139 protein-coding genes and 3 pseudogenes (2 of these 142 only partly in view) are annotated in these 230686 nt (G+C 41.2%); 65 read left to right on the top strand and 77 right to left on the bottom strand.

Features of this window, described 5'->3' with window-relative positions:
• Positions 1–642, bottom strand: the 5' portion of a protein-coding gene (locus K429_RS0110830; RefSeq protein ID WP_026366934.1) for a kelch repeat-containing protein. The gene continues 414 nt to the left of window position 1, outside the view; the window shows 642 of its 1056 coding nt (coding positions 1–642); the start codon lies at positions 640–642; the stop codon falls past the left edge of the window.
• Positions 643–923: 281 nt separating this feature from the next.
• Between K429_RS0110830 and K429_RS0110825 the strand changes: the two genes are divergently transcribed.
• Both K429_RS0110825 and K429_RS0110820 read left to right on the top strand, forming a co-directional pair.
• Positions 924–2240, top strand: a complete 1317-nt coding sequence (locus K429_RS0110825; RefSeq protein ID WP_026366933.1) for a DUF4270 family protein — start codon at positions 924–926, stop codon at positions 2238–2240.
• On the top strand, positions 2237–3448 hold the full coding sequence (locus K429_RS0110820; RefSeq protein WP_026366932.1) for a hypothetical protein: 1212 nt from the start codon (positions 2237–2239) through the stop codon (positions 3446–3448). The genes K429_RS0110825 and K429_RS0110820 overlap by 4 nt, the downstream gene beginning before the upstream one ends.
• A gap of 217 nt (positions 3449–3665) precedes the next feature.
• Here the strand turns inward: K429_RS0110820 and K429_RS0110815 are convergent, their stop codons facing one another.
• The 3 genes from K429_RS0110815 to K429_RS0110805 all read right to left on the bottom strand — a co-directional run bounded on the left by K429_RS0110815 (position 3666) and on the right by K429_RS0110805 (position 5308).
• Positions 3666–4439 carry a LytTR family DNA-binding domain-containing protein gene (locus tag K429_RS0110815; protein WP_052340649.1) on the bottom strand — a complete coding sequence of 258 codons (774 nt, stop codon included), beginning with the start codon at positions 4437–4439 and terminating at the stop codon, positions 3666–3668.
• A gap of 63 nt (positions 4440–4502) precedes the next feature.
• Positions 4503–4913 carry a PH domain-containing protein gene (locus K429_RS0110810; protein ID WP_007211455.1) on the bottom strand — a complete coding sequence of 137 codons (411 nt, stop codon included), beginning with the start codon at positions 4911–4913 and terminating at the stop codon, positions 4503–4505.
• Between the two features lie 50 nt (positions 4914–4963).
• Entirely contained in the window at positions 4964–5308 is a 345-nt protein-coding gene (locus K429_RS0110805) for a hypothetical protein (protein ID WP_007211454.1), read from the bottom strand.
• A gap of 236 nt (positions 5309–5544) precedes the next feature.
• On the opposite strand from K429_RS0110805, the gene K429_RS0110800 reads away from it, so the two are divergent.
• On the top strand, positions 5545–7464 hold the full coding sequence (locus K429_RS0110800; protein WP_022208914.1) for a hypothetical protein: 1920 nt from the start codon (positions 5545–5547) through the stop codon (positions 7462–7464).
• Between the two features lie 77 nt (positions 7465–7541).
• The gene (nadB, locus tag K429_RS0110795) at positions 7542–9113 is read left to right on the top strand and encodes an L-aspartate oxidase (protein ID WP_007211451.1); all 1572 of its coding nucleotides are present in this window, start codon (positions 7542–7544) and stop codon (positions 9111–9113) included.
• 282 nt (positions 9114–9395) lie between these two features.
• Here nadB and rbr read toward each other — a convergent pair whose 3' ends face one another.
• The 15 genes and pseudogenes from rbr to K429_RS0110720 all read right to left on the bottom strand — a co-directional run bounded on the left by rbr (position 9396) and on the right by K429_RS0110720 (position 38898).
• On the bottom strand, positions 9396–9974 hold the full coding sequence (gene rbr / locus K429_RS0110790) for a rubrerythrin (protein WP_007216470.1): 579 nt from the start codon (positions 9972–9974) through the stop codon (positions 9396–9398).
• A gap of 194 nt (positions 9975–10168) precedes the next feature.
• On the bottom strand, positions 10169–11788 hold the full coding sequence (locus K429_RS30890; RefSeq protein ID WP_369796088.1) for a family 43 glycosylhydrolase: 1620 nt from the start codon (positions 11786–11788) through the stop codon (positions 10169–10171).
• Positions 11789–12736: pseudogene (locus tag K429_RS30885) on the bottom strand (glycoside hydrolase family 27 protein); the annotation flags it as partial.
• A 147-nt stretch (positions 12737–12883) separates the two neighbouring features.
• Entirely contained in the window at positions 12884–13954 is a 1071-nt protein-coding gene (locus K429_RS0110780) for a glycoside hydrolase family 43 protein (RefSeq protein ID WP_026366928.1), read from the bottom strand.
• Positions 13955–13994: 40 nt separating this feature from the next.
• Complete coding sequence (locus tag K429_RS0110775; RefSeq protein ID WP_026366927.1) at positions 13995–16028, bottom strand: NPCBM/NEW2 domain-containing protein; 2034 nt, start codon at positions 16026–16028, stop codon at positions 13995–13997.
• Positions 16029–16065: 37 nt separating this feature from the next.
• A complete protein-coding gene (locus K429_RS0110770; protein ID WP_026366926.1) occupies positions 16066–18687 on the bottom strand; it encodes a TIM-barrel domain-containing protein in 2622 nt (873 codons plus the stop codon).
• A gap of 15 nt (positions 18688–18702) precedes the next feature.
• A complete protein-coding gene (locus K429_RS0110765; protein WP_007216475.1) occupies positions 18703–20064 on the bottom strand; it encodes a glycoside hydrolase family 43 protein in 1362 nt (453 codons plus the stop codon).
• A 17-nt stretch (positions 20065–20081) separates the two neighbouring features.
• Entirely contained in the window at positions 20082–22022 is a 1941-nt protein-coding gene (locus tag K429_RS0110760) for a glycoside hydrolase family 97 protein (protein WP_026366925.1), read from the bottom strand.
• Positions 22023–22035: 13 nt separating this feature from the next.
• Complete coding sequence (locus K429_RS0110755) at positions 22036–23661, bottom strand: glycoside hydrolase 43 family protein (RefSeq protein ID WP_026366924.1); 1626 nt, start codon at positions 23659–23661, stop codon at positions 22036–22038.
• A 39-nt stretch (positions 23662–23700) separates the two neighbouring features.
• Positions 23701–26145: a TIM-barrel domain-containing protein gene (locus tag K429_RS0110750; protein WP_026366923.1), complete on the bottom strand. Its 2445-nt coding sequence runs from the start codon at positions 26143–26145 to the stop codon at positions 23701–23703.
• 130 nt (positions 26146–26275) lie between these two features.
• Positions 26276–29371, bottom strand: coding sequence for a glycoside hydrolase family 2 TIM barrel-domain containing protein (locus K429_RS0110745; RefSeq protein ID WP_026366922.1), 3096 nt, complete (start codon positions 29369–29371; stop codon positions 26276–26278).
• Between the two features lie 5 nt (positions 29372–29376).
• The gene (locus K429_RS0110740) at positions 29377–31275 is read right to left on the bottom strand and encodes a glycoside hydrolase family 97 protein (protein WP_026366921.1); all 1899 of its coding nucleotides are present in this window, start codon (positions 31273–31275) and stop codon (positions 29377–29379) included.
• 339 nt (positions 31276–31614) lie between these two features.
• Positions 31615–34032 (bottom strand): beta-L-arabinofuranosidase domain-containing protein, encoded by a 2418-nt coding sequence (locus K429_RS0110730; protein ID WP_026366920.1) that lies wholly within the window; start codon positions 34030–34032, stop codon positions 31615–31617.
• Positions 34033–34472: 440 nt separating this feature from the next.
• A complete protein-coding gene (locus K429_RS0110725; RefSeq protein WP_026366919.1) occupies positions 34473–36314 on the bottom strand; it encodes a glycoside hydrolase 43 family protein in 1842 nt (613 codons plus the stop codon).
• A gap of 64 nt (positions 36315–36378) precedes the next feature.
• Positions 36379–38898: an alpha-L-arabinofuranosidase C-terminal domain-containing protein gene (locus K429_RS0110720; protein WP_026366918.1), complete on the bottom strand. Its 2520-nt coding sequence runs from the start codon at positions 38896–38898 to the stop codon at positions 36379–36381.
• Between the two features lie 471 nt (positions 38899–39369).
• Here K429_RS0110720 and K429_RS0110715 point away from each other — a divergent pair, with 471 nt between their 5' ends.
• Entirely contained in the window at positions 39370–41454 is a 2085-nt protein-coding gene (locus K429_RS0110715) for a hypothetical protein (protein WP_026366917.1), read from the top strand.
• Positions 41455–42325: 871 nt separating this feature from the next.
• Here K429_RS0110715 and K429_RS0110710 read toward each other — a convergent pair.
• The 3 genes from K429_RS0110710 to K429_RS0110700 form a co-directional block, all read right to left on the bottom strand.
• Positions 42326–42913: a hypothetical protein gene (locus tag K429_RS0110710; protein ID WP_026366916.1), complete on the bottom strand. Its 588-nt coding sequence runs from the start codon at positions 42911–42913 to the stop codon at positions 42326–42328.
• 171 nt (positions 42914–43084) lie between these two features.
• The gene (locus tag K429_RS0110705) at positions 43085–44848 is read right to left on the bottom strand and encodes a lipopolysaccharide assembly protein LapB (protein WP_026366915.1); all 1764 of its coding nucleotides are present in this window, start codon (positions 44846–44848) and stop codon (positions 43085–43087) included.
• Positions 44845–45126, bottom strand: a complete 282-nt coding sequence (locus K429_RS0110700) for a hypothetical protein (RefSeq protein WP_026366914.1) — start codon at positions 45124–45126, stop codon at positions 44845–44847. The genes K429_RS0110705 and K429_RS0110700 overlap by 4 nt, the downstream gene beginning before the upstream one ends.
• 374 nt (positions 45127–45500) lie before the next feature.
• Between K429_RS0110700 and K429_RS0110695 the strand changes: the two genes are divergently transcribed.
• Complete coding sequence (locus tag K429_RS0110695) at positions 45501–45881, top strand: MmcQ/YjbR family DNA-binding protein (RefSeq protein ID WP_026366913.1); 381 nt, start codon at positions 45501–45503, stop codon at positions 45879–45881.
• 40 nt (positions 45882–45921) lie between these two features.
• On the opposite strand, the gene K429_RS0110690 is transcribed toward K429_RS0110695, so the two are convergent.
• The 11 genes from K429_RS0110690 to K429_RS0110640 all read right to left on the bottom strand — a co-directional run bounded on the left by K429_RS0110690 (position 45922) and on the right by K429_RS0110640 (position 68761).
• Positions 45922–47004 (bottom strand): hypothetical protein, encoded by a 1083-nt coding sequence (locus tag K429_RS0110690; protein WP_026366912.1) that lies wholly within the window; start codon positions 47002–47004, stop codon positions 45922–45924.
• Positions 47005–47015: 11 nt separating this feature from the next.
• Positions 47016–47423, bottom strand: a complete 408-nt coding sequence (locus tag K429_RS0110685) for a hypothetical protein (RefSeq protein ID WP_026366911.1) — start codon at positions 47421–47423, stop codon at positions 47016–47018.
• On the bottom strand, positions 47420–47983 hold the full coding sequence (locus K429_RS0110680; protein WP_026366910.1) for an RNA polymerase sigma factor: 564 nt from the start codon (positions 47981–47983) through the stop codon (positions 47420–47422). The genes K429_RS0110685 and K429_RS0110680 overlap by 4 nt, the downstream gene beginning before the upstream one ends.
• Before the next feature lie 88 nt (positions 47984–48071).
• On the bottom strand, positions 48072–50534 hold the full coding sequence (locus K429_RS0110675) for a thioredoxin family protein (RefSeq protein ID WP_026366909.1): 2463 nt from the start codon (positions 50532–50534) through the stop codon (positions 48072–48074).
• 333 nt (positions 50535–50867) lie between these two features.
• The gene (locus tag K429_RS0110670; RefSeq protein ID WP_026366908.1) at positions 50868–54485 is read right to left on the bottom strand and encodes a family 43 glycosylhydrolase; all 3618 of its coding nucleotides are present in this window, start codon (positions 54483–54485) and stop codon (positions 50868–50870) included.
• Between the two features lie 23 nt (positions 54486–54508).
• Positions 54509–57091 carry an MG2 domain-containing protein gene (locus tag K429_RS0110665; protein WP_369796087.1) on the bottom strand — a complete coding sequence of 861 codons (2583 nt, stop codon included), beginning with the start codon at positions 57089–57091 and terminating at the stop codon, positions 54509–54511.
• Between the two features lie 167 nt (positions 57092–57258).
• Positions 57259–58191: a BT_3044 domain-containing protein gene (locus K429_RS0110660; protein WP_044096790.1), complete on the bottom strand. Its 933-nt coding sequence runs from the start codon at positions 58189–58191 to the stop codon at positions 57259–57261.
• A gap of 28 nt (positions 58192–58219) precedes the next feature.
• A complete protein-coding gene (locus tag K429_RS0110655; RefSeq protein ID WP_026366905.1) occupies positions 58220–60205 on the bottom strand; it encodes a RagB/SusD family nutrient uptake outer membrane protein in 1986 nt (661 codons plus the stop codon).
• Positions 60206–60220: 15 nt separating this feature from the next.
• Positions 60221–63292: a TonB-dependent receptor gene (locus K429_RS0110650; protein ID WP_026366904.1), complete on the bottom strand. Its 3072-nt coding sequence runs from the start codon at positions 63290–63292 to the stop codon at positions 60221–60223.
• A 32-nt stretch (positions 63293–63324) separates the two neighbouring features.
• Positions 63325–64638 carry an IPT/TIG domain-containing protein gene (locus K429_RS29445; protein ID WP_155923401.1) on the bottom strand — a complete coding sequence of 438 codons (1314 nt, stop codon included), beginning with the start codon at positions 64636–64638 and terminating at the stop codon, positions 63325–63327.
• A gap of 256 nt (positions 64639–64894) precedes the next feature.
• Positions 64895–68761 carry a response regulator gene (locus K429_RS0110640; protein WP_026366902.1) on the bottom strand — a complete coding sequence of 1289 codons (3867 nt, stop codon included), beginning with the start codon at positions 68759–68761 and terminating at the stop codon, positions 64895–64897.
• Between the two features lie 109 nt (positions 68762–68870).
• Between K429_RS0110640 and K429_RS0110635 the strand changes: the two genes are divergently transcribed.
• The 10 genes from K429_RS0110635 to K429_RS0110590 all read left to right on the top strand — a co-directional run bounded on the left by K429_RS0110635 (position 68871) and on the right by K429_RS0110590 (position 84943).
• Entirely contained in the window at positions 68871–70553 is a 1683-nt protein-coding gene (locus tag K429_RS0110635) for a SulP family inorganic anion transporter (RefSeq protein ID WP_026366901.1), read from the top strand.
• Between the two features lie 602 nt (positions 70554–71155).
• Positions 71156–73096 (top strand): tetratricopeptide repeat protein, encoded by a 1941-nt coding sequence (locus K429_RS0110630; RefSeq protein WP_026366900.1) that lies wholly within the window; start codon positions 71156–71158, stop codon positions 73094–73096.
• Between the two features lie 4 nt (positions 73097–73100).
• Positions 73101–73862: a LytTR family DNA-binding domain-containing protein gene (locus K429_RS0110625; RefSeq protein WP_026366899.1), complete on the top strand. Its 762-nt coding sequence runs from the start codon at positions 73101–73103 to the stop codon at positions 73860–73862.
• A 263-nt stretch (positions 73863–74125) separates the two neighbouring features.
• A complete protein-coding gene (locus tag K429_RS0110620; RefSeq protein WP_026366898.1) occupies positions 74126–76189 on the top strand; it encodes a WD40 repeat domain-containing protein in 2064 nt (687 codons plus the stop codon).
• 20 nt (positions 76190–76209) lie between these two features.
• Positions 76210–78768, top strand: a complete 2559-nt coding sequence (locus K429_RS29440; protein ID WP_052340648.1) for a caspase family protein — start codon at positions 76210–76212, stop codon at positions 78766–78768.
• Between the two features lie 79 nt (positions 78769–78847).
• Positions 78848–79627, top strand: a complete 780-nt coding sequence (locus tag K429_RS29435; protein ID WP_026366896.1) for a carboxypeptidase-like regulatory domain-containing protein — start codon at positions 78848–78850, stop codon at positions 79625–79627.
• Between the two features lie 17 nt (positions 79628–79644).
• On the top strand, positions 79645–80802 hold the full coding sequence (locus tag K429_RS0110605) for a fimbrillin family protein (protein ID WP_081750866.1): 1158 nt from the start codon (positions 79645–79647) through the stop codon (positions 80800–80802).
• Positions 80803–80815: 13 nt separating this feature from the next.
• Positions 80816–82270 (top strand): fimbrillin family protein, encoded by a 1455-nt coding sequence (locus K429_RS29430; protein ID WP_081679772.1) that lies wholly within the window; start codon positions 80816–80818, stop codon positions 82268–82270.
• Positions 82271–82289: 19 nt separating this feature from the next.
• Positions 82290–83873, top strand: coding sequence for a fimbrillin family protein (locus tag K429_RS0110595; protein WP_081750865.1), 1584 nt, complete (start codon positions 82290–82292; stop codon positions 83871–83873).
• Between the two features lie 197 nt (positions 83874–84070).
• Positions 84071–84943: a DUF4384 domain-containing protein gene (locus K429_RS0110590; RefSeq protein WP_026366892.1), complete on the top strand. Its 873-nt coding sequence runs from the start codon at positions 84071–84073 to the stop codon at positions 84941–84943.
• Positions 84944–84984: 41 nt separating this feature from the next.
• Here K429_RS0110590 and K429_RS0110585 read toward each other — a convergent pair whose 3' ends face one another.
• The 4 genes from K429_RS0110585 to K429_RS0110570 all read right to left on the bottom strand — a co-directional run bounded on the left by K429_RS0110585 (position 84985) and on the right by K429_RS0110570 (position 89915).
• Positions 84985–85494 (bottom strand): flavin reductase family protein, encoded by a 510-nt coding sequence (locus K429_RS0110585; RefSeq protein ID WP_022393189.1) that lies wholly within the window; start codon positions 85492–85494, stop codon positions 84985–84987.
• A 22-nt stretch (positions 85495–85516) separates the two neighbouring features.
• Positions 85517–86791 carry an ATP-binding protein gene (locus K429_RS0110580; protein WP_026366891.1) on the bottom strand — a complete coding sequence of 425 codons (1275 nt, stop codon included), beginning with the start codon at positions 86789–86791 and terminating at the stop codon, positions 85517–85519.
• A gap of 251 nt (positions 86792–87042) precedes the next feature.
• Entirely contained in the window at positions 87043–87816 is a 774-nt protein-coding gene (locus K429_RS0110575; protein WP_026366890.1) for a radical SAM protein, read from the bottom strand.
• Positions 87817–87908: 92 nt separating this feature from the next.
• Positions 87909–89915: a helix-hairpin-helix domain-containing protein gene (locus tag K429_RS0110570; RefSeq protein WP_026366889.1), complete on the bottom strand. Its 2007-nt coding sequence runs from the start codon at positions 89913–89915 to the stop codon at positions 87909–87911.
• A 108-nt stretch (positions 89916–90023) separates the two neighbouring features.
• Between K429_RS0110570 and K429_RS0110565 the strand changes: the two genes are divergently transcribed.
• Positions 90024–90623, top strand: a complete 600-nt coding sequence (locus tag K429_RS0110565; RefSeq protein WP_026366888.1) for a DUF4294 domain-containing protein — start codon at positions 90024–90026, stop codon at positions 90621–90623.
• Positions 90624–90635: 12 nt separating this feature from the next.
• Here K429_RS0110565 and K429_RS0110560 read toward each other — a convergent pair whose 3' ends face one another.
• On the bottom strand, positions 90636–91463 hold the full coding sequence (locus K429_RS0110560; RefSeq protein ID WP_026366887.1) for an alpha/beta hydrolase: 828 nt from the start codon (positions 91461–91463) through the stop codon (positions 90636–90638).
• A gap of 189 nt (positions 91464–91652) precedes the next feature.
• Positions 91653–92180 carry an RNA methyltransferase gene (locus K429_RS0110555; protein ID WP_007211408.1) on the bottom strand — a complete coding sequence of 176 codons (528 nt, stop codon included), beginning with the start codon at positions 92178–92180 and terminating at the stop codon, positions 91653–91655.
• Positions 92181–92696: 516 nt separating this feature from the next.
• On the opposite strand from K429_RS0110555, the gene nadA reads away from it, so the two are divergent.
• Entirely contained in the window at positions 92697–93734 is a 1038-nt protein-coding gene (gene nadA / locus K429_RS0110550; protein WP_255347647.1) for a quinolinate synthase NadA, read from the top strand.
• Between the two features lie 32 nt (positions 93735–93766).
• Here the strand turns inward: nadA and K429_RS0110545 are convergent, their stop codons facing one another.
• The 6 genes from K429_RS0110545 to K429_RS0110515 form a co-directional block, all read right to left on the bottom strand.
• Positions 93767–95800 (bottom strand): two-component regulator propeller domain-containing protein, encoded by a 2034-nt coding sequence (locus K429_RS0110545; RefSeq protein WP_026366886.1) that lies wholly within the window; start codon positions 95798–95800, stop codon positions 93767–93769.
• Positions 95801–95865: 65 nt separating this feature from the next.
• Complete coding sequence (locus K429_RS0110540) at positions 95866–96450, bottom strand: non-canonical purine NTP diphosphatase (RefSeq protein WP_007661159.1); 585 nt, start codon at positions 96448–96450, stop codon at positions 95866–95868.
• A 14-nt stretch (positions 96451–96464) separates the two neighbouring features.
• On the bottom strand, positions 96465–97367 hold the full coding sequence (locus tag K429_RS0110535; RefSeq protein WP_044096613.1) for a YitT family protein: 903 nt from the start codon (positions 97365–97367) through the stop codon (positions 96465–96467).
• Between the two features lie 115 nt (positions 97368–97482).
• Positions 97483–100320, bottom strand: coding sequence for a leucine--tRNA ligase (gene leuS, locus K429_RS0110530; RefSeq protein ID WP_026366884.1), 2838 nt, complete (start codon positions 100318–100320; stop codon positions 97483–97485).
• Positions 100321–100742: 422 nt separating this feature from the next.
• Positions 100743–103073 carry a glycoside hydrolase N-terminal domain-containing protein gene (locus tag K429_RS0110520; RefSeq protein ID WP_026366882.1) on the bottom strand — a complete coding sequence of 777 codons (2331 nt, stop codon included), beginning with the start codon at positions 103071–103073 and terminating at the stop codon, positions 100743–100745.
• 381 nt (positions 103074–103454) lie between these two features.
• On the bottom strand, positions 103455–104837 hold the full coding sequence (locus K429_RS0110515) for a glycoside hydrolase family 105 protein (protein ID WP_007211397.1): 1383 nt from the start codon (positions 104835–104837) through the stop codon (positions 103455–103457).
• Between the two features lie 251 nt (positions 104838–105088).
• Between K429_RS0110515 and K429_RS0110510 the strand changes: the two genes are divergently transcribed.
• The 12 genes from K429_RS0110510 (at position 105089) to K429_RS0110455 (ending at position 116412) form a co-directional block, all read left to right on the top strand.
• Positions 105089–106108 carry a LacI family DNA-binding transcriptional regulator gene (locus tag K429_RS0110510; protein ID WP_026366881.1) on the top strand — a complete coding sequence of 340 codons (1020 nt, stop codon included), beginning with the start codon at positions 105089–105091 and terminating at the stop codon, positions 106106–106108.
• A gap of 318 nt (positions 106109–106426) precedes the next feature.
• A complete protein-coding gene (locus tag K429_RS0110505) occupies positions 106427–107284 on the top strand; it encodes a hypothetical protein (RefSeq protein ID WP_155923400.1) in 858 nt (285 codons plus the stop codon).
• A 108-nt stretch (positions 107285–107392) separates the two neighbouring features.
• On the top strand, positions 107393–107593 hold the full coding sequence (locus K429_RS0110500) for a hypothetical protein (RefSeq protein WP_026366879.1): 201 nt from the start codon (positions 107393–107395) through the stop codon (positions 107591–107593).
• On the top strand, positions 107577–109592 hold the full coding sequence (locus K429_RS0110495) for a hypothetical protein (protein WP_026366878.1): 2016 nt from the start codon (positions 107577–107579) through the stop codon (positions 109590–109592). The genes K429_RS0110500 and K429_RS0110495 overlap by 17 nt, the downstream gene beginning before the upstream one ends.
• Positions 109593–109639: 47 nt before the next feature.
• Positions 109640–110467, top strand: coding sequence for an ATP-binding protein (locus K429_RS0110490; protein WP_026366877.1), 828 nt, complete (start codon positions 109640–109642; stop codon positions 110465–110467).
• An 89-nt stretch (positions 110468–110556) separates the two neighbouring features.
• Positions 110557–110793: a hypothetical protein gene (locus tag K429_RS0110485; protein WP_026366876.1), complete on the top strand. Its 237-nt coding sequence runs from the start codon at positions 110557–110559 to the stop codon at positions 110791–110793.
• Positions 110790–111284: a hypothetical protein gene (locus K429_RS29425; protein ID WP_026366875.1), complete on the top strand. Its 495-nt coding sequence runs from the start codon at positions 110790–110792 to the stop codon at positions 111282–111284. Before K429_RS0110485 ends, K429_RS29425 begins: the two co-directional genes overlap by 4 nt.
• Complete coding sequence (locus tag K429_RS29420; protein WP_026366874.1) at positions 111281–112465, top strand: head maturation protease, ClpP-related; 1185 nt, start codon at positions 111281–111283, stop codon at positions 112463–112465. The genes K429_RS29425 and K429_RS29420 overlap by 4 nt, the downstream gene beginning before the upstream one ends.
• Before the next feature lie 27 nt (positions 112466–112492).
• The gene (locus tag K429_RS0110470; protein ID WP_026366873.1) at positions 112493–113473 is read left to right on the top strand and encodes a hypothetical protein; all 981 of its coding nucleotides are present in this window, start codon (positions 112493–112495) and stop codon (positions 113471–113473) included.
• A gap of 205 nt (positions 113474–113678) precedes the next feature.
• Positions 113679–113921, top strand: a complete 243-nt coding sequence (locus K429_RS0110465; RefSeq protein ID WP_026366872.1) for a hypothetical protein — start codon at positions 113679–113681, stop codon at positions 113919–113921.
• Between the two features lie 83 nt (positions 113922–114004).
• A complete protein-coding gene (locus K429_RS0110460; protein WP_231501841.1) occupies positions 114005–115063 on the top strand; it encodes an alpha/beta hydrolase in 1059 nt (352 codons plus the stop codon).
• A 470-nt stretch (positions 115064–115533) separates the two neighbouring features.
• Entirely contained in the window at positions 115534–116412 is an 879-nt protein-coding gene (locus K429_RS0110455; protein ID WP_026366870.1) for a DMT family transporter, read from the top strand.
• A gap of 28 nt (positions 116413–116440) precedes the next feature.
• Here K429_RS0110455 and K429_RS28620 read toward each other — a convergent pair.
• A pseudogene (locus K429_RS28620) lies at positions 116441–117501 on the bottom strand (YhcG family protein).
• A 90-nt stretch (positions 117502–117591) separates the two neighbouring features.
• A complete protein-coding gene (locus tag K429_RS0110445; protein ID WP_026366869.1) occupies positions 117592–118077 on the bottom strand; it encodes a DUF3836 domain-containing protein in 486 nt (161 codons plus the stop codon).
• Positions 118078–118282: 205 nt separating this feature from the next.
• Between K429_RS0110445 and K429_RS0110440 the strand changes: the two genes are divergently transcribed.
• Positions 118283–119605 carry an ATP-binding protein gene (locus tag K429_RS0110440; RefSeq protein WP_007211389.1) on the top strand — a complete coding sequence of 441 codons (1323 nt, stop codon included), beginning with the start codon at positions 118283–118285 and terminating at the stop codon, positions 119603–119605.
• 4 nt (positions 119606–119609) lie between these two features.
• A complete protein-coding gene (locus K429_RS0110435) occupies positions 119610–121832 on the top strand; it encodes a HAMP domain-containing sensor histidine kinase (RefSeq protein ID WP_026366868.1) in 2223 nt (740 codons plus the stop codon).
• A gap of 2 nt (positions 121833–121834) precedes the next feature.
• Here K429_RS0110435 and K429_RS0110430 read toward each other — a convergent pair whose 3' ends face one another.
• Entirely contained in the window at positions 121835–122380 is a 546-nt protein-coding gene (locus K429_RS0110430; RefSeq protein WP_007211387.1) for a metalloprotease family protein, read from the bottom strand.
• A gap of 12 nt (positions 122381–122392) precedes the next feature.
• Positions 122393–122530 (bottom strand): hypothetical protein, encoded by a 138-nt coding sequence (locus K429_RS30670; protein ID WP_007216533.1) that lies wholly within the window; start codon positions 122528–122530, stop codon positions 122393–122395.
• Between the two features lie 594 nt (positions 122531–123124).
• On the opposite strand from K429_RS30670, the gene K429_RS0110420 reads away from it, so the two are divergent.
• From K429_RS0110420 to K429_RS0110405, 4 genes are read left to right on the top strand one after another with little or no spacing between them, the layout of a single operon-like run.
• Entirely contained in the window at positions 123125–123697 is a 573-nt protein-coding gene (locus K429_RS0110420) for a LemA family protein (RefSeq protein ID WP_007211385.1), read from the top strand.
• A gap of 7 nt (positions 123698–123704) precedes the next feature.
• Entirely contained in the window at positions 123705–124727 is a 1023-nt protein-coding gene (locus tag K429_RS0110415) for a DUF3137 domain-containing protein (protein WP_022209822.1), read from the top strand.
• Positions 124728–124741: 14 nt separating this feature from the next.
• Positions 124742–126055 (top strand): hypothetical protein, encoded by a 1314-nt coding sequence (locus K429_RS0110410; protein WP_026366867.1) that lies wholly within the window; start codon positions 124742–124744, stop codon positions 126053–126055.
• A 21-nt stretch (positions 126056–126076) separates the two neighbouring features.
• A complete protein-coding gene (locus K429_RS0110405; protein ID WP_026366866.1) occupies positions 126077–127159 on the top strand; it encodes a trypsin-like peptidase domain-containing protein in 1083 nt (360 codons plus the stop codon).
• 98 nt (positions 127160–127257) lie between these two features.
• Here K429_RS0110405 and K429_RS0110400 read toward each other — a convergent pair whose 3' ends face one another.
• On the bottom strand, positions 127258–127809 hold the full coding sequence (locus K429_RS0110400) for a DUF3836 domain-containing protein (protein WP_007211381.1): 552 nt from the start codon (positions 127807–127809) through the stop codon (positions 127258–127260).
• A gap of 1087 nt (positions 127810–128896) precedes the next feature.
• On the opposite strand from K429_RS0110400, the gene K429_RS0110390 reads away from it, so the two are divergent.
• Entirely contained in the window at positions 128897–129607 is a 711-nt protein-coding gene (locus K429_RS0110390) for a hypothetical protein (RefSeq protein WP_026366865.1), read from the top strand.
• 89 nt (positions 129608–129696) lie between these two features.
• Here the strand turns inward: K429_RS0110390 and K429_RS0110385 are convergent, their stop codons facing one another.
• Complete coding sequence (locus tag K429_RS0110385; RefSeq protein WP_081750862.1) at positions 129697–130248, bottom strand: DUF3836 domain-containing protein; 552 nt, start codon at positions 130246–130248, stop codon at positions 129697–129699.
• Between the two features lie 261 nt (positions 130249–130509).
• On the opposite strand from K429_RS0110385, the gene K429_RS0110380 reads away from it, so the two are divergent.
• Positions 130510–132768, top strand: coding sequence for a sensor histidine kinase KdpD (locus tag K429_RS0110380; protein ID WP_026366863.1), 2259 nt, complete (start codon positions 130510–130512; stop codon positions 132766–132768).
• Between the two features lie 103 nt (positions 132769–132871).
• On the top strand, positions 132872–133732 hold the full coding sequence (locus K429_RS0110375; protein ID WP_026366862.1) for a hypothetical protein: 861 nt from the start codon (positions 132872–132874) through the stop codon (positions 133730–133732).
• Positions 133733–133745: 13 nt separating this feature from the next.
• Here the strand turns inward: K429_RS0110375 and K429_RS0110370 are convergent, their stop codons facing one another.
• Positions 133746–134528 (bottom strand): DUF5694 domain-containing protein, encoded by a 783-nt coding sequence (locus K429_RS0110370; protein WP_026366861.1) that lies wholly within the window; start codon positions 134526–134528, stop codon positions 133746–133748.
• Between the two features lie 99 nt (positions 134529–134627).
• Between K429_RS0110370 and K429_RS0110365 the strand changes: the two genes are divergently transcribed.
• From K429_RS0110365 to K429_RS0110335, 7 genes are all read left to right on the top strand, one after another.
• Positions 134628–135650, top strand: a complete 1023-nt coding sequence (locus K429_RS0110365) for a YhcG family protein (protein ID WP_007211373.1) — start codon at positions 134628–134630, stop codon at positions 135648–135650.
• Positions 135651–135682: 32 nt separating this feature from the next.
• A complete protein-coding gene (locus tag K429_RS0110360; RefSeq protein ID WP_022209984.1) occupies positions 135683–136390 on the top strand; it encodes a response regulator transcription factor in 708 nt (235 codons plus the stop codon).
• A 244-nt stretch (positions 136391–136634) separates the two neighbouring features.
• Complete coding sequence (locus tag K429_RS0110355) at positions 136635–137060, top strand: DUF3836 domain-containing protein (protein WP_026366859.1); 426 nt, start codon at positions 136635–136637, stop codon at positions 137058–137060.
• A gap of 476 nt (positions 137061–137536) precedes the next feature.
• Positions 137537–138103, top strand: a complete 567-nt coding sequence (locus K429_RS0110350) for a hypothetical protein (protein WP_026366858.1) — start codon at positions 137537–137539, stop codon at positions 138101–138103.
• Positions 138104–138124: 21 nt separating this feature from the next.
• Positions 138125–139222 carry a toxin-antitoxin system YwqK family antitoxin gene (locus K429_RS0110345; protein ID WP_026366857.1) on the top strand — a complete coding sequence of 366 codons (1098 nt, stop codon included), beginning with the start codon at positions 138125–138127 and terminating at the stop codon, positions 139220–139222.
• A 21-nt stretch (positions 139223–139243) separates the two neighbouring features.
• Positions 139244–140218: a hypothetical protein gene (locus tag K429_RS0110340; RefSeq protein ID WP_026366856.1), complete on the top strand. Its 975-nt coding sequence runs from the start codon at positions 139244–139246 to the stop codon at positions 140216–140218.
• A 13-nt stretch (positions 140219–140231) separates the two neighbouring features.
• Complete coding sequence (locus tag K429_RS0110335) at positions 140232–141872, top strand: tetratricopeptide repeat protein (RefSeq protein WP_022209979.1); 1641 nt, start codon at positions 140232–140234, stop codon at positions 141870–141872.
• A gap of 18 nt (positions 141873–141890) precedes the next feature.
• Here K429_RS0110335 and K429_RS30880 read toward each other — a convergent pair.
• A pseudogene (locus K429_RS30880) lies at positions 141891–142058 on the bottom strand (DinB family protein); the annotation flags it as partial.
• 666 nt (positions 142059–142724) lie between these two features.
• Here K429_RS30880 and K429_RS0110325 point away from each other — a divergent pair.
• Together K429_RS0110325 and K429_RS0110320 are read left to right on the top strand one after the other, a co-directional pair.
• Positions 142725–148352, top strand: coding sequence for an alpha-2-macroglobulin family protein (locus tag K429_RS0110325; RefSeq protein ID WP_026366854.1), 5628 nt, complete (start codon positions 142725–142727; stop codon positions 148350–148352).
• Between the two features lie 33 nt (positions 148353–148385).
• Positions 148386–149831 carry a TlpA disulfide reductase family protein gene (locus K429_RS0110320; RefSeq protein ID WP_026366853.1) on the top strand — a complete coding sequence of 482 codons (1446 nt, stop codon included), beginning with the start codon at positions 148386–148388 and terminating at the stop codon, positions 149829–149831.
• A 572-nt stretch (positions 149832–150403) separates the two neighbouring features.
• Here the strand turns inward: K429_RS0110320 and K429_RS0110315 are convergent.
• The 7 genes from K429_RS0110315 to K429_RS0110285 form a co-directional block, all read right to left on the bottom strand.
• Positions 150404–151198, bottom strand: a complete 795-nt coding sequence (locus tag K429_RS0110315) for a dienelactone hydrolase family protein (protein ID WP_026366852.1) — start codon at positions 151196–151198, stop codon at positions 150404–150406.
• Positions 151191–153518, bottom strand: coding sequence for a DUF5703 domain-containing protein (locus K429_RS0110310; RefSeq protein WP_155923399.1), 2328 nt, complete (start codon positions 153516–153518; stop codon positions 151191–151193). Before K429_RS0110310 ends, K429_RS0110315 begins: the two co-directional genes overlap by 8 nt.
• A 105-nt stretch (positions 153519–153623) precedes the next feature.
• Positions 153624–155336 (bottom strand): RagB/SusD family nutrient uptake outer membrane protein, encoded by a 1713-nt coding sequence (locus K429_RS0110305; protein ID WP_026366850.1) that lies wholly within the window; start codon positions 155334–155336, stop codon positions 153624–153626.
• Between the two features lie 12 nt (positions 155337–155348).
• The gene (locus K429_RS0110300) at positions 155349–158537 is read right to left on the bottom strand and encodes a TonB-dependent receptor (protein ID WP_026366849.1); all 3189 of its coding nucleotides are present in this window, start codon (positions 158535–158537) and stop codon (positions 155349–155351) included.
• A gap of 143 nt (positions 158538–158680) precedes the next feature.
• Positions 158681–160990 (bottom strand): glycoside hydrolase family 3 N-terminal domain-containing protein, encoded by a 2310-nt coding sequence (locus K429_RS0110295; protein ID WP_026366848.1) that lies wholly within the window; start codon positions 160988–160990, stop codon positions 158681–158683.
• Positions 160991–161002: 12 nt separating this feature from the next.
• The gene (locus K429_RS0110290; RefSeq protein ID WP_026366847.1) at positions 161003–162004 is read right to left on the bottom strand and encodes a family 43 glycosylhydrolase; all 1002 of its coding nucleotides are present in this window, start codon (positions 162002–162004) and stop codon (positions 161003–161005) included.
• A gap of 304 nt (positions 162005–162308) precedes the next feature.
• Positions 162309–166244 (bottom strand): two-component regulator propeller domain-containing protein, encoded by a 3936-nt coding sequence (locus K429_RS0110285; RefSeq protein WP_026366846.1) that lies wholly within the window; start codon positions 166242–166244, stop codon positions 162309–162311.
• A gap of 351 nt (positions 166245–166595) precedes the next feature.
• On the opposite strand from K429_RS0110285, the gene K429_RS0110280 reads away from it, so the two are divergent.
• Positions 166596–167021, top strand: coding sequence for a DUF3836 domain-containing protein (locus tag K429_RS0110280; protein ID WP_022209725.1), 426 nt, complete (start codon positions 166596–166598; stop codon positions 167019–167021).
• Between the two features lie 46 nt (positions 167022–167067).
• Here the strand turns inward: K429_RS0110280 and K429_RS0110275 are convergent, their stop codons facing one another.
• From K429_RS0110275 to K429_RS0110265, 3 genes are read right to left on the bottom strand one after another with little or no spacing between them, the layout of a single operon-like run.
• Positions 167068–168009: a HipA domain-containing protein gene (locus K429_RS0110275; RefSeq protein ID WP_022209726.1), complete on the bottom strand. Its 942-nt coding sequence runs from the start codon at positions 168007–168009 to the stop codon at positions 167068–167070.
• A gap of 1 nt (position 168010) precedes the next feature.
• A complete protein-coding gene (locus tag K429_RS0110270) occupies positions 168011–168337 on the bottom strand; it encodes a HipA N-terminal domain-containing protein (RefSeq protein WP_007216566.1) in 327 nt (108 codons plus the stop codon).
• The gene (locus tag K429_RS0110265; protein WP_007216567.1) at positions 168334–168543 is read right to left on the bottom strand and encodes a helix-turn-helix transcriptional regulator; all 210 of its coding nucleotides are present in this window, start codon (positions 168541–168543) and stop codon (positions 168334–168336) included. Before K429_RS0110265 ends, K429_RS0110270 begins: the two co-directional genes overlap by 4 nt.
• Before the next feature lie 340 nt (positions 168544–168883).
• Between K429_RS0110265 and K429_RS0110260 the strand changes: the two genes are divergently transcribed.
• A complete protein-coding gene (locus tag K429_RS0110260) occupies positions 168884–169309 on the top strand; it encodes a DUF3836 domain-containing protein (RefSeq protein WP_026366844.1) in 426 nt (141 codons plus the stop codon).
• Between the two features lie 87 nt (positions 169310–169396).
• On the opposite strand, the gene K429_RS0110255 is transcribed toward K429_RS0110260, so the two are convergent.
• On the bottom strand, positions 169397–170188 hold the full coding sequence (locus tag K429_RS0110255) for a DUF6266 family protein (RefSeq protein ID WP_026366843.1): 792 nt from the start codon (positions 170186–170188) through the stop codon (positions 169397–169399).
• A 544-nt stretch (positions 170189–170732) separates the two neighbouring features.
• Between K429_RS0110255 and K429_RS0110245 the strand changes: the two genes are divergently transcribed.
• From K429_RS0110245 to K429_RS0110215, 7 genes are all read left to right on the top strand, one after another.
• Positions 170733–171158, top strand: a complete 426-nt coding sequence (locus K429_RS0110245; RefSeq protein ID WP_026366841.1) for a DUF3836 domain-containing protein — start codon at positions 170733–170735, stop codon at positions 171156–171158.
• 191 nt (positions 171159–171349) lie between these two features.
• Positions 171350–175669, top strand: coding sequence for a hybrid sensor histidine kinase/response regulator transcription factor (locus K429_RS0110240; RefSeq protein WP_026366840.1), 4320 nt, complete (start codon positions 171350–171352; stop codon positions 175667–175669).
• Positions 175670–175796: 127 nt separating this feature from the next.
• The gene (locus K429_RS0110235; RefSeq protein ID WP_026366839.1) at positions 175797–178187 is read left to right on the top strand and encodes a glycoside hydrolase N-terminal domain-containing protein; all 2391 of its coding nucleotides are present in this window, start codon (positions 175797–175799) and stop codon (positions 178185–178187) included.
• A 42-nt stretch (positions 178188–178229) separates the two neighbouring features.
• A complete protein-coding gene (locus K429_RS0110230) occupies positions 178230–181193 on the top strand; it encodes a TonB-dependent receptor (RefSeq protein WP_007216588.1) in 2964 nt (987 codons plus the stop codon).
• A 31-nt stretch (positions 181194–181224) separates the two neighbouring features.
• Positions 181225–182925 carry a RagB/SusD family nutrient uptake outer membrane protein gene (locus K429_RS0110225; protein WP_026366838.1) on the top strand — a complete coding sequence of 567 codons (1701 nt, stop codon included), beginning with the start codon at positions 181225–181227 and terminating at the stop codon, positions 182923–182925.
• 331 nt (positions 182926–183256) lie between these two features.
• Positions 183257–184693, top strand: coding sequence for a tetratricopeptide repeat protein (locus K429_RS0110220; RefSeq protein ID WP_026366837.1), 1437 nt, complete (start codon positions 183257–183259; stop codon positions 184691–184693).
• A gap of 32 nt (positions 184694–184725) precedes the next feature.
• Complete coding sequence (locus K429_RS0110215) at positions 184726–186945, top strand: suppressor of fused domain protein (RefSeq protein WP_026366836.1); 2220 nt, start codon at positions 184726–184728, stop codon at positions 186943–186945.
• 103 nt (positions 186946–187048) lie between these two features.
• On the opposite strand, the gene K429_RS0110210 is transcribed toward K429_RS0110215, so the two are convergent.
• The 6 genes from K429_RS0110210 to K429_RS0110185 form a co-directional block, all read right to left on the bottom strand.
• Positions 187049–188617: a glycoside hydrolase gene (locus K429_RS0110210; protein WP_026366835.1), complete on the bottom strand. Its 1569-nt coding sequence runs from the start codon at positions 188615–188617 to the stop codon at positions 187049–187051.
• 22 nt (positions 188618–188639) lie between these two features.
• Positions 188640–191075 carry a sugar-binding domain-containing protein gene (locus K429_RS0110205; protein ID WP_026366834.1) on the bottom strand — a complete coding sequence of 812 codons (2436 nt, stop codon included), beginning with the start codon at positions 191073–191075 and terminating at the stop codon, positions 188640–188642.
• 9 nt (positions 191076–191084) lie between these two features.
• The gene (locus tag K429_RS0110200) at positions 191085–192692 is read right to left on the bottom strand and encodes a glycoside hydrolase (RefSeq protein ID WP_026366833.1); all 1608 of its coding nucleotides are present in this window, start codon (positions 192690–192692) and stop codon (positions 191085–191087) included.
• Positions 192693–192799: 107 nt separating this feature from the next.
• Positions 192800–194458: a RagB/SusD family nutrient uptake outer membrane protein gene (locus K429_RS0110195; protein ID WP_007211282.1), complete on the bottom strand. Its 1659-nt coding sequence runs from the start codon at positions 194456–194458 to the stop codon at positions 192800–192802.
• 12 nt (positions 194459–194470) lie between these two features.
• Positions 194471–197509, bottom strand: a complete 3039-nt coding sequence (locus K429_RS0110190) for a TonB-dependent receptor (RefSeq protein WP_026366832.1) — start codon at positions 197507–197509, stop codon at positions 194471–194473.
• A gap of 19 nt (positions 197510–197528) precedes the next feature.
• Positions 197529–199043 carry a hypothetical protein gene (locus K429_RS0110185; protein ID WP_026366831.1) on the bottom strand — a complete coding sequence of 505 codons (1515 nt, stop codon included), beginning with the start codon at positions 199041–199043 and terminating at the stop codon, positions 197529–197531.
• A 201-nt stretch (positions 199044–199244) separates the two neighbouring features.
• On the opposite strand from K429_RS0110185, the gene K429_RS0110180 reads away from it, so the two are divergent.
• Positions 199245–203282, top strand: a complete 4038-nt coding sequence (locus K429_RS0110180) for a hybrid sensor histidine kinase/response regulator transcription factor (protein ID WP_026366830.1) — start codon at positions 199245–199247, stop codon at positions 203280–203282.
• Positions 203283–203462: 180 nt separating this feature from the next.
• Here K429_RS0110180 and K429_RS0110175 read toward each other — a convergent pair whose 3' ends face one another.
• Positions 203463–203897 (bottom strand): DUF6078 family protein, encoded by a 435-nt coding sequence (locus K429_RS0110175; protein ID WP_026366829.1) that lies wholly within the window; start codon positions 203895–203897, stop codon positions 203463–203465.
• A gap of 141 nt (positions 203898–204038) precedes the next feature.
• Between K429_RS0110175 and K429_RS0110170 the strand changes: the two genes are divergently transcribed.
• From K429_RS0110170 to K429_RS0110145, 6 genes are all read left to right on the top strand, one after another.
• Positions 204039–204629 carry an RNA polymerase sigma-70 factor gene (locus K429_RS0110170; RefSeq protein ID WP_026366828.1) on the top strand — a complete coding sequence of 197 codons (591 nt, stop codon included), beginning with the start codon at positions 204039–204041 and terminating at the stop codon, positions 204627–204629.
• Positions 204630–204700: 71 nt separating this feature from the next.
• Positions 204701–205711, top strand: a complete 1011-nt coding sequence (locus K429_RS0110165; RefSeq protein WP_026366827.1) for a FecR family protein — start codon at positions 204701–204703, stop codon at positions 205709–205711.
• A gap of 246 nt (positions 205712–205957) precedes the next feature.
• Positions 205958–209422, top strand: coding sequence for a TonB-dependent receptor (locus K429_RS0110160; protein WP_026366826.1), 3465 nt, complete (start codon positions 205958–205960; stop codon positions 209420–209422).
• Between the two features lie 12 nt (positions 209423–209434).
• Complete coding sequence (locus tag K429_RS0110155; protein ID WP_026366825.1) at positions 209435–211462, top strand: RagB/SusD family nutrient uptake outer membrane protein; 2028 nt, start codon at positions 209435–209437, stop codon at positions 211460–211462.
• Between the two features lie 90 nt (positions 211463–211552).
• On the top strand, positions 211553–213610 hold the full coding sequence (locus tag K429_RS0110150; RefSeq protein ID WP_044096778.1) for a beta-galactosidase: 2058 nt from the start codon (positions 211553–211555) through the stop codon (positions 213608–213610).
• A 22-nt stretch (positions 213611–213632) separates the two neighbouring features.
• The gene (locus tag K429_RS0110145; protein ID WP_026366823.1) at positions 213633–216491 is read left to right on the top strand and encodes a sugar-binding domain-containing protein; all 2859 of its coding nucleotides are present in this window, start codon (positions 213633–213635) and stop codon (positions 216489–216491) included.
• Positions 216492–216643: 152 nt separating this feature from the next.
• On the opposite strand, the gene K429_RS0110140 is transcribed toward K429_RS0110145, so the two are convergent.
• From K429_RS0110140 to K429_RS0110115, 6 genes are all read right to left on the bottom strand, one after another.
• Positions 216644–218122: a beta-glycosidase gene (locus K429_RS0110140; protein WP_026366822.1), complete on the bottom strand. Its 1479-nt coding sequence runs from the start codon at positions 218120–218122 to the stop codon at positions 216644–216646.
• Positions 218123–218260: 138 nt separating this feature from the next.
• Complete coding sequence (locus K429_RS0110135) at positions 218261–219097, bottom strand: BT_3987 domain-containing protein (RefSeq protein WP_026366821.1); 837 nt, start codon at positions 219095–219097, stop codon at positions 218261–218263.
• 23 nt (positions 219098–219120) lie between these two features.
• Positions 219121–221127, bottom strand: a complete 2007-nt coding sequence (locus tag K429_RS0110130) for a RagB/SusD family nutrient uptake outer membrane protein (RefSeq protein WP_231501839.1) — start codon at positions 221125–221127, stop codon at positions 219121–219123.
• Positions 221128–221147: 20 nt separating this feature from the next.
• Positions 221148–224225 (bottom strand): TonB-dependent receptor, encoded by a 3078-nt coding sequence (locus K429_RS0110125; RefSeq protein WP_022209621.1) that lies wholly within the window; start codon positions 224223–224225, stop codon positions 221148–221150.
• A gap of 34 nt (positions 224226–224259) precedes the next feature.
• A complete protein-coding gene (locus K429_RS0110120) occupies positions 224260–225603 on the bottom strand; it encodes an IPT/TIG domain-containing protein (protein ID WP_007216600.1) in 1344 nt (447 codons plus the stop codon).
• A 314-nt stretch (positions 225604–225917) separates the two neighbouring features.
• Complete coding sequence (locus tag K429_RS0110115) at positions 225918–229916, bottom strand: hybrid sensor histidine kinase/response regulator transcription factor (RefSeq protein WP_026366819.1); 3999 nt, start codon at positions 229914–229916, stop codon at positions 225918–225920.
• Between the two features lie 413 nt (positions 229917–230329).
• Between K429_RS0110115 and mutS the strand changes: the two genes are divergently transcribed.
• A protein-coding gene (gene mutS / locus K429_RS0110110) for a DNA mismatch repair protein MutS (protein WP_033160351.1) crosses the window boundary here: on the top strand, positions 230330–230686 show its 5' end (the start). It continues 2232 nt past the right edge of the window; the window shows 357 of its 2589 coding nt (coding positions 1–357); the start codon lies at positions 230330–230332; the stop codon falls past the right edge of the window.

Genomic DNA, 230686 nt, shown 5'->3' with positions numbered 1-230686 from the left:
ATTGTTATCCCCACAACAAATGTAAGCCACATCATCTATAACGAAAGCTGTACCGTACTGACGTTTATATCCACCAAATCCACTCACGATTGTCCATTGCTGTCCGGTAGCGGCATTAGGGTCGAAACGATAGAAGTCCTTCAAGTAGTTGTCATTATACCCCGTACCCACATAGCCATATCCACCGATGGAAAAAGCCAGCGCACCATAGCGCGCACCTCCGCCAAAGTCATCTTTCCGTGTCCAGCTGTCTGTATTGGGATCATACTCCCAAGTATCCGCCAGGTTCGTAGACTCATTTTTCTGGACACCGGTGGTAATGTAGCCTTTTCCATTTAGAGCAAACGCAGTTGCACTGTGGCGACCTTGCGCCTCATCGGGCATATCAGCGCATTGTGTCCAATAATCATTGTTGATGTCGTACACCCAAAGGTCCTTCAGGTATGTCTTGTTTGTCCCACGGAAACCGCAGCACAGATAGCCTTTATTATCGATGGTGAAACTACTGGCTTGTCCCCGTGCAACCCCGTCCAGGTCCGACCTTCTCATCCATACACCCTGGGTGTATTCATCGTCGTCCGTACAACTGCCGGCCAGGCATCCAACCGCCAGCAGCATCATTCCAAATAATAGTCGATTCATTTTTTCTTCAGAACTTGTTTTAATTACTATATTTTTGGTAGCAAAAGTAGGCGGCAAGTACTTCATCAGCAAATATAACCGACAAACAGCACTAATTTTTCGGTAAATAGCTTTACCGATAAAACCCGCCCGATAGCCGATTTTAATAGGAAGATATGGAAGATTTCATTTTCCTTTGCGAAAGAATTTAAGAGTTACAAGCTACGAGTGCCTTTCGGTATGATAGCGCAGCCACTTGTAGCTCGTAGCCTATAACTTGTAGCTCAAAAACACTATGAACAATGAAAAAGTTATTGTATAGCCTGATTATAATAATCGCCGCCATCTGTGCCTGCCAGGACGAAAACTCAGAACTGGGCAAAAGCCTGGTCGACAGTTCTTTTTACAATATATATGTAGATACTTGCACCGTGGATATCAGCACCATTCTTATGGACTCCATAGAAACCAGGGGAGACAGCATCTGCCAGCTGGGACATTACAAGGATCCGTCATGGGGCGAAGCCTCTGCCACCTACTATGCCGAATACTCCGCAAACAGTTTCACTCCCAACGAGAACTACAGTTACAGCTTCGACTCACTCGTACTGCGGATGACACCCTCCGGCCACTTCTGGGGCGATACGCTGACACAGCAACGCATCTCAGTATACCGGCTGAAACAGCCTATTTATCTGGATGATGACGAAGATTTATACACCACCACCGCGTTGCCCACCGAGAGTACTCCCCTGCTCAGCTTTACCTTCACTCCACGCCCCGGACAAAAAAGAGAATTGGAGATACGTCTGCCCGACGAACTGGGTAAAGAACTGCTGACAGACCTCATAGCCGAAGAAGACTACTTCGACAGCCAGGATAAGTTCAAGGAAAAATTTCCCGGACTGGCCCTCGTGGCCGAAAGCAACGGAGGATGTATCATAGGATTCCTGGTGAATGAATCATCCATGGCCATCACCCTGCATTATAAAGAGATAACCAGCCAGCGCACGGAAAAAGAACTGGTATTCAGCGTAAATACAGATTATGCCTACACGGGTATTTGTCACGACCGAACAGGGACTTCCCTTGCCACTCTGGAAAGCGGAATAGAAAACCTTATCCACTCCTACGATCTGGACAAGCATGCGTATATGCAGGGATTAACCGGGCTCTACAACCAGATAGAGTTCCCCTATCTGAACAATTTACAGGATGCGGGAGAAATCGTCTCCATAGAAAGCGCCACCCTCTACCTTTATCCGCAGGCCGGAAGCTATAACAAGCTGAACCAGCTACCGGAAGATATCCGCCTCTACATCACGGACGAAAACAATGTGTTGGAAGACTATGTATATGGCAGCGACGGCGTAACGGTACAGACTGGCAATCTGAGTGTAGACGAGATGTTCGGGCGGGATACCTACTACTCTTTTAACGTGACCGAATTCATCCGCAACAACTTCGGCACATGGGGCATCAAACGACAGAAACTACTGCTGAGTCTGCCGGACAATGAAATGATAACGACCTTCAATCAGATAATCTTTGCCAACGACCCCGACCAGGAGAGACAATGCAAATTAGATATCAGATTTAAAATATACAACGAAAAATGAAACATCACCACCGAATTCCCCTTATGCTGTGCAGTTTATGTGCAACAAGCCTTTCTATCGTAGCCCAAAACACCACAAACCTGCCCACTTCCATGTATGGAATAGGTGAATTAAGTACCAGCGACGGCGGACGCTATGCCGGAATGGGCAATATCGGCATAGCCCTGAACAAGCCCGGCTTCCAGAACACTCTGAACCCGGCAGCCATCACCCGAATGGACAGCACCTGCTTTATATTTGATGTCGGTGCATCGGCTTCGTATGCCCGCTATTCCTTCCAGAACGATCACAGTTCCAGCTTTATGGGCAATCCCAACCGCTTCAGCATAGGCTTCCGTGTGTTGCCGCGCTGGTATGCCATGGTGGGTGCATCGCCTTACAGCAGTGTAGGATACGTCATCCAGACCGAAGAAGAGGTGGAAGGAATGCCCGGAAGCTATACTTATTCGTTATTTGAAGGATCGGGAGGCTTATACCGCTGTTATCTTACCAATGCCTTTGCACTGACCAAAAATCTGTCGGTAGGTGTGAATCTGGGCATCATACTGGGAACAGTTACTCAAAGTGAAACACAGGAGAGTGCCATTGTGGAATATGAATCTTCCAAACGTGCCTTTTACGCCGACTTCGGAGTACATTATGAATTCAATACTACCGGAAGGCAGAAGTGGGCGGCCGGGTTAGTATTTGCTCCCTCCCTTCAAATCAGCCACGACAATAATCTGACTTATAGTAATTCCTCTACCAGCGACAACCTTGACAAGAGTTACCATAGCCGGACGCAATACCTGCCCATGCACATCGGTAGCGGAGTGTCCATGACTACCGAACGTTGGGTGGTTACCGCCGACTACAATTATCTGGACTGGAGCCGTAACACTTCCTCCTACACTTCCATGAAATATGAGAATCAGCACAAGATGAATATCGGGGGAATTTATACCACAAACCCACGCTATCCCCGGTCCACTGAACTAATGGGAGGGGTAGGTTTCAGCAATTCTTATATAAATCTGAGAGGTGGAAAAATGAAGTATCTGGAGATCAGTGCCGGGGCGAGTTTTCCCATTCGTTATTCTTATCTTTCATTGGGCGCCACCTGGCGGAAACAAATAAATTCACGTAGTAGCCTAATGCAGGAAAGTCGTTTTAGCGTAAATCTGAATCTTACGTTCGGAGAAAGAATATCACGGGCAAAGCTGAAATAAGGGTAATGCAAGAAGCATAACTTCCTGTGTGATAAAACACTTGGTGTTCCACTGAGTTCAGTCGTAGTGAAACACCTGTTCAGTCGTAGTGGGAAGTACCTTCAGTCGTAGTGGGAAGTACCTTCAGTCGTAATGGGAAGTACCCTCAGTCGTAGTGAGAAGATACCCCACCTCTGTACCGATGTGAGCTAATTCCGGAAACAAGCATCGCAACAGGTTAAAGAACAGAATAATCAGCAATATAATTCTTCAGCTTCTTCCGGTAAACCTCTCCGATAGGAATACTTCTCTTGTCCAAAGCAATCTTGCTGCTTTCTATGATGCGTATGCAGTCTTTGCGTATAATAAACGAACGGTGGACGCGTATGAACTCATCGGAAGGCAGTTTCTCTTCCATATACTTCATCGTGCACAAGCTCAGCACAGGCTTTGGCTCGTCCTTGCTATAAATCTTCACATAATCACCCAATCCTTCGATATAGGATATCCGGGATATATCCAAGCGGAAAATCCGATTGTCGGACTTCACATAAATCACCTTGAGCGTTTCCGGTTGGCAAGTTTCCGTCTGAGACTTTTCGGGAAGAACGGTAAGCGGCATTCCCGTTTCACCTTTCAGGCTGAACCAACGCGAAGCCTTATTCACCGCTTCGAAAAAAACCGGAAAACTGACTTCGGATATCAGATAGTCCAATGCGTCCAGCCGAAAGCACTCGGCGGCATACCGGGGAGTATCCGCAATAAATATGACACGGGTGGACGGAGAGAGTAGTTTACTGAATTCCATCCCGTTGATGCCCTCCGTTTCTTCCTGCCCGATTCCTACAAAGTAAAGGTGTACCTTATTATCATAATAACCCCTCAAAGCCTCAATAGGATTACTGTACTTTCCACACAAAGCAAGAAAGGGTGTCTTGGCTATGAACGCTTCTAGTTGTTCACTCACCTGTCTGTCGGCATGCAAAATAGCACAAGTCAAATTCATCATCATTTCTCTTATTTTTAGAAATTAGACGGACGACTCTCGGGAAGGCTGCAACAGGGGAATAGAGAATTAGTATTTCTTCACTTCATTTAAACGATTCGTAAGGGTTTTTATGAACATATCTTCCTTCACCGGAAGCAGCACGGCACATTTCCCCCTCGTTCCATACTTCACCAGCACATAGCGCATCACGGCGAAACGTCCTATTTTCATGGACGAGGCCCGCTCCACAGAGATAATGTCTTTCAGGGATATTTCCTCCGAACGGGAAAAGCGTCCGTAAAAAAGGAGGAGCCTGTCGTCTGTGGTCAGCGTATACGTAGTATGAATGAGTCGCTCGATGGCGATGACGAGCAGGAGCATGAAAAGGACGGCCATGACAGCATGCTGCATCCACATGGCATAAATAACGATAATCGTTGTCAGCACTAAAAACAAATATTGCCCTATAGCAATGCGGGCATGGAAGATACGATTCATTTTGTTCTGTTTTTGCCGCTAAGATAGGTATTTTTGCGGAACAGCAGGAGTTATCCTTCCAATATCTCCCGCAATTTATCACCCAACAGCTTTTCTTCCTCCAATCTCATCTTCCAGCATACCGACTTACGGAACATATACACCTGCTCTGCCGGCAAACAAAACAGTTGCTCAATCTCATCTACCGACTGCCCAACGGCAATCAGCATACAGAGCAATTCCTCATCTTTCGTAGCACCGGGAACCAACTTCTGCACCTTCTCTATAAAGTCTGGATAATGAAAAATAAATATCTCGCGGAAAACGGCTCCACGCGCTCCGCAAAGCATATCCTTCGAAGCATAGGGCGATTCATCGGAAATCATCTCTATCAAAGCCCTACTGATTTCTTTCATACACAATCGTGACATCTTTTCCACCTTAATTTATTATTTGGTTAGTCTTCTATAGATTGCAAATTTGCAGAAACTATAAGATTAAACCATAAATAACCAATGTACAATCCAATATACAAAAATGTATCTCTCTCATTATCAAGCTCAATAAAACATAAAAAAATAGAGGTAGCACTTATTTCTTTTTTAAAATGGAATTGTATCTTTGTCCGGCAAACCAAATAAACCTCCAACTTATGAAGATAAAAACATTTATGTTACTCCTCATGCTGTCAGCCGGAGCCTGTACCGTCCCCCCACATTCTTCAGGCAATCAGGACACACAGCAATGGCAGCAGACTATCCAACAGCTGAACACATTACTGAAAGAGAGAAAGCATCAGGCAGCCATTGACGAAGGCAAACAAAAGATATCCGAATTGCTGGCCGTAGCAGATCATACCGAGCCTAAAGATACAATGGTCAAATATGCCCGGCAGATGGTCAACTTCTTCTATTTCAGTTATCTGGGCAGCAAGCAATTTCGTCCCGGTATAGAATATCTGGATAGCCTCAACAATGCTCCCTTTCTGCAACAACATTGCAAACACGAACTGTTATCCGCGCGGGCAGGCTTGCACCAGATGTGCGGAGACAACGAGGCAGCCATCCGGCTGGCAGACGAATACTTGCAATTACCCGAATACGATGATGCCGACCGTTACATTCCGCAAGCCGAAATTGTCAGCGGAGTTTATATCTATTCTGGTAACGATATTCCCCAAGCTATCCGACTCCTGGAGAAAGCGATGGAATGTTACCATCAGGGAGGGAAATTCCACAATATGCTCCGCATCATATCCCGACTGGGCATCTATTACCGCCTGATCGGTGAATACGAAAAAGCGGTAGCCACTAATCAGGAAGCTATCAACAGCTATAATGATAGCATAGCCCCTCCTAATATAGTGATAGCCTATGGCGAACAGGCCAACCTCTATGCCGAACTGGGCATGTACGACCGTGCCTTAGAGCTGAATTCCAAAGCCCAATACTATTCACTCTTGAAGGACAGCTTCGGACTGGGCGATCTCTATCGCTATCGTGCAGAAATATTCCGCAGAATCCAGGATAAAGATTCCGTATTCTACTATCTGGACCGGGCCGGGAAAACTTCAGCCGAACAGGAAAGCTTTAAAGGTGTGTTTGTCAACAAAGTCCTCACAGTAGATAGCTATCTGGACTATCCGGACTCTGTACAAAAGGCATTACAGCTTGCAGTAAGCATTTGTCCGGACAGTACCCGCATGCCTCAATGGGCCAGGTATGACCTGAACCTTCATTTAGGACGTGCTCTGCTGGAGACAGGTAAGGCCTCACAAGGAATACCTCTTATAGAAAAGGCAGCCCGTGGATTTGCCCAGATGGACATGATCGGAAAAGAGAAGAATGCCAACCGGATACTGATGGACTACTACCGGAGGATGAGAATGGACGATGCCTTCTTCCGTTGCTACGACCGAGACCAGCTCTTCGCTGACTCCCTGAATCTGGATGAAAAGATACGTGCCGTTGCCGCCGCCAATATCCGGTTTGATGCCGAGCGTAAAGAGAAGGAGAACAAGTTGCTTTCCGCACAAGTAGAGCTGCAACAACATCAGTTGTTCTTCAATATATACATCTCCATTGCACTGTTGTTGTTACTTATCATTTCCATTGCCTATTTTATCACTAAGAGGAAGGCGAATCGCCTGTTATTGGAAAAGCGTAAACAGGAAATACAAAAGTTAATGGCCCGTCAGCAAGAACTGAATCGGCACAACGAACTATTGACCGGACAGATAGAGCAGGCAATGGCCGCCAACAACCTGAACACCGTCAGCCAACTGACCGGACAAAGTCTGCTCAGTAAAGAAGACGAAAACACCTTCAGAAAATCATTTGCCGCCATATATCCGCTTTACTTGCCTAAGTTGCGGGAGAAATATCCGCAACTCACCCGCAACGAGGAACTACTGGCCATGCTCATCTGCATGAATCAAAGTACGGACGAAATAGCCTTGATAATGGGCATCAACCGGAGTAGCGTCAACATGATCCGTTCGCGTATGCGTAAGAAAATAAAGCTTACAAAAGAGGAGTCGCTGGATGAGGTTATAAAGCAGTACTTATCATAAAATCGTGAATTAATATACAGGAAAAGTACAAGCAACCCAGTTATTTTGTAGCTTTGCAGTACTTAAACATACGAAATATGATTAAAGAGTTCGACTTTTTAGTAATTGGTTCCGGTATAGCCGGCATGAGTTTCGCTCTGAAAGTGGCTCATAAAGGTAAGGTAGCACTCATCTGCAAAACGGAACTGGAAGAAGCCAATACCTTCTTCGCCCAAGGGGGAATTGCCTCAGTAACCAATACACTGGTAGATAACTTCGACAAGCACATTGAAGACACCATGATTGCAGGCGACTGGATCAGTGACCGCGCCGCCGTGGAGAAAGTGGTGCGCGAGGCCCCCGGACAAATCAAAGAACTGATAGACTGGGGAGTGGACTTCGACAAGAACGATAAGGGAGACTTCGACCTCCATAAAGAAGGCGGTCACTCCGAATTCCGCATTCTGCACCACAAAGACAATACAGGTGCCGAAATACAGGAAAGCCTTATCAGAGCCGTAAAGACGCACCCCAATATCGAAATATTCAACCGCCATTTTGCCGTAGAAATCATCACGCAGCATCATATGGGTATCATCGTAACCCGCCATACCCCGGGCATCAAGTGCTACGGAGCGTATGTGCTGAATGAAGACACGGGCGAAGTGGATACTTTCCTTTCCAAAGTGACGCTGATGGCTACGGGAGGTGTAGGTGCTGTTTACCGCAACACCACCAATCCGCTGGTTGCTACCGGAGACGGTATTGCCATGGTCTACCGTGCCAAAGGTTTCGTACAGGATATGGAGTTCATCCAGTTCCACCCCACAGCGCTTTATCATCCGGGCGACCGTCCCTGTTTCCTTATTACGGAAGCGATGCGCGGATATGGTGCCGTATTACGCAATATGGGTGGTGAAGAGTTTATGCAGAAATATGATCCGCGTCTTTCTCTTGCTCCGCGTGATATCGTGGCACGTGCCATCGACAGCGAAATGAAGCAACGCGGTGACGACCATGTATATCTGGACGTCACGCACAAAGATCCGGAAGAAACCAAGAAGCATTTCCCGAATATCTACGAAAAGTGCCTCAGCTTAGGTATCGATATCACCAAAGACTATATCCCGGTAGCTCCTGCCGCACACTACCTCTGTGGTGGCATCAAGGTAAACCTAAACGGAGAATCTTCCATCAATCGCCTGTATGCTGTAGGAGAATGTTCTTGCACAGGTCTTCACGGAGGCAACCGTCTAGCTTCCAACTCTTTGATTGAAGCGGTTGTCTATGCCGATGCTGCCGCCAAACATGCGCTAAGCGTACTCGACCGCTATGAGTTCAACCACGAAATACCGGAATGGAATGCCGAAGGAACTGTGACCAACGAAGAGATGGTGCTTATTACTCAGAGCATGAAAGAAGTGAACCAAATTATGGGAGCCTATGTAGGTATCGTACGAAGCGACTTGCGTCTGAAACGTGCCTGGGTACGTTTGGATATGATATATGAGGAAACGGAAGACCTCTTTAAACGTAGCAAGGCATCCAGGGCAATTTGCGAACTGCGCAACATGGTCAATGTCGGATATCTGATTACCCGCCAGGCTATAGAACGCAAGGAAAGCCGGGGATTACACTATACGATTGATTATCCGCACGCAAAAAAATAGGATAAGGACACCCCCGTTGGCGGAATTAATTCATCCCGGCATAGTAATGAGTTTTCACCACAGAGTAACACAGAGTTTCACGGAGTTATATTCTTTTGATTTCAAATTGATTAAACTCTGTGAAACTCTGTGTTACTCTGTGGTGAATTAATTCATAACCCGCCAGAAAGAAAGTAATTCCGCCAACGGGTTAAGGAGTTATCTCCTTTATTAATGCCGAACGCCCGGATGTTTCTTCAAGCGAAACACCCGGGCGTTCTTTATCATAGAAATAAGAATTTCTTAATAGTTTTCTTTTTTCACTTCGAAATAAGCCTGCGGATGCAAACATGCCGGGCAAACTTCAGGAGCTTCTTTACCTGTGAAGATGAAACCGCAATTACGGCATTGCCATACTACTTCACCTTCTTTAGCGAATACTGTAGCATTCTCGATATTGTTTACGAAAGCCAGGTATCTTTCTTCATGACCCTTCTCGGCAATTGAAATGTTGCGGTACATAGCAGCGATTTCATAGAAACCTTCTTTTTCCGCTACGTCAGCAAAGTGGGGATAGTCCAAAGACCATTCTTCGTGCTCACCGGCAGCAGCTTCTTTCAGGTTATCCAGTGTAGTGCTGATAACACCGGCAGGATAGCTTGCTGTAATTTCTACCATACCACCTTCCAGATACTTGAACATACGTTTAGCGTGTTCTTTTTCCTGATCAGCCGTTTCAGTAAAGATAGCAGCAATTTGTTCGTAACCTTCCTTCTTAGCTACACTTGCAAAATAAGTGTAACGCATTCTTGCTTGTGATTCTCCTGCAAATGAGGTCAACAGATTCTTTTCTGTTTGAGTTCCCTTAACACTTTTAGCCATAGTTCTTTTTCTTATTTAGTTAGTAAATTACGTATCAATTGTCGTTAGTCATTCTTATTAACAACACAAAAGTAAGGATTTTGTTTGATATTTACACACTTTTTATTCATCGGATTTATCTATACAGACATAGATAACATCTATTTCCGATACAATCTATTCAAGCAATAATGAACTAAAGCCTTAACTGTCCGCTATCTGATAAACTTCCAACAGTCGAAGTTAAATAGCTCATCTTCGCCGCCTCTAAAGATGAAGTAAACATCGTGCACGCCTTTTACTTTATCAACCTGAGCCTGGAAAGTCTTCCAACTTTCCGGACCACCTGTATTGCCAATAACGCAGGTGCCGATCAGCGTACCTTCTTTGTCATCCAAACGAATTTCTATTTGCCCACCGGAAGAAGACGATGCAGCAACTGCTTCAAATGACTTCGCCCCTTTCTTGAAATCGACATTGCGCACACGAATATAATCCCCGTCGTGAATAGCCGTAACATACATACCTGCCTCGCTCTTTTCTGTCTTCAAGCCCTCACTCCAAGCTATTGTCTCGGCTTCAACGCGACGGTAAGGATCGAGCTTGCCCACCGGATCTACGCCTTTTGCCGTCCAGAACGGCAGTTGCTGAATTGTGCCATCCGGATTAAAGGTCAGTTTCTCCACACAAATAGAGCGTCGCTCATAGTGCTGGGAAATCTTGGAAAAATGGATATCATAATTGAAGCCAAAGACATACGTATTCCCTTTATAGTCAATAATACCCGGATGATTGCCATTTGATCTTCTGTCACCTTCCATAATCATACCTTTATATACCCAGGGACCAGTTGGAGAGTCACTCATCGAATATCCCATGCCTTCGGGACAGCAGGTGGACGCGAACGCCATGTAATACTTATTCTTTCTCTTGTAAGCCCACGGCCCTTCTTCATACAAAGTGGGGCGTTTCTGATTCCCCTTCCGTTCGCCAAAAGCCTCATGTGTCATCTGCTCATGCACTACTTCACCATCACAGGAAATCATATCTTCATTCAACTTCACATAATATAAATCCGGATTTCCCCAATACATATAAGCCTGCCCATCATCATCAATCAGCACCGTAGGATCTATATCAGCATAACTGTTTTTCACTAATGGCTTTCCAATGGGATCTATAAACGGCCCATAAGGACTATCGGCAACCAGCACACCGATGCCTATCCCACCGGGCATCGGACAATACATATAGAATTTCCCGTTGCGTTCAATACACTGCGGTGCCCAGGCACCATTGTCATAAGGAACCCATTTGAAGTCTTTCAGCGAGGCAACCACTCCGTGATCTGTCCAATTCACCATATCAGTCGAAGTATAAAGCAACCATTCGCGCATAACAAAGCCTTTCGCATTGTCATCGTCGTGACTTGAATAAAGGAATACAGTATCATTGTGCACCATTGGTGCCGGATCGGCTGTATATTTAGTCTGAATAATCGGATTGTTAGTCTGTACTTTCAACTTTTTCGAGATCCTGTACAACCCTGCGCCGTGATAATTGATGACAGGTGAGAACTCCGTTCCTGAGAAATTGCCAAGATCCTGATTCCTCCAGATATCACGTACTTTGGCAGCTCCGCCAAATCCTAATTCTTTCAGATCTACAGTCACTTTCCGATTGGCAGGATGTGACTCTCGGGGTTCTTTCTGATCTACATAGAACAGTGCCAGATATTTATCTCCATTTCTGGGATCATCAGCTGTCCAGGCTATAACGCCATCTTTATTATACCATTGCTTGTTGTTTACAGAGTTCCTATGTACATAGAGCACTTCTTCATTCGTTATCAGCGAATTGGTGAATTTATCATTATCAGGTAAGTGCCCACCGAACATCAGCGGCGACTTGAACATAGCAAACAACGTCATAACCATATATTGTTCATCCCGCGTAAACTTACTCATACGGGCGTTACCTCGAAGATCAATATGCCCCAACGGCAACATATCGGCATCGGGCCATGCGCCACGACCTATATAAGGCGCCCATTTGGGACATACTTCAAACTGATGGTAAAGATGCGGCCAATTGTCCCAGAAATCATCTACCGTACGCCACATATTAGCATGCCCTACAGCGTGATCCGCCTTATTCACATCGGTTTCTCCCGGTGACATGCTCAATACAATCGGCCGTCCGGTACGGTCAATCGCCTTACGTATCATCTCTATTTCCGCCTGATGATAAGGGCGGGAAAGATCATCAATCTTAACAAAATCCACTCCCCATGAAGCATACAGATCGAAGATTGAATTATAATATTCCTGCGCTCCCGGTTTGTCGGCTACAATCGTGTAGTTATCTCCCAACCAGGGGCATTTCCAGTCGGTAGAATAAATATCAGCAGCCGTTACTCCACCGGCATCTTTCACCGGCAATTTCTTCTCTACGGCAAGTGTGGGTACACCGCGCATCAGATGGATACCAAACTTCAATCCCTTACTGTGGACATAGTCAGCAAGAGGCTTAAATCCATTTCCGTTGCCAGCTGATGGAAAACGGTTCACGGCAGGCATATAGCGGCCGTATTCATCGAGCACATATTTAGGATCTTTGAAGTTATAGTAACCGGTAGTCTGGTTTTCCACAAACCAGCGGATATCCACAACAATATACTCCCAGCCGTAGTCTTTCAGGTGCTCCGCCATATAATCGGCATTGGCTTTCACTTCCGCCTCAGTAACATTAGCCCCAAAGCAATCCCAACTATTCCAACCCATAGGTGGTGTTTCTGCCCATTTATGGAAATCAGCGTTCCGATTTTGATTATTGTTCTGCGATTGTACCCCACAAACCGTTAAAAGGGTAATGAGAAATAAAGTTATTCTCTTGTTCATGATATATAATATTACTTGCTCAATTTACATTCAATCCGCTATTACTTCTTTTTCTACCACAACTTCTTTTTCGTCAGTGTATGGATTTACAATCTCAGCTACTTCGGCGGCAGTCTTCGGCTTCACAGTAATACCTTCTTTGGTCTGCTCAACATACGCCATACGTCCGTCGGGTAGATAATAAAGATAGTCAACGCACACGCTTCGGCGCCCTGTGGCACCCGATTTTCCATCTATGGTAAGTATTGCATTATGATAGAACAGATAGCTTTGTCCCTTGAATTCAATGATTCCCGGATGTATGGTAAAGCTATTTTCTGCCATTCCTGTCAAGACTCCATGATAGGTCCATGGACCTTCCATACTTGGTGCCGTGGCATAACTAATGGTTTCACGCCCCTTACCCATCGATGCATACGTCAGATAGTAAAGATTTTCACGCTTATGAATCCATGGCCCTTCCACAAATTTCGGCATTTTAAGAATCTCTATGTTTCCGTCCAGTTCTGTCATATTGGGTTTAAGTTTCACTAAGAAGCAGGTACCGTTACCCCAGCTCATCCATGGTGTGCCGTCATCATCCACAAAAACGGTCGGATCGATATCGTTCCACCATCCACGAGGACCGTTAGGAGTCATATCATCTGTAATAAGCGGTGTACCCCGAGCATCGATGAAAGGGCCTGTCGGACTATCCGACACTGCAACTCCTACCACCTTACTATTATATGGCGCACCCGCCTGTACCGTTGTATAATAATAGAATTTCCCGTCTTTCTCTACAACCTGGGAAGCCCATGCTTCGCCAACTCCCCATGAGAAATCCGTAGGCTTCAGCACACTTCCATGATCAGTCCATGTTTTCATATCTTTTGTTGAATAACACAGCCATTCGGTTATGTTAAAGTCCTGTCCTTCTTCAGCCTCATCGTGACCCACATAGAGGTAAAGCCTCCCATTATGTACCATGGGCGCCGGATCGGATGTAAACTTATCCATAACTACCGGATTACCCTCCGAAGTAAATTTCACTTCATTACTTTTCTCGCCGCAAGCGGATAAGATCAGATATAAACTAACAATAAAAAGAGTGTTTCTCATGATAAAAACAATTAAGTAAGTAATTCTATTTTTTTACATTTCATTGAACCGGTGTAAATTTATAAAGAAGTACACCATGTGCCGGAACATTGAGTGACAATGGCTTCCGTCCTGTATCCAAGGTTCTTATATCCTTTTGTCTCCAGAGATCACGCACAGTTTGTTTACCCGTAATATTCAGTTTACCAAAATCACGGAAAGAGATATCAGCCTTTTCCCGGTCGAAATTACAGAAACCAACCGCCTTACTGCCATCTTCTAGTTCTTTCACATAAATACGTAATTCCCCTATTGAATATACACATGTGGCCTGTTTACCCAAAGGATCCTGATTAACAGCTATTACCTCATTGTTAGTCAGCAGACTCAGGGTAAAATCATCCATTTTCTCCAAGTCACAACCTATCAGAAGCGGTGCAGAGAATAAACTCCAAAGACTGAAATGGAGATACTGCTCATCAGGTTTAAGCTTGGTTTGGTGAGGATTTCCCCAACCTACAATACCTAGAACCAGCATGTCCGGATCATTCCAGTTACCGGGTTTCGCCCATGCAGCTGCACGGTCCTGAGAAAGAGCGATGCCTTTTACACTTTCCCAAGTATCGGTGATATCGTTAGTCGTGCGCCAGCACTGGCCGCCAACGGCATCTCCCCATTTCCAGACATCTCCCATACCATACTGACACAGGTTATAAACAATGTCCCTGGGCTGCTGACGCAAATAATCGCCCATAATCTTAAATGGCTTTCTACCGGCAATTGAATCCCCTCCCCCTTGAAACGCCAAGGAAGACACGCTGTAAGGATCCTTATCCAAATCACGGTCAAGTACTCCCCCGTAACTGCACCAGTCATATTTCAAATAATCAAGCCCCCATTCGCCATACATATCGGCATCTTGCTTTTCATAACCATAACTGCCTACGCAACCTCCGCAAGTCCACGGACCGGGTGAAGAATAAATACCCACTTTCAGTCCAAGTGAATGTATGTAGTCCGTTAACCCTTTCATATCAGGGAATTGGGCATTAGGTATAATATTACCCTGATCGTCACGCAACCGTCCACCTCTGGTCCGGTCGTTGGGATCTCTGTGATGTTGCCATGAATCATCTATATTGATATAAGTCCAGCCATAATTCACTAAACCACTTTCAACCATAGCTCTTGCCGCTTGTTTTACTTTCTCAGCCGAGACTTCGTGTCCGAAGCAGTTCCAACTGTTCCATCCCATCGGCGGAGTAAGAGCAATTCTGTCACCACACTCAATACGAAGTTTTCTTTCTGCCGTTCCTTTCACATTTTTCGCCTGTAAAACCACTTCAAATGTACCAGCCTTGGTTAGCTTACCCGTAATCAGACCCGTTTCCGGGTGAATCTCCAATCCTGCCGGTAATCCCTCCGCTGCAAATCTCATCGGACGATCTCCTGTAGCCGCTATCTGATATTGGAATGGCGAACCGGGACGCACTCCAAACACAGAGGCCCCATTAATTCTCGGCGTCGCGGGAGCGGGTGGAGTCAGTATATAAGGTTCCGTAGCAATAAATTTAAGTGTAGGAAAACTCTTCTTTCCTTTTGATATTATCTTTGCATCCGCCCAGTCGGCATGGTCATAGTAAGGCCCGTCACCACCATCAGCAACTATCAGCTCAAGCCTTTTGACTCCATCCAATGAAACCGAACATAATTTAGGCGCATCTCCTGCCTTTACAATCCCACTGGACCAAAGCCTGGCACCATCTCCTATTACAATAAATTCGGCAGACGTTTTATGCTCGATGATCTCATCATCCAGCCCTACCTGAGCCGTAAATGATACGGCTTTGCCATCCAATTGAATTGCTATCTCACTGACTGAATGAGTACCTACTCCACGTTCAAACGTTTGTCCTCCGATTGTCAAGGTTTTACCATCAACCGATTTATTTTTCATAGCTACTCCATTACCTTGAGTCATAGCTGTCAGATCCAAATCATCAAGCCACACAGTATGGGATTGACCACATCCTGTAGTAATGGACGCTATTACAAACCCTACGAGGGCCAAAAACGACTTCATATTATTCTTCATATTTTAAGATATTTCCAAATCATTGCCTCAAGAAACACTACAGTGATATCACCATTGATTTTCCCTCATAGACAATGCTCTTATTCACTTTTGACTGATAAATTCCAGTGCCTGACTCCGGCGTTACAATTACAATATTGAAGTCCATTCTTTCCTTCATTCCTGCAAACGAACCTTTTCTGTCACTGATAGTAAGGGTCTTATCCGAATCATTCCACTTCAGATCAAACGTGCAGAACTGACCTTTCTCATAATTGTAATTGATTCCTTCGTCTTCATAAACAGAATAAGAACCATCAGCTCCCGGATAAATACGGATTTCCCACGGTTGTTCCGTCTCCTCCGATGCATATTGCTTCTGAGGTCCCAACGGCAATATAGAACCCGCTTTCACAAATAAAGGAGTCTTCATAAGATCCACATTTACATCTGTGAATATACCTCCCTTATGAGGTGTGCCATTCCAGAAATCTACCCAGCCGGCCGAACATTCCGGAAGATAAACCTTCATCCGGTTAACACCACTTTCTACCACCGGAGCCACCAGCATAGAAGGTCCGAACATGAACTGATAGTTTTGTTCCAGTGCAAAACGGTCTTCAGGGAAATCCATCACCAACGGACGCATCAAAGTAGAACCATTGAATGAAACCGCAGCATTTTGTGAATAGATATAAGGAAGAAGCCTATAACGTAAATCCAGATATCGGGCAATGATATGTTCCACCTTTTCTCCATATCGCCACGGCTCGGTATTACTCATATAACCATGCACACGCATCAGTGGGAAAAATGTTCCTGCCTGTATCCAGCGGATCAACTGTTCATGGTATCCGGTATTTGTATACTGGTCGCCCGGACGGAAGAACCCACCTGCATCATAAGTCCACCAAGGCAGCCCTGTCGCCATCTGCCCCAATCCCCCCACGATTTGCCGACGTAAGGTTTCCCAGTCATGTCCTACGTCTCCCGACCATGTGGCGGCCGCATAACGTTGCATTCCTGAAAATCCACTGCGAGTAAAAATCATAGCTCGCCTGTCAGGATCATCCTGACGTAAACCTTCATAGATTGTCTTGCTGACATACATCGGATATACATTCCGATACACCTCTCCCGGAGTTTGTTCACGATTAATGCGACGGTTCTGCAAATCATCATTCTCCGGTTCAGTAGCATCCTGCCACCAAGCATCAATACCATATTTCAATAATCCGGTACGGAAATTCTGCCAATAGAAAGCCGCCGCGTCCGGATTGAAAAAGTCAATCCAGTCACTGCCCGGTATGTAATATCCCTTTTCCTTGGCTTGTTTTCCCACTTCGGACTGAGCATCGATTTTAGACCATACAGAGATCATCAGACGCACATCCATCTCATGAAGTTCCTTCATCATACTTCCCGGATCAGGATATCTGTCTTCATCAAACTTCATGGCATTCCAGCCATATTTTCCCCAATATTGCCAGTCCTGTACAATCATATCGATAGGCAATTTCCGTTCCCTGAATTCACGAGCATTCTCCAGCAATTCTGCTTGAGTATTATAACGCTCCCGACAATGTATATATCCCAGACTCCACAAAGGCATCATGGGGGCAGGTCCGGTCAGTTCCCGATAGCTGGCGATCACTTCATCTCCGTTACCAGCGAAAACCGTATAATCTAACATTTGGGCAACCGGAGAACGGAATACAGTCTCTTCTGAAACAGGACGCCAATATAACACAGGCTTATCATTACGTTCACCTTGTACTTCTATATCGTGCTTACCGGCTGTCAGCTCCACAATGGCAGAAGTAGTGGGAGGTAACCATAAATTATTGACATCCACAATCTTTTGTCCGTCAATAACCAGATAATATTTCCGTGCCATTCGCTGTCCCACATCCAGCAACAAAGAATAACTACCGGAGCGAGGTACATCCACCGAAGCTGTAAACGAATAGGTTTGTCTGGTTTCCCTTACATTTCCACTCGTACCGGTGGTATTTACCGTAACAGCCTCTCCACTTGCATTGGCGGGAGTCAACTCCACAAATTGATCTGCCGGATTGAAATCCGTCAATCCATAGTTGTTCCACAGCAACCCATAGCCTTTACTTGAAAGAATAAAAGGAATAGAAATCTGTGTATTCACCTGCGTCAAGCGCCGTGTCAACCCCCGGATATTTAGATAACCATCCTGAAACTGCCCTGTACCATATATGTATTCATCTTTCGGAGAAACAAAACGCTGTTCCACCTGATAGGTAGGTTCATTCTGTACAGAAGAAACCTTCATAAAACGTCCGCCAACTTTCTCTTGAAGAATGATACGCTTATTCGCATCTTTAAAAGTCAAGACTTCCGTACCTTTGTCGAATTCCACTGAAATTCCATCCAGAGATAAAACCAGCGATTGCTTATCTTCTGTAACTTCATATTCAGGAGCAGGAAGTTTTTCTGTATAGATAAGCTCTTCCATAGGCGCCGAACCCGGTTGGGAAAACTGTACCCGGACAGCATTCTGATTTAATGGTATCAGCGAAAGTAATCCCTGTTTCAGTTCAAGAACGACTTTCTCTTTTTGCTTTGAAACACATGCCGTATTCAACAAAGCAACACAGAACAACAGGATGATTCCTGTTGTTCTGATATACTTCCTTTTATTCCTCATAGTATTTAGTACAAGTTATTTAGAAAACATCCAATAATCAAAATACATAAGATTGGTAGCAGGCCGCCCCTTTACTACAAAATACAAATCATGTACTCCTGTCACTTTTGTAATGTCAATAGTCCGTAAGTCCCAACGATCACTTCCTCCTGTACGCGGTACCTTCATTGTCCCTATCAGTTGCCCATCAACACCATCCAGACGGATTTCCAGATTTACGGGATCGTTATGTGTAGTTCCTATTCTGGCACTGAACTTCGTTGCACCGGTTGCCTTGAAATCTACACCGCGAACACAAGTATAACTGCCATTCTTCATTGCCGTAACAAAAACACCCACCTGATCATTTTTGAAAGACTTGAACCCTTCAGAAAAAGCAATAGTCTCCGCTTCCGTTTTTACATACGGATTCAGTGTCGTAATCCCTTTTGTAATACCCTCAGTCATCTTCAGTTGAGGAATAGATCCGTCTTTGTTGAATTTAAGCTCTTCCACACATACCGAACGGTTGAATCCACCACCTCCGGGCAACTGTCCGTTATGATAGAAAAAGTAAGTTTTACCCTTGAAATCAATAACTCCCGGGTGAATGGTAAACGCTCCGCCACCGGCAGGCATCACTACTCCACCGTATTTCCACGGACCTGTAGGAGTATCGCTGGTTGAGTATCCGATATGCTCGGGCAGCGGACCTCCCGGCCAAAATAAATAATACTTCTTATCCCGCTTATAAAGCCAGGGACCTTCTTCATACAGAGTGGCTCTTTGGGCATCGCCTTCGCGTTTACCAAACGATTCCGCCACCAAAGGTACACGTACAATATCTCCACTATAAGAAATCATATCTTCATTCAACTTCACATAATACAGGTTGGGGTTTCCCCAATACAAATAAGCCTGTCCGTCATCATCAATAAAAACAGTCGGATCAATGTCTCCCCATTCACTCTGGACCAGTGGTTTCCCAAGCGGATCATAAAAGGGCCCGTAAGGACTGTCAGCTACCGCCACACCGATTGCACCTCTGTTGTTTATATTCGAAATCATGGGTACGTACATATAAAACTTACCATCTCTCTCAATGCATTGTGGAGCCCATGCATCCCCTTTTGCCCAACTAAAATCAGTATATGATAACACAGCGCCATGATCCGTCCAGTTCACCATATCACTGGTCGTATACAAGCGCCAGTCGTTCATCGTAAACCAGGTAGAATTATCCTCATCATGGGTAGTATAAAGATATACTTTATCATTATATACCATTGGGGCCGGATCAGCCGTATAATTTGTCTGAATGATTGGATTTTGTGCTAATCCCGAAGTACTCACCACCACCAATAGCGATGAAAGGAATAAAGATTTCATTTTATCCATATTGCTTTTTAGTTTGATTATTCTACAATTAATATTCCACCATTGCAAGGAATTGCCAATTGTAACTCCTGTTTCTTATTTACCTTTATCTGTTTTACATTTCCTTGCAATTCTTCATTATCAGTAAATACCCTCACTTGATCACCAGGCATAAACATCGGTAAAGCAATCTTCAACTTTACGGTCTCTTTCTGCGCATTAACTCCTGCAACATACCATTTATCTCCATGCCTGCGTGCCATAACTACATATTTACCGGGATAGCCATCAATAAAGCGTACTTCATCCCACGTAGTGGGGACTTCTTTCATGAAGCCTATCGCCCATTCCGGAGCATCTGTCAGATTGTTCGGAGCCAAGGCAAAATGTTGTACCGGACTTTGGAACAATACTGCAGTAGCTAAAGCAAACACATCAGAAGTCATACGCCGGCTTCCGCGTGGAGCATTATCCGCATTATAATATTTATTCAGTGCACTGCCGCCAAAGTCCATGCTACCCACCGTATTACGAATAAATGGATGCAGACAGGCATTGAAAGCTTCATTGTCACAACTTCCCTGAGAGAAATGCAGGTTCTCACTGGCCAATACAGCTTCACTCGACGCAAAGTTAGGATACATACGTTCCCAACCGCGAGGCAAAGTACACCCGTGGAAAATCACCAGTAATCCATATTCATTGGCATCAGCAAGAATATCTTCATACAGCTGCATGGTGACTTGCTTATCACCACCAAAGAAGTCAACCTTTATACCGCGTATTCCAATGCTTTGCATCCATTTCATCTCCTTGCGTCGGGCTATCGCATTGTCCATGATACCACGCGGTGATTGTGGGGCATCATTCCAATATCCATTAGAATTATACCACAGATAAAGCCCCACTCCTTTTTCCGTACCATACTTAGCCAGCTTTTCAACTTTGTCATAGCCTATTTGCGTATCCCACAATGCATCTATCAATACAGACTGGTATCCCATTGCCGCAGAGAAATCAATATAACGTAATTGCTCTTCATACTTCGTACTTCCATCCATACCAATAATCCAGCTCCAGGAACCTCTGCCGTATTCATATTTTCCGGATGCTTCATACAGTGGCTTTACAACATCAAAGGAAACTGTCGTTTCAACAATCGGAGCCAAAGTTTCACCCAAAGTGATCGTTCTCCAAGGCGTTTCTCCCGGCAGGGCAAGTCCGGGTGCAGTTGTACCATTTCCATTCATTTCACCCTCCTGAGGAAAACCGATTGTATACAAGCCATTTTCATGTCCCAGTAAGCGACTTCCACAATATTTGCTATCTACACCTGTTTCCGAAATAAGTATCCATCCCTTATCACCATTACGGAACAGACAAGGGAAAGTATAACCTTCACCCCATCCATTTTTGCCCATGGTATCATCTGCTTTATACGGTGTCTCATAACTGGGAGAAGTACGGGCAAATCCTCCCATAGGTTTGCTTTGCGGACACAAAAAAGTCGTACTCCCATCAGGAAGCACAAAACTTGTCGCCTCCTCTTTTACAATGCAGGATAAAGTATTCTTTTGAGGATACATTTTATATTTGAAAGCAACATCCCGGTCGCTTACACGAAATATAACATCGTAAATCATCTTGCCTTGCTGACTAAACCGGTATATACCCTCTGTGGCTACATAGTGCACATTACTCTGCTTTATATTGGGCAATGTATAGGTCTCGTCAATTCTATTTGACTGAACATCGTGTTCCAAAGACATTTCCCGGGAAAAATCACCTATATTCGTAATAAGTCCCAAAGAAGAAGAATTGATAAAAGGAGTATCCTTATAACTGATGCGATAGGAAGGTTGTCCATTCTTATCAGAGATGGTTACTACTATTTTCCCATCCGGACTTGCTATCTGTTTTTCCTCCGCTTTTATTGTGAAGCAAATCAATAATGCCGTTATAACTAAAAAATATTTCATGAATATCAAGATATTATTTATTAATAGTCACCCTATCATTAGCCCTCTCGTAGTCAAAGTAATCAACGTCGACATAACCTCCCAACGATTTTGTTGCATAGTTAAAGATGGCAAACTTACTTCCCATAAACAGTTTTGTATAATCAAAACGCATTTTGAAATCCGTTCCAATCTTCTTCCATTCCTTATTGTCCAGGCTGTAATAGAAAGTAGCAATATCCCGCTTCGGAGTAAAATCACCTTCTATACGCAAATAAATGATATTCTGATTAAGTTCTACCTGTTCCTTTTCCTCTACATCCACACTTGCGATAGCTTTATTTGGAGTATTATCAAAGTTGACTACATTGGTAGACATTACAAGTCGTTTTGCATCTCCCTCCTTCACCACAGACAAAAGCCCGGAATGTCCATTGAATGCACTAAAACCTGCCACATCACCATCCTTCATATTCGAAATATCAAGCGAGACAGTAGCCTTACATTTCGGTCCCTCCATACGCTGCGTAATTGTATTCGGAGCAAGATACAGATTATCAACCACCCGGCTGGTTTCTAAACGTAAATATCCCGGCCGTTCTGTGAGCGACCACTTATCATCCACCGGGTTGTGATTCCATTGCCAATAGAGTGAAAGTTTCTCTCCGTTGAAATCATCACTTCCAAGTATTCCTTTGGTATTTTCAGTCGGATATATCTCTTTTTCCATCGTCAAAGGCACATGTCCATTTTCATCTCCCAGCATCGGCCATCCGTCTACCCAACGGCAGGGCATAAGAGTAGGTACACGGCCTATTCCTCCGCGGTCTTGAAAAATAACCCCATACCAGTCTCCTTCTTCCGAGTCAATAATACAACCTTGACCTACTCCTCCATAACCATCAAAATCATGCTCCAGGATAACCTTCTTCTCATAAGGCCCTGTTATCTTGTCTGCACGATAACATACTTCCCTGCGTACCCGACCGGGGATACTCCAATCCATGGAAATCATCAGCAAATAATACTTTCCGTTATGTTTCACAACCTGGCTTCCTTCCAGCAAGCCCTGTTCATCAGCATCCCGTTCAAAAATCTTCATACTGACTCCATCGGATTTCACATCCGACAAGTCACTCTTCAACTCCTTCAGCTCACCGGTTCCATAGAATACATATACTCGGCCGTCATCATCAAAAAACAAAGAGGCATCATGAAAATGCTGTGTTCTTGATAATAACTCCCACTTCCCTGCCGGATCTTCCGCCGTGAATATATACGACCGATAGGGTACATCGTTTGGCGAGAACAATACATAGAATTTCCCATTATGATAGCGTATGGAAGATGCCCATTGTCCGCGTCCATAAACAGTTCCACCAATCAAGTCATACTTTGAGTTATCAGTCAGCTTATCGAAGACATAGCTCACTGTTTCCCAATTCACCAAGTCTTTTGATCTCATAACAGGTCCACCGGGCATTAAATGCATAGTGGTACTTATCATATAATAGTACTCTCCTGCACGCGTAACAGACATATCCGGTACATCAGCATAAATTACAGGATTACGATACGTCCCCTTCACCGACGTTTCCGAACCGGAACACCCCATCAGTAATGAAGCAACAGTCAGCCATGTTAACATCATCTTTTTCATGATACTCTTAGTCTTTAAAATCTATATTTCCAAATAACACTAGAATTTCACACTAACTCTTTTCCCTTTGTAGTCAACAACTTTCCGAGTTCCGTCTTGAAGTACAATTGTGAACTTTCTATTATTTAACATTCCCTTGTATGCACCTTTTCGAGCCCCTATGATCAACTGGCGTGATGCATCATTCCATACGACAGGAATCTCTGTATATGCTCCCTGCTCATAATTATAATTATCAAATTCATCCTCATACAGAACAAAGGAACCATTGGCACCGGCATATACTCTCAATTCAAGATTATCCCACGGTTTCTCCGTTGCATACTGCACTTTAGGACCCATTGGAATAATACTACCAGCTTTGACATACAAAGGAATGACATCAATAGTCGTTTCCTTTTCTATTTCTTGTCCACCGTCATACTTCTCATTCGTCCAGAAATCATACCAGGTAGCACCCGCCGGTAAATATACCTTTGCAGACTTAGCCTGCATAAAGTCTACCGGAGCTTTATTCTCAAACTTCTGAACATTATTCTTATCCCAACCATCATTTTCTTTTAGTTTTACCAGCTTCTCCTGAGTATATTGCGCATTAACTATCGGTGCTACCAAAATGGATTTACCGAACATATACTGGTCTTTTATATCCCATACTTTCTTGTCAGCAGCAAAGTCCATCACCAACGCACGCATAAAGCTCGCCTGTCGCTCGGTCACTTCCCATGAAGTGGAATAGATGTAGGGCAACAATGCATAGCGCAGATGAATCATTTTTTCAATAGCATCATATATTGATTCGCCTTTTTTCCCGAATTGATAAATCTCCCTCGGTGTATCAGCCCCATGTGAACGCATCATCGGCGTAAACGTACCGAATTGCAGCCAACGCACATACAGTTCCTGATACATCGGATTCTTGGGGGCACTTCCGTCATTCCAACTCTTATTATAGTTTCCGGCAAAGAAGCCACCAATATCTGAATTGAAGTTAGGATTTCCGGTAAGAGTAAAATTCAAGCCTGCCGGAATCTGATTGCGCAGTGATTCCCAAGAAGAACCGATATCTCCCGACCATACATTGGCTCCGTAACGTTGCTGTCCGGCAAAAACAGAACGTGTAAGAATAAAGACGCGTTTATCTGAAGTTACAGCACGCTGATTATCATAAACGCCACCCACCGTCAACAACGGATAAGCATTACGCACCTTGCGGAACGACCCCAGATAGGTCTTCGTATCAAAATCCTCCGGCTTCCAATCGAAATGGTCAGGTTCCGTAGAATCCATCCACCAGCCGTCCATACCCAACTTGAAGATACCTTCATTCAGATATTTCCAATAGATATCACGGGCTTTCGGATTATAGGCATCGTATACGCGTACTCCGGAAGGATATTCCATATTGGGCGGCCAAGTATCGAGTCCCGACTGGGGCCATGTAGAAAAGTTAAACAGCATACCATTCTTGTCCAATTCCCTGTAAGGCTTGGTCATCGGTCCAAACGAAGACCAGATAGAAATCAACATATGCGCATTCATTCCATGCACATCATCAATCATCTTTTTAGGATCGCTGAACGAAGGGTTCTTAAAGTCCATAGCATTCCACAAATAGTTGTGTCCCCAGTATTGCCAATCCTGAATGATTCCATCAAGGGGCACACCTAATTCACGGTATTTCCGTACCACTCCCACCGTCTCTTCTTGGCTCTTATAGCGTTCCTTACTTTGGAAATAACCGTAAGTCCAGAGGGGGAACATGGGAACCTGTCCGGTCAGTGCACGCATCTGTGCAACTACGCCATCAGCATCTCCACCGTACATGAAATAATAGTCGATGCAATCTCCCACTTCAGACTGGAAAGAGGTTCCTTCCGGTTTATCGGCAAAATTGGTTGGTGAATAGTTATCCCAGAAAAGACCGTATCCTTTCACGGACTGCACAAATGGAACCACGTCTTCCACATTGCCCTGTACAAGACGTTTAGTCTGATTACGTTGCGACATCTTTCCATTCTGGAGAATGCCCAACCCATAAAGAGGCTCATCCTTATCTAAAAGAAACGTTTGCTTAACAGTGAACGTTTTTGTACCTGCATCATTAAAATCGGTAAACTCCGGCTTTCCATTTTCACTGAGCAACGGCTCTCCTTTCGCATTAAAGAAAGACACAACACCAGATTCCAAATTAAGAGCAACCCCCATTTCACTACTTTTCAGGCTTACAATATTGCCTTCCTGAGTAACGGCAGTCTTCACCTTCTGAGGAGTTTCTATTACAGAAAGACTCTCCTTTGTATACTTCCACCCATTAGGAGATTTTAGTATTCTTACAATTGACGGAGTATAGAATTGTAATTCTACATCTACAGAATTAATGGTCGCCTTAATTCCCTCAGGAATTTGCTGATAATCTTGCCCTGTAAGCGGGATACAACAACACAGCGCCATTAATATAAATACACTTTTAATTGGTTTCATGGTACTTATTACATTTAATGATTAAAACTCGCATTCCATAACTTTGCACGATACAAAAATAGCTGCATATCTTTTACACCTTTTTCAATATTAGATATTTGACTTTCAATATTAGATAAATAAATGGCTATCAATCAGAATACTCCATCAAATAACCATAATAATAAGCTTGATTGCCATCAATTGTATATTCATCCAATGTTCTTGCCCCCCAAGAATCAGCACCTCCTACGCCATGAATATTCAAATCAATATTCACATTCACATAATCGCGTACGGGTAGTTCATAAGCATGCCTGTTCTTTTCCAAATCTTCCTCACCATACGGCCACACACGAAAGCAGAGCGGTTGCAAACCTGTCACTTTTATCGTTCGGCCCTCCTTATCATTCAGTGAAAACCAACGGACATCACATCTGTTTGCATTATCCTGTGGAAAAGCATAATCCGTGACAAAACTATTGAGATCCGTTGCATAACAACCGACTAAAGCAGCCGTTTTCCTATCCGGATAGTTCTCAAATTCACCACGACCATACCATTTGACATAATCCATGGAAGAAGGTAAACGCATCCTCATTCCAAACTTAGGCATTAATGGGATCTTTTCTTTTTCCGGTTTATAGAAAGCTTCAACTTGTATCTTTCCGCTCCCATTTACAGTATAGCGCAATTGATAAGCAGCACCTACCACAGGCAACGACATACTAACCTCCACTACAGCCAGCCCATTCTTCACAGAATAATCCACACCTTCGACTACACGTTCACCAGCAGCGTTTCTCCATATTCCTAAACGGTTATTATAACCATTATTCATCTGATTACTGTTCGCCGGTTTCCAGAAATAAGGTTCCAAAGGAGCATATAGAATTTCCGTTCCATCATTTTTCCAACTTGTCAAAGCACCGGATTTCACATCTACAATGAAACAATTCAATCCAGCCATTATCTCAATAGCAACCGGTGACGCATTCACTTCAACACTTCCCCCTTCCGAAACAATAGACTCCGGTTTGGCCATATTCACCAAAAATTGCTCCTTACTAATAATAAAGCCTTTTTCAGCCCAGCATGTACTCTGTTTCAGCTTGGCAAATACATTCAGGAAAAGCTCACCCGATCCCGTGAAAGCGGGAATATCCAAATGATCTCCAACTACAAGCGGTACTTCTCCCGACTTTACAAGTTCACCATTCTGCAACCATTCATACCCATAATCGAACTCATCCAAAGCCATAAATTCATACTTATTGGTGAGACGTACCTTATTCGGCCCTTCAAGTGAAAAACCAATATTCTGATACACTTTCTGAACCTGATAATAGTGTGGGTGAGGAACACGGTCAGCCCCAATTAAACCATTAAAACAGAAATCCCCATTATTAGGAAAATCACCGAAATCTCCTCCATAAGCCCAGAATTCACCTTCCTTCAATAGCAAAGAACCTGAATTCTCCACTCCTTTCTTATATCCCGGATTTATCTTCTTTGCAATTCCCTGATCGACCCAATCCCAAATAGCCGCACCTGAAACGTGGTCATTAGCCTCAATGACATCCCAATACTCCTGCAAATTGCCTACTGAATTTCCCATGGCATGAGCATACTCACGCATAAAGATAGGTTTATCACGTTTTTCCCGGGCATATTCCTTAAACTTTCCGGGAGTATAATAAGAAGGATCATTAAAAGCCGATACAGAAAGATCGGTATCGCTAAAAATAATACGTGAAGCATCTATGGCCTGTATTGTATCTGCCATAGCCTGCATATTGCGTCCGGCACCTCCTTCATTACCCAAAGACCAAAAGACCACACAAGGGTGATTCTTATCTCGTTGTACCAATGCAAGTGCCCTGTCTACATGCGCTAACGTCCATTCCGGGTTATCACCAAGTATTTTATTACCTAAACCATAATCATGACTTTCCTGATTAGCCTCATCCATCACATAGAAACCATATCTGTCACACAATTCATAAAACAGCGGGGAATTAGGATAGTGTGCAGTACGGATCATATTAATATTGGCTTGTTTCATCAGTCTCAAATCCTTTTCCATAGTCTCCCTGTCCACAAGTCGGCCGGTGCGTGGATGATGTTCATGGCGATTCACTCCCTTCAATTTAACAGGCTGTCCATTAAACTTAAATACATTTCCATCAATCTCGCATTTCCATATTCCTATATGTGATTGAAACTCCTCAACCACCTTCTTACCATCGTAAAGCCTAATTTCAACATCATACAAGTTTGGCTTTTCCGCCGACCATAGCTTCGGATTTTCCACAACAGATGACAAAGTATAGCAGCCTGCGGATGTTGCCGGCAAATTCTTTACAGGAGTGATTAACCGTTTCACAAATCTCTCCTCATTCCGATTCTTCCCTTTTAACAGAACCTCAAGACTCAGTTTTCCCGATTTACTGTCCGACAAGTTTCTTAACCAGACTTTTGCCTTAAAACCGGCAGACGAAAAATCATCTGCCAGATCGGTAGTCAGCGAATAGTCTTTTATATGGATTTTAGGGCGTACCCATAACTCTACCGGGCGATAAATCCCACTAAAACGCCACATATCCTGATCTTCCAGATAGCTGCCATCCGACCAACGGTATACCTCTACCGCCAGACGGTTTTGCCCCTCATTTACATATCCGGTAATATCAAACTCCGCCGGAGCCATAGAATTCTGACTATATCCTACTTTTTTCCCGTTAATCCATACATACATAGCCGACTTAACTCCTTCGAAGTGCAAATACAATTGCTTATCTTTTATATCCTCCGAAACATCAAAAGTTGTCACATAAGACCCCACCGGATTGCGATTCTCATAACTAAAAAAATGCTTGGGAGGTTCTCCTGTCACTTTTGGCTGATCTTTCTTAAAAGGATATGTCCAATTGGTATAAATAGGTTTTCCATAGCCTTGTAACTGCCATGTCCCCGGTACAGAAATGTTATCCCAGCCACTCACATCAAAATTATTTTTATAAAAATCCGACGGCCGACTTTGCGGATCGGGAGACCAGTAAAACTTCCACCTCCCGTTCAAAGACACAATCTCTTCACACGAGGATTTCCCGGACGGCAACGTCAATGTACTGTGATACTCCTCTTTATTGATACCTACTACGCGAGGATTTTCCCAATCAGGCACTTGCTGTGCACGCATCTGAAAGGTAAAACAAACAGTTAACAGAAATATATAAATTCTCATACTCATTATTTTATAACAGCTACAAATCCTCCACGCGGCAAACATTTTATTTCCAAAGTCATTTCGTCTTCTGACAAAGGAAGATTTTCTTCAATAGCAAAGCTTCTGTCATCTGTACCATCCTCAAATAAAGTTATCTTCTTACCGGCAACGGAAAGGTCTTTCAGCGAAAAACAAAGGGTTCTCGGTTCATTGGTTCCATTAATCCCTGCAATATACCATACATCCCCTTTGCGCCGTGCCATAACAACCTCCATACCCGGATAGCCGGTCAAAAGCTTCGTATCATCCCAGGCTGCCGGCAAATCCGATAATAACTTCTTTACAGGTTCCGGCATATCATAGTAAACCGAAGGCCTGTCTGGCATATGCTGCAAGGCCGACTCAAAAATTACCGGTAATGCCAATTCATGACCGTAAGAGGTGATATGCGGATGCTGAGAATCAGAGAAAGTGCCCGGAGTATAATCCATTGGACCTACAACATTTCTCGTAAAGGGTAAGGTAGCATTGTGTTCCGCAGCCCGATTCGTCAAAACCGGAGTGTTATTGTACCATTCCGCCCCATATACTCCCTCCACCGACATCATGTGAGGATACGTACGTTGCCATCCGCGAGGAATAGTGGCACCATGAAAGTTAAGCATCAATTTATACTTCACGGCATCTTCAAGCAGATCTATATAATAATTCATTGTAGAAACACTATCACCCGAGAAGAAGTCAACTTTAATGCCGGCAACTCCCATATCGCTTAACCATTTATATTCCTTTTCCCTGTCTGCCTTTTTATTCAGACGAAAGAGAGGACCGGGACCTATCCAATTCGTGCTCGAATTATACCAGACCAAAGGTTTAACGCCTTGACTCAAAGCATATTTCACGGCATCTTGGATATTTCCCCCATTTCTCATTGCATCCCATTCCCAATCGATCAAATCATAAGGCCACTTCATCTTGACTGCCAGGTCAATGTATTCCTTCACGATTTGATAATCTTGAGAACCATGGTTGTATGCCCAATAAATCCATGACACCATTCCAGGTTTTATCCATTCCGTATCCTCCACCTTAGAAGGGTCAGACACATCCGTCACCAGTGTAGACTCAGTAATATCAGCTAAAGAACCAGCAATAAGCAATCGCCATGGAGATTCCCACACACCGCTAAAAGCAAGTTTTTTATCGCCCAATCGCACCTGATAATTATCGCGATTATCCCCATTATACAGAAAAGAGCCACAATGCCCCCGTCTGATATTAGCCTCCGTAATCAGCACAAACACAGAATCCCGTGGCTCTATAAGCGCCGGATATCCCCAAAGGTCAACCTCCGGGCGATTGGCAAGCTTACCATCAGTAGACAGCGGGAAAAACTTTTCATAACCCGGATCATATTGTTGTATCCATCTTTTACTCCCTTGTGGCAAGGCGTACGCCGTATATTCATTAATGATATGTTCTTCATCCGAAATAGCCTTAAGCCCATACTTAAATGCAATCCCATCGTTGTACACCCTAAACGTTACCTCCAAAGTTTGCCCTTCATCGTTTTCCAGAGAATAAACCCGTTCGGAAGCCTCATTCACACAATGGCTCCGTTTTCCCGTAATCATCCTATAATCATCAATCACGGATTTCGGTTCCGAAACTGATTTCAGTCTTAAGTTACCGGCAAACTTTTGCGCATCTGTTTCCAATCCCAGTTCGGAACGAAAAAGAATACTATCTCCCTTGTAATGCACAACGAAAGCGGCTTTTCCATAATCGCCATCCTTTGTTGTCACTACACCAACCTTTAAGGTTCCGTCAGGAGAAATAGTATCAAATGTTGCCGAGTGGCACGAACTGATTATAACAGCTATTACAATCCCCCATGTTTTTCTAAGCAAGTTCATAAACATACATATTTAGTTAGTACAACGACCCTTATTTTGTTAACCCAACAAAAGTAGGGAAATACCTCTGTACATATTTGCAATTTTAGATAATCCATTTGTGATTTTAGATAATATCGTCCTTCTATCCCACTGTAAAGCAAGAAAAGCCCGAAGCATATTTCTATCGCTTCGAGCTTTTCAATCATTTGTTATTCCTTTCCCAAAAACTATTTACCATTAAATTCCTATCAAAATAAATGCAAAATTTAACCTCTAACTTTATCTAACTTAATTTTTTCCTACCACTAATTCACTGCATTTTGAAATACAGCGATATTATATCCTCTGATGTCATGCGACCATTTATTTATCCATTACCATTGATTCGGGAACCAACAACCGTACTGCAAAAATCCCTCCTGCTGTAGTATCCGGCTTACTCTGGAACCTAACCGTAATTTTATCTTTCGATTTCAGCAAAGTGGCCGGAATATTATATTCCACATTACAGAACAAGTCTTTCTTCCATTTCCCGACAATATTTTCCGTAGCGATAGTTTGACCGTCAACCAGAATATCAAAGCTCCTGCTACCAGACTCAGCTCCCCAATAACGGACCATCAATGAGAGATTCTCATTCCCTTTCGTGGTCAGTGTATATTCGAAATATCCCCCATTACGGGCATCACGCCAAGCCTCACCGGCATGTACTCCACGATGTGAATCCTGAATTTTCATTGCATGATCCGACTCAGGCTGTTGCTCACCCGATGATACCATATCCACAGTACGCTTGTCGAGTATCATTCTCCCACGTTCTTCAGCTTCCACAGCTTGTTTATATTCCCTGAATGCGGGCTCGGACATTGATAACCAATACATCATATAGCGGCTATCATGAATTCCATAGAATGGTTCAAGTATCAAATTCTTATATTTTTCCTGAGTAAACAAACCGGGAACAGTAAAACTAAAAGATTTTCCTTCGACAGGCCTCATATTATTCAATTTATTCAGAATATCACTTCTTTCCCCTATAATATAAGGTGCGTCAAAAAGTGAAACCAGCGATCCGTGCGCAATATGCTCCCAACGCCCGTCTCCGGCAATTAATCCGGGCATATTTTCCGTTCCCGTCCTCGCACCTAACAAAATAGGGCCACGCATGATCGAGATAGCGTTAGGTACATTGGGCAGTTCTTCAATTCTCACGGTCATCGGAGTCTTTACTTCTACCACATCTCCTTTTGACCATTGGCGATCAATGGCTATATAAGAGCCTGGCTGCGCACTTTTTGCATAATCAACCCCGTTGCAGACCACCTGCATTTTTCCCTGCTCCACCCACGATGGATAACGTATCAGCAGTTTAAACTGTGTTGCTTTGGAAGGATTAACAGTCAGCGTAGTCCCCTCTTCATTCGGAAAGTCCGTTTCTTGTACAATCTTAATCTTCTTCTCTTTCCAGTTCAATTCAGAAGGTATAAAAAGATTCACATACAGAGCATTATCCGCCGTATCATGGGTATAAATAAACTGCCCGTATTTACCATGATTCTCCATACCGGTACCCACACAACACCACATTGCTTTTCCCGGTGCCGAATAAACACGATAATGCGAGGGGCAAGCAGGTGTGAAATATACATATCCCCCATGTTCAGGATGCTGGGTAGAAAGGATATGATTATACATGGCACGTTCATAAAAATCGGCATATTCCACTTTGGGATGCATGCGGAACAGACCTTCGGTAAGTTTCAGCATATTGTTAGTATTACACGACTCCGGTCCCTGACGTTCGTGCATATAATCGGAACATTTTCCTGCTTCGGGAAAATGCTCACCCCGACTGTTTCCGCCTAATGACAAAGAGCGATGAGAAACTACAGTCTCCCAGAAAAATTCAGCAGCAGTCATAAAATCATTGTAATCCGGAGCGGTTTTCGAATTAAGTTCAGCCACACGCTGATATCCCACGGCTTTAGGCACTTGCGTATTGGCATGCTTGTTATCCAGATTATCAATGCGCCTTGCCATACTGTCGAAAATCTGCTTATGTGAGAAGCGCTTCGCCGTATCGAGGTATTTGGGATTGCCGGTCATTTGCCAGGCATCCGCATATACTTCATTCATACCGCCGAATTCATTATCCAGCATACGCTCCATTTGCCGGTCGTCTAAATTAGAAATAACGTCGACGCCCCAGTCACAAAACTTCAGGAAGATCTTTTTCGCTTTTTCATTTTTACCGTAAAGCCAGGCATCCCGCAGTCCGGCATAGGTTTTATGCATATTATACCAGGCAACCCAATAGTTCCATACAATGCCTACATTCCCTTTTCTTATTTCTTCTGCAAACTTCTTACTGTTTGGAAAACCGCAAATAGAACCGTCACCATTAGCCTGCTGTACACGTGCAAATTCAGAAACCATATAATCCATGCGTTTTTTGCATTCCAAATTACCTGTAGCGGCATAATGAATGGCTAAAGCAGTCAGATAGTGCCCACCGATATGCCCGTCAAGACCGTCTTTTTCCCAGTTACCATACGTTTCCGCTTTCTTAGGTAATCCTGCTTCACGCAGGAAAGGAGCCAGCAGACGATCGGTATCATACTGAAGCAGCACCTTAACGTTCAAATCACAGGCATGCTTAAAAGGACCTGCGGTTATTCTCACATCTCCCAGAGGGAAAGTGTTGGGGTAGAGAGCGTCCTGCGCGCTGAGACTCGCAAGGCTGAAGGTGAGCAGTAAAAGTAGAATCCAGTTTTTCTTCATATTTTTATCATGATTGTTTTTTGCTTTCATTCATAATCGTCTCCGCACCTTGATTCGGTGTGCTGCAAAAATAGCCCTATTTCGTAGCAGTCGTTTTAGATTTTAGATATTTGATTTTAGATTTCAGATAAAAACAGCCCTCGGAGATTCAGCGTGACTCCGCCGTATCCGAGCCATACTTGCTCCGTACATTCTTCGGTCAGAGGTATCTCCAGACGGAGAAAGTACGGATTTGGTACGGAGCAAGTAAGGTTCAGGGATAGTCAGCAGAGGGAAGAGAGGGGTTTTCGTAACTCAACAGAAAGAAACTAACCCGTTGGCGGAATTGATGGACTATTCTATGATTTATAAAATGAAAGCTGCAAACTTCAGTATCGGGTACTAAAGTTTACAGCTTTGCAGTATCAAGCTTTTGAAACTTGTGGTTTCTCTGTTATTTCTTATTTCAATCCAGAAATTTTGTTGTCCACTCTAAAGTAATCAAAGTCGGCACATCCACCGGGTTGCCGGGTAGAGAAATAGAAAAGTCCGAAACGGTAGCCCATAAAATCGGGCCAGTCATAAACCATCTTCAGTGTATCGTCTATGCGATCCCAAGTCTTGCCATTATCGGAACTATAGTAAAAGTAGGCTTCGTCCTTTTTGTCATATCCAAAATCGCAGTCTACCTTAAGCAGGACTTTGTTTCCTTCCATAGGAACTTTCTCCATCGTTTGTCCTCCGGTATCATCCTTTTTCTGCGCACGTTGCATGATGATATACTTCTGCCCCTGCTGCATCGTTACTCCCACAAAGCCATATTGATTGGCAAAAGCAGCAATGCCAGTAACGTCACCGTCTTTTAGCTGAGAAACATCAATAAGCGTGCTGGCAGAGCTCGTCGGTCCAAAGGTGCGTTGAGTCAAAGTGTTACGGGCATCGCGAATATTATTGGCCAAAACACCCGATTTTAATCTTAGCCAGCCTTTACGGTCGGTAAGCGACCACAGATTATTGTTGGGATTGTGATTCCATTGCCATTGTAGCTTCAGATTGGAACCATTGTAGCCGTATTCATTCTCTTCGATGCTTTCAGCGTATTTCTTCCAATCTCCGTTTGCCTTTTCAAACAAATCATTAATTTGCTTCATCGAAAGTCCGGCTGTGACACCTGTTCCGAGCTCCTTGTCCGAAATGATCAGCCGCTTTGCATCATTGTTGAACTCATCAGAGGTAACGATATTCGTCTTCTGCTTCTGAGGATTTCCCGGCATGGGGAGAATTTCGTCTACGGCAACGCCCTGATTTCCCAGAACCGGCCAATGATCCTCAGTCCATTGAACCGGAATCAGAACGGGAATACGCCCCACAGCACCATTATCCTGAAAAAGCAACGCATACCAATTTCCATCCGGGGTACTCACGATTCCCCCCTGCGCAATTCCACTGGAAGGCATCACGTCTTTGCCTTCTTTATCTTGAATCTGACCGTGGAAGAATACTCTGCGCGCTTCCCATGAGTCCGGGTCGTTTACATCTTTGCCGCGCCAGACAATCTGGGTGCGGCCATCGCGTAGCGCAATCATGAAGAGATAATAATAGTCGCCCACCTTAATACTTTGAGCACCTTCCACCCATACACCTGCCTTGTTTTCATGATCGCAAGTTTCTTTCCACAATCTTTCGGGCCCAAGCGTGACGTCGAATGTGTTTTTATCTACAAAAATCTCGCGGTAATGCTGGTTTTGCTGCCCGTAGAGAACCCAACGTTTATTACCCGATTCACCTTCCTCGAAAAGCAATCCCGGATCATAGCATTTTTCCGTAACATTCATGTGCCAGGCACCGTTTTCAATGTCATCGGTCGAAAAGAAGTAAGACTTGTCGGTAGTTTGGCAAGCCGTGATGACGAAAAATCGTTTCAACTCTTTGTCATAGCGGATATTGGAGGCCCAAGATCCCCATGAATAGTCGCTCTTCCCGTTCTTCAGTGCATTCTCATCCCGGTCTTCGAGGCGGGGATAGCAATAGCTGATAATTTCCCAATTGACGAGATCGTAAGATCGCATCACCGGAATTCCGGGAGTCATGTGCATGGTAGTACTTACCATGTAATAGGCATCGTCTACCCGGGTAAGGCACAAATCGGGAACATCCGCCCAGATTACAGGATTCTTAAACGTTCCGTCTCCATTGTCGGCAACGGGATAGGCAGCTTCGGTTTTCTCTCCTTGCGCGCACGAAGCAAGGAAAGGAAATGCGATGCAGCTTAAAAGTAATAAAATAAGTGTTTTTCTTTTCATGTATAATTCCTTTTTATAATGTTAGTAATACGAATCAATAGTTGATTTGCATTAGTATGTAATGTCACTTAGTCCTTATCCGTAGAATCGTATACGAGAATGGCGGGAAGTTATAGTCAAAACTCTTTCCAAAGCCATTATATTCGCTCTTTTCCGGATAGATCTTTTCAGGTTCTTCAAAAGAATTCTCATCCATGTCGCTGCCCGACGCCAGAGAGATTACTTTACCGGTGCTTTCCACCTCCATTCCTTCCAGTTTGATTCTTGTCGGGTATGATTTTCCCTCCGCATTCACTACCTTTATTATCACCTCGCGGGTTGCCTCATCATAGCCGGAAGAGATGAATTGTAACGGAGTCGATTCGGGAACATGAGACAGAATCAGTTCGTTATCCATATAGAGTTCACTCTTTCCGGGCGCCACTACCAGTCTTATATCATACCACTTATCCTTTTCAATTCGTTGATTCACAGTTTTACCCATCACTCCCGCATTTCTTCCTCCCGACACTTGCTCAACGGCAGTGCTTTGGTTGTTCCATCCACCAATATTATATACAAAACCTTTCTGCCCATCTTCCGACAGTCCCAGATAAATAAAGAACCCTTCGTTTCCACCCACTTTGCGGGCCTTACACTCCATAGTGAACTGATTGCCACTAAAATCATCCATGACATATTTTGTAGGTGCTTCCGAAGAAGTTTGATTGAGTACGCCATTTTCTATCTGCCATTTTCCTCTTTTATCCGTGCAACGGGCAAGATCCGGTTGAACCGATGTTCCGTCCTGGCGGGTGATCCGTACATCCTTGAACTCTACCTGAGTGTTCCATGAGCCAAATCCGATTCGCCCTTCATTATAGTCGACGGGAAGCGGGGCGCTCATCGTGATATTGCTTTTCACATTATAAGTCGGACGGTTTTCGGCTGCCATCTGCTGTACGTAGTAAGAACTGCGCCCCACTACCTGGTCTGTATCCAGCCAGATCAGGTTCACCGCCCATGCACGGTCGTTACGATTCTCCAAGAGCGGCGCATACGAGGCCATCTTCACCAGGTCGCCATTGCGTTCCATTCCCGAAATGAAGGCCGCTTCGGAAAGGGCGGCTCTCAGGTTTCCTCCACCCACGTTGGAGTTGCAGGCATATTCGCCTACATAAACATCATACTTTCCGCGCGGCTGGTCGTCGAAAAGCTTGGTATTCTGGAAAAAGAATTCCGGATTCACATACCAGTGCGGATCAATCATGTCCGTGCGGACACTCTTGCCAATTCCTCCCATGCCGTGATTAGAGATCAATATCAATTCGGGATATTTCTCTTTAATGGCCACATAGAAGATATCGAAACGCTTATCATACTCATCCCCCCAGTTCTCATTTCCTATTTCCACATATTTCAGCGGAAAAGGAGCCGGATGCCCATGCTCGGCACGCTTGGCACCCCATTCGGTAGAAGCGTCGCCAATAGCGTATTCTATGGCATCCATGCAATCATCCAGATAGTAGGCTATCTCGCTTTCGGACGAAGCGTCTCCCATGCGGAACTGACACCCCATACCCACGTTGCAGACAAACATTGCATCCGCATTTATGTCTTCGCAGAATTGCAGCATCTCATAATAGCCGAAGCCGTAAGAACAACGATATCCCCACGTGCTGTACTCTCCCGGACGTGAAGCGGGATCTCCCAAAGTCTTTTTCCATTCAAAACGATTCTCCAATGAAATGCCTTCCACCACACAGCCACCAGGCCAACGCACAAAAGCAGGACGCAGTCCTGCCAACGTTTCGGCTACATCTTTTCGCAAGCCGTTGGGACGATTGGCGAAGGTTTTTTCGGGGAAGAGCGATACGTAGTCCAAATAAACCGTACCTGCCCCATCAAATTCGAGAGCCAGTTTTCCTTTGTTAGACGTAGATTCGGGAGTAATTGTACGATGAATGTCATTCCAAGAATCACTTCCGGTCACCTCAATAGGGGTGGAAGCCAATACTTCGTCTTTATCCGACAGCAACAAAGCGGTAATTTTTCCTTTATAAGTCGATGAAGCGCGGATAATGGCACGCAATAAATAAGCATTTCCTTTCACCAGATTCATGCCCCAATACCCTTCGTTTACCAGCCGGACGGGCGTCTTGCCATTTTTGACAGTCACCTTCAGATTGTTCGGCGCTGTAGTGAAGTACGGGTTTTCTTTCGTCAACTTCATTTCGGCATCTGCAGCTTCGCTCACTTTCAGGCTCCAGCCCGGAACGGGTTCCGTGGTCCAGCGATAACGTTCCGGCTTCACTTCTCCCGTAATGTGGTTATGAACCTTCTTCGGATACAGGGTATTTCCTTCGGCATGATATCCTTCGGGCATTTCAAGTTCTTCAAAACTGCGGTTCTTCACCAATTCGGCATACAAGCCGCCGTCGCCTGCATGGTTGATCTCTTCAAAGAATATACCATACATGGATGGAGCCACTTCTGCACCTTTTTCCTGCAGATTAATTACAATTTCATCCTGCGGTACGAAATTAGTATCGCAAGCGCTAAAAAACAGAGCGGATGCCGCAAGGCATAATAAGGTTTGTTTCATTTAGATTATTTTATTGATTAGCATTATCAGATAGCGGCAAAGATAAGGCACTCAAGGGGGGTTAAATTTTAGATTTCAGATATTTAAGTTTAGATTTTGAATAAAACAGAATGAAGAGACGGATAAACAAAAAACGGAGAGCCGTATTTTTCACAAAGATGTAACATCATGAAAGAAACGTGTAACATCATTATTGGGCTGAGAAAACAGAATGCCGTATGTTTGCGACATAAAATTCAGAACCATGAAAAACATTGCAATCATCTTAGTATGCGCATTGGCGTATTGCTTCGGGGTAATCTATCTTCTTACTCAATACTTACAAGGATTATCACAAATATATCTGATTTTGAAATTCAAATATCTAATATCAAAAGCTACTCATTCTTCGATAGCTTACTTTTGTCGCATGGTGTCTTATTGAATAAATAATAACATAAATATTTACGTATAAAAAAGATTAGATTGGTTATGAAAAGAATTCAAGTCGTTTTATTATTGTTTGCTATTGTCCCTATGTTTGCAATAACAAAAGCAATAGCCGGTAATAATAATCAGCCCAAAACGTCCAAGTTTGTTTATCATGGAGCCGGTAATCCGTATCTACCATTATGGGAACATTTGCCGGACGGAGAACCCCGTGTCTTTGAAGATCCCGACAATCCGGGAAAATTTCGCGCTTACATCATCGGTTCGCACGATGTCCGCTTCGGCAGTTATTGCGGGCCGGACATCAGAATGTGGTCGGCACCCGTAGAAGATTTATCAAGCTGGCGTGACGAAGGAGCTATTTTTACCTATCAGGTAGAAGGACAATGGGATGTGATGTACGCTCCCGACCTTGTTGAAGTGAAAAGGAAGGACGGCACAAAAGAATATTATTTGTACCCGCATAGCCGCGGTAGAGACAGAGAAGCGATGGTTGCCAAAGGAAGCCGCCCCGACGGGCCTTTTACCCCCATCAACCTGACTGCTGATGGTACAAAAACTCTGCCCGGAAGTATTCTGGGATTCGACCCGTCGGTATATATCGAATATATTACGGATCCGAACGATCCGGATTATGAAATCGGATTCAGAGCCTATGGATACTGGGGATTCCAACGTTCATTAGCCGCTCAACTGGACCAAAACACCATGTATTCCGTACGCCCGGGAACAGAGGTTATTCCTTATTTCATGCCGGCAGGCGTTCGCAGAGGTAACAATCACGGTCCGAAGAATATTTCATATCCGCATATCTTTCCCGGAGAGGACCTCGAAGCATTCAACTTCTTTGAAGCTTCATCCATACGTAAGATCGGAAACAAATACGTGACCATCTATAGCGGACATTCAGGTCCCGACTATGGATTGGGCAGTTCCAACTCCACTTTGCGTTACGCTTATGGTGATTCTCCACTGGGTCCATGGAAAAGCGGCGGCGTTCTGGTCGATTCGCGTGCCCCGGTGTTAAATCAGGATGGTTCACACCTGCAAACAACTAATGCAGGACACAATACACACGGAAGTATAGAACTCATTAACGGACAATGGTATGTATTCTATCACCGTCCGCCACGGGGATTCGGCAACGCACGCCAGTCAATGGTAGCCCCAATCCATGTAGAATGGGATAAGAAACCGGTGTCGGAAGGCGGTAAAGTTTCCATCAGAGCCTACGATCCGTATGCAAAAAATAAAATATGGACAGCCAAAGACAGCCAAGGAAATGAATACAAAGGAGCAGAAGTAACCTCGGAAGGATTCCATATATTCGGCCTTGATCCCTATCAGTATTATTCCGCGGGATTTGCATGTTATCTCTCCGACGGACGTATCCAGCAGGATTCATGGGACATCTGGGATAATCATGCCCCCATCACAAACGTGAAAAACGGCAATATAATAGGATATAAATACTTCGGCTTCGGCGGATTGAATAAAGACAAACTGGGTTTGAAAGCTTTCGAAGGAACCAAAAAGGGAAACCAAACAGCCTTCAACCTCTTCCTTACACCCAAAACATCAAAAACGTTTAAAGTGAACGTTTGGTTAGATGGTCCGTGGGATAACGAAACCTGGAAAGGGACGAAGATAGGCGAAATTGTTGTTCCTGCCAACTCGGCGCAGAAAACGGAACAGTTTACAATTGATGTATCGAAGTTTGTTGACCACCTGGACAAGAAACATGCAATCTATCTCGTTGCTGAAAGCGAAGAAACGGGCAATCTTTTCGATTTAGCCGGCTTGGGATTCAGCTCAAACAAGAAGAAGATCACTCGCCCTATTGTCCCCAAAGTAAATATAGAGGTCAATGGAAAAGCAATCGAAGTACCGGCAACTCCTGTACGCTCTACTGAAAGTAATGGTATTACCGGCTATGACATCTATGAAGCTGTTTACAAACTTCCGGCCGGAACTACCGGAACCCCTACTGTATCGGCATCAGCGACTGATAAGAATGTGAAAGTAGAGATTATCCAGGCAACATCGGTTTCCGGAACTGCTATTGTGAAATTCGATTATAAAGGGGTAGTTAAAACATATAAGGTTGTGTTTACTCCTCTTGCATAAGAATAATAGTTCATTATATTTATTGCATAGATAGTGTTTTTATATGAGAAAAACTAATTAAAAGCGGAAATCACATACTGTCGAGTTTACATCAATCTTTCCTACATCCTACACCAACTATCATTTTCGTTTGATTATCAAACAGATAGGCGATGTAGGAAGTGGTGTAGGAAAGTGTAGAAAAGTTCCATCCTACACCCAAAAACAGATAAAAAAGATGTTTTTTAAGTTTTTAATACACTAGTTTCCAAAGTCTTAATACGTACAATACAAACTTTACCAAAATTCATACACACACCTCCTTTTTAGCCTGAATTATTCATCGAAAGAGTTAAAAGAGATCACTTCGTTAGAAATTAAAGAATTAAACTACATAATCCCATCATCATAGAAAGCTGAATTACAGAGGAGAAACTTGATATGCTACTTCCTTTTTACTATAAAGTATTAAAGATAATGTCATTATGCTATAAGCAAAATCTTGTTTTTCAGTTGTGGACTGTGTAGCCCGCAATTGCGGGATGAACAGCCCACAACTGGAAAACGTAGAGCCCGCAACTGTAGGACGAAATTTTGCTACAGGCAAAAGAACAAAAACAATAAAGCAAAGTGTAGTTTTCATACTACCTTCTAGCTATTCTGCTCATTGTTCCTAAGTATTCTGTTGCCTAATATCATGAAAAGAATCAGGAGTTGAATTTGATTTATAAAATACAGAAAGGAAGGAAACGAGCTAACGAGTGCATGATTCGGAGCATTCCCCACCCAGTATTTCCTGTTCAATTAGCCGCTTTTGAATTGTAACTTATAACATTCAAAACTGAAGGAATCTGTATCGTTATACTTGAATATATTTATTATCCGGCTATTTCTAGAAGATAAATCCGATTTTTACATTACACGTACTTCTGTATGCGGCACCTATTATCCACCAACCAGTATAATCCAAACCTACAATATAGGATTTTCCTATTCTATAGTTATATCCTAATGAGGCGGATAAGGCATATTTCAAAAAATGAATATTCTCATTACACATTTGCACAGATGGTCTGTAATTTTCTATTTGGGGTACTGATTGTTTTGTCTTTGATAATCCAAATGTACTTTGTACATATATCTTGTGGGCTTTTTTACAGTATAAATCATTCCCTATACCAATTCCTCCTTTGTACTCATAAGTCTTCCATCGCATAGAAAAATCAACTTCCCCAACTTCTGCAATAGCTGTTCTAGGCAAAAACTCGCTGTTAATACCTGTATGGAAATTACCAACCGCATAGAGAGTTTTTAATAAATAGTACTTAAACTCACAGCCAATACCATATCCTGTAGTCTTATTTTGAGCTTCATTTTTGAAATGCTCATATCCTCCCAAAATAGAAAATTGCATTTTTTCTTGTCCATGGACAACTGTTAATCCAATCATAAAAAGAAATGTTAGCAAAAACGTCTTCATAACTAGTCTAATTTAGTGCGCAATATTTGTAAAAATACAAATGAAAAGGAAAAAAGCTATATTAGTCCTATATGTAGTGAGCAAAATAGTGTGCATTTACTTTTCGCTCGGGGTACTAATGGTGTCTTCCAGAATTTTCCTTCTTCTTATATTAAGAGCAGTTGTCTTAATTTAAAGAGAATAGATAAAATCATCCCAATCTTTAGGGGCACCTTTTATGTGAAATACCTTTTCATATAGTCTTCTACGAGTAGAGGAAATGCTTTCTTTACTATGTTCTGTCAATTTGCCTATATCAATGGGTTGTATGTTGATTTTAATCAAAAGGCAAACGCGATATTCGAATAGACTCAAATTGTAAATGTCGTAAAGATTCTCTTTAAATCCATTGTATGTACTGTTCACCAACTTTTCTAACTCTTTCCAATCTTCATCTGAGAGCATTCTTTTACTGCGATCGTTAATCTTTAGTTGCCTTTGTATGTGGAGATAAATTTCTGATTTAAAAAGAACTGCCTTTGATTGTTCTCTCCTGTTTAAATCTAATTTAATCTGTTTATTAGTATAAATAATAAGTTCTTTCTGTGCGTTCAGTTGCTCTTTTAGAGTTGTATTTATTTGATCTACTTCTAGAAATTTCCGCTCCATTATTTCTAATTCTTCAATTTTTCTCTTGTTCTCTTCTATGAATTGGACACTTCTACTGTATAGTTTATCTTTTAGCCTTTTTATTTTTTTTAGTCGGATCGTGAGCTGTAATTGTTTTAGTTTAAAGTATTGAATGTAGGCGAATGTGATAGAAGCTAATATGGCGCAGAGAGACAAAAGGGATATTATAATTAACTTGGTCTGCTCATTCTTCGATTTGAGATGTGCTATTTCTTTCTCACGTAATTTATAGTTATATACTGAGCGCATTTGCCGAATAGCTTCCCTATCCGTAATTTTGCGTATAGAGTCAACACATTGCATATATGCCCTGAGATGGGGAATGGCATCCTGTTCGTGGTTGTTGTCAATAGCTAACTCTGCTAAACCCCAATGTGCAGCTTGTTTGGCATAAATAGTTCCAAAATCTAATAATTGAGTATAATAATAAGCTGCAGAATCTTTTGTTCCTAACTGGTGATAATACTTTGCAGCTACTGAAAATATGCCACTCTTGTCTGCTTTATGTTGATAGCTCAAAGATGATTGAAGAAATTGTTTTGCTAAATCATATTTTTTTAATTGAATATAAAGACCTGCCATTTGACTCTGTATCATAGATACAAATCTTTGTTGGTGTAAAGCAAGAGCTAAATCATTAGCTTTACCATAATAATAAATCGCACTGTCTATCTGATTCAAACACCGGTAGGAAGTGGCCATGTCACGTAGGTCATATGACATTCCAACACTATCCTCTAAAAGTAAATCATAATGAAAAGCTTCCTTGAACATCTTTAATGCTTCGTCATATATATCTTGATATAAAAATAATGTACCAATCTGACTGTATACCTTAGATTTTAGAGAATAACTATCTGATGACGATGGTAAAGCATCGAGAGTATTATTGAAATAATCTAAAGCTTGAGGTGCATCTCCTAGGTCGCGATATATCCTGCCGGCATAATAGTACGTTTCAGGCAAGTGTAAATCATCTGTTTGCTTGTAATAATTTAAAATGGGTAGTATTATACTATCTGATGAATGAGGAATATAGGCCCGATCATTTGCTTTAATGCATAATAATTGATAGTACATTTGAACTGATCTAGGAGCAGTTTCGATATGATCTTTCAATTTATTCAAATAAATGACTGCACTGTCAGGATTTGTATTTGTAAGGCTGTCTGCCATACTCATCAAATGTGAGTATGGTTTGTTGTCGCAAGCCCAAAAGCATAATTGAATAATAAATAATAGTATAAGGCGCTCTGTCAGTTTCATACTTTATCATGTGGTGTGCGTCTTAATCCAAACATATCCCCCCAATAATACTCATCTTCGTACAAGTAAATTTCTACTTCATTATTTATCGGATCATACGGGGCAAGATAGGGCTTATTATCATCAGGAAACCATCCTTCACGAGGCAATACAAATGATATCTTTTCTTCCTTGCAATGTTCGGTATATAGTCTTTCTTTATTATTGCTAAAATCCTCTTCATTGTCAAAGTACTCAATATTTCCATTGGCGTGATAGAATGTCATTAAAGTTTTCATAAGTCGTTATTTTTAATAATTTTGTAAAGGAGTAAAAATATCGATGATTTTACTCAATAATGAGTGTGCAAAATTGTGTGCATTTCGTTTCTTATCACTCCTATTTAAGCTTATTGACTTTAATGATGTATGTTTTACCATGAATAGAAACCCTCTTTTGTAATTTCATTGACTGATAAAACTCATCTGAGAGACCTCTTTGATAAAACTAAATTTCAAAATAACAAAGAACGATTATAAGCAAATGGACCAAGTTTATTTAATTTTTGATTTGCCCCAATTTTAATGGGACACTAGTGATATTAGGTATTTAATCAGAATTTACCCTAAAAGTGCTATATTTGCCTTCGCATACTGTTTAAAAATCTATCAAAATGAATATTGAAGAATTTAGAGAATATTGCCTGTCATTAAAAGGTGTTCGTGAGAAAATGCCGTTTCTGAATGTTCCTGATAAATACAGTCGTGATGTTCTATGTTTTTATGTAGCGGATAAATGGTTCTGCTTTGTAAATATCGAAGTCTTTGACTTTTGCTGCATCAAATGCAATCCGGAAGAATCAGGAGAATTACAAACCACGTATATAGGAATAAAGCCCGGATGGCACATGAATAAAAAATACTGGATCAGTGTTTACTTTAATCAGGATGTACCTGACGAGAAAATTAAAGAACTCGTAAGCAAGTCTTATGACATTGTTGTCAAAAGCCTGACAAAGAAAGAACGGGAAATGCTACTATCAAATGGTGAGTAGCACTCCCGGCATTAATATGATTTATATGAATTCTACAGAGTTATGAAAGCTTTCTATATAGTCTCCAACAGTATCCACCAATAAGCAATATCAGTAATAATGTAATGCCAAAAGCCCAATAATTAACTACACGGGATTCGGCAACAAGCATATAATCACTGTCCAAAAGACGAAAAGCATCTACTTTCCAAATGAGTGACTCATCTTTTTGCATGGCTGCATTGGTAGAAACCACTCTGCCCGGCATGGATAACTCAAACTGCACAGCATAACCAAACAATTCTGCAATCCGCCCTTTTTCCTCAAACAGATCATCCATTGGCTTTTTATTGTCCGCATATAAACTTGAGAAATATTTCGTTTGACTCAATTCATCCAGATAATTGCATACCTCTTCGGGCGATCCGTCATCACCGGTATCTTTTCCGGAAAAGTACTTCCCATAAACCGGTTCCTTCAGATCTGCCAACTGATGTACAAAGGCCGTATCTCCTTTTATTGTAATGAAATGAAGAATTACTTCACAACTCAGTTCATACTGACTACGGTTATACCATTTCCAGAATTTGGCTTCAATATCATCCAACCTATTATTCTGTTCAATACCATTTAATCCGATCAAAGCCTCTTGATCTCCCCGAAACCATATCCGCTGCTCTTCTTTATTCATATAATTTTCGAGAGGTACCGGACCTTTATCGGGTAATTCACCGTAGGTAGCCGTATACTGATAATATGTATAGAACCAGCGGAAGCTTTTCCGGAGTTTTTCAACCGGAACTACCAGAGGAAGACTGTATTCCTTTCCATCCAAAGTACTGAAGCTATCGGAACCTACCGTTGGATAAGTCCGGCAAACTTTCACATTCAGTTTGTCTTCATCTCCCCAGCAGTTGAATTTAACAACAGAGTCCAGATTGCTCACTTCCCATCCCGAATCTATTCGGAATAAAAACGGATTATGATTCCTGTCTCCTGCAAGGAAAGCAGAGTCGCCATAAGCATATACCTCTCTGTGCATGCTACCATCACTATTTACCAGAGAAACCATTCGGTAATAGGTACCGCAAGAAGTCATACCGAGCAGCAAAACAATGGCTGCCATCCATTTATACGTTCTCATAATGATATAATTTAATAAGTTTTCTTTGTAAGTTCCATTACTCTCTTTTGCCTGAGTTTCTTATACTGCACGTACTGTCCGGACAGGTAATCGCTCTTTTCAGAAAGCCTCATCCTCTCCCAGCCTTCCGGTAGGGAATAAGCACTGTTTTCCTGGAAACGATATTCCTCTTCTACTCTGACACCATCGGGAACCGGACAAAGAAGAGTCTCACTCACCAACAAGCACAACAAAAGTCCTGCGGCTATCCCGGATACCCAACTGCCAATCAGCAGGCTTTTCCTTTTCTTCTTTTGGGGAACGATCCTGCTCACTTGCTGCAAAATGGCGGTAGTCAGTTCATCCGGATTGCTCAATATAGGCTGTACATTTCTCACCTCATCAAGCCATTCATTGTAAAGTTTATCATCTTGTTTCATAAGCCAGCATCTATTTGATTCATTTTGTTTCGTATATTCTTCCGGGCCAGGTAAAGGGTGGTTTTAATGATTCCGGCAGAAAGTCCGGTGATAATTTGTACCTCCGGCACATCCAGTTCCTCAATATCCCGTAATGTAAAAATCAACCTTTGCCGGGGAGACAGCTCATCGGTATATCTCAGGATTAGTTCACGCAGTTGCTTGTTCACCACTGCCAATTCTACATTATCATCTGACGAGATATTCGCGGAAACGGAATAATCTGCTTCATTATCGAGTGGTGAATGGTGCAGGGAGCGCAGACGGTCATAACAGGTATTACAAGTGATTTTATAAAGCCAGGTAGAGAAACGACACTCACCATTATATTTACCCAGCGCCAGCCACACCTTTACAAAGGTTTCCTGTACCATATCTTTAGCTTCATCCTCGTCGCACAGCAATCGGAAAGCAAGCCGGAATACAAGTGGCTGAAACGTAGAAACCAGCAGAGAGAATGCTACTGCATCCTCCTGCTGGCTCCTACCTATAAGCTCTTGTATTTTTTTCTGGTCCATCATAATAATATCTTCGTTTATTATATGATACGTAAGAAAAAACTTCCGGTCAATAAACAAGAGCTAAAATAATACTTAATAATGGAAAATATCAATCTTTATTCCCGAAACGCTTCTTCAAATATTTCTCCAGGTTATAAGTTCCCGGAGAGTTTCGCAATACAGTACCATCTTTTTCTATCCACTCATAATGAGGAATACCGTTGAAGTGGAATAATTGGCGGAGATAGTTGTAATCTGCCTGAGGAATACGATAGCAAGCCTCACCCTTCAGATTCTTTTCTACATATTCATTATAAGTCTTTTCGGGACTTTCACGATCACTGGTGATGTATATGAACTGAAAATCCGGGTGATCTTTATACTGTTGGCGCAAACCGGCAGTGTGTTCAATGCCACTACGACAGGGGCCGCAAAACGTTGCCCAGAAATCGATAAACAAAGCTTTACCTGCATGGGCTTTAATGATATTACGTAAGATTTCAGTAGCAGGCCCTTCAGGCAAAGCATACGTGCTATCATTTTGTAGCGGGAAAGCTTGGGCATACAAACGCTCCGCCTCAGCAAGCATGAACGGATGATTGATTAGCTGCTTTTCTTTATCCAACAGACTACGGGCACCTTCTCTATCCAATTGTTTTAAATCAAAAGGAAGACTTCGCAAAGCAATGATCTGCGAAACCAACGGGACATATCCGACTATGGTATCCAATCGTCCCGATTTCTCTCTTTGATTTTCAAAGAATTGATTTATTCTCATTATTTTTTCATCTTCTGCTTTCTGATTTTCATCAATAGATACAGAAACATCATTCTTTACCTCGTTTTCCTTTCGATAAGCTTCGAATAAATCCTTATATTTTTCTCTAAGTTCTTCCCATATCTTCGTCTCCGCAATGAGTTCGCTTATCTCTCTTGTCACAGTCTTACCAGCTCTGTCTTCACTATCTTTTCTCATTTTTTCCTGCTCAGGAGTCAATACTACACCATTCTTCTTCAAATAAGTAAGGACAGATTTTTCAGGATATTTATAGGCAATCTTTCCCATTTCAACAGTCGTCGTATCACCCATAGCCCTTGCAAAATTCATATATTCAAGGCGATTAATAAAACTACTAAAATTCTTATCCGCTACGATAATGCTGTCATTAAGAGGCATCTGTCGTAAGAAGTTATAATAAGCCGAATCTTCCTTAACCTTCAGCACCTCATTATCTTTATTCTCCCGCGCCAGATAACTTCTGTTCATAACAAAGTCGAACATCTTATAACCTTGAGAAATCCGTGCCGTATTTCTCACCAAACGTGCCGCTCTTCCCACATATCGATTGGCAGCAACAAGTGAATCGGCCTGCTCCGACCAACGACGAAACATGGGTTCGCAACGCTCTATAAATTGTGCAGGGGTCAGTTCTTTCTGCATTTTCGAGAAATCTTCATAACGAAATACGAATAAATCATCTACATATTTCAACGCCTTTCCTATATATGCGGTAGATCCCATGTAATGGACATTATGAAGAGGATAATAATAATCACGGGCACGACTACGTGCCATTACAGCTTCCCAGTCTACATACATTGTTACAGTTTGCCCTGGTTCTACATAAAAGGGTATCCAATCATTATTGAACACAACCGAACTTACCATAGGATAGTTGATCTCAAACTTACATTCAAACCTTCCATTAGGTTGCAGAGTTACCACCATCGGATAATCTTCTCTTGTCAAATCATTAGAAACATAAATCAGACCATTGGTAAAGCCTAATTTCTGATCATAGCCGGCAATGTATCCTTGCAGGCAAACACTATCCCGACGGAATACCGGACTCTCATTCTCTTCAACCTGCATCGCCTTCATGCTTCCCGTATCCCGCGAATAAAGCCGGGCAGGTTCTTTATCTTTCCTTATCCGGCACAAACCATTCTTTTGTGGGGTAAGTTCCAGCTCCACTTTATCGCCCCGGTCATCTTTCAAAGTCAACAGCATACTTTTACCTTTCTGACGGATTGCTTCGTACTGATAGAAACGATTGTCCATAACAGCAAGAGAATCGTATATGCCAAAAGCCCATTCATAATAGTCGTCCATTCCCATCCAGTTGCCGGAGACTTTATCGAAAAGTGAGGCTTTGGCATCTTTTTTCTCCAAAGATATATAGAATGTATGCGACTCATCACCTTCATCGTCATCAAGGAAATGAATCTCTTTTGTTGTTTCAGGAAGCGGTGGAAAAAGAAGCACAAAGTCCAAAGTTCCCGAATCCGGCGTATATACTTCTTTCTCCAGTTCAAAACCTTCGCTCCCTGTAAGATAATATTTCTTACCGGTATCCGCATCCTCCAGATAAGTACTCTTACCCAGCATCACCCACCAATGCGGACGGAAAATAACATGGATATGCAACCTCGTTGCATCCGGAGTACGTTCAATGCGGGTAATATTATAAATGCTGCCCGAACGGAATTTAAACTTAGGATTATCAATTACATTTTGTGCCTGAAGCATACAAGTGATGCAAAGCAGGAAAAGGAAAATAAGTTTTCTCATGGTATAGTTGTATATGATTAATTTCTACTAAAATTTAAAGGTTGCTCATCCTGACAAATATAAGCAATAAAAAGGAAAGACTTTTTATTTTAAATAAATATTTTTCAATAACTTATATTTAAGAGTAAAGTATCCTTTTGGAATGACTACACCCTTTATATGAAAAGGTGTAGCCATGAGAGTAAAAGGGTGTAGCCATCCGGACAAAAAGGTGTAGCCCTTTCAAAACAGGGTTATAAATACCTGTAGGCTGGATTATATCATCCTTATAAATATGTTTTCTAAAAAGTTAGTTGTTCACTTATGTAAACTAATCAGATTTTATCATCGTTATTACTTCAATATGGCAACCTTCTCTCTTCCCACAATATAAATTCCTGCAGGTAGTTCCCGGATCACCTCACTTCTGCGCACCTGAGTGCGAAGCTTGATTCCCGTAATGGTATAGACATCTACCAGAGGATCTTTATCCACGGTCACATCCTCGATACCCGTAGGATCTTCGTAATCATCGGAATTAGTCAGATAGACTTTATCGATAATAATAGGGCTGCCGCCGAACGACCAGAAACCTACACCATAAATGTGGCTCGGATCAAGTTTCACTTTAGAATTACTCTTATACATATTATTCAAATCAACAACCACTTGCTTACTGTTCTTAACTTCATACTCAGCAGCTCCCGACCAATAGCTATTCTCATCAAATAAACGAAATGAAGCACCGTTGTTTGAGTTATCATTGCCTATTTTTGCCACAACGTATTTATATTCCGACAAATCAATACCGTTATCGTACCACCAGCCACCGAAACCATACTGTCCGGTCACCAATGTATGTGTATTCTCATCAAAAGAACCGGTCTCCCAAATATTGGGATTAAACAGTTCTGCGGTTAGCGGAAAAGTAGAAGAAGTGACGTGAATCTTTAAAGACTGACGGTCACCCAACGGGCCTTTATAACTGATAATTATATCACTCTCTCCATCTTGCAAAGCCATTATACGTCCGTTAGTTACACGTATGACATCCGGATTCTGATTTTCATAATCGGCCGCCATGGTAATATCTTCCGTATGGCCATCGGCATATATTCCTTTCACTGTAATTGTAGAAGAACTTCCGGTAAGCAAAGTGAGCTCTTCTTTTCCATTGATGGTCAATTCGGTTAAGGTCAATGATTCTTCACTATACCCCTCAAAAGAGTCGTCAAAATAGAATGCTTCATCAAACTCCGGTTCGGTAGAGAACCAGTCTACATCCACATAGCCGCCTGTCTGGACAGTTGCATAATTAAAGATAGCGAACTTATTGCCCGTGAATACCGTCAGATCATACTTCATGTTCAGGTCATCCCCAAATTTCGTATAGGTCTTGTTGTCCAGGCTGTAATAAAAGCTTGCCCTACTTGTGTTGTAATTGGCAATAGCGCGCAAATAGATTACCTGTTCAGTGACCACTTCTCCTATCTGCTCCGATTTTGCAGCCGACGATACTACAGGGGCAGTGGTATAAACCAACCGCTTCTGCCCATCTATGACTTTAACGCCAATAAACGCATAAGGGTCCTGAAATACTGCCAATCCTGCCACATCGCCTTCCTGCATCTCGCCTATCTCCATCCTGACCGTTCCATAGGAATGTTCCAAGTCCTGAGGATACCCCAGAATTCTCTGAGTCAATGTGTTCTTGGCTTTATGTAGGCTGTCGGTAACATTTGCCGTATACAATCTCAAATAACCGGCATGTTCAGTCAACGACCATTTTGATCTGTCCGCATTATGATTCCATCCCCATTGCAATCCTAATTTATAGTGCCTGAAATTATCATTGGTAGGCAATGACTTTATGGGGTATTCCCTGCCAACATCGGGCTTACGATAGGTAGTGACTCCTTTTCCGTTCTCACCTATTTCAGGCCAGCCATCCACCCATTTTACGGGTTGCAGGTTAGGGAATCGTCCATAAGCACCTTTATCATAGAAAAGCATAGTCCACCACTCTCCGGTCTGCGTTTCTACCAAAGCTCCCTGATGAATGTTGTCATCGTCTATCAGCTTCTTTTCCTCATAAGGTCCATAGATATCCTTGGAGCGGAAAACAGTTTGAAAAGCAGGCCATCCTCCATACGTAGAGTAAATGTAATAATACTCACCTATCTTATACAAACGGCTCCCTTCAAGCCCTTCGCGGAAAGACCATTTAACCACATCCTTATCACTGCCGGGAATTTTATTGAAATCTTCATCCAATTCGGCTATACGAAGCTGGTTGATACCGTAAACTACGTATATTTTATCATTATCAAAAAGCAATCCGCAATCATAAAAGCCATCATTTAGCTTCTTCTTTTCCCATTCACCTTCAATGTCGGTAGTGGTCAATAGGTATCCACCTTCATCCAGTGTAGTAAACAGGAGATAGAACTTGCCGTTGTGATATTGAAGAGCTGTTGCCCACTGGCCACGGCTGTAACGGTTCTGACCATTTTCAAGATTATAACCATCGGATGCCTCTATGCGCTCCAACGGATTACAGCAATACTCCCAGTTCACCAAATCATAAGATTTCAGAATGGTGGCTCCGGGGAAAATGTACATGGTAGTGGATACCATATAATAGACATCACCCACACGAATTACATCCGGATCAGGAAAGTCACCAAATATAACAGGATTAGTGTATGTGCCATCCCCATTATCACTATGTGACTGATAAGTAAAATCAGGACGTGGATAATTTTCCTTTGCATACTCCTGATACCAATGATAGGTAGGCCACGGACAGGCTTCGGGATCGGTCAGGAAGGTGTACGCTTCTCCCTCAGCAGGTGGAGTATCCTTAAATTTTGCCAACAAATCAGCACCCGTAAAAATAAGCCAGCTTACATTACCCGAATTATCTACAATATGTTTCATATTTGCTCCAAAACCGGGACCACCGAATGTACCGGTATGAGCCTTCCCCCACGAAGCGTTATATTTTGACGGTGCCCAATCCATTTCTGTTATCATGATAGGCGCGAATGATGCTACCGGAGCTACGGAATCATCCCATCCCTTCTGGAAAGGTTCATAGCCTCCCGTACTGGAACCACCATCCCCATTTTCTCCATCACTTCCCATCCAACCCGGATAGAGATGTACCGCATAACCGATGTTATCTCCTTCGATAGGATTGACGGCAAACCCTTTATACAACCCTTGATAACCCAGACCAGGTATCCAAAGAATGTTACCGCAACCTTGTGCACGCATCGCATCTACCACCAACTGAAAATACTCTTTCAGCTTATCGAAGTGTCCCTGCGAACCGGCTCCGTAAGTACCATCGGGACCAAGTATATTAATCGGTTCGTTGGCCAGTTCAAACATAATGTTGGGATGATTCTTCAATTTCGGATGTTGGGCTACGTGTGTCCATACTTTAATGAGATACTGATTATACTCATCTCCCACAGCTATTTTTTCCGGACATACTCCGGGAGGACGCATTACTACATAAAGTCCTTTCGAGACAGCATATTCCGCCATCGGAATAAATACCCTATCAAGATAGTTTTTAAACCGATTGAAATCGAATGCTGAAATGTCATTCTCTCCTTCTACATGAATTCCCGGAGAATTTGACCAATACGGGTCCATATGTAATCGAAGAAAATTCATTTTCCAACCGGCAGCCATAATGTCGTCAATCAACCCTTGATTGTATTTCAAGCATTTCTCCACATCATAATTGTCCCACTTCTGCCCCATCTCATTGAACCACGGACTATAGGTCTGTGCAAACCCATGCAGGTTCACTTTATTCCCATGCGGGTCTACCAGATAACGGCCTTCAACATGCAGTCGAGGCATCGACATATCTTCCCATGCCCAAAGTGCGGAAGAAGACATCAAACAGCATAAAGCTATAAGAAATTCGTAAAATACGTTTGTAATGTTTTTCATAAATTTATTTGTTTAAATCACAATCAATCTTCTTTTGTCACTGGTATTAAATTACTAGCAGAGTAAATAAGATGGCCCTGATTACTGACTCCTTCAAGAATTACTCCATATTCTGTATGAGAATCCGCCGAATAGAAATCCAAAGTAGCAATTCCCGTTTCATTTACTACCACATCAGGTTTCCAGTAGATAGTAGTACGAATATCAGGAGTAGTCTTTGCCTTTTGGAGCTCTGTTTCATACTTAGGAGAATAAAACTCTACGGCCTGCTGGTATCCGATTGGCTTAATCACCTGCATATTTTTATTCAGCTTGTTTTTTTCCATAAATGCACCATGTTTGGTATTGATAATAATAGCACCATTAGCAGCACGTTGTCCAAATATTGGCATAATAACAGCAGGTGGAGATACAAAAACATCACTGATATCACTTACATCCAATATCGAGTAATCAAAATCATCTCGGGGAACATCATCCACAATAATCATAGGAGCAGATTGATGGTATAAAACAGTTTCACCAATAACACTCACTCCCGGTAAAAAGCGGAACATATCAAATATAGAGTTGTAATGACTCTTTTCAATATCTTTTGCAGTTATCACCTTAGATGTATTGACGGAATAATAAGGAGACGAAGTACCTGCTTTCTCCTTCTTTTTAGCAACACCAAATACAGATACTTCCGCCAAGTTAACTACTCGCATTCCATTTTCCAAAATGTATTTTTGATTTTCCTGAGTTACAAAATCAAACTTGACTTGCCTCATATTATTAGCAGGATACATCGTAGGAAGCTTAACTAAAGGAAACCCCGGCATAGAATCTAACTCTATAAAAGCGTTTTGCCCTCCTTTTCTGGTAGTACCCTGCAAAATATACCATGTCTTATCGGGATATTCAGCATGATGAAATACAAACTTTCCATCCGGCCCAAGCTCTGCAACTTCCGATCCTACTACTTCTCCACGAGTGGTCATAGTGACATACCCCTCCTTCAAAGCAGAAAACAGTCCCTCTACCTTTCCGGATATAGTCCGTTCCGATTCCAATGGATATTTTAAATCTTCAGTCAATCGCCCTTTCAAAATCCCAGGCACATTATATCTACGCCATCCCTGAGTCATCATTAATATATCCAAAGCTTGTGCTGCATCACGATCATCTTTCTTTAAATAACTCATGGGAGATTCAATATAACCCTCCAGCTCGGAAGTCAACAGTAAAGTAGAAAGTATGGTATTCATTGAATCTATTCCAACCGTCCTTTTATCTACTACCGATATAGAGAAATTACCGGAAAGTGGTGAATTATTCTCATCTGTAACAGAAATTCTCAATCCGATTTTTTCGCGGGGAGCATAACTATCCCTATCAGGAGCGACACCAACAGAAGCAAGAGTACTCTTTTGCGAAGAGAAAACTAAACGCTCACTCAAAATATTCCGTTCTCCATCGATCAGTAAAAAATGCACGATACCTGCAGGAAAAAAATCTTTTGTAAAAGTAAGAAATCCTCGAACGTCATCCCAAGGTTGTGAATAGATCACCGCTCCACGAATATGAGCAACCAAATAAGTCTGAGAAGGTAAGTTAAATCCTGCAGATTTAGCCAAAGTTACCCGCAGGTAGTTTCTATCCCAAATCGTTTTCAATGAAACAGCATTCTGAACAGCCTCTGGTAGATTAATCCGTTTGGATACACCTTTCTGGTTCGTACAGACAGCATAATAAGCACGTCCCGGTTGATAATACATTATAAAATGTCCCATACCCAGATGCTCACTCTTAAATGCGGCATATTCATTGCCGACGTCATCATATACAACTCCTTTAATTTCTTCAGATAACCCATTCGAATTCAAAGCTTTAAATGCAACTTGTACATTACTGGAAACAGGCGCATATCCTCCTTCGGGAAAGAAAGTAACATCAAACTGATCATCAGAAGCCGGAATACGAAAAAAACGATTGAATTTTTTACCTTGATATTCCGCTTTCAGCAGCAATACCTCAGAAGAGCCACCCTCTCTCTGATGAAATGAATAATGAGCTATTGAGTCAATATCAAAAGAAATAGATTTACCTTCTATTTCTACATCACCTTCATTTTGCAATACACTACATTCTTGCGGAAGTAGCTTCTTATGATCATTCGACCTGATAAAATGAATATCGGCATTTACTTTTTTCCCTTCAAAAGAAAAAGCTACCACGGGAGAAAGTACTTCTGATGTAGGATCTATGATATGAAGAGATTTACGAAAAAAATAGTCTTCTCCTAAGTTCTGCATAAAACGAGTATATGCTCGTAAGCTATAATCTCCTTCGGGTAAGTCCTCATCTACAGGAATATGTCCATAAAAGTAACCCAAACTATCAGGACGGATCATTACCCGTTCAATAACGTTAGCCAACGGATTTAGCAATTCCACATACACATAGCGACTAGCATTGGCTTGTTTCAAAAACAAAGCGTCAACCAAATGTATACGCATCCATAAAGTATCGCCAACAACATAAGCGGATTTATCAGTCTGTATATATATCTTTTCTTGTGGGAAGACCGATATTTGCCGTAAAAAAAGATTTCCGATACTCATAGAATCTGTTTCCGCAGTAAATGACTTTTGTGCAAATACAGTCTGAAAACACAGTAACAGCACAAATAAAGGAAATATTCGTGTTCTCATAATATTATTTTTTAATTTTTAAAAGATGGCGCTTCTCACGAAGCACCATCTTCTTAAACTAATGATAATCAAAAATGTTATAATTTCGCTTTTGCTGCTCTTTGATCCTCTATCCAATCTTTGATAATACGCTGTTCTTCTTCTGTTTTGCGTTCTTTATACAGATAACCCTCAGCTCTCCACACAACTTTATCTTGTTTGTATGTATACCAAAAATCATAGACTTTATACTCCGGATTGTAAACTCCACCACCATCGATAATTTCAAATTTATTCCAGGTAGCATAAGAGAGTGTGTTATCCGGATTCACCGTAATCTTAAATGTATGCGTAGGACGATAATCATTAGTAGCGCCCTCGGACCATTCGTTATTATAATGGAACATACGTACCGTGCGCCCATCATCCGTAGCCACCAGATTTCTTGGCATGACATACGCGAGAGAGTCATCCGGATTAGCAGTATTCTTCAACATTCCATCCATATAGTACAAACCTGAATACTCATTCACTAGATTAATACGAACTAAAGCAACCGTGTCTTCTTTGGACATTTCATAAGCTGAAGTAGAATTTAATCTGAATGCAAGCATATACAGAGAATCACAATGTAGGGTTCCCGGCTTAATATAGATAGGATATGTACTGTACGTACTTCCTGCTTTTACTGTGACTTTTTCAAGTGGAAAACTGTAAATATCTTCTGCCAAGTTCCGAAATTGTCTTGCTTCCGCTGATACTTCCCTTGAATTATATCGTTCAATGGCTTCAGGAACCTCTTCAAGAGTCACGGTGACATCCTTACTCAATGTGCGGGAACCACTTATTGCTACTGAAATAGAAATAGTGTCCTGATCAAGCCCTATATTCAAGTCTCTGTTTACAATCTTCTCATGAGCTCCGACAATATAAACCTGCTGAGGATATAAATCCTGTTCCATCGGAGACTCCTGATCACATCCTGCCAACAGCAGGGTTAGAAATAATGGAAATAATGTTATCTTTTTCATATTCATGTCATCATTTTTAGTTAAAAAATTACCAGCCAGGATTCTGTACTAAATTAGCATTTCTATCCAATGTATTCTGGTCAATGGGATAAAAATACATTTTATTAGAAAATACTCGTTTCATAGCAACTTCTGTATTCCAGACTCTGACACTATAAAATCGCTGACGTTCTGAAATTTTAGCACTTACATCCAAACCTGTTATTGGTTTATTGTAAGCACTAGGAGCGTCCTTCCATCTACGGAGGTCATAGTAACGATGATCTTCGAAAGCAAACTCCACACGCCATTCTTGTTTGATTAGTTCTTTCATTGTCTGGTAATCAGAAGCTTGTGCTTCTGTAATCCCCGGAAGACCGGCACGATAACGTACTTGATTGAAGTAGAATACCATATCGGCTACATTACGACTTACCGAAACACCAGTCTTATCATCCGTATACGAAGATTTCATCTCATTCATAGCTTCCACATATCCTAACAGTACTTCCGCATAGCGGATAACAGGATACGTTTTAGCCTTTATAGTACCTTGCCAGTTATTTACATCTTCCTGATTAATATATTTTCTACAAGTATATCCAGTTCTGTTATAATCCACTTTTATATTACCCGTAGGCTGAGAATTACCATCCTTGTAATAGTTGGCCACAAAATTCTTTATAGCTTCAGTACCGGTATATGAAGTACCCGGCCAAACACAATAGTTAAACCCGATAGAAGCATAAAAACGAGGTTCACGATTATCGTGCATATAGGCACGATCCGGACTGAGTACATAATTCTCCGAGAAAGTCTTACCGATTCCTACTGCCTGCCATGATTTTTCCGCATCAGTAGCCTCGCTATACTGACGGCCATCTGCCATACGATATTCATCTATCATGTCTTGAGTTACACTAAATCCGTTGATTCCGCCCAATAGATTGGGATAAACAGTCCAGTCATCGCTATTAGCTCTTACACAATAATAAATCAACTCTTTATTATGTACTGCTTGTATAGAACCATCGAATATAGATTTATAGCTCCTATAAGGATCAATGTCACCGGCCCCATACGGAAAAGATTCCTTGGATACGGTTTCAGGAAGATCTAAAGTACCTGCCACCCGGTCTGTAGTCTCAATTTTTTCAACAGTATTAAGTTTATACAGATTCATATCTATAATTTGTTTGTATACAGCTGCTGCTTTTCCCCAACGATTATTGTCTTCTGCCTGAGAAATGAAGGGAGTACCATCCGAACGACGCCAGTCAGCATAATAAGTATTTCCATTATACAACGGACTTGCCGAATAGAGACGCTGACGTGCAATAAGCGCCAAGGCGGCTCCTCGCGTAGGAACATATTGAAAAGATTCTTCTCGGTCTATCGGTAAATATTCTGCTGCCTTCTCAAAATTAGTACAAACATATTCAACGCAATCATCGTAGGAAGAACGTTCGTAAGAAGCATCTTTTGCCGGAGTATCTGTATCGAACGCCTGATCAGGAATAATGGGTACCGGCCCATAAAGGCGCATCAGACTGTAATAGAAATAAGCACGTAAAAAATAAGCGCGTCCCATATAATCTCTTCGTTCCAAATCAGTGAGTTCTTTACATTCAGGAATACGTGCTATCAGAAGATTCGCTTTACGAATACCTTTATAATAGTTATCCCATGGATTAAAACCTTGTGTATTTCTTGGTGTTACCTGATCTACTAGCAGATATGCCCCACGGTGGTTCCAGTCAACCCAAGGAACAAAAGCCTCATCTGCTGCTAAACCACTGGGAGAATAGGCCCCTGATGACCAAAGCCTTGATTCTTCAGGCAAAAATCCCGATGCACCATTAATATATTGAAGAACTCTTTCTTTAGAAACAAAGATAGAATCAATCGTAACCTGATCATACACATATTTGTCTATATCAAGGAAAGATTCACAAGAGGTAAAAGAAACAGCACCTGCAAGTGCTATGAAACCGCAAATAAATCCGCAAGTTTTCAGTTTAAATCTATTTTTCATAACTTTAGTCCTTTATTAAAATTTAAGGTTACATTGCAATGTAAAGACTCTTTGGATAGGATATTTCGCTCCATTATCACTGGCTTGTGTAGGATCAAAAATCTTATCCCCCTTATCCCATAAGCATAGGTTTTCACCTATCAGGCTAAGAGTTGCGCTTTGAAGTCCGACTTTACGAAGAAGCATAGCTTTGGTGGTATATGAAAGCTGTACATTCTTTAAACGTAAATAACTACCATCACGAAGCCAAAAAGTAGAATTTCTATTATTATTGGCATTATTTCCATACGTAAGTCTCGGGAATCTCGCATTTGGATTTTCTGTTGCAGGGTCACCCGAAATTTCAGCTGATGTCCAACGGTCTTTCATTACCATAGTAAGAATATTTCCTGTTTCTTTTCCTACAAAAGGCAAATATCCTGAACCACCAACAAAATATTTCATACGGGCAGTACCTTCAAAGAGTACGCTGAGATTCCAATTCTTCCAGTTAAATTCAGTAGCAAAACCATACTGTATTTGAGGTACATTACTATATTCCAAGGGAACCACATCACCATCATCAATCACACCATCACCGTTTACATCTTTATATTTGATATCACCCGGCAATACAGTACTTTCAAATGTCTGGCGAGGACTATTAGTAATATCTGCTTCATCTTTGAATAACCCCAAAGCGATCAAACCTCTATTAATCCCAGATTGATAGCCAACAGCCGACTGATAAGGATAGCGCATAATAGCTTCTTCAAATTCCAGAATCTTATTCTTAGATTGTGTAAAATTAGCACGTAGAGTTAAATAAGTATTCTCATTAAATGGTTGTGTATAAGCAATATGTCCATCAATGCCCCAGCTTTTCATCTTACCGACATTCGCCCAAGGCATTGTTACTAATCCCATTTCACCCGGTGTACTTGCTCTTTGCTGATAGATACCAGAACGAACATCACGAAAGAAATCGACAGTCATATCAAAGCGATCATGAAACAATTTCATATCAATACCAAAATTTGTTTTGGCAGCCTTCTCCCACCTGAGGTTATTAGAGCCTACCTGAGTTTCCGTAATACCAGTACCTGAATTCCACGGACCTCCACCAGTATATCCCATCAATGTCAGATAAGGAAAACGAACACTGTCATCCCAAGTCAGCTTATCGTTTCCTACCTCTCCATAAGAAGCTCTGAACTTAAGGAAAGTAAGGAACGGCAATGCATTCTTTACAAAATCATACTGAGTAGGCACCCAACCACCTGAGATAGCTGGGAAAAGACCAAATTTCTTTCCTTTTTCAAAAGCCTCAGAACCGGTATAGCCTAAGTTACCTTCAACAAAATATGTATCCTTGAACGAATAAGTGAGACGACTAGACAGACCCACATAACGTTTTGGAATAGCTGTCAGTAATGTTTTAAATTTAGAATTTACATAATCCTGCAAATAGAAATGTACAAGACCACCTACACGGTGATTTTTACTGAATATCCGATCATAGTTAGCACGTGCTTCAAAATAATACTTCCGATCCACTTCTTCCCAACCACTATAACTTTGCTCTTGCGCTTCAACTTTTCTTATCAAATTCAATGAACCATCACGTTTTCTTCCATCAGCATAATATAGTTCTGGCAGCTTTGAGCGAGAGGCCCACGATTTTCCATTAGAATTAAAATTAAACAGAACTGTAGCAGACAGACCTTTCGTAAGCACGCTTAAATCTTGTTTAAGTGTAAGAATCAGATTATTTGTATTACCAAAATAAGTACGATATCCAGTTTGATTGAGCAATACATAAGGACTTATCTGATTATTTGCCGAGCCATAAGCAGGATATTCACCGGTTGAATAAACCAAAGGGACAGTTATTGGAGTCAGGTTAGCCGAAGCCTGCCAAAGTGCATCACTATTGTCTCCATAACCCGGAGAATTCTGATTTACTATAGTCGTTTCTAATCCCAAAGTAATAACTGTACTCTTAGTCATATTCACGTCAACATTCGCACGGAAATTATACTGCTTATAGTTTACATTAGTATCGTATTTATTAACTCCTTTATCTTGTTTGAAGATAGCATCCTTATTCAAAATACCTAAACTCATATAGTAACGGGCTACCTGCCCACCACCAGATGCACTTAAGTGATATTGCTGATTCCAAGTATAATCTTTCAAAATTACATCCTGCCAATTTACATCCGGGTGAATATCTGGATCCATACCATTCTTAAATAATGCCATATCCACATCATTGAAGATAGGATTCATTCCCCTTGAAACAGCTGCTTCATTGGCCAATGTGGCATAATCATAAGATCTCACATACTCAGGCATACGGGGAGAATAAGATAAACCTACATTGCCCTTCACACTCACCACTAATTTACCAGCCACACCCTTTTTAGTAGTTACCAGAACAACACCATTCGCACCTCTGGTACCATATACAGCTGTAGCAGAAGCATCTTTCAGAATAGAAAAACTTTCAATATCTTCCGGATCCACCAGATTCAGATTACCTTCAACCCCGTCAATCAATACCAACGCACTGGAACTTGCACCAAAGGTACTGATACCACGAACCCAGAATTCAGAAAAGTCCTTTCCAGGTTCACCACTGCGAGTTACAGAAATAATACCCGGTACACGTGCTCCAAGCATATTTGAAACTGAAGTTGCCGGAACATTCAGATCTTTAACCTCTATATTCGAAATGGCACCCACCACAGACACTTTACGTTGTGTAGCATGACCTACTACTACTACCTCATCCAGATCGCTGACAACTTCTTTCAATACAATACGCATACGCTCATCACTCTTTGTCACCTTACTTACATAATTTTCGTAACCTACATACGAAATCACTAATGTCTCTCCTTTTCTTATACCCATCAATTTAAAACGTCCGTCAGTATCTGTAATAACACCCTTGCCCGGATTTTCTTTCAAAGTTACAGTAGCACCAATTATTTCTTCTCCATTTTCAGTCATTACAAGGCCGGCAGCAGTTAAATTATCCTGCGCAAACAATGAATTAACTGAGAACAGCAATATTGACAATATTGATATTATATATTTCATATTATTATATTCATTAATGTGTTTATACATAGTTATTCGATAGAAAGCTTTCTGACAACTCTGTCCCAACCACCAGCAATATAGAAATTATCTTCACTATCTACTGCAATATCCTGAGGAGAGTCAAAACGAGCATCAAGCGGCTCCGTAGCCGAATTTACCTGACCACCATTACCCGGCTTTCCTGCCACGAGTTCAACCTGATCGCCCACAATCTTATTAATGAAAGCACCTGCACGATTAAGCACATAAATTTCTCCTTCTGAAGTCACTGCAATTCCATAAGGTTCAGTGAATTGAGCATCTAAAAGTCTATGGCCGGTCGTACTTCCCGCCCCATTGAAACCTGCATATTTCACAGATTTCCAGACACCATTATCCTCATATATCTTATAGATACCGTTCATCTGATAAAATGCGGCAAAGAAACATTTGTGATATTTACTGTAAGTGATAAGAGAACGATCTCTGAAATCACTCGGTAGATCTCCCTGCAACGGAATAACCTGGTAAGAATACTCTTGCAAATCTACCCTAGCAAAATTGGCCTGACTATCCATCAGATAAAGATAACGATTGTCTTTCTCAGTAAATGCACCCGACCATATTTGTCCAGGCATATCTGCCGCACTGATTACAATATTTGTTGATTTAGGCGCATAACTTTCTTCCCGTGAATAAGAATAGATAGTGCGGTCTTCTACCCAATGAGATAGTAAATAAAACTTTTCACGTGTATTGTCTACAGCAGGAGTACCAAATGATTTGGTCTGATCCAAAGTAACTACTTTATTATCATCCAAAGAAAGTAAACTAACACGATTATTCCACCATGATTCAACAACAATAACATTATCAGATTTTTCTCCTTTCACCGTAGCGATATTAGAAGCTTCTTTAAAGCGAGCAACGTTCAAATCACCATCCACATAGCCATCATCCGGATTATATCCAAATTGTCCCGCAATAGTTATCACCGATTTAGTCTGCTGATACTTGAACTTCATATCTTCCGGCACAATACTATCATTCCCTATAACTACTGAAACCTGATTCCTACCAGGTCCCTGCTTGGGGACAAGTCCTAAAATAGTCTTACCATCTGTCGTTATCAAGATGGCTTTTTTTTCACCAAAATACACCTTCATATTAGAAAGGTCACCTTTAAAGTTTCCCTCAATAACAAAAGGAACATCGATACCACCATAAGTAGGCTTAATGCAATCTACCGAAACTGGCATACTTGGATCGTACTTATTATCCACGACGGGATGTTTCACTATTTCCTCACTGCCATTACAAGCAGCAAAGAACAAAGACAAAAAAATTAAATACTTCTTTTTCATTACTAATAGTATTAAAAATTAGGGTTAAAACAATTAATTAAAATGCTTCAAAAATAGAGTAGTTTCTTTTCCGATGTCTTTCATAAACAAATCTGATTTAATTTAACATAACAATAATTCCATCGACATACATTCCATACATCGATATGCAAAGCTACAGAAGTGTATCCAATACACTTTTAGATATTAGATATATAATTTTAGATATTAGATATTCTAACTAATAAATAATAAAAAAGAGGAAAAAAGAAGTAAATCACACCTCTGTAGGAGACTTGCCAAAGTACTTTTTAAACACCGTACTAAAGTAACTGATACTGGAATAACCACAAAGTTCGCTAACTTCCGTGATAGTGTATTTATGAGATTGGAGTAATTCTAAAGCCCGGTTTAAACGAATGGATTTAATAAACTCAATAGGTGATTGGCCTGTCAATGCTTTTATTTTTTTATATAACAGTGAACCGCTCACATGCATTTCCATAGCAAAGCTTTCCTTATCAAAATCTAGATTTTGCATATTATTATGGATCACTTCCACTGCTTTTTTCACAAAATGATCGTTAAGCTCATTGTTCAAAATAACCTGTTGCTCATCATTATCCGACTTTATCAATTTCAAAGCTTTCTCTCTGACAATCTCCCGGTTCCGCATAAGGGACTTTATTCGTTGCTCCAAAAGTGATATATCGAAAGGTTTCGTGATATAGTCCTCCGCTCCCAAACCTAAACCTTCCAACTGGTCACTTTTATCACAAAGTGAAGTTAGCAGAATCACCGGAATATGCGAAGTTTCAAAAGTAGATTTGATCAATTTACATAGCTCAAAGCCATCCATATCAGGCATCATCACATCCGAAATAATCAATTCTGGAGATTCCTTTTGAAGTAATTCCCATGCTTCATTGCCATTGCCAGCCTCTAAGATGTTATATTGATTTTCAAAAGAACACTTCAGGAAGTTCCGCAAATCTTTATTATCATCTACGATTAATATAGATTTCTTCTTTTCGGACTTATCATCTTCCTTTTTATATTCCGATTGATCAGACGGACCATCAGCAGATGTGATATTCCCCGGCTCTTCATGTTCAGCAGGTGCAACCTCAACCACTTCTTTATAAGGGATGTTTATTTTGAATAAAGAACCTTCATTCTCCTTACTTTCAAGTGAGACTTTTCCCTCATGCATCAAAACATAATTCTTCACCAACAACAGGCCTATCCCAGAACCTACCATACGTGAATTAACCTTATTATCTCCTCTATAAAACTCTTTGAACAGCTTCTTCTGAGCATTATCCGAGATACCCAATCCATAATCTCTTACCTCCAAGCTCCAATAGTACTCATTACAATTCAATGTAAGTTCCACCCTACCATCCGTATGAGAATACTTTATAGCATTAGATATCAAGTTATCAACGACTTTCTCTATTTTCAACTCATCGACAGCTGACATATAAGATTCCCTGTTAGAGACAAACTCCAATATAACATTCTTTTTTCCCGCCGTTGACTTGAACATTGTTTTCCGCCTGTACACCAATTTAACAATATCAACCATTACCAGAAACAGTTGTCCTTTCCCCATATCCACTTTCTGAAAATCCAGGAGTTGGGTTGCAACATTAGATAAACGTTCAGACTGTTCCGTAGCCAGATTCAGATAATAATGCCCTTTGTCTGATAATTCTTTCTCTTTATTCAATTCCTGAATAGGCGCGTTTATCAACGTTATCGATGTACGAAGATCATGAGCCGTATTTGTGAAAAAACGGATTTTATCTTCAGCATGACGCTGTTTCAAACGGTTTATATAGAATTTAAGCACAAAGAATGTAATGCTCATTATAATAATGAATACCACCAGACGGAACCACCACGTCTGCCAGTAAAGCGGAATAACGTGTATGTCCAATGTACGTTCATCGACTATCTGAGAAAGTGAATTATTGTACATTCTTACTTTAAGCCGGAAATTCCCATTAGGAATATTGGTATAAGTGATTATCTGCTGATTGGAAGGATGTGACCATTCTGTATCAAGCCCTTCCATTTTCCATGAAAATTTTATTTCTTTGGAAGAAACGCCAATAGGCAATACCTCAAGCGTCAGAGTATTCTGATCATATTTGAATGAAATATCTGTTTGCTTATTCACCGGAATTCCACGCAACAAATCTTGATTTTCTCTGATAGAACTGCCGGAAATAGTGATATTCTGGAAATAAATCTCCCCGTTGAGCTGGGTATGATATAATTTATCGGGGTTAAACATTACCGCCCCATTATTTGTACCCCACATCAATTCGCCATTACGTAATTTGCAGCTGGCATTCACATTGAATGAAGCACTGGAGAGAGCTAAAGTAGAATAATAAGCATGCACCGTGCTGTCGGCAGGATTATAGCGGCACAATCCATTTTCCGTTCCTAACCATAAATATCCATTATCATACATGACACTATTCACATAGTTAGATGGCAATCCGGATTCCACTGTTATTTTATGAGTTTCACGAGTCGTGTAGTTATGGTGCAGCAATCCGTCTCCGGAAGTAGCCACCCAAATATCATCTCCCATTACTAAAATATCCTGTGCAAGACATTCCGGTAAGAAAGTGATTTTCCCTGTTTCCTTGTCTAGCAAAAGCACAGAATAAGTACAGGCCAACAGCATTTTTCCCGGAGAAAACTCCATAAACGTACGCATGGGCTGTGCACCATACGTATGAAAACGCTTTTCTTTTGTTAAATAACATATTACATCTTGGATACCTCCAATCCAGATATCACCCTCACTGTCCTTATATATATTCATTATGAATTTACCGTCAGATTTCAGTTCCGATGTATTCCGCGGATAATGAACCAATTCTTTTCCGGTATTCCGATCTAAAACATAAAACCCGGATGAGAACGAACCTGCCCAGATATTTCCTTCGTCATCTTCACATAAAGCCAGAAAAACCTGTGCCTGTTCCTGTTTATTCTGATAATAAGTATCCCATTCATTAGTGGCGACTCTCCACCTGCTTATCCCATTATTTGTAGCAAACCAGATATCCCCTTTGCTATCTTCCAATATCTTGTTTACATTATCATTCCCTAAAGAATTCGGATTATTAACCTGATGGGTAATTTGATTAATTAAGGGAGATTTCCAGTCGAAGAAAGAAAGCCCACCAGTATAGGTAGTGACCCACACCCTCTGCTGACCGTCGCAAAAGATGTCATAAACCCCATCTCCACGAAGAGAGAAAGGATTATCAATATCTTCTTTCAAAATATTCAGAACCGTTTTTTTATCCTTATCCAATTCCCATACTCCCTGCCCGTCGATTCCGACTAACAATGTTGAATCCGAACTTTCCGTTATCACTGCGATAGGTTGCTTTGGGAAATTAGAAAATGGCAATAACGTTTTCTTTTTCATGTCCAGATAGAAAAGACCATCAGTGGAAGTTCCTATCCATACAACCTCTCTTTTATGATCATAAAAAAGAGTATTTATCTGAAACATATCTTCTATTCCACATATACTTTTTTGTTTCAACGTATTTGTATTTAATAATCTAATACTGTCTTGACTGGCTACAAGCAGATGTGTCTGATCATAAGACGTTATGCACTGTGTTCGAATTGGCGCCTCACCTATTTGGGTAAATATTCCATTTTTATATTTGCACAATCCCCCGGACGTAGGAATCCAGAGAGCCTGTTCATCATCAATAACAACTTTACCTACACTTAAAAAAGTATTATTGAAAGATATTCTAAGATCCAGAAATAAATCAAACCGGTCATACAGTTCATTATAATGAAAAAATTGCCCATTATTCGTATATGCTATTAAAAATGAATTATTATAGGCCAATTTGACATTTATTATATTGGCTGTTTTATAAGGAAGCTGATAAATGCGATAATCACTTTCCGTAATTCTCAATATACCCGTTTTAGAGGAAGCCCAGATAAAACCATTCCCATCTTTACAAACAGAAGCCATTTCCCGCATGGAAATTCCATACATCGCATTAATATTATAAAACTTCACATCCGAAGCATATATATTAAAAATAGAAAGAAAAAGAAAGAATATAAGCAGTCGTGATTTCATAATATTACAGTTAGCTGCTGCAAATATAATATATTTGAAAGCAATCAACCAATATATGCATTATTTTGTCTAATTTTGCACCTCGTTTCACAAAAAGTACAGATTATCTATGAAAGCGTTCGAATTCAGACCAAAGCTATTCACGGCTTTGAAGAACTACTCGAAAGAATTATTCATGGCAGACCTGATGGCCGGTATCATAGTAGGTATCGTCGCTCTCCCGCTTGCCATTGCATTCGGTATTGCATCCGGTGTATCACCCGAAAAAGGTATTATCACGGCAATCATTGCCGGATTCATTATCTCCATGTTGGGAGGTAGCAAAGTACAGATCGGTGGTCCCACGGGAGCTTTTATCGTCATTATCTATGGCATCATCCAGCAATATGGAGAAGCGGGACTGATTGTTGCCACGCTGATGGCAGGAGTCATTCTTATTCTGTTAGGGATATTCAAGCTGGGTGCTGTAATCAAGTTTATCCCCTATCCTATTATCGTGGGATTTACCAGTGGTATTGCCGTCACTATCTTCACCACGCAGATAGCCGATATCTTCGGACTTAATTTCGGTAGTGAAAAGGTTCCCGGAGATTTTGTCGGGAAATGGATGATCTATTTCCAGCATTTCGATACTATCAACTGGTGGAATACAATTGTCAGCATCGTAAGTATTGCAATTATCGCCATAACCCCGAAATTCTCAAAGAAGATACCGGGGTCGCTGATTGCCATTATTGTAGTAACGGTAGCGGTATATCTGATGAAGACTTATGCCGGAATCAACTGCATAGATACCATTGGCGACCGCTTCAGTATCAAGGCGGAACTGCCGGATGCAGTAATGCCTTCACTAAACTGGGAGGCTATTCAGGACTTATTTCCTGTAGCCATTACCATTGCGGTATTAGGAGCCATCGAATCGCTGCTTTCCGCTACGGTAGCGGATGGTGTTATCGGCGATAAGCATGATTCCAATACGGAATTGATAGCACAAGGAGCTGCCAACCTAATAACGCCCCTGTTTGGCGGTATTCCTGCCACCGGTGCCATTGCACGTACAATGGCTAATATAAACAATGGTGGTAAAACCCCTGTTGCAGGTATGGTACATGCAGTGGTACTATTACTTATTCTTCTGTTCCTGATGCCTCTGGCACAATACATTCCGATGGCTTGTCTGGCAGGTGTGCTGGTGATTGTTTCCTATAACATGAGTGGCTGGCGCACATTCAAGGCACTACTGAAGAATCCGAAATCAGACGTCACCGTATTGCTGATTACCTTCTTCCTGACAGTTATTTTCGACTTAACCATTGCTATTGAAGTGGGTCTTGTCATAGCTTGTGTACTTTTCATGCATCGTGTGATGGAAACCACTGAAATTTCTGTTATCAAAGATGAGATTAATCTGAATGAAGAATCTAACAGCAAAGAAGATGAAGAAAACCTGTCCATTCCCAAGGGCGTGGAAGTGTATGAGATAAATGGCCCTTACTTCTTCGGTATTGCTACTAAGTTCGAGGAAATCATGTCCAGACTGGGAGACCGTCCCAAAGTGCGCATTATACGTATGAGGAAAGTACCCTTCATCGATTCAACAGGTATCCACAACCTGACTAGCCTCTGCCAGATGGCGCAACGCGAAAAAACCACTATCGTACTTTCCGGCGTGAATGAAAAAGTGCACAAAGCATTGGAAAAATCCGGCTTCTACGAACTGTTGGGCGAGAAGAATATCTGCCCGAACATTAATGTAGCATTGGAAAGGGCGAAAGAATTGCTAAACCAATAAGTTTAGATACGCTATAACTGATTTCCCAAAAAGATAAATTCTACTTCACCACAGATTACACAGATGCACACAGATTAATAAATCTGCTTTTGACTTTTAATTTGTGTGCATCTGTGTAATCTGTGGTGAGATTCAAAAAGCTTTTACGCAATCTTCTTACCGACAAACAGACCAGAAACATCCCCATCGTTCCCGGTTCGTACCTTCCTTATACCCTCCTCGTACCAGCTTCGCTTTTTTCATCTCTCTATAGAAGCGAAGAAAATGCAAACTTGATACCAACCGAAAGAGGTTTAGACCAAAAACTACCTTCCATTACAGGTTACCACATAATAATCTGTTATATCCTTAAAAAAAACGAACGTAATTAAAAACCAGATAAGCTTACTTTTCCACCAGATAAGCATAGAAACCAGCAAGTGCAACTGTTTCTGATTTAAGAAAATCTCACTTAAATCCTAAAAAAGATTATATTTGTTCCCGAAAAGCTATAACACAACAACATCATGAGAATAAGCATTTACAATAAAAGAATCATATACATCTGTATATTTTTACTTGTTTTACTATCATGCACCTCACAACGTAAAGAGGTCAATAAAATGCCGAAGCCAACCGCTATCGATTTATTATTAATCAGCCGATATGACTCGATATATACTTATCCTGTCAAGATGAAAGATGAATTCAAAAAAGCACAAAAAGACTTGACCGATAGCACGGAATTTTACAAATTGGATCTGTTCGTAGGATTATGCTTTTATCTGCAAGGAAATGCTGATAGTGCCCTGTACCTTAATCAGAAAGTTCTGGACTTCTGCGACCGTTATCCCGGAACTTCCGCCCTCAAAGCCAATGCATGGAACCATCGCTCCACATTACTGCAAGGAGTGAACCAAAAAGATTCTTCCATTGCTTGCCTCCACCATGCTTACAATGCAGTATACCAGTCTGACGACCGCAGAGAATTACAAAGTATTTGCATAAATCTAGCAGACGCTTATTGCCAGACAGGTGATTTGCCACAAGCCGCCAAATATTACAGAAAGGCTCTTTGGGTAGTCGATTCGCTAGGATCAACGAATATAAAATTCAGTATATACTTAGGATTGGCACAAACCTATGCTAACCTGCACAACTTTCCACTGGCACACCATTATTTCGACCTGGCAGAACAGAATCCCGAACATCGCCTGGAGCATGAAAAATATATATTTGCCAATTCAAAAGGAAATTGCCTTTACTTCGAAGAGAAGTATGCGGAAGCCCTACCCTATTTCCAGCAAGCCTACCAAGTGGTTCAGAACTTTAGCCAGCCCTCATTGAGCGCCCTGGTAGAAGCAAACTTGGGAGAGATTTTCACATTACTCGGAAAAACAGATTCCGCACATTACTATCTGGATAAATCCTGTTCGTACTATATGAATGAACCGACTGCCAATGAGGAAGTGGTTTTCTACATAAACAGTCTTCAAGCAGCCCTGGCATTGCAAGAAGATAAACTGGCAACAGCCAACTATTATCTCTCAAAGCCCTACAATCCTCTACGTATAGGTCCGTCATACATCTACCTGCACAACAAACGTCTAATGGAATATTATGCCCGGAAGAAAGACTTTGAAAAAGCCTACCAGTATAAAATAGCCGTGGAACAATATGACGACTCTATCAGAAACGTACGGAGCATCAACAGTATCAATGAAATTGATTACCGATATAATCAGGATACCACCTTGTTAAAACGCGATATACTCATATCCAATAATCAGATTAAACTATCGCAACAGCATAATATTATAATTCTAGTCCTGGCATTACTCATCATATCGGTTCTGCTTGCCATACTGATTTTCATTCATATCCGTCGAAAGAATGAACAAAGATATAACCGCCAGATGGCATTAGCCACACAACTGCGTATGGAAAACATCAGAAACCGTATATCTCCGCACTATATGTTTAATGTATTGAATACAGTGATGCCCACATTCAAACAATACTCCGAACTGGCACATCCGTTGCAACTGCTGATACAAGTGCTGCGGGGAAACCTGCTGGCATCCGAAAAAATGGCAGTAGAGCTTCAGGAAGAAATAGAATTAGTAAAGAACTATATTGCTCTTCGTAAGGAAACTAACCCAAATACAATACACATTGAATGGGAAATTACCGAACAAGTTCCCCTACAAACCCTTATTCCGTCCATGAGTATACAAATTCCCGTGGAGAATGCACTGAAATACGCATTCGAAGACAATGATGAGCAGACAAATACACTCTCCATACATATTTCGAAAGAAGACAGAAATCTTTCCATATCTATCCGGGATAATGGTAGCGGATATGATCCGGGAAAACATTCCAATTCAAAACGGAGCACCGGAAACGGACTGAAAGTGTTATTCCGTACCATTGAACTGTTAAACAGCAAAAATACTGAGAAAATCATATTTGATATCCGGAATATAGGTATATCCGATCCGTCTCAGCATGGCACTTTAGTGACAATTACCATTCCGTTCAATTATCAATTCAATATCTAAAATAATGACAAATACGATTAAAACAATTATCGTTGATGATGAAATCAACTCTATCCACAATCTGGAAGAAGATTTGAAAGCTTATCCGGAAATAGAAATTCTGGATACGATCACCTCTTCACAAAAAGCCAAGAAAAGTATTATACAATACCAGCCTGACTTGTTATTTCTGGATGTGGAAATGCCTTATATAAATGGTATTGAACTATTGCAGGAAATACGCCCGTATGTACGTAATAACATGCGTGTCATATTTTACAGCGCCTTTGATAAATATATGCTGGATGCACTGCGTGCTTCTGCTTTCGACTATTTATTAAAACCATACCAGACAAATGAACTTAAACAAATTGTAGAAAGAATAAAGCGGGAGAAAACGAATAACCCCATCAACTTCGATCAGGCTATGCGCCAATTGTTAAGCAACGACTGCAAGTTTGCCGTACAAACCATTAGCCGGCTGTTGTTGCTACGTCGGTCAGAAATCCTGTATTTTCAATATTCGGAGGATACCCGCTGTTGGCAAATGACTTTGACCAATATGGAACAATACAGACTACGACTAAGCACTAAAGCCAAAGATATACTGAATTTTTGTCCTTCTTTCATACGGGTAAACACAGACTGTATCCTGAACATTGACTATCTCTCATCTGTAGAGAATAATACACTACGCTGCATTCTTTATGCACCATTCAGTCATCTAGAGATTTCAGCAAGCAGACGACATTATAGTAAAATAAAAGAAGCACTGAATTTTTTGTAAAAAACAGACCACATAAACATTTTTTTCAACCAGTTAAGCGTCGTTGTTTTAAATCTAAGCAGATTCTTTTACAAGCCATCTTTTCTGTTCACTTATATTAGTTTAAATTTGCTTGACAGAAAAGAAGGCGTTTTCAATTTATATCTGTTCCGGATAAGCCAGCATGAACAGTCAAGGAATAAGCAGAAATTGAAGTAGTTCCACGCCTTTCAGTAAGTACTAACATCTACTGTTGGGACTAAGTAGAGCAAAGGTTATAAAACATGAGAAACTTTATTCTATTTTTACTTTGCAGTCTATGTTTTCCACAATTATTCGCTCAAACAACGAACAACGATGAAAAACAAAAATATGTTTATCCACAGAAAGTATCTCCTGTAGGGATAGATAATTACTTGTTTTCAACGTATTACTACAATGATAAAAAGACTTATAATCTACGCAATTCCGTATTGAGCAATTCGGGTATCATATCTGTCTTGAAGATTAATCCGGCAGGATCCTCGTTTGCCATTGTACATGCCAAAGGTAAAAAGAGTAATGTAACGGTATACGATTTATGGGCAGCTAACAAAGTAACGCATGAGTTCGATGAAGACATAGCTCCCGTATCTTTGTGCTACGCTCCGGATGCTAAAAGCCTCGTCATATCCGGCAATAACAAAGAACTGTTTTTCTTCGATACCCGGCAGTACGAATTACAATACAAAATGGAAATACCTTTTGTAGCTGAAAACATAGCCATCAGCAACAATAATTTCTTCATTGCGGCATCCAATGGTACAACTCTGAATATCTGGAATCTCCAGTCCAAAGAATTACGCAAAAGCATTTCAACGGATGAGAAAATCAATTGTTTTACTTTTTCCAGTGACAACAATCTATTGGCAATACTCACAGCTGACGGTAAACTGACGACTTACGACACCCGTACATTCTTCATTCTGCAAAGCTACGATGCGATGGGAACTGCACGCTATTGCTATTTCCATCCGGAAGGCAAATATATAGCTATCGTCACCGGAGACAAACGTATTTCCATCTTGAACCTGATGGACGAAAAGGACCGCGAATACATCGACAATGCAGAAGGAGGCATCACGGATGCCCGTTTTCTGAAAAACGGTAAAGGGGAGATTTTCCTTGCGTACAACACGGTAAACTCCATCACGTACGAGCTGATGAGCAAATTGTCCCCCAATTACAGCAAACTGATGAACGACGAATTAAGTGACCGCATGAACACTTGGATGAAAATGATGCCTGGTGAAACTCTGGAAGAATATAATCTCCGTGTAAATGATGAGACACGCGCACAACAGATGCGACTGTTTGAACAGGAAATCGCTACCCGCATGGCCGACAATCTGGTAGAAAAATCAGAGGTTACATTAGGGAATTATAATCCGAATTCTAACATGCTGGCTGTAGACTTCAATACCATGCCCACCATCTACCTAAACATTCCTGCGGATGAGGTATCCGACTTTATGAATCCCGGTGATCTGGAATTCCGCAACGCTGTATACGGACTTACAAAGAATGATAAATTTGAACTTATCTATGCCGATGTGTATAACAAAGCTTCCGGCAAAACTTATAAATACGATAATCTGGATCGTGAATCATTCGATTACATGAAGTCCGACGATAACTTCATTCCCCTCAACCTGGTTCAGCAATCGAATATGGACGAAATCAAACTGCAAGAAATCAAGGAAAACATCATGAGCATGGCAAAACAGCAGAACACGATATCCGACCATACAAAGATTTCCGTCGATGCAGGCATTGTTTCCGAAATAGACGCTGACGGAAAGAAAATTATGAACTACAACATCAATTTCTCTTATGAAGTGGAACAAGGATTTTCGGCTAAAGAGGACTTCGGACCGGGAAAATACATCACTACCCAATCCGGTGCTGCGATGTCCATGCTTGCCATCATGAAAACAGCTTTCGAAAAAGACTTTGCACAATACGTACATGCGGGCAAAAAACTAAGGGTAAAAATTACCGGTATGGCAGATGCAAGTCCCATTAACGGAAAAATAACCTATGACGGATGTTACGGAGAATATACGAATGAGCCCGTATACAAAGATAATGATTTGTCCAACATCACAGTAACTAAAGAAAGCGGAGTTACCCAGAACGATCAGCTCGCTTTCCTGCGTGCAGTAGGCGTGAAAGATTATATCCTGAAAAACATTCCTGCTTTTTCTGAAATGAACTCCGATTACAACTATTACATCGAGGTAACCAAAGAGAAAGGCAGCGAGTACAGAAGAATCAGTGTAGCATTCACTTTTGTAGATGCATTTTAATCAATCTCTATTAAGATACAATGAAAAAGCAGTTATTAATAGTCGGTTTATGGGTCTGTTCCGGAATGCTTTGTCAGCCGGTACAGGCACAGTCCGTTGATAAAGCAAATGAGGAATACAAGACGTTTGTCCGACTGAATAATGAAAATGGAGACAAAGGTACTCTTTATTCAACTTTATATAGCTGTTACAAAGAGTATGTAGCCGTATTGAGTTCCTTAAAGTCTGGTAATCCGTCTTATGATCAGGCAAAGAGTGCATTGCGGGACATTTATCCGTATTTACAACAAGGAGCCATCTATAACTCACAAAAAGGTAGCCAACAAAATGCATTATTGCTGGCACAAGCCTATATTGACGTACCGTTGATGGAGGCTTTCAGAACAGAAACCTTTCCTAAAGACAACTATTACCCGACAATGGTCTACTTTGCAGCATCAGGCACCTTCAACATAAAGGACTATGAAAAAGCTATTGTTTATTTTCAGGAATACCTGAGAACAGGAGAACAGAAAAACCGGAAAGACGTGTTCACTTACATGGCAAAAGCATGTACAAATATCAAGAACTATGCATTAGCCAAAACAGTGCTCGACGAAGCAGTGAACAATTATCCTTCGGATTTCAATCTTTTATCCATGGGAATCAACTGTTGCATAGACCTCAAAGACAATGAGGGATTACAGAAGTATGTTTCCAAGGCATTGGCAATAAAGCCCGATGACACTACTCTACTCAATATTCAGGGAAAATTGTACGAAGACACGCAGGAATACCAGAAAGCGCTACAAACATACACCATCTTACGAAATGCGAACCCACGCAGCCTGGAAATCTACAAACATCTCGGATTGAATTATTATAATCTAGGTGTGCTGTTCAACAACAAAAGTGCCATGGAGAAAAATCCATCGGCAGCCAAGAAGCTAAGCAAGCAATCCGAAGAATACTTTTCCGCCGCTGTATCCATTTTCAAAGATGTTCTAAGTTCAGATCCTACTTCCTTGAAATATATGGAAGCATTGGCCACCGCTTATTATTGCTTAGGCAAAACAAGCGATCTGAACAGCTTGAACAATAAGATATCTTCTCTGGGTGGAAATGCCGTATCAGCCTCATCCATACCTTCATTAATGGCTTTCTCTGATGATAATAAATCTGTCCCGGCATCTGCAACCGCAACGAACTACAACACGCAACTTTTTGCCACTCCCTCAACAAATGCTGAGGAAATACCCGAATATCCTAAATTTGCCCAAAGCTATGTGGAAGAAAAGATAAAAGCTTGGCAGGCCAAAGATCCCTATGAAACCGTAGACGAATATAAGGCACGCGTGACAGAGGCTACGCGGGATACTAAAGTGAAAGAGTTGCTGGCAGAAGCCGAAAAGAAATATATCAGCACCTATACGCAAGGTATCCGCTTCAGCGATATGCAACTGAAACCCTATGATGCTGACAATCGGGCTTTCCTGATAGAGTCAAAATTCGGTGAACTGATTGTACCCGTTCCGCGTGAAAATAATGAAGCGCGGATTTTCGAGAGTAGTTGGAAAGGTATGCAGTTCAAGGAACCTCAGTTTTGTATCAACAACGGACAGCTGGCACTGGCAAGTCTGACTTTTGTAACACCTACCGGCAATACTTACCGATATGATAATAAAGAGGCTGTAAACTATGCGGCAACTACGGTAGATGTACGTTTTGATGCTATAGATTATGGTTCGCTGGCACAGGCAGGTACTTCGGAAACTCCTGTTTCAAGAGTACAGAAAAATGAAATCAAAGTAGGAAGTTCGGATGTGGATATCAACATACCGGAAGTACGCACCAATAATGATAAGACTTTTGCTGTAATCATTTCGAATGAAAACTACACTATGGTTTCTAAAGTACCGATGGCTTTGAACGATGGAGAAACTTTCAGCCGTTATTGCGAAAAGACATTAGGAATGCCTAAGGATAATATTCGTTTTTATCCGGATGCCTCTTACGGAACCATGCTACGTGCCATGCGCGACATCAAGGATATATCCAACGCATACTCCGGACAAATCAAGGTGATATTCTATTATGCCGGACATGGTATTCCCAACGAAGCCACCAAAGATGCGTTTCTGCTCCCCATAGATGCCGACGGTCAGCAGACTGAAGGCTGTTATTCTCTTAATAAACTTTATAGCGAATTGGGTGGATTGAATGCCAATTATGTAGTTGTATTTCTGGATGCCTGTTTTAGTGGTGCCCAGCGTGACGGAGGTATGCTTGCTTCAGCCCGTGGCGTAGCACTAAAAGCCAAACAGGAAGATCCGAAAGGTAATATGGTTATTTTCAGTGCTGCTTCCGGTGACGAGACTGCTTTCCCTTATAAAGACAAAGGACATGGACTTTTCACTTATTTCCTGCTGAAGAAATTACAGGAAAGTAAAGGAAATGCAACTTTGAAAGACTTGGGTGATTATCTGACGGAGAAAGTAAAGCAGCAGTCAGTGGTAGTAAATCGCAAGGTGCAGACTCCTACCGTGTCTCCTTCTGCAACGCTGAGCAGCAGCTGGAAAGAGTTGAAGTTGAAACCATAACAAGGATCTTTCAAAATGGCAAATCACCTGCAAAGTTTGAATAAATCAATGAACATATAAACTTTAAATAAAAAAACAAATGAAGAAATTACTATTACTGGGCTTCTTCCTCTTGCTGGGCAGCCTCTACCTGTCTGCACAGAACACGGTGAGCGGAACTGTTACAGATAAGAAAGGTAACCCTATCCCAGGAGCTAAAGTTGAAATCAAGGGAGGCACTGAATCGACTATCACAGAGCTGGATGGTACGTTTACGCTGGAAACAAAAATACCTGCACAGAAGGTGAAAGTCTATTATGTGGGTATGCAGTCGAAGGAGCAGAAGGTAAAACCGAATATGCTTATAAAAATGTCTGACAGCAACTGGTGGCGGGAAAAACCCGATAAATACCAGTGGCTGATAGGCGCGCAGACAGCCTTACCTGATTGTGAAGATATTAAACCTTCTTTTGGTTTGATGCTGGGAAGAGTGAAAAAGATTGGTTGGTATGTGAAAGGGGTATATAGTAAAGTACCTGATACGGACGGTTCAATGGAAGCGGAAGACTACTATGCTCATTGGCTGACAGGCAAAATAAAGCAAAGTTATTGGAATGCAACAGCTGGTTTTATCGCCCGTTTATGGAGTCCTGTTCATGTATATGTAGGTGCAGGCTACTCTAATCGCAAAGTCGCCTGGGAAACATTCGACGGAAGTTATGTGAAGTATGAACCAGACTGCTATTACGGAGCTGTCATTGAGTGTGGTCTTATGCTGAAAGTAAAGAAGTTCTTCATCAATGGAGGCGTAATGCTGAATAATGATTCAAACAACTTCAAAGATCGTGTAGGAAACTTTGGTATCGGTATGTACTTTTAATTTATAAACAGGAAAATATGAAAAAAATACAATCTATATTAGTAATAGCATTGGGAGTATGTGCAATGCTGACCAGTTGTCAGGAATTGGATACTCCCATCAATAATATCCCTACAATAGAAACGGGAGAGGCAACAGAGATTACAGCAACCAGCGCCCTTCTTTCATTCAAATCAGAAAATGGAAAAGCTGATTGCTCGCTCGTATATATTCTTTCTACCTCACCCGATATGAATGATGTTTGGGAGAGCGAAAGCAATTACATAAAGGACCTGATACCTAATACTACTTATTATTATATGGCTGCACTCCGTAGCACTACGGATGGTAAGAATAATGAAGTATGCGGAGAGGTGAAATCTTTCACAACACTCAGTTCTATCCGACTGATTTCCGTAACCTCCACTTCATGGGATGGTAGTCAGGAAGAATACAATCCTGATATGTTGGGGACTTATCTCTTTTATACAGCCTCTCCCTCCATTTATCAAGGACATGGAAATATGTACGTGGAGAAAAACGTTATCGACGGAAAAATAGGTTGGAAGCTTCCTCAAGAAATCTTTCCTGCAAGTAGTAACTTAAAAATGTGCGCTTACTTTCCTTATCAAAAAGGAAATTCTGAAGAATATATGATTCCTTTTGGAACCTATAAATATGATGAAGATGTATTATGGGGTACAAGCGACACATTGAACGAACAGACACCGGATGCCTCTATTCAGATGCAACATACTATGGCACGTGTAATATTTTCCATAACAGGTACAGCCAATGTACTGGAAACTACGATTATCACAGACTTTATGCTAGCCAATCGAAATGAAGCAAGCGGAATACCTACTTACGGATACCTGAACATTTATACAGGTAACTTCGAAAATTTCACTTATGAGTTACCCATAACACGTTCAACTAATTTTCATCCGACTGATGTAGCAAAAGACATTGAAGTTTTGATGTTCCCCGCCGAATTTAGCAATGAAGCTGCTTTATTGACTCTGAAGACTGAAAACGGGCATGAATTATCTGTGAATCTTCCTCAAGCCCGCTGGGAAGCAGGACACCAATATACTTATCCAATCACTTACGATGAAGCACATATTACTATCAGTGATGTAGTTGTAGAAGACTGGAATAACAATAAGGGTGGAGATATAACAATTAACGACTAAAAAATAAAAGATAATGAAAAATATTCAAGCTATATTTTACCTAGCAACAATGATAGGTGGGGTACTGTCCGTTGCGTCTTGTAATAATGAAAATGAAACTATAACTGCCAGCAAACAAGTGCCATTGGAGATACAGACAGGCAGCGTACAGACTACTCGTAGCATCATTGAAGGAAGCACGCTACCAGAAGAATGTCAATATGGTATCTTTGCCATGTATGGTAAAGAAAGAGAGGTCATTGACGGTGGAATGAATGTTTGCGTCAATTATTCCAAAGGGGTAAGTACTCTTAATAAAAGTGTGTATCTACCTACGAATGTTGACGTCCCTGTATATGCATACTATCCATATAACGCTAACTATTCAAACATTGAATATCTCTTGGAAATGCCGGTCGATGTTACTACTCAGACGGACTACCTATATGGTTATAGTGCCGACAATGATTTCAAGCTGACGTATGTCAAAGATACTCAGCCTAAGGCAACTATATACTTCAAACATGCTATGGCACGTGTGACTATGAGAATTAAAAAGGCAACGGATAATGAGAATACTTATAAATTCCCTTATATCAACCTCCTGAATGTAGATAAAAGTGCTTATTTAAATATTTTAGATGGTGGCACCATTCTTGATCCTACAGGAACCGCCAATCTTACTGCCAAACCTTCTGATTATGTACTTGAAAATTCTGACAATGAAATTGTTGCCGATTTCCTTGTTATTCCGGGAAATACAGAAGGGAAAAAAGTTCTACTGAATATGAGTGACGATATAAGCAGTTTTGAGAACGGGCTTTCCGCAGCCGTACCGGTGACGAACTGGCAGGCGGGACAGCAATATACGTATACAGTGACGATAAAGAAAGGGAACCTTGAAGTTAGTCAGGCAGAAATTACACAGTGGAAGAATAATGAACAAGGAGGACTGAATGTAGGAGATGGAAACTATGCAATAGCCGAAGCTATTGATTTAGGATTAAGCGTGAAATGGGCAAGCTGGAACATGGGTGCCTCTTCTCCTGAAGGATATGGTGATTATTACATTTGGGGAGATCCGACAGGTGAAATGACTTCCGCCAAATTTACGAATAATCCTCCTAGTAATATTTCTGGAACAAAGTACGACATAGCCAAAGCTAAATGGCAAGGACAATGGCGTCTGCCAACACGCAGTGAATTTCTGGAATTAATAAATAAATGCACATGGAGCTGGACCACTATAGGCACAATAAAAGGTTATCAAGTAACAGCAGAGAACGGTAATAGTATATTTATACCGGCAGCCAGCCAACCGTCTGTCTCTATATTTGGCGAGAGTGGTTATTATATGTCTGGTTCTTACGAACCAGGATACGGTGTAATGGAATTGTGGATAAGAGAAGACGGTCACTCGTTAGCTACGGATGGAGATGAAAATAAAGGTCTCTCTGAAGGATATACCGTCCGCCCCGTAATGGAATGATAATATTAAAAGAAATAATATGAAAAATATATGTTTATTACTATTGTGCGCAGGAGCAATGGTTATTTCATCTTGTACAGATAATGGAGAAATAGAACAAACTTCCGGGAGCAATCTTTTGCAAATATCAACGGAAATCACTACTCGTTCAGTATTAGAATCGTCGTCTTTCAGTACGGGCGATGAAATAGGAGTTTTTGTTTCAAACAGCACCGGTAAGGAATATGCAGACGGTACTTCTAATATTAAAGCTACTTTCAATAAGCAATGGCAAATGGACAAGCCTGTTAGTTTAACCGAATCGCCAGCAACCGTCTATGCCTATTATCCTTATTGCAATAATAGTATTGAAGAAAACTATCCTTATATCTCAGGAGATTTTCTCTATTTTGATTTGAGACAAAACGGAGATAAAGGGCAAATAGATTATTTATTCGGCCAAGCGGAAGGAGTAGCCGATATAAACTCTCCAAATGCCAATATCCACTTCCGACATGTTTTGTCGCGTTTAACATTTATCATTAAGCGTGCAACTTCGGATCAAGGACAAGGCCTGCTTAGTAGCGTCGCTTTACGTTCTCCATCAAATAATCTTTTTTATATGGGTTACATCTATCTGAAAGATGGAGTGGCCAAAGATTCCGGCTACAATTATCATAGAGGTGCTATCAAAATAAATACAAACCTGACTCTCAATTCCGAGACCGAACAAAAGGTAGATATGTTAGTAATACCCAGAACCTTAAGCAATGCAGGTGAACTTACATTAGAACTTACCATAGATGGAAAACCTTATATAATAAACATGCCCGCAACAACGTGGGAGGCAGGACAGCAATACACTTATCCGATTACAATCAGCAGAACCGACGCGCATATCATAGCGACACCGGCCAAAGTAGGTGATTATTATTACAGTGACGGTTCCTGGTCAACAGAATATGATGCCAATAGAACCTGTATAGGTACTGTTTTCGCTTTAAGTGAAGAAAAAGACGGTGATATCAATGTATCTTTATCAGAGTCTATGCATGGCAGAATCGCCGCTCTGCAAGATTTAACGGCAACATATCGATGGGCGGACAATACAAGTACCGATGTGGAAGGAATTCCCAATTTCTATCTTGCAGATGGAAAACAGGATGGAGGATATCTACCCATAAACGGCATAGAAGGAGAATCTGTTGCCACCCCTCAACTCCCTTATGGTGCATATATATGGCCTGTTGAAAAAAGTAATCAATATGCATTGACTGATTATGCAGGCAGAAGTCATTCTTCCTTTATAGAAAAAGAATATTATCCCGCAGGATACGCCTGTTTTAGCATTATGTCGGAAGGGCTTAATAATAATGAACAAGGATTTTGGTATTTACCTGCTATTGGAGAATTGGCAAGACTTGCTACCGCTTGTAATGCCAATCTATTAGACCCAACAGGAGATAGTCCTTTCAAAATATTAGGAGATGATTACTATTGGTCTTCTACCGAAGGAGAAAAAGCTGAAGCCTACGCTTGGTGTTACTACGGAAAATATAAAGGGATACTACAGTATCAGGTAAAAGATGCAACTTATAAAGTTCGTCCCATTGCTTCTTTCTAACATTCCCAATTTTCAGATACTCAGTCAAGCAGACTTACAATCTGCTTGTTCTTAGTATCAAACAAACTAAAAGAATCAGATACTCATGCTTAAATATCTTTAATAACGAGAAATACCAGCTGAAAATCCCGGATAAAAATTATACATCAATGTATAATAGATTCAGATAAAAATGAAAAAATAATATCTATAAGCCTATGTGCAAACTTATCCTCTCCTTCCTCATACTCATATTCTCCACTACCGCATTTGCCCAAAAAGTAAAAAACGTTTGTGGAGAATATACATTCTATGCACCCGAAAACGTATCGCTAAGCGAAGCAAAGCGCATTGCACTGGAACGTGCTAAACTGCAAGCCCTTGCCGATGAGTTTGGAACTGTGATTTCGCAAGTGAATACCAGTGTGGTTAAAGATGATAACGGAAAAGCGGACAGCCACTTCTTTTCACTTAGCGGCACGGAAGTGAAAGGAGAATGGATTGAAGATAAAGGCGAACCCAAATACACTTACGACACTGATAAGGAAAACGGAACATTAGTTGTCACCTGCTCTATTTGTGGTAAAGCCAGAGAAATTATAAGTGCACAGATTGAATTTATGGCCAAAGTATTAAGAAACGGAATTGAAGCCCAAAATGAAAGTGAAATATTTCGCAGTGGAGATGATATGTTCCTTTCATTTCAATCTCCTACAGATGGTTTTATCGCCGTATATCTGATAGACGAAACACCTACTGCTTACTGTTTGCTTCCTTATAGAAAGGATGGTGACGGACAACAACCGGTAAAGCATGGAGAAAAATACATATTCTTTTCTCCCAAATACGACGTCAATCATCCCGATATAGTAGACGAATATACTCTAACTTGCAACAAAGAAGAAGAACATAACCAAATTTATGTCATCTTCTCACCTAAACCTTTTACTAAAGCACTAGATAATCAGGTGAAAGAAACCATTCCACGCGAACTTGATTACGAAGCATTTACCAAATGGCTGGGAAATTGTAGAAAAAGAGACAAGCAAATGGGAGTTGTGATAAAGAACATTAATATAAAAGGGGAATGAAAAAGAATTCCATTCCCCTGATCCTTCTATTTAAAAGACATTTATTCTCTCATCCATGCTCCGGTAATCTCTGCCACATAAATATGATGCAAACCGCCATGAGCGCCACCATACCATTGCTTACAAACACTTGGATCGATGAAACAATCTTCTTTCATTACATCCGTATAAAGCTTGCGGCATTCCAGACTGAGACGTCCTTGTTCAAAAAGAATATTTCCTTTTTCAGTAATGACCGGTTTCAGTCCCGTCTCTTTTACCTTGTCTACTTCCCTACCCGACTTGCTTCCACATATCTTATGGATAGCTCTGTTCTCTTCTCCCAGGAAAGAGAGCGTGAAGTATTCACTCTTCTCAATAAACTCAAACGTGTAACGTTCCGGACGGATAAAGACATAGACCACCGGTTTGTTCCATAGGAAGCCTATACCGCCCCAACTGGCAGTCATCGTATTGAAATGATCTTTATTACCTGCCGTCACCAGCATCCATTCTTTACCGATAACTTCAAAGAAGTTCTCTGAAAGGTCCTTAATTGCAATAGGTTTCATTGTATACATATTATAAAATTATTCACTTTAATATTTCTGATAAATTCCATGCTTGTACATGACGTATACCTTCTCTTGAAGGAAATTGAACTTCATCCATTGAAACAACATACTTCTCATAACTATCAGCAATTGATAATAAAGAAGCATATTCACGCTCCATTGTTTCTTCCGTTTCCATCATGTAAGCAACCTGAATATAAATAATACGGTCGTCTTTCATAGCCACAAAATCGACCTCTTTATCACGAATAGTACCCACATAAACTTGAAAACCAAACCTGCGAAGCTCGATATATACCGCATTTTCCAACAAATATCCTACACCGTATGCAAAGCCCGGATATAAAAAGTTCTTAAATGCCAAATCATTCAGATAATATTTGCAATTACCCGCCAGAACTTCTTTTCCTTTAATGTTGTAACGCTCTGTTTTATAAGCCAAAAAGGCTTCTTCTATATAACTTAAGTAATTCGATAACGTATCGTATGATACTTTACGGTTCTTTGATTTAAAGAAATTGATTACATTCTGAATCGAAAATAAATTAGATACATTATTCACCAAATAAATAAAAACATCATCCAGAAGCCTGACATCACGAACAGGTTTACGTTTCACTATATCACGCAATAATACGGTATCTTTGACAGAAGCAACATATTGCTTCTGAGATTCAGTATCAGGCAAATTATATAATTCCGGTAACCCTCCACGTTGTAAATAAGATAAATAAGAGGAACGTCCTCCCACCGTATCCGCCACTTGAATATATTCCATATAATTATATGGAAAAATATGAAATTCAACGTAACGACCGGAAAGCAAAGTGGCCAGTTCACTGGAAAGCATCCTTGAGTTTGAACCGCTGATAAACAACTCACATTCTTCCACAAAATCCTGAGAATGAGAATTGACAAATAGTTCCCAACCATCTACATTTTGTATTTCATCGAAGAATAAATAAACTTTTCCTTGAGGATTAAGTTTTTCACGATAAAGTTGATATAGCTTTTCTAATTCCTGATAATTGTCTATGAAATCAAATTCCAAATATTCCTTATTGATATACAGAATATTATTAGGGTGAACACCTAAGTCAGAAATCAAACCGGAAGCTATTTGCCTCAAAATATAGCTTTTGCCGGAACGACGTTGACCTACAAGTACTTTTACCAATTTATTCCCCACAAAAGCATGAATCTTATTAATGTAAGATGTACGTAGTAACCCTAATTTATAGGAATTTCCATTCCAAAGATTATACTTTTCCAGTGCACTCCATTTATCGTCCATAGCTTAAGTTTTTCACAAAAATAAGAATAGTTTCGATTATAATCGAAAATTCATATATTTTTATTAGAAAATTCATATATAATCGAAACCACTCAGTTGCTTTACTATGCTCTTATCACTCCATTATTTCCCGTTTGTAGGATCTATATACCCAACGTATTGGATATATAGATGGGACGCGCTGGATATATAGATCGGACACATTGGATATATAGACCCAATACGTTGGATATATAGATCCTGTAAACCGATTAATAAGAGACACTTACCAATATTCCTGCTTCTTTAATTAAAGCGGCAATGCGATCCAGTTCCTCATGAGTAGCCTTACACAAATCATGGTCAGGCGTTTCACGATCAATAGTATAAATCATCACCTGACGGGGTTTTATCTCTTTCACAACCTCCAGCCACGGAAGAACGTACTTATCCGAAGTATTATCCACGTCTTTCCCCTGATAACTGCCTTTCATGAACATGGTCTGAATAATGCAGTTGCCTTGAAAAGCTTTCATATGTTCTACGATTTCGCCTACAGAATAATGCCCTGTAGGCCGATCCACAGTATGAATATAATCCTCGTCTACTGTATCGAGTTTCAATATGTTGTTATCTATCTTATTCAGCGCATCAAACACTGCAGGGCGGTGAATAAAAGTGGAATTACTCAATACACTGACTTTGGCATTCGGGAAATACTTATCACGAAGCATCAACGTATCTTCTATGATTTCAGGGAAATGCGGATGAGCTGTAGGTTCACCGTTTCCGGCAAAGGTCAATACATCCGGTTGAGGTCCATTCCGTTGCATATCCTGCAATCTGGCTTCAAGGGCATTGCGGACCTCTTCGCGGGTAGGCAATGCTTTCTTGGGACGATGGTCTGCATTGAAACCGCATTCACAATAAATGCAGTCGAATGAACACACCTTACCATCTTCCGGCAATAAGTTAATCCCTAAGGATACTCCCAAACGGCGGGAATGAACAGGACCGAAAATGGGAGATGGATAAATTACAGTCATTTTATTTACGATTTGACAATTGACGATTCAAATTACTGAATTACTGTAAAAACCGGATACAGTATTTTCAGCGTTTATAACGGCAAAGTTAACTAAATCTTTATACGAAGCTGCATTTGTAAGTCGGCTTTTTTGTTTCCTTGTATCAGGTCGTTACCCGAACCAATATTCTCACGGTCTTCGTAGATAGTCTGTCCGAATTTAACAAGGAACATAAAAACTTTGTTCACATCATACCGGGCACAGGCAGAAAAGCGAAATCCTTGTCCATAAAACGAAGGTGTATAGAAGGTATAAAGCAAACCTTTTTCGGAAGCATAAATACGGGAGTCGTAATCATCCGTATGGAAATAAGTGCCCTGCACAGATATCTTTATGGGAAAAGAAAAAGCATACGAGCAGGATTGTGTAAACTGATATCCCTGGCTTCCCTCCTGCCCCCGGGAATGAAAATGATTATAATCCACCGTTGTTCGTAACTGTAGATAATCCGGTGAATAAGTCAGTCGGTAACGAAGGCGGTGCTGGTAAGTAGGAAGGATAACTTTTCCATCCGTCCCCGCTACATCTCTCTCTTTTCGCTTATAGCGATAGTTAACATACATAGATAAGTTTCGCTTAGGAGAATAGATTGACTGAAACATGCCATCCACACCTTGCGACGGTTTACTGATGCGGTATTTCCACCAGGGAAAAGAAAATAAATCCAGCGAAGCGAAGAATTTCCAATGTGCCAAAGGCGATGCTTCGGCAGCCAGATACCAGCCATTTTCATTTTGCGGCGTACTACTTTCACCAAACGAACGTGCAAACATTGCCCAATAATCATGACTATAATATCTATGAACAATCAGCAGTTGATAACCAGTTAATATATTATATTTCAATTGGTTTAGTAGTGAATAACCTTGTTTGCCCATAGCTGCTTCACCTGTCAGAGTAAATCGATTCCAGCGATATTTATAATCTACACCCACATTATGAAAGTAATTCCCTTGCAAATTATACTTGGCATAGGTTCTTAACACCGGTTGATAACTACGGTTGAAAAAGTAGTAAATGCCTGTCATTCCTACTTTTAGATTGTTCTTTTCATAGGTAATATTTCCACCCAGCAACTGTAAAGTGAAAGCATTTACTTTATCCGCTTCCTTCTCCGTACGATGCAATCCGGTTTTATAAATAGAGGTAATTTCATTCCCTTCTATGACTCCATCCATAGAACGATGTGAATAAAAACCGGATAGTTGAAGTGCAGGGATAACCTCCACTGTTGCCGCAGCACCCCTGAAATAATTATATTCATCCGTTGAACTGTGCTTCCGGATGCCACCGCTACGGTTATCCACCGTTGAAAGAGAATAAGTTTTCCCTAAACGGAAATCAGTGCTGACTACTAAGCCTTGCCCAAAACTTAATCTGTAATTTCCCAATGCCAACGTTTTCAACTTACCCAGATTACGAAGCAGAAAGTAAATAGAATAATAATCATATCCTTTTTCATTATGCAGGGCAAAGAAAGGTTCTCCTGCATCCTTTTCGGCCGTAATTCCCATTTGAAGATAGTCTCCGTAGCGATACCCATATCTTAGAGAGTGGTACATTGCAGGCCCCAGATAATTCTTCTGATAACCTTTACGGGTATAGAAAGGTACATCCAGCCGGGTTAATACCTCCTGTTTACCATATTTCAACAGACTTTTCAACCGGGGAAAACCTATCTTTTCGGGCACAGGATGTACACAAACAAAAGGGAGAAGCAGGTCGATGGTATGCTTATCCACCTCTTCCACCAATTGCAGTTCATAAATGGTTTGCATCTGCCCGTGTATATACACATAAGCCAAGATATTTTCAATCTGAATATCCGAAAGAAAAGGAAATTGCTCTAATTCACGTTTAGTAGTAACATTGATATTAACAGGTTCCTGCAGGCGATTGGATAGCTCTTCAAGTTCATCTTCCCAGTTCTTTTCTTCTTCACCCATAGAGAGTTGCTCTATATTCTCTTCCCACAAGGACACATTTGTATTTTGAGCTTCAAGTACAGGAGTCATCAGCAGCATACTCAGAAAAACTCCCAACTTGAGTAATTTCATTCGTGTAAATAAGTTTAATTGTCGCGAAATTACCATAAATAAGTTAACACGACAAGGAAAACATCGACAATCGGACCAAATATGAAGATAAACACTTAATTTTGTGGCATGAACGCACGACTGAACATATTCATCATCGTAGTCTTCCTTCTGTTCGTAACTTCCCTATGCCAGGCACAGGAAACGAAAACCGAAGGATACCTGGTTCCTATGTGCGTTTACGAAGGAGATACTATCCCGTATATAAAGATACCCACCGTTTACATATTCAAACCTCTCAAATTCAAGAACAAGAAACAGTTGAATGAATATAACCGACTGGTATATAACGTAAAGAAGGTATTGCCTATCTCCAAAGAAATCAACCGTGCAGTTATTGAAACCTACGAATATATGATGACTTTACCCGATGAAAAGAGCCGTCAGAAACACATGAAAGCAGTAGAGAAAAGTCTGAAAGAACAATATACTCCACGCATGAAAAAGCTTTCTTTCTCTCAGGGAAAGTTATTAATCAAGTTAGTGGATCGCCAAACCAATTCCACGGGTTACGAACTGGTAAAAGCCTTCATGGGACCTTTTAAAGCAGGTTTCTATCAGACTTTCGCCGCACTGTTCGGTGCCAGTCTGAAAAAACAATATGATCCCACTGGAGATGATGCGCTTACCGAACGGGTTATTCTGTTAGTAGAAAGCGGACAGCTTTAAAATAGAAGTATCCTACTCCTTATTTATGTAATTTTTCAATCCCAACAACCCCCTGTAATAACCTTCAAAAATCGTATGACTGTGTTTTTCTATATTCAAAGAATCATAGTTCAAAACAATCTTCGGACAAGCGGATAAGATCTTTATTGCCTCCTCTGTGGCAGGCTTAAATGACTCTTCTATTTTATCCTTCTTTCCGCTTGCCAGATACATATAAAGTTGATTATCCTCTTTGTACTCTTTAGTAAATTCTGAAAGTTTATCAATCATCATCTTCTTGCTATACATATAGTTAGGAGATACAGACAGAATACATTGAAACAAACCGGGATTGCTGAGTAAAGCATACGTCACAAACGTGCCCCCTAACGAATGTCCTACCAGTATATTCCGCGAACTCGTATTATATCTGCTCTTTATAAAAGGAATAATTTCCTTTTCCAGAGATAACAATAAAGAATCCCCCTTTCCAGGATCATCATACCCCTTTACCGATTCTTCATCCGTATAAGGAGGAGTTAATTCACTCTGCCTGTTAGGATTCGAAATACCAACGATTATACAGGGAACACCCGGATACAACAATTCAAAGGTGGAACAAAACAAATTGAAAGTAGGCGGATATTGAGCGTCGAATACATAGATAGTCAACAATGAATCACTCTTCAACATAGCATCTACCCCACTCCGATATACTTGTAGTTCGCGTGGATCATCGAAATATTCAGAGTCATAAATATACCTGTCGCCCAATGGTTGCAATGAATAAAAGTCTGCTTGCGCTTTACCATTCCAGCTATGGAAAATACAGAATAAAAGAATTAATAAAACTTTTTTCATAGTTTGAACCCTCCTGTTGATATGATGTTAAGAACATTGTTAGTAATGAAAAACAGTCATTATAGAAAACCATGTATTTCAAATACTTATCTATGTTGAAAACTTCTATGAACCATTGTTCATTTCTCTATTGATAAGGACATGATAACCACTGTTTGAACAGGGTTCAAACAACTTATCAACACCTTGTTATTTCAGTTTCTTGAATAAATCCCAGATAACGATACCGGCAGTTACAGATACGTTCAATGAGTGTTTCGTACCATATTGGGGTATCTCAATACATCCGTCGGAATGGTCAATAACTTCCTGCTGAACTCCTTTCACCTCATTGCCCATAACTACTGCATACTTTTTAGTACGGTCTAAAGACAGCTCATCCAGCATGATACTGCCTTCCGCCTGCTCTACGGAATAAACAGTATATCCTTCCTTTTTAAGGTTATCAACAGCTTCAACACAGTTATCAACATACTTCCAGTCGACAGTGAATTCAGCACCTAAAGCTGTTTTATGCATCTCAGGATGGGGCGGAGTAGCTGTAATGCCACACAGGTAGATACATTCCACCCGGAAAGCATCCGAAGTACGAAATACAGAACCAATGTTATGAAGACTGCGGATATTATCCAATACCACCACCAAGGGCAGTTTCTCAGCTTCCTTAAACTCCTCTATACTAATACGATTCAGTTCTGTTATTTTCAGTTTACGCATGACAACTATACTCTTTAAATGGCTTTTATTAATAGATTGATTTACAAAGACTTGTTTAACACAAGTGTTTTATTTGTACCACACTTGTGTTTCATTTATATAACACAAGCATTACAGACAAGCCACACAAGTGTAGAACGAACAGCGTACTTATACGCTATCTTCTTATTCCTGTTGCAAAGATACTTCTTTCCGTTCACATCCCTGTTAATAACCGTTGAAAAGCTGTCAAAAGAGTAGGGAAAGAAATTCAAAAATAATTCTTGCAATATTCAAAACAACGTATATGCACCCACCAGAATGAACATTCCAAAAAAGTTAAGAGAAACTTTCCGAGGTTATATAAACACATTTTTCAGTCCTATTACACCGGTTTATAACCATAAAGTTATTAACTTTGCACTTTATCAACAAGGTGTTGAAAGAGTTTTATAGATGGCTTATTATCAAGAGATATACCTTTTATTTGCCCGTTGATAACGTACGGATAAAGTTTTATCTCATACTAATAACTTCATAGACAAGAAAAATCGTATTTACTTGTCGACACTATTAACAGCCTATCATCACTATCAAAGGATTTTTAAATTAGAAAGAGAAATAAAAAATATAATTATGAATAATCTCATAGAAGCTATCAAGCAACTTAAAAAAGAGAAGAACGCGATTATTCTGGGGCACTATTACCAGAAGGGGGAAATACAGGATATAGCCGATTACGTCGGCGATAGTCTGGCATTGGCTCAATGGGCAGCCAAAACGGAAGCGGATATCATTGTGATGTGCGGTGTTCACTTTATGGGTGAAACGGCCAAGGTGCTTTGTCCGAATAAGAAAGTGCTGGTTCCTGATATGGCAGCCGGTTGTTCGTTGGCGGACAGTTGTCCGGCGGACAAGTTCAGTCAGTTTGTCAAAGAGCATCCCGGATATACGGTGATATCTTACGTGAATACGACAGCCGCCGTGAAAGCAGTGACGGATGTTGTGGTAACTTCTACCAATGCGAAGCAGATCGTGGAAAGTTTCCCAAAAGATGAGAAAATAATCTTTGGTCCTGACAGAAACTTGGGGAATTATATTAACTCTATCACGGGGCGCAATATGTTATTATGGGACGGCGCATGCCATGTACACGAACAATTCTCGGTTGAAAAGATTGTTGAATTAAAGGCGCAGCATCCCGATGCAGTGGTCTTGGCACATCCCGAATGTAAGAGTGTAGTTTTGAAGTTGGCTGATGTGGTAGGTTCAACCGCAGCATTGCTGAAGTATGCAGTGAATCATCCCGAGAAAGAGTATATTGTTGCTACCGAATCTGGCATCCTCCATGAGATGCAGAAGAAATGTCCGCAAACGACGTTTATTCCGGCTCCTCCTAACGATAGTACCTGTGCCTGCAATGAATGTAGCTTCATGAGATTAAATACGCTGGAAAAGCTTTATAATTGCTTGAAAGACGAATCTCCGGAAATAACAGTAGATCCTGAAATTGCTGAGAAAGCAGTGAAGCCTATCAAGAGGATGCTGGAGATTTCGGCAAAACTGGGGCTTTGATAAAGTGGTAGGGTGATATCACTTTATCACCCTTATTCTCCTCTTATAAATGCAATTTTCGTAACAATCCCCTCTTTTCCTTCACTGTCTGCGGCAAGTACCATATATATTCCTGTGGCCACTCTCCTACCTTGTTTATTTCTTCCGTCCCAGGTGAATTGCCCTCCCAGGGAAGTACCTTGGTAAATAAGATGTCCGGCAGTATCCACAATCTTCACATCACTGTCGTAAACCATTCCCGTGACAGTAATCACTCCGCTGTAGTCCGGACGTACCGGATTAGGATAAGCACGTACATTACTCTCTTTAAAGCTATTTTCAGCCTCTGTAGCGTCACTTTGGTAAGAAACGAGCCCCTTGCCTGTTCCGATGAAGACTTCGCCGGTACGGGGATGTATGGCAATAGATACGATGCTATTGGAAAGCAGCGGACTGTTTTCTTCCGTAAAGTGATGAATCGTTTCCATTCCATCCGCACTTATCAGGTAAATTCCATTGGATGCTGTACCTATCCACTTTCTGTTGGCACCATCTATTGCAATGGCATTAATCGCTTCGTTCACCAGTAAGAAATCAGCCAACCCGCTGTCGTCATTGCGCGGAACTTTAATCTGTGTACAATAGAAATTATCATTGAAATAGCGGGAAGGATTATTCAGTACCAAAGGACCTCTGTTAGTACCGATCCAGATGACTCCCTCTTTATCCTCGGCAATGCAATAAACTGCCAGCTGTTCTAAAAGGGCTCCGTCCTGATTTGTGAACCGGGTAATAAACTTGTGTTGGTCGTCCGAAGTATCTGCTATAGTACCGTTATAATTCAGGCAGAACAATCCTCCCGACTCTATACGTGAAGAAGTGGCCCACAGCCAACCTTTTTTATCAAAGATAGTCCGCCCGAAATTACTTGCCTTTACTATTTCCGGATAATGAAGACTTGCCCAGTCACCATTTTTCATCAATACACTCACTGCATGTTGTGTCTCGCAACTCACCATCCAAAGGTTATTTTCTTTGTCATAAATCAGTCCGTTCACACGTACATAACTATCTGCCCAAGGTTCATTAGGTACAGCACTTTCCAACGGACTGTTATGCATACTATACCAGTTTATGAACTTCCCATCTTTAAATTCGTAAATCCCTTCTCCTGCCGATGCAGCAAAATGATGAGCAACGTCTTTAGGATCCTGCACAATACAGTTTATATCATCGTATCGATGTTTGGTTTGTTCACTGATGCCTTCTTCCTGAAAACTGTTCCAGGTATTATTTTCAAAGGTCATAATGGTTCCGGGCCTGTCAAGTCTGTTGGCTATATGTCCTCCTCCGGTAATCAGCAATCGTTCTCCGGCAAAATTCATATAATACGGATAGTTCCGTACAGGACTATTCGGAGTAATGTTTTCGGGCACTTCTCCTTTCAAAGGAATATCGTGGTATTGCGAGAGGAATTCAGAGGTATCATCCGACACTTTCTTCCAGTTCTTAATATCCAGTAGATTATCTGTCAATAACCCTGCAAACAATCCTTCGGAAGTAGCGGCATAAAGATGATTATCCGATACATTGCATGCCAGAACGTTTTTATTCAGAGGATAGTAATTGCTGATTTCCCGCTTTTTCAGATTGATACAAAGAATACCCGATGCAGTGGATAAATACGTGTATTCCTTGTAAAAACAAGCGTGGTTGACCGTCTTATCCTGCGTCATATTCTTGTTTTTATAATCGGGAAGGTTATAGATATCCTCCTCATTCACCAACAGGTCTATATTCGCATTGGAATAAATAATGACCAATGATTTATAGGCTGACTGGTAAGCAATATAAGATATTTCCGTATCGCTTAGCGGAAAGGATTTTGAATAAGTTCGTATGCTGGTATCTTCTTTATCATAAGCATATAAATCACCATTGGCAAGGATGAAGAGTTTACTTCCAATGACTTCACTGCGGGTAGGATTATGATAAGAAAGGTAAGTTTGCCACTCTCCTATCGCGTTTTGCGAATAGGCAGGCAGAAGATAGATTAAGCAGAGAAGAAATATATATTGAAATCTCATAAAATCAGAGTTATATTAGTTTGTAAGCAACACACTTACAAACTAATAACTCTATATTTACGGGTTTATTGTATGCTATTAAGGAATTTGCAAAGTTTGTTTGTAGCTATGGCACGGTGGCTGATTTTGTTTTTCAGTTCGTTGCCCATCTCTGCAAAAGTCTGCGTATATCCTTCGGGAACAAATATAGGATCATATCCGAAACCTGAGTTTCCTCTTCTGGTTTTGATGATTTCTCCTTTGATTACACCTTCGAACAAATGCTCTTTTCCGTCGATAATCAGTGCAAATGCAGTGCGGAATTGCGCTTTCCGGTTCTCTATTCCTTCCATGGCATGCAGCAGTTTTAGCATATTTGCTTCTGCATTATGTCCGTCTCCGGCATAGCGTGCCGAGTAAACTCCCGGTTCTCCATTCAAAGCTTCTACTTCCAGACCGGTATCATCGGCAAAACAATCCATCTGGTAGTTTTCATAAATGTACTGTGCTTTCAGTAAAGCGTTTCCTTCCAAAGTATCGGCAGTTTCAGGTATGTCCGTATGGCAATGAATGTCTTTCAGACTAAGAAGTTCTATTCTGTTACCTAAAATAGCGGTTACTTCTTCCAATTTGTGTGCATTGTTTGTGGCAAATACGAATTTATGTTTCATATGTTGATTGGTTCTTATTTCACTTTCAGTCGGTCAAAACCTTCTCCATAGACTCCGATAACGGAACTTTGAGAGATAAATGCGTTTGGGTCAATGTCTTTCACCAAACGGAAAATATCAATTGACTGGCGCTTATAAGCTAATACAACGAGTACTTTTACATTGTGTTTACTGTACCATCCTATACCGTCCAGAACGGTTACGCCGCGGTGTGTCTCTTTCGTTATGCGGTCGGCAATCTTTTCATAATCTTTGGAGAAGATGAAAAATTGTACGGACTGGCGGGCACTGTTGACTATATAGTCTAATACAAAACCGATAACAAACAAAGTTACAAAACCAAATATCACGCGTTTCCAGTCATGAAACACAAAGTAACAGGAACTGATTATCACAAAATCGCAAAGCATAACCATACGTCCCAGTGTGACGTCTTTATACTTATGTATGATAGCGGCGATAATATCCGTTCCTCCCGTACTTCCATTGCAATTGAATACGATTCCAAGGCCTGCACCGCACATGACGGCACCTATTATACAAGCCATGAAATCCTGTCCCGGTCCCAGTATAAGCGGTGGCGTATTGTCGGGACCATTCACAAGCATTTGGAAAAACCATAAAAAGAATGTCAGCCCGAAGATGGCGAACGTGGTTTTAATACTGAATTTAGGACCCAGTATTTTAATGGCAAATGTCATTAAGACAGCATTGATGATGAAGTATGACCATTGGATAGGAAAGTCCGTGGCGTAATAGATGATTGCACCGATACCCGTAGTTCCTCCTGTCGTTATCTGATAAGGAATCAGAAACAACGCCCATCCCAAGGCATAACTGATAAGACCGACAGTGATGAAGATATAGTCTCGCAACTCTCTCATCATTTCGGCTTTGGTTGGTTTTGTGATTTGCATATTAATCAGTTACAAGATATTAACTACGAGTTACAAGTTACGAGCTACAAGGGAGCGAGTCAAGTTACCTTTTTTCTCTCTACTTGTAGCTTATAGCCCGTAGCTCGTAACTAATTTATTTAATAACAATGTTTACGATCTTCTTCGGGACGACAATCACTTTCACTACTGATTTGCCTTCCATCCATTTAGCCGAACGTTCATCTGCCAATACGGTGCTTTGAATGGCTTCTGATGTTTCGTCAGCAGGGAATTCCATATTGAAGCGTGCCTTACCATTGAAAGATATGGTGTAGTTGATTGTATCTTCCACCAAGTATTCTTCGTTGTAAGCAGGCCACTTGGCATCGCAAACTGAGTCTGCATGGCCCAGTGTATCCCACAACTCTTCACATACGTGCGGAGCGAAAGGAGCCAATACAATAACCAGTTGATTCAATATTTCTTTTTTGCTGCATTTCAGACTGAATAACTCGTTTACGCAGATCATGAAAGCACTGACGGAAGTATTGTAAGAGAACTGTTCAATATCACCCGTTACTTTCTTAATCAGTTTATGCAAAGATTTCAGTTCTTCCTTGGTTGCAGGTTCATCCGTCACTATATAACTGCCGTTACGGTCGTAGAACAGTGACCAGAACTTCTTGATGAAGCGGTATACACCGTCGATACCGTTCGTATCCCAAGGCTTGGATTGCTCTACCGGACCGAGGAACATCTCGTACATACGCAATGTATCCGCACCGTATTTCTCAACAATCATATCGGGATTAACGACGTTGAACATGGATTTACTCATTTTCTCCACAGCCCAGCCGCAGATGTATTTACCATTTTCCAGGATAAACTCAGCGTTGGCAAATTCAGGACGCCATGCTTTGAAAGCTTCAAGATCCAGAATATCATTGGATACGATATTTACATCCACATGGAGTGGGGTAGTGTCGTACTGATCCTTCAGATTCAGAGAAACGAACCTATTGCTGTCTTTGATACGGTAAACGAAGTTACTCCGTCCCTGTATCATACCTTGATTAACCAACTTCTGGAACGGTTCTTCCACGATAGACACTCCTACATCGTGCAGGAATTTGTTCCAGAAACGTGAATAAATCAAGTGTCCCGTAGCATGTTCCGTACCACCTACATAGAGGTCGACGCTTCTCCAGTATTCATCTATTTTTTTATCAACCAATGCTTTGTTGTTATGCGGGTCCATATAGCGCAGATAGTAAGCGCTGGAACCTGCAAAGCCCGGCATGGTATTCAGTTCAAGAGGGAATACGGTGACGTTATCTATCTTTTCATTCTCTACCACACATTTGTTTACAGTGTCCCAAGCCCATTTGGTAGCGTGTCCCAACGGTGGTTCTCCGGTTTCGGTAGGAAGGAATTTGGCAACTTCCGGCAATTCAAGCGGCAAACTACTTTCGTCGATCATATAAGGCATTCCATCCTTGTAGTAAACCGGGAACGGTTCGCCCCAGTAGCGCTGGCGGGAGAAGATAGCGTCACGAAGACGATAATTCACCTTTACGCGTCCCAGATTATGTTCTTTTACGTAGTTCTTGGTCTTTTCGATAGCTTCTTTGATGGTCAGTCCGTTCAATGTAAGATCACAGTAAGGAGTTACATCAGGTCTCGGAGAGTTGCAAACGATACCTTCTTTGGCATCAAAGCTTTCTTCGCTGACATCACAACCTTCTACCAATGGACGGATCTCCAATCCGAAATGTTTGGCGAAAGCATAGTCACGGCTATCGTGTGCAGGTACAGCCATGATGGCACCTGTACCATAACCGGCAAGTACATAGTCGCTAACCCATATGGGCACTGCCTCACCTGTGAAAGGATTAATAGCATAGCTACCTAAAGGTTCACCCGTTACACTGCGATCTGTAATACGATCACGTTCAGTCCGTTTCTTAGTCCGTTCCAAATAGGCATCTACTTTGGCTTTTTGTTCGGGAGTAGTCAACTGAGCTACCAATTCGCTTTCCGGTGCCAACACCATGAAAGTAACACCGAACATCGTATCTGCACGGGTCGTGAAGATGGTAAATTCCAGATCGCTGTCTTTTACTTTGAACTGTACTTCAGCACCTTCGCTGCGACCGATCCAGTTTCTTTGAGTTTCTTTCAGAGAATCTGTCCAGTCGATGGTATCCAGTCCGTCCAACAAGCGTTGTGAATAGGCGGAAACGCGAAGACACCATTGACGCATCTTCTTCTGAACTACGGGGAAACCTCCGCGTTCGGATACACCGTCTATCACTTCATCGTTGGCCAGAACCGTACCCAATTGGGCACACCAGTTTACCATCGTTTCACCCAGATAAGCGATGCGATAGTTCATCAGGATTTCCTGTTTTTCTTTTTCGCTCTTGGCTTTCCATTCTTCGGCAGTGAAGCTGAGTTCTTCGCCACAAGCCACATTCATGCCGTTGGTACCTATTTGTTCGAAGGCCTGTATCAGTTCTTCGATAGGGCGAGCCTGTTTCTCATCATTGCAATAATAGCTGTTGAACATCTTCTGGAATGCCCATTGAGTCCAATGATAATATTCCGGTTCGCAGGTACGGATTTCGCGGCTCCAGTCAAAACAGAAACCTATCTTATCCAACTGCTCACGGTAACGGTCAATATTGTTGATCGTAGTAATTGCAGGATGTTGTCCCGTTTGTATAGCATATTGTTCAGCGGGAAGTCCGTAAGCATCATATCCCATGGGATTTAGTACATTGAAGCCCTGCAGTCGTTTGTAACGAGCATAAATGTCCGAAGCAATGTATCCCAGCGGGTGTCCTACGTGTAGGCCCGCACCGGAGGGGTAGGGGAACATGTTTAGTACATAGTACTTCTGCTTCGTCTCATCTTCCTTCACTTGGTAGGTTTTCTCTTCTACCCACCTTTTCTGCCACTTCTTTTCAATCTCCCTGAAATTGTACTCCATAATGGTTTTCTTTCGTTATTTTATGGTTGATACTTAGTTATATACTTTATTAAACGGTGCAAATTTACGGGTTTATTTTCAGATTCATAGCTTAGTACAACAAAAAAGTATTTGTCTGTACCATACCAGGGATACACTTGCTCCGTACCAAAGCCGTACTTTCTCCGTGTAGAAGTGCTTTTGACCGAAGAATGTACGGAGCAAGTACGGTTCGGATACGTTTCAGGCAGGTAGCGGAACATTTGAAAATATATATTTTTTCCTGTTTAGTGATATCTAAAGACACAAAAAAGCCAACTAATTCATTGTGAATTAGTTGGCTTTAGCCTTACTATTGAAAGAATATTCCTGCAATATTGAAAACAAACTATTTACTGATAAACACTTTTGTTAGTTTAAAACAATTTATAAATCAGTATAGATTAGAAAGTTACTTGATAACTTTTCCCTGCTTCCGTTGATAGTTCTTTTACTTTTCCTTCATACCGCAGAAGACATTTCCCTCCCTTTAAGGATTTTATATTAGTAGAGATGAGTTTTCCGGCTTTCCATTCCATATCAAAAACAAATGCACCACGTGCACACAAGCCCGTCACTTTTCCATCTTTCCAGGCAGTAGGTAATGAAGGCAACAAGTCAATATAATCTGTATGACTTTGAAGTATCAATTCAATCATTGCCAAAGGAACTCCCATCATATCGCCTACTTGTGGACGACCGTGAGCATCGACAAACATATTAGGGTATGCTTTTGTGAAATAATTGTGCTGCATCATATCTAAACTCTTATCACCCTCTTTCAAACGAGCAAGCATAGAAGTAACCCATCCTAAGCTCCAACCTTGGGCATGATAATTATGATTTAATCTGTAATCCAAAGATTTACGTACAGCATCAACAAGATGCGGAGTTTTGTCTTGAGTAATTCTGTTTCCTGGCATCATACCCCACAAGTGCGAAATATGACGATGTCCCGGTTCTGTTTCTTCTAACTCTTCCGTCCACTCCATCAAACGCCCATCGTTAGCAATAGTTGGCATACTAAGTTTTTTCATACTTGCTTCAACTTCAACTGTTTCTTCGTTGCTAATGCCTAATATTTTGCATGCTTCAAGAAAATCTCTAAATGTATTCCATATAATTTCTTGGTCGTAAGTACAGCCCATAGTTAAACTTGCAACTTTTCCATTTACTTTAAAACGATTTTCGGGAGATGCAGTAGGACCAGATACAAGTTTTCCACTTCGTGGGTCAGGGACAAGCCAATCAACGAAGAATAATGCAGTTTCTCTTAATACAGGTAAAGCTCTTGTTTTTAAAAATTCTTTGTCAAGAGTATATCTGTAATGTTCCATGTGGTGTAAGCATAGCCATGCAGCATTTGTGATAGACATACCCCAGTGTGCTTTGAGGAAAGTGGGAGGAGCATAAAACCAGGCATCAGTACGATGACCTGCAACTGAGCCTCTTTTAGTTCCAAACATAACTTGGGCTGTCTCTTTTCCATTCTTAATAAGATTCTCTGTCAATGTAAATATAGGTTCATGACATTCAGACAAATTAGCTTGTTCGGCAAACCAATAAGCTTCTTGTATATTTACGTTGATATGGAAATTAGATCTCCAAGGAGCTAACATTAATGGATTCCAAATTCCTTGAAGATTCATAGGCAAGCCACCCTTTCTTGAAGATGAGATAAACAAATATCTGCAATAATTGTAGTATTCAAACAGTAGTTCCGAATCTATCTGCCCACTTGCCGCCAACTGAATGCGCTTGTCGATAGGGTTATTATTAACAGGTGTGTTAAATGCAATATCAAATGACGAACGATTGTATAATGCTGAATATTCGTCAATGTGAGTTTGTTTAAGTTTTTTGTAACCTAACTTTTGTGCTTGCGATAATTGCTTTTCGCAAATCTTTTTACGATTATGAGTTAAAACATTCTTCGTATCGTGTATATTGTAATCTGTGCTAATAGCTATCATTATTGTTACACTATTGGCATTGTTTATTTCTATATCTGTTTCGTTAGCTTTTATTTTACCGCCTTCGTTATAATAGTTAATTATTCCTTCAAACTTCACACCTACAAACTCTCCATTTTCAGCATAGGCTTGTCCTTGTACGTATTGACTACGATTGTTTTCTGCCTTTGTAGTTGCTCCAAACGGACGTGTATATTTAGATTTAAACGAAACTTGTCCCGGTTTGTCGGCAGTGATTCTCACAACCATTACTTCATTTGGTTTACTTACAAAAGCCTCACGGGTATAGGTTACACCGTTTTGTGTGTAGCTTACATAAGTTATGGCTTTTGTGTAGTCCAACCATCGTTTGTAGTTGCTTATTACTCCTTTATCTTTAAAATCAATATTCAAGAATCCAAAAGGTTGATAACTTCTCGCATTTTCGTGTACTCCATCTGCGAACTCTTTCTCACAAACGATTACTGCTTCTTCATATTTTCCGTTGAAAATAAGATTACGCATTTTATTAATTAATTCGGGACCTTTAGGATTGTTTGGAGGAAGTGGAGGACCACACCAAATTGTATTCTCATTAATCACAATTTGTTCTGTTGAAGGATCACCAAAAATCATACCTCCAATTCTACCGTTACCTATTGGCAATGCCGATTTCCAATCAGATGCTGGTTGTGCATACCAAAAACGGCTACATTTGTCTTGTGCAAACGTTAGCTGCAAACTTGACATAAGCAAGATAATTACAAATAGTAAATTTCTCATAAATTGTTTTTATTATGTTATTCATGCGAATCAAAAGTTGAAAGATTACTACTGATTCATGGTTAAGATTTTGTAATTCAGTTAATTATATTATTTGTTTACTGTGCTTGGATATAATTTTCTGAACCATTGATTGCAACTACTTCACCAAAAAAATGGGTTTTCAAATTTGATTAAATAATTGTATTTTTATCACTGTTATTTTTTCGACTAAACTATTCAGATAAATTTCTATGTTCGGATATATTTTGTTAACTGTTATAAGATTTGCATCAGTTGGATTACTATGATTGGAATACTGAATGATTTTCCACGCATTCGGCATCCTATTATTGTCTGTATCAAGTAGCACAGATTATATAATCAATATTCATATTTTACTTATTTTGATTGGATATCCGCTCTTAACTTAACGTGAATAGTGCTATTGGGCACAGGAGATTCTATTACGAATCGAGGATTGTTTAATAAGCGAATAATTTCCGAACCAGCTCTCATTACGGTTCCGTGAAAATTGGTGGTACAGCTTTTACCTCTATTAAAATAATAAACATTATCATGAGCAAGCGTTGTACCTTCCACAATATCGCACACTTCGCCTGATTCAGTAACTTTTGTAGCAAGTGCATTCCATCCTGCAAGAGCAGCAGAGCCGTAAATATGACTGAGCCAGCCTTCATTTACCCCTTTTGCAATACTGTAAACGAAAATGGCACTGGCTGAGGTTTCCAGATATGATCGGGGTTGGTCGAGTAGATTGTGCCATAAACCGGTTCCATCCTGCAAATGTACCAATGCTTGTGCATGCCTGCGGTATAGCGCTAACACTTTATCCCGACCTTCAAAGTTTTCTGGTAACACCGACAATAGCTCAGCCATGGCCATAATACACCAGCCATTTGCCCGTCCCCAATAAAATCGTGGGTCATCTGCTGCTGAGTTCACATTCCAACCATGGTCGTACAAGCCGGTTTGCTGATCAAAGAGTCTTGCAGATAATTGTACTACTTGCCTAACAGCATCTTCGTAATATTTTTTATCGCCGGTTAAAGATCCCATTTGTGCCAGAAAAGGAATACACATATATAAATCATCTGCCCAAAGCGATTGAGGTTGCGGTCGTTGGCGGGCTATTGTCCTATCGCGCAAACGATACTGCTTGTTATAAATATAATCTGCTATGGTATCTATCCATTCCCTGAATCTAGGGTCGGGATATCTTTTCTGGATTTTTATCAACGCTGCCCCGATTGCACCACAATGGTCTAATGCTGCCATATGGATCATTTTTTTATACGGATGATGTCGTATCAGGCCGTTTTCTTCCATTGTCCGGAAATAAGGCATAGCTTTAAAAGTGAAATCAAAAAAGCGTATGGCATAATTGAAATATGTCGTATCGTTGGTAGTTTCATAAAGATCGTTGCAGGCAGAAAGTGAGACACCATTCGGATACGACCACTCTATAAAGTAAAATGCTCCTTGTGGATAAATCGCATTTTTATTAGGCTGAGAGTATGAAATCGTTTGTCCGTTAATAGAATCAACAAGATAAAAAAGCGAGTTTTTCTCTACTCTTTGTTGTATCCGGTCTACGATATTTTTTACATCTTTAACCGTAGGTATTACGTAAGGGGTACTGTAAGTCGGCAATGCCGGTTTCCTTGCTGAAATGCCTGTTCCTAATTGCGAAAAAGCTACAGTATTGCAGCCAAGAAGCAAAAAAAGAACAAGGTGTTTTTTCAATGATACTTTATTATTCATTTTGGATAAATATTATTTTGTTTACTATTCAAATAATATGTTGTAAAATTCACCAGGATAGATATTCACCTCTTTTCCCATTCCATGTTATTTCCTTTTTAGTTGTTTTTATTTCAAAACAAAAAATTCAATCGATTGCAAATATAATAGGTTTTTCAATCGATTGCAAACTTTTTCCTATATTTCTTTCAATCGATTGAAATTATTCAAAAAAAAGCTCTATTTTTGCAAGCAAATCAGAATTAACAAAGATGAATAATAAAAGAGTAACCATTTATGATCTTGCTAAAGCAATAAACCTGTCACCTTCTTATATTTCCAAGGCATTAAATAATCATCCTTCGGTGGGAGATAAGATGAAAGAGAAAGTGAGAAAGGCTGCCAAGGATTTAAATTATAAACATAACTCTTACGCTGCCAATCTCAGGATGGGAATTTCTAAAACGATAGGAGTAATTGTTCCTCATATAAATAAGAGTTTCTTCTCAGAATTGATTGCAGGCATTGAAGAAATTTGTTTTGAACATGATTATGGCTTAATTATCTGTCAATCACAAGAGTCGTATGAAAAGGAGTGTAGAGCTATTGATACGTTAATACGCCAAAATGTAGATGGTATTTTAATTTCTGTATCTGCTGAGACTAATTCTTCAGAACATCTTCAGAATATCATAAACCATGATACTATCTTGATTCAGATTGATAGATTTATTGAAAACTTTAATAGTTATAAAGTAACTAATGACAATGAAAAGCTTGCATACAATGCAACCATGCATCTGATCAATCAAGGATACCAAAATATAGTTTTTTTGGGGTGGACAGAACAGCTTACTATTGACCAGTTAAGAAAAAGAGGCTACCTGCAGGCAATGAAAACTTCAGGGCTTACCAGCCATATTTATGACAATGCTATTCAGAAAGATAAAACAAAGGAAATTATAACTCTATTGTTGTCATCCAATACTCCTCCAGATGCATTTTTGACTTTTTCTGACGAGCAAGCTCTATGTGTGTTGCAAGTAGCTAACTCTTTAGGTATTAAAGTTCCCCAAGAATTAGGAATAATAGGCTCTGGAAATGATATTCTGACGGAGATTACTACACCTACTTTGTCTGCAGTCAATCAAAAAAGCATAGAGATCGGCAGAAAAGCTGCTAATCTTTATTTTGAAATTTTAGCCGGAAAAAATGATAATCCGGTAGAAATAAAAGAAGAGATCATTCAAGCAGAAATAATCGGCAGGGAAAGTACTGCAAAAAATAGCTAACCATGAAAACATATTTAATTTTTGCAATCAGTTTATTATCAACTATGGGGGGTATTCAGGTTGATTAAATTTAGGGTTTTGAAATAATTAGATGTAATATGTTGATTTATTAGTTATTACAAAGAGTTTTAGAACCTGTTTTTACGTTGGTAGGTATGTTTAAAATATAACAGAGATCAAACATTTATATAACGCGAAACCCGTAAAAATGTAACATTAGCCCTTAAAATATAACATTTGAAAGCCATTTAGGGGGAATTTCATAGAAAAACAAGCTAAATAACCTCATGTTCATTCTATAAAGAGTAGACAAAAAGTGTGCAGAAGTTAGTGCATAGAATTTTAATAAACCTATCGCCTATTTTGGTGCATGAAATAAATATTTCTATTTTTGCCTCAAAAAGTAGAAATATGGCAAAGATTTCGGTTACTCACTATTTGAATAAACGGCTAAAACCTTCCTACGGAATAGGTAAGTATCAAAATGAATTAGCGTATCCTATTTATATCCGAATTTCGTACGGAAGAAAGAATCAAAGAATTAGAAGCCAATGGTTGCATTTCGATGCAACTGAAAGAGAATTTGCAAATGATCTAAGAATACAGGAAATCATAAAATATGAAACAGAAATTATAGAGGACGTATTAAATAATATAAATGATAATGATTTGTATTTAAATACTGGTTTGATGCTTTATTTATGTGATCTAACAAATAATTATCTTACTTGTATGTTTGGTAACTTAAAAGAGATATCCCGGTATATTGTTCAATATTTAACTGATAAAACACATTTTAGTGAGAATCTAATTATTCATAGCACAAATATAGAATACGCTATTAGTAATTATTATACTCATATAGATTGGTATGAATTATTAGATAACAATGTATTTCCTGAGAACATAAAACATTATATAATATATCTCTCTTTGCTATATGAATTTGAATCTATCTATTATTGCAAGAAAGATGATGCCTTTGATTATGAAATAGGGTCAATTCTTAATTTATATGAATGGAAAAATAAAGAAGCGAACAAGAAATTTATTGCATTTGCCAAAGCAAAAAACATTTTAGATAAAGTTGAATTAGATAGGATAACACAGGAATTTAACAATAATCTAAAAGAATATATAAAGGGAGCGGTCCGTTTTAATTTCACTTCTATGTAATAGATAATCAATCTTTTATATTTTTTATAAATAAAAATGCGGAATATTATTTGTTTATTCCGCATTTTTGTCGTTTATTTGCGGAATAAAATATAAATATTCCGCATTATGAAAAAGGATATATCACAAATTTCTAAGTTACTGCCTAAAGGTTCAGTTAATAAGATATCTCTTATAACAAACATTCCTCAGTCGACTGTTAGTAAGACATTAAGAGGAAAAAAGTTAAGAGGCTATGAAAAGGTAGAAGAACAAGCGTATATCATCCTAAAAGAAGTAAAAGAAGAACTAAATGTTATCTTTAAATAAAATAGGTAATAATCCAGATTTGTATATTCCCTATAACTTTTTAATACAAAAGGGGATAAGTCCTAACACTATAAAATGTTGGGTAAAAAGGGATATTGTTTGCATTCGTAAAGAATATGGATGTACTTCTATTCTTTACGATTCAATCCCCTTTAATACCCGCAATAAATTGCCGGGTAAAGAAGCTATCTTATCAGAAATAAAGCAAGAAAATAAAGCAAGTGCAGTTGATGCGTATTATCTTCTGTTTCAGAAAGCGAAAGAAAAAAACGCTACTTCTTTCCGGTCTATCTATTTAAATAAAGTGCCGCAGGAACAGTTAGAGGAATACCTACAGAAACATGCTGTATTAGAAGAAATTCTGAAAATATATGAAGAATGCAAACGTACGCATACACAATTCCCTTTAAAATTCATACACCCGGCTTTTAGAATGATTTTTCCTAAAAGTTATGTATATGCTGCATTTAGTACTGCAATAAGGAAAGCATATTTAGAAGGTATTGAGCGCCTTCTGATAAAAGATTACAAGCCCGCCCCGATTAAATATGATACACGATATGAAAAGATGGTGTTAGACTGTATGTCTGATCCCAGAAAATTCAATCAAAGCCAAATAGCCCGGAAAATTTGGAAAATTTGTGATGAATGCAATATGTTAAAGCCTGGTTTAAGTTGGATTAAAGAAAAGTGTAAGAAGTTTGAAACGCTTACAGGAGACAGAAACGGCAAATATTTCACTCAATATAAGAAATACCCATATTTGGGTTTAGAGAAGGCGCAAAACGCTAATACCCAATGGCAAGTAGACGGATGGGATATGCCTTTTTATTATGGCAAATATCAAAAATTAACCATTTTTAAAGTAATGGATTCTTATAGTGGAAAGATTGTTGGTTTCTATGTGGCAGAATCAGAAAATACAGAAAGTATTTTGAAGGGACTTGAATATGCAATAACAGACACAGGAGTTGTTCCATCTGAAATAGTGTCGGATAAGCATTCTTTCCACCAAACCAAAGAGGCTGAATATTTTAAAGATGAATTAGCGAAGTTAGGAACTGTTTGGACTGTAGATATCAATGCCAGAAGAAAATCACTTGCTGAACGTAATTTTGGAATAATAGGGGAAAATTATTGCAAAGATTATCCCGGTTATTTCGGTCAAGGAGTTAAAACCCGAATGAAGAATGGAAGACCTGCGCAAGAAATAATCGATGAGGCAATGAAGAAACCGTTAACCAAAGAATATATTATGTGTATAGCAAAGTCTTGTGTAGATTTATATAACAGTACACCGGGTAAAGACGGTAAATCTCCTAACGAACGCTATGAAGAGGCTGTAAATAATCCTGCATTGAGAAAATATTCTTTACCTGTTGATGAAGTAAACATTGTAAAACTGTTTGTTAGATGTTCTGAAAATAAGATAACAGGAGGATTATTGCGAATGACGCGCGAAAGAACTAATTATATATTTGAAGTTAGTGCTAAAGATTACTTGAGGCTTAATAATAAGACATTTAGAGTACGTTATGTATCTCTAAAAGATGAAGTATTTTTGTTTGATCTAAAAACAGATAAGTTTATTACTATATTAAAACGTCAAAAGATAGCGCATGCAGCAATTGCAGATCAGACAGAAGAGGACGAAAAAATATTTCTGAAACATCATGGGCGTATTCGTGGAATAGAACATGAAATTAAAAAAGAACAAGAACGAATAACAGCGGAAGCAAACAATATTGATCCAAATATTGCAGAGATGATGAATCGTGTTCTCACTCCCAAAGATGCTTTGAAAGAAATGAAGGAAAAATGTGATGGTAGATTATTTGCCGAACGTCAGGGATTTAATATAAATAATGTTATATCACCTGATAGAAAGTGTATGAAGAAAGTATTTGAACCAAAGGATAAAGAAAAGGAGAAAAAAAGAGAAAGACCCTTCCATGAAGAAAAGAAAGTTGATGCTTTTTCTTTTATCTCTGGTAACTAATTCCGGGTATTCATGTATAAATAATATTAATTTAAACAAACAAATTTATGAGAAAGTTATTTTTAAAAAATTTAATTAGTAGTTATTGTGCTGAAAATGGTATCAGTAGATCGGCATTCGGTACAATATGTGGTGTTAGTGATGCTACATTATCATTTATAGAAAATGAGAAATGGAACAAAATTTCTGACGAGATGGCGCAGAAAATCAAATCTTTTATAGATGGACGTAAAGCGGAAGATTTATACCAGAGTTATGACCTAATAGATATCTGCCGAGCTTGTTCTACAGCGCGCGAACATCATTTTATGATAGGTATATTAGCTGATACAGGGATAGGTAAAACAACTTCTCTCCGCTTTTATTCCCGGCAGAAAAATGTTTTCTATGTATCGTTTTACAAATCAATGACCGCTCCCCAATTCTTTGAAGAATTACTGCGCGAAATGGCTATTTCGTATGCAGGAAACCTTCACAACATGATAAATAGGGTTGTAGAAGAACTAAATAAAAAGGAAAATCCTCTTGTAATTATAGATGAAGCCAGTATTATCAACCGAAATATGATGCTTTACCTTCGCGAGCTTCGTGATAAGACAGTTTCCAATTGCGGTATTATTTTGGCAGGAATGCCATATTTCAAAGAGAAACTTGTTAAGTATGCAGATGGGCATAAAGAAGGCTGTGCAGAGTTTTTAAGGCGTGTAATTATGTGGCATACTTGTGAAGGGTTAAAACCTAATGAAAGACGTGAAATCTGTCAAAAATATGGAATAACTGACCCGGAAGCAATAAAAGAGATGATGGATAAAAGTAAGTTTGGAGAACTAATGAATGAAATTCATTTATATAAAAAAAACAATGGAGGGCTGTAAGTATAGACAAGTAAAAAATAAAGTGTTTCTATATGATAAAGCATGATAATCACTTTATAAACAGATAAAGAACACTTAAAATACATTTTATGAAAGGTGAAGTAACATATAATTGGCGGGAGCTACAGAATTATTTCGACTGTTTCGGTTCCCCAAAGGAAGTGATGGCGAAGCTTGATCGTGTATCGGTTGTTATGACCCAGTTCTTTACTACAACGACACAGGATATCAATTATGCTACAATGGACTTGAAAGATAGTATTGATTTCCTGTCCCAGCTACGTTTTGCAATCGGTGAAACCATCAATACATCCGATAAAGTATGAATCAGAAGCGTATCACTCCGGCACAACTGAAAAAATTGCAGACCATGTTTTCAAGGCTGGGCATGGATGCGGAAGAACGCCATGCAATAGTTGCCCGTCTGACGGATAATAGGACTTCCAGCACGAAAGAACTGAGCTTTGGTGAAGCGAAGTATATGATAGCCTATTTAAGTGGCTGTGCGAGCCTTAAAACGAGTGATTCGGCAAAATATCAGGAAGATTGTAGAAAAGTGGTAGGGCAAATCTACAACCTTTCCTTTTTCATTGGCATGTGTTACGGAGATTCACCGGAAGATATAGCAATGAATTATGCGGTTATAAACAAGTTTTGCAGGGAAAGAGGCACGGTAAAGAAGGATATAACCCTGATGAACCTGCAAGAACTCAACAGGACTAAAAGACAATTTGAAGCAATGTTGAGTAAGAACCTCGATTCGGCAGTAAAGAAGCTGGTTAACAAATCATTAAAAACAAAAAAAGTAACAAAATGAAAAAGGATTTTAAAAATGTTATAGTAGGGGAAAAGGGAGAAGTTTCCCTGCTGTTATACGGAGAGATTGGCATGGGAGTGAATGCCGAAGAGTTTGTAACCCGGTTGATAGAACTTTCCAAACAATATCCTTCCGTGACTATACATATCAATTCTTTGGGCGGTTCTGTGCTTTCCGGGATTGCAATATTTAATGCTGTCAGGGGATGCAGCAACGTTTCCCTTAATGTGGATGGCGTGGCGGCAAGCATGGCGGCTGTTATCGCATTATGCGGAAAACCGTTGTACATGTGCAAGAATACCCGGTTGATGCTTCATAGCGTTTCCGGTGGTGCGGATGGCAATATTGAGGATATGAAAAAGGCTATTGAGAGCATGCAAAGCCTTGAACAGACCTTGGCTGATATGATTGCCAACCGTTGTAAGATAACCCCGGAAGAAGTGAAAAACCGTTTCTTTGATGGTAAGGATCATTGGTTTACGGCTGATGAAGCCCTTTCTTTGGGGCTGATAGACGGCATTTGTGATCCTTGGAGTGAATTAGGGGATGCAGCTTTGGAAATACAAAATAAAAAGCCTGATGAAATTTACGCACTTTGTTGTAACCATTTCACAGATAACGGTAAAAGTACAACGGATTTTCTTGGACGGGTAAAAAAAATCCCCTTCTTTTCTTCCATGGGTGAGGATGAAATCATAAATCTGCTTTCTGTTGGGGCTGAAAGTGACCTTATAAAGAGTATTACACCAAAATACAGTTTGTCTCTGGCTTGTAATCAGGGAGTTATCACGGAAGAGGAAAAGCATGAGATTGAAATGGTTATCGGTGATGATCCGGTCAGGCTTGAACGCTATTTAGCCAACAAAAGAAAGAACTATGAGCAGCGTTTTACTGCTAAATATAACGAATTTATCGCTTTGAATGCCAACAAATTTAGTGGAATATATACAGGCGATTTCGTAAAATACAAAGAGCTTGCAAAAACTAACTGGAAGTTGTTTCAAGATTTGGTATCACATATTCCAGAAAAGCGGATGATTACGAATGAAATCAATGACAATGCACCGGACGAGCGTGAACACTGGACTTTAGACGATTACCGGAAAAAAGCCCCGAAAGCCCTGAAAGACAACCCAAAATTGTACTGGGATTTATTGGAGAAGGAAAAAAAGAACGAATAAGATTATAAACAATTAAAAATCAAGATTATGGCAAGAGACATTAACGCCACATTGGCAAAGGAAGTATGGGTGAATCAACTGATGGAAAATTTCTATCCTGACAGCTCATTTTTGAAGTATGCCCGTGATTTTACCGGGTTAGTTGAGAATAACGCTATTAACATGGCGGAGGTTGGGGCTGATCCCAAAGTGTTGATAAACAACACCACTTATCCCATAAAGGTGGTACAGCGAATTGACAACCCGCTGAGAATCGAGCTTGACACCTTTGAAACGGAAAACACATTGGTACGTCGCCCGATTGCAATTGAATACAGCTACGACCAGTTGGAATCCGTTCTAATGGGACACCGTAACACATTGCGAGCGAGAACCGCACAGAAGGCGGCACACGCTTATGCACCGAAAGAAGATACTTTATATACTCCGGTTATATCCACTACAGGCGATGCGGTAAACGGTCGTAAACGGCTTACAGTGGCTGATATTCTTGCTTTGAAGGAACGTTTTGATAATTCAGGTTTGCCACTGGAAGGACGCTTCCTTGTGCTGAATCCAAGCCATTTAACGGACCTGATTCTTTTCGATGTGAAGGCATTCAAGGACATTACCGATATAGCAAACGGAATGCCCCGGCGTTTTGCTGGCTTTAGCATTCTACAGACTACCGCCACACCGGAATATGATCTTTCCACCATGAAAAAGATACCGTTTGATAATAACGCGCTGAATGGCGATACGGATACGGAAGAAACGGAGAATGCAGATGTTACAGGCGAAGAACCAACAGAAGTACAAGCGGAAGAAACACCCGTAGAGAAGACATTCTGTTCCTTTGCTTTCCATGAAAGCGAAGTGATGAAGGCAGACGGTGAAGTATTTATGTATTCGCGCGATAACGATCCGGAGGAACGCGGTACGATTGTAGGCTTTGATAAACGTTTTATTGCTTTGCCTATCCGAAATAAGGGTGTAGGGGCAATCGTAAGCAGTAAAGCTACAGTATAAGGTTTTAGTTTTTAGGTAAAAAGGTTTTGTTTTAGTATAAATGTTGGTTGCTGTGAAGCAGTTAAGTTTTTTAAGAATTCTTTTTTCATAAATAGGAGCTTTGGGCGTTGTGAAACGGCTGAAGCTCGTTTTTTTACCATAAAAACAATATTTGCTTTTGTTGTTATGATAGAATTAACTATCTTTGTGTCAATAGGTTTTAGTTATGGGAAAAGGTAGAAATAAGAATCTGGTAGAATTAAGGGATCAGGCATTATTAAGACGTTACTACTATTGGACTGAAATTAAAAGATTACGTTTTGATGATGTTTATCAGATACTCTCTGAAAGGGAGTTTTTTATAAGTATTGACCGCATACGTGCTATTATTTGTGCCAATATTGATAAGTTGGAGGGAATGAATAAGAGTTCATTTAAGGCAGAGAAAGCTCAATTTATTAGTATATAGCAGATGACTTAAATAAAATAAGTCAATAAAAATATTTCCTTGACCGATTTGAAAATTAGTTGCTCTGAATAGTTAGTTTTTATATGGATAATTTTAGAGCAACTTTTTTATATAACAAATCTTTTTTTTATAAACCTACCGACAGGAAAAGGTGTGCCTTTTTTTATAAAGCAATCGTCTTTTTTTTGTTTTTTTGTTTTGGCTTGCACACAACATCATTCACTTTTTCGCAAACAGTAGTGATAGACGGTGTTCCGCGTGATACTTCCTTTGCGTTAAACACTACTTATCAGAAAGAATTACGTTACCGTCCCTACATTGAACCCGTAAGAGCTAGCCTACCCGATAATGTATTAGCCAATGAAGGTGTAACTTATAAAACAGTAGAAAATGCATGGGGTAAGCATGAATTAAAGATGAATATATACCGTCCTAATGACGGTAAAGAATATCCGGTTTTAATGATGATTCACGGTGGAGGATGGAACTCCGGAAATTTGGGATTACAAGTACCAATGGCACAACAAATTGCAACTAAAGGTTATGTAACTATTCCTGTGGAATACCGCTTAATTCCAGAGGCGCTTTATCCGGCAGGGGTGGAGGATTTGGAAGACGCTATTGAATGGATATACAATAATGCAGGAAGATTCGGCATTGATAAAGAAAAGATTGCCGTATCCGGTTGTTCAGCAGGTGGTCAGTTAGCGATGTTAATTGGAATGAAGAATGCTTCCGGCAAGATTAGGGCTGTCATCAATATGGATGGAATCTCTTCTTTTGTCACAGACGAATCGATAAACCGAGCCAAACAAGCACGAGATAGTAACAAGCCATTGCCTATTGATGCTATCTGGCTGGGTGGAACCTATCAAGAGCAGAAGAAAAATTGGGAAGAGGCTTCCGCTTTATACTGGATAAGTAAGAATTCGGCACCGGTTTGTTTTATTAACAGTTCCATTCCTCGTTTTCATAATGGCCGGGACGAAGCTATTGCTTTACTTAATAAATATGGAACTTACACCGAAATACATACATTTGAAGATACCCCACATCCTTATTGGTTTTTCAGACCCTGGTTCGATCCCACAATCGAATACATGACTGAATTCATGAATAAAATTCTGAAGAATAAAAGATAGGATATTCTTTCTACAATCTATTTTTTTGGTAACATAATGAACTTTTTGATAATGTCAGGTCTAAGCACAATTATTAGTACTCAGCCGAGAAAAAACGATAAACAGATAAATATTTTTGTTAATTCAGAACAATTTCTAATTTTTATTGCTTATATTTGTGAAGTGCTTATTAAAACTAATTCAAGTAATGTAATACAAAAAATGGCTAAGTTAATTCAATAGGATTTTACACAAAAGTGTTTTTAGGATATTTCAAGGGATGAAGTCTGAGAAGATTGCATCCCTTTTTGTTTATTTTTCTGCCAGATTGCTGAAAAACACTCTAATCACGTTGTTAATAAACGTGGGTAAAGTTTTTAAAAAACGTCACCCTTATTTATTAAAAACGTTTCCGGCGTCTATTAAATCCCCTGTTTTATTGTACAAAAAGTAGAAATGGTATATCTTTGCCTCCAATTTATCGGGAACGTATGAATGAGAAGAAAAATTACACCTATCATCTGATAGCTATCTTCACCGTAGGAGTGTGGGGATTAACTTTTATCTCCACCAAAGTTTTAATAGCCAATGGACTTTCTCCGAAAGAAATTTTTCTGCTTCGTTTTCTGATTGCTTATATTGGTATCTGGTTTATATCTCCACGCAAGCTGTTTGCAAATAACTGGAAAGATGAACTTTGGTTGTTGTTGGGTGGTATCACGGGCGGTTCCGTCTATTTTCTGACGGAGAATATGGCTTTAGGCATTACATTGGCTACCAATGTGGCGTTTATTGTTTGTACGGCTCCGCTGCTCACCACTATCTTTTCACTGATGATTTATAAGAAGGAAAAGGCTACCCGTACTTTGATAGGCGGTTCACTGATGGCATTGATAGGGGTGGCAATGGTAGTTTATAATGGGAGTTTTGTTTTGAAAATATCTCCGTTGGGCGATTGTCTTACTTTGGTTGCTGCTCTTTCATGGGCGTTCTATAGTCTGATAATGAAGAAGATGACGGGTAGGTATAATACTATTTTTATTACTCGCAAGATCTTTTTCTATGGCATATTGACTACGCTTCCCGTCTTTATGTTTCAACCTTGGAAGGCTGACCTTTCTTTGCTCATTCAGCCTTCCGTTCTGTTGAATTTATTGTTTCTGGGTGTAGTTGCTTCCCTGATTTGTTTTGCAGTTTGGAATGTCGTACTGAAAAATCTGGGAACGGTACGCGCTTCCAACTATATTTATCTCAATCCGCTGTTCACTTTGGTAGGATCGGCTATCCTGTTGGATGAACATCTGACAATTATTGCACTGATCGGGGCTGCTTGTATTATGGGGGGAGTATATATGGCAGGAAAGAAATAACCGGCAGATTATTCTTCAGCAAATAGTATTATTCTTCTTCGATACCTTTCTCCGAGTGTTGCTGCAGGCGGTAAAATGTTTTTTGTAGCTCAATCTCCCTGCGTAACTCTTCCTCCGTAGGCATATACAACATATATTTGGAAGCAAAAAGTTGATTATTGTCATGTAGTACTGATAGCGGGCTATATCTTTGTCTGTTTCTGAACAGAGAACGATACCGATGGTTGGGTTATCTCCTTCACCACGTATCCGTTCATCATACATCCGTACATACATATCCATTTGTCCCACGTCCTGATGTGTTATAGGATTTGTTTTCAAATCGATAAGGACGAAACATTTTAATAAATAATTATAAAAGACGAGGTCGATGAAATAGTCTTTCTTCTCGGTACGCACTAATTTTTGGCGTGTTACATACGAGAATCCTTTTCCCAGTTCAAGCAAGAAACGTTGTAAGTTGCTGATGATAGCCGATTCCAGTTTGGATTCGGTAAAGTCGGTGTTCGGGGACAATCCAATAAACTCTGCTACCGTAGGATTCTTGATGAACTCCAATTTGTCCTGCTGGTACGGAAGCGTGAGCGACTTCATTTCCGTTTCCACTTTTTCCTTGTCGTGCGAGAGTAGCAGACGTTCGTAATACTGTGAACCGATGTTGCGATTGAGTGTGCGGTAACTCCACATCTGCTCTTGTGCTTCTTTTAGATACCATGCACGGGCTTCAGGATTGGGAACTGTTAATAAGCGCTTGTAATGAGACCAACTCAATATTCTCCACGGTGTAGAGAATATTTCGGGAAAGGTTTGATAGAACAGTCGATAGTTGTAAAGACTGGGGACTGAGAACCCCTTCCCGAACTCTTGCGTAAGTTCTGTCGAGAGTTCTTTTAGCAGTTGTGTTCCGTAGTCGGCTCGTTCTTTTCCCTGCTGTTCCTCTTCCACGATACGCTTGCCCATCAGCCAATAGGCTTCTACCATTGCCGAATTAATGGCGGTGTAGGCTTTCTGTCGGGCTTCAGTTACAATTTGCTTGATTTCATGAATGAAACTTGTGCTATGTAAGGCTATATGGTTTTCTTTTTTCATTGTCAAAATGGTAAATGATTTAATGACAAAGTTAGGAAAAAAGCAGGATAAATGCACAATTAAGGTACTGTGCATTTGCGATGCCTGAATTTATTTCTCTGCAAACAGAATGATTTCTTCCGGTTGTGTGGAGTGTTCTACCATTAGATTCCAGCTACTTTCTTTTTTGTTCCATTCGTAGCTTTGGTAATTTACGCCCATTCCGTTGATTTGGTAAACGGCTTTGGTCTTTACATCAGTGTAGGCATTGTCCTTGCTGTTCCATGCTGCGTATTCCACGTTTACTTCTCCACCGTCGTATGAGAAGTTCAGGCAATACTGTTTCTCGAAGCGTTGATTGCCTTTACTCCATTTCGATACCTCTTTGCTGGATACACGTCCTTCGGCATCATACGCATAGTTATATTGCAGATGATTCTGAAGATATTTATCCTCTTTCACTTTGTATACGTTTTTGGTTTCTACACGATCTCCATCCATGCGGGTGTTGTAGGCAAAACCTTCCAGACTGTTGTTATTTACTGCGTTTACGATTGAAGTTACTGCAAATACTACTGATAATACTAAAGTTTTCATAATGGTGTTATTTTTTTAGTTATACATTTTTGTTTCTTTCGATATTGCAAAGGTAAGGCAGAGGCTCATGGAAGAATGTTATTACAATGTTATCTTTAGGTTAACAAAGAAAATCCGTTGATTTGTCTACTATTTCTTTTTCAAAAAGAAAGTTTTTTCTATTTTTGTCTTTTCAAGAAAGAAATAATTTCAATATATTATCTTTATGAAGAAGAAGGAATTACTAAAACAGTTGATTGCAGGTTTCCAGGCGGGCTTACCCGTGGAAGTATATCCCCGTGAATTGATGCTACCTGTAGATAGTAACAAAATTATTACGGTTCCGGGTGTGAGACGTTGTGGGAAATCTTCTTTATTCTTATTGGTAATCAATCAATTGATTTCGGAGAAAGGCATCCGGAAGGAACAAATACTTTTTCTGAATTTCGACGATGAGCGTTTGCAGTTTGATGCTGAAAATTTAGATGAAATATTGCAGGCTTATCGGGAACTATATCCTGATATTTCCTTGAAGGATGTATATATGTTCTTTGATGAAATACAAATGGCGGAAGATTGGCAACCATTTGTGCGTAGGGTGTATGAACAGGAGTGTAGACACATCTTTATTACAGGCAGTAATTCAAATATGCTTTCGTCGGAACTTGCCACTTCCTTGCGGGGACGTACATTGCAGTACGAAGAGTTTCCTCTTTCATTTCGGGAGTATTGTTCATTTGTAGGCGTGGATACCAATTATTATGTACCTGAATATAGGGCGCGCATTGTAAATGCATTTAAAGTGTACCTGCATCAAGGTGGTTTTCCCGAAGTCAGTCTTGCTATTCCTATGTTGAAAGACCGTATTCTGCAGGAATATTTCTTCGTAATGCTCTATAAGGATTTGGTGGAAAGATATGAAATAAAGAATCCGGAACCTGTCCGTTACTTCATTAAGAGAGTAATGAGTAATTTGACGAAACCGACCTCTATCAATCGTATTTATAATGAGTTGAAGTCACAGGGGGTTAGTATCGGAAAGAATACCCTGTATGATGTAATTGTACAAACAGAATCTATCTATTTGTTTTTTTCATTAACGAAGTATGAGCCTTCGGTCGTGAAAGAGAGTAGTGGAGATAAGAAATACTATTGTATTGACAACGGTTTACGTTCCGTGTTGCTTAATCCTCTAAGTGAAGATAATGGTAAATTACTTGAGAATGCCGTTTATCTTCATTTACGCCGGAATTTGCAAATACAGGAAGGTTTGCATTATTATAAAGGTAAGAAGGAGTGTGATTTTGTAATTACTAACCATGAAGAAGTGAATCAGTTGATTCAAGTGACTTATACTTTGCACGACGAAGATACTCGTCAACGGGAGATAGACGGTCTTTTGGAGGCTGCTCAAACTACAGGCTGCCGTGAATTATTTATTCTGACTCTTGAAGAAGAAGAAGAAATAAATGTGAGTGAATATACGATTCATGTTCTTCCTGTATGGAAATGGATGCTGAAAACATTATATTTGTCCCCCAAACAATAGCAAGATGAAGCTTCGCTCACTCTATATCCTCTCTATTATAGGATTGTTTCTCGTTGTGGTAATACAATTGGGAGGCATGATATATGCTTATGACAGCTATAAAAATGAGGCGAAGCGTACACTGAACGAATGTTTCCGGCAAGCTTTTATAGAAACGGTAGATAACCGGGTGAATAACCTGCCTTTTCCTGATTATACCGTACCATTCTATTCGTACATCCGCAGGGATGAAAAGATGCCTTACGATGAAATGGTATTTTTGGGATATCAGCAAGTAGCCTCTTTCCTGGAAGATGTTTATCATGTGGAGATACCTCTGGACGAGATGGAGAAGGTATTGGAAAAGAAGCTGAAATGGAAGAACATCGATAGGACCGTATGGATTGATTCGGTAGAAGATCACAGTAAATATTCCGCTTACAGGCGTTTCAAAACGGTTATCTCGGAGCAGGCATGGCTGAATGAAAGTAAGGGTAAAGCGATAGAAGCTACCATCATTTCTCCTTTCCTTCCACTTGTGAAGGATGTGTTTTTCTTGTTCCTTCCTACTCTGTTATTGACTGCTTTCCTTATTTACAGTTGGGCACAGCAGATGAAGTATATCATCAGCCAGCGCCGGGGGATTGAGGAACAGCGCTCTGCTTTCTATGCTCTGGCGGAGAAAATGAGATTGCCGATAGGTAAGGTGCGCAGGCAGATTCCCGAACAACAGTGGGAGGCCATAGAAACATCGAGCAGGCAGATTCTGGATATGACGGAGCAAACACTTTCCATGGCTAAAGAAGAGGAGTGGAAACGTCAGGCCCGTAAACAACATTCATTTAAGGTGTTCTTCATAGTCAGCCTGTTGGCAAGTTGTTTGTTGATGGTAGCTTGGTTTGCTTATTTGTACCGCACAGCTGCCCGTGAGACTGCTTATCAGGTGAATGATTGCTTTGAAGCGGCTTTCTATGATGAGGTGGTGGAACGTTATCCGTCGTTCCTTTCACAGACTAAAGGAGGAAAAAAGCCCGTAGAACAGAAATTGCCAGAGGAAGCTCCTTTTGCCAAGGAACAACAGAAATTTCTACAAGGAAAGGAGGCTGAGTATAGCATAAACCGTTTGTTTGTGGTACATACCTATAATACGATTGATCAGAATTATCGTCTTCGTGCAGCCTTGATTATGCAACGTGAGATCAATGAAAGTAGCATAGAAATGCCCTTGTCTTCTTTATACCTGGATTCAGCTTTTGCAGAGCGCTTAAGCCGGTTGGGCATAAAGTCACGTAGTGGTATTCGTCAGTTTCTCCGTTCTTCGGATAGTACGGTTACAGAGGTTGGATACGCTTCCAGGAAGTATGGTGATTATACTTCTCTGTTTATTCCTTTGAAAGAAGATAGTACGCTTTGTGTGCAGGGAGTTGTGAAGAACCCTTATCGTCATGTGGCGACTTCTATCTGGTATCTTTTGCTTCCCTTGTGGATTACATTCCTGGTAATGCTCGATTGTATCTTCGGCCAGGTGAAGGTGCTTCGGATGCAACATCGTCTGGAGCAGTTCCAGAAAGACTTTACTTACGCCATGATTCATGATATGAAGTCTCCGTTGAACTCCATATTGATGGCGGCACATGTGCTGGCAGGAGGGAAACTGGCGGGTAAACCTGAAAAAGAAGAGAAATATCGCCTGGTGATGACGGAAGAGAGCGAGCATCTGCTGGCTTTATCAAACAGGGTATTGATGCTTACACAATTGGATGAAGGGCATTTGGAGCTGCATAAGGAAGATGTTTCCCTGCGTCCGTTGATTGATGATCTGGTTGCGAAGATTTCTCTGAAAGCCGGTAAGAGGGTGGAATTCAATACGGTTTATCATCGCTGTGAGACGGTCTATGCGGATGCTTTCTGCCTGCGTGAAGTGCTGGGAAACTTATTGGACAATGCGATCAAGTATTCTCGTGCAGAGGTGAAAATAGACATTATCTGTGAGTCGGAAAGGGGAGTTTGCAAAATTAAGGTATGCGATAACGGATTGGGTATCTCCTTGAAAGACCAGTCGCGTATCTTCAATCGCTTTGAACGCTCTGCGGCGGCAGTACGCAGTAGTAAAGGGGGGGCCGCGGGTTTTGGCTTAGGTTTGAACTATGTGCAGCAAGTGATGCTGGCACATGAGGGCAGGGTAGAGGTGGAGAGTGAAGAAGGCCGTTTCAGTGAGTTTACTCTTTATTTTCCGGTACGATCCTGATCTTACCATATATGGAATCGCAACTCCTGTGAACAGTCGTTGATAAATGCATCTTTGCTGAATGAACGCAGTTTCCAAAGGATACAGATGTCGTCCATGCTACCGATAAGTAAGAATGTTCCGAATAATGTGAAATAATAATTCCCTGTTGCCATGCCATACAAAAGCGGAAGTATGCCTAACAACAGAATAGGTAAGAAGCAGGTTGTGCGATATTGCCACATTCTGATGGGTTCGTTGCAGTGACAGAAACGTATGCCTCCCTTATGCTTTACGAAAGAGATGGACCGGAAACCTTTGGGCGAAAAGATTCCGAAGAATAGTGCATGAAGCAATAGATTTACTCCAAAGCCTGCCAGGGCGCACGACCAGAATATCAGCAATGATACATGGGCCATATCTTCTCCATGTATCCATCGGAATAAGAGCAGTATGGGTACTGTAAAAAGGATTGCAGCCAGTATTCCATACTTATTGATCTTATTTCCCGAAACCATGATTTCGGTTCCTTTCTTGCTTTGTACAATTGAGATATCCGCTTTCATCATTCGTTCTTTCTATTAATTGAAGAATATATTTGCAATGGCGTGTTTGAGTCCTGTGTACGCAGGATTGACTGTGGCCATTAATACGTAAGCTGCCAAAACGATTGCAATACCTTTTGCTAATTCGATTCCTATTTTCTGAAATTTCTTCATGACTTGTTTATTATTTAAGTGATACATTGGGGTTATTTCGATGTTGCAAAGGTAAGGCGGCAGGGAGAGAAGGAATGTTATCGCAATGTTATCTTTAGGTTAACGATTATAAGTCGGTATGCAAGAAATAGGTATTTCTTAGTAAGGTATAAAGAACTAATAAAACTTGCTGGCTGAATAAATCCTTTCTGATGGGTTATGAATATAATTTTAGGCGCGGATTACGCGAATTACACGGATTCTCTTTCTGTAATACAGTGTAATAGCGCAGCCTTTAATCCGTGTAATTCGCGTAATCCGCGCCTAAATTATTATCAGCTTTTAGCTCATTACTTTCCCGCCATGAATTAGATCATTATCCTTAGTTTTATCTGTTATTCTATTTACTTTCCTCTTATAATTGAAAATATCCCCTTGCTTCTTCTCTGCTTAATGATAATAATTAGTTGAAAAACATAGGTTTATACTAAAAATGAGACTCTTTATTTGTCCCCCCTGTTTCTTTCCTGTTTTATGTCTATCTTCTTATTTTTGTTCCGTTCTCGTAAGTAGATACGATACAACTATTATTAATCTATATCAGAAAGTAAAATTATGGAAAACCAGGGAATACTTCTTTATATCGGAATAGCCCTTATCATCTTATTGGTACTTTGGTATATCTGGACTGCCAATAATCTGATTGCAAAGCGGAATCGGGTAAAGCAATGCCGTAGCGGCATTTGCGTGGCATTGAAGCAGCGGAACGATATGATACCGAATTTGGTAGCTGCCGTAAAGTCCTATATGGGACATGAGAATGAGACGCTAACCCGTATCGCAGAACTTCGTTCACGCACTTTTCAGCCTTCACAGGAGAGTGAACAGATAAAAACCGGTAATGAGCTTTCTTCTTTAATCTCCAAACTTCAATTATCCGTAGAAGATTACCCGGAACTGAAAGCAAGCGAACAGTTCACCCGACTGCAAAGGAGCATTGAAGATATGGAATTGCAACTGCAAGCTATACGCCGCACCTATAATGCTGCGGTCACCGACTATAATAACTCCATTGAGATGTTTCCCTCTTCCATCGTGGCCGGCCGGCAGAATCATCATCAGGAAGAACTGATTGATATTCCCGAACAGGAACAGCGGAATGTGGATGTCAGTGCACTTTTAAAGTAGATGTAATATGGAATCAATTGACTTCAAAAGCCTTTCCGAAAGGCTTCGTACCGAACTTTCCCGTGTATATTTCTGGCAGAAGATCGTTCGTATTCTGAGCATCATAGTCTATCTCTTTGTCTTTTGCTGGATGATGTTCGTCCTGTTTGGGGGCTATCTTGTTGGATACATCGGATTAGAGAACTACAGTGTGGTTACGCAATACATTTTCCCGGTTTTTATGGGATTTATTGTGCTGAACTTTGCATTCAGCCGCTCTCTTATGAAATTCCAAGGGCAGGAAAATGATATCATGCGCAGCATTATGTCTGCTATGTTTCCATCGGTTCTTTTCTCCTTCTCTTCGCAACTGGACCAGCGTATATTATCCGGTAGCAAGCTCTTTAATTCTTCTTTTTCCGATCCGGCATTGGCGGCTACCACCTATGCTTATCTGGAAGTGCCGCGAGGGGATCGTACCCTTTATATAGCCGATATAGGGGTTTCCTATGGGCTGATGAATAAGTTGGAGCTCAACTCTGTAGCGGGCTATTTCGTGATGCTTTACCGCTATGTGCTCCGTCCGCTGTTTGCTTCCAGGTATGAAAGCAGTGCGCATAACTTCCGCGGCATGTTTGGCTGGTGTCGTCTGGAACGTAGTTTTAAAGGCAGCACGATTATCCTGCCCGACCATCTGGAACAAAAGGTCGGCTATCTGGCAAAGAATATCCAGGGCTTGAAGAAACGCTATAATGCCCGTTTCGTTCATCTGGAAGACCCGGATTTCGAGAAGTATTTCGTGGTTTATGCCGATGACGAAATAACTGCCCGTATGATACTTACACCGGCAATCATGCGTCAGATTACCCGTCTGCGCGAAACATTCGGGCACGATATGATGCTCTCTTTCAGCAAAGATACTTTTTACTATGCGGGAGTGATGCCCGACGGCTTCCTCTGTCTTCGCAAACAGGCACTGGACAATGAACATCTGCTTGAAGAGATATATAATGACATAAACCTTGCCTGTCAGGTGACAGATATCCTTTAAAACCATATTATAACATGAAACAAACACTTACATTTATTCCTCCCGTAGTGGACTCCACGCAAAGTTCCATTCATACGGAGGCTTACGAAAAGAGCGTGGACTTGTATAACCAAGGCGAGTATCTGCAAGCTTTCCACAGTTTGCTGGATTACCTGAATGCGGACTTCCGGACGAAGTATGGCAATACGGATGGTACTGAATTTCATATTCCACACGGTTCTATCCTGGTGCATATCTCTGTAAAAGACGGATTTTACCGTATCAGTGCCGACTTCCTGAACTTGCCCGAGAAAGGGCGTGTAGCCATGCTTCGACAGATTGCAGACCTGAATCTGAACAAACTGCTGTTGCCTCGCTTTGTGAAGGACAACGATAAGTTGAGAATGGAGTACACGTGTTCTCTCTCGCAGAGCCATCCCCATAAGATGTACTTCGTGTTACAGAATATCTGCCACATCGGTGATAAATATGATGACGAGTTTTGTACGAAGTTCGGTGCTACTCGGTGCTATGAGCCGCAGGTCACCTCTTATCCGCAGGAAGAGATAGACCGCATTTATGAAGGTCTGCAAATCTTGGGCCGCGAAACACTGGAAGCCGTGAAAGAGTATGATGCCGACCGGAAATATGGCTACTCCTGGAATGTACTCGATACGACTTTCTATCAGATTTCCTACTTTGCCCGTCCGCAAGGCCAGCTATTGAATGATCTCGATAAAGCGGTGGATGATATGGATGCCGAATTGCCTACTGCCGAGGTGGTGGCGAAAGGTAAGGCCTTCCTTGAAAAATTGCTTGCCATGACTAAAGAGGAACTGGCGGCTGATCTTTATTTCGTAGATACATTGGTGTCTACCAAGCGACGTTCGTCTCTGAAGAATATGCAGGAGAACTTTATGAGTGTCTATAAAGAAGCTACTGAAGCCATTCAGACGGAAAACTATGAGCGGAGTGTGGTACGTCTACTCTATATCTTCTATGAGGCTTATTTTTATAATGATGTGCAGGATGACATTAACGTAATTCTTTCGCATGCGCTTAAGAAAGCAAGCGGTAAGCCGCTGGAGGATGCATCTGAAATCCTTTATAACGCAATGGATAAAATAATGGAAGGTGATCTGGAACCGGATGAGGATGACCTGGAAGGGATATCGGCAGAAGCCATCGAGCAAATACAGGGCATGGCAGCATCTCTGCAAGAGGAAATCATGAAGGCACAGGCTGATATGCAGTCTGCCATGATGAAGGGAGATATGGCCGAATATATGCGTTTGGCGCAGGAACTTCAACAGAAGATGATGCAACAAGCACTTGGCGGACAACAATAACAGATTAAAAACAATGAATCAATGGAACAGAACAATATATATCAGTTGGTTTTTAAAGTAACCCATGCAGGTGGATCAGGCAGCTGTTTCTATCTGAAAGACTATGATCTTTTTGTGACGAACTACCATGTGGTGAAAGGCTTTCATGCAGTGGCGGTACATGATAATGACCGGAATCCTTATTTGGCTAAGGTGGTATTGGTGAATCCTTCATTGGACATAGCCCTGTTGTCCGTAGACGGTGATTTCTCGGCCCTGCCTTCCCTGAATCTGGCAGGAGATAATTCCTTGTCCATCGGTGGAAAGGTTTGTGTGGCCGGTTATCCTTACGGTATGCCTTTTACGGTGACCGAAGGCTCTGTGTCTTCGCCCAAACAACTGGTGGATGGAAAGTATTATATACAGACTGATGCGGCGGTGAATCCCGGTAATTCCGGCGGTCCTATCTTCAATGAAAAGAACGAAGTGGTAGGAGTAACGGTGAGTAAGCTGAGTAATGCCGACAATATGGGTTTCGGTATCCGTGTGGAAGCATTACGGAAGCTGCTTGAATTTGTGGAGGCTGCGGACCGTACAGCTTTTCAGGTGCAGTGCGACAGTTGTGACGAACTGATATCGGAAGAGGAAGAATTCTGCCCTTCATGTGGCGAAAAGCTGCCCGAAGGTATCTTTGAAGAGCGCGAACCGTCTTCATTGAGTACTTTCTGCGAACGTGCCATCCGTGAGATGGGAGTTAATCCGATTCTTGCTCGTGACGGTTATGACTCCTGGACATTCCATAAAGGCAGTTCCGAAGTGCGTATCTTTGTTTATGAAAATACGTATCTGTTTGCTGTTTCTCCTATCAATCTGTTGCCAAAGAAAGAGGTGGAAAGGGTACTCGACTATATCCTGAGTGAAGATTTCAGTCCTTACAAACTGGGTATTGAAGGACGCCAGATTTACATAGCATATCGTGTACATCTGTCTGACATTACGGATGCATCGGAAGATGAGATCCTTACTAATCTGGTGAATCTGGCATTGAAGGCCGATGAGATGGACAATATGATGGTAGAAGAGTTTGGTTGCGAATTCTCTGAATATTCTAAACACGAAGACTGACTTTAAGTGATAATTGCAAACGCGGCTGTCTGAAAGATTATCTTTCGGCAGCCGCGTTTTTCATTGGAAACTGTAAGAGAGAATTCTTGTTAGAGTAATTATCTGTTTGCCAGCAAAGCGCTGTTCCAATTTGTTGCATTGTGTTCTGTTACCAGATTCCAGGAGTTATCTTTCTCATTCCAGTTGTAAGCCATGTAGTTCATGCCGTTCTCGTTCATCTGGTAAACGGCTTTGGCTTTCACATTTGTGTAGTCACCGGCTTTGCTGTTCCATGCTACATATTCCACGTTTACTTCGTTGTCGGTGTAGCTGAAGTTGAGGCAATACAGCTTTTCAAATCGGCTGTTGTCCTGGTTCCATTTCAGGATTTCCTTGGCGGATACACGTCCTTTTTCATCATGTGTGTAGTTGTATTGCAAGTGGCGTTCCAGGTACTTGCCTTCTTTTACTTTATAGACTGTCTGGGTTTCTACACCGTTTTCCTGTTTTTCACTGTTGTAAGCGAAGTCTTTTACGTTGTTACCACTTACTGCGTTTACTACTGATGTCAATGCGAATACTACTGATAATACTAGAGCTTTCATAATGATTTTATTTTTTAAGTTATACATTTCGTTACTTTTGATGTTGCAAAGATAGGGCAGGGGCATGAGGATGAATGTTATCGTAATGTTATCGTTAGGTTAATAAAAAGAGTTTCTTAATCCGATGGTGGAATTCTGCAAATAAGCCTGTTTTCAAGCGGGAAGTATAGTCGTAAGATTATGCCTTTCCTTGTGGTTGAGGAGGGAGACAGCGGTGCTTTGTCACGCCTCTACTTGTTCCATTTTGTTTCTTCCTCTTGGAACAAAAGTGCCTTGCCTGTGGAACAAAAATTTCTTGGTTAAGAAATAAAAGTTTCTTAGGTAAGAAACAAAGGTTTCTCAGAGAAGAAACTCTTGTTTCACAATAAGGAGACAAATGTTCCGATAAAGTGGAGCTTACGTTTCTCCATAATAGAACAATATCTGATTAATAATGTCTTATTGAAGAAGTAGGCACTGGTCTTATTTACAGCGGCTTATCACTCTTCTTATTTATAGTATTCTCATATGCAGGTTCTATCTTGATTTCACCAATGGATACTCTATAGATATAGACTATGGAGATACCTTATTTGTAACCTGTTGGTGGAATTGATTTATTTAGGTATAGAAAAGAACAAAAGTGATTAGTGTTTAGTGATAAGTGATTAGCGCCATTCGGTATATTATTTTTTAGACGCGGATGACACGGATAACGCGGATTTAAAAGGCTGCGCTATAAAAGTGGATAAAAAAAATCCGCGTTATCCGTGTCATCCGCGTCTAAAAGATTATTTATCATTTAACTCATAACCCTACAAAAAGGAACTAATTCCGCCAATGGATTACTTGTAATAATCTTAATCTTCAGACTATTGTGAAATCAGGAACTTTGAATGATTAAGGTAGGAATTCTTTGTTTTCTTCCTTTAAAACGTCTGCTGTTTCTTTGGTAAATTGAAAATGTCCCCTTTCCTTTCTACTTTTACTGGATAATAATATCTTGATAAACATACTCTTACGGGATAAAACTCTCTCTTCATTTATCCCCCCTATTTGTTTTCCCGTTCATGGGTATCTTCCTACTTTTGTTACACCTTCCTTAGAGGCTTAACTAATATGTATTATTATATTAACTATTTGACAGAATATTAACTCTTAAACTAAAATTATTATGGCATTTTTTGTGAACCCCGGCAAAGACTGGGAGAATAGCCTGACAGAAGAAGATATTGCGAAGCTGGAAGCGCAAGGGTGTGACGTGAGCGGACTGCGTAACAGACCGCCCGTGCCGGAAGATGATGACGAAGAAGAGGAGGCTTTCGATAATCCTACTCGCTTGGATAGATTGAAACCTTATCTGCAAACACCCCGGGACATGGAAACTCCCTTCTTCAGGGCAGTGGCAGGCAATGCTCCCTGGTTGTTCAAGGATCGCTGGAAGAAGAAATATACGGAGTCTCCCGTTATATATGCAGCAGTGGTGCAGGCCAACAGTGCTTTGTGGAGACCGGGAGACAACGATTACTATCCGGCAGTGTTTGTTTTTGCCCTCGACAAGAAGCACATTCACGATGTGGAATGGTTATCGCAAATGGCAGAAAAGATCAGCGAATTGTCAGATAGTCCTACTGTGCCGGATGATTGCCGTAAACTGATTAATACGTTGCGCGATAGTCAGAGTGAGTTTTGCTTCCGTATCGGCAAAAGCGTATCCGGTGATGCCGATGCCTGGTGTGCTACTTATAAATTCGATAAGCAATCGGCTCTTCCGCGCAAAGCGCTTCCTTCGGATGGTATCGTTCCTTTCTTGTTGAAAGCCAATCCGGTAGAGAACCAGTTTGTGGATTTTAAACTGATTCCCTCCGAATTGTATATTGGGTAAATCAAAAAATGCGGCTATCGGAGGATTGCTTTTCCGGTAGCCGCATTTCTTTAGGAATTTAAAAGAGGGTGTTTATTGTTAGAGGAAAGTTACTTGTTTGCCAGCAGGGCACCGCTCCAGTGGGTAGCGTTGTGTTCTGTCACCAGATTCCAGGAGTTTTCCTTTTCATTCCAGCTATAAGCCATGTAGTTCATGCCATTTTCATTCGTCTGATAAACGGCTTTAGCTTTCACATTTGTGTAATCGCCGGCTTTGCTGTTCCATGCTACATATTCCACGTTTACTTCGTTGTCGGTGTAGCTGAAGTTAAGGCAATACTGCTTTTCAAAGCGACTGTTGTCTTGGTTCCATTTCAGAATTTCCTTGGCGGATACACGTCCTTTTTCATCATGTGTGTAGTTGTATTGCAGGTGGCGTTCCAGATACTTGCCTTCTTTTACTTTATAGACTGTCTGGGTTTCTACACCGCTTTCCTGTTTCTCACTGTTGTAAGCGAAGTCTTTTACGTTGTTACCACTTACTGCGTTTACTACTGATGTCAATGCGAATACTACTGATAATACTAGAGCTTTCATAATGATTTTATTTTTTAAGTTATATATTTCGTTACTTTTGATGTTGCAAAGATAGGGCAGGGGCATGAGGATGAATGTTATCGTAATGTTATCATTAGGTTAACGATATCTTTGCAACTCTGGAAAGCTTTCCTTGTATTTTTTTAGAGTTGTATGTATTTTTATATTCCTCTTTTAATCAGTGAGATGCTGATTTTCGTTCGTTTCTTTTCATCGTACCTTGCCATTGGCTGGAAAGAATGCATTCTCATCGCATATAAAAAGTAGTACATTACTCCGTGATCCATAGTTATTTGCTATTTTTGCAGGCGAATATAAACGGATAAGATGAAATTACGTACTGTCATCTCTCTTTCACTTGTGAGTCTGATTGCTGTTGTGTTGATACAGTTGGGTGGAATGCTTTATGCTTTCCATGCACAGATGCAGGAAGCAGAGAAGTTACTAAACAAGTGTTTTTGGATGTCTTTCACGGAGACAGTGGATAATTTGGTGAACAACCTTCCTTATCCTGATAATTCAATAGCTATCATAGCGTATGCACCCAATCCTAAATACAAGCGGATTGATGGGAATGAAAGGAATAAGCGTACTTCCCAGCAGGTGGCACAGGCTTTGCAACGGGTGTATGGAATAAAAGAAATTCCGTTAGCCACCATAGATAGCGTGTTGCACAATAAGTTGCGGAAGTTAGACATGGATGGAACGCTGACCGTGGAGCGCATTAATGTAAATACAAATGAGGTGCTGGCAAGTACCAATCCTCAGGTAAGTATCCGTAACTTTGCCGCTGTTACTTCCGAAACTGCTTTTACCTTTAAATCCCGTGGGGAGGCTGTCCGTGTCATTCTTTCTTTCCCTGCCAAGGAGATGGAGAAGAGACTCCTGTTACTGTCATTCATTACATGGCTATTGCTGGGTACGGCTGTCTATGCCTTGATTGTACAAATGAAGTCGGTGTTCCGTCAACGGCATGACTTGCAGAAACAACAACAGGACTTCTATACGTTGGCCGAAGAAATGAAACATCCCGTCAGCCGGATGAAGAACTTGATAACCACAGAAAACTGGCAAGAGATAGAGGCACAAAGCAACGTACTCTTTGAGAGAACCAATGCTACTCTGGCACATGCCAAAGCAGAAATCCGGCAAGGAAGTACAGGCAGGCCTATTTCTCTTAAAGCAATTTCTATAGTCAGCCTGGCTGGAGTATTCCTGTTGCTGGCTGTCTGGTCGGGATATTTGTATTATATTACATCTCAAAAGATACGGTATCAGGCGGAGGAGCAATTGGAAGAGGCTTTCTACCGGGAGGCAGACTTACATAGGTATCCGCTTTTCACTAAGGCTAATCCTGATTTTAATTGGGATAGTTCACCGGGAGAATTTCTCCCTTATCCGAGGCGTATGATGAATGAACTTTATAAGGTATATCTGGAGAAAGGTTATCGTTACCGGGTACAGTTGAGTGTCATACGACATCTTTACAATAAGTTTGATGAAGATTTCCGCGTAAAGATGGCTTATGATATACAGGATACGATTAGTCTGCGTAGCCGTGTGCCCATTCCGTTCTCCTTGCAGTTTGCCGACAGTGTTTTCAGGAAACAGCTTTTGGAAACAGGCTTTCCGGATAGGGCGGATATCCGTTGGATCAGGTATCCGTCCCAGGAGTTGATACTTTATACTGGTAGTCCGGCTGTTGACTTCGGGGATATTACTACCCGGTTGTTTCCGTTGGATAAGGATAGTACGAGTTGCATCTTTGCTGTGGTTCGTTCACCACAACGTACTATTATGAGTACCACATGGTATATGCAGGTGCCGCTGCTTATTGCTTTCCTTTTCGTATCTCTCTGTGTTTTCTTTCAGATACGTATGTTGCGGGCACAGCGTCGGTTGGAGCAGTTTCAGAAGGACTTTACTTACTCCATGATACATGATATGAAGTCACCGCTGCAGTCTGTCATGATGGGAGCACATATCTTGGCAAGTGGTAAGTTGGCGGATAAGCCTGAGAAGCTGGCCCGTTACAGGCAAGTAATGGGAGATGAGTGCGAACATCTGCTGACACTTTCCAATCGCGTAGTAATGCTGACAGAGATAGATCGTGGAGAATTGGAACTACATAAAGAAGAAGTTGCCTTAAGACCGTTGTTACGGGATATAGCAGAAAAGTATCAGTTGAAAGCAGCGAAGACGATTCATTTCGATATAGATTGTGAAGAAGGATGTAGTGTTTATGCGGATGCTTTCTGTCTGCGTGAGATACTTTCCAACCTGGTGGACAATGCCGTCAAGTACTCTAATGAAGAGGTTCTGATCATTCTTTCAGGTAAAAAGACAGAGGATGAAACCATTGTTAGAGTGCATGATAACGGTATTGGCATTCCTTTGAGCGAACAGCATAAGATATTCAATAAGTTCGAGAGGGTTGCTTCCGGCAGTCGTAAGACGAGTGCATCAGGTTTCGGGTTAGGATTGAATTATGTGTTGCAGGTGGTGAGTGCTCACGGTGGTATGGTGAAGGTAGAAAGTATGGAAGGGAGTTACAGTGAATTTACGCTACAATTCCCCTTGCGTTAAAAAAGCCTGCTGGCAAAGATGAAATGTGCTCAACTATTTGTTATTCAGATAGGCTTTTACTATTTTTGTATACAGAGTCCGTAAAAAACAAAGGAGGTAGATTATGACACGCAGGGTTGGCATATCTTGGCTCCCAATTCGTTGGGGATTATTTTTTCTGTTCATTTCTGGTTTGCAGTTGCTTTCTGCACAGGAAGATAGTACACGCTTCACTCTTGATAGCATGTTGATAAAGCCGAAAGCTGCATTTCAGCTTCCATCCGTCAACCTGCTTCCCGAAAAGACTGTATACCCTTTGATAAATCCTATACAGTTAGGTGATTTACCTTCTTTCTCCTTAAAAGAGGAACTCCGTATACCTTATCATATAAATCCTTCTCCGCTATTCCGGGGTGATTATAGCACAGGAGGCGTATTAAGGCAATTTCCCCATGGAGCGGTATTCGGTTCCGGAAGCCAGACCAGTGTTCCGGGCATCGGGCGTTTCAATAATGCTTCGTTAGGATATCAGCATATCTTTAACGATCGGCTATCATTGCAACTTCGTGCCAATGCCATGAAGATAAATATGTCTCACATCACCGGGCAAGCTTTCAGTACTGCGGGCAGGCTGACTTATCGTGCTTCTGACCGGGTTGCCTTCAATGTCTTCGGTTCGTATGATATCGGTAATTCTTATGGGATGAGCACTAATAGTTATGGTGCTACGATGTCTCTTGATATGTCCGAACGTTTTGGTGTGGAGGTCGGTGCCCAGCGCTATTACGATGCCATGCGTGGAGGTTGGCAGACGGCTCCCGTTGTGATACCTTATTATCGCTTCGAGAAGTTTAAGCTGGGGTTGGATGTAGGCGGAATAATGTACGAGATTCTGCGCAACGTGGTGTTTGATAAACGTGGCGGTGGTGACTTTGGTGGCGGCCCTACGATTAGGCCACCAAAGTTCTCATTTCCGATAAAATAGAAGAAGCAGATATTTACTTCAGGTAATCGTTTATATTCAGTAGTTTGTATTCGGGAGAACATTCAAACAGATAGTTCAGGATGTTCATGTGCGCTGCGCCGAAAATAACCAGTATTCGTTTACCGGCGGCATCGGGAATCCGTTGGATATTCCTGAGTATCCTTAGATTCCGGTTGAACCATCTTCCGGATTCAAAATCTGTTCCGGTATAATCGCCTTTGACGGATTCATACTTGAAATGTTTGATAAGATAGTTTCCTAAATCTTTCTTGATATGTACCGGATCATTGAGATGTATCAGTTGTGCAAGTATTCCCTGCTGCTTGAAGATGGGTTCATCTTCATAGTATAAAGCAGAGTCGGGAGAGTTCGAGAAACTTTCTTCAAAAGCCAGATATTCATTACTTTCATCATCATCCAGCAGTTTCTCTATGTGGGTAGTGTGTGCTCCCCAAGCATCTGCACAGTATATCTTGGCATTGCACATTCGGGCTATTCTGAAACCTAACTGCTGAATTTCGTTTCTGTTCAACTCATGCTTGCCGGTAAGGTATGAGTTATAGAGAGAGTCTATCTCTGACTGTTTGTATAAAGGGCATTCAATGACAATGGCATCCGGCTTGAATTGTGCCAGTTTCTTGGATATTAACTCTATCTCCCTTTGATATTGAGGAGATAGTACATCTATCTGGTCTTCTTCGGATACTTGTTGCACATCCAGATTGGGAAATTCGAAGTGGAAGACTCCCAACGTAAGGACTTCTGCCTGCTGGGCATATCCTTTTGTGAAGAACATGCTTGCGATAATCAGAATAAGAATGAATGATATCGCAATGTTATCTTCGGGTTAACGAATAATTTATTACTTTTGTGGCTGATATCATAACTGATAAAGATGGAGTTAGATAAGTCATTAAAGGTAGATTTTCTTTCAGAAATCAAAGGAATCATCCAGCAGGCACGCACTAATGCTGTACGAAGTGTAGACTTCTGTCGTGTACAGATGTATTGGACACTTGGGAAGCGTATTTTTGAAGAGGAACAAGATGGAAAGGAGCGTGCCGATTATGGAGCTTACTTACTGAAAAATCTCTCTAAGGAGCTTGTCCCGGAATTTGGCAGTGGGTTTTCTTATCGTCAATTGGCTTTCTGCCGCCAATTTTATAAAACTTATCCAATTGTGAACGCACTGCGTTCACAATTCAATTGGACTCAATATAGGCTTCTTATTCAAATAGATAATCCGGATAAGCGGGAATATTACGAACTGGAAGCGATGAACAATTGTTGGACAGCGCGTGAGTTAGAACGCCAAATCAATTCAGGCCTTTATGAACGTTTGTTATTAAGTAATGATAAGGAGGCTGTTTTGGCTGTAGCACGTAGAGAGCGTATCCCAGAGACACCTTTGGAAATCATTAAAGATCCTATGGTGTTAGAGTTTCTTGGTTTGAAAAAGGAAGCGGCATATTATGAAAAAGACCTTGAACAGGCATTGATTACCCATTTGCAGGATTTCTTGTTAGAATTAGGAAATGGTTTTTCTTTTGTGGCCCGGCAAAAGCGTCTGCTACTTGAAGATGACGAATTCTTTGCAGATTTGATTTTTTATAATCGTCTGCTGCGCTGTTTTGTTGTTATAGAGCTGAAAACCCGGAAGATAACCCATGAGGATATAGGACAGTTACAGATGTATGTGAACTATTATGATCGGGAGGAAAAACTTCCGGAAGAGAATCCTACTATCGGGATATTGCTATGTGCAGATAAAAATAATATGGTAGTTCGTTATTCGCTACCAGAAAATAACACTACCATATTGTCAAGTAAATACCAGATTTATTTACCTTCGGAGGAGCAACTTGTGAAAACGCTTAAGCAAGAATTGGAAGAGCGAAGGTTAATTGATAATTTATAGTATAGAAAGTTAATACAATTCATATCAAAGACATGGATACAATAAAGTTATTGTTAGTTGAGGACGATCCCAGCCTGCGTTACATCGTTCAGAGCGGATTGGAAGATATCATAGAGGGCTATGAAGTGTTGGCAGCCGCCAATGGTGAAGAAGGATTGGCAATGTGGAGGGAACACCGTCCCGATGTCATTCTCTCGGATATAGAAATGCCCATCATGGATGGTTATGAGATGGTGAAGCGTATCCGTGAGGTGGATAAAGAGACGCCTATAATCTTTTCTTCCGGTTTGGTTTCTCCCAAAAATGTATTGAAAGGCTATGAGTTGGGAGCCAACAATTATATCAAGAAACCTTTCATTCCCGAAGAACTGGATGCCCATATTCATGCTTTGTTGAAACTCTCCAAAGGTGAAAAGAGTAAGGACGAAAGCGAATGTTACAAGATTGGAAAGGAATATGTGCTTGATGCTACGCACGCCATATTGAAGCATTCATCCGGTGAAAACAAGACATTGACCGCCCGTGAAGCCGGACTGTTGCAAATGCTTTGTGAGAACAGAGGAGATGTAGTACGCCGCGAAGCCATTCTTGATAAGTTCTGGAATACGGAAGATGATTATTTTGCTTCCCGCAGCCTGGATGTATTCGTCACGAAACTCCGTAAGTTGATAGCTGAAGATTCATCAGTCAGCATTAAAACGGTGAAAGGTGTGGGGCTGATGCTGGAAGAAAACATATAGTTCCGGCTATTTGATTACTATATTTATTCGGGGCACTAAACTGTGTCTCGAATATTTTTTTGTCCTTACTGTTCGTTTTTATGCGGACACTTGTCCGGAAATGAACATCGCTTAAAATTAAATATTCGTTGATAATCAGTGATTTACTGTTTTGGCACGCCAATTGACTATATATTGTCGAAGGCGGTTGACAAAGACTTCCTCTCAAACATCAAGAAGTAATAACAATAAAAAAATAACGATTATGAAAACGAACTTAATTTCTAAAGCAGTGGTAATGTTGGCAGTAGTAATGGCCAGTGTAATGAACTTTTCTGCAAGTGCAAGTAATCCTACTCAGTATGTGAAGAACGAAGAGATGACCGGCGAGTTGATGACCGCAAAGACTATCTTTAAGAACGAAGATGGACATCTGTATCGCCACCTCCGTTACACCTACACTTACGATACAGAAAATCGTGTGATCAGCAAGGAAGCTTCTAAATGGGACAGCTCAAAAGAAGCTTGGGTTCCTTACTTCAAGATGGATGTTTTCTATGCCAACAATGAAGTTGAACTTAGCTATGCCCGCTGGAACTCCAAGAGCAATGCTTACGACAGCAGTATTAAAAAGACTATTTATGAAATGAATGATGATAATGTTACTTTAATGTTGGCAAGTACGAAATAAAACATCAATAATTAGGAAGTAAATGCCGGGATGATGAGATTTATATCTCATCATCCCGGTTTTGTTTTGGAATACAAGTTATGAAAGTAATTGCCTTTTTTGCAGATGAACCAGAGAAAATATCTGATTCCAGAAAAAGATGTTATCCGATTCGGGAAAGTGAATCAGATAGTAGTAATTATAAAAATATGGGGACAAGCAAGAAAGTATATGTCTGGTAGCAGGTAATGTTGCTCCTTCATTGGTTCTTTATGAAAAGCTATTGATGGAATCAGTTCCTTTATGCAAATGTCCCCTTATTTGTCTATCCTTTATATAGAGTTATCATTTGAAAAACAGCTGTTTAGTTTATGGATTATCCCCTTCATTTATCCCCCACGATTGTTTCATTATTTACAGGTTACTTTTTACTTTTGTTTTCATACGATAACCAGGAAAGATGGAACTATTATTAATCATTATAAAAAGTAATATTTATGGAAAATCAAACAAAACTCTACCCAAGCTATATGGGTGAATTCTATGCAGCAAACCCGGTGAAATTTGAAAAAAGAAAGAACAATGTTAAGCCGATGCTTTATTATGGATTGGCTGTAGTCGCTGTTATTATTGTTATTTTTCCTGGTTTTATCCCTGTAGCGGGTTGGTTGGTTCGGACGGTCGGAGTAATTGCTGTATTAATATGTCTGCTTGCAGCGTATTTGAGCAATTTCGATTATTATAATAGCGAGAGTGGAGGTAAGATAAAAGAGGTGGGTTTGAAGAAGTTCAAACGCGATGAAACCGATATAAACAGAATCCTGGAAGCGTTTCTCAGAAAAGACTTTGAGTATCTGGCAGAGTTGCCCGGAGCATACAGCGCACCGGTCCAGATTCATGTGGAAGAGGATAAATTAGGGCAGGAGATGTATTGTTTACTGACTTCTTACGATTCTGACAGCAACATTATCGGTCTGACTAATGTCTTGACCTTATCGGGAAACGATTATTTCGATCATGCGGATGTAATAAGGCAGATGCTTAAAGATGCGGAAAACGATTGATTCTTAAAATTGTAGGACATAATGAAAAAGCTGATTTTATTTATTGGGCTTTTGCTTTTTGCCTTTCTGAATGTCTGTGCGCAGAAAGAGTATCAGATAGAGCAGGTGTCAGCTATAAATATGGGAGACGGCCGCATCTTGTTCCGGGACTTGAAGACTGATAAACCCTTGGATGGTGAGCACCGTATCATAGACGGTTATCATTCTGCCTATATCCTGGCTGACTTTAAAGAAGGCCTTTACAATGGTAAGTATGAAGAGCATGAATACAACAAACTGATATGTGAGGGTGCTTATAAAGAGGGACGCAAAAACGGTGTCTTCAAGATGTACTCCGATGAGGGGAGACTGAAAGAAGAGAAGTCTTATAAAGACGGGAAATTGGACGGTGCGCACAAAACTTACTATACCACCGGTAAAGTGGAACGCGAAAGGAACTACCGTATGGGAAAACAGGATGGTAAGGAATTAAGCTATGACTTTGACGGCACATTGCGCATGGATCATACATATAAAGATGGTAAGCAGGTAGGCAAGCAATTCACTTTCATGAAAGGGACCTATGAGCTTCATGAAACCGTTTATTATAATGAGAACGGGCAGAAAGACGGAGATTATTCCTCCATATTTATCTTTGGGCTTCCTCATGTGCTGGGGCATTATAAGAATGACCAGAAAGATGGGCGATGGATTACGATTGCCGAAAGTGGTGATACATTGATGATAGAAACCTATGTCAATGGCAGGGAAGAAGGCTTGCATGTTTCGTTTGATAGGAAAACCGGTACCCGTAAGCGTGAATTCTACATGAAAAATGACCGTAAAGACGGGCTCTATCGTGAGTACGATCCTGAGAATGGTGAACTTATTTATGAAGCCACCTATCAATACGGTCGTATCAATGGAAAAGAACGTCGTCTGATAGTTACAAATCGCTATGATTACTGGGAAATATCCACCTACATAAATGGCCGGCAGAGCGGTCCGTTTGAGTCGCGTTACGTGAAGAACGATCGTATACGTGAAGTGGGTGAATGTCGGAATGGGCGGCGCATCGGGCGATGGAAACTCTATGATATCGATGGTAAGCTGGAAAAAGAGTGGGAAGAAACCAAGTAATCACTTCGCTTTTCCGTATTTATGAGCAGAAAGAAATTTAGACCCAAACAGCAACCGGTTCATGGCGAAGATGCCTCCCGACAGCAGCCGAAGAAAAGAATGGCACTATGGAAAATTCTGGTGCCTGCCTTTGTCTTTCTCTTCCTGTTGCATTGCAGGATGTGGTATATAGAAGAGGAAATGCTGATACATACTGCATTTTCTTCCGGCAGCTATTTAGGATTGAACCGGAAAATCGTTATTCTCCTTATGGCAATAACGATGTGTGGCTACATGGTTTATATCTATAAGAAAAGCACTGGGCGGTGGTATCATTGGAGAAACTTCGTTTATGCCTTTATGTGTGGAGGTATTGTAGTGGGATTATGTACCAATGTGCTGGTTGTCTTTCTGTTCTGGCTGAACAGTTGCTTTACTTCCGGGGTACAGACCCGTGAGTATATAATTGTCAATATCGCTCCACACGACAGGACGCGTAAGAGTAACATTCCCCGTTCTGCTGCATGGTTGCTGAATACATTTTCTTATGGGGAGATATTTATACAAGGTGATCGTTACACTCGCATTTACTTGCCCATTGACTCTGCATACCGGCTCAGCGGTGAACGAGGCATCTATCTTAAAATAGAGTTGGAAGACGGCTGGCTAGGATGGGGAGTAATACGGAAGATCAATTCGGTGACCGCAACAAAAGTATCGGAAAAAGTAGAAGTTCGTTTCCCTGAAGATGAGCAGACACAGGCGCCTGACTCTTGCTTGCACGAAAAAAGTGAAAAAGCTTTTAAGTATACATGGAGAGATATTTATATCTTTGCCAAACTGAGGAATATTAATTTATCGGATACCACCCATGTCAGTGTAAATCAGTATATAGACGGGCAAAAAGGTATTCCGGTGTGGGAGATTGATATACGCGATTCCATTCAGCCGGATATGGCCAGAGTGATATTGATTCATGGAGAGACTGGAGAAGTGATGATGGATTCGTACGAATAACACGATATTGAAGATGAGATTGAAGAGTTTGATAGGGATAATCCTATGGGGTGGTATGTTGGTTGCTTGTGGTCCTGATAATCGCGTGGCCTTGGCGGAGAAGTTGATGGCGGAACGGGAGACGGATAGCGCCATAACCGTAATGAATGAGATTAAAGAACCGTTGCATAACTTATCGAAACGCGATTATGCACTTTATGCCTTACTGATGTCCGAGGCTGTCCACAGGAAACAACAGTTGAATGCAGCTACAGATACCCTGCTACTGCCGGCAATTAAATATTTCAGCCAATCGGGCGATTCTCTTTATGCCGAACGGGCCCTTTATTGCAAAGCACATCTGGACAGACGGCTTAACCGGATGAGCGATGCCATGCAATCTTTTCTGAAAGCTCTGCTTTTCCTGCAAAATAGTGGTAATCATGAGCAGCTCTACCGGGTGAATACCTGGTTGGGAGTTGTTTGTCTGAATCAGGAAGAATATTCCGGTAAGGTGCGTTATTCCAAAGAAGCCTTGAAGGCGGCTTTGGATTTGGGAAATATGTTTTATAAGAATATGGCCTTGTGCGATATTTCTACCGGATATTTGTTTCTGAACCAATTGGATAGCGCCCTTTACTATGCTCAGGCGGCCTATGAGGCGGCTTTAGCCGATTCTGTTCCTCGGCAACTTCCTTTCATCTATACAAATCTGGGTAGTATCTATTCTCAGCAAGGAGAGCCTGCCAAGGCACTGGATTATATAAATAAATCAATAGCTCTTCGTCCGGCTAAAGATACTGCAAGAATTCTTTCGCTCTATGGAGTAAAGTTGGAGTTGTTTGGAAAACTGGGACAATATGATTCGGCATATCACTATTTTCAGAAAGTTATCTCCAGTCCGGAGCCTTCTTCGGTGGCCGACGCCTATAATAATATGGCGAAAATATATCATAAAATGGGCCGTGCTTCAGATGCCTATCCTATGCTACAACGCTTTATTGAATTATCCGATACCATACGAAAGTATCGTCATACTGAGGAAGCCATTGCATTGCAAGAGCTTTACAAACACGAACAGCTTTCGGTAGAAAACCTGTATTGGCGTACCCGGGCTGCGGAAAGGCAGCGTAATGTGTATTGGATGACCACAATCTCTTTGCTGTTGGTTTGGGTGGCAAGTGCGGTATATTTCATCTATCGCCGTAACCGTAATCGCCTGATGGCGCAGCAACATCAGCTCGTGCAACAGGAAAAGGAACTGAAGCAACAACGTAAGGCCACTTCCGAGAGTCTTCGCCGCATGGTGGAAATGGAACAAAAAGAAGCAAGGCTGAAGGAAACCTTTTTCAGGAGATTAAGTCAGAAGGTGGTGCAAGAATTAGAGAAGGGCGGCAATGTCATCCTTTCAGATGAAGACTGGGATGACATTGTGCAGAATGCTGATATTATCTTCGACAACTTTACGAAACGTTTACAGCAGACTTATCCAAGTCTCAATAAAGACGACTTGCGTTACTGCTGCATGGTGAAAATGCAATTGTCTCAGTCGAGTATGGCACAAGTGATGCATCTGGAGCGGGATTCCGTGAAGAAACGCCTGAAACGTATCCGTATGGAAAAGATGGGAGCGGATAGTGGTGTTACGTTGGAAGAACTGCTATACAATTTTTAATTGTGCCGATGTACCCAATTACATCCACTTGGCAGGCTGCCCTAATGCCCGTTTTATCGTTTCCATTTCGGCACTGTGCCACATCTCGTGTTTGAAGCACCAGGACAGCGCTTCGTTTTTATTATTGGCAACCGGATGTTTGAAAGGAATAGGTTCTAAGTTCTCCGATAAGATACGGTCGTCCAGAGGGATAAGTTGCGGATACCTTTCAGTTCATCCATTGTGGCGACTCTCTCGTTCCGGGCATACCGCAGTATGGTGTGTTTGCATATGTTTGCGTTTTTGACACTTTGCTTTTTATGCATAGTGAGAATGCGATATTTCTGTCCCGATGCAGGGAAGAACGGAAAGAAACGAACGAAAATCAATATTTTGTTGATTGATAGTGTAATACATAAATACGTACAACTCTAATAATAGAAAAATAGATGGTCTGTGCACTGAAAACAGATGGTCTGTCTCCCATCTATAGACCGTTTGTTTCCCATCTATAGATGGTTCGCGTTACATCTATAGATCCTTCGCCTCAGATCTATAGTTCCTTCATGGAAGAAGTATAGTTCTCTTGCATAAGTATTGTATATACGGCCTGCTTTATGCAGAAAACGTGCATGTATATTCCATGGATTATGCGGCAGGATTCTGTTTGGGGTGTTTTCAGAGAGGCATCTGTTAGTAAAAAAGACATTCCGGTAACTTTTTGTTCGGAATGATGTGCTTTCCGGTAGCCGGTTTCTTGGGCTGTTGGCATTTGTTATGTTATTAAGTCTGAACAGCCATGTTACCCTAAGAATAAAAAATATATCTTTGTGAATGAACCTGTTAATTGTCGGACGTAAATCGAAAACACAAATGAGAAATATGTTTTATTGGGCTGGTATAATAAGTATTCTTATCTGCCTGCCGCTTCGGGTTTCCGCTCAGTCGTATGAACAAATGTGGAAACAGGTTGAAGTTCTGGAACAAAAGCAACTGCCTAAATCTGCAATACAAGAATTGCGAAAGATTTACGAGTATGCCAAACAGGAAAAGAATGTGTCTCAGATGATGAAAGCACATCTGACGAGAGCATCCTTATGCATTGATATTACTCCTGATAGTCTGGATAGCGAATTGTCCGCCTTGAAAGCTTGGATGGAGGAAGAAAAAGATACGGTATATCAGGCCATACTGAATAATCTGCTGGGATATTATATCCTGGATACAGGTAAAAAAGATGAGACTGCAATCGATACTGCCATCGCTTATTTCCAACGTTCGTTGCAAGATAAAGAGATACTTTTCCGGAAGTCTGCTGTGGATTACCGTCCTATGACCAACAGCAAAGAACTGAGTGAGAAATATTGTGGTGATAATATGTATCAGTTGCTTGCCCGGCAGGCCATCTCCCGGCTAAGCGGCTATTTTATTGCTAACCCTGTATCAGCCGAGAAAATACAAACCGAGATTTTATCTATTTATGACGGACTGATTGACTTCTACCGCCAACAAGGCATGACAGACGCCCGATTATTGTTGATGCTGGATAAGTTACATTATAAAGGAAATGATGTCAGTCGGAGCGGAGTGAATGAAAGGCTGAGGCTGACCGATGAGCAAGTAATAACGTTATTAAAACAATGGGCGGAAGAATTTGCTGATTCCCCGCTTTGCGGAGAAGTGTACTGCCAGTTGGCAGAACGCTATGATAGAATGCAGGATTACACCGCAAAACTAAAAGCAGCACAAACCGGACTTGCAAAATATCCCCGGTCACTTTCTGCCAATGATTTGAAAGAACAGATAGCAGAAGTATTGACTCCCAGGCTAATGGTGGAAATTCCTTTTGCCTATCCGGGAAAGGACGTTGATTTGAAAGTAAAATACCGTAATCTGGCCGGACTTACGGTAGAACTTTACCGGATGAATCTGCCTGTCACAAGTCCTGTCCTGGAGAGGGAAATAAATGCTTCCACTTTAAGTCAATATGGAAAACTGGTCAGTAGTCGCCATTATGATTTGGCAGCTACTCCGGACTACAAGGAAACAGATACTTTACTGCGTTATAAATTCCCCGTTGAGGGCATTTATGTAGTAAAGTCTATCCCTGACGGACATCGTAAATATACGGCTTATGGAAAGGCTTATGTCTCCTCCTTGCAGGCCATATCATTAGGATTACCCGATGGAAAGCAGGAAATCAATATCGTAGACCGATTGACCGGACATCCGGTAACGGGTACTGAAGTGGCCTATTACCGTGTGTCACCGGGAGAAGGTTACCGTTTGATCAAAGCATATCCTGTGAATGGCAAAGGGAGTGTTATTCTGACTCCACCTAGTGTAGGAAACTGGCTGGGAATAAATGTCCGTAAGCCGGGAGCTGATTATATGGAGATCAGTTATGCAGGCTTTTCAAATGCGGGATATCATGTGCCCGGTTCACGAAAGTGGGAAAAGCACGTTTCTCTTTTCACTGACCGTGCGTTGTATCGTCCCGGCCAGGTGGTGCATGTTTCGGGAGTAGCGTATGAGCAATCAGGTGATTCGGTCCGTGTTTTCTCCAGAGTTCATAATGACGTAGTGCTCCGTGATGCTAACCGGCAGGAAGTGGGTAAGATATCCCTTGCTACAGATGAATTTGGAGCCTTTCATGGCGATTTCGTACTCCCTGAGGTACTTCTCCCGGGAGAATTCGAAATATCGGTGCAAGATGGCGAAAGCCGCTATATCCGTGTAGACGAATACAAGCGTCCTACATTCGATGTTGTCTTCCATCCCTGTCAGGATACTTATAATATGGGTGATACACTAATGGTCAGTGGCGAAGCAAATACATTTGCGGGAGTTCCGGTGGGCTTGTGTAAACTCAGTTATAAAGTAACCCGTTCACTGAATGAGTTCTGGAAGATCTCAGACAATGAAACGGTTCTGGCTGTAGGTGAGATGCAGACCGATGCAGACGGGAAGTTCCGCTTCCCTGTCTTTCTGCGTGAACCGGATGATTTCCAACCTGATAAACCGGGGCGCTACTATACATACAAAGTGACGGCTGAAGTAATCAGCCTGACCGGAGAAATAGAGAGCGGAGCCTTGTCATTACCTGTAGGACAGCAGTCTGTTGCCTTACAGATTAAAGGTTTGCGCTCCAAAGTGGCACGTGAAAAGCGGGATACTATACAAATTCTGGCATTGAATTTAAGCCGGCAGCCTGTAACGCTTCAAGCCACTTACGTGGTGTATGCCTTGGATGAGAAAGGCAACAAAGGCAATGAGGTGTGCCGTCGTACAGTTGGGACCTATCAATCATTTATTCCCGAGGATATACTTGCTCTCACTCCGGGACGTTATAGAATGGAGGCTTCAGTCCTTGACGGGCAGGGAAGAACCTGTACGGCGGAACAGGACTTTATTCTCTTTTCATTGGCAGACGCTCATTTGCCGGCATACTCACCGGAATGGTTCTATCAGGATGGGGCAGAGCTTGATGCCCGGCATCCGGTGAACCTGTATGTAGGCAGTAGTGAGAAAGAGGTCTATCTGCTGTATGATGTATTCTGTGGCGATAAACGTATTGAATCCGAACGAATGATCCTTAATAATGAAATCCGGAAGTTTACCTATCTCTATAAGCCGGAATATGGGGATGGAATCACCGTAAACTTTGCTTTTATGCGCGAAGGTAAGCTGTATACAAAGAAAGTACAGATAGCACGTCCCCGTCCGGAAAAGAGCTTACTGCTGAAATGGGCTACTTTCCGTGACAAACTGCAACCGGGAGGAAAAGAGGAATGGAAACTTCAGATCATGCATCCGGACAAGAAAGCGGCTGATGCGCAATTACTTGCCACTCTTTATGATGCTTCACTCGATAAGTTATACATCAATGACTGGAACTTCAATCTGAGTCTCTCCCGTTTTATTCCTGATACCGGGGCGAATCTGATATCTTCCGGGCATTCCATCTGGATGTATAGTAACTTCCCCTATTCGGGTAGCACTTTGCGTGGTCTCCGTTGGTGGGATATATATAGTACTCTGAATACTCCGTTCTGGCAAGTTCCGCGTTCTGGGGGTAATTTCCGTATCAAGCAAGATAGCCGGATGATGAAATCCGGAAATACCAGCTTTACGGATGAAGTTACGCTGGATGACGGCTTTGAGGTAGGGGATGGAAACTCCGTTGTAGCAGTATTTGAGTGCTCTGCTGCTGTGGCATTGGATGATGGTTCTCCTTATGTTCCTCTTCGCGAGAATTTTGCAGAGACTGCTTTCTTTTATCCTGCCCTCCGTACGGATACGAATGGAATAGCCAGTATATCTTTTACTTTGCCCGAAAGCCTGACTGAATGGAAGTTTATGGGATTTGCCCATACCCGGAACATGGACTACGGACAGATAACGGCTAAGGCGAAAGCTGTCAAGTCGTTTATGGTGCAGCCTAATATGCCTCGTTTTATTCGTGTGAATGATAAACCTGTTATCAGTACGGGAATAATCAATCTGTCCGGAGAAAACATTCAGGGAACAGCCCGTATGGAACTGGTCGATCCGCAGACAAATCAGATAATATCAACCCGGGAACATGAATTCAGTGCGGATGCCGGAGCAACCGTTTCCGTATCATTTGATTTAGAAAGCCCGGAGGAACCTACGGTATTGATTTGCAGAATTATTGCCGAGGGTAGTAATTTCAGTGACGGCGAGCAGCGCTATCTTCCGGTTTTATCCGATAAACAATGGGTGACTGAAGCGATACCCGTTCAATTGAATGGTACGGAAAGTAAATCGATTACACTGGGGAGTCTGTTTAATGATGGAAGTAAAACTGCAACAAACAAACGGCTGACGGTGGAACTGACGGCCAATCCTGACTGGTATGCCATACAGGCTTTACCCGTCATCGGCAATCCTGTGGATGAGGATGCTTTGTCGTGGGCAAGTGCTTACTATACCAATTCATTGTCTGTGGCCATCCTCGATGCCAATCCCCGCATCCGGCAGGTATTTGAAAGCTGGAAGATACAGGGAAGGCCATTGTCGGGCAATCTTAATGATAAGGAAGAATTAAAAGAGCTGTTACTTAAAGAAACTCCCTGGCTGGCAGATGCTCTTGATGAAACAGAGCGGAAGAGAAATATAGCGCTTTTGTTTGATTTGAACATGATGAGTAACCGTAATCGTATTGCGGTATCCCGCCTGGAAGCATTGCAGCTCCCTGACGGTTCCTGGAGCTGGTATAAAGGGATGACGGGGAACCGTTACATCACTACCCGGATCGTGGAAATGCTGGCACGGCTTCGCACAATGGGTGCATCTACCCTTCCGGTGCAGGGAATGTATGAAAAGGCTGTAAGCTATCTCCATACCCAATGGCTGAATGAATACAGACAGATGAAGGAAAACGAAAAGAAAGGCAATAAGAACGGATTACCCGGTGAGCAATCCTTGCATTATCTGTACATCTGTGCTTTAGATGAGCAGGTGGCAAAGCGAACTGATAAAACCGCTTATTCGTATATGATTGATAGATTGGAGGCCGGTGCTCCGAGTGATGCGATTTACGACAGGGCACTTATCGCTACCATACTGCATAAAGCGGGTAAAAAGGTGAAGGCGGACGAATTGGCGCGATCCATTCTGGAATATTCCGTTGCTACTCCCGAGATGGGGCGCTATTTTGATACTTCGAAAGCCCGGTATTCATGGGGCAGTTACAGAATTCCGACACAAGTGGTTGCTATTGAAGCCTTATCCGGTATTCTGAAAGAACCGCTGGCAATTGCTGAAATGAAGCAATGGTTGCTTAAACAAAAACAAATGCAGGTTTGGGATAATCCGGTAGCTACTGCCGGTGCTGTGTATGCTTTCTTGAGTGGAGATGATAACCGATTGGCGGAAAACAGTACCATGAAAGCGGAAATAGTCGGGACAGCAGTAGTGACCCCTGATGATGCATTAGGGTATGTCCGTCGTTCTTTCTCCGGTAATGAGGTCGGAGCCCGGCAAATAGAAATTGTACATACAGGTGCAGGAATAGGCTGGGGAGCTGTATATGCTCAATGCCTGGAGGATATGGATAAATTGCAATCAGCAAAAGGCAACGGATTGAAAATCAATCGTACCTATTATAAAGACGGCAAGGAGGTTTCATCGAAGACGGATTTACATGTGGGAGATGAGCTTACTGTTCGGCTGACCGTGAGGGCGGATCGGGATATGGATTTCGTTCAGATAAAAGATACACGTGCTGCATGTATGGAGCCCAAGGAGGCATTGTCGGGATATCGTCATTCCGATGCTACCGGTTATTATCAGGTAATGCGTGATACCTCTGCTGAATTCTTTATTGACAAACTTAAAAAGGGTACTGTCCAAATAGAGTATAAAGTTTATATAGACCGTTCGGGGACTTACCAAACCGGTATTGCTACTGTCCAATCGGCCTATGCACCTGAGTTTGCCGGATATGGAAAGAGTCTGTCTGTAACGGTGCGCTGAATTTATTAGTCATTTATTAATTATAAAATACGTATGAAACATCTATGCTTACTGTTTGCAATTTTATCTTTCTTAGGCTGTAAGGCTCAGAAGGGTCATGAAGATTTGGCGAAAGAAGTGATAATCTCGGGCCGTGTATTGAACAGGGAAGTTTATCCGAAGGAGGTGAAACTTGAGATACCTTATCTGTCCGGTCTGGAAACAGTTTACACTTCTCCCATAGCGGATGACGGTACTTTCTGTTTCCGTTTCAGTTCTTATGCTTCAACTCGTGAGGTTGCTCTTCGCAATTATGCGGAACATTTGTATGTACACCCGGGTGATAGTCTGCATGTTGAGATTGACTTCAACGATTTGTTGCATCCCCGCATTACCGGAACTTCCGGTGCGCTGAATCAGTATATGGCTCTTTTTACCGAAGGAGGATACTATCGCAGACTTAGTTCCTATAACAGAGAAGCACCCTTTGATGAATTTGAAAAAGAATTGAAAACAGAGTATGCCAGTCTCCTGGAACGTCGTGCCGACTTCCTCAAAGAACATTCGCCGGGCGCAGAAGTTGAAGAGTATACGGCGGACTTATTGCTGATAGATTATTATACTGCACTCTTTGGTAATGCTATATCACAGGCGGCAGATGGCAAGGATGTCAGCGGATATAAAGCATTATTGCCGGAACTTGACCCTGTCTTTTCAGGGAAAACCGTTTTTTCCGGTCTGTTTTCGCTTGCCGCGAATGTATATATGTTCCTTTATTTTGAGCATACCCGAAGAGAAAAAAGTGATTTTGATTTAGCAAATGTGATTGAGGTTAGCAAAGATCGTGCTATCCTTCCCTATTTATACCTCCAACCCATAGGTACCTCTTTATGCGATAATGATACAACTTACATCGCTGATCACAGGTCTCAATTCGATTCTATAGTTCGGGCTCCCTATTTAAGGCAACCCATGCTTAAACTATATCAGGATAAAGTGAATTATCTGAAAGCCCCCCAAGCGATATCCCATTATATGCTTTATGGCGATAATGCTGATGAGGCGACTGCCAGGGAGAAAATGCCGTTCATGATCCCTGTGTACAATCTTTTGGAAAAGTATGCGGGCAAAGTGATTTATGTTGATTTCTGGGGAGTAATCTGTCCCCCTTGCCTGGCGGAAATGGAGCCTTTGAAGGAACTGAGGAAACGTTATTCGCCCGATGATGTGGTTATGGCCAGTATCTGTGGAAGTAGAGATCGGGAAGCATACCATAAGATTCTGGAACGTTTCTCTTTGAGAGGGAAGAATATTGAATGTATCTATTCGGAAGATTGGGCGACTTCTGATGATTATCATCGTATCATGGCTCATTGGAATATGCATAGTATACCGCAATTCCTGCTCATTAACCGTGATGGAATTATTGTAGATTATGGAGGCTTGTTGAGACCCAGTAATCCGCAGACAGTGGTAAAGATTGATGCTCTATTAAAATAAGAAACCGATAAAATGTACAGTTGGCTTCGGAAGATGGGGAGAATAATAGAAATGTCTAAATGATGATATAATTCCTGAATCGTATTCTTAATGGTGGAATATTCCTGTTTTCTGTAACACGCTTAATTGTGCAGATTCGCATTCCAGCATATTCTGTGAATAAGTAAGGAATAAAAATGCACTGTCCCCATGTGTTATTGCATTTTTACAAGCTATTTATACAGAGAAGGGTTACTACTTACAGGTGATAAGGTTACTACTTATGGGTGATATCATTACTACTTATAGGTAAAAGGGTTACTACTTCCGGGTAAAAGGGTTATTTGATACGTGATTTTCTCTTATAAGGATGATTTAGGAGAGATATTTCAGTCTGGAAGAAATGTAAGTATTTCGATAGTGTATTAACAATCTGATGTTTGCTTGTTTTCATTCGTGTATTTCCATTCTCGTAAGGTTCCGGTTGGAAGTAACGGATTCTCGGCTAACTAAAAATACAAAATGACAATTTGATCAGTATGGGTTTATGTGTAAAGTGGGAAGATTCAATCTCCCCACTTTATATATTCATCCTATTTGGATTGCCTGAACAACCATTCTAAAAAGTCTGGTTGATTAAATGCCGGGTCCCAACTGTTATGTCCACATCCGGGGAACTCAATGTATCTTGGTGTTTTGCCTATCTTTTTCAAGGCCCGGTATGCAGCTCTTGAATTCTCTACGAAAACTGCATCGTCTTTATCTCCATGATAAATGGTTATTGCTGTGGTTGGTGAAGCCTTTTCCAAACGTTCAGGATTAATTCCCCCGCAGATAGGAATGGCTGCTGCGAATAAATCGGGAAAGCGGCACAGTAAATCAAAAGTACCCATTCCTCCCATAGATAATCCCATCACATAGATACGGTTGACATCCACGTTGTCGTTGTTCATATACATGTCAAGTACTGCTTTTACAGCTTCCATAGGAATGGTAATCTCCGGGTTTTCGGGGAATCTTTCGCCGCCGGACTTACCCTCGCTGTTTGGTTTACTGCTATTAGACCAGGAACATTCAGAAGGGCACTGAGGATAGATTACGAAGGTCGGGTGTTGATCCCGGATTACCGGATTCAGGAACATGTTTGCTCCGTGGACCAGTTGAGCTTCATTGTCACTTCCTCTCTCACCTGCACCGTGTAAAAACAGGACCAGCGGATATTTTTTATTCTTTTCTATTCTTTCAGGTTCTAATACCCTGTATCTGAGCGTATCTCTACGGGGAGATATATATTCCTTCTTAGCATAATATTTATCAATATCCGAGGCAAAAAGGCCGGCACTCAATAAAAAGAGGAAAACTCCTGTTACTAAAATACATCTATTCATGGTAAAAAGATTTATGATTAAAATGCGAGGGAAGGCAAATAACAATATCTTTTTCCCTTGTCTTTGGCTCAACCTGCATAAATTCAATTTTATTATTTCTCAGCGTAACTTCTACGGTGGTTTGTTTGGGAGCGTGCAGTTTGAAGTGAACGTCTCTGTTTTCAGGCCATGCAGGGAATAGGAGAATAGAATCACCGTTTGTTTGAAGTAACATCTCTTGCAAGCCGATCATTCCACTTCCTCCCCAGTTATGATCGGGTGTCCAATCAAATCCGGGTCCCCAGAAAGCGGGAAAACGATGAGGCCCATCGGACAGTTTCAATAAGGTGAGCCGTTCAGCTTCTTCGGTCAGGCCGAGGCAGGCGGCAAAGATATTGTCTTGTTTCCACCCTATATGACTTCTGAATTCGATGGCTTCAGGGTCATACAGATACGTATTAATTGCAGTTTGTAACTCCGGTTGGCCTATTCCGTATATTCTCCACGGATATACGGGATAGAGTGACGGAACTTCTGAATTATTGATTCTTTCCCACATCTTTGCCGGTGAGATTGTCTTTTTACCTTGCACTTCACGATAGGAAATGGGGGGAATACGTTTTAGGAAACCCGACCAATGTTCACGTTGTGTAGCGTCAAGTTCCGGCAATTCCAGAAGCTTTTCCGTAATGACTTTCAAAGCTGCAACGGTAGAAGTGGCGTTGGTTGCCATTTTATAGGTTTCGCATGCCGAACCGGGGTACAACACCAAATGACCGTCTCCATCGAGCTTGTTCGTTCCCCGTCTTAATGCCAGATAGCTATAATGTTCGTCAAAGAAGGTAAGTAGGCTTTCAATGAATGGAAGATGCGGAACAATAGGCTCGTTATTATATAAGTGCGTATCGAACATCATGAGTGCAAATTCCAAGGCTGTGTCCCAGGTGTATTCCAACCACGGGTTACTGTCTACTCCTACCGGGAATCCCTCATGGCGTGGCTTCCAATCGTATTCGGCCAGATTAGGCAGACCGAAGTTCTCGATCTGTTCGCTAAAACAGGCTCCTTCGTGGTTCCAGTAGACTTTCGTTCGTAGTTTGGCATTGTCCAGCATACGTTCGTAAAAGTCAAACTGAGGTTTCATCATATCGAAATCACCGCTTTTCAACATGGGGAAATAGACTAACCGTTGATTTTGTGCCGTCATGGTTCCTCCACCCCACAAGCGGAAATCGGGAGTGAATACCCGGGTAGAATCTATGTGTACCGGGTCAAACGTAAACAGTCCGCCGTTGAATTTAGTCGGTTCGCTACCGTACGCATTACATCCGAGCATGTATCGGAAAAGCTGATAGTTACGGCCCACTTTCCAGTAATCACTCCCTATTTTACCGGAATCGATGAAGACATAGCTTCTTTTCCAATACGAGTTCCACCACTGCCGGGTTTTCTGCTTTGCTTTTTTATCGGTTTGAACTTTCGAGATGGTTTTATTGAGCATTGTTTCCCAGTCTGCCGGGTTTTCACATTGCAAAGTAGCAAGTGCTAACCGAATCTGATGCTCCTGTGCCGGTTTTCTGCTCTTTAGACTCCACCCTTTAAAATCTGTATCAGTGTATATTCCCGTATATGTCTTTCCGGCTACGAGATTATCGCCATATATTCTTCCACCAAAGGTGAGATGTTTCAGAGGATTCATCATCTGATCTTTCACATCATTCAGTCCTTGTCGTTCTACGGTTCTATCAAACACTGTTTCTGCTGCGTTGCGATGGCAAAATCCGATTTGGTTGTCTATGAAACCAATTGAATCCTTCGCTGTAAACAGACCTTCGGGAGGGTTGCCTTTATAAGAGTTGAAATGAGATTCATCCTTGCGAAGCAACCTGTTCTTGTATCGCCAGCTCTCATAAGAAACTTCTATATCCGTTTTACGACTACCTTTCACATCTACGTGAATGACCGGATGGAATACATCAGCCCAAATCTCGATGATGCTTTTTTCTTTGCCGGCGGTAATTTCAATGTATCCGTCTTCAAGTTTTAGCTCTTGGCGGAAGTCTCCCGATTCGAAAGGATTAGGGGTCAGGTGTATCTTTACCCGGCCTCCTTTCAGAAAGCCGTTATTGGCGTCGAATGTGCCACTACGTGAGAAATAGAAATAAAGCTCCCCGTTCTCCACCCATACGTTCATACCGATTGATCCTCCGCCACAAGGCATCGATTCGTGTGAACCTTTAGACGGGGTGTTCCAGATGGGATTATAGTCGGAAAGCGACTGCCCGTAAAGCGGCAGTACCAAGAGTAAGCAAATGATTATTATTCCTTGTTTCAGGTTCATACATCTTTTAGTTCAAAATGAGTTTTTAAAGATACGATTTTCTGACGGGTTCACCACAGAGTGACACAGAATGAAACTCTGTGCCACTCTATGGTGAATACTCGTTTAGAACATGTTATTGGAGCCTTCCCAGCCTGGGTTTTGTTCCAATACCCCGTTCGAGAGCTGAATCTGATCATTCGGAATCTGCATAAACCCACCGGTTTCTTTTACTCTTCTATCAAACTGATCAAAGTAGCCGTTACCTCTATCTTCGTTGATGGTGGTTTGCTGCAAATTATTGTAAATGATGCAGTGGTTCAGATTTTGCTTGATAATGGTGCCTGCATCTGTTCCGTACCAACGTAGCAAATCATGATATCTCAATGCTTCGAAAGCCAGTTCATATCTGCGTTCGGAACGGAGAGCTTCATCGGTATAAGCAAGAATCGGTGGAAGTTGTGCTCTGGTCCTTACCCTGTTGATGCCATCTATCGTCCGGGTCATTTCGGCATGCATCAATAATACATCGGCAAAGCGGATGAGTACCAAATCCTGTGTTGTATCTTTCATGTAGTGCGGACTTGTTCCATATAACACGCAGCTATAATTACAGATAGTAACAGAACCATCCGCATTGACTTTCTTTACATTTACCGGCAGGTACTTCTTCGGCAGATAACCGGTTTCCTGCCATGCTTCCCAAACTCCGAAGTCATAACCGGAAAGGCCTTCTTCCGTATCTCTGACATCTAAAATAGAACCTTTCTTCCGCAAATCTTCATCGGGCCATTCATTCCAGAAATTGGTACTTACCGTACAAATGCCCCATCCCATTCCGAACGGAACTTGTGTCTGCCCTCTTAAACCGATATTCAGTGCAATGGGATTGCTATAGTTATCCGACCAACTGGCAATGGAAGAGTACTTTACGGCAAAGATGGTTTCATTATTATCACCGCTTTCTCCTACCCATGACAGATTATTGTCTCTCGCGTATTTGTAATCCGCTTCGGGTATATCTATAGCGTATGGCCATTGGTTGCGGAAGTCGCTTAACAGATCATGACCACTGTTCTTGATGCAATCTTCCAGCCAGGCAATGACATTCTGCGAGGTAACAGAGCCATTATCCAGGGTTACGTTTTCCCTCCTGTTTTGTTTGTAATATCCGTCATAGAACAGGTAGGCCCGTGCCATAAGAGCTTCTGCCGCCCATTTGGTGGCATATCCGATTTTATTCTTATCAATATCCTGAAATTTTATATTGGGCAGCAATTCAATAGCCTGTTTTAAATCAGATAAAATCACCTTGAACATCTCATCGGCACTTGCTTTAGGATTATTCTGAGGAGTAGTGTCTAAAACAAGGGGCGCATTGCCAAAAGTTATAGCCATGTAGTAATAGAACATGCCTCTTAAATAATAGGTTTCACCTAAGATCTTGTTTTTCTCTACCCCGTTTTCCCATTGCACATTTTCGGCATTTTCCAATATGTTGTTACAACGATAAATGCCGGTGTATAGGGCAGACCACAAGGGACCAAAGTCGTTTTCGGACATTACTTTCAGATAACGGATAGGTTGAGATAAATCTCCCAGGCCTCCTCCGGCTAAGCAATCGTCAGATAAGATGTTTCCGGCCAGGAATGGGTGGGAAGGGTTCGTACAGATGTAGAGTGCGGAGTATGCTCCATTTAGCAATTCCCGTGCGTCCTCTTCTGTCTGGGGGTAGTTTGAAGAGTCTTTCTTTGTGAGATTCTCTGTATCCAAGAAGTCTGAACATCCAGTTATTGAAAAGGATATTGCAACGATTGCCAATAATATAATCTTTTTCATAATGCGTCTAAATTAAAATTTAATTGATGCTCCAACCATAAAGGTGCGTGGAGTAGGATAGAAACCAAAATCAACGCCGCTGATCCAGTTTTCACCGGTACTTGTACCGATTTCGGGATCCATGCCGGAATAGCCTGTAATGGTGAACAGGTTCTGGGCCGAAATATAGAATCTTACTTGTTCAAAAGGTAGTGATTTCCATAGTTTCTTGAAATCGTATCCTAAAGTTACATTGCTCATTCTTACATATGATCCGTCTTCCAGATAAAGGTCGGAGATGTAAGAACGGTTGATGTGGTTACCACTGGATATGCGGGGGATACTGTTTGATGTTCCCGGTCCGGTCCAGCGTCCCAGGATTTCACTGGTATAATTCTGGCTGGGACTATCGGGCATGCGATATGCTCTTAATATATCGTTTCCAAAGACACCACTTGCCACTAATGTCAGGTCAAATCCTTTGTAACTCATGTTGAGATTAATGCCCAGGTTGTAGTCGGGATTAGATTTGCCGATCATTGTCTTATCTTTATCGTCAATGATTCCGTCGTCATTACGGTCTACAAAGCGCACGTCACCGGGTACTGCATTCGGCATGATTACTACTCCTTCCGAGTTTTTGTAATTCTGAACATCTTCCGGGGTTTGGAATAATCCATCAGTCTGATAGCCATAGAAATAACCGATTGGGTATCCTTCTTCGGCACGGGCAAACTCCGACGCTACATTTCCCAAACGAACCCCTGAGTGAATAATCTTTTCGGTATTGGCGATACGAGTCACTTCATTCTTGTTATGGGAAAGGTTAATTAAAGCACTGTAATTGAAATCGTTGATGTTATCACGCCATCCCAGTGATAATTCAACACCCTTATTTACAACGTCACCGCCATTGATGTAGGGTGCCGCCGTACCGTAGCTGGCTAAAACGGGCGCTTGTACAAGCCAGTCTTTCGTTTTTTTGTGGTACCAATCGAAAGTAAACGATAATCGGTGGTCAAAGAACCGGGCATCCAATCCTAAGTCCAACTGTTCGGATGTTTCCCAGGTCACGTCAGGATTCGGCATGATGTCCGGATAGGAGCCGGTTTGCTTGTCACCTTTGTCTTGACCGGGGAAGTAGTCGTTATTAGACATGGCAATAGTAGACAGATATTGGAAAGGTGTTATGGATTGATTACCATTTTGTCCCCAACTGGCGCGTATTTTTAAAAAGCTGATTTTGTCGGTGATATTCTCCATGAACTTTTCATTACTCAATACCCAACCGGCTGATACGGAGGGGAAATAACCCCATCTGTTACCTTTAGCAAAGTTGGAAGAGCCATCAGCACGCATAACTACGGTTAACATATAAGTTTCTTTGTAGTCGTAATTGATACGGCCAAAGTAAGACATCAATCCGGTCTTTTCCCATGGTGCTCCACCGAGGGTGGTCTGTCCGGGGATAATTAGTTTGGCATTATCCAGATAGGCGTATTTAAAGGAGTCGAAGATTAATTTCTCGTTCGTACCGTTTATGCTTTCACCCAATCCGCCTCTTTCGGCTGACATACCGATGAGGGTATTGAAGTTATGAGTATCTTTGATTGTAAAATCATACGACAGGGTGTTTTCAAATGTCCATCCCAAACCGGTACTCATACTTTGGTATACAGAATTATTATCTCTCTTAGCTGCATCTCCCAAATGGTATTTCGGAGAAAAACTACGGTATGAAGAAGCACTGAAATTATATCCGAAATTCGTTCTGAACTTTAAATTCCTGATCGGTTGAATTACAGCGTATATATTACCATTCAGGTTGTGGTTTTTGGAAAGATTGTTTCCATTTTCATAGACCATTTTACCAATCGGATTCACTTCTACATTCAACAAGGGGATGGCTTGATGGTATTCACCTACGATATCATTTCCATTCTCATCTCTGGCCCACATGGGCAGCATGGGATTCGTTTGTAAGGCTGAAGAAATGTTGTTACCGTACATATTGCCTATGGCAAGTCCTTTTTTTTCACTGTATGAGTAAGAGAGGTTTTCACCTACTTTAATCACATCCATATCTTTAATGCGGTATAGCGTATGCTCGGAATTGATTCTGGCAGTGTATCGGTCATAGTGCGGTTCTACGGGCTTGCCGAAAATACCTTCGTGTGCAGTATAAGACAGGCCCATAGAGTATACGGATTGTTGTGTTCCGCCCGAGATATTAAGCGAATGGCTTTGGATAGGAGCATTTTTATTTTCCATTTCATTCAGCCAGTTAGTTCCGTTCCATTTGCCTTCCTGTATCCTTTTCCAGTCACCCGGTGCCAGGAGCTTATCAAAATCGAGCGGTTCCATGTTGTCATTGGACTGCCCTTCCTGTCTGATCATTGCATAATCCGTAGCGTTCAGCAGGTTGAGTTTCTTGTATACGTTTTGTACGCCATAGTATCCGTCATATTGGATGGAAGCTTTTCCTTCACGGCCTTGTTTGGTGGTTACCAGGATAACACCGTTGGCGGCGCGTGCTCCGTAGATGGCTGCCGATGCGGCATCTTTAAGTACATCCAGTGATTCGATATCAGCCGGATTCAGATAATCAATGTTCCCTCTGGCCACTCCATCTACAATATAAAGGGGATTGGAAGAACCTGTAGTACCGATACCACGAATGATTACCTTGAATCCTTCACCGGGCTGACCGGATGTTTTGGTGATATTTACCCCGGGAGTCTGGCTTTGCAATGCAGTCAGTGGGGAAACGGTATTCATACGGGCTATGTCGTCGCCCTTAACCTGTACAGTGGCACCGGTGACCAGTTTCTTCTTTTGTACGCCATATCCTACAACCACAACTTCATCAATGAGTTGTGAGTCTTCAGTCATAGCTACAGTGTATTGTGTCTTTCCCGGAGTGAGGTTCAACTCAAGGTCGTTATAGCCGATATAAGAGAATACCAGCGTAGCATTAGGGGACACTTTCAACTGGAAGTTTCCGTCTACATCTGTTATTGTTCCGCTACTGGTACCTTTCAGGAGCACATTTACACCGATTAATTCGGACTGGTCGGTTGCTGAGACGACTTTTCCCCGTATGGTTATGTCGCTCTGACCGTACATCGGAATAAGGACAAGCCCAAAGAGCAGGAACAATGAGAGCCGAAGCCATTTCATGGCAGCAACATGGCAGGAATCAATTCTAATTCTATTTTTCATAAAATAATGGATTTAAAGAAATAGGCAATGTAGAATGTCTACACTACCTAAATTAATGGTTTGTAAACTCTTGACTGTGATTTAGTGGTTTTTCTTACTTATGTTTTCATAGGCTGATAGATTTAAAATAGGACAATATGAAGTTATTTTACGCGTAATTCAATTGTATTGAGATCCTCGTCTCGGGAAGAAGATCCCACCATGATCTTGAATGTTCCTTTCTCCACTTTGAAGTTCATATCCGTATCATAAAAAGACAGCATATGGGGAGTGATATCGAATGTCACGGTCTTTTGCTCTCCTTTTTTAAGAGATATGCGTTTGAAACCTTTGAGTTCTTTGAGTGGGCGGGTGACGGAACTGAAATCATCTCCGATGTATAACTGAACTATTTCGTCACCATCCATTTGACCGGTGTTGGTGATGTCTATACTGGCTGTCAGAGTTTCATCCGTGGATATTTCGGATTTAGAGAGGCGAAGGTTAGTGTACTGATAAGTAGTGTAGCTCAAACCATAACCAAAATGAAATAACGGACCGTTTTTGCCTATGGCGTAGGGGAACCAGTTGCTTGTCAGTTTATGATTGTATACAGACTGGATTTGTCCTACGTTACGAGGTACAGTGACCGGCATTTTGGCCGAGGGGTTGACTTTTCCATAGAGGATATCAGCAATGGCTTGACCACCGAATGAACCGGGCTCCCAGGCCTCGATGAGAGCAGCAACATGATCAGCGATCCATTCCACGCCCAAAGGCCGGCCATTGACAAGTATGACGATAGTGGGCACACCTGTGTTTTGAATGGTTTCCACTAATTCTTGCTGGAGTCCGGGCAGGTTAATATCAGAACGGTCGGTATTTTCTCCACAGGTTTTTTCTGACCAGTGCTCACGCATAGAGTTTTCTCCTACGACTACGATGGCAAGATCAGCCTGGCGGGCCATGCCGGCAGCTTGTTTCACTTTAGCCGGATCCATGGTACGGATGTTCCAGCCAAAGTCAAGAAATGAGAAAGTAGTATTGGGTGCCGCATCTTTCAAGCCTTTCAGTACGGTTACTACATTTCCTTCGGGCTGTGGTACAGCCCAGTCACCCAGAATGACATGGGTATCGGCATTAGGACCTGTAACAAATATCTTTTTGTATTTGGAAGCGTCGAGTGGCAATATGCCGTCATTCTTCAATAGTACAATGGATTTATGCGCAATTTCGAGGGCTGTTTGCTGATGGGCTTTATTGAAGAGTAGGTCTTTGCTTTTGGCTTCATCGAAATAGGGATTTTCGAAAAGTCCGAGTTTAAATTTTGCAGTGAGTATCCTTCTGACAGACTGGTCGATACGTTTTTCTGTGAGTCTGCCATCTTTCACAGCTTCCAGCAAGGCTTCCATGAAGTCGGGTCCGTGCATGTGCATATCCATACCCGATTGCACGGAGAGCACAAAAGCATTGGCATAGCTTTCAGTAACACGATGGTAATCATGCAATCGTTCGATGTCCATCCAGTCGCTGACGATGTATCCGTCGAACTTCCATTCGTCACGCAGGAGATCGGTCATTAGGTATTTATTACTGTGCGAGGGTATTCCATTCACCTCGTTGTGTGCCATCATAAAAGTGTAGGCATTGGCATCAAGGCAGGCTTTGAAGGGAGGAAGAAATATTTCGCGGATGGTGCGCTCAGAAACATCGCAAGGTGCTCCGTTGATTCCGTTTATAGACTGGCTTCCACCGATGAAGTGCTTAGGACACGCAATGACGTTTTCGGGATTGGAGAAATCATTTCCCTGTAATCCCCGTACGGTTGCGGCACCCATTACCCCTACCAGATGAGGATCTTCGCCAAAGGTTTCTCCGGTGCGTCCCCAACGTGGGTCACGTGCTACTTCCACATTGGGAGTGAATGCCCAGTGTGCTCCGGTGGCACGCATCTCAAGAGCGGTTTCACGAGAGGCCTGTTCTATCAAAGCAGGTTCGAATGTGGCTGCCTGACCGATGGGAGTAGGGTAAATAGTTGTTCCGCTACATAGTCCGTTGCCATGGACGGCATCGATGCCTATGATTAGGGGGATCTTCAACCGGCTCTTTTGTGCCAGACTTTGCAGGTGGTTGGCTTCTTCAAGATCGGTGACGTGGAGGAAGGAACCTATTAAACCTTCCTCTGTCATCCGGGCTACATCTGTTGAATGGAGATTTTTATAAAAGCCTTGTGCATGGCTTTTCTCCATTTCTGTGATCAGCAGGTCGCGTTCTGCGGTCTGCATGTGTTTCAGGCCGACATACTGACACATCTGGGCCACTTTTTCTTGTAACGTCATCTGTTTCATTAGGTTATCCACCCTTGCCTCTATAGGTTGGGCAGGGTCCAGATAAAGATTATCAGGGGTATTGCACCCGGAAAGAGCCAGTGACACTACGGTTATCCTTAATCCTTTCAAAACTAAATCTTTCATACTTCTTATTTCTTAATTTTTGTATTGACTTTTGAAATAGGGGGCAGTTGCTGTAACAGCCGGAGAACTATTCTCAACGGTGGGCCAGCCATCCTCCCAGACAATTTTGCTCATCATAAGTACACGTCCTTCGGGGTTCTTTACATTGACGCCGTGATAGAATATCCAGTCATTACCGGCATCGTCTGTCACAAGTTGAGAATTGTGCCCGGGACCTACAAAATCTTTATTCTTCTCAATAACTACCTCGTGATGGTTGCTGAGCATAAGTTCGCCTTTTCTATTGACATAAGGGCCAAACAGATTCTTCGATCTGCCTACAACAGTGGTATAAGTGCTCTTCAATCCTTCGCAACAGGAACCTGTAGAGGCAAAGAGGTAATAGTAATCACCGTGTTTATGCAGTAGTCCGGCTTCGTAGCCATTTCCGGCTATAGGAATTTTGGGCGTATTGGGTTGGAGGGCAAGACCATCATCGGCCAGTTCCACTCCCCACAGTCCGTGCCAACTACCCCAGAAGAGGTATTTTCGGCCATTTTCTTCCATATAAAATGCGTCAATGGAATTCATAACCTCAATTTCATCGCTGAGAAATAACTTTCCTGCGTCGGTGAAAGGACCCTCGGGGCGTAAAGACCACGCTACGCCAATACCATTTGTGTGTTCTTCACCCCAGGAAGAGTTGGCGTAGTAGAGCACATATTTATCGCCTATTTTACGGATATCCGGTGCCCAAATCAATTGCTGGAAAGTGGGACGAGTACTGTCCGTAAAGGCTGTGCCTACAAACTCCCAGTCAACGAGGTTGGCGGAGCGGTGTATGGGCAGGTTGCGTATATCTTCAGTAGCATAAAGATAAAAGTAGCCGTCGTCAGCCTTGATGATTGTTGGATCGGGCAGACTGTAGTCAATAACCGGATTGTTATAGGTTCTTTTTTCTTTTACTTTTTTGCCTGGCTGAGCCATGCAAGGTATACATAAAAAGAGAGTAATTAGTAAGGTAACTGTTTTCATATGTTTTCTATTTATAAGATTAAAATCAGTGCGAAGGTTTTCTGCCTGCAAGATTACGCATAGTAAGCGGAAATGGCTTTTTCCAGTTATTAAAATACTTTTGTTTCCTGTTAAGGGGAGATTTTTATCAGTTATCAAAAGTATTTTATCAGTTATCAAAAAAGGAAAGGAATAGGGGTAGAACGCCTTTCCGTGTTGGATTCACACAGAAACTGAACTTCGAACCTTTCAGATAAGTCTGAAAGAGAAAGCTGAATTCTATAGAAAGCGGGAATATGTTGTAATACTTATCCGGATACGTCTTTTAACCGGGGTCTTCGGACAAGTATTTGCGCGGACTCATTCCATACTGCCTTTTGAAAGCTGTACTGAAATAACTGGAGTCGGGGAAACCGGTCATGGCAGCTACTTCCGAAATATTGTATCTCCTGCTGCGCAAAAGCTCCGCAGCTTTTTTCAGGCGGATGATACGTATGAAATCATTCGGTGCCTGATCTGTCAGAGCTTTAAGTTTATTATACAGTGAGGAACGGCTCATTCCGAGTTTAGCGCAGAGATTGTTGATAGAAAATTCGGGATCTTCCATACATTCATCAATCAATGCAAGAATTTTCTCCATAAACTCGCGGTCTAACGTATTGGTGTATGTTACATCCTGAGCAGGTGGATTGTCAGAAAGTAATGCTTCTCTTATCTTCTTCCTGTTGGCGAGTAGGTTACGTATCCGGGCCTTTAGGATGGATATGTCGAAAGGTTTGGTGATATAATCATCTGCACCACAGTCCAGTCCTTTGATAATATCTTCTTTATCTGCCAAAGCTGTGAGAAGAATGAAAGGAATATGGCTTGTTTCTACTGAAGTTTTAATGCGGCTACATACGGCATCTCCGTTGAGAACAGGCATCATGATATCACATACAATGATATCGGGGTTCAACTGTAGGGCCATATTCATAGCTTCTTCGCCATTGGAGGCTTCCACCACATGATAGTCTGTTGAAAGACTGTTTTTGAGGAACAGGCGCATATCATCATTGTCTTCGGCTACAAGAATAGTGACTTTCTGTGACTGTTTTTCTTGTTGCTCCGCTTCGCGGGGGATGACTTGGACTTTTGGATAATCGCTCCCCTGATATTCGGTTAGTTTGTTGCCGCGCATAAAATACTGGTCTCCTTTTGGAAAAGTCAGTCTAAATTCTGTTCCTATACCTTCTTTACTACTGAAGGATATTTCTCCTTTATGCAGTTTCACTAACTTTTTAGTCAGTAACAGCCCGATACCGCTACCTGTTTCTTTTGAGTTGATGGCATTTTTAGCCCGGAAAAAACTCTTGAATAGATGTTTTTGTTCGGATGCCGGAATACCAATGCCGGTGTCCGACACGATAAGAGACCAGTTTTTATCATCCTGACAGACCTTGATGTGGACTTGTCCGCCTTCTTTCGTGTATTTGATGGCATTGGAGAGGATGTTATTAACTATTTTATCCATCTTCTCGCGATCAAACCATACGCTAAGCGAGTCGAAACCGATATCGTATGTCAGATAGATTTGCTTGTGCTTAGCTTCGACATTAAAGAAAGATATTTTTTCCTGTATGTATTCCGCCAGCTCATTAGGGCTCACAATGAGTCGCAATGCCGAAAGATCTGCCTTTTCGAAATCAAGTAATTGGGAAACCATCTGAAACAGTTTTTCAGTATTCTTTACGGCAATATAAAGAGAGGTTTTGCCTTTTTCAGTTAGTGCCTCACTCTCTCCGAGGTCATTTAGAGGACCTTTGATTAGAGACACCGGAGTACGAATGTCATGGGCTACATTAACAAAGAAACGTATCTTTTCTTTTGAATACCGTTTGTCCATCTTGTTTTTGGCATACTGAATAATGAACCGCAGCAATATTGCAAACAGAAGCAGATAAACTGCCCAGGCCCAACCCGACTCCCAGTAAGGTCGGGCAACTTCAATGTCCAACTCCCTTTCGTCAATGATTTCCTTATTGTCTTTGTTTAATGCTCTGAGTCTGAATGTGTATTTTCCGGGATTGATATTGGTATAGCTGATGATATTATTTTCGGGTGCAGCATACCATTCATTATCAAAACCTTCGAGTTTATAGACATAAGAAATCAGGTGCTGATGGTGGAAATTAACGGAAGAAAAGGCAAAGGAGAAAGAGTTCTGGTCGTAGGCCAGCGAAAAGGCGGAGGTTTCGTTGATGGCCTGTTTCAGCGGTGAACCTTCACTTTTTGCCTTTACTGAGTTGTAGAATAACTTGAAATCGGTGATAATCAGCTTGGATTCCAGTTGAATATCGGTTTCTTGCTGGGCGGAGAACTCAACGGCGCCATCTGTTGTTCCAAATACCAGATTACCATTTTTACGCTTACAGGCGATGTGGTAGCTGTATTCGAGGTTGTTCAAACCGATATATTCGCCAATACTTACCACTTTTCTTGTTTTGAGATCTATATAAGATATTCCCTTGTTTGTAGTAAACCAAAGGCGGTTCCAGTCATCGAGCTTCATACTATGAATGTAGTTTGATTTGAGCCCTTCTTTTTCAGTATAAGAGGTGGAGGTTTCGGACTCAAGATTGTAGCAAATGATTCCGTTCCCTTCTGTACTCATCCAGATTTCTTTATTGGAAACAGGAGCAATATTACGGATTGCACGATTCTGTATGCGCTGACCGATATGGAGGTATTCTTTATAGTGGTGGGTGTTCTTATTAAATACTGCCAGGCTATTGGCTGTACCGCAAAGCAGAATACTGTCATTGAGAGGTTTTATATCGCCTATAGCTTCGATGCTGTGATAATTGAAAGATTTGGTGCGGAGATTATATTGGATCATACTTTTGTCGAGGCTGCCTAACCATAGGTTCTCATCATCGGCATACATGGCATAGATGTGATAGGCATCAAATATCCCGGACGCATTGGCTCCTTTTTGATGCAAGAGGGAGTGTATCTTACCACTTTGTTTATCTATGCGGAATGCGCCTACGCCGTATCCTCCCGTCCAGATATTGCCATCTTTGTCTTCACAGAAACATAGAATAACAGCTTTATTCTCCTGATTGTCGAGGAAATGTTTCCATCTTTGTTTCCGGGTGTCATAAACACTGATTCCGTTATTGGTTCCATACCACAGATCGCCGTCGGAATCTTCGAAAATAACATTCACATGATTGTTGATTAGCGAATTGGGTTCTCGGTATTCGTGACGTGTACGTATGATTTCCGGCGAAAACGGGTCAATAATGGTAATTCCGTTAGTATAGGTGGCTATCCAGAGGCAACCGGCATTATCCACGTAGATATCATAAACGGTATTTCCTCTTAGACCGTCTTTCACATCATCGTCGGCCACATAGGAACTGACCAGCTTGTGGGTTTGAGTATCCACCACATAAACACCGGATCCATCAGTACCAACCAGAATATGATGGTCTGCCAAACGTTTTATAGCCCGGATGGGGACATTGGGAATGATTGGGTTCAATGATATGCGCAGGTTGCGTTTAGAATCAAACATGAAGACACTTTTGGACTCGGTACCGATGTAGAGGTACTCTTCATGACATAGCATGGTTGTTACCGGCCCGGAAGATTCGGGCAGGGCGTTCTTTTCGATGATTGTATAATCGTCGGGCATTTTTTCCTTTATCTTATAGATACCTTCATTAGAAGCTACATAATAGGTATGGCTGTTTTGTTGGGTTACAACATATGTGTTTTTATCTTTAAAAACGCGTACGAACCGGAGTTCTTGGCGGGGGGTATAAGTGTACAATCCCATATTCGAACATATCCATAGTCGGTTAGCTTCATCGAAGAACACGGAAGAGATAATGTGACTGTCGGAATGCAGGTCTTTTCGGATGTCCAGCATACACTCAAAATCATCTATGTTTTTGTTATATCTAAAAACTTTTCCGGTATAGAGTACAATCCAAATGCCACCATCCCGGTCTTTCACCATCTTTGTGGAAGGGAAATAGATTTCTTCGATGGTGTCCTGAATACTGAGTTTGTAGTTGCGTATCTCTGATCCGTCATAACGGTTAATGCCCATGTAGGTCACAAACCACATGAATCCGGTAGTGTCTTTCTCAATCTGGAATACACGGTTGCTACTCAACCCGTTTTCTGTATTTATATAACGGTAAGAGAAGGAATAAACGTGAAGAGAAGTACAAAGTAGTATAAGTAAGAGTGTTTTTCTGTTTTTCATGTTTAGCTAATATAAGTAGAGCTGATTTGAAAACAAAGTTATAAAACATTCGGCATGAATGATTTTCTCTTATATCGAATTCCTTGAAATTAACAAGTATTATAACTGGAAAAAATGCAATAACATCCATTTACCGAAGTTTTAACTTGAAGGGAAAAGTGTACTTTATTCTTGGTTTGTCCGCTTTTATGCGGACACTTGTCCGGAAATGAACATCGCTTAAATTTGAATATTTGTTGATAATCAGTGATTTACTGTTTTGGCACGCCAATTGACTATATATAGTCGAAGGCGGTTGACAAAAACTTCCTCTCGAAAATCAAAAGTAATAACGATAAAAAAATAACGATTATGAAAACGAACTTAATTTCTAAAGCAGTTGTAATGTTAGCAGTAGTAATGGCCAGTGTAATGAATTTCTCTGCAAGTGCAAGTAATCCTACCCAGTACGTAAAGAATGAAGAGATGACCGGCGAGCTGATAACTGCTAAGACTATCTTTAAGAATGAAGACGGTCACTTGTTCCGCCACCTCCGTTATACTTACACTTATGATAACGAAAATCGTGTGACCAGTAAAGAAGCCTCCAAATGGGACAGCTCACAAGAGGCTTGGGTTCCTTATTTCAAGATGGATGTTTCTTATACCAATAGTGAAGTTGAACTTAGTTATGCCCGTTGGAACTCCAAAAGTAACGCTTACGATAGCAATATTCAAAAGAGCTTTTACGAACTGAACGATGCTGACGCAACTTTGATGCTGGCAAGCACTAAATAACTATATCAATCGCATACAGGATGAGGGAGACTTGAACGGATCTCCCTTATTTTATTATGCCTAGTTTACTATTTATGACGTTGATGTATTGTTTTTGCATCGTTTCCGGTAATAAAGATTGTCTTATAAAATCTGACCAGCTTTGTTCGGCTTTCGCGAATTTTTTAAATAGATTGTCTATGATTTTATCTTCAATTCCCGAAGCGGTAATAGCTATAATAAAATCCTTCTTTTTTATTTTACTTTTCTTTCCATTCAAGGTCAGTGCCAGTTCTTCCGTGTCTTCAGGCATAACTAATACTGTAGAAAGCATATCATAAGCCGGAGTTAAAACATAGTTTCCTTTACTCTGGCTATATAAAGAAAAGTTCTTCAGGTGCATGTCAGCATTCCCTGTAATCCATGAAAATATCACTTGTTCCCAAAAGTTGATGAGGTCTAATTTTGGGGTGGAGGAATATTTCTGTATCAGTTTTGCTATCTGTTCATAAGAACCTTTATACTTGTATTCAGTTAATCGTTCGGCTAATTGGCACATGTCTTCCATAGGGAGCTTCGTCCCGTTTTCACGTCTGTCAATGCGTCGTGTTATGTAACAAAGTTCGCCATCCTGAAACCGTATCAAAGAGTGTGGCACTACTTTGATTCTGACTATTTCAGCCAAATGCATAGTAAGATCTTCCAATTCCGGAAGGTAAGGATATAAATCAGTTTGTGGTTTCAGTATGTATCGTCCCCAGAGACCGACGATTGTAAAACGTTCCGGTTCGTTCCTTTCTCCTTTGTGAATGTCTAAAGATAACTTTGCCTGTACTCCTGTTAATGTGGTTTGGCTTCGGATCACCTGTTCCGCTAAGTCGGCTAATTGATTCCTGACGTATGGGAGGATAGGAGGTACTTTCGTACCAAATATTTTTTGAGAGCAAGCCGGATGGAAATCGCGGTCTCCTTCTCTTAATTTTTTATAGCAATACAAACATTTTCCCATATTATTCCTCGGTTTGATTAGGTATGATACTTACTGCGCCAATACAATCTCTACAACATGCAAGTAATAGAGACATTCTGTCCCGTTGATTAATTTTCCAGCTTTTTTCCGCTATATTCAGTAACCAGCCTTCGGGGATTAATCCGTCAAAAAAAGGAAATAGAACTTTATCCTGATAAGGTTTATCGGTTAGCGGCATAGTCAGACTGATTGCTTCCGCGTGAACAGATTCCAGAAAATCTTTATCATACAAAAATGTATATCCGTTTTCATCTTCTGTCAATGTTCCTGCCTTATAATCGTGCAGATAGACTGATGCTCGCTTCATAATTCTGTATTTTTAGGCATTGGAACGGCACCTACTTCCATTCCAAAAAGATTCAATACTTGATTGACTTTATCCAATCTTAAAGTCTGTTTACCTTGCTCTAATTCGCGGATAAAGCGGAGCCCTACACCGGACTTTTCTGATAAATCAACTTGTGTAAGTTCATGCTGCTTACGCATCTCTTTTACGTATTTTGCTAAAGCCATATATTTCATATTATACCCGTTTGGGTACAAATATAATAATTATCTTCTTGTTTATACCATATCGGGTATAAATAGTTTGTCTTTATATCTTGATTATACCCACTAAGGTATAGAATAAGTATTCATGATTCATTTGCATTTGCTTTTTTATTATTTCCATACCTATCGTCCGCTTTTATGCGGACACTTGTCCGGAAATGAACATCGTTTAAATTTGAATATTTGTTGATAATCAGTGATTTACTGTTTTGGCACGCCAATTGACTATATATAGTCGAAGGCGGTTGACAAAAACTTCCTCTCGAAAATCAAGAGTAATAACAATAAAAAAATAACGATTATGAAAACGAACTTAATTTCTAAAGCAGTTGTAATGTTAGCAGTAGTAATGGCCAGTGTAATGAATTTCTCTGCAAGTGCAAGTAATCCTACCCAGTACGTAAAGAACGAAGAGATGACCGGCAAGTTGATGACCGCTAAGACTATCTTTAAGAATGAAGACGGTCACTTGTTCCGCCACCTCCGTTACACTTATACTTACGATACAGAAAATCGTGTGACCAGCAAAGAAGCCGCTAAGTGGGACAGTTCAAAAGAAGCCTGGGTTCCTTATTTCAAGATGGATGTTTCTTATACCAATAGTGAAGTTGAACTTAGTTATGCCCGTTGGAACTCCAAGAGTAACGCTTACGATAGCAATATTCAAAAGAGCTTTTACGAACTGAACGATGCTGACGCAACTTTGATGCTGGCAAGCACTAAATAAAGATATAGGCACCACTGAAAGCCGGATACGGAGAATTTATTTCTCTGGCATCCGGTTTTTTCGTTATTGGATTGTGGTGATAGCGGGTTAAGTCTCGCATCTGTAAGTCCGAATTTCATTAGGTGGAGCGGATAGCGAATGTACTGTTATGCGTGATTGGTGTACTGTTCTTTTATCAGGTAATATTCTTTTGTGCGTTGTATCAATGGATTCCGTTTGTACGTCTATCTCTTCTTCCGGTATTTCTATTACTGATATTGGTAGACAGATGCTATTGGCTACACAGTTCCCGTCAGTACTGCAAAAGCTGAGATAGGCGACTAACTCATCATCCTGCCAGTCTTCCGGGAGCTGTAGTCCGGCATGACAGTCAGAGCGCAGGGCTGCTTCTGTATCATAGACAGCCGCTTCCCTGTCTTTGTTATATACCAGTACCATCGCAATATCTGTTCTCTCTGCATTCCCCATACCACTATTATCTTTCCAGTTGAAAGTCATTTGATGATTGCTGACGGTGGCTGCCCCTTCAAATACCGGCATCAGGGTTCCCATAGAAACCAATGCCCGGTCAAAGTCTATTTTGATTTCTTTTCCACTGCCAGTCACGGCTCTTTTCAGTGTGTAGGACATAGCGGAGTTGAATGCGGATTTATCCTGTGTAAATTCCTTGTAGCCAATACGTATGAAAGGTTTTATAGCTTTCAGGAAGCTGAATGCCGTGGCGAATTTACCGCGTTGTTCCTGTTGTTTCGGTGTGCGCGGATTGCTGACTTTGGCGGCCCGTGCACGTATATAGTAGTTTGATTTCCAGCGGAACCCTACTATCGGTCCCACTTTACCGGAGAAACCTCCGAGAATGCCCTGGTTGATAATTCCCATGATATCGTGTTTTTAATTACTTGTTTCTGTCACTGCGCAAATATATGGAAAATAAATCTCTTCAACCCGCTTCCTGTGATTTTTGCGTTCATTTGCGTCAATTTGCGTAGATAACTCTTTGATCTTCTTTATTGTATTATGACCTGTCTCCGTTACACCCGGAATGCACTTGCTCCGTACCAAGGCCGTACTTTCTTCGGTCAGAGGTACCTGTGAGTGGAGAAGGTACGGAGCAAGTGCATCCCGGGTATAGTCCGGATAGAGTGAGGTGTATAAAAGTGTTTTTACGTAAAGACATTTATTTGTGCCGTAAGACTTAGTAAGGATTAAAAGCATTATGTACATTACTCTATATTTCTTTATTTCTACTTTGTCCGCTTTTGTGCGGACACTTGTCCGTTAATGAACACTGGACTATTTTGTATGAACTCTGATAATCAGCTGTTTATTGTTTTGGCACGCCAATTGACTATATATAGTCGAAGGCGGTTAACAAAGACTTCCTTTCAGAACCAAGAAGTAATAACAATAAAAAATAACGATTATGAAAACGAACTTAATTTCTAAAGCAGTTGTAATGTTGGCAGTAGTAATGGCAAGTGTAATGAATTTCTCTGCAAGTGCAAGTAATCCTACTCAGTATGTGAAGAATGAAGAGATGGCCGGCGAGTTGATGACCGCTAAGACTATCTTTAAGAATGAAGACGGACATCTGTATCGCCACCTCCGTTACACCTATATTTACGATAACGAAAATCGTGTAACCAGCAAAGAAGCCTCCAAATGGGATAGTACACAAGAGGCTTGGGTTCCTTACTTCAAGATGAATGTTTCTTATGTAAACAATGAAGTTGAACTTAGCTATGCCCGCTGGAATTCCAAGAGCAATGCTTACGACAGCAATATTGAAAAGACTGTTTACGAACTGAACGATAGCAATGCGGCTTTGATGTTGGCAAGTACAAAATAAGTATATAAACACTATCGGGGGCCGGATACGGAGAATGTATTTCTCTGGTATCCGGCTCTTTTGTTGTTGGGGGATAGAAATAAGTTTGTTTCTTCAAATTGGGTAGTCGGAATGCTTTATTACAGATTTTCATCTGTAATTTCCGAAAAAGGAATAAATTTGCCCCGGATTAATCTTTCTTATCTTATGCTATGATGAATACAAAAGTAAAATTATTACTGACCATAATATGGTGTCATCTGCTTCCTGTACTGTCTGCACAAGAGATGATCAACGTACGACATTATTCAATAGAAGATGGCTTGTCACAAAATATTGTGCAGGATATGCTTCAGGATAATGATGGGTATATTTGGTTGGCTACATGGAATGGACTGGAAAAGTTTGACGGATATACTTTTAAGAATTATAAGTCGTATCCTACAGATGATACTAAACTAAAATACAATAGATTAGTAAGCATTGTCAAAGGAGTCGATGATGCTTTGTGGTGTCATACATACGATGATAAAGTTTATCTATTTGATGTGCGTCAGGAAAAATTCAATGATATTTTTGTCTATCATCCACAGATAGAGGAATGCAAGTTGGTAGAGAAAATGATTCCATTGACAAATGGGATCATATGGATAATAGCTTCTGACGGTAATTTGTGGCGTATTGATGAAGCCCTGTATAAAAAAGATAAAGGGGTTATGTTCCTTCCTTCCGGTTCTGTTCCGCAACATGGTAACCGTGTTTATTCAGTCGTACGTGATGCTCATGATAATGAATGGGTATTGACTGATAAGGGATGCTTTGTCTATGGAAAACGGGAATTATCGGACAGCCGGAATTTTAATAATGCAATATGTATCGATCATATCCTTTATATGTCTTCTCCGGATGGAGAACTGGTGACGTATACACCGGAAGAAGGAATAAAAGAGGTATCTATAAAAGAAACTGATTACGGTATCATAGACTTGTTGGAACTACCCAATGCGAAAATGGGTATTATGACTAATCGGGGTATAATCATCTACGATACTCAAAACAACCATGCAGAAAGTATTTTGGTGAATGAGAATCATCCTGATATACAACCATCTTATCATTTACTTTCAAACAATGGCATACTGTGGATGATTAACGGAAAGGAAAATGTTATCCGGTGTGATTTAAAGCAGAAAAGCATTAGCTTTATAAATTATCCTTTGAGCCAAAAGGAAAAAGCGAATATTTTTATCCATGAGGATAATTACGGACGTATATGGATATTGGCTCCAAATGGCGAATTTTCATTTTACAATCCTATAACAAATGTTTTTGAGCAAGGCTATACGTACATAAATGGAGAACATACATATTATCATGCAACCGGGAGGAAATTTCTGATAGATAATCAGCAAAATATATGGTTAAGCTGTGATTCCGGTGTTGATCAGCTGACCTTCTTAAATGAAAGTTACAGCTATTTCTCTACAGGGCACAATGATAAGATACGCGGGCTGTTTGTTGATTCCAAACAGAGAATATGGGTGGCTGATAAAAGTGAAAGAATAGAAATCTACAATGATAATCATGATTATTGCGGTAATCTTAGCCGGGACGGGCATTTGGTAAAAGACAAGCAACTTGTTTTTGGTGCGGATATCTATTGCTTTTTTGAGGATGAGCAGCACAGGATATGGATGGGGAGCAGGACAGGAGGAATCTATGTAGCAGTTCCGGAAGCGGGAAAGTTCCGGATTTATCATTTCAAGCATAATGAGAAAGATAAAAATTCATTGAGTTCTGATGCTATTTTCTCTATTTGTCAGGATACAAAAGGAAATATTTGGGTTGGAACGTATGGGGGAGGACTGAATGTAGTGGAGGGGAGCTTTCCCAATCTGAAATTTACGCATTACCAAAATGGGCTGGAACTCTATCCCAAGAACAAATATCTAAGGGTGCGAAGTCTGCTTTGTACTTCAGCAGGAATTATGCTGGCAGGAACCACTGATGGGCTGCTGACTTTTTCTACAAATGCGGATCAATGGGAAAAAATACAGTTTAATCTGAATCAATGCGAAACAAAACGTGCCAATAGTCTTAGTAATAATGATGTAGTATATGTATTTGAAAGTCGCAAAGGAGATATTTATGTGGTTACTCATAGCAGTGGACTAAATCTGGTTAGCTCTAAAGATCTTCTATGTGATCATATAGAATTTATTCATTTGAATAAATTAAACGGCTTGCCTTCCGATCTGGCTTATGCAATTTTAGAAGGAAAGGATAATGAGTTGTGGATTAATTTTGAGAATCATATCTGTAAATATAATCCGGTTGAGAATACTATAGATACTTATGATCGCTTTTATTTCCATTCTCACCTGGCCGTGTCCGAAATACCATTCATCAGGGATAAAAACAATGGTATGTATGTAGCCTTGAATAGGGAAGTTTTATACTTAAATTTGGATAAACTTAAAAAAAGCCAGTTTGCTCCACATATTGTTTTCACAGATGTGAGAACCCGAAAGAATTATAAACAGGAAAGATCTTCTCCTGTTACCAATCGGGAATTAACGCTGGAAAAGGATGAGCGTAATGTCTCAATTACTTTTGCTGCTTTGGATTTTACAGGTTCGGGGCATTTGCAATATGCTTATCGGCTGAAAAATATAGATGAAGAATGGAACTATATAGGAAATAGCCGTACGGCAAGTTTGGTGAATCTGCCGGCGGGAGACTTTATTTTAGAAGTGAAATCAACGAATGGAGATGGGCTTTGGGTGGAAAATACGGCACAGCTGGCTATTTATGTGAAACCTATCTTCTGGGAGACAGGCTGGGCATGGCTGTTATATATAGTGTTAATAGTAGTGGTAATTCTGGCTATCTCGGCTACTTTTGCTTACATATTTAATTTGAGACGGAAAGTGGACTTTGAACAGCAACTTACCAACTTGAAACTTCGTTTCTTTACTGACATATCTCATGAATTACGCACTCCTCTAACTTTAATTGCAAGCCCTATAGAAGAGATTATTAATCGGGAGGAATTAAGTGAGGAGGGACAGGAAAACATACAGCTTGCAAAGAAGAACACTGATCGTATGTTGCGTCTTATTAATCAATTGCTTGATTTCAGGAAGATACAGAACAACAAAATGAAGTTGTATATTGAGCAGGCGGACGTCGTAACACTGTCTAAAAAAATCTATGATAACTTTACGGGCTTGGCTCATCAGCGGAATATCGGTTTCCATTTTGTTTGTTCTTATGATAATTATACTCTTTACACAGATATAGATAAACTGGAAAAAATATTGTTTAATCTACTGTCAAATGCCTTTAAATATACTCCGGATGGGAAGAATATTGATTTAATTCTTGAATTTAAAGAAAAGAACCTGCTCATTAAGGTTAAAGATGAGGGAAATGGAATTGAATTGCATAAAATAGATATGTTATTTAAACGTTTCGAGACCTTGGGACAGACAGACGCTAACTTATCAAGCGGTATCGGGCTTTCTTTGGTAAAAGAATGGGTTGATATGCTGCATGGGACGATTACGGTAGATAGTAAACTGGGGTATGGAAGTACTTTCTCTATTTCCCTGCCGGGAGAACATGAGATTTTTGAGTCCGATAAAAATGTCGAGTTCATTTTAAGTGATTCCGAATCTTCAATGCCGATGGATTCCGGCATAACGCAAAATAATGAAGAAGCAGAAGGGATATCGGTTTTAGTAGTGGAAGATAATGAGGAACTGAGACATTTTATGGTGAATATACTTCGGAAAGATTATCATGTGATTGAAGCAGAAAATGGGAAAACAGGGCTGGAGAAAATCAAGTTGAAAATTCCGGATTTGGTTATCAGTGATATTATGATGCCTTGTCTGGATGGTATAGAATTACTGGAAGAAGTAAAGAAGGACTATAATGTAAGCCATATTCCTTTTGTTTTGTTATCAGCGAAAGCTACGTTGGATGACCGTATAAAGGGGCTGGAATATGGGGCGGATGATTATATAACAAAGCCATTCAGTTCTGGGTATTTACGTGCGCGCATCTCCTCATTATTAAAGCAACGCAGCATATTGCGTGAACATTTTATGAAAGAAGTATTACCTGTTGCCGGTAAAGAGCCTGTTGCTATTCAAGGTGATGCTTTGGAGAACTTATCTCCGTCGGTACCGCAAATAACTTCTTATGATGAAGAATTCATTCATAAAATCATTCAGGCTGTGGAAGAAAGGCTGCAAGATTCTGATTTCAAAATTGAAGACTTGGCTGATAGTATGAATATTGGACGTTCTGTTTTCTATAAGAAGGTAAAATCTATTTTGGGGGTATCTCCCATTGAGCTTGTAAAAGATATGAGAATAAAGAGAGCTATACAATTATTGGAAACAGGAAATTACAATATATCCCAAATAGCATACATGAGTGGTTTCTCTTCTTCTCAATATTTTAGTCGGGTATTCAAAGAGTTGAAAAATTGTACTCCGAGTGAATATAAGATAAAGAACTAAAATAAATAGTGCACAGAATCACATAAATAATGCACAGGCGTCTGTTCCACCTGCGCTACCTTTGCCCACAAAGCAATACGAGCTTAGTGGGCATTTTTTTTATAACAATATTTTAAATGAAAGTACTATGAGAATATTTTTTCTTTGCTGTGTAGCTGTTTTTTCTTTTTTAAGCTGTAAAACAGAAATCAATGATGTTGGTAATGTTCCGGAACGGGGATTTCATAGCAATCGTCCGGCTAATATTTGGGAAGAATCGTTGGTTACCGGAAACGGTGTGATGGGAGCTATGGTAATGGGAGACCCATACAGGGAATCTATTGTTCTTAACCATGCTTTGCTTTATTTGCCTATTCATTCTCCGAGAAAGCCTGTCAGCCAGGGAAAGAACCTGGAGAAGATTCAGCAAATGATGCTGGATGGTAAATATACGGAGGCTTCTAAGTTTATTGTAGACTTAGCTAATTCCGAGGGATACCAAGGTAAACACGCAACAGACCTTTTCGTTCCGGCATTTCAATTCAACATTTCAAGTGATACTTCTTCTGTAAAGAAGTATAATAGGACTGTGGATTTTACTACGGGCGAAGTAGAGGTTAAATGGGAGGATAATAATGGAATCTATTCGCGTAAACTATTTATTTCCAGAGCGGACAATGTGGTTGCCCTACGGTTATCTTCAAAAAAAGGCTCTATCCATACAACATTGAATCTTTCACAGATAATGAGGCATGATGCAGGACGTAAGAAGAAATTTACATTAAGTGAGAAGAACTGCATTGATAAAGTTGAATCCGGTGTAATGGAAAACGGACTTTATTTTAAAGCATGGTACGAAAGGCCTTGGGAATTTGAATCCAGAAAAAGCTTTAAGGGATACGAAGGGGTAGTGAAAGTCGTGAACATGGACGGTGATATAGAGATGAACTCGGATCAAATAGTCATAAATGGTGCTACGGATGTGCTGATATTAGCTCGTGTTGAACCTTCTGACAATATGGAAATATCGAAAGTACCTGATATGATGAAAGACCTCAGTTTATATCCTACTAATTATGCGGAATTACTGGATGCGCATAAGAAAATCCATAAAGAATTATTTGAGCGTGTATCGATTGATTTGGGTGCCTCTAAAGAAGACCGTATGAAATCTTCCGAAGAATTATTGGAAGCAGGTGGTTCCAGTCCGGCTTTAATAGAGAAGATTTTCGATGCTGCACGTTATAATGTTATTTGTGCCACAGGCATCAATCCTCCTAATCTTCAAGGTATCTGGGGAGCTACTATGACTCCTCCCTGGTCCGGTGACTATACGACTAATGGAAATCTGCCGGTTGTCATTTCCCATTATTTGCAGGCTAATACTCCGGAGCTGATGTTGCCACTGTTTGACAGGCTGGAAGCATATATGGAAGATTTTAAGGTGAATGCACGTGAGCTTTATAACTGCCGTGGTATTCATGTTCCGTCACGTTTTAGTTCACATGGCTTAAATAATCATTTTGATGCTACCTGGCCGATGACTTTCTGGGTGACCGGAGCGGCATGGTACTCACTCTTCTATTATGACTATTATATGTATACCCTGGACAAAGAGTTTTTGCAGAAACGGGCACTTCCATTCATGGAACAGGCCGCCTTGTTTTATGAAGACTTTCTGAAAGAAGGGGCTGATGGGAAGTATGTTTTTAATCCTTCATATTCTCCTGAAAATCATCCGGCAAATCATCCCAGCCAGGCTTGTATAAATGCCACGATGGATGTGATGGCAGCTAATGCTTTGTTGCGCTCAGTTATAGAAGCCAGTCAGGTTTTGGGTGTCAATCAGGATAAAATTCCGGTATGGGAGTCTATGCAGGCCAAAATGCCTTCTTATATGCTGAATGAGAATGGAGAAATCAGAGAATGGATGTGGAAGGACTTGCAGGACAATCATAAACATCGCCACGCTTCTCACTTATTCGGACTGTATGATTTTCATGATCCCCTTATTATGAAAGATAAGGATTTGCTAGAAGGATGTAAGCGGGCCGTTAATCGTAGGATGGAAATACGCCGGCAAGACAATGGCGGAATCATGGCGTTCGGTATGATTCAACTGGCTTTCTCTGCGTGTGCTTTAGGTGAATCCGAGACGGCTTATGATATGCTGACCTGGTTGGGAAACAGTTATTGGAATAATAATATGGTTTCAACCCACGATCCTAAAAAAACATTCAATCTGGACATCTGCGGAGGATACCCGTCTTTAGTGATGAAAATGTTGGTTTACTCGGAACCGGGTCTGATATCCCTTTTACCATGTAAGCCTCAGCAATGGCGCAGTGGGCATATAAACGGAGTAGCCTTGAGAGGTGGAATTATAGTGCAAGAGCTGTCATGGAATGAAAAGGAAGTGAAAGTCACTTTATTATCTAAAATAGATCAGAACGTAAAAATTCAATTGCGGGAAGCGGAAATGCAGGAAATAGTGTTAAAAGCAGATACTCCTGCTACCTTCAGCTTTTCATATGAATAGAAAAACAAATACCTTATTTACTAATTTTAAAAGCACTTTTTTATGAATCAGAATGTATTTATTCGAAGGGCATGTATGTCTTTGATGTTTAGCATGCTTTGCTTGTTGTCTCTGGCTCAGACACATCAAGTTTCCGGTATTGTGAAAGATGTTACCGGAGAGCCGGTGATTGGAGTCAATGTATCTGTGCAAGGAACCGGTAACGGTTCTATTACGGATTTGGATGGTAAATTTGCAATTCCGAATGTGAAGGAGAAAGATGTTTTAATTGTCTCTTACATCGGTTATCTGACTCAGTCTATACCGGTTGGAAAACAGACTTCATTTACTATTACCTTGAAAGAAGATGCACAGGCTTTGGATGAAGTTGTTGTTGTAGGCTATGGTGTACAGAAAAAGAGGGACTTGTCGGGTGCTGTGTCTTCCGTAAAGTCACGGGATATCACAGCTATACCGACAACCAATGCTTTGGAAGCTTTACAGGGAAAGGTTGCAGGATTGGACCTGACTTCTTCTTCAGGTAAGGCAGGAGCTGAGCTGAGTTTCACTATTCGTGGAGAGAGATCATTAAAAGCCAGCAATAAACCTTTGATATTGGTGGATGGAGTAGATTATGGTACGACTCTGGATATTAACCCTTCGGATATCGAATCTATTGAAGTCTTAAAAGATGCATCTTCAACCGCCATTTACGGAACACGTGGTGCAAATGGTATTATTATCGTGACTACTAAGAAAGGAAAAACAGGAAAATCAAAAGTTTCTCTGAATGCTTTTGCTTCTGTTAATATGATTTCTTCTTATCCATCTATCATGAATGGAGCTGAATATGCACAGTTAAAACGTGAAGCATACCGTGACCAGACAACTAATGAATATTTACCGGATGATCAGGTCTTTACAGTGGCGCAGGAATTGGAATATGTTAGAGAAGGAGTGTCTACTGATTATCGTGACTTAATGATGAGCAATGGTTTCAATCAGAATTATGAACTATCCATATCGGGAGGTACAGACAAGACACAACATAATATCTCCTTGGGATATAGAGGTGAGAATGGGCTTTTCAAAAATGATAATTATAAACGATTGAATGCCAGGGTAGCATTGGATCATGAATTACTGAAAACCCTGAAGATAGGTACAAGCATTACGTATACTTATAAGGATCAAAACACACGTCGTGATCCGTTGAATATGTGTAATAAGATTGTTCCATTATCAAAACCTTATGATGAAAATGGAGAAGTGGTAAGATTCCCGGCACCGGGATACAATTCTCAGACCAATCCATTGGTGGATGATGTGGAGGGGGCAATAAAGGATAACACGAAAGGCACCCGTTTCTTTGGCAGTTTGTATGCGAACTGGAATATCACAAAAGATCTTCTTTTCAGAACAACATTAGGGGTTGATGCTCAGAATTCAAGAAGAGGGTATTATTGCTCGGCAAACTCTTTGGACGGAGAAGGCAAAGACAGTAAATCATTGAAAGAACATACTATTCAATCGGGTATTACCTGGGAAAACATCCTGACCTATTCGAAGATATTGGGAGAGCATGATTTTCAGATAATGGGTGGTACCAGTACGATTTATAAGAGTAAAGAATATACATTGGCTTCAGGTAAAGGGCAGACTTATGGAGGCAATATCTATCATAATCTGGCATCAAACACCAAAGAAGTTATGATTGACAGTTATTTACAAGAAGAGAATTTGGCTTCTTTCTTCGGACGTGTAAATTATAAGTTTATGGACCGTTATATTCTTACAGCTTCTTTACGTGCAGACGGCTCTTCACTACTTGCCAGTGGACATAAGTGGGGATATTTTCCATCTGTAGCATTAGCGTGGAGAATGAATGAAGAAGCTTTTCTGAAGAACATTGATAATTTATCCAACTTGAAACTTCGTTTAAGCTGGGGAGAATCCGGTCAATCGGCCATTGATCCTTATCAAACGATAGGTCTTTTGGGCTCTTCTACTTATTCATTCAATAATGAGCTGGCCAGTGGTCTGTATCCTAAGACTATGTCGAATAAGAATCTGACGTGGGAAACAACTTCTGTATTCGATTTGGGAGTGGATTTCGGACTCTTCAATAATCGTCTGTCAGGTTCTCTGGACATCTATAAATCATATACGAGGAATGTTCTTATGAATCGCAAGATCCCATCAACTAATGGTTACTCTGATGTGATGGAAAATATTGGTAAGACGGAAAACTTTGGTATTGATATAACGCTAAACTCAGTAAATATACAAAAGAAGAATTTTACCTGGACCACAGATTTTACGCTTTCTCATAACAAAGAGAAAATAAAAGAACTGGCATCGGGAGCACTGAGAGATGAGGCTAACTCGTGGTTTGTGGGTGAAGCGTTTCAGGTGTTTTACGATTATAAGAAAATTGGTATCTGGCAATTAGATGAAGCGGAAGAAGCTGCTAAGAACGGGCAGATTCCTGGTGACATAAAGATACAGGATACGAATGATGACGGGGAAATTACTCCCGAAGACCGTGTTATTTACAGTAAACGTCCGAAAGTGACTTTTGGTATCAATAATGCTTTTACCATTCATGATTTTGAATTTTCGTTTTTCATTTACAGCCGTTTAGGTCAGTGGATCGATTATGAATTTAATAGAGGATATAAACCAGACGGATTGGAAAACAGTTCGAATGTAGACTACTGGACTCCTGAAAATCCCACAAACGATTTTCCACGTCCTAACCGTTTTTACGGATTCGGAAAAACCAGATATTCTTCAACCTTGAAATATGAAAAAGGCTCGTTTGTGAAAATCAGAGATATAACTTTAGCTTATAATCTTCCAGCAAAAGCACTGAAGAATATAGGACTGGACCGCGTACGCATTTATGCAACAGCTAAAAACTTCTTCACTTTCAGTAGTATTGAGAATTATGATCCGGAACGTGGAGGAGGTATTTCATTCCCTATGACCAAGCAACTTGTGTTTGGTGTCAATTTGGATTTTTGATAAACGATTCAGTATTTAAAGGAATAACATTATGAAAAAAAGTATATTATTAGTAGCATCGTTGATGCTGTTTCTGGGAAGTGGTTGTGATAGTTTCTTAGATGAAACCAATTATAGTGATGTAACTTCCGAAGGGGGATATTATGATACAGAAGAAGGGTTGAATGCCATCGTGAATGCATGTTATACCCCATTGCGCTTTTGGGCAGGTAAAGAAGATGCCATTGGATTGAGTGAAACTGGAACGGATATTATAGCAGCAGCTTCCGGATGTGTGGATAATAATATGGCGGCATATACGCAGTCGCTTGATGGTACCAATTCTGCATGTACCTTTTATTTTGACCGATTCTACGCAGCTATAAACTGGTGCAACACCGCAATCTATCATGCGGAAACTGTATCTAACCCATCGAAAGATGAAACATTGGCTACAACATTGAATAAGCGTGAGGCGGAAGCCAGAGTACTGCGTGCATTTTATTATTGGATATTGGCTGAAACATTTGGAGATACCTATTACATAGATGTGCCTTCAAGTAGTATCGTAATGAATCCGGTTAAAACATCGGTAAGTGATATTTATCAGCATATGTTTAGTGATCTGGACTGGGCTATTACAAGTAAATTATCTACTCAGCAGAATGACGGTGGTCGAGTTACGGTATGGACTGCCAAAGCACTTAAAGCCAGACTACTGTTAACGCGGGCTAGTGTAACGAAGGATGCAAAGATGTATGAACAGGCTTATAATTTGGCCAAGGACGTGATAGACAATGGTCCTTTTGAGTTGGCTAAAGATTTTGCTTCTATCTGGGATATGAAGAACAGTGATGGAAATTCCAATAATGAAGTAATATGGTATGTCGATTATTCAACAAATCAGCTGTATAATTCGGAATTGGATGATAAACCGGTTATCAGAAATGGAGGAAATAATGCGCATCTGCTTTTCTGCATGAAATATGATGATCAACCGGGTATGACACGTTCCATAGAGTATGGACGTCCGTTTAACCGTTACATGCCAACCCGTTATTTGATTGACTTGTTTGATGAGGAAAGAGATCAACGTTATGGTGGCAGTTTCCGCCATCTATGGATCATGAATAATGAGAAAGGAAAAGGTAAGTACACGGCAATGGCTGATACGGCTATTTATATAATTAAAGGGGAAGCAACTGCTGCGCAACGTGCCTGGGCGGAAAACCGTTACCAGCTGTTTGACAGAAATGATATTTATAATGCAGACGGTTCTACTAAAAACATGAAGCAATCTTTAGAGTTATGTAAGTTTGCAGACCCTGCACGTGCTTCTAAAGATGAAGATAGAAGTACGCGGGACGGTTTTATGATTCGTATCGCTGAAATGTATCTGATTGTAGCAGAAGCTGGGGCTCAAACGGATAAATCTGATGCTTTGGATTATATGAATAAGTTACGTATGACCCGTGCAGTTGCCGGTTATGAGGAGGATATGTGTGTCAACCTGTCGCAGATTCAAGATATTGATTTTATTTTGGATGAACGTGCGAGAGAATTGGCAGGGGAACAACTGAGGTGGTTTGATTTAAAGCGTTTTGGTAAAGAGCAGTTTGTAAAAAGAATAAAGAAATGTAATCCTAATGCGGCTAATGTTGATGAACACCATTGGGTACGTCCATTTCCGCAGACATTTTTGGATGCAATTGAAAATAAAACAGAGTTCACTCAGAATACAGGTTATAAATAATTAAGTATTGTTTTATATGTACCCGGCTATGGAAAATGCTTTTTTCCATAGCCGTTTTTTTTGAAAAACAGTCTTCAAAATATAAAGAAAAGACTTGTACTTCTTGCTCTTTCTCTTGTGAATATAATGACATTTATCCTACCTTTTGGGTATCTTCCTGAATAAATACTAAATAAAAGTTCTTTGGAAAAGCAAATTGACAGAATAGAATTTGCAATTTGTCATGGTTTCTATAAAATAGCCATTATCCAATTGTAATTTTTTATGGCAGTTTATAGAGTGGATAAACTGAGTTTTTATATCTTTGGACATCATTAAACCACAATGAACAATGGATGAAACATTAAGGAAACAAATTGATGCTTGGACAGAAACTGACGAGCATGGTAGAATTGTTGATATGTTAGGACAGATTTCGCCTGAAGAAAGAGATTCTGAAGCTACAGGTTTGCTGGCACGTGCATATAACAACCTGGGTGAATATGAAAAAGCTTTGGAGTTACTTGATTCCATCGAGGAGGAAGAAGCCGGAGATACTAATTGGAACTTTCGGAAAGGGTATGCACTTTACTTTCTCGACAGATACAAGGAAGCTTTGGCTTGCTTTAAGAAGGCGGACGAACTGACTCCGGAAGATGAAGATACGATTGAGTTCATCCGTAGTTGCAACAGTCACCTGCCTTTTCGGAAGCGGGTGAAGGACTTTTGGAAGTGGTTTACCGATAACGAGGAGGAGCTCTCCCGGATTGTTGAGAACCGCGGGCAGCTTGACGGTGGTGATGCTGTTGAGTTTGTTACCGCCGGTACGAATTTGATAGATGAGGATGTGCATTTTAATCTGGGTGGAGACTATGAATTCACATTCTCCGTAGAGGGCAATACACATTTGTTCTATCTCTATCCCTACATTGTGTCGCAAATGCCTGCACAATTCAAGGATAAATGGCACTTTTTTCCTTTCAATCAGGGGACGGATGCAAGTTTCTCTTTCGGCATGTATGGGGCGAATGTAGATATGGCTCAGGTGCAGGTATCTGCTGCTTATCAGGAAGATATCAATGCTTTCAATATCCATTTCTATGAAGAACAGTTATGCTCTCTGGAAGAAGCACAAAGCTATAATGCTTATTATATCATGATGGAGATTATGCTGGGTGAGGGACTTTCTTACCAGTATATTGCCAGTGTGGAGCGTGCAGATGCTCCATTGGAGAATATGATAAAGCTTCCTGAACTCAGAGCCTACATTACAGATACATTAAAGGCTCATGGTAAGGAGATATTGGATAATCCGCAGCAAGTCTATACCAGCTATCGTTTTGAGCCTCAGGAGAACGAGGAATTACGTTTTGACGTCATGGCAGGCAGCTCCTGCTTCCAGCCTTTGGTGGCCAATTATTATAATGGTTCCACAGAACTGTTCGACCGTTTGAATGGATTTGGTGCGCAGGCTGTATTTATCGCTTTCCCCTATGAAAATAAGGAAGAAGGTGATGGGAAGAAAGTGCTGGATTTCCGTTATGAACTGGAAGACCGCCTGGCGGCGGAATTGCTTGAACCGGAAGGTTTGGGACTTTTATTAGGGGGAGCTATCGGTACCGGTACCTGCTATATTGATCTTCTTTTGTTTGATGAGTCGGCATTTATGGAAAAGATTGTTCCATTTCTGAAAGACTATCCCCAATATCACTTCTATCTTTCCGACTTCCGTCAGGGTAGTGACTTGTGCAGACTGTATGAAACGGAGGATGACGAGTCTGAGGAATAAAATGAATCTATAATTATAAATATATCACAACCATGAGTATAGGTTTCAGATTAACAACGAAATGCAAAAGTATTTCTTCATTCCAGAAATTGTTGGATGTAGTTGCCGCCCGGCACGAGGCATCTGTCAGTCATACAGAAGATTATTCTGAATTATCAGTCTGCCGTTTAGGAAATATATTCTTCAATTATGAACAGGAAGAAGATGATATAGCTGTCATAGGTGATTGTCAGACTAACCTGTTGGGAGCAGGTTTTCATAAGGCTGCGATAGATATCGTTGACGAGTTGGTAGAACTGAGAGACTTCTCTACTGAGGTGGAGGACGATACGGAATATTATGAGCACAGGGACTTTGAGCGGATGCGTTCCGAACATTTCTATCGTTGGTTGAACGCCATTGTAGAACTCTGTCGTGAACGTATGAAGGAGAATTGCAGCATGTCTGCCATTTGTTGGGATTGCAATAAGTACATGCCCCGTGGGATAGAAGGAACGGTGGTATCTCCTTTCGGAAGAATATGTCCGGAGCACTTAGTCGAACGGATAAAAGATGAAGGTATCGAGAGGTTGGCAAGCGAATTTTTCATGTGGAATAATGAAGAGCGTGATGCATTATTCTATCGGAATACGGCTTTGAGTGCCTTGTGGGAAGATTGCTATTTTATGCCTTCCGCGCGTAGCGAAGAAGATATGGAAATCAATTCGTTTATTATAGAAAACTTGGAGAAGGCTGCCGCAATGGATACGTCTCTTGCTTTCCCGAAAGAAGACTATCTGTTGCTTTGTCGTTTGGTGGAAAAAGAGCCGGTAGATGTTTCTGCATTGCCGGATTTCATAAGTGAATTTCCGATTGGTTATCGCAAGGACAAAGTGACCTATACATTAGGAAATCTGAAGTTTGATCTTCCGGGTAATTACCTTTATTTTGAAGAGGATGATTCTCGCGGGTATTATGATGGAGAAGACGAGAATTGGCATGTAGTGCGGATGTTGGCGTATTCTATGCCCGATGACGAAGCGGACTATCTGGAAGACGATGAGAATGTGCTGATTGAAGAGAAGTTTTTTGAAAACGGTAAGTACAGGCTTTATGATCTGGGTGGAGAAGAAGACAGTGATGAATATGTGTGCCAGTGCCAGATTATCACTGAACATCAGTTCACCCTGTTTACTCTTTCGTGCGAGGGAAAGGATGAAGCAATGGGCTTTTCAGCTGACTTTATTGATCATCTGACTGCTACCAAAACGAACAAGCATGATAAGTTGCTTCAGCAAATAGAACAATGGAACGCGGACGATGAAGAACAGAAGATAATTGACGCTATTCTGAAAGTTCCTGAAGAGGAGAGAACTGCGGAATTGACGGGGCTTCTGGCGCGCTCATACAATAATCAGGGGAATTATAATGAAGCCATTGAACAGCTTCTTTCAGTAAAGGAAGAATGTAAGGAAGATGCGCTTTGGTTCTATCGACTGGGTTATGCTTATTATTATCTGAACCAACTGGATAAGGCGCAGAAAGCCTTTGAACGTTCATTGGAATTGGATCCCAGCGATGAAGATGCGAAGGAATACATTGAAAATTGTAAGAATGGTGTTTTGCCTCATAATCCTGAGATGTACGAAGAGGAGGAATTGGATGCTCTTGAAGCGCATATTGACAAGTTCTTCGGTCATTCGGATCATGTGTTCCATGAGATCGCCTCACCGGATATCCATGTGGATATCTTTATTGTCGAGCCGACGGCTGAAAGGAATTATTACACGCTGGTCACATCGGGCATGGGTGCCCATCGGATGAATGTACCTAAGGAACTGGCTGAGTATAAGCTGGAGCGTGCGGAGATAGTGGTATATTTACCTGCCGACTGGAATATTTCTGACCATGAAGAAAAGAATTACTGGCCGCTACGTTGGCTGAAGATACTTGCCCGTCTGCCATTGGAAGAGGACTCCTGGTTAGGTTGGGGACATTCTGTACCCAACGGGAAACCGTTTGCAGAGAATACTCAGCTTTCCAGTGTATTATTGATCAATCCGGAGAATGTGGAAGAAGGAGCTGCTGTTTGCCAATTGCCTAATGGGGAAGAAGTGAATTTCTATCAGATGATTCCATTGTACGAAGAAGAAGTCAATTTCAAGATTCAGAATGGTGCGGAAACATTGTTAGGGAAGATGGGAGAAATAAGTGCAGTGGTAGATATTCATCGTTTGAATGTCTGCGAGGGATTTGGGCGGCCGAAAGAATAGAGATTTCACCACAGAGTAACACAGAGGTTCACAGAGTTTTATTTTCTTGATTTAGAAATTATTGAACTCTGTGAACCTCTGTGTTACTCTGTGGTGAAATCTCTTAATCCTGAGAAACAAAAGTGATAACGGAACGTGCAGGAATTACTGCTATCTGTTCGTTTTTCAGTTTCTTAATGGGTAGAAGATCTTCACCTGCTTCATCTGAGGTGCGGTAGCCTTGCCATGACTTTACTTTGGAACCATCCACTTTGAAAGTGAAATTTTTCTCCTGATCAGCGTAGTTGACAACTACCATTACCCATTGTCCGTTTGTATTCTGATAAGCAGAACACATGAGTCCTTGGGGATCAGTATCTCCTTCCGGGATTACCTGTCCGGATTTGTTTGTTGCCTTAATAGACATGCGTACAGCTCCCGGGCGTATAAAGCGGCTGTAATTACCTAATATCCATAATAATTTGGAGTCTTCCACTTTACCGTCATGAAGATCGGGATCAGTGTATTCGCGTAGCAATCCGTCTTTGTAGTCACCTCCTATGGCACGCCACCACTGCCAGCTACGTGCTCCTGCATAAACAATGTCGTGATGAATGATACGGGCCACATAGAGGGCTGTTTTCATTGTATGATCAAATCCACTGCCTCCGCCAATTTCTTCATCGTTCCCCATAATGCAGGTTTCCGTTTGCCAGAAGTCAACTTTGTATTTGTCCAGTGTATCACGTAACTGACGACGGTAATCTCTCAGACTTTCTAAAGGTGTATTTGTCCAATAGCTGTGCCCTGCAATGAGATGGGGGACATTCGGGGTATTTCCCAGATAAGTATCTACACTGTCGGGGCAGAAGAAAGATTGTATTTCGTATCCACGTTCATGGTTTGTCATGTGTGTGGAGAACATACAACGATAGTCTGACGCTTCGCAGATGGTGATTTCCGTATCAATACCCTCTTTCACAAACTCTTTGCTGATGAGGCGTACGGCACGGGCAATTTCTTTCTTTGTTGCCGGGGTACCTTCTTGCTTGGGACCTATCCAATTCCAGTGTCCGTCCGGTTCGTTGAAAGGGGAGAGGTAATCGAACTTAATGCCGTCTTTCTTTTCAACTCCTTTGATCACATTTGCCAGAAAACGGGCGAAGTCTTCATAATGTTCCGCTTTCAGATTCAGTGTGCCGTCACGTCCGGTGTTGGTGGCAAGCCCGTTTTGAGTGAAGTAAACGGGTGGAGAGTTTAGGAAAGCAAGGAATTTATTGACTCCACGTTCCTTTGCTAATCGGAGGAAATTACGCTGTCCCTGTTGTTTGTCCCAATCATAACTTCCGTCCGGTTGCAGGAAACATTCGGTACGCATCCAAGGGGAGCCTATCTGACTGGCTTCGCCCTGTTCCGTACTTCCTGCACCTACATTGAAGCGCCACAGAGAAAGCCCGATTCCTTTGGGCTTTCCGTTAGTGTCATTGTCAGTACTGAACAACCAGTCAGCTACTTGGTCCTGTTTCTCCTGAGGCCATTTGCCTATGATGTGCATGCTCCAGGCATCCGAAGCACTGAAATGATCCATGGTTTGCTGAGGCTGTTCGGGAATAATCTGATAGTTTATATCTGCTTGTGGTGAACACGAAGTAGTTATTGCGGCGAGGGCGAGTAATAATACTTTGTATTTCATATAAATATTTGTTTTTAGAGGATTATTTAGCATTCAAGACAATCTCTGTTCCTTGTAAAAGTGGTGAAGTAAACTTTACGCGAATCTGACCTTTCTCACCCGTGGTCTGTATGTAGGTAAGTAGACGTCCGTGGAAGGCACGATGGCGATTATCGGTGTAGTCACTCATGTCGCTGTTATCGGAACCTTCGAGCCCCAGTAAATGTGCCGGACCTTCGATGGTACAAGTAATGTCATTATCGCCTAATTTCACTACGACACCCTTTTCATCTATCACTTCTACAATGAGATGTGCTGTAGCGCGGTTGCAAGATAGATTGGTACGATCGGCACTTACACGGAGAGCGTAGGGGCGACCGGAGGTTTTGATGGAATAGCTGGACAATATATTTCCGTCTTTATCGCAACCTTCGGCTTTCAATTCACCCGCCCGATAGGGAATATCCCAGTAGATGATACCTGTCTTTTCATCATAGGGTTTCATCTCACCTAGCACTTTTCCATCAAGTAACAGACGTGCTTGTGGAGCATTGGTATAGCAGACTACACGTATTTCCTGACCGGGATCATAGTTCCATATATCCCATGCATCGGGTGACAGGAAGGTACGCCGGGAGTTTTTGAAACGATCCGGTATGGGATAAGTACCCACATAAGTAACCGGTTTTTCGCACCATAAGGAAGCACGGAAGTGACCGCGGGGTTTGGGGAAACTACCAAAGTCGAGCAATCCGGTATATAGTCCGCGTGAGGGCCATGCACCCGATTCACCAAGGTAGTCGGTACCCGTCCAGATGAATTGTCCGAAGATGAATTCTTTATCCTTTACGGCATACCAGGCTTCAAGACCGGAACCGTTTTCGCTACCATAAATGACACGGTTGGGATAGGTGGCATGATCTTCATCATAGCGGTTTTCAGTATAGTTGTATCCTACTACATCGATGGCTTCGGGATATTCTGTTTGATTGGACATAACAACTCCTGCCAGTGCTCCCGTTACGGGGCGTGACGTATCGACAGCACGGACGCATGCAGCCAGTCGTTTGGCTATCTTTCCGATACGCATGGCATCAGGAGCATCCGGTTTGTAACCGCCAAACATGGGTTGATTGATGGTTGATCCGTCAAGAATAGGATGCGAGTAAGGATCATTCGGATAATCTACTTCATTACCAATACTCCACATGAAAATGGAAGGATGATTGCGGTCGCGACGTACCATATCGGTTACATCCTGTTCAATCCATTCTTCGAAGAAATCGAAAGAACCGTCATAGGCGGGTTCCCCCTTATTCCAGCCTTTCACCCATTTACGTTTCGGGAATTCCCATTCATCGGATGCTTCATCCATGATGAGAAGTCCCAGTCGGTCGCATAGATCATATACAACGGGAGCCTGTGGATTGTGGCTCATGCGGATAGCATTTACACCTATTTCTTTCAGATTGTTTAAACGGCGCTCCCATACTTCCGGAGGTACTACAGCACCGAGTACACCGGCATCATGATGCAGGCATACACCCTTGACCTTCATCCAGTTGTCATTGAGCGCAAATCCTTTATTAGGGTCAAACTTCAGTGTACGGAGTCCTACTTTAGTCTTACATCCATCGATACGCTGTCCATTGCTGAGCAATTCCGTTTTTAGTGTATAAAGGTAAGGATCGTCCAGATTCCAACGGTGAGGGTTCGTTATTTTCAGTGTGAGATTTTCTTTAGTAATACCTTCTTTACCGTCAGAAACACGGGTGCGGCGTTGCGCTACTTGTTTGCCGACAGCATCGTATAGTGTAGCCGAAAGTTCAAGTCTGTCGTTGGTTGCTATGTGTTTCTGTACTTCCATATCGACGGCTATGGTAGCCTGTCGGTTGGTCAGAGAAGTGGCATGCCAACCTGTGCCCCATTGTGCCAGGTGTATTTCAGGGGCGGCAATTAGCCATACGTCACGATATATGCCCGATCCTGTATACCAACGGGAATCAGCATAGCGGCTATGGTCCACACGTACACTTAACACGTTGTCCCCCTCTTTCAGATAAGGAGTCATGTCGTAGAGAAATGAGATATAACCGTTAGGGCGTTTGCCAAGCAGATGTCCGTTTAAATAGACTTCACTGCGATTGTATACTCCTTCGAAATAGATATAATGGCGTGGAGCGTCATCCGTGATCTTGAAATGTTTACGATACCAGCCGACTCCGCCAGGTAAATATCCGGTGCAGCTTGCTAAAGAAGGTGAAAGTTGTCCTTCAATAGACCAATCATGCGGCAATCTGAGTTTGCGCCATTCGCTGTCATTGAAGGCGGGATTTACAATGGTTGAGTCATCGGTCAGCCGGAAGAGCCAATCTTCATTGAATTTGGTGGCATTACCAAATGAAACCTGCGCCTGTGCCGGAAGGCCGGTGAGCAGGGCTGTCATGAATACAGTCAGCGTGAATATAGCGTTTTTCATTTTGGATGATTATTTTAGATTATACACTACTGTGGTTACACTTTCCGCTTCCAAAAGTACAGATTCTCCGGCAGATACGGTGGCTTCTGTCAGTTTTTTGCTATTGGTAGTGGTGTAGGTCCGGATTGACGTAGCTTCGTTGCTCCATCCTTCATGAGTTTCGCTTAGGCGGACATTCTTGCTGGACATATTGGTGAAGACGGCTACTATTTTATCTCCTTGCGGGGATAGCCATGCAGATCCAAAGAAGTTGAGCGATTCGGTCAGTTGCATGTTGATACGTTGGTATCCGGGGCGGATGAACAGACTATAATTACCCAATACCCAAAGGGTGGCAGTGGGTTGGAAGGTACCTTCTTTTTCTATGTTGTCATTGTTGTCGTTGATTCCTCCACCAGGTACGAGGGATATCAGAAGAAAACGGTTTTTATGTCCCCAACGGGCTACGTCCATGGAAGTCCAGTAGCTCCATGAAGATACTCCTGCTACGGTAAGGTCATTGTGTATCACTCTCGACATATAAAATGCGATATCCATTTCTGTAGCATTCTCATATCCTACAAATTCTGTGTTGCTGTAGTTGTCTCCCAGCATGCTCCATTCACTTTGCCATACATCTACACCATATTGCGTTGCTGCTTGTGCCACTTGCTTACGTACGCTGCGCATACCGTCCCAAGTACCATCGGTCCAATAGCTATGACCGCAGATTAGTTTCTTTACATGATTTAAGTTACCTACATAAGCTGACGAGCCGGGGGTGAAAAAGGCAGACATAACGTTACTGCGATTGGCATCGTCTTTGGTCTTATATAAGTATTCCCAGTCGCCCGATTCACCGAGTAGGATATCGGTAGACAAATTACGTTCGGTTAAGGCATCATCCAGTTCGCGGGCCAATCTGGCAACTTCGTCATTGGTCCAGCCGCTTCCTTCTTGTCCTCCATCCCAGTTGTATTGCGGTTCGTTGACCGGTGAGATGTGCGTCACAGGATAACCTTTATCTATGTAGTATTGAGCTACATCGCCCATGTAAGCGGCAAAGTCATCGTAGCAATCGTTTTTCAGGTTTGATACTCCTCCTTGGTTGGAGAAACCTTTGCCGTTCTGTGTATATTGTACGGGTGGTGTATTGCTGAAAAGGACGATACTTTCGCAACCGAACTCTTTAGCACGGTTCAGGAAATAACGTTGCCCTTCGCAACGATTCCAGTCAAGGGTCAAGTCGTTTGTCAGGTATGACTCTGCGCGACGGGATTTATCGGTAATGCCGCTTGCATCACCTTGTTCGGCAGTTCCACCGCCTAGGTTTACACGCCACATGGAGAGACCGATACCTTTGGGGCTTCCTGCCTGGATTTCGGAAGAGAAGAGTAATTCGGTGATTTTCTCACGGCTGTTGGTCCAGTATTTACCTACATAGGAAGGATTCCAGCAGTCTGATGCACCGAATCCTGTGATAGTCTGATAGGTTTTTCCGGCATTAATGGTGACTAGTTTCTCTACACTATTCGGTACATCCGGTTGATCGGGAGTATCGGGTGTAGAAGGAGAATCGTCACTGCAAGCCATAAAGGAAAGCAGGGACAGCAGAGTGAAATAATATTTTAGTTTCATAAATATTCGATGGTTTAAAAAAGACTGTCGCGGATAATCTATTATGAAACTATCCGCGACAGAGTATAAAGACCTATTGAAGAATTCTATTTAGACATTCACCGGGGTTAATTCCAACCCGGATTCTGAACGATAGAACCATTAGACATTGTGATTTCATACAAAGGAATGGGGAATACCATGTCGCGGTTTTCATCAAAGCCAGCACCTTTATTACTTGCTTCGCCCTGGTTCTCCCATTCATAGAGGTCGCGGGTAGCGGCATCTGTGTTATACTTAACGAAAGTACCATTGGTTCCCAGCAGATTGGAAATCACCTTCTTGCCATTGTCGTCGGTCCAGCGGCGGATGTCATACAAGCGATTTTGCTCCCATGCTAATTCCAGGCGACGTTCCAGACGGATATCTTTGCGGAGATCGTTGCCGCTTGATTTTACATCCTCCAGGTTTACGCGGTTACGTACTTCATTGAGGTATTTACGTGCTGTAGCGTCATCACCCAGTTCGTTGCAGGCTTCGGCATACATCAGCAATACATCGGCATAGCGCAAGATGCGGTGATCCAAAGGAATCTTGTCTGTATTGTACACTTCCGGACGCTTTTCGATAGGTACGAAATATTTGCGGACGATACGTGCCGATTTATGTTGTGCAGGGTCAATTATATAGCAATCCGGATCCCAACCATACTTCTCGATATAAGTCTTGTAATTAGCCATGTCTTTGCTATTTTCAATGAACTTATCGAAGTTATCTTCACCGGCAATCTCGGTACATCCGGTTTTGATGATAGTCCAGCGAAGGCGTTCGGTATCACCTGCGTCAATGTAAGCCTGTTCGAGGTTGGCAGTAGGCTGACCCCAAGACCATCCGTCGCCGGGACCATTACGTGCACCGGTGATTATTGTCAGTGAACCACCTAATGAATAAGTACCGTCGTACATATACTGTACTTCAAACAGACTCTCTTTACTGTTGTTGTGATCAACACTCCATACGTCACCGAAGTTATCAAGCAGTTCGTACTCTTTGCTGTCGATAACGGTTTCCAATACATCATGTGCTTCTTGCCACTTTTCTTGATAGAGGTAAACTTTACCTAGCAGGCCTAAAGCTGCACCACTGGTAGCACGCCCCATATCGGTGGCAGCATATTCACTACGTTTTGGCAACGCGTCGGCGGCAGCTTTCAGATCATCTTCGATGAACTTATATACATCTTCGGCAGAAGCGCGGGTAATGCCTTGTATCTCCTCGGGCAACAGGAAGCTTGTAACGAGAGGTACACCGCCGAAGTTTCTTACCAGTTCGAAGTAGAAATATCCACGCAGGAAGCGGGCTTCGCCTATCAGGCGGTTCTTCATGTCTTCGTCCGAGAATTCGGATTGTGAGATGCGTTCTACGGCTACGTTGCAGCGTAAGATGCCTTTATAACGGTATTGCCAGAAGTTTGAGATGGCTCCGTTGCTCTGTCCTGTACCCTGATAATGTGCTAAAGAGATATAATCACTCTGGCTTTGGGTTGTATTTCCCATCCAACCGTCATCGCTGCACATTTCGGAAAGTAACCATACCGTATTGATGTTCCACCAACCACCGAAAGTGATGGCCTGGTAGCAACCGGTGATGAATGACTCGGCTTCCTCTACACTTTGGAAATAGGTGTCGAGATTTTGTTGCCCACGCACTTCCTCGGTCAGGAAGTCCTCGCAAGAGGTGAATGTCAGCGAGGCAATCAATGTCAATATTGCTAATATCTGTTTCATTGTTATCAAGGATTAAAATTTAAAGTCAATACTAAACAAGAATGTACGTGGGTTGGGATAGGCAATGCCATCGATACCTGTTTCGATTACACTTCCATCATTACCAATCTGCGGACGTTCGGGATCCATACCTGAATAACCGGTGATAGTGAACGGATTCTGTGCTGAGAATGAAAGACGCAACTCTGTTCCGCGCAGCAGCTTCTTGGGAAGAGTATAACCTACCTGAAGCAGTTTGCATCGCATGTACGAACCGTCTTCTACAAAGAAGCTGGATACGCGTGTATAGTTCTGGTTCAGGTCGTTGTATGACAAGCGTGGAATGTCATTGCTGGTACCTTCGCCATGCCATGCTTTTTCCAGCGTGCCTGCCCATACGTTCTGCCCGCTTACCCCGGAATATAATCCTTTGGTTTTATTAAAGATATCGTTGCCGAGTGTTCCGTAGAAGTTGGCTGTGAAGTCGAAGTTCTTGTAATTGAAGCCCAGATTCAAACCTACCATAAGGTCTGGATAAGGGTTACCGATCCATGTCTTATCGTTCTCGTCCAGTACACCGTCATGATTCAAGTCCTTGAAGCGGATATCACCTGGCTGTGCTTTATCCTGTATCAGTTTTCCATGCTCGTTGGTATGAGCATATACCTCGCTCCAGTTTTGGAAGATACCATCTGCCACGTATCCGTAGAACCGTGAAATTAAACCACCGTCTTCGTTACGGATGATCTGATCACTATTGAACCCACCAGTCTGAATAGGTCCGTCTCCAGAGAATTTGATAGCTCTGTTTTTCACAGCTGAAAGGTTTACACCTACATTGTAAGAGAAATCAGATACTTTATCTTGCCAGTTCAGGCTTAATTCCCAACCGCTGGCTTTCATACTACCGATGTTCATCCATACAGTGCTGTTCCAATCGGGATAACCGATAGCGAAGATATTCTGTTTCTGATAGAGCATGTTGCTGGATTTCTTTTGGAAATATTCAAAAGTTACACCTAGGCGGGAGTTTAGGAATGACATGTCCACACCTACGTTCCAGTCTTCCACTGTTTCCCATTGCAGTTGATTGTTTCCTACGCCTGATATCATGGTACCGGGTACACGGACGGGAGTTGAACCAAATACATAGTCAGCTTGTCCCAGTAGGGTAAGAGTAGCATCGTTGTCGATGTTCTGGTTACCTACACGACCCCAACCACCACGTAGTTTCAGATTGCTGAATACCTTCTGGTCTTGCATAAAGCTTTCGCTGATGATGCGCCATGAAGCAGATACCGCGGGGAAGATAGCATATTTGTTTCCTTTGGGGAAGCGGGAAGAACCATCGGCACGGATAGATGCTGTCACATAGTAACGGTTATCATAGTTATACATGATACGTCCCAAGTATGATATCAACGTGTTGTAGGTGGTAGTACCGTCACCTTTCTGATTCTGTGTACCGGCATTTACTTCCTGCATGATGTCCATATTGTTGGGCACATCGTCGCGTGAAGCCTTGGTCTGGAACCATGCAAAACGTTCTGCTGTGAAACCACCCATTATATTGAGGTTATGCTTTGAAGCAAAAGTGTCAGAATAAGTTGCAGTATTGGTCCAGTTCCAGTCGAGCCATTCTTGCATCTCACGGGAAACATTACTCAATGTAGATTGTTCCAAAGCGTCGATATAGAATTCGGGTGTGAATCCATCCGAGCGACGGAAGTGGGCATTAGCTCCGAATTGTGTACGTAAGGTAAGCTTTTCAATCGGATTTACTTGTAAATAGGTGTTTACAATGGCACCCATTTCACGTGAATGTCCATTCTGGCGTGACAACGAACCGGCTGGGTTCCATTCCTGATTGTTGTAAGAACGCTGATAGTTGTTAAACTCATTGTCCACCCATTGATCTTGTGGTTTAAATACAGGAGTTGTCGGATCCATGGACATAGCAGCTGAGAAAAGGTTGGGAGTATCATCCCATGATTCTACGCGCGGTGCAATGTCAAAACCCATTTTTACGTATTTGTTGAAGGTATATTCCGTATTGAGACGTGCATTGATTTTATCCCAGTATCCGTAGTCGTATTGTGAATTATTACGGAAATAACCTAAGCTAAGATTATAAACCAATTTGTCATTACCACCGGAGATGTTGAGTGAGTAATTCTGTACTAAAGCAGTCTTATTGATTACCTCATCCCACCAGTCAGTACCATTCGGATTGGTAGTGGCACCGGTGTCATTCCAGATAGAGGTACCTCCATCATTTGTATAGCGGGTATTGAACACTTCTTTGTATTCGGCAGCATTGGCCATCTTGGGTTTAGCCAACGTTTGGAAACCTGCCGATGCACTGAAACTGATATTTGTTTTTCCGGCAATACCTTTCTTGGTAGTAATCAGGATCACACCGTTAGAGGCACGCGTACCGTAGATAGCAGCCGCAGAAGCATCCTTTAGAACTTCCATGGACTGGATATCATTACTGTTTAGGAAGTTGATGTTCGTACCTACCGGCATACCATCTACTACGTAGAGCGGATCGGTTCCGTTAACTGTAGTTACACCACGGATCAATACTTTAGGTTGTGTACCCGGGCCACCACCGCTGGTTACCTGTACACCGTTGATCTTACCTTGCAAGGCGTCCATAGCATTACCGGTTACAGTTTCGGTGATTTCATCGCCTTTCACTGTAGCGATGGAACTAGTCAGGTCGCTCTTTTTCACGGCACCATATCCGATAACCACCACTTCGTCCAGTAGTTCGGCAGATTCCGACAACACAACGTTGATGGTGGTCTGTCCGTTTACTTTGATTTCTTGTGTCTGGTAACCGATGGTAGAATACACAAGTATAGCGTTTGCAGGAACATTCATCAGTGTATAATCACCATCGATGCCTGTGATGGTACCTGTTCCACTGCCTTTCACTTGAATTGTAGCTCCGATTAAGGGTTCCTTATCCGTAGCTGAAGTCACTATACCTTTTACTGTTATCTGTTGTGCATAGCTGCATATTGACAGTAACAAAAGACATGCAATTAATAGTTGCTTTCTCATTTGTCAGACTATTATTAGGTTAATTTACTCGTACTAATTTCGCTCTACCCAGGTGGGAATCAAACCAGAATTGATAGGTGCCGGTTACAGTCACTTTGGGTTTAGACCATACATCTTGTGTTGTAGTGGGACCGGTGTAATTGGAATTTTTAAATGCACTTCCGGTGTAATAGCCGAATATTTCAGGCTCTTCTTCAGTATCGCTGCACCAGCGAACAAAGTTCCACCATTGGTCTGTGTGGTAGTTGTGAATAATGAAGTTCATTGACTCTCCTGCTGTCAGTGACATAGGCTCATTGTAGAACAAGTGCGGGTTAGTGGCATCTTGTTTGAAAGAGACTACTCCGGTAGGATTGTCAGATGTCAGACCGAACGTAAAGTCCATCATCTCACCGCTGTTGTTGTTCCATTTATCCATGGTAGGTAAGCCGTATTTCATGCTTGCAGGCCATGGGTCTACAGCTTCTGCAAGTGAATAAGTTTCCATTTCATACGTCTTCAGCAAGATATTGATATTGATTTTATAGTATACATTAGCTTCTGTCAGTACAATTGGTTTAGCCAGTGCCGGATCATCGGTCAGCATGGCTTCATCTGTCGGATCAATACCATAACAAACAGGAGAAAAACTTGTCTTTTGCGGTAAGAAGAAGATTTCCGTATTAGCTTTCTGGCAATAATAGAGAGCTTGATATTGGAATTCGCCCACATGATCTATGCGCATCGGTACGCCGAATACATCGCTGTTTAGTTCTGCTTCGGTAGCTACGTCTGCCAGATACATCTTTTCGAAATCCTGCACATCGGTTACAGATACGGTACATTCTATCATTGTGCTTTTTCCTGTCTTGTCGACAGCAGTAAGTGTCATCGGATAGTCCTTCTTTTCATTAGGCATTGTGATGTTGAATGAGTGCTCAAAAGCTTTTTCACCATCAGCATCTATTTTCAGGTTTTCATATCCTTCGATGCCTTCGATATTTACCAATAGATAATCCAGTCCGCGGTCGTCAGTTATCGAGATATTCATGTTGAGTGTAGGGATTTCACCTTCTCTCAGCAATACGGTGACCATACCACCCTTTTCGGGTGCAATAACGAATACTGGATCTTCAAAGTCTCCGTCCAACGTTACAAGTACATCTTGTGAAACAGTACGTCCGCCTACGTCGGTTACGGTAACTTTTACGGTGAACTGTTCACCGATTTCATCCGGTTGAATTTTGAAGTCGTAGCTCAATTCGTAAGTTTCGAGAGGTTTCTCATAAATCTCGATCAAATCGATTGTTTTGTTGAGGTTCAGGTCGGCACATTGCAGTTGAATGGTTGAAATACCATCAGCATCTTTAATCGTTCCTTCCAGTGTAAATGTGCGACCATTTGCAGTCTGAATGTGTTCAAGTGTCATTTCTATGGAAGGTGCCTGTCCGTCCACATCAGGATAGCCATCGTCGTCGCTACATCCTGTAGTCCATAAAGTCAGTGATAAGAATGCCCAGAGTAGGGCGGCATTGAATAAATGCTTCTTCTTCATACATATTACTTTTAAAGTTAAACAATTAGATACATTCTTTACTAAAATATCACTTTTAGATAATGCAAATGTAAGCTATCTTAGTTTTCTCGAACTACATAAATCTTGCAGTGAGGGGATGTAAATCTTGCAATGAACGATTTGTGTATCTGAAATAAAGAATTTATTTATACTTTTGGATTGCAATAGAAAATTGATGTCATGAAAAGCAGATTATTACTTTACTTACTGTTGTTACCTGCCCTTCTGACGGCACAACCTTATGCTGTCAGGCAATTGGGAATTGAGAAGGGATTATCCAATAACTATGTGGTTAGTATAGCCCAGGACAAAGAGGGCTTTTTATGGTTTGCGACTGAAGAGGGCTTGAATAAGTTCGATGGAACACGCTTCATTACTTACTATAAGAATGAAACAAAGAACGGCTATGGCATTACGGGGAATGAACTGAACTGCCTGCTGGATGATCCGAAGGATTCCATCTTATGGATTGGCACACAGAGGGCGGGGTTGAATGCTTATAATTATGTAAAGGACACCTTTACATTCTACCGGCATAATGAGGCTGTGCCTGAAAGTATCATTACGGATGACGTAACCAATGTTATTGCCGCTGCTGATGGAAATCTGTGGGTGACAACTTATTGGAAAGGAATTGAATATTTCGATAAAGAAACCGGTCACTTTTCTCATTATAATACGGCAAATATACCGGGGCTTGTCAGTGATAACATCTGGACTGTTGCTGATGGAGGGAATGGTAAGTTATATGTAGGCCATGTCCATAATGGTTTTAGTATTCTTTCCATTAAAGATAAAAGAGCGAAGAACTTCGTGCATGATCCGAGTGATCGGCACAGCTTGCCGGGTAATGAAGTGAGATGCGTATATAAGGATCTGAATAATAATATCTGGGTAGGGACAAACAAAGGTCTGGCATTGTTTAATCCTGAATCAGAGAATTTCATCCAGTTTAATTCAGACGGGAATCTTTCGCACTATATCTACGACATTAAGCAGCTTGACGGGAATAAGTTGTGGATAGCTATGGAATTTGGCGGAATAGCCATAATGGATTTATCGCAGCGTTTGTTCCTGCTACCCGAACAGACTCAATTTCATTATATCAGGGAAGGAGATGACGGATACAGTCTCTCTAATTCAAGTACGAGGTGCATTTTTCAGGATTCATTCAAGAATATCTGGACGGGTGTATGGGGTGGTGGCATAAATTTCTTAAGCTATGAGCCACCTTTGTTTGGCGGTTATTACTATTCTCCCAATCAGAATTCAATGAGTCGCCTGAATAATAAAACAGCAAGCAGCGTTTGTGTGGATAGCCAAGGTAAATTGTGGATTGGAACAGATGGGGGAGGAATCAATGTCTTTGATCAAGGTAAACGGGTATCCGTTTATCAGGAAGAGATTGAAGATATGAGTGGAAACTCTGTGCTGGCCTCACTGCGCGACTCGGAAGATAATCTGTGGTTCGGCTTATTTATGGGTGGAGTGAATTATTACGATTCGAAGAGAAAGATATTCCACCGGAACTTCCTTAAAGAATTAGAGCACGAGGATATCCGTTCGTTCTATGAAGACGACCGGCATATTCTGTGGATTGGTACCAGTCGTGGTATCTACAAAGTTAGTCTGGCTGATAAGAAGATCGTGGGACATTATGAGTTTGAGAACAATCTGGTGCGGTGCGTTATGAAGGACTCTCAGGGACGTCTGTGGATCGGTTCTTTTGGGAGTGGCCTGGGGATAGGAGATGATGAGTTGCAGGATATCAAGCTCTTTAATATGGAGAACCTGTTCCCTTCCAATACCATCAATGCAATTTATGAAGACAGCAGGAAGAATGTATGGGTCGGGACAGGAGAAGGTTTGGTGTGTTTCTCTTCGCCATCCGATTGGGAATATAAGGTTTACCGCCGTGAAGAAGGCTTAACCAATACACATATACGTGCTATAACGGAAGATGCGAATCATAATATCTGGGTGAGCACCAATAAGGGAATCAGTTGTCTGTTGCGGGATAAGGATGTTTTCTATAACTATGACCATTGGGATAATGTGCCGATGGGAAATTTTATGAGTGGCAGTGTAGCTAAGGATCAGAATGGAGAGATTTATTTCGGTTCCATCAATGGACTTTGCCACTTCAATCCGGATTTTGTTCTGACAAAGCGTGAGTCTCCTGCGGCTGTCATCACGGAAATGAAGATATTTGCTCCTTTGGGTAATATGGGAGACAATGAAGAAGTGGTCAGTATTGACGGTCAGTCGAAAGTAAGGCTGAAGTATATGCAGAATAGCTTTAATATTACTTTTAATATACGGAACTATGCATTGGTCAACCAGGTGGAGTATGCCTATATGCTGAAAGGACTGGAAGATGCATGGTATACGGTGACAGACCCCAATAGCGTAACCTTCCGTAATGTGCCTCCCGGTGATTATCATTTCATGGTAAAAACCCGTATCAAGAACCAGGAATGGTCGGATGAGGTTACAACTTTGGATATCCATATTGTTCCGCCTTTGTGGCTTACCTGGTGGGCGAAATGCAGCTATGTGTTGTTGAGTGGAGCCATCCTGTTCTTCATTCTTTATGCTTACAAGAAGAAGCTTGATATGGAAGTTCTGTACGATCTGGAAAAAAAGAATCATGTGCAAGAGCAGGAACTGAATCAGGAGCGTCTGCGTTTTTATACCAACATCACGCATGAACTTCGTACACCGCTGACATTGATACTGGGCCCACTGGAAGATATGCAGAAGAGTAATTCGCTTTCCAACAAGGATGCCCAGAAGATATCAGTTATCCATCAAAGTGCCATACGATTATTGAATCTGATCAACCAGATACTGGAATTCAGAAAGACGGAAACACAGAATAAGAAGCTTTGTGTGGCTCATGACAATATTGCCAATCTGGTATACGAAATAGGACTTAAATATAAAGAACTGAATCGTAAGCCGGATATTGAGTTTCGCATCGAACTGGAAAAAGAGGATATGCCTCTATACTTTGATAAAGAGATAGTGACTATTATCCTGGATAATCTGATCTCTAATGCTATTAAATATACCGAGAAGGGTTCTATCACCCTGGGATTGCACAATGTGGTACGGAATAATATCAGCTATACCGAAATAAAAGTAAGTGATACCGGTTTTGGCATTACTCCTGAGGCATTACCCTATATCTTTAATCGTTATTATCAGGAAGGAGGCGATCATCAGGCTTCGGGTACCGGCATCGGTCTGGCACTGGTGAAAAATCTGGTGACGTTGCATGAGGGGGAAATAAAGGTGGAGAGTACCTTAGGCACAGGTAGTACCTTCTATTTCAGTCTATTGACTGATAATACTTATCCTCATGTATTACATGCCGATTCACCGGAAAGAACCGTAGATGAAAAGGAAGAAAAAGAAGAGATTCCTGAGTCAGCTTCCGGTGGAAAGCGTATTATGTTGATAGTGGAAGATAATCAGGACATCTGCAATTATATTGCTGAATCCTTCTCTGATGATTTTGAAGTGAAAACAGCGGCGAATGGCGAACAGGGGATGGAGCAGGCATTAAATAGTATTCCTGATATCATTGTGAGTGATATCATGATGCCTGTGATGAATGGAATTACGATGTGTAAAATATTGAAAGAAGATGTGCGCACCAGTCACATTCCCATTATTCTGTTGACTGCTAAAGATTCGTTGCAGGATAAAGAAGAGGGATATCAGGTGGGAGCCGATTCTTATCTGACGAAACCTTTCAGTGCTACTCTCCTGCATAGTCGTATCAACAATTTGCTTGAATCCCGCAAGCGGCTGACAGAGCGTTTTAATACCAGTACTCCACATCATAATATGGATGAGAAACGTGCTTTATTGGCAGAGTCTTTGAATAAACTGGATAATGAGTTTATTGAGAAGATAAATCAGCTGATAGAAGCCCGGTTGTCATCCGAGAAGATTGACATAGGTTATCTGGCTGATAATATGTGTATGAGTAAGTCTACGCTGTATCGCAAGATGAAAGCTTTGACAGGCTTGTCTACCAATGAATATGTTCGTAAGATAAAAATGCAGCATGCTGAACGGTTGCTTCTGGAAGGCAGGTATAATATCTCCGAAGTTGCTTTCAGGGTAGGTATAAACAGCGTGGTTTATTTCCGGCAATGCTTTAAGGAAGAGTTTGGGGTATTACCCTCAGAGTATTTGAAACAATAGCCGATTCCGCTCCTGTGTTTAGAGCCTGGTTCAGGAAAAGAGTGTGTATTCCCGCATGATTACCATAAAGGAATTCTTGCCAACCCGATGGCAAAGTCTTGCCTTCTTATTGGCAATGTCTTGCCACCGTATTGGCAGCGTCTTGCCACTTCGTAGGCAAGAATACATTTATATACCGGGTTACCATTCATAGTCCTCAACATATGCATCAAATTCTTGTATTCCTGTAACTCCACATTTCTTAAGAATTTCCAGTATGCTTTTTTGTTCATGGGGACTAAGAAGACGTTCACCTTTACGAATACGATAATACGTCCGTTGGCTAAACTGGTTTATTAAAAGGGAGGTAACCGGTTTTATTTGCTTGTACGGGAGGTTTTCCAAAATATTCATAAAACCTTTGGCGTATCGCACTTTGGTACTAGAACGATAGTGGGGACAATTATCTCCTAGTGTGGCCTGGTATTTGGGGTTGATGATTACCAGGAATTCAATGTCATCTGAGATATCCAGTTCCGCCAGTAGCCTTAGACAGGTAGATGCTTTGGGGCACTGACAGTTGAGGCATAAGGGATAATTATAAGGTATTTCTGAAAAGTTATGCTCTTTTTTCATGGCTGTGAGTTGTTTTTTCCTTAGTGTGTCTGTTTGTGTGTAATGATTGCTAAGGGATACTGCAAAAGTAGTTATTTTATTCTGATATATTTTACGGGCACTAATATTTTTCTATCTTTGCCTGTACTTAAATCTGGTGGCATGGAATTTTCAGAACAGTTAGTTGTTGAGCAGTTGAAACAAGGTAATGAGGAAGCCTATAGATATCTGTATCGGAATCATTATAGTATGCTATGTCATGTGGCTCGTGAATTTGTGGGAGATGGCTTTCTGGCAGAGACACTTGTAGGTGATGTGATATTCCATATTTGGGAAGTTCGCGAGTTTTTGGATATACAAATCTCTTTACGCAGTTATTTGGTACAGGCGGTCCGTAATCGCTGTAAGGACTACCTGTCCTCTAAAAAAGAACGAAGCGAAGTGACTTTTTCAGCCTTGGCGGATAATGAAGATATCAGAGAACGATATATTATTTCTGAAGAAACGCCTTTGGGTTCATTATTGGAACGGGAATTAGAATATGAAATTTATCGTGCTATTGATGAATTGCCTGAAGAATGCCGGCAGGTTTTTCGAAAAAGCAGGTTCGAAGGAAAAAAATACGAAGAAATCTCACAGGAAACGGGAATCTCTATAAATACCGTTAAATATCATATAAAGAATGCTTTGGCTACCTTGTATGGTAAGCTTGGCAAATATCTGCTGACTATCTTTTTTTTCTTTTTCGGTTGAAATAGTGAGAAAAATTAAATTTAGACTACCCTATCAAATAAAAAAATCGTCATCCTTATAGAGATACCAATATGGAAACAAAAACAGCACATATAGATGAACTGATTTCCACCTTCTTGGCAGAAGGGTTGGAGGCAGATGTTTTGGAAGAATTGAAAGCATGGATTGCCGAATCGGAAGAAAATCGTGTGCACTTTATGAAATGCCAGGAGATCTGGTTCTCTGCAGTGCAGGAACAAGAAGGAAAATATTATGATCAGGAAAAGGCTTTTGAACTGTTTGAGAAACGGGTGGAAAAACAAAAAGCTGAGAAGAGAAAAGCAAGAATCCCGGTGTGGAGAGGCTTGTACAAATATGCGGTAGCAATTTTATTATTCGGTTTTATTTCATATTTCTCATACCAGAAAGGAGAGAACAGTTTGAGAAATGCCTTGGCGGAAATAGAAGTAGAAGCACCAGCCGGTTCACAAACTCGTCTCCATTTACCGGATGGAACAACAGTATTACTGAATTCTGATTCTCGTATCACTTATGCACAGGATTTTGGTGTAAATAGCCGTGAAGTGACTCTGCAAGGTGAAGGATATTTTGAAGTAGCACATAATCAGAAGATACCGTTTTATGTCAAGACGGAGGATGTGCAGGTACGAGTTTTGGGAACTAAATTCAACTTTCGTGATTACCCTGAAGACGGGGAAGTTGTTGTATCTCTGATTGAAGGTAAAGTGGCTTTGAAGAATAAAATTCGTCAAGAGGCTGATTTGGTTTTGATGCCTGATGAGCAAATGGTGCTGGACAAGAAGGAGAAAGTGATGAAAAAAGAGTCGATGAATGCTCAGGCAGTATTGCAGTGGGCGGAAGGTTGCCTGTCATTTGATGAAACACCATTGCTGGAAGTCGCTAAAATATTGGAAAGAAGCTATGACGTAGAAATAGAGTTTACTGAAGAATCTTTGAAGGAGCTTAGGTTCTATGGAAACTTTAACCGAACTAAGCAAGGTCTCAATGATATACTAAACGCATTGTCCGCTACCGGAAAAGTGCATTATATGTTGAAAGGAGAAAAAATCGTGTTATATTAATTATTTTGTTAAACCTTAAATATTAATTAATAATGAATAGAAGTCCATAAGAACTAACGAAAAAAGGGACATATAGAGTATATATAAGAAAATCGGAAGATGTACGAGACCTCCCGATTTTCACTTCTCGTCCTTCAACTCAGTCAATTAAGTGTAAGGTGCTTTTAAGAAGTGTTACAAAAGTAATGAAAACATTTCTTTAAGAACGCCTTTTATCAGATGTTTTAATCATTAATTTCTAAATTTATGAATTACAGAAAAAAGGCCATTCTTGTGGTCGGGGCTTTGCTATGCCTGAATCTTAGTATGTACTCTCAGGATATATCTCTGAAAATGAGCAATGTATCAGTAAAGAAGGCGATAACGGAGTTACAAACTCAAAGTGGTTATTCATTCGTTTATATTGCAGGAGATATTAATACTGATAGGAAAGTATCAATTGATGCCAGTCAATTGGATGAAGCAGTCAAACAGATACTGAAAGGACAGAATGTTTCCTACGAGATCCAAGGGAAAAATATAATTGTCAGAAAGGGGACTCAGAACCAGAACTCCACAAAAGAACAAAAGAAGCAAAAGATTAAAGGTACAGTGACCGATGTGGAAGGTGAACCGGTAATCGGGGCGACAGTCACCGAAGAAGGCAATCCTTCGAATGGTACGATTACTGATATAGATGGAAATTTTACTCTGGAGATATCTACTGGCAGTACACTGTGTGTATCGTATATTGGTTACAAAGAACTACGTGTGGTCCCTGTAGGTGAGAAACCATTAGCAGTGACTTTAAAAGAAGATACTCAAACTTTGGATGAAGTGGTGGTTATAGGTTTTGGAACGCAGAAAAAAGTGAACCTGACCGGTGCTGTCAGTACGGTAGATGCAGAAACATTTGAAGCACGTCCTGTAGCAACTGCTACTCAGGCTTTGCAAGGGGTCGTTCCAGGCTTACAAATTTCTACCAGTACCGGTGAACTGGATCAGAATATGAACATCAATATTCGCGGTGTGGGTACCATCGGTGATGGTTCAAGTGGGAGTCCACTGATTTTAATTGATGGTATGGAGGGAGATATTAATACTGTCAACCCACAAGATATTGAGAATATTTCTGTGCTGAAAGATGCGGCGGCGGCTTCTATTTATGGATCGCGTGCGCCTTTTGGAGTAATCTTGATTACGACTAAAAAAGGGAAGGCTGGAAAGGCTTCTATAAGTTATAACAATAATTTCCGTATAGCAAGCCCCATTAACTTACCTAAAATGATGGATTCTTATACCTTTGCTAACTTTTTTAATGCTGCATCTTTGAATAATGGTGGGGGTATGATTTTCAATGATGATATCATGCAACAAATGATTGATTATCAGTCTGGGAGGATTGATGGTGGAGTGCCGTCTTCATCAAATGGGCAATGGGGTAAACCGGATTATGACCCTTTTACGAATGCCTATGCGAATACAGACTGGTATAAAGAAGTATATGAAGATAATGTGTTCTCACAAGAACACAACTTAAGTGTGAATGGCGGGGCGGAAAGAGTGGCTTATTATGCTTCTTTTAATTATCTGAATCAAAATGGTTTATTACGTCATGGACATGATGGTATAGAGCGTTATTCAGCTACAGCTAAACTTAATACTACTTTAACCGATTGGTTGAAGTTCAATCTTACTACTCGTTTCGTGAGAAAAGAGAATGAACGTCCTACGGCTTTTAACGGTTGGTTTTATGAATGTTTTGATCGTCTGACATGGCCTAATCTTCCCGTTTATGATCCTAATGGATATTACTTTGATAATAATGCAACAAATCCGGCTATGGTTTTGGCTGAGGGAGGGAATCGTAATACGACTTCTGATCAACATTATTATCAGGCCTCTCTGCTGATAGAGCCAATTAAAGGATGGGTGACTAATATAGATTTTAATTATAGTATATTGGATTACAATATAAAAGAGACAGGTTTGCCAGTCTATAACCATGATGTAAACGGAAATGTGGTTAATACAAATGGTACTTCATACCTGTATAATGAAAATAAAAAAGAGGATTTCTGGAACCTGAACGTCTACAGTACTTATGAACATTCATTTAATGATGTCCATAATTTGAAAGTGATGGCAGGTCTACAAATTGAAGAGATGAAGCAAGAGTATTCTTCGGTTCTGAAAAATGGGCTGATGGTAGACGGTATGCCTCAATTTGATTTGACTACTGGTACGGATGGGAATGGAAAAGAATTAACACCTTCAATCAAAGGTAACTATAATGAATGGGCTACAGCAGGCTTTTTCGGACGAGTGAATTATGACTATAAAGGGCGCTATCTAGCAGAGTTCAATATGCGTTATGATGGAACTTCCCGATTCAGGCGTGGTAGTCGCTGGCAGACTTCTCCTTCGGCTTCTGTGGGGTGGAATATTGCTAACGAGGAATTTTGGGAACCATTTAGTAAAACAGTAAATGCACTGAAGTTACGCTTTTCTTATGGTGAGCTTGGCAATCAGAATACCAACTCATGGTATCCGACTTATCGGATGATGTATTTAGGTGCTTATGACGGAGGTTGGATGGAGAATTTGAAAAAGCCCAATACAGCATTAGTAGGCGATTTAGTTAGTACTTCATTGACTTGGGAGACTGTACGTACATGGAATATAGGTTTAGAGTTCGGGATTTTTAATAATCGTTTAACGGGATCATTTGATTATTATACACGATATACAGATAATATGGTAGGTCCTGCTCCTGAATTACCTGGTATTTTGGGTATTAAAGTTCCTAAAACTAATAACTGTGACCTAAAGACCACTGGTTGGGATTTGAATATCAACTGGAGAGATAGGTTGAATAATGGTTTGGGATATGGAGTTGGACTCGTATTGTCAGATGCAAAGACTGTTATAGAAAGTTATCCGGGTAATAGTGCTCACTCTATCGACACTTATATTGCAGGAAGGGAAATTGGTGAAATATGGGGTTTTGAGACTGTAGGGATCGCTAAGAGTGATGCCGAAATGCAGGAACATCTTAACAAAGTGGGTGGTCAAGATGCTTTAGGATTCAATTGGGCTGCAGGTGATATTATGTACAAAGATTTGGATGGTAAACCTGGTATTACAGAAGGAGGACGTACTTTGGAAGATCATGGTGACTTAAGAGTGATCGGTAATAATACACCCCGCTATTTCTTTGGTCTTGATTTGACGGCTGACTGGAAAGGTTTTGATATACGTTGTTTCTTCCAGGGTGTAATGAAACGTGATTATTGGTGTAATGGTGGAACTTTCTGGGGAATCTACACAGGTATGTGGTACTCTATTGGACTTGAAGAGCACAACGATTATTTCCGTGCAGAATCGATTGGCTTACCCGGGCATGAGATTTCCGCTAATTTGGATGCATATTATCCTCGTCCAGTGATGGATAACGGAACAAAGAATCAGAAAGTACAAAGTCGTTATTTACAGGATGCTTCTTATATCCGCTTGAAGAATCTCCAGGTAGGCTATTCATTGCCCAAACAATGGATACAGAAGATTGGCTTGAATAAATGCAGGCTTTATGTATCCGGTGAGAATCTTTGGACAGGAACCTCTCTTTCTGCACTGTATGATCCGGAAACAATCAATGGTGGATTTGATAAGCGAGGAAATGCGTATCCACTTTCCAGAACCTGGTCTTTTGGCCTTAATGTAACCTTTTAATAACTTGATAAAATGAAAATAGTAAAAATTATAATGATAAGTGCCGTGGTAACCGGACTTGTCTCTTGTGATGATTTTTTGGACAGGACTCCTCAGTCCAACCTTTCTCCGGAAACTTATTTTACAAACAGCTCTCAACTTAAGGCCTATGCCGACAGAATGTACCCTGATATTCTTCCGTCTCATTCCAATAGTGGTAATAATTATGGAATTTATGGGATAGATGCAGGCACTGATAATCAAACAGGAGCTGAAGCAAGTAATATTTATGCTGATGGACTATGGAAAGTTCCTAATACAGAAAGTAATGACTGGAAGTTTGATTGGATTTATCATACTAATTTTTTTCTTTCGAATGTATTGGTGAAGTATGGTGAAGACTTGAATGGCTCACAGAATACCATAGAAGGAAATATATCAGAAATCAAACACTATATTGGTGAGGTTTACTTCTTGCGTGCTTGCGAATATTTTAAACGTTATTGGAAGTTTGGTGATTTTCCAATTGTAACAGAGCCTTTACCTGACGACAAAGATGTTCTTATTGAAGTTAACAAGCGGATGCCCAGAAATGAGGTAGCACGATTTATTTTGTCCGATTTGGATAAGGCTGCTACTCTTATGAGTGAACAGCAGATGGGTACTAATCGCATTAACAAAGATGTTGCTTTGTTATTGAAGTCAAGGGTTGCGCTATTTGAAGGTACATGGCTGAAGTACTTTAAAGGAACTGTCTTTGTGCCTAATGGTGAAGGATGGCCTGGAAAGAATAAAGAATATAATGCTAATTATCAATATCAGTCGGGAAGTATAGATAATGAAATAACTTATTTCCTTGAGCAGTCTATGGTTGCTGCTAAAGAAGTTGCTGAAAAATATAAAGGAAGTCTGACTACCAATACGGGTGTGCTACAGCAATCGGCAACTGAACCAGAGAATCCTTATTTTGAAATGTTTGCTAATGAGGATTTATCTTCCTATCCGGAAGTCTTGTTGTGGCGACAATATGGGCGTAGCCTTGTTACCCATGCTGTTGACATTGCAGCTAATCAGGGAAATAATAGAATTGGTGTGACCAGAGGGTTGGTAAATAACTTCTTGATGTCTGACGGAACACCTGTATACAAAAACGGCAGTTATGCTGATGGAAATGAATATTATAAAGGTGATAAAACGATCCATGATGTTCGTCAGAACCGTGATTCAAGATTGGTTGTATTTTTAAAGGAGCCTGGGCAGAAAAGTATTTTGTATGAAAATCCGGAAGGCACAGAAGCATGGATGGAAGAGCCATATCCGTTGATAACCTCCGTAGACGATCAGAGAGGATATCTGACTGGTTATGCTTTGAGGAAAGGAGGCTCTTTTGACCAGTCGAACTATTTGAATATGAACAGTTATTCTGCCTCTATTTGCTATCGGGCAGCTGAGGCATTACTTAACTATATGGAGGCATGTTATGAGAAGAATAGTTCTCTGGATAATCTGGCTAAAGAATATTGGCAGATTATTCGTGAACGTGCTCATGTAGATAGTAATTTTGAAAAGACAATATCACAGACCGATATGAATGAGGAGGCCAAAAACGACTGGGGAGCTTACTCGGGTGGACGCCTAATTGATGCTACCTTGTATAATATCCGCCGGGAGCGTCGGTGTGAGTTGATGGCAGAAGGCTTACGCTATATGGATTTGTGCCGTTGGAGAGCTATGGATCAGATGATAAGTACTCCATATTTTGTAGAAGGAATTCATATCTGGAATACACCAATGGAAAAATGGTATAATGACTTATTGGCTGATGGTTCAGACAAGGCTACTGTATCTTCTCCGGCAGTTAGTGAATATCTTCGACCTTATCAGAAAAATAGTAATCAGAAATGTAGTAATGGCTATATGTGGCACATGGCACATTACCTGACCCCTATTATGTATAAGCAATTTTTGGTGACATTGCCAAGTGGTAATAATGTAGAAGATTCTCCTCTTTATCAGAATCCGTATTGGCCATTGGTAGCAGATCAACCAGCAGAAAAGTAATAAAAATATGAGAGGATGTTCGATAATTATATTTATAACTTTTTAATTTCGGACATTCTCTTTTCATAAATATAATTGAAAGAGAAGAATATGAAGAAGTTGATTTTATGGATATTATTTATTTCAATAGGTAAAATTATATATGCACAGCCCAAATTCGATAATGTATTGTACGGTGCTGCTTATTATCATGAATATATGCCATCTGAACGTCTGGACAAAGATATTCAGATGATGAAGGAATGTGGCCTTAATGTGGTGCGTGTTGGTGAATCTGCTTGGGGTTTATTTGAGCCACAAGAAGGGGTTTTTGATTTTAAATGGATGGACCGGATTGTTGATAAAATGTATGCGGCTGGTATTAAAGTTATTTTAGGGACGCCTACTTATTCTATTCCGGCCTGGATGGCAGAAAAGCATCCAGAAGTATTAGCGGTATATCAGAGGGGTGGAAAAGCTCATTATGGTATTAGACAAAATATGGATATTACAAATCCTACTTATCTTTTTTATAGTGAACGTATTATCCGTCGGCTGTTGGAACATTATGCTTCGCATCCTGGTATTATTGGCTATCAGGTAGATAATGAAACTTTAGCGCGTGGAATTAATAATCAGGATTTCTTTGTGGGATTTCGGAGTTATATAAAACGGAAATTCAATAATAGTCTTGACTCCTTGAACCATGCGTGGGGGCTCAATTATTGGGGAATGAATATACATACATGGGAAGAATTTTATGCCAGAGACGGAGTTACAAACCCTTCTTATAAACTGGAATGGGAACGGTACGGAAGAAAGAAAGTTGCTGATTTTTTAAATTGGCAGGTGGATATTGTGAATGAATATAGGCGAAAGGATCAGTTTGTGACACACTGTTTCATGCCGTTTTTTCATGAAATGGACCAGACAGAGAGTATGCGTCAGATGCAATATCCCGCAATTAATATTTATCATGATGTTCAAGATAAACAAGACGGGCATTTCATAGCTTATGGAGGGGACTTTATGCGTACGGTGTCGAAAGGCAATTATCTTATAACTGAAACCAATGCACAAGGTAGAGGGTGGGATGCAAAAGCACAATATCCTCCTTATGACCGTCAATTACGTCAGAATGTTTATTCCCATTTAGCATCTGGAGCCAATATGGTGGAATACTGGCATTGGTCAACTCTGCATTATGGACAGGAAATGTATTGGCGGGGAGTGTTGGGGCATGATTTGGTTCCTAATCGTATTTATAAGGAATTTGCTACTGTAGCTGGAGAGTTGAAGAAGATAGGTCAGAAACTTGTAAATCTACGGAAAAAGAATGAAGTCGCCATTTTGTTCAGTCATGATTCATATTATGGCCTACAATTTATGCCTTATACAAATAGAGAAAATTATCCTGTTGAAATGATACATCAAATATTGTTTAATATGAATATAGAGACGGATATTGTTCCATGTGATAATGATGATTGCGATTTCTCTGAATATAAATTGTTGATCATTCCGCCACTGTATGTTGCCTCTGAGTCTCTTTTGAATAAGATTTCGACATTTGTGGAACAGGGTGGCAAAGTAATTATGATGTATAAAAGTGGTTATTGCAATGAATTTGATGCGGCAAGAACAGAGATAGCTCCGGGGCCATTACGTAAAGTATGTGGTTTCTATTATCAGGAGTATTCTACGATAGGGGCGATGAAGTTAAAAGAAAATCCTTGGGGAATAGAATCAAATGCAGCAAGTGAATTTATGGAGTTTATTATTCCGGAGACGGCACAACCATTAGCATATGTTGAGCATTCATTTTTTCAGAAATGGCCAGTTGTGACAAAAAATAATTATGGGAAAGGGAGTTTAGTTTATATTGCTACATATCCTTCTTGGGAACTGTTAGATAAAATCATCTGCCAAGAGACTAAACAAGCTGGATTAAGACATAAAGAGGACTATAAATTTCCAATAATTGTTAGACAGGGTATAAATGATCAGGGAAAGCGGATTCGTTATATATTCAATTATTCTGCTTCTTCCCAGCCTATTAAGTACAATTATAGTAAGAATGGCATTGATCTGCTAAGTAAGAAGACGGTAAAGAAAGATGAACTTATTACTATTGAACCGTGGGACTTACTGATAATCGAAGAAAACTGATTTTAATATAATTATTTGGATAATGGTAAGAAAGATATACTTGCTGGTAGTCTTAGTACTATGTGCAATAACTGGTATGCGGGCACAAGAAGAGCTCTTCCGGATAAATTTAGAAGGTTTATGGCAGTTCAAACTTGATCCGGATGGAGTGGGCATAGCAGAGAATTATGCAGAAAAGAGCTTCACAGAACAGATAATTCTTCCTGGTACAACAGATACAAACAAGAAAGGTAATCCTATAATAAAAAAGGATGAGACAACGAACCTGAGTAGGTTATTCTCTTATGTAGGAAAGGCTTGGTATAAAAAAACAGTCGAAATTCCCCAAAAGTGGAAAGGTAAGTATATTCGGCTTATGTTGGAACGGACGAAGCCAACTTGCGTCTGGATTGATGGAGTAGAGGTAGGGCGGAATGATAATATTTCAACTTGCCAGATTTATGATTTATCTAACCAACTCGTGCCTGGGAAACATGAAATTACTATCATGATTGATAATGGCAAATCTGTACCACCTCAACTGATAGGCTATTCGCATGCATTTACAGAGTCGACACAGACTAATTGGAATGGCATCATTGGCAATATGTATCTGGAAGTAAAAAACAGACTTCATATAAAGGAGGTGCAGGTATATCCCGATGTGTATAAGAAATCGGTTCGTGTAAGGGTGAATATTGCTTCACCAGAAAAAATAAAAAAGAATACAGAGTTAATTCTATATGCGGAAACTTGGAATACAAAAACAAGGTATAAAACAAAGGCGAAATCATATAGGTTGACAAAAATGCAGGAAGAATACGAATTTGATTATGACTTGGGGAGTGATGCATTATTATGGAGTGAGTTTCATCCTGTTTTATACAAATTACATGTTCAAATAGGTGATGTCGATGAGCAAATAGTTAACTTTGGATTGAGAGAGTTTAAAACTTCCGGTACGCAATTCGCTATAAATGGACATAAGACGTTTTTACGTGGTAAGCATGATGCGTGTGTATTTCCGTTGACAGGTCATACAGCAATGGATGTAGAAACGTGGCAACACTATTTTCGAGTAGCCAAATCATATGGTATTAATCATTATCGTTTTCATTCGTGGTGCCCGCCGGAAGCTTGTTTTCTGGCTGCTGATATGGAAGGTATCTACATCCAGGCTGAATTACCTTTTTGGGGAGCCTTTAACAAAAATGATAAATATCTAAACTCCTTTCTGACTAAAGAGGGAATCAATATACAGAATGAATATGGGAACCATGCATCTTTTGTTATGTTTGCATTGGGTAATGAACTCGGTGGTGATTTGGATGTGATGAAAGATCTCATTAACACTTTCAGGAGCATAGACGATCGGCGACTATACGCTTTTGGTTCTAATAATTATTTAGGGTTTAAGGGGTATTTGCCAGGTGAAGATTTTTTGGTGACGTGTCGCATTGGTGGAGAACAGCCCGGTACTTTCAATACACATGTGCGAGCATCTTTTTCCTTTGCTGATGCTTATGATGGTGGATACCTAAACCATACTTATCCAAATACAACAATGGATTTTTCTTCTGCTATAGCTGGTTGCAAGATTCCTGTAGTCAGCTTTGAAACAGGACAATATCAGATATATCCCAATTATAAGGAAATAGAAAAATATAAAGGTGTACTTTATCCTTATAACATGGAAATCTTCAAAAATAGGTTGGCGGAGGCAGGAATGTTGAAACAGGCTGATAACTTCTTCCGTGCATCAGGAAAATGGGCTGTAGAACTTTATAAGGCAGAGATAGAGATGGATCTGAGAACGGATGGCTTTGGGGGCTTCCATTTGTTGGATCTGCAAGATTATCCTGGGCAAGGTTCAGCTTATGTGGGTATATTGGATGCTTTTATGGATAGCAAAGAACTTATTACGCCAGAGAAATGGAGAGGATTCTGTTGTGAAACTGTGCCATTGTTAATTATAGATAAATTCTGTTGGAGTAGTGACGAACAGATATCAGCAATAATAAAGATTGCTAATTATACAGAAGAATCATTGAATGGAAAATCTGTAATATGGAAATTAAAGTCCTTGCAGGGAAAAATTTTAGATAAAGGTAGCCTGGAGATATCATCGAAAGATGTAGGACTGATAGAAATCGGAAGGATTCATCCTAATATTTCTGATGTGGACAAAGCTCAAAGATTAGATCTGGAAATAAATATAGTGGGAACATCTTATCAAAATACTTACGGACTTTGGATATATCCGTCGAACAATGTAATCAGGCAATTCACGGATATTATTATAACTGATACCTTGGGAGAAAAGGTTATAGAAGAACTGAAAAATGGAGGTAAGGTATTGTGGTTTCCCAAGCATAAACTATATGAGAAACAAACTATAGCTGGCCTTTTCCAGACTGACTATTGGAATTATCGAATGTTTAAAACTATTAGTGAAAATAATAAGAAGCCAGTGTCTCCAGGTACATTAGGAATTCTGGTTAATCCAGAGCATCCCCTATTTAATGACTTTCCTACTGATTTTCATACAGATTGGCAATGGTTTTCTATTATTAAACAGAGTTATCCGATGATATTAGATAAATTCCCTTCCCAATATACTCCTATTGTACAGGTTATTGATAACATTGAAAGGAATCATAAATTAGGTTTGCTTTTTGAACTTGCTGTTAATAAAGGAAAGTTGTTGATATGTATGGCTGATTTGAAAACTGTGAAAGATAAACCAGAAGTGAGACAATTTTATAATAGTATACTTCAGTATATGCATTCCGATAGTTTTGATCCTGAATTTCGGTTTGATGTTGATACCTTGATAAATTTACTTCGGAGTGAAACTAAAACTGAGCAGATAGAAATATTAGAAAATAGATCTTATAAATAATTCTTCTTCAGGAAAGATGAATTAAATGGTAAAAAGAATATCTCAAATGGAATTTTGTTATTTAGGAAACAAGTAATTTTTATTTTAGTGTAGTGAAGAATCTACTTCTCTTTTATGAGTAGAGATTCTTCACTATTTTTTATTTTAGTAATTTATTTCTCTTCGAATGTATTGAAAGAGTGCGGTTGAAGTTCAATGTTCAGGTAACGGTCCCGTAACTTCACGGTTACTTTTTTAGCCTCATCATTAAAGTTTCCGGCTATCACTACCTTTTTCTTTTCTGGAGTTTCCACTACCAAGACCGGTGTTCTTCCTTCTGTTGAAGGCTTGTAGGCTATAACGCGTGAACCGGGTGTTACGAACTGGCTATAATGTCTTACAGCATAATACTCCGGTGTAAGAGTTGCCGTACGGGATTTTGAATCAACATGTATCAAAGCATTCTGTTTCCAACCCCAGGGACTTTCACCGTTATCGCAGAGGGTATTGTTCCAGAAGGTGTACTCTTCGCAGCCATTACCCAGATAGTGATTAATCAGATGGAAGGTGTGTTCGCCCGCTCTCCAGTCGAAGGTGCCCCCACCGCATTCGCTTTCTGTCTGCATATACTTGTACTGGGGGTATTTGGCACGTATTTTAGGCAGTATCTGTCCTCCTTCCCACTGAAAGCCAACTCCCTGAACGCTTTGCGGCATGCGTGGATCGGAAAGTATTTTATCAACATAGTCATAGCGGTTGGTATTGAAAGTACCAAGGTAGAGAGTTACTTCCGGATGATGTTTCTTTAATGTGGGCGCCAGATACTCTACGTTGAAACGTACGGTACCCTCAGCTGTCCAGGCACAACCGGGATACGGGGTATAACTGTATGCTTCATTCTGATACATGATCATATCGATGGGAATTCCTTGTTCTTTATAAGCATCAATGAACTTACAGAAGAAGTTGGCATAAGTTTGCAGATAGCGTGGATCCTGAATCATGTAGTCATTCACTGCGAGTTGTCGGGGGAAGACGTTATCGCGTGTCTCCGTATTATCCTCATAGAGTACTACATCAGACAGAGGCGACATCTTATTAGTCCTGTCACTGCGAACCGGATAGTCATTGTTAATTTTCATCCAGCTGGGAGGTGACCAGGGAGACATCCAGAAAGTCATATCCGGATTATACTTTTGCGCTGCACGGACAAAGGGGATAATAGCCAGTTTATCACGGTTGATATTGAAATACTTCAGTTGGAAGTCGCCTGATACTTCGTCGCAGCTATACCAGTCGCGGGCATAGTCATTGGCATTCATCGAAATACGGCCTCTGTTGAAACGAAGTTCTCCTTCAGGGGAAAACATTTTCTTCAACAGGTCGTCCTGTTCATCACGGGTGAGCATGTTCAAGGCATCCCAGCACAGTTCGTTGAAAGTGGTTCCCCATGCTTTGAATGTGGTGCCTTCTTCCGTTCCGCTGATATCTAAAAGCGGGGTTTGGCCGGCGCTCGATTGTAATTTCACTTTTGATTGTTTCCAAGTGTTGCCTTCTGTACTGCTGACCCAGTTGAAATTCTGGGCATAGGTATTAACAGCCAAAGCGGTGAGACAACACAAGAACACTCTTTTGATGTTTTTTTCTCTCATGATAATAGTTCATTTATGTAATTAATAATTCACCACGGATTACACTGATACTCACAGATTGTTTATATTGAAGAAGCAAGTATCTGTTTTTATCTGTATAATCTGTGGTGGTTTTTAATATATCCTTTCCGGTTACGATTATTCTTCGCTTGCCGTTGCCGATATTAAATAGGCTTCCACTTCATTCCCATTCACCTTGCATGTAAAGCTGAATGTTTTGTTTTGAGGATCGTAGCTTCCGCTTCCCTCTGTAACATTCAGGTTCTTCCATCCGGCAAGGCTGAGTGTGTTATCTTCGTTCACTGTAATGGTGAGTCCGGTATCTTTCGCTCTTGCCAGTTCCTCAGTACCTGTATAATAAATACGAATTGTGTTCTTGTTTACGGCAACGGCATTACGAATCAAACTAAAGGAAGCTCCGTTGTTGGTACCAATGTAATTGTAGTATCCCGAGTAGTTGTTGTAGGTCTTTATAGCGAACAGAACCACTGTTTCAGCTTGTGCAACAGGGTACTCTTTGCAAGATTCCATTTTCAGCGGAAGGGCGTATAAGGAATCACAATGTAATCCTTCCGGGTGGATGGTAACAGGTATGCGGGCATAAGATTCTCCGGCACGGATCACTGCATTCATTGAAGATATGTTGTAATTGGCCGCAGGAAGTGCCTGATATTGGATTTCCGTACTCGATTTATATTTTTGATTGTAAGAAGTGATGCCTGAGGGATCTTCAATCAATGTACAGTGAATGTCCCCATCCGGATTCAATGAGCCGCTGGTGCCTACCGATACGAAAGTTTCTGCACTTTCGTCCGCATAGTTGACGTTGCGGGTCACTAATGCTCCTTCTTCTCCGATACCTACGAGATAGGCTTGTTTTATATACTGTTCCTCTTCCCAAACATTGGTGTTCTCACATCCGGTGAGTACAAAGAGCGAACCTATTGCTAATGAAAATAAAATATGCTTTTTCATAATTGTCTTAATATTAAAGTTAATTACCAGCCTGGATTCTGAACCAGTTTTGCATTATGATCCAACGTTGTCTGTGGGATGGGGAAGAAGTACATCTTCTGTGTAAATACACGCTTCTGTATTCTCTCTGAATCCCATATTGTACGGGTGTAGAATCCGGTACGGTTATTTACTCTGGCTTTGGTGTTCCAGCCGATAATCTTTGTATTATAAGCTGCGTCCGCATCGCCCCAACGGCGTAAATCATGGTAGCGAAGCCCTTCGAGGGCAAACTCCACTTTACGTTCCTGCTTAATAGCTTCACGCATATCGTCTCTACTGTTCAGTTCGGCATCGGTAATGCCCGGCATACCGGCACGATAACGTATCATATTGAAATACTTCTTTATTTCTTCTGTATTACGGGTCACGGTGATACCTGTGGCTTCATCCGTATAACTTCCTTCCAATTCATTTAATGCCTCTACATAATTGAGGAGGATTTCCGCATAGCGGAATACGGCAAATGTTTTGGCACGGCAGGAACCTTTCATGTTATCTTCCTGATTGATGTATTTACGGAGAGTATAGCCTGTACGGTTGTAATTGTCCGGGTATTCGGGAAGCGGGCCTGCATTACCATCAGAGTAATAAGTCACTTCTACATTGGTCACCGGGTCATTGCCTACATAAGAAGTTCCAGGCCAGATACAATGATTATATCCTATGGTTGCGTAAAAGCGAGGTTCACGGTAAGCATCTACTTTGGCTACATTGCCATTCACGGTATAGCCGTCAGATACCCTGTAAGCAATATCTATCGGATCACCTGCATGAGAGGCATCAGGGTAAGGATAGTTTGCGCTGGAATGGTGGATGTCATATCCATCTATCATTTTATAGGAATCAATCAAATCCATACAGAGGTTTATACCGTTGGCACCTCCCAGAGCGGTAGGGGTCGCCAGCCATTGAGGAGAGTTCTCTTTCACTATGGCATTGCAATAATAAATATATTCCGGAACTAACTCTGCATTCACAGAACCATCGAACAGGCTCTTGTAAGATGCGTAAGGATCGATATTACCGGCCCCGTCAGGGAAACCGGCCTGTGAAATATTGGACGGGAGTTCCTGTGTTCTTTCTGTACGGGCAGTTGTAAAGAGTGCGTATTTTCCCATATCAATGATTCGTTTGGCAGCTACAGCGGCTACACCCCATTTAGAGTTATCGTTGTTTTGAGAAATGAAATTCCGCCCATCGGCTGTTTTCCAGTCCGCATAGCGGGTATTTCCGTTATACCATGGGCTTGCCGCATAAAGGCGTAAGCGAGAGATTACCGCTAATGCTGCACCTTTGCTTGCAATATACTGGAATTGTTGTGTACGGGAATCCGGGAGGAATTCCGCCGCCTTTTCCATATCACTACAGATGTAGTCTATGCACTCATCGTATGTGCTTCGTTCGATAGAGGCTTCGTCGGATGGGGTATCGGCATCGAAAGGCTTGTCGGGAACGATAGGCACCGGTCCGTATTGGCGCAGCAAACTGAAATAGAAATATCCGCGCAAGAAGTAAGTGCGTCCTGTATAGTCACGGCGTTCCATATCTGACAAATCTTTGCATTCGCTGATGCGGGTCAACACGATGTTGGCTTTGCGGATACCTTTATAAAAACTTCCCCAGTTATTATAGTTCGCGCTTTGGGGAGTTTCATCTCCCAGCAGCAGAGCCATTGCGGCATGTCTGTAAGGGTCTTTCTCATTTTTCCCATAATCGTCCGCCCACGATGCGAAGCATTCGTCGGAACCCATGCCGAACGGGAAATAAGAGGAGGTGAACAGTTTGCTTTCATCCGGTAGTATGGTGGCAATGCCGTTAATGTATTCATTGACGCGAACTTTACTTTGAAAGATTGAATCAATATTTGTCTGGTCGTAGAAGTAAGAATCCACATCCAGATAAGACTCGCATGAGGTTAATCCGAGACTCATCCCTGCCCAGATGGATATGCCGCAAAGAAGAGCTTTAAATGTATATTTGGTATTCATAATCATATCGTTTTTTAGGTTTAGAACTGAAGATTTGCCTGTATGGTAAATACACGTTGCAGCGGGTATACCGCACCGTTGTCGGATGCTTGTGCCGGATCCCATAGTTTGATCTTGTCCCAGCAGTGAAGATTATCACCGATCAAGCTGATCTGGCAACCTTGCAAGCCGATCTTCTTGAAGCATGGCAGAGTGATGTCATACATAATCTGTACATTCTTCAAGCGTACATAAGATCCGTCTGCAATCCAGAATGTGGATGCCTGATTATTGTTTTTGTTTTCTCCGTAGGTGAGACGCGGAAAACGGGCATTCGGATTCTCCGTGTCTTTGGTTCCGGAATAAGAAGCCGGTGTCCAGCGATTGCTGGCGTCTGCTACAATGCTGAGTACGTTTCCTGTTTGCCCACCGTTGAAAGGGTGAAAACCACTGCCTCCATACAGAAAGTTCACTTGGCCTACTCCTTCAAGCAGGGCACTTACAGTCAGTCTTTTCCAATGGAATTCCAGACCGAAACCGTATTGCAGACGTGGAACATTGGAGTAGCAGATAGGTACTTCATCGTAACTGTCAATTTTACCATCGCCATTGATATCTTTGTATTTGATATCACCTGGCATTACACTGGTTACGAAGGTTTGTTTGGGGCTTGAATCAATATCTGCCTGGTCTTTGAATAGTCCTAAGGCAACTAATCCGCGTTGAGTTCCCCAAGGTGTTCCTTTCCATGCTTGGTAGGGATATTTAATTCCGCTTTGTTCGTATTCAAGCAGTTTATTGTTAGAGTAAGTGAAGTTGGCGCGTCCTGTCAGGCTCATATCATTTTTGAACCGGTAAGTGTATGAGATGTTACCATCCGCTCCCCAACTTTTCATTTCGCCTACGTTTGCCCAAGGCAGCGTAGCCAATCCCATTTCATCGGGAATACTTGCACGTTGCTGGAAAATTCCCGTACGGCGTTCACTGAAAAAGTCGACTGTAAACTCCACACTACTATTAAATAGTTGTCCGTCAATACCTATATCGAACTTCTTTGCTTTTTCCCAGCGTAAGTTTTGGGAAGCCTCCTGGCTTTCTGCTATATTCTTGCCACTTCCCCAGATACCGGCTCCACTACCTTCGGTCATGGTAGAAAGGAACGGAAAACGTGTGTCGTTACCAAGTCGGTCGTTACCTACGATACCATACGAAGCTCTGATCTTGAAGAAATTGATAAAAGACAAGTTCTTCTGCACCCATTCATATTGTGTAGGTACCCAACCTGCTGAGATGGCTGGAAATACGCCGAACTTCTGTCCTTTCTCAAATGCTTCTGAACCGGTATAGCCGATGTTACCTTCCAGGAAATAGGTATCCTTGTAAGAGTAGGTTGCACGCCCAGCCAAACCTGTATACCGTTTTGGGATAGATGCGATAAGTGTTTGCGCTTCACCGGTTATGAAGTCTTCCATATAAAAATCGGCTAATCCGGTTACGCGATGATCATTATTGAACAGGCGGTTATAGTTAACACGGGCGTCAAAATAGATTTTCCGTGTAGACAGATTGGTAGACTCGTATTTATCATCTGTTTTGGCTACTTTTTCTATCAGATTTAAGGAGCCGTCTTTGTTTCTTCCTTGTGCATAGTAGAGCGCCGGAGTTTTTGTTTGAGACTGTGTTAAGGCTGAGTAATTATTGATTGACATGGTGGCTTCTGCCTTCAGACCTTTTATCCATTGGTCAAAATCTTGTTCAAGGCGTAGGCGGATACTACTTGTCGTTTCATTTTTCTTCTTATAACCTGTATAGTTTAGTAAGATATATGGGTTCTGTTGGTCAGCACTGGCACCGTAGGCTGGAAGCGAACCATCCGAATAAAGTACCGGAACGGTCACAGGGGTCAGGTTGGCTTGTGTTTGCCACAAGGCTTTCGTATCATTGGCATATCCGGGGAAAGAATTGGTTACAATCTCTGTTGATAAGCCCAGCTCAATAATAGTACTTTTGGTTAGGTTAGCATCGATATTTGCGCGAAAATTGTATTTATTATAACCTACACTGTTATCATAGTTTTTAATTCCTTTATCTTGCTTATAGATGGCATCCTTATGTTGAAGACCCACACTCATGTAGTAACGTGCATTCGTTCCACCACCATTAATACTAATGTGATGCTGATTGTTCCATACATAATCTTTCAGCATAACATCACGCCAGTTTACATTGGGATATAAATCCGGGTCCAGTCCTGTTTCTATCAGGTTTAACTCGGCATTACTGTATACGGGACGTCCACCTCGTACGACGGAGGCTTCGTTGGCTAGTTGTGCGTACGTATATCCGTCCACATATTCGGGATTGCGTGCAGAATAGGAAAGCCCGACATTACTTTTCACACTGATATTCAGTTTACCCGATTTACCGCGCTTTGTTGTAACGAGTACCACACCGTTGGCACCGCGTACACCATATACAGCTGTAGAGGAAGCATCTTTCAGGATGGTGAAGCTTTCAATATCGGCAGGATCAAGTATATTCAGGTCGCCTTCCACACCGTCAATCAACACTAAAGCGGATGCACCTGCACCGAAAGTACTGATACCACGAATCCAGAATTCAGAAAAGTCATTGCCAGGCTCGCCGCTTCGGGTTACGGCAATGATGCCCGGTACACGACCTCCCAGCATGTTTGTTACCGAGGATGAAGGAACCTGTAAATCGGATGCCTTTACGTTAGTTACCGCACCTACTACCGAGATTTTACGTTGAGTACCGCGACCTACAATCACTACCTCATCGGTTTCATTTACAATTTCTTTCAGTGCAATCTTTTGCTTGGTTTTATTTCCGTTTACCACCAGTTCCTGGGGTGCATAACCTATGTAGGTAAACACCAATACTGTATTGGCGGGAACATTGTCCATGCGGAAATTACCATCAACATCCGTGATAGCTCCTTTGGAGGGATTGTTTTTATATTGAATCGTAACACCGGGTAATTCTTCACCTTGCTCCGTCATCACAATACCGGATACGGTGAAACCATTCTGTGCGGCAAGTGGAAACACACTTGCAAACAATAGGAATGAAAGTATAAGGAAAAATCTATTTTTCATATATTAGTTTATTTATTGATTTACGGGAAGGAGTTTATTCTATAGCGAGTTTACGCACATTCAATCCTGCACCTCCGGCTATATAGAAGTTTTCTTCAGAATCCATAGCTATATCTTTGGGATATAGGAATGTACATTCCAGTGGGAGTCCGTCTGTTTCAGTCTCGCCCGACATGGTGCCACCAGCAGCAATTGTTACGTAGCCATCCGGGTAGGATATCTTTCGGATGGATTGTCCGCCTGCGTTTACTACATATATGTTGCCCTCATTGTCAACAGTTACTCCATTTGGCCAGGCAAACTGTATGTCTTCCCGATAACCTTCCGTATTGGTTTGATTAGGCCAGCCGTTTCCGGCATATCTTTCGTCCGACCATGTGCCGTCAGCGTTCTGTTTAATCCGGTATACAGCATGTGTCCTGTCTTCTGCAAAATAGAAGCAATCTTCTACACGGCTATAAGCCAGATAGCTACAATGGTCGGAAACCCAAGCTTCAAAGTCCCAGCGGTGTTCAAGGAGTTTTTCTACTTTGTACTGTCCGCTATCATCTTTTTCTGTCAGATTGATACGTACGAAGATCCCCAGGTGATTTCTTGTATAGAGGTATTTTTCTTCATCGTCAATAATGCAGGACCAGGTTTCACCATTGTTGGCGGATAATTCGGTGATACCTTCGCGCAATAGCTCCGGCTGCCAGCTATTTTCACGGCGCAGGATATATACTTTAGCTGATTTGACATCAATAAAGTACATTTTATCACGGGTTTTATTGATTGCAGGTTTACCTGCTTTGAATCCGCTTATCAGGGTTGTAACCAGGTTCTCGCTCTCTGAAATCAGGCGTACCCGTTGTTTATCCGACTCTACTGCTACAATGTTATCTCCTGCCACTATACCGACAGCAAATACATTATTGAATAGTGCATCGTAGATGTTTCCATCGGTATCTCCTCTTTTATTGTAGGTTCCGCAAACTGTAGAAACTTTCTGTACCTGCGTGTAGGCAAATGTCTTGTCGATGGTAAGCTCTTTATCGCCTACAACGACTTTAACAGAATTATTACCGCCTGGTTGTTTTGGTACGGTACAGTAAATAGAAGTTCCGTCACTTGATATGATGTTAGCCTCTTTGGTATCGGCAAAGATCACTTTCATCTTGGATAGGTCTGTACCGAAGTTTCCCTGAACAATGATTTTGTCACCTATTCCTCCTTTTTCCGGGATAAAGCCGGTCAGTGCCTGAGGCTTTGAGGGATCATACTTGTTGGTGATGACGGGATGTTTCACGATGTCTTCATTGCTACAACTGCTGATGAAGAACAGGGCCAGCAACAGCCAGCTTTTTCTTTGGATTGATTTAAGAAATTTGTCTTTCATATATATTATTATTAAAAGGATTGGTCACTGAAACTCTTTATCCTTGTTGTTGATTTACGGTCTTTAAGGCCGATGCAAATAAATATAGAAAAGAACAGGGAGGAGTACTCAAATGAAGCAGAAAGGGGTACAGAGCGGGGAATGCGTTATTTGTATACCTTAACTGCGTCAAAAATACACTTGTTGCTGGAGAGGGATTTTGTTGTAGTATAGGGGAAAGCAAATAATAAAGTAGCAATTGGTTGGAGGAATTCAAAACGGAAAATGAAAGGAATAAAATGATGAGCAATAAACTCCGCCAACGGGTAAGTCGTTTATTTATCTTCTTCCTTTTTCTGATATTCGGTAGGCGTCACGTCAAATTCCTTTTTAAAACACTTCGTGAAATACTTTGGATTGCTGAAACCAACCGCATAGGCAACCTCGGAGACATTAATGAAAGGCTTTTTCAGGAGTGTACATGCATGTTTAAGCCGGATGTTTCGAATAAACTCTACTGGGGAGAGACCGGTCATTGCTTTCATTTTTCTATTTAGAGTGGACTTGGAAACGTTGAGTTCAGAGGCAAAAGTATCTATATCAAATTCGGTTTCAATCAGATGTTGCTCTATACATTCGATGGCTTTTTCCAGGAACTGCTCGTCAGTACTCTGATATTCCAGTGCTACAACATTGATTTCCGTATCGACTCTGAACTTCTCTTGTCGCTTCTGGTTGGATTTCATCAGATTGTCAATGCGTGCATTAAGCATTTTCATATCGAATGGTTTCGTCAGGTATCCGTTTGCTCCTGCATTGAAACATCTCACTTGGTCTTCCACTGAACTTTTTGCCGTAAGCATCAATACCGGTATATGGCTGGTGTTGATGTCCTGTTTCATTGTTGCACAGAGCTCGATTCCATCCATTTCGGGCATCATATAGTCGCTGACCATCAGGTCTACGTCTTCGCTTCTTACAATTTCCAATGCTTTTTTTCCATTCGTAGCAGTGAGTATATTGTAGTGTGTTGCCAACTTTCTTTTCATCAATAGCAGGAACTCTTCATTGTCATCTACCAATAATATCGTATCTTCTTTCTCTTCTGTATCTTCTGTTGCTTCATTCGGTACTGTTGACGGTATTTCACTGGTTTCGATAATGTCCTTTATTTCCGGATAATAATTCCGGTCGATAGGGATTAGAACAGTGAATCTGGAACCTTCTCCGATGCTGCTTTCTACCTGGATGTCTCCTTTATGTAAGGTCACCAGTTTCTTGGTTAATGAAAGCCCTACACCGTTTGATTGAGGTGCATAAGCTGTTTTGTTCACATAGAATGGAGTGAATATCTTGGATATTTCTTTCTGGTCTATGCCGATTCCTTCATCCTGTACCTCTATCCGGAGGAATCGGGAATTATCCTTTTGCAGAGTCGATACATTCAGCTCTACTTTTTTATCGGCAGGTGTATATTTGGCCGCATTCGAGAGTATATTGTACAGAACCTTGTCTATTTTGTCAAAGTCCATATATCCCCAAATGTCTTTTTCTTCCAGATGAAGACTGAAATGAAGGTTTTTCTTTTCAATGATCGGTCGTATGCCTGTATGGTAGATTTCACGGATGAAGCTGCTGATATTGCCATAGGTAGGGGTGAGTACAAACGAGTCGTTTTCTACTTTCCGAAAATCTAGCACTTGCTGGATTAAGCGTTTTAAGCGGAGCACATTACTTTTCAATATATGTACATCTTCCTGTGGAGATGCCTTTGTTTCTTCCAAATCATCTGCTACGCAGCTGATGGTAGTGAGCGGGGTGAGCAGTTCATGACTTATATGGGTGAAATATTCCAGTTTAGTCTTGGTCAGTTCTTTCTGGAATCTAACCTGGTCGGACCGTCTTATCCTGTGCAGGTAATAGAACATGATGGAATAAAGGATCAGAATGATGAGAGTTATATAGGTACCGTATGCCCACCATGTTTCGTACCAAGCCGGCTTTTTATAGATACGTAGTTCTGTGACGTCGTCTTTCCAGTAGCCGTATTCATCTGTAGAGCGTACCTTGAAAGTATGATATCCTTTAGGAATTTTATTGTAGAAAGCCGACCGATTACCGGTTTCGGTGTATACCCACTCTTTGTCCACACCATCCATCTTGTAGGCGTATCTTATTCTCGACGTTGCTGTAAATTGAAGAGCGGAGAAGAAGATTTCAAGATTGTTATCTTCGGGCTCCAACCAGATGCTTCGGGTTGATAAATCATTCGACTGGCGTTGGGGATTGAAGAAGAAAGAATTATTGGATACTTTGATATCTGTTATGATGACCGGATTGGAATTGATCTTCTTAGATGGGAATTTTGAGGAAGCCATCGATACAAAGCCACCATGCCCACCGGCATAAAGCTTGCCGTTGAACAAGTCTATGACGTCCTTCTTGAACGAGTTTATCTGAACGGATTCGTCTGAATTTGAATAATGAATGTATCTATCTGACTGGATATCATAGGCAGTCAATTGTCGGTTTGTTAGTATCCAAAGGGTATTCCTGTCATGTTTCATCCCTAAAATAGACTGTCCGGTCATTCCGCATGAGTTGCTGAAGTCCTTCATTATCTCTGAGTTGAGATCCATTTGCAGGATGGAACCTTGAGTAGTGGCAATCCATAAATGATTTTCCTGGATCACTATCTTGTCAATATTGTTACTGGGTAAGGATGAATTCTGGGTTGAGTATTGTTTAATCGGTTTCAGTTTATCCCCTAAAGAAACCTTATGTAAACCGGAATCTTCGGTTGCTAACCAGATGTTACCGTGTCTGTCTTCTGCAATAGATGTAATGTTGGGCAGAGAGAATTCGGGGATGATAAAGTCTTTGCTGTCCGGTTTTAGATAGAGCTGTCCGGTGGTAGCTACCCATAAATTCCCCTTACTGTCTTCATACATGGATGTAATGTTGCCAGTAGTTCCTTTTGGTGTATATAAGTCCTTTGCCAGTAGGTACTCAATTTCTCTTTTACTGTTTAGTTTTGCCTTGTAGAGGGTGGGTTGGTCTCTGCATCCCAGCCAGAATTCTCCCGGCTGTTTCGAACGGAGGATATATCCTATATTATGCACTCCGGAATTTGTATTCGAGTAGTCATAGAATTTATCTTGTTCTATGTCATACCAGCAGAGTCCCCAACGTTCCTGATTGAACCAGAGCCCGTTGTTGGGGTCAATACCCAGAGTGGTTATATTCGTGTCGAAACCTACATGTCTTTTCAGTTTGGGCAAGAAGTTATTAGCTATGGCAGGATTTCCCATTAGCAAGTGATACCCGCTGTCATAGGCCCCGGCCCAAAGGTTGCCTTCCCTGTCTTTGATGATCTGGCTGAACATTTTGTTATAATCGAACATATACGAGCTGAGGTCCACTTTTTCCAGATGTCCGTCCGCCACTTTGAAAGCATAAAGTTCGTGGTAGCCGAATATCCATATATAGCCGTAAACATCATCTTGTACTACACTGAAGAAGGCGGTTTCAGGCTGGTGCAGTTTTTCATTGAAGATTTCTTGATGCGTGTACATTCTATCCTCTGTTGCATCCGGATGAAAACGGTAGATACCGTCTCCCCAAGTCAATATCCAATATTGGTCATCTTTGTCCTGAAATATTTTAAACGGATTATTATTCGCTCCGAGTGTAGGGAAACTCATAAATGTATCTGTATTCTTGAGATACTTATATAAACCTCCTCCCCATGTGCATACCCATATATTGCCGAAATGATCTTCATATATTGAGTTTATACCATTATTGGGAACCGCCGGGATCAAATTTCCGTAGCGCTTCTTCAATGAATAGTCTGAATTATAGTGAGAAACCTGATTACGGGTACATATCCATAGTTCTTTCCGGCTATCTACCAACATGAAGTTTATCCATGTATTCTGGATTTCTGTATCTGGGAATGGCCGTATCTGATAGTTGCTTTTATCCACCAAATTAACCCCCTGTCTTGTTCCTACCAGCAGGCAATTATCATCTTCAGCAAAACACCAGATGAAGTCATCGGTTAATAAATGAGGCTGGTTAAAGTCTGATTTGAAAGTCTGGAGTTGGTATCCGTCATATCGTCCTAAGCCGTTTTTAGTTCCTAACCAGATGAACCCATTCTGATCCTGATGTAAGTCTATTACTTCATTGGAAGGCAGCTGCTCCAGAAAAGGCATTTGTTTGGCTATTATTTGCTGTGCATATGAGGAAATGCTCATTAATAGGAAGATGACAATGAGAAAGGGGGATACATATATCTGAATTTCTGTACGATGAATTCTGTTTTCCATAATGTTACAAGGTATTTTCTTTGGTGGCGATTGCAAAAATAGGGTATTATTGGCAATACTTCAATCAAAATGGTATTTTTGTGAACCTCCCTGTAAAGTATGGGCATAAAAAAAGGAGTACCGCTGTACTCCAACCTTTGTTAACCTTAAATCTAATACTATGAAAAACACAGTGCAAAGATACGGACTTCTGAGATATCTGCAAATAAAACAAATAAAAAAGAGTGTTTTATAACATGTTTTAGTAAAACTGTTGTTTTTGTTAAGGCTTACTAAGGATTTGAGTCCCCCCAGTACTTGTTTTCTAAAAAAGAATTATCTTTGCATGGCTGCGAAAATAGCTGCACTTTTGCATATTAATAAATTTATAAAGAACAACTACTGTGAGCGAAGAAGATATTGTCCTTACCCCGATGATGAAACAGTTCTTGGACCTGAAAGCCAAGCATCCTGATGCCGTTATGCTGTTTCGTTGCGGCGACTTCTATGAAACTTATTCTACTGATGCTGTTGTTGCAGCCGAAATCCTGGGAATTACCCTGACTAAGCGTGCCAATGGTAAAGGAAAGACTGTTGAAATGGCGGGATTCCCTCATCATGCACTGGATACGTATCTGCCTAAACTGGTACGTGCCGGGAAGCGTGTAGCCATCTGTGACCAGTTGGAAGACCCGAAAATGACCAAGAAACTGGTGAAGCGGGGTATTACGGAACTGGTAACTCCCGGTGTTTCCATCAATGATAATATACTGAATTACCGGGAGAATAAC

Source organism: Bacteroides sp. 14(A) (genome assembly GCF_000526555.1).
GTDB lineage: Bacteria > Bacteroidota > Bacteroidia > Bacteroidales > Bacteroidaceae > Bacteroides > Bacteroides cellulosilyticus.
Note: the sequence above shows the minus strand (reverse complement) of the source record. Positions and strands in the feature narration are given on the sequence as shown.

What these genes read in the sequence shown, in the direction of transcription:
- K429_RS0110255 (WP_026366843.1), bottom strand. Translation starts at nt 170,188, where the DNA reads ATGGGAATTATCAACCAGGGCATTCTCGGAGGTTTCTCCGGTAAAGTG.
- K429_RS0110310 (WP_155923399.1), bottom strand. Translation starts at nt 153,518, where the DNA reads ATGAACCTGAAACAAGGAATAATAATCATTTGCTTACTCTTGGTACTG.
- K429_RS0110170 (WP_026366828.1), top strand. Translation starts at nt 204,039, where the DNA reads ATGGAATTTTCAGAACAGTTAGTTGTTGAGCAGTTGAAACAAGGTAAT.
- K429_RS0110320 (WP_026366853.1), top strand. Translation starts at nt 148,386, where the DNA reads ATGAAACATCTATGCTTACTGTTTGCAATTTTATCTTTCTTAGGCTGT.
- K429_RS0110175 (WP_026366829.1), bottom strand. Translation starts at nt 203,897, where the DNA reads ATGAAAAAAGAGCATAACTTTTCAGAAATACCTTATAATTATCCCTTA.
- K429_RS0110115 (WP_026366819.1), bottom strand. Translation starts at nt 229,916, where the DNA reads ATGGAAAACAGAATTCATCGTACAGAAATTCAGATATATGTATCCCCC.
- K429_RS0110230 (WP_007216588.1), top strand. Translation starts at nt 178,230, where the DNA reads ATGAATCAGAATGTATTTATTCGAAGGGCATGTATGTCTTTGATGTTT.
- K429_RS0110400 (WP_007211381.1), bottom strand. Translation starts at nt 127,809, where the DNA reads ATGCCCCTGCCCTATCTTTGCAACATCAAAAGTAACGAAATGTATAAC.
- K429_RS0110465 (WP_026366872.1), top strand. Translation starts at nt 113,679, where the DNA reads ATGGGAAAAGGTAGAAATAAGAATCTGGTAGAATTAAGGGATCAGGCA.
- K429_RS0110200 (WP_026366833.1), bottom strand. Translation starts at nt 192,692, where the DNA reads ATGAAACTAAAATATTATTTCACTCTGCTGTCCCTGCTTTCCTTTATG.
- K429_RS0110145 (WP_026366823.1), top strand. Translation starts at nt 213,633, where the DNA reads ATGGTAAGAAAGATATACTTGCTGGTAGTCTTAGTACTATGTGCAATA.
- K429_RS0110180 (WP_026366830.1), top strand. Translation starts at nt 199,245, where the DNA reads ATGAAAAGCAGATTATTACTTTACTTACTGTTGTTACCTGCCCTTCTG.
- leuS (WP_026366884.1), bottom strand. Translation starts at nt 100,320, where the DNA reads ATGGAGTACAATTTCAGGGAGATTGAAAAGAAGTGGCAGAAAAGGTGG.
- K429_RS0110140 (WP_026366822.1), bottom strand. Translation starts at nt 218,122, where the DNA reads ATGAGAGAAAAAAACATCAAAAGAGTGTTCTTGTGTTGTCTCACCGCT.
- K429_RS0110120 (WP_007216600.1), bottom strand. Translation starts at nt 225,603, where the DNA reads ATGAAAGACAAATTTCTTAAATCAATCCAAAGAAAAAGCTGGCTGTTG.
- K429_RS0110765 (WP_007216475.1), bottom strand. Translation starts at nt 20,064, where the DNA reads ATGGATAAAATGAAATCTTTATTCCTTTCATCGCTATTGGTGGTGGTG.
- K429_RS0110365 (WP_007211373.1), top strand. Translation starts at nt 134,628, where the DNA reads ATGGAGTTAGATAAGTCATTAAAGGTAGATTTTCTTTCAGAAATCAAA.
- K429_RS0110275 (WP_022209726.1), bottom strand. Translation starts at nt 168,009, where the DNA reads ATGGGAAAATGTTTGTATTGCTATAAAAAATTAAGAGAAGGAGACCGC.
- K429_RS0110385 (WP_081750862.1), bottom strand. Translation starts at nt 130,248, where the DNA reads ATGCCCCTGCCCTATCTTTGCAACATCAAAAGTAACGAAATATATAAC.
- K429_RS0110215 (WP_026366836.1), top strand. Translation starts at nt 184,726, where the DNA reads ATGAGTATAGGTTTCAGATTAACAACGAAATGCAAAAGTATTTCTTCA.
- K429_RS0110555 (WP_007211408.1), bottom strand. Translation starts at nt 92,180, where the DNA reads ATGCGTAAACTGAAAATAACAGAACTGAATCGTATTAGTATAGAGGAG.
- K429_RS0110370 (WP_026366861.1), bottom strand. Translation starts at nt 134,528, where the DNA reads ATGTTCTTCACAAAAGGATATGCCCAGCAGGCAGAAGTCCTTACGTTG.
- K429_RS29440 (WP_052340648.1), top strand. Translation starts at nt 76,210, where the DNA reads ATGAAAAAGCAGTTATTAATAGTCGGTTTATGGGTCTGTTCCGGAATG.
- K429_RS29435 (WP_026366896.1), top strand. Translation starts at nt 78,848, where the DNA reads ATGAAGAAATTACTATTACTGGGCTTCTTCCTCTTGCTGGGCAGCCTC.
- K429_RS0110775 (WP_026366927.1), bottom strand. Translation starts at nt 16,028, where the DNA reads ATGAAGAATAATATGAAGTCGTTTTTGGCCCTCGTAGGGTTTGTAATA.
- K429_RS0110440 (WP_007211389.1), top strand. Translation starts at nt 118,283, where the DNA reads ATGAAGAAGAAGGAATTACTAAAACAGTTGATTGCAGGTTTCCAGGCG.
- K429_RS0110760 (WP_026366925.1), bottom strand. Translation starts at nt 22,022, where the DNA reads ATGAAATATTTTTTAGTTATAACGGCATTATTGATTTGCTTCACAATA.
- K429_RS0110595 (WP_081750865.1), top strand. Translation starts at nt 82,290, where the DNA reads ATGAAAAATATATGTTTATTACTATTGTGCGCAGGAGCAATGGTTATT.
- K429_RS0110770 (WP_026366926.1), bottom strand. Translation starts at nt 18,687, where the DNA reads ATGAGGAATAAAAGGAAGTATATCAGAACAACAGGAATCATCCTGTTG.
- K429_RS0110565 (WP_026366888.1), top strand. Translation starts at nt 90,024, where the DNA reads ATGAACGCACGACTGAACATATTCATCATCGTAGTCTTCCTTCTGTTC.
- K429_RS0110210 (WP_026366835.1), bottom strand. Translation starts at nt 188,617, where the DNA reads ATGAAATACAAAGTATTATTACTCGCCCTCGCCGCAATAACTACTTCG.
- K429_RS0110445 (WP_026366869.1), bottom strand. Translation starts at nt 118,077, where the DNA reads ATGAAAACTTTAGTATTATCAGTAGTATTTGCAGTAACTTCAATCGTA.
- K429_RS0110685 (WP_026366911.1), bottom strand. Translation starts at nt 47,423, where the DNA reads ATGAAACAAGATGATAAACTTTACAATGAATGGCTTGATGAGGTGAGA.
- K429_RS0110810 (WP_007211455.1), bottom strand. Translation starts at nt 4,913, where the DNA reads ATGAATCGTATCTTCCATGCCCGCATTGCTATAGGGCAATATTTGTTT.
- K429_RS30670 (WP_007216533.1), bottom strand. Translation starts at nt 122,530, where the DNA reads ATGAAGAAATTTCAGAAAATAGGAATCGAATTAGCAAAAGGTATTGCA.
- K429_RS0110680 (WP_026366910.1), bottom strand. Translation starts at nt 47,983, where the DNA reads ATGATGGACCAGAAAAAAATACAAGAGCTTATAGGTAGGAGCCAGCAG.
- rbr (WP_007216470.1), bottom strand. Translation starts at nt 9,974, where the DNA reads ATGGCTAAAAGTGTTAAGGGAACTCAAACAGAAAAGAATCTGTTGACC.
- K429_RS0110605 (WP_081750866.1), top strand. Translation starts at nt 79,645, where the DNA reads ATGAAAAAAATACAATCTATATTAGTAATAGCATTGGGAGTATGTGCA.
- K429_RS0110715 (WP_026366917.1), top strand. Translation starts at nt 39,370, where the DNA reads ATGAAAAGAATTCAAGTCGTTTTATTATTGTTTGCTATTGTCCCTATG.
- K429_RS0110580 (WP_026366891.1), bottom strand. Translation starts at nt 86,791, where the DNA reads ATGGACGATAAATGGAGTGCACTGGAAAAGTATAATCTTTGGAATGGA.
- K429_RS0110630 (WP_026366900.1), top strand. Translation starts at nt 71,156, where the DNA reads ATGCCGAAGCCAACCGCTATCGATTTATTATTAATCAGCCGATATGAC.
- K429_RS0110340 (WP_026366856.1), top strand. Translation starts at nt 139,244, where the DNA reads ATGAGCAGAAAGAAATTTAGACCCAAACAGCAACCGGTTCATGGCGAA.
- nadB (WP_007211451.1), top strand. Translation starts at nt 7,542, where the DNA reads ATGATTAAAGAGTTCGACTTTTTAGTAATTGGTTCCGGTATAGCCGGC.
- K429_RS0110455 (WP_026366870.1), top strand. Translation starts at nt 115,534, where the DNA reads ATGAATGAGAAGAAAAATTACACCTATCATCTGATAGCTATCTTCACC.
- K429_RS0110195 (WP_007211282.1), bottom strand. Translation starts at nt 194,458, where the DNA reads ATGAAACAGATATTAGCAATATTGACATTGATTGCCTCGCTGACATTC.
- K429_RS0110130 (WP_231501839.1), bottom strand. Translation starts at nt 221,127, where the DNA reads ATGAATACCAAATATACATTTAAAGCTCTTCTTTGCGGCATATCCATC.
- K429_RS0110295 (WP_026366848.1), bottom strand. Translation starts at nt 160,990, where the DNA reads ATGAAAGATTTAGTTTTGAAAGGATTAAGGATAACCGTAGTGTCACTG.
- K429_RS0110415 (WP_022209822.1), top strand. Translation starts at nt 123,705, where the DNA reads ATGGAATCAATTGACTTCAAAAGCCTTTCCGAAAGGCTTCGTACCGAA.
- K429_RS0110820 (WP_026366932.1), top strand. Translation starts at nt 2,237, where the DNA reads ATGAAACATCACCACCGAATTCCCCTTATGCTGTGCAGTTTATGTGCA.
- K429_RS0110350 (WP_026366858.1), top strand. Translation starts at nt 137,537, where the DNA reads ATGGAAAATCAAACAAAACTCTACCCAAGCTATATGGGTGAATTCTAT.
- K429_RS0110690 (WP_026366912.1), bottom strand. Translation starts at nt 47,004, where the DNA reads ATGAGAACGTATAAATGGATGGCAGCCATTGTTTTGCTGCTCGGTATG.
- K429_RS0110755 (WP_026366924.1), bottom strand. Translation starts at nt 23,661, where the DNA reads ATGAAAAAGATGATGTTAACATGGCTGACTGTTGCTTCATTACTGATG.
- K429_RS0110485 (WP_026366876.1), top strand. Translation starts at nt 110,557, where the DNA reads ATGAAAGGTGAAGTAACATATAATTGGCGGGAGCTACAGAATTATTTC.
- K429_RS29420 (WP_026366874.1), top strand. Translation starts at nt 111,281, where the DNA reads ATGAAAAAGGATTTTAAAAATGTTATAGTAGGGGAAAAGGGAGAAGTT.
- K429_RS0110675 (WP_026366909.1), bottom strand. Translation starts at nt 50,534, where the DNA reads ATGAGAAAACTTATTTTCCTTTTCCTGCTTTGCATCACTTGTATGCTT.
- K429_RS0110155 (WP_026366825.1), top strand. Translation starts at nt 209,435, where the DNA reads ATGAAAATAGTAAAAATTATAATGATAAGTGCCGTGGTAACCGGACTT.
- K429_RS0110410 (WP_026366867.1), top strand. Translation starts at nt 124,742, where the DNA reads ATGAAACAAACACTTACATTTATTCCTCCCGTAGTGGACTCCACGCAA.
- K429_RS0110650 (WP_026366904.1), bottom strand. Translation starts at nt 63,292, where the DNA reads ATGAAATATATAATATCAATATTGTCAATATTGCTGTTCTCAGTTAAT.
- K429_RS0110300 (WP_026366849.1), bottom strand. Translation starts at nt 158,537, where the DNA reads ATGAAAAATAGAATTAGAATTGATTCCTGCCATGTTGCTGCCATGAAA.
- K429_RS0110345 (WP_026366857.1), top strand. Translation starts at nt 138,125, where the DNA reads ATGAAAAAGCTGATTTTATTTATTGGGCTTTTGCTTTTTGCCTTTCTG.
- K429_RS0110225 (WP_026366838.1), top strand. Translation starts at nt 181,225, where the DNA reads ATGAAAAAAAGTATATTATTAGTAGCATCGTTGATGCTGTTTCTGGGA.
- K429_RS0110325 (WP_026366854.1), top strand. Translation starts at nt 142,725, where the DNA reads ATGAGAAATATGTTTTATTGGGCTGGTATAATAAGTATTCTTATCTGC.
- K429_RS29430 (WP_081679772.1), top strand. Translation starts at nt 80,816, where the DNA reads ATGAAAAATATTCAAGCTATATTTTACCTAGCAACAATGATAGGTGGG.
- K429_RS0110625 (WP_026366899.1), top strand. Translation starts at nt 73,101, where the DNA reads ATGACAAATACGATTAAAACAATTATCGTTGATGATGAAATCAACTCT.
- K429_RS0110315 (WP_026366852.1), bottom strand. Translation starts at nt 151,198, where the DNA reads ATGAATAGATGTATTTTAGTAACAGGAGTTTTCCTCTTTTTATTGAGT.
- K429_RS0110660 (WP_044096790.1), bottom strand. Translation starts at nt 58,191, where the DNA reads ATGAAAAAGATAACATTATTTCCATTATTTCTAACCCTGCTGTTGGCA.
- K429_RS0110360 (WP_022209984.1), top strand. Translation starts at nt 135,683, where the DNA reads ATGGATACAATAAAGTTATTGTTAGTTGAGGACGATCCCAGCCTGCGT.
- K429_RS0110560 (WP_026366887.1), bottom strand. Translation starts at nt 91,463, where the DNA reads ATGAAAAAAGTTTTATTAATTCTTTTATTCTGTATTTTCCATAGCTGG.
- K429_RS0110780 (WP_026366928.1), bottom strand. Translation starts at nt 13,954, where the DNA reads ATGAGAAACACTCTTTTTATTGTTAGTTTATATCTGATCTTATCCGCT.
- K429_RS0110825 (WP_026366933.1), top strand. Translation starts at nt 924, where the DNA reads ATGAAAAAGTTATTGTATAGCCTGATTATAATAATCGCCGCCATCTGT.
- K429_RS0110470 (WP_026366873.1), top strand. Translation starts at nt 112,493, where the DNA reads ATGGCAAGAGACATTAACGCCACATTGGCAAAGGAAGTATGGGTGAAT.
- K429_RS0110165 (WP_026366827.1), top strand. Translation starts at nt 204,701, where the DNA reads ATGGAAACAAAAACAGCACATATAGATGAACTGATTTCCACCTTCTTG.
- K429_RS0110335 (WP_022209979.1), top strand. Translation starts at nt 140,232, where the DNA reads ATGAGATTGAAGAGTTTGATAGGGATAATCCTATGGGGTGGTATGTTG.
- K429_RS0110635 (WP_026366901.1), top strand. Translation starts at nt 68,871, where the DNA reads ATGAAAGCGTTCGAATTCAGACCAAAGCTATTCACGGCTTTGAAGAAC.
- K429_RS0110390 (WP_026366865.1), top strand. Translation starts at nt 128,897, where the DNA reads ATGGCATTTTTTGTGAACCCCGGCAAAGACTGGGAGAATAGCCTGACA.
- K429_RS0110495 (WP_026366878.1), top strand. Translation starts at nt 107,577, where the DNA reads ATGTTATCTTTAAATAAAATAGGTAATAATCCAGATTTGTATATTCCC.
- K429_RS0110510 (WP_026366881.1), top strand. Translation starts at nt 105,089, where the DNA reads ATGAATAATAAAAGAGTAACCATTTATGATCTTGCTAAAGCAATAAAC.
- K429_RS0110380 (WP_026366863.1), top strand. Translation starts at nt 130,510, where the DNA reads ATGAAATTACGTACTGTCATCTCTCTTTCACTTGTGAGTCTGATTGCT.
- K429_RS0110655 (WP_026366905.1), bottom strand. Translation starts at nt 60,205, where the DNA reads ATGAAAAATAGATTTAAACTGAAAACTTGCGGATTTATTTGCGGTTTC.
- K429_RS0110570 (WP_026366889.1), bottom strand. Translation starts at nt 89,915, where the DNA reads ATGAAATTACTCAAGTTGGGAGTTTTTCTGAGTATGCTGCTGATGACT.
- K429_RS0110805 (WP_007211454.1), bottom strand. Translation starts at nt 5,308, where the DNA reads ATGAAAGAAATCAGTAGGGCTTTGATAGAGATGATTTCCGATGAATCG.
- K429_RS0110585 (WP_022393189.1), bottom strand. Translation starts at nt 85,494, where the DNA reads ATGAAACCTATTGCAATTAAGGACCTTTCAGAGAACTTCTTTGAAGTT.
- K429_RS0110435 (WP_026366868.1), top strand. Translation starts at nt 119,610, where the DNA reads ATGAAGCTTCGCTCACTCTATATCCTCTCTATTATAGGATTGTTTCTC.
- K429_RS0110695 (WP_026366913.1), top strand. Translation starts at nt 45,501, where the DNA reads ATGAATATTGAAGAATTTAGAGAATATTGCCTGTCATTAAAAGGTGTT.
- K429_RS0110190 (WP_026366832.1), bottom strand. Translation starts at nt 197,509, where the DNA reads ATGAGAAAGCAACTATTAATTGCATGTCTTTTGTTACTGTCAATATGC.
- K429_RS0110260 (WP_026366844.1), top strand. Translation starts at nt 168,884, where the DNA reads ATGAAAACGAACTTAATTTCTAAAGCAGTTGTAATGTTAGCAGTAGTA.
- K429_RS0110750 (WP_026366923.1), bottom strand. Translation starts at nt 26,145, where the DNA reads ATGAAACCAATTAAAAGTGTATTTATATTAATGGCGCTGTGTTGTTGT.
- K429_RS0110160 (WP_026366826.1), top strand. Translation starts at nt 205,958, where the DNA reads ATGAATTACAGAAAAAAGGCCATTCTTGTGGTCGGGGCTTTGCTATGC.
- K429_RS0110270 (WP_007216566.1), bottom strand. Translation starts at nt 168,337, where the DNA reads ATGAAGCGAGCATCAGTCTATCTGCACGATTATAAGGCAGGAACATTG.
- K429_RS0110540 (WP_007661159.1), bottom strand. Translation starts at nt 96,450, where the DNA reads ATGAAACATAAATTCGTATTTGCCACAAACAATGCACACAAATTGGAA.
- K429_RS0110535 (WP_044096613.1), bottom strand. Translation starts at nt 97,367, where the DNA reads ATGCAAATCACAAAACCAACCAAAGCCGAAATGATGAGAGAGTTGCGA.
- K429_RS0110700 (WP_026366914.1), bottom strand. Translation starts at nt 45,126, where the DNA reads ATGAAAACTTTAATGACATTCTATCACGCCAATGGAAATATTGAGTAC.
- K429_RS0110375 (WP_026366862.1), top strand. Translation starts at nt 132,872, where the DNA reads ATGACACGCAGGGTTGGCATATCTTGGCTCCCAATTCGTTGGGGATTA.
- K429_RS0110670 (WP_026366908.1), bottom strand. Translation starts at nt 54,485, where the DNA reads ATGAAAAACATTACAAACGTATTTTACGAATTTCTTATAGCTTTATGC.
- K429_RS0110280 (WP_022209725.1), top strand. Translation starts at nt 166,596, where the DNA reads ATGAAAACGAACTTAATTTCTAAAGCAGTTGTAATGTTAGCAGTAGTA.
- K429_RS0110265 (WP_007216567.1), bottom strand. Translation starts at nt 168,543, where the DNA reads ATGGCTTTAGCAAAATACGTAAAAGAGATGCGTAAGCAGCATGAACTT.
- K429_RS0110290 (WP_026366847.1), bottom strand. Translation starts at nt 162,004, where the DNA reads ATGAAAACAGTTACCTTACTAATTACTCTCTTTTTATGTATACCTTGC.
- K429_RS0110420 (WP_007211385.1), top strand. Translation starts at nt 123,125, where the DNA reads ATGGAAAACCAGGGAATACTTCTTTATATCGGAATAGCCCTTATCATC.
- K429_RS0110800 (WP_022208914.1), top strand. Translation starts at nt 5,545, where the DNA reads ATGAAGATAAAAACATTTATGTTACTCCTCATGCTGTCAGCCGGAGCC.
- K429_RS0110545 (WP_026366886.1), bottom strand. Translation starts at nt 95,800, where the DNA reads ATGAGATTTCAATATATATTTCTTCTCTGCTTAATCTATCTTCTGCCT.
- K429_RS0110620 (WP_026366898.1), top strand. Translation starts at nt 74,126, where the DNA reads ATGAGAAACTTTATTCTATTTTTACTTTGCAGTCTATGTTTTCCACAA.
- K429_RS0110235 (WP_026366839.1), top strand. Translation starts at nt 175,797, where the DNA reads ATGAGAATATTTTTTCTTTGCTGTGTAGCTGTTTTTTCTTTTTTAAGC.
- K429_RS0110730 (WP_026366920.1), bottom strand. Translation starts at nt 34,032, where the DNA reads ATGAAGAAAAACTGGATTCTACTTTTACTGCTCACCTTCAGCCTTGCG.
- K429_RS0110185 (WP_026366831.1), bottom strand. Translation starts at nt 199,043, where the DNA reads ATGAAGAAGAAGCATTTATTCAATGCCGCCCTACTCTGGGCATTCTTA.
- K429_RS0110815 (WP_052340649.1), bottom strand. Translation starts at nt 4,439, where the DNA reads ATGATGATGAATTTGACTTGTGCTATTTTGCATGCCGACAGACAGGTG.
- K429_RS0110305 (WP_026366850.1), bottom strand. Translation starts at nt 155,336, where the DNA reads ATGAAAAAGATTATATTATTGGCAATCGTTGCAATATCCTTTTCAATA.
- K429_RS0110720 (WP_026366918.1), bottom strand. Translation starts at nt 38,898, where the DNA reads ATGAAACAAACCTTATTATGCCTTGCGGCATCCGCTCTGTTTTTTAGC.
- K429_RS0110150 (WP_044096778.1), top strand. Translation starts at nt 211,553, where the DNA reads ATGAAGAAGTTGATTTTATGGATATTATTTATTTCAATAGGTAAAATT.
- K429_RS0110710 (WP_026366916.1), bottom strand. Translation starts at nt 42,913, where the DNA reads ATGAAGACGTTTTTGCTAACATTTCTTTTTATGATTGGATTAACAGTT.
- K429_RS0110245 (WP_026366841.1), top strand. Translation starts at nt 170,733, where the DNA reads ATGAAAACGAACTTAATTTCTAAAGCAGTTGTAATGTTGGCAGTAGTA.
- K429_RS0110640 (WP_026366902.1), bottom strand. Translation starts at nt 68,761, where the DNA reads ATGAAATCACGACTGCTTATATTCTTTCTTTTTCTTTCTATTTTTAAT.
- K429_RS0110500 (WP_026366879.1), top strand. Translation starts at nt 107,393, where the DNA reads ATGAAAAAGGATATATCACAAATTTCTAAGTTACTGCCTAAAGGTTCA.
- K429_RS0110125 (WP_022209621.1), bottom strand. Translation starts at nt 224,225, where the DNA reads ATGAAAAATAGATTTTTCCTTATACTTTCATTCCTATTGTTTGCAAGT.
- K429_RS29425 (WP_026366875.1), top strand. Translation starts at nt 110,790, where the DNA reads ATGAATCAGAAGCGTATCACTCCGGCACAACTGAAAAAATTGCAGACC.
- K429_RS0110515 (WP_007211397.1), bottom strand. Translation starts at nt 104,837, where the DNA reads ATGAATAATAAAGTATCATTGAAAAAACACCTTGTTCTTTTTTTGCTT.
- K429_RS0110575 (WP_026366890.1), bottom strand. Translation starts at nt 87,816, where the DNA reads ATGACTGTAATTTATCCATCTCCCATTTTCGGTCCTGTTCATTCCCGC.
- K429_RS0110490 (WP_026366877.1), top strand. Translation starts at nt 109,640, where the DNA reads ATGAGAAAGTTATTTTTAAAAAATTTAATTAGTAGTTATTGTGCTGAA.
- K429_RS0110430 (WP_007211387.1), bottom strand. Translation starts at nt 122,380, where the DNA reads ATGATGAAAGCGGATATCTCAATTGTACAAAGCAAGAAAGGAACCGAA.
- K429_RS0110285 (WP_026366846.1), bottom strand. Translation starts at nt 166,244, where the DNA reads ATGAAAAACAGAAAAACACTCTTACTTATACTACTTTGTACTTCTCTT.
- K429_RS0110590 (WP_026366892.1), top strand. Translation starts at nt 84,071, where the DNA reads ATGTGCAAACTTATCCTCTCCTTCCTCATACTCATATTCTCCACTACC.
- K429_RS0110665 (WP_369796087.1), bottom strand. Translation starts at nt 57,091, where the DNA reads ATGAGTATCGGAAATCTTTTTTTACGGCAAATATCGGTCTTCCCACAA.
- K429_RS0110205 (WP_026366834.1), bottom strand. Translation starts at nt 191,075, where the DNA reads ATGAAAAACGCTATATTCACGCTGACTGTATTCATGACAGCCCTGCTC.
- K429_RS0110355 (WP_026366859.1), top strand. Translation starts at nt 136,635, where the DNA reads ATGAAAACGAACTTAATTTCTAAAGCAGTGGTAATGTTGGCAGTAGTA.
- K429_RS0110405 (WP_026366866.1), top strand. Translation starts at nt 126,077, where the DNA reads ATGGAACAGAACAATATATATCAGTTGGTTTTTAAAGTAACCCATGCA.
- K429_RS0110745 (WP_026366922.1), bottom strand. Translation starts at nt 29,371, where the DNA reads ATGAGAATTTATATATTTCTGTTAACTGTTTGTTTTACCTTTCAGATG.
- K429_RS0110240 (WP_026366840.1), top strand. Translation starts at nt 171,350, where the DNA reads ATGATGAATACAAAAGTAAAATTATTACTGACCATAATATGGTGTCAT.
- K429_RS0110725 (WP_026366919.1), bottom strand. Translation starts at nt 36,314, where the DNA reads ATGAAAAGAAAAACACTTATTTTATTACTTTTAAGCTGCATCGCATTT.
- K429_RS0110220 (WP_026366837.1), top strand. Translation starts at nt 183,257, where the DNA reads ATGGATGAAACATTAAGGAAACAAATTGATGCTTGGACAGAAACTGAC.
- K429_RS0110740 (WP_026366921.1), bottom strand. Translation starts at nt 31,275, where the DNA reads ATGTTTATGAACTTGCTTAGAAAAACATGGGGGATTGTAATAGCTGTT.
- K429_RS29445 (WP_155923401.1), bottom strand. Translation starts at nt 64,638, where the DNA reads ATGAAAAAGAAGTATTTAATTTTTTTGTCTTTGTTCTTTGCTGCTTGT.
- K429_RS0110135 (WP_026366821.1), bottom strand. Translation starts at nt 219,097, where the DNA reads ATGAAAAAGCATATTTTATTTTCATTAGCAATAGGTTCGCTCTTTGTA.
- K429_RS0110520 (WP_026366882.1), bottom strand. Translation starts at nt 103,073, where the DNA reads ATGAGAAATTTACTATTTGTAATTATCTTGCTTATGTCAAGTTTGCAG.
- K429_RS0110705 (WP_026366915.1), bottom strand. Translation starts at nt 44,848, where the DNA reads ATGAAACTGACAGAGCGCCTTATACTATTATTTATTATTCAATTATGC.
- K429_RS0110460 (WP_231501841.1), top strand. Translation starts at nt 114,005, where the DNA reads ATGGATAATTTTAGAGCAACTTTTTTATATAACAAATCTTTTTTTTAT.